Here is a 220404-nt window from a genome sequence, read left to right as displayed (position 1 = left end):
TCGCTCTCGTCGCTCCCGCCGCGGTCGTTCCCGTCCTCCACGTCGACGGACACGTCGGGCGCTGGCTCGACGCCCTCCATCGAGGGGTTTCGGTGACCCGCGTTCTCCAGGACGTTCTCGGCCGTCTTCCTGCGGTCTCGGAGCGCGGCCAGCACGACCGACTTCTCGGCGTCCCGGAGCGCCGCGCGGTCGTCGATGCCGGCCTCGAACAGCCGCCGGGCACGCTTGCGGCCGACGCCGCGGACGCCGGCGAGGTCGACCAGCTCCTCGCGGACGCCGTGTTCGACGCGGATGCGCGCCTCGCTGACGGCCCGCGCGGCGTCGAGGCCGACCTCGCTCGCCAGCGACTCCGCCGCCCCGAGCAGCCACTGGGCCGTCTCGACCTTCCCGCGGATGTCGCCGGGGCCGACGCCGTAGCGGTCCGTGATGGTCGACTCGTCGACCTCCGTCGCCCAGTCTTCGAGCAGCCGAGCGGTCTTCAGCGCCGAGAGCCAGTCCTCGAAGCGACCCTCCTCGTACTCTGAGGGCGTCGGCCCGAGCAGTTCCGCTTCGCGCTCGAACAGTTCCATCTCGTAGTCTTCGCGCTCGCCCGACCGGAGGTACAGCTGGTACATGTCCGGCGTGCGCGAGACGAGGTGATAGAGGCCGAGCGCCGAGATGTCGTCCGGGTCGGCGTCGGCCGCCGCCTGCGCTTCCTCGGCCAAATCGCTCGCCGTCGTGAAGCCGCTCTCGGCGGGCGTCGTCGGCTCGTCGCCGTCGGCCGCCTCTCCGTCCGTCGCCGCCCGTCCGCCGCGTCGCTCCCAGTCCCGGAGGCCGTCGACGATCTCGGCGGCGCTCATCGGGTCGAGGTACAGCCGCGAGACGGTGTGGCCCAGCGACGTGGCGTCGAGTTCGCCGGCCTCGATTTCGAGGAATCCGTTCCGCTGCAAGTACGTCAGCACGTCGTCGACGACGCGCTCCAGCCGCCCGCTCTCGTCGGTCTGGCTCGCGTACAGCGTCTGTTCGAGGAACTCCAGCAGCCCCGATCGCGAGCGGGCGAAGCCCGAGGCGACGGTCGCGAGGATGTGCGTCCGCAGCGCCGGTTCGGCGGCGAGCTTCGACCGAACCGGCTCGGGGTCGGCCCAGACGTAGCGCTCGAACAGTTCGTCGACCTCGTCGTGGCTGTTCGCGATGAGGACCGCCTCGCCGTAGGGGTCCATCCCCGGCCGGCCAGCCCGCCCCATCATCTGGTGGACCTCCAGCACCGACAGCGGGGCCATCCCGCCGGCCGAGCCGTCGTAGCGCCGCCAGTCGCGGACGACGACGCGCCGCGATGGGGTGTTGACGCCGGCGGCGAGCGTCGGCGTCGCGCAGACGACCTTCACCAGCCGGTCGCGGAAGGCGTCCTCGACCAGTTCGCGGTGGCCCCGCGAGAGCCCGGCGTGGTGGAACGCGGCCCCGTCGGCGACGGCGTCGGCGAGGTCGTCGCTGGTCTCCGTGTCGCTCACGTCGCGGATCTCCTCGGCGACCTCGGCCAGCCGCTCGCGCTCCGCGCCGGTGAGGTGCGGGCGGACGGTGCTCGCGAGCCGCCCGGCGGCCGCTTCGGCGTTGCGCCGGGAGTTGACGAACACGAGCGTCGACCCTCCCTCCTCGACGACGGTCCCGTCCTCGTCGACCTCGTCCGTGAGCGTGTCGCGGACGATGGCCGCGGTCGGCTTCTCGTTGTTGCGGACCGAGAGGCGCTGCTGGCTCCCGTCCTCCAGGTGGAGCGCCTGCCCGTAGTGGACTCCCTTCTGGAGCTCGATGGGGCGCCAGTCCGAGTCGACGAGTTCGGCGTCGAGCCAGGTCGCCAGCGCCTCGGCGTTGCCGATGGTCGCCGACAGCGCGACGGTCTGTAAGTCGGGGTTGAGCCGCCGGAGCTTCGCCAGCGTCACCTCCAGCGTCGGCCCGCGCTGGCCGTCGTCGACGAGGTGGACCTCGTCGGTGACGACGCAGGTGAGGTCCTCGATCCACGGCGCGTCGTTGCGCACGAGCGAGTCGACCTTCTCGCTGGTCGCGACGACGATGTCCTTGTCGGCGAGCCAGCCGCCCTCCGACTCGTAGTTGCCGGTCGAGACCCCCACGTCGAGGCCGTACTGTTCGAACTCCTCGAAGTCAGACTGCTTCTCGCTGGCCAGCGCCCGCAGCGGCACGATGTAGAGGGCTTTGCCGCCGCGAGCGACCGACGACAGCATCGCGAGCTCGGCGATCAACGTCTTCCCGCTGGCGGTCGGAATGGCGGCGACGAGGTTCTCGCCCTCGGTGACGCCCGCCTCGACGGCCTCGGCCTGCGGGGGGTACAGCGCTTCGATGCCGTCCGCACGCAGGTGGTCGGGCAGCCAGTCGGGCACGCCTGACAGGTCCGCGACGTCCATTACCCCTCCGTTCGGTCCTGGCCCGATTTAAACTGTCGCACTGAAACGGCCGCAACCGATATGGCGCTATACGTGGATGTTCGATCATGGGGATTGGGTCCGAACGGCGAGTGAAACTAACCGGCTCGGCCGACGGACGGAGCGAGCCGGTGCGGGTGTTACTGGTCGACGACCAGCCCGACGTGGCCGAGACGACGGCCCTGCACCTGGAGCGCCGTCACGACGCGTTCGAGGTAACGGTCGCGACTAGCGGACCGGCGGCGCTCGAACAGCTCGCCGCCTCGACCGTCGACTGCATCGTCAGCGACTACGAGATGCCGTCGATGGACGGACTGGCGCTGCTCCGTGAGGTATCGACCCACCACGGCGATCTCCCGTTCATCCTCTTCACCGGCAAGGGAAGCGAGGAGATCGCGAGCGAGGCGATCTCGACCGGGGTCACCGATTACCTCCAGAAGCAGACGACCGCGGACCAGTACGACGTGCTGGCGAACCGCATCGAGAACGCGGTCGCCCGGCGGCGCTCCGAGCGCGCCCACGCGGAGACGGAGCTCCGCTACCGAAACCTCGTCGATACGTCCCCCGACGCGATACTGGTCCACCGGAACGGGGAGGTCCTGTACGCAAACCGGACGCTCTGTGACTTCGCCGGCATCGACGACATCTCGGCCGTCTACGAGGTCGACCCGCTGTCGTACGTCCATCCCGACGACCGCGAGCGCGTCCGGGAGCGACTGCTGTCGCGTCCGAAGGCGGGCGACGAACTCGGCTGGATCGACTGGCGCCTCCGGCGGCCCGACGGCGAGAGCCGCTACGTGGAGAGCCGCGGCGCACCGATCGCGTTCGCCGGCCGGCCCGCCACGCAGGTCGTCATCCGCGACGTGACCGCCCACCGGGAACACGAGCGGCGACTGGAGGCGCTCAACGCGGCGACGCGGGACCTCTTTCTCGCGGAGTCCCGGGAAGCCGTCGCGTCGCGAGCGCTCGCCGTCGTCGAGGAGACCTTAGGCGAGTCCATCGCCAGCGTCTGGGCGTACGACCCGTCGACGGAGTCGCTGGTCACCATCGCCGCGACCGACGACGCGCTCGACTTGATCGCGGCCGATACGGGCATCGACATCGACCCCGACGCGGCGTTCGACACGATCCGGGAGATGGCGTTCCCGTCGGACTCCCTGGAGATGCGCGTGTTTCGAGAGGGCGAAGCGCGCGTCTTCGAGGACTACGGCGACCGCGACGACGCCGTCGTCGAGAGCATCCGGTCCGCCTTTCTCTTCCCGCTCGAATCCCACGGCATGCTCGGCGTCGCCTCGACCGAGGGGACGGCCTTCGACGGCTGGGATCGCGACCTTCTGGCCGTCCTGTGTCGGTCCGTCGTCGCCGCGCTCGACCGACTGTACGAGTGATCCGGGAGCCGTGCCCGTGTACCGCGACGACTGCCCGACTGCGGGCGCTCGGTGCGGGACCCACGGACGGTCGTCCGCATGCCAAGGCCTTTGGCCGCGACCGGCCAACGGCCGGTATGCGAGTCGAGTACGACTACGACACCTGCATCGGGATGTTCCAGTGTGTCGCCGAGTGGGACGCCTTCGAGCGCGACGAGGACGCCGGCAAGGCCGTCCTGGCCGACAGCGAAGAGCGTGAGGACGACGTGTTCGTCCGCGAGGTCCCCGACGGCGCGGAACTGGACGCGAAGTTCGCCGCCCGGGCCTGTCCGGTCGACGCCATCGCCGTCTACGACGACGACGGCGACCAGCTCATTCCCTGATAATTCCTTCGACGGTCGCTTCCAGGACGACCTCGGCGGCGGCTGAATCGTCGAAATCGGCCTCCGCGTTCGCGTCTCCGCTACCGTCTCCGACCGCTGACTCGGCGGGCTGACCGACCCGACGGATCGTCACGTCGCCGACGACGCTCGCTCCGCCGTCGTGTCGCGGTTCGGCCGCCGTGATCTCCATCTCGCAGACGACCGTCTCGCCGGTGTAGACGGGTCGGCGGAACCGGAACTCCATCTGCGAGGCCAGCACTTCGAGGTCGCCGCCGATGCTCGTCAGCAGTGACGCCGTGAGCAGCCCCTGGACCATCCGGCGGCCCCCCTCGTCCGGTTCGGTGTGGCGGGCCTGGTCGTCGCCGGTGACCGCGGCGAACCGGTCCACGTCCGCGGGGGTGAAGGTGCGCGTCTCGGTGAAGGTGTCGCCGGCCTCGACGGGAAGCATATGCGGCCTGTCACCGCACACCGAGAAAAGTCCACGGGACGACCCCGAAACCCACAGGGGGCTGGGACCCGGAGCGGCTACCGATGTCGGACAGTGGTCCGGTACGCCGCCTCCTGAACGCCGTCCCCGCCGCGCTCGCGAGCGTCGGCCTCGTCGACCGCGAGAAGGCGACCGCCGCGACCGACCTCGCCGCGCCGGTGATGGTCACTGGCGGCCTGCGCGTCCTCCTGCGCCTCGCCGACTTCCTGATGGTCGGCCTGGCGCTGGGCGACGCCGCCATCGCCGGCCTCGAACTGGGCTTTCAGTACTACTTCCTCGGATTCGGGCTCTCGCTCGCGGTCTCCTCGGGGACGATCAGCGTCGTCTCACGGCTCCAGGGGGCCGGCGAACCCGACCGCGCGGACCTCGCCGTCAAGCAGTCGCTGTGGCTCGCCCTCCTCGTCTCCGCGCCGCTGACGGCCGTCTCCTGGCAGTACCCCGAACTGCTGGTCGGCCTGCTCACCGACGACGCCGAGACGGTCCGCCTCGGCGGGACGTACCTCGCCATCGTCATGCTGTCGCTCGCGCCGCGGTTCTGGAGCATGGTCGCCTCGCGCGCGCTCGCCGGGAGCGCGGACACGAAGACGCCGATGTACGTCCGCCTGCTCACGCTCCCCACGAACGTCGCGCTCAACGCCGTCCTCATCTTCGGCCTCGGGCCGTTCCCGGAACTGGGAATCGCCGGCGCGGCGTGGGGCACCGCCGTCGCGAACACGCTCGCGGCCGCCATCTTCCTCGCCCTGCTCCTGTCCGGCCGGTACGTCGTCACGCTCTCTCTCGGCGGCCCGCAGTTCGACGCCGGCCTCGTCCGCGAGATCGTCCGCGTCACCCTGCCGCTGACCGGGATGCGCCTGCTCCAGACGTTCGCCCGCTTCCCGTTCCTGTTCGTCCTCGGCACGCTCGGGACGCCGACGGTCGCGGCCTACGCCATCGGCCGCCGGGTCATGCTGCTCGCGCTGATGCCGGCGTGGGGCTACGCCACGGCGGCGTCGACGCTGGTCGGCCAGTCGCTCGGGGCCGGCGACGACGGCGAGGCGACCGCCTACGGCTGGCAGACGCTCCGGGTGGCGCTGGCCGTCCAGCTCGTCGCGGCGGTGGTGCTCGTCGCCTTCGCCCGCCCCATCGTCTCTCTGTTCGGGACCGCCTACCCCGACCTGGCGGCGCAGTTCGTCCGCGTCTTCGGCCTGCTCGTCGCCGGCTTCTCGATCTCGCGGACGATGCGCGGGAGCCTGCGCGGAGCCGGCGACACGCGCTGGCCGCTCTACGGCACGTTCGTCGGCGGCTACTGCTACCGGCTCCCCGTGGCCGCGCTCGCCCTGCCCCCGACGGTCGTCGTGACAATTCCGCTGGTGGGACTCTCGTTCTCGCCCGGGCTCGGCCTCGGTCTCCCGGCCGTCTTCGCGGCGCTCGTCGGCGACTTCTACCTGAAGGCGGCGGTCAACACCGGCCGCTTCTGGTCCGGTCGCTGGCGAACCGTCGCGCGCCGGGGCGTGGGTGCGGCCGACGACTAGCCGGGGGCGGCGGTCCGCCGCCGCCCGCTCACTCGACCCGCGCGACCGCCTCGACTTCCACGACGGCCTCGGGCGCGGCCAGCCCGCTCACCTCGACCATCGTCGCGACGGGTCGCACGTCGGCGAAGAACTCGCTGTGGGCCTCTCCGACCCGGGCCTGCTCGTCGATGTCGGTGACGTACATGCGCGTCTGGACCACGTCCGCGATCGCCGCGTCGAGGTCGGCGAGCGCGTCGGCCACGATGCCGAAGGCGTGTTTGGTCTGCTCGTAGGCGTCGCCGGGTGCGACGACGGCCCCGTCGTCGTCCGTGGCGATGGTTCCGGCGACGCGGACGGTGTCGCCCGCCCGGATCGCGCGCGAGTAGCCGACGTGTTCCTCCCACTCGGTGCCGGTCGAGACGCGGGAACGGTCCATACGTCGACGCCTCGCGGCGAGCGCAAAGGCGTTTCTCAAGATTTAACACCTGCCCCGAGATACTCTCTCACATGAGCACGGCCACGAAAATCGTTCTCGGGACCATCGGCGCGTCTGCACTGCTCTCGATCGCTATCGTCCTCAACCTCGTCATGTTCTCGGCGTAGATGTTCTCCGAGCGCCGGCTGACCGACGAGTGCTCGGCGGTACGGGACGCCTACGCCCCCGACGCGCTCGTCCTGAACTGCGACCGCGACTTCGAGACGCTCGACCCGGCGGTCGCCGAGGAACTCCTGCTCGTGACCGACAGCGTCGATCCGATCTCCTACGACGGCGACTGGCTGCCGCCGTCGGCTCCCGAACTACTCGGGCGCTACGTCGGTGGCGACCTCACGATCGGGATGCCGGGCGACGGCGGCGTCGCGTGGACCCGCCAGACCTCGCCGCCCTGCGTGTTCGTCAAGCCGCGCCTGGAGACCTCGCCGGACCCGTTCGTCGCCTTCCTCGTCGCCGAGGCGCTCGTCGAGGTCAGCCTCGACGAACCGGAGCACTTCCTGGGCTTCTTCGGCGAGCGCTACCGCGACCTCGTCGGCGCCACCGACGCCCGTCTCGACCCGACCGACCAGTACCAGCTCGCGGCGGCGCTGTACGACGCCTACCTCGGCCTCCGGACCCGCCGCGAGTTCGCGGACTGGGCCGACGACTACCCCGACCTCCACGCGGCGTGGGCCGACACCGGCGAGCGGCTGACGCCCCGGCTCGACGACCTGCCGACCGAGATGGCACAGGGCCGGACGGCGTTCGCCGCGGCCGCAGAACTCGCCTGTAGCGGGGTCAAACACGGCCTCGACCTGCCCGCGCCGTTCGCCGCGCTCGACACCGACGCCTACCTGCAGTACGGGGCCGACTACGCCGTCCAGTGGGCCGAGACGACCTTCGAGAAGATGGAGTGACTCCGCGGATGCGTTTTGATACGCTGTATTACAGCCGCTCCAGCACCGCGTCGGCGTCGTAGTTGAGCGTCAGTTCGCGCGAGCGGCCCCGCCCCTCGACGTTGGTGTAGTCGGCGTCGATGATGTCCAGCTGGTCGAGCTTGTTGATTATCTCGGAGTAGCGCGTGTAGCCGAGGTCGGTCTGCTCGGTGAACGCCTCGTAGATGTCGCCGGCGCGCTGGCCGTCGTGGTCGGCGATGACCTCGACCAGCGACGCCTCGGACTCCGAGAGCTCCCGCAGCCGGCGCGAGAGGTGGACGTATTTCGACTTGTCGTAGGCCGCCTCCACGTCCTCCGGTTCGACCGAGCGGGAGGCGCGCATCTCGGCGTTCATGCCGGCCCGCCGCAGGAGGTCGATGCCGACGCGGAGGTCGCCGCCCTGCTCCGCGGTCAGTTCGGCCACGCGGTCCAGCACCGTCGGACCGACGACGCCCTCGTTGAAGCCCCGGTCGACCCGCTCGTCGAGGATGTCGACGATCTCGGCCTGCCCGTACTTGTTGAAGTACACCTCTTCGGGGCGAAACACCGACTGGACGCGCGTGTCGAGCGCCTCGATCACGTCGAGGTCGAGGTCCGAGGAGACGCAGATGACGCCGATCTTCGCACCCGAGTGGGCCTCGTGGGCGCGCAGCAGCGAGTACAGCGTGTCGCTGGCCTCGTTCTCGTAGAACAGGTAGTTCACGTCGTCCAGCGCGACGACCAGCACCTCGTCCTCCTCGACCAGCTTGTCCGTGATCTGGGAGAACAGCTTCTTGAAGGAGATGCCCGAGGCCGGCGGCTCGTACTCGAAGATCTCGGCGAACAGCCGCGAGAAGACGGCGTAGCGCGTCGAGTCCATCTGGCAGTTCACCCGCACGGCCTTGACCTCGGTCTGTGCGGTCAGCTCGTCGAACATGATCTGCGTGGCCGTCGTCTTGCCCGTCCCCGGCGGCCCGCGGGCGATGACGTTGAGCGGGCGCGAGCCGCGGACGGCCGGCCGCAGCGCGTACTTCAGCGTCTCCATCTGCGTGTCCCGGTGTTTGAACGTCTCCGGGAGCCAGTCGATCTCGAAGACGTGTTCGTCCCGAAAGACGGACTCGTCCCAGCCGAGCATCCGGTCCTCGGGATCGTCGCTCATCACTTTCACCGAGCTTCGCAGCGCACTTAACCATTTGCCACACGCTGTCGACATGAATTTCAGTGATCGACAACCACGCGCTCTTCGCTCGTCGAACTGAGGCGGGTAGTCGCGCGACGCTCGGAGCCACCCTCTCGCCCGAATCCGAAAATCAAAATTGATTACAATAGGAATAAAGTTCTTTATATGTTATAATTCAGTATCAATTTAGGCCTGTATTGACAAGTACTATATGAGATAAACAGTAGAACATGCATAACATGGGGCCTGTGTGTGAACAGGGGAAGCAAGAGGAACAATCCGAACGGTTTGATACTCACTCGTCTACCAACGAATTATTTTGGGTGATTTCCAAATCACTCACCTCCGCGTCGAATTCGTGTAACGATTCTGTAGCACAAGTAAATCTGATGCAGTACCGAAAGGGAAACGACGACGGCGACCTGTTCGGCGACGTCGACGAACACGACTTCGCTACCGTTCAGGCGTCGCTGGAGCGGTCGGTCGAAGACCTCGAATTGGCGCTTGCGGCGCTTGAGGAATTACAGCGTCGAAACACAGACCAGAACTGACGGCGTCATCCGGCGTTCCCGCGAGCGGACCGCGGTGGTTCTCCGAGCATGCCCGTCGGCGATTATTCGCCCGGGTGCTCCTCTCGCACCTTCGAGTCGAGGAACGCTTCGAAATCGGTCTCTTCGTCCGCGTATGTGGACTGGTTCTCGGCCGCGATCTTGCCTTTTGCCGTGATCTCGTAGAGGCCGCTGTTCGGTGCTGGGCCGACCGTCTCGACGAGTCCGTAGTCCTTGAGAACGGGCAGTCGCGTGTTGATGTACGCTCTGTCTCTGTCTAACTCGTGAGCGATGTTTACGGCGTTGTTCCGCTTCCCATCTGAAAGAGACGAAAGAATCTCGAAATCGGTTGGTGTGACCAGTTTCATTGGTTCCTCACTCTTAATCTTACAAATTAAACGTACCGGAACCATATATTTCGTTATGGGTTCTTTAAGTATATACTACCACTATATGATAGGGAGATTTTCGTTCAGCAGCCACTCCGTCGCTGGCAACGAGACAGCGACCGATGCGCGCATCGCGTAGTTTCGGAGGTATCGCTTTCGGCGGCGGTTTCCACGCACTCGCGGGTGGAAGGAGACGGTTCCGAGGGCCGCGGGAGTGGCACACCCGCCTTGTGACGTGCTACGACGTGACGCGTGCTCGGTGCACGACGACTGTCACGCTGTTTCGGCCCTGCCTTCGACCGGTCCGGTCTGACTGCTGCGAGGCGATACGGAACTAATTACCGCTGTTTACGCACGTTGGCCGTACTTTTCTCACTTCTTTCATAGAATTAAACCGCCCGACGGCGAGATCGCCCGGCGATTAGTGACCACAACTGTTAAGATAGTTGTGATATATGCCTCCACTATGTACCGTTAGTAGATACCTACCCTACTGGAATAGGGTGACTACCGGACCAATACGAGGGCGGGGAATCGCTCGCTAACCGATCTCGACCACGACAACACAGAGACACACGACACAATCTATGACAGGAACCGCAGAGAAGTTGCGCGCGCTCTTCCTCGCGGCGCTGATGGTCGTCTCCGTTTTCGGGGCGACTGTTGCGTTCACGGGAGCAGCCGCGGCTACAGCGGCTAACCTGACTGTCGATAAGAATCCGGCGCAGTCGTCGAATTCTGTCACAGTCACTGCTGACGCACAGACACCCGGTAACGACCTCACGTTCGCTATTGATAGCGACCAAAGCAACTCTATCGAATCCGGTGAACACATCGCGACCGTTACCACTGATGCCAACGGGGATGCCTCGACGACGTTCACGGTGAGCAACTACATCAGCAATGGTGAAGGTGACTACACGATTCACGTCATCGAGGAAGGTAACGGCGACGGAAACGACGACACGTCGTACGCTGTGTCCGATCCGTCCACATTCTACGATACGAGCGCAACGCTCACCGTGGACGACACAGCTCCGACGATTACCTCGTCCACGACAGCCGACAGCGACAACAACGGCAAGATTGACGCCATCGACCTGACGTTCTCTGAGGATGTCGAGAACGTCAACGCTGGCGACTACAGCGTCAACGGGTACACGATAGATAGCGTCGACGACGCTGGCGACCAGGACGCGAGTACGTACACGCTGAATCTGGTCGAATCCGGGAGTCTGGACACAGGCGTAACGCCGGAAGTGAGCTATACCCAGGGAACGACGGCCGACCTGGCTGGCAACCTCCTGGCTAACGGTGCGAAGAGTACGCCCGCTGACGGCGCGAACCCGGTCGTCAACACTGTGACGGTGACGCCGGACCCGGTCACCGACAGCGACACCGGAAGTTCCGTCTCCGTCGAGATCACGTTCAGTGAGTCGATGAGTTCGGTCGACACTGTCACGCTCAACAACCTACAGCAGGGTTCGGTCACCGTTTCCCAGGATTCGCTTGACAGCGATACGTGGACCGGGACCTCGGCGACGATCAACGACAACAACGAGGACGTGACCGGAACGGTCGATCTCGCGGGCGCGTCGGACGGTAGCAACGCCCTCTCCGGCGATACGTCCTTCGAGTTCACCGTCGACACCAAATCGCCGTCGGTGAGCACGAACTTCCCGAGTGACGGTGTCATCGGTGGCACCGTCGACGTGACGGGTCTGTTCTCCGACTCCGCTGCCGACGCCACGACGACCTACGAGTACAGCACTGACGGTGGCCAGAGCTACACGAAAATCTCCAGCCCCAAGCAGTGGGATTCGACTGCCGTCGCTGACGGCGACATCACGCTCAAGGCGACTGAAACCGACGACGTGGATAACTCCGACACCGCGTCGGGTACCATCACTGTCGACAATACGGCACCGGCCGACGTTTCCGTCGACAGCCCCACGAGCCTCGTCGTCACCAAGTCGACTGAGACTGTCGACGTGACCTACAGCTACACTGAGACGAACCCGTCCAGTGCGACGATCAAGCTCGTCAACAGTTCGACCGGCGACACGCTGACCTTCAACGTCGACGACAGCGGGTACGCGGGTGATAACTCTGACAACACCCGTACGCTCGACCTCGACACCGCCGACGGGACGACCGACGGCAACAACGCCGGTGGCGCGCTCGTCGACGGACAGAACTACACGGTCGAACTCTCTCTGACCGACGCTGGCGACAACGGCGGTTCGGCTTCGTCGCCGGCCAACATCGTCAGCGTTGACGACAGTTCGCCGTCCTCGGGCAGTGTCACGCCTGGTAGCGATGTCACTATCAGCGACCCGACTACCGAGACGCTGCAGGTCGGGTACGCTTACACGGAGAACTACCCGGACCTCGCTCAGATCAAACTCGTTGACACCGACGACGGCGGCACGTACACGTGGGACATTCAGGACAACGAGTACGTCGACGACGGCAGTACAAAGACCGTCACGCTCGATCTGACGGACTTCGACAGCAACAGTAAGGGTGCTGACGACACGCAGGTCGAAGACAGCACCTACCAGATCCAGGTGGTTGCAGAAGACCAGGCCGGCAACTCGGACACGTTCACCACGAGCAGTGACAACGTGCAGGTCGACTCGACCGCGCCGGCGTTCTCGGGCGACAGTCTCGACACGTCGAGCACGACACCGACCTTCACCATCGACATCAACGACGACCCGGCCGGCAGTGCGGTGGCCGGCGATACGACCGGTGTCGATTCGGCCTCGATCACGCTCACCGCGACGGTCGACGACGGTAAGGATACAGAAAAGGTTCTCCTCGACGGGGTCACCACCGACCACGCCGGCGTGTCCTGGGACGCGAACGCGAACACGCTCAGTGTCGACCCGGCTAGCGCTGGCATCTCTTACACCGAAGACAGCGACATCCGGTTCGACGTGAGCGCCGACGACACCGCCGGAAACTCCGGCTCCACCAACGTCGAGTACACGATCCGGTCGGCGACTCCGTCGATGACTACCGAGGCTGACGCCGGAGACGACACCGTGACGGTGACGTTCTCCGAGCCGGTCTCGGCGGCCGACGGCACGCTCAGCGCTGACGACTTCAGCTACCAGGATGTCAACAACGGTGGCGCGACCGCCATCGACGAGGTCGTCAGTACGACGCCCGCTCTCGACGAGGACGGCGACAACATCGCTAACGACGGCATCAAGAAGGCGACACTCCGTCTGGACGATGACATAGTCAGCAACGATCTCGACGCCGATCTCGTCGGTGCGCGGGAGAACGCTATCGAGGACTTCGACGACTCGGGAACGTACGTCGGTACTGCTGGCGTCGTGGTGCAGGACACCACCTCGCCGAGCACGCCGACTGTCTCCGACAACGTGATCAACAGCAACAACGCTGGCAGCTACACTGTCACCGTGAACCTCGGAGTTACCGAACCGGGTAGTGTCAAGGTTACACTGAACGACCCCGGTAGCTCTGACACGCGCACGAAGTCTGCGACCGTGGCTGCCGGTCAGTCCAGTGTCGATGTCGGTACCTTCGACACCAGTACGTTCGCTGACGGGCAGGTCACCGTCGACGTGACCCGAACTGACGCCGGCGGCAACACGGCGAGCAACTCGGTCACGGAGACCAAAGACACGGATGTCCCGTCGATCACCGCCGCCGAGGCCGATGCGGGAACGGACTTCGTGTACGTCAAGTTCGACGAAGACGTCACGAACACGCTCGGGAGCGACTTCGGCGTCACGGACGCTGACGGGAACACGATCACTGTTGACAATGTCTACGAAATCGACAACGGTGACACTGTCACGTATCGACTGACCGTTGGCAGCGACCTGACGGCCGCTGACATCGGTGACGCTACCGTGAGTGCCCCCGGCGTTACCGACAACGCCGGCAACAGCGTCGATAACACTGTAACCGTCGAAGACGACGACACCATCCAGTTCACCGGCGTCGAAGCGGAGGCGAACTCCACGACGGTCACCGTCGACTTCGACGAGGCGGCCTACGCGAACGCCGACGCGACTGGTGACCTGACCGCATCGAACTTCGCCTACACCGACGCGAACAGCGGTGGTGCGTCTGCCATCGTCAGTGTCGATCACACTGCCGGTGACACGACTGCCACCATCACGCTTGATGCCGATGTCGCCAGCGGCGACCTCGGTAGCGACGAAATCGGCGTCAGCGCTGACGCCGTCTACGACTCCGAAGGCAACGGCGTCGCTGAGACCTCCTACGTTCTCGGTGACAGCGTCGCCCCCTCGGTCACGATGACTGTCGAGCGTGGCGACTCCGACTCTGTGCTCGACATCACTGTCGACTCCAGCGAACAGCTTGACAGCCTGAGTGTCGACATCACGACGGATGAGACGACGGCACCGGCCGGCGTCTTCCCGTCGCTCACCGACGAGTCCGACACGACGCTCACGCTCGCGGAGAACTTCAGTGCGACCCAGAACGAGGACGGCTCGTTCACCTACACAGGGACGTACGATGCACCACGTGACGGTCAGTACGACCTCTTTGCGACCGGATCGGATGCCGCCGGTAACACCGGTTCCGACTTCGTGAACAACGAGGAGGTTGACGAATCGGCACCGCAGATCACCGACGCGTACATCACGGACGCGGACGGTGGTAGCACAACGATTGCTGTCGCGTTCGACGAGCCGGTCGACGCAACGGGCACGGTCGACTTCACTGTCGGCGGGTCCGACGCTACCATCGTGAGCGAGACCGACGGCGACAACGTCGTCGAAATCAGCGCTCCGGCGAACTTCCAGACTGGCGACAGTCCCGAAGTGAGCTACGATTCGGGAGTCCTCGTGGAGGCGGCCGGCAGTGACTCGTCCGAAGGCACTGCGGCCGTTCACACGCTCAAGCTCGACCTCAGCGCTGGCCAGAACTTCGTCTCTATCCCCGCCGCTTCCGGCACGCTCAGCGCGAGCACGCTGGTCGACGAGATCGGCGCGGACAAGGTGGACAACATCATGACGTACGACCAGGGCACCTGGAAGACCTACAACCCGGACAAGTCCGACAGCAAGCAGGACTTCTCCGAGATCGAGGGCGGCCAGGGCTACATCGTCACGCTCAATTCCGGCGCCGTTGCTGATGTCAACGTCAACAACGTCGCGACCGGCGGCTCCGCCGCAGAGGCGACGCCCGGCCAGCAGTCCCTCACCGAGGGATGGAATCTGGTCGGACACTGGCAGGAAGGCGCACAGCCCCACGGAACGGCGCTCGGCACGGTTAACTCCGTGAGCGGCGCCACCCCGATCTACGGTCAGCAGGGTACTGGCTTCCAGTACCAGACCGTGACTGGCGACTTCGAGCCGGGCAACGCGTACTGGGTCTTCGTGGAGAACGACGAAGTCTACACGGAAGCACAGTACGGTAGCTGAGCGGCGCGATCTCAACTTCCCAATTTTTAGGAGTGCAATACATGACACAGAATACACGGACTAGTCGTGGCTTGCGGTGTCTGGTCGTCGCGTTCGTCGTCCTGACGGCGCTCGCGCCAGCGACCGCTGCCGCGGTTCCGAGCCCGCCCCACGAAGTGTTCGGAACCGTGACTGACCAGAACGGGGATGTCGTCGAGGGTGAGACGGTCACCGTCGAAGACCCCGCTGGGAACAGCTACACGGCAACGACGGACAGCGACGGATACTACGAGATCGAGTTCCCCGCGTCAGAGGGAGACGACGGCGAGACGCTGACGATATCGGTACAGAGCAAGTCGTCGACGACGCCCTACGAGAGCGGGGCGTCACAGGAGTTCGACTTCACCATCACGGTGTCGTCTGGCGGTAACGACGGCGACGGTAGTGATGGCAGTGATGGCAGCGACGGTAGTGACGGCGGCGACGGTAGTGATAGCGGCGACGGCGGCGCTGGCGGTGCTGGCGGCGGTGGCGGCGGTGGCGGCGGTGGCAGCGACGAGGCCACCACCGAGACCACGACCGACGATGCCGACGCTGGCGATGGCGATGACGAAACCGAGACTGCGACTGAGACGGCCACGCCCGTCGATACCGACCAGACCGAAACGCAAACGGCAGTCGAAACGACCGCGGGTGACGACGGTGATGGTCCTGATAGCGGTGACGACGAGACCGAATCCGAAACCGGATCGCCAACCGAGCCCACGACGAGCGGTAGCGGCCCCGGGTTCACGGTCGTAGCCGGGCTGATCGCCGTTCTGTCCGCTGCAGTGTTCTCACGGCGACACGCCGCGTAATCGTAACACCACGATTTCCCCGTTTTTTTGTGACCTCGTCACTGTGAGTGGGAACGCCCGCTCGTGGTGACCTAGGGAACGAAGTCAGTGTGGGGTCCCCGAGACGGGTCATTGGCTCCCGCTACTCGAACTTCGAGAGCAGGTCGCCGTAGAAGCCGTCGTCTCCTCCGTCGTCGGCCAGCTTCTCGACGATGAGCTCCGGCGTGGAGCGGGCGAGCTTGCCCTTGACCGGCGAGCGGTTCACCCGCAGTTCGCCATCGACCAGTCCCTCCGCCTCGATGCCGTCGATAGCGAGGTCGGCGTCGGCCGCCTCGCGGATGTCCTCGGCGAGGTGGGAGACGAAGACGGCCGTCGCCTCGCGCTCGGTCAGCGATTCGAGGATGCCGGCGACGATGGTCGCCGCCGCGCCGGGCTCCGTGATGGACTCGAGTTCGTCGACGAGCACCAGCACCGGTCGCTCGGCGCTCACGTCGCTGCTCGCGGGTGCCCCGCTCGCTGCGTCCGAGGTCGATCGACGGTCGATCTCGCTCACCAGGTCCCCGAACTCCCGGAGCGTCGCCTCGAACGCGCCGGCGTCGAGCGTCCCCTGCGTCTTGGCGTGGTAGTGCAGCTCCGAGACGCGGCCGACCCGGGCGGCGTCCGCGGGAACGGGCAGGCCCATGTGCGCGAGCGTCGTCACCAGCGCGACGAGGTCGAGCGTGGAGGTCTTCCCGCCGCTGTTGACCCCCGAGAGGACCGTCACCCCGTCGACGGCGTAGTCGACCGGCTCGACGGCCTCGAAGGGCACGTCCAGCAGGGGCGAGCGCCCGCCCTCGATTTCGAACCCCCCGTCGTCGGTCAGCTCCGGCATCGTACACTCGAAGTCGGCGGCGAAGCGGGCCACAGCGAGCTCCACGTCGAGTTCGAGCGCCGCGTCCACGAGCGTCTCCGCGTCGGCGCGCATCTCGGCGAGGTCGTCCGCCAGGCCCCGCTTTCGCCGGGTCGCGCGCCGGTCGCGCGCCGCGGTCAGCTCCTCGCGGAGTCGTCCGACGACGCCCTCGTCGCGCTCGACCGGGTACGTGGGTTCGTCGGGGAACGCCCGCCGCGCCGTCGCCTCGGTGTCGCGCAGTTCGAGCGCGTCCACGAGGCGGTCGCGGGCCTTCTCGACGGCGGCGGCGTACTCGTCGGCGAGTTCGCGCTGCAAGAGCGAGTCGACGCCCGCCCCGCGCTCGACCAGCGACAGCAAGTCCGTCCCCTCGATGGTCACGTCCTGCTCTTCGATGGCCTCCCGGAGGTGGTCGTTGGCGGCGCTCTCGGCGGTCGAGACGGCGGCGTCGAGGTCGTCGACCGCGGTGGCGAGGCGGTCCAGTTCGTCGTCGCCGCGGACGCCCCCGTCGTCGTCGAGCTGGTCGAGCGCCGACAGCAGCGCGTCGAGGTCACAGGGCGCGTCGAGGCCGGCGACGCGGTGGACCTCGGCCGCGGCCCGGATCCGGTCGCGGTTGCGCGCGAAGAAGGTCAGCACGCGCTCGGGGACGACGGACGCCGGCTCCGACAGCGCGTCTGGCTCGACGCGCACGTCGCCGTCCACGTCGACGCCGGCGAAGGCCTCGTCCAGCGCGACGACGGTCGAGTACGAGCGGGCGAGTTCGGCCAGCTGACGGGCGTCGTCGACGACCTCGACGCTCACCTCGGGGACGGCCGCCTGCGCGTCGGCGTAGCGCTCTGCGTCCCGCGTCGCCAGACACCGGTCGCGGACGCGCACGTCGCCGGGTTCGGCGAGCGGCTCGACGGACTCCAGCGCCTCGGCGACGGCCGCGTCGGGCTCGCGCTCCATCGCCGCCTCGGCGAACGCCCGGACCTCCTCGATGCGGCTCCGGACGCCGCTCGGGTAGATCGTCTCCAGGCGCTTGGCGGCGTAGTCGGTGACCGTCCGTTCGGTGAGCAGGCCGAGCGCGGCCTCGTGAATCTCTCTCGCCCGGGTCGTCGCGGCGAACCCGCCCGGGTCGTCGTGCTCGGCGCGGATCGCGCCCCGGGCGATGCGGGCCGCCCGCCCCTCGCTGACCCCCGGTGCGCGAGCGAGCGAGGCCACGTCGCCGTCGCGCAGCGCCGCTTCCGGGTCGTCCAGTTCCCGGAGCGCCGCGGCCGTCTTCGCCCCGACGCCCGGGACCGATTCGAGCTCCATCTGCCCGCTCATTCGACGCCAGCGAGAAAAAACCCGTCGCCGCCGCAGCCGTCGCCGTGGAGCCGGAACGCGAAGGCGTTTTTGCCGTCCACCGAGAAGGAGAGTCCATGTCTGCTGTCGCGGAGAAGCTGGCGGCCGCTCGCGAGGACCTCGAATCGCGCGACGGCGTGCTCATCGCCTTCTCCGGCGGTGTGGACTCGAGCGTCGTCGCCGCGCTGGCCCAGGACGCCCTCGGCGACGACGCCGTCGCCTGCACCGCCAAGTCCGAGACGCTGCCCGCCGCCGAACTGGAGGACGCCACCCGGGTCGCCGAGGAGATCGGCATCCGCCACGAGATCGTGGAGTTCTCCGAGCTCAGTAGCGACGAGTTCATGCAGAACGACGACATGCGCTGTTATCACTGCCGGTCGATGCGCCTGGGTGCGATGTACGACCGCGCCCGAGAACTCGGCATCGACGTGGTCTGCGACGGCACGAACGCCTCCGACGTGGGCGAGGGCCACCGGCCCGGCCTGCGCGCCGTGGAGGAACTGGACGCCTACTCGCCGCTCTTGGAACACGACATCGACAAGGAGGAGGTCCGCGAGATCGCCCGCGAGTACGACCTCTCGGTCGCCGACAAGCCCTCGATGGCCTGCCTCTCCTCGCGCATCCCGACCGGCCTCGAAGTGACCGAGGAACGCCTCTCGCGGGTCGAGAAGGCCGAGCGCCTCCTGCGGACCTGGGGCTTCGAGCAGTTCCGGGTGCGCGACCACGACGGCCTCGCCCGAATCGAGGTCGGCGAGGCGGAACTCGAGACCGCGCTGGACCCCGACTTCGTCCGGGCCGCCCGCGACCACGTCGAGGACTGCGGCTTCGACCACGTGACGCTCGACCTCCACGGCTACCAGACCGGAAGCGTCAGCCCGGAAGAGGAGGGACAGGCCGAGGAGGACGTGGTCAGCGACGTGTTCGACGCCGAGTACCCCTCGGTCGACTGACGGCGCTCACTCCAGCAGGTCGCGCCAGCCGGTCAGTTCCTCGCCGACCAGTTCCGGGCCGCCGTCGAGGCGAATCTCGTTGACGGCGCAGTTATCCTGTGAGCCCTCGGCCAGCGCCGCGTCCGGGTCGCGGTCGGTGAGCTTCCCCAGCAGCACCTTGATGACGCCGCCGTGGGTCACGACCAGCGTCGTCTCGCCCCCGCCGGTGGTCGAAATCGACCGCTCCCACGCCCGCTCGATCCGCCCGCGGAACGCCCGGACGCTCTCGCCGTTCTCCGGGTCGGCGTCGAGCGAGATGACGCTCGCCTCGGGGTCGTGGTCGGGGAACTCGCCGAGCAACTCCTCGGCGAACAGGCCCTGAAGGGTCCCGAAGCCGCGCTCGCGCCAGTCGGCGTCGTAGCTCGGGTCGGGCAGCCCGTCGGCCGCACCGCGGGCCTCGGCGGCCGTGTCGCGGGTGCGGGCGAGGTCGGAGGCGAGGACGCGGTCCACGTCGTAGCGGTCGTCGAGCCACGCTCCGAGCGCCGCGGCCTGTCGGCGGCCGTCGTCCGTCAGCCGGCTGGGGGCCCAGCCCTGGACGCGCCCGTCGCGGTTCCACGTCGTCTCGCCGTGCCGGGCGACGAGCAGGGTCCCCACGTCACGCCTCCGCGGCCCGTCGCCGCATGGCGAAGATGCTGACCTCGTAGAGCGCGATGAGCGCGGCGGCGACGGCGACGGCGGCCGTCCGGCCGAGGCTGAACTGGTTCACCAGGCGGAACAGCGTCGGATCCGGGCTGCCGAGGTAGCCGACGACGATGGCGACGCCCCACACGGGCAGGCGGGCCCGGCGGAAGCCCCGCCAGAGCCGCACGGAGCCGTAGTAGTTCTTGTTGAGGTACGCCAGCGCCTCGAACAGGACGATCATGCCGCCGCCGACCAGCATCGGCGTGGCGTTCCCGAGGCCGACCGCCGCGAGCGTCTCGGTGACGGCGGCGGGGAGTTGCTCGTAGTAGCCCGTCGGGACCGGCGCGGGGCTGAGGACGTAGCCGGCGAGGGCGAACGCCAGCCACGCGATCGGGCGGCGGGCGGCGAGGTCGTCGGCGGTCGGCACGGGCGAACTGCTCCCGGTCCAGCGCAGGAGGAGGAGCGTCCCCTCGAACAGGCCGATCATCGTCACCGCGACCATGAGCGGGGCCATTCCGGTCGGGTCCGGGCTGAACAGGAACGCCACCGCGGCGAACCCGCCCCAGAAGTACAGCCGCCGCTGCTTGAGCCACTGACGGGTCGTCACGCCCATCATCACCGCGAGCATCACGAACAGCGGGATCTGGAAGATGAGCGCGAACAGGCCGAGCATCAGGATGATGAGGTTGAACGTCTCGCTCAGGCCGAAGGCGAGGTCCGCCGCGCGGTCGGAGTACGTGATGAAGTAGTCGAACATCGCCCGCAGGACGGCGAAGTACGCGAACCCGACGCCGACGGCCGCGAGCACGAGGCTGGTCGGGACGGCCGCGAGGTAGTAGCGCCGCTCGCGGGGGTACAGCCCCGGTCGCATGAACAGGTACGTCTGGTAGACGAACACGGGCAGAGCCGCGATGAAGCCCACCAGCGAGGCGACTTTCAGCCGCGCGAGGATGAGCGCGAGCGGGTTGTAGACGTGCGGACAGTCCGCTCCCGCGACGGTACTGCCCTCGACGTCCGTCACGACCTGCCCGCAGGCCTCCGCCGGGCCGTCGAGGAACGAGTACCACAGGAAGTTGATGAGTTCGTCGGAGTAGGGGAGCGCGATGACGGCGACGACGGCCATCACGCCGACGACGACGAACAGCCGCATCGCCATCTCCTCGACGTGGTCGGCCAGCGGCATCTCCTCGTCGTCCGGCGCGCCCTCGTGGACGGTCTCGTCGGAGCCGTAGCCCGACGACGCGCCAGTCGGCGCTCCCGACGCCGTGGCGGTGCTCGCTGAGGCGGCCGGCGTCGCGCCCCAGTCGCTCGGCACGTCGGCGGGCACCGCGGCCTCGATCTCCGCCGGGTCGCGGTCGAACAGGCCGGCCCGCGTCGACGGCGGGAGCGCGTGCGAACCGACAGTGCCCTCGTTCCCGCCGGCCGGGGTCGATCCCGGACCGGACGCATCGCTCTCACCGTCGCGTTCGGCGTCGGCGGCGGCGACGGGGTCCGTGACGGGGGCGTCGTCCTCGGTCGCGTCGGACCCCGCGTCGCCGTCGGCCGCCTCGCTCCAGTCCGGGCGGTCGGTCGCCCCGCCGCGTTCGTCGTCGGACGGTCGCACCGACTCTCCGGGGCCCCGACGCTCGCCGTCTGCGTCACCGTCCTCCATCTGGGCGCGATTTAGACGGTGGTAGTTGTAAACTTTCTTTTCGCGAGGTGGGTGTCGATTCGATGAATAAATTGATAACGCCCACTGGGCTAGGCACAGGAAAGATGGCGAGTGCTATCGACGAGGACACCGTCCAGACCGTTCAGAGCGGGCGCGCCACGCTCGGTGCGATGCTCCGCTCGGCCCAGGTCCACCTCCAGAAGGTGTTCATCGTCTTCGTCGTCGGCATGATGGGAACTATCCTGGCGCTGCAGTACGGCGTCTGGGACCGGCTCAAGGCCGACCTCCTGTACTCGCAGATGGACCTCACGACCCAGGAGGCCACGAGCGTCGTCGCGGTCACGCCCTTCGACGTAATTCTCTTGCAGGTGAAGATCGGTGCCGTCGTCGGCATCCTCATGGCCCTGCCGTTGCTGATCTACTTCGGCCGCGACGGCCTCCGACAGCGCGGCTGGTGGCCCGCCCAGCACGTCCCCGTCTGGAAGGGCGCGCTGTTCGTCACGATCAGTCTGAGCCTGTTCGTCGGCGGCGTCGCCTACGCCTACGAGCTGTTCTTCCCGCTGATGTTCAACTTCCTGGCCGGCGACGCCTACGCCGCCGGGTTCACGCCGCAGTACTCCATCGTCAAGTGGTTCCAGTTCGTCTTCCTGCTGGCCGTCTCCTTCGGGCTCGCCGCCCAGTTGCCGCTCGTGATGACGGTGCTCTCCTATACGGAGATCGTCCCCTACGAGACGTTCCGCGACAAGTGGCGCTACGCGGTGCTCGGAATCTTCGCCTTCGGCGCGCTGTTCTCGCCGCCGGACCCCTTCACCCAGATCATGTGGGCCGCGCCGCTGTGTGGGCTCTACGGCCTCAGCCTCGCGCTGTCGAAGCTCGCCGTCCTCATCAGGCGCTCCGGCGACCTGGTGAGCACGCCGGCGGTCGCCCGCCGGCACTGGAACACGATCCTCGGCGGAGCCGTCGTCAGCGGCGGCGCGGTGTACTACCTGCTCGCGACGCCGGCGTTCCAGTACGTCCGGGCCTTCGGCGCCTGGTTCCCGTCGGACCGACTCACCGGCGATATCCAACCGCCGGCGCTGTTCGGGCTTCCGGTCGAGACGACGGCGATCATCGTCGCCGCCGCGGTCGGCCTTCTGGGGGCCGTCGCGGTGCTGTACTACCACGTCCTGGGCGCGCTGGCCGAGCACAGCCCGGGCAGCGCCGTCGGCGACCCGTCGGCCATCGACGTCGGCGAACTCGACGCCGCGGCCGTCGAGGTCGCCCCGCCCGAGGTGTTCGAGGAGATGGCCGAACACGAGGCGCTGGCCCACGCCGACACCGCCCTCGCGAACGACGACCGCGAGAAGGCAAAGGCCGTCCTCGACCGCTGGGACATGGTCCACGAGGACGACGTGGACGCCGACGAGGTGCCGGCCGACGACGGCGCGGCCGACGGCGAGGGCGCGGCGGCGGACGACGAGGACGAGGGCGGACTGTTCACCTCCACTGCCGCCGGCATGGCCGACGCCTTCACCGAGGACGAGACCACCGAGGACGACATCGGCGGCTACTACTACGACATCCAGTTCATCCTCAGCGCGCTGGCCTCGCGGGCGTTCGTCATCCTCGGCATCTTCGGCTTCGTCCTCGCCGCCGGCTTCATCTTCCTCTACCAGGGCGGCATCGGCCGCATCCAGCGGACGTTCGTCAGCCGGCTGCCGCCGGAGATGGCCGCCGACGTGAGCATCGTCACGCTCCACCCCGTCGAGCACCTGGTGTTCATCGTCAAGTTCTCGACCATCCTCGGCGCGGTGTCGGTCATCCCGGTCGTGCTGTACTTCGCCTGGCCGGCCCTGCGCGAGCGCGGCTTCGTCGTCGGGAACCGGAACATCCTCGGAGTCTGGGGCGGCACGCTGTTCCTCGCGCTCATCGGCGGGAGCCTGCTCGGCTTCCTCTACGTCGCGCCGATGACCATCTCGGCCATCGCCTACGACCAGCTGAACTCCAACATGGTCATCGCCTACCGGGTGAGCAAGTTCGGCTGGCTCGTGTTCTTCCTCACCATCGGCATCGGCCTGCTGGCCGAGATTCCGGTGACGATGTTCCTGTTCCACCGCGCCGGCATCATCCCCTTCCGCCTGATGTACGAGCGCTGGCGCGAGGTCGTCATCGCCATCGTCGCGCTCTCGGCCATCCTCTCGCCGAGCGGCATCTTCACCATGTTCATCGTCGGCATCCCGACGGCGCTTTCGTACCTGCTCGGCCTGGGCATCCTCTGGGTGTACACGCTCGGCGGTCGACGCACGTCGGATCGCCGGAGCGAACCGGCCGACTGAGCGGTCCGCGCGCCGCTCGGAGCGACGCTACTGCCGCCCGCCGACGAATCCCGACGTATATTACCCGAGTATTCGTAGGCGCATACATGCCCAAGATCAGCGTCGAAGTGCCCGAAGAACTCCTCACTGACCTCGACGCGCACGTCGGCGAGGACGGGAAGTTCGTCAACCGCAGCGAAGCGATCCGCGCCTCCATCAGGAAGACCCTCGACCTGTTGGACGAGATCGACGAACGCCAGGGCCGCCTCGACGATGAGCAGTGACCGCTCGGAGGCCGTGCGCGTCGGCCTCGTCGCCCTGTTCGTGACGGCGCTGGTCACCTCGCAGCTGACGGCTTCGAAGCTGCTCGCGTTCTCGCTGCCCGTTTCGCTGCCCCTCGCCGGCGATATGCTCGTTCTGCCGGGGGCGGCGCTGGCGTACGCGCTGACGTTCTTCGCGTCGGACTGCTACGCCGAACTGTACGGCCGCCGGGCCGCCACCGTCGTGGTCAACGTCGGCTTCGCGATGAACTTCGTCCTGCTGGCGCTCGTCTGGAGCACCATCCTCGCGCCCGGCCTGCCGGGCCAGCCGGTCGACCCCGCCGCGTTCCGGAACGTCCTCGGGGCCAGCACGGCCATCGTCGTCGGGAGCCTCTCGGCCTACGTCGTCAGCCAGAACTGGGACGTGTTCGTGTTCCACTGGCTCCGCGAGCGGACCGACGGCGAGATGCTGTGGCTCCGCAACGTCGGCTCGACGGCCACCAGCCAGCTCGTCGACACCGTCATCTTCGTCGGCGTCGGCTTCGTCCTCCTTCAGGGACTCCCTCTCGGCGAGGCGCTGGCGCTGATCGTCGGTCAGTACGTCCTGAAGCTCGCCATCGCCCTGCTCGATACGCCGTTCGTCTACGCGGTCGTCGGCTTCGCCCGCCGGAACGGCCACGCGCCGGCCGCGCCCAGCGCCGAGTGACTCACTCGACCGGCTCGGCGAACGCGTAGCGCGGCTTCACGTCGTCGACCCGCACGTCGACCGTCTCGCCCGCCTCGACGCCGCTGACGAACACGGTGAAGTTCTCCACCTTGGCGATGCCGTCGCCTTCCTCGCCGATGTCTTCGATGGTGACCTCGACGACGTCGCCCTCGCGGACCGGCGCGGTCAGGCGGTGTTTCGCGACGAGATACAGCTCCGAGGAGGAGTCCCGCGAGGCGTCGGGGCGGACCTCGCGGACGTACTCGAACTCCGGTTCGATGTCGGCGATGAGGTCGTCCAGGTCCTGCCCGTCGAACACCTTCGCACAGAAGTCCCCGCCGGCGTCGAGCAGGTCCGTCGCCACCTCGAAGGCCTGCCGGACGAGGTGGACCGAGCGGGCGTGGTCCAGGTCGTACTGGCCCGTCATGTTCGGGGCCATGTCCGAGAGGACCACGTCGACCGGGCCGCCCTCGCCCTCGCCCTCGCTCTCGCCGACGACCTCGCGGACCTCGGCCTTCGTGCTGTCGTCGGTCATGTCGCCGCGGACGTACTCGACGGTCGGTTCCGGGTCGGACAGATCGTCGATGCGCTGGCGGTCGACGCCGACGACGGTGCCCCGCTCGCCGACGCGCTCGGCAGCGACCTGCAGCCAGCCGCCGGGCGCGGCCCCGAGGTCGACGACCGTTCGCCCCTCGCCGAGCAGGCCCGCGGTCTCGTCCAGTTGCTTGAGCTTGTACGCGGAGCGGGCGCGGTACCCCTCCTGTTTGGCCCGGTTGTAGTAGTCGTCTTTGCCGGCCATCGCTACGGTGTCACTCCTCGGTCGGTCGGCCGTCCGTCCCTCGTGGGATGCGCGCTCGATTCGGTCATACGTCACTGCACGCCGCGAGCGGCAAAATGGCTGACGCACTGCCGCGGCGTCTGTGAGGGCGCGACACTCGGTGGCCACGGCACCGCGCGCCACCGGTCGGTGGCCGACACGGCGTGCCTCCGCGGCGGTGTCGAACCGATCCGGTTCGCCCCAGCGACGCTGGCGAGCGTTCGTTTATACTGTCGGCCCGAACACGTTCACCGCGGTTCCTGTGGAACGAGAACGGCTACCACGGCCTGAGAACCCCCGTCGCAGTATATTGCCGTCTGATTCCGACTTGGACCTGTAGGGAGTCACACCAATGTCAACCATTCCGACGGCGACCCGGCGACGGGTGCTAGAGGCCCTGGGTGTCGGCACGGCCGCGCTCGCGGGCTGTGCCGGCGCACCGGGTGCGCAAGAGGAGCCGACCGATGCCAGAACGACCCCACAGGAGCCAGCCATGAACGCCGCCCAACAGACCGACGTGGACCGCATCGCCGCCGACCCGACCGCCATCCCGGACCCCATTGCCCGCTCGCAGCCCAAGACGGTGTCCGTCGAGATGACGACCAAAGAGCAGGTCGCCGAGATCGAGCCCGGCGTCACGTACACGTACATGACCTTCGACGACCAGATTCCCGGGCCGATGATCCGGGTCCGCCGGGGCGACACCGTCGAACTCACCATCACCAACCAGGAGGGCAACTCGATGCCCCACAACATCGACCTTCACGCCGTCCGCGGCCCCGGCGGCGGGGCGGAGGCGTCGATGGTCACGCCCGGCCAGACCAAGACCTTCCGGTTCAAGGCGACCTACCCCGGCGCGTTCATCTACCACTGCGCGGTCCCGAACCTCGACATGCACATCTCCTCGGGGATGTTCGGGATGATCCTCGTCGAGCCGAAGGAGGGGCTGCCCGAGGTGGACCACGAGTTCTACTTCGGCCAGCACGAGCTGTACACCACCGGCGCCGCCGGCGAGAAGGGCCACCACGACTTCGACATGGAGGCGATGGCGGCCGAAGACCCCACGTACGTCCTGATGAACGGCGAGAAGTACGCTATCACGCCGAGCGTCCACGGCGCGCCGACCATGCAGATCGGCGAGAACGCGCGGGTGTACTTCGTCGTCGGCGGGCCGAACCTCGATTCGAGCTTCCACCCCATCGGTTCCGTCTGGGACGAGGTGTGGCAGCAGGGCTCCATCGCCGGCCCGCCGAACAAGTACGTCCAGACCACCCCGGTCAAGCCCGGCTCCTGTGCCATCGCGACGATGCACGCCGAGGTCCCCGGTCCCGTCAAACTGGTCGACCACGCGCTCTCCCGGGTCGCTCGCAAGGGCATGATGGCCGTCATCAACCGCGAGGGCGCGGCGAACCCCGACGTGTTCCAGCCCGAGGCCTGAGCGCCGTCGAGACGCCGCCAGTCGCCCTTCCCGACCGCTATCACGCCGCTCCGTGTCGGGTTTCAGCGCCGATCTCTGAGCGCGCCCCAGCCGACGAGCGCGGCGAGCGCTCCGACGACGCCGAATCCCGGCCCGCTCGCCGAGCTCCCGTCGGCCGCCGCGGTGTCGATGTCACCGCTGAGGGCGGCCTCGAGCCGGTCGGAGCCGAGTCGTTCCAGCCGGACGCCGACGTACCCGTCGGTACACCGCTCCTGGGAGTTGATGACGAAGAGACTCCCAGGCGGAATCTCCGTCGTGTCCGGGGCGTATATCGTCCGCTCGTACTCGGCGTACTCTGGGTCCGCCCGATCGACGAGCGTCACGTCGTACGCGACCGTGTCGGCGTCCCAGTCGGCGAACGAACAGTCGGTCGCGACCTGCGCCTCTGTCGGGCTGGTCGAGTCGCCGACGTGGACGAAGAAGCCGGTCATGTCGTTCTCCGTCTCGTCGCCGTCGGTGATGACCGCCCTAGTAGTCGTTCGTGCGCGGACGTCTCGCGATCCCAGCACGGCACAGCCGAGCGCCGCGCCGGCCCCGCTGAGGACCGCCCGCCGCGAGTGCGAGTCTGCCACCACGCCGGGCAGTATCACTTCTCTCAGCGTGTCACTTCTCCCTGCGCCTGCAAGCACGCCGGGCGGTGAGTCGCCGGGCCGTCGGTCGCGCGTCGTCGCCGCCGGGAGCCCCCGCAGACCGCCCGCGCGCACGCGGATTCAATGAGGGACTTTTTAATGGATGGGGGCGTAGCCCGGTTCAAGATGTTCAACGCCATCGTGAGCGCAGACACGCTCAAGGCGGCTCTCGACTCCGTGAGCGTGCTGGTGGACGAGTGCAAGATCCACCTCGAAGAAGACGGGCTGGAAATCCGAGCGGTCGATCCGGCGAACGTCGGCATGGTCGATCTGCGGCTCGACGCGGCGGCGTTCGAGTCCTACGAGACCGACGGCGGCCTCATCGGCGTCAATCTCTCTCGCCTCGAAGACATCGCCGGCATGGCCGACGCCGGCCAGCTCGTCCACCTCGACCTGGACGAGAAGACGCGCAAACTCCACATCTCTATCGACGGTCTCGAATACACGCTCGCCCTCATCGACCCCGACTCTATCCGCCAGGAGCCCGACCTCCCGGACCTGGACCTCTCCGCGAACATCGTCATCGAGGGCCGCGACATCGACCGCGCCGTCACCGCGGCGGACATGGTCAGCGACCACATCGCGCTGGGCGTCGACGCCACCGAGGAACTGTTCTACGTCGACGCCGAGGGCGACACCGACGACGTGCACCTCGAACTCACCCGCGACGACCTCATCGACCTCACGCCCGGCGACGCCCACTCGCTGTTCTCGCTCGACTACCTGAAGAACATGAACAAGGCCATCCCGAAGGACGCCGAGGTCGAGATGGAACTGGGCGAGGAGTTCCCCGTCAAGATGCACTTCAACTTCGCCGAGGGCCAGGGCCGCGTCACCTACATGCTCGCGCCCCGCATCCAGAGCGAGTAGCCACCCATGCGGTCCCCGCCGCAGGTCCCGGCCGTCGACTGGCGGCCGACTGACGCCGACACCGCCGCGCTCTCGCTCCCCGACGACCGCCGACTGGCATACGCCACCTACGGCGACCCCGACGGCGACCCGGTGCTGTTCTGCCACGGGACGCCCGGCTCTCACGTCGTCGCGCGTCTCCTCGACACGCCGGCCCGCGAGCGCGGCGTCCGGCTCATCGCCCCCGACAGACCGGGCATCGGCGGTTCGACGGACGCCCCCGTCGGACTGGACGACTGGCCCGCCGACGCCGCGGCACTCCTGTCCCACCTCGGCGTCGAGTCAGCGGCCGCGGTCGGCTTCTCCGGCGGCGGGCCGTTCGCGCTCGCCTGTCACCGTCTGCCGGAGATCGAGCGCATCGCCCTCGTCGGCTCCAGCGGCCCGCCCGAGATCGGTTCGACGGGCCGCGTCCAGCAGTTCGTCGGGACGCTGTCCCGGCACGCACCGTGGGCGCTCGGGCGGCTCTTTCGCCTCCAGCGGTGGGTCGCCCTCCGCCGGGGCCCGTCCTACGCCGTCGACTTCGTCGCCGACGAGACGCCCGAGACGGACGCGCTGAGCGCCGACGAGGTGGCCCGAATCGTCCGGGCGGACATGCTGACCGCGATGGCGCGCGGGCCGAGCGCCGTCGTCCGCGAGCAGCGCCTCCTCTCGGAGCCGTGGCCGTTCGACCTCGCGGACGTGTCGGTCCCCGTCGCGGTGTATCAGGGCCGCGACGACGCCAACGTCTCGCCGTCGACCGGCCGGGCGCTCGCCGACCGCCTCCCGCGGGCCTCGCTCGAACTGGTCGACGCCGACCACCTCGGGACGTTGACGGCCGCCGGCGACGACGCGCTCGCGGCCGTCCGTCGTCGCACGCGCGTCTGACGTATCGTTTTGTGCGTCGCCGCCTAACGGGCCGGTATGGAGAACCTGGGGGACGCGTACACGAGCCGGCGCTGGGAGGGCCGCGACCCGCGCCGCGTCGTCGCCGGCGCGACCCTGGGCGTTCTCGGCGCGCTGGCCGTCGTCGCCGCGATCTTGCTCGTCACGACGCCGCTGTCGGCGTTCCTCGGCGCGACCGCCCCCCACGCCGCGGAGAAACTCGGCGGCACGCTCGGCGGCCTCGGCATCCCCGCGATGCTCCTGAGCGTCGTCGCCGTCCTCCCGTCGAGCCGGCGCGAGCAGGTCGGCGTCGGCGCCGGGGCCGCGCTCTGTCTCGTCGGCATCGTCCTGTTTCAGGTCGCCTACCCCTACAACTGGACGGTCGGCGGACAGACGTTCGCGTTCGAGACGACGATGGCGTACTTCCTCGGATCCTGCGTCGCGTTCTGGTTCGTGTTCACCGCGATGGCGAGCTTCCGCCGTCGGAACGACCCGCACGGGACCGTCAAGCTCGAAATCGCACACAAGGGCGAGACGAAGACGGTGCAGGTCTCGCCCGAGGAGTACCGGCGCTACACGCGCGCGGTCCGGGGCGACGGCGGGACCACCGATCAGGTCGTCCGAGAACTCGAGTCCCGACTGGAAGACTGAGCGGGCGGCTACTGGCCGTTCTGGCCGCCGTTCCCGGTGGCCGTCCGGGTACCGCTCTGGCCCGTACCGCTCTCCGCCGCCGATTCGCTCTCCGATTCCTGTTCCGTCGCGTCTTCTTCCGCTGTTTCGGCCGTTGCGGTCTCCGACGCTGCCGCGCCGGACTCGCCGTCGCCGACTTCCTCGACGGTCACGTCCTCGCCGGCCACGCCGCTCTCGGAGATGACCGGGAGGAGGTTGTAGCCGCCGTTGCCCTTCTTCACGACGTTGATGTCGAAGACGAACGAGACGGACTCGTCGGCGACGACCTCGAACGGCTTGGTGAGCTGGAGCTTCCCGCTCGGAAGCTTCACGTCGACAGCCTCGCCGTCGACGATGCCCTCGACGGACGCGGCGTACAGTTCGATCTTGCTGTAGCGACCCGCGGATAGCTCGCCGTCGAGGACGCCGATAGCCTTCTCTCCGACGACCTCGGTGAGGTCGACGGTCGCGCCGCCGAGGTCGCGCACGACGAAGCCGCCGTCGTCGCCATCTTCGGATTCCGGCGTCTCGGTCGGTTCGGGTGTTTCGGACGGTTCGGGCGTCTCTGTGGCCGCCGCGTCGGTCGACTCGTGAGTCCCGGTTTCGGTCGCTGTCTCCGTCTCACTCGTCGCGTCGGCGGTTCCGGCCTGCGTTTCCGTCTCCGTCGCGTCGGCTTCGTCGGTCGCCGTCGCCCCGTCGCCGGCCCGGAAGATCCGCGTCTTCGAGAAGGAGACGTTCAGCGAGTCGAAGTCGCCGATGGCGGCCGGGCGGTCGCTGATGAGCAGGCGGAACGAGCCGACGGCGTCGCTGGACGTGGTTTCGGCCTCGTCCGTCGCGGTCCCGTCGCCGCTCGTGCCGTCGCCGCCGGCCTCGCCGGCCCCGTCGGTGTTCGACCCGCTACAGCCCGCGAGCAGGCCGACCCCGACGCCGACGCTCGACGCGAGGAACCGTCGCCGTCTCATCGGTCCCGCTCCTCCGCGGTGATACTCGCCGTCCGATACTGTCCGGTCGTGTCAGCTGTGCTGTCGACTGCCGTCGGGCGCTCACTGCGGCCCGACGAGACTGCGTTGACCCAATCCATGCCGTTGGTCGGGAGGGTATCGAGGGGGATATGCTCCGCGATAGGTCAAACGGCGTTCGTCCTCTCTGAACGGTTTGAACGGTCCTGTCGTATCTGAACGGTTTTACCGCCGACGGTCCACGTGCTGATAATGGCAAACTCGAACGCGAAGGGCGACCGCCGCGAGCGCGAACTGGTCAACGCCCTCGACGAGGCGGGGTTCGCGGTGATGCGCGCGCCCGCCAGCGGCAGCGCCACCGAGCGCGAACTGCCGGACGTGCTGACCGGCGACGGCGAGACGTTCTACGCCATCGAGGCGAAGTCCAGCGCCGGCGACCCCATCTATCTCACCGGCGAGGAGGTCGAGGCGCTGCTGTTCTTCGCGCGGAACTTCGGGGCGAAACCGCGTATCGCCGTCCGCTTCGACCGCGAGGACTGGTACTTCTTCCACCCCGGCGACCTCCACACGACCGACGGCGGGAACTACCGCGTCAAGAAGGAGACGGCCATCGCCGACGGGACGGACTTCGAGGAGTTCGTCGGCCACTCGCAGAAGGTCACGCTGGACGAGGTGGCCGACGACGGTCCCGACCAGGGCGTGCTGGACGTGCTGTCGGCGTTCGAGCGCGGCGACCTCTCGAAGGAGGAGGCCGCCGCCATGCTGGACTAGCGGGCCTCAGCCGTCGACGGTATCGACCAGGCGCTCGTCGGTCCGCTCCAGCCGCGAGCGCGGGAAGGCGTACCGGCGCGGGTCGTCAGCGCGAACGGCGTCCGAGAGGTACGCCGCCTCCACGACGAAGTCGTCCGCGGGATAGCCGTCGTTGGTATCGTAGGCAGCGACCGTCTCGCCGGTGGCCTCGACGACGCGCTCGCTGGCGCGCTCGTCGGTCACGCGAACGACGACGAGCCTGTCGCCCGTCTCGCGGTCCCGAGCGACGTCGCCCGGCGTCAGTCGGCACCGCTCGCAGAGATGGGGCGTGGGGGCGTCCTCAGCGACGAACGTGACCGTCCCGCAGGCGTCGCAGGTCGCCCGCTGCTTGCCCGGCGGCGCGACCCGCCGGGCGGTGATCTCGATGGCCACGCGCCGCAGGTGCTTGCAGCGCTCGCCGCGGATGCGGTTGTCGGGGCAGGAACAGGACCGCCGTTTCACGTCGACGAGGTACGTGTGGCCGCTCTCGGTGGTGACGGCGTACGTGCTCCCCTCGCGCGGACTGACGGCCATGCGCTCGGTCCAGGCGCGCGCGGCGCGGTCGGGGAGGGCGTGGAGGTCCGGTGCGAGTGCAGTGCGATCTCTGTCCGCTGTTGGTTCGATGAGCGTCATAGGCGCGGACACGGCTGTGTTTCGGTGTGTGTCCAGTCGAAACGTAGGTGCTCCACGGAAGTAAATCGCTCGGCGAGCCGCCTTCGCCCGCGCGCTTCGATACCCTTTTTGCCGGCCCTGCGGAAGCGCGCCACATGGATATCGAGCGGGAGACGGTCCTGCAAATCGTGATCTCGGCGATCGCCGTGGTGATCTTCGTCGCCGCGGCCGCGTTCGTCTCGCAGACCTACATGGTCGACACCAGCATCGGTCCCACCGGCGGCGTCGCGCTCGTGGGCGTCATCGGGCTGTTCATCGTCGTGATGACCGTCGCCGGCCTCTGGCTGGAGCGCCAGCAGTTCTAGGCGTCGGCCTCGTCTTCGCTCTCCCCGTCCTCGCGCCAGTCGACCAGTTCGTCTTCTTCGGCGTCGTCTAGCTTCTGTTCGTAGTAGCCCATCGGGTGGGAAATCGTCTCGCAGAGGTCGTCCTTGTTGACGCAGTCGCCGTACGACTGCATCGTCGAACACGCCGGCGTCGAGTACTCCGTCGGGCTCGTCTCCCCGCGGATGTGGTCGACCTGGTAGCGGGTCGCCTCCTCGCCGAAGCCGGGGTTGACCTGGAACAGGTCGACGATTTCGTCGGTCGTCATGCCGATGCCGGTGAGGAACGCGGCGATGGCGAACCGGGAGTGGTGTTCGAGGTGTTCGCCCTTCTGGACTTGGTCGAGGAGCGCCTTCATGCAGGGCGGGAACAGGTCCGGGACGACGGTGTCGATCTCCCGCGTCAGGTCGAGGTCGGAGAGGATTTCCTGAAGATACTCGACTTCTTCCTCCAGTTCCGCGGCGATGGCGTCGGGCACGTCGAAGGGCAGTCCCTCGGTCACGCGGTGGCGGATGGCCTGCTTCAGCAGGACGTTCAGTTCCTCGGCTGTGACCCGGACCCACCCGTCTGCGAGCGCCCGGTTGACCAGCCGCCAGGCGTCGCCGCGCTGGTCGGCCGCCAGGTCGAGGTACGCCCCCACTTCGACGCGGAAGCCGTCGCCAGCCTCCCGGACCGCGCTCGCGAGGTCGAACTCCGCGAGCAGTTCGTCGCGGTCCAGTCGGGCGCTCTGGGTCGATTTCAGCTCCGTCGTCGTCGCGAACTCCTCGGTGAAGCGCTCGTAGGCCGTCGCGGCCTCCGCCTGCGCGTATCGGCGGGTGCAGATGTGCACGTCGACGAGCGACACCAGGACGCGCGCGACGGGGTAGGACAGCAGTTCCACGCGGGTCCGGCGGTGGGGCTCGCCGATGGTCCCGTCGGTGATGGCCGACTCGACGCGCTCCAGCGCCCGCGTCGTGACCGCCTCGTTCGTCGCGACCACCTCACCGAGGTCCACCGCTGCCGCCTCGACGGCCGCCCGAGACTGCTCTAAAAACGGATAGCGCGCGTGCAGCGGTTCCATTGCCAGCACCTTTCGGACGGGGGCGAATAAAATTGCCGTCACCGAACGACCCGTCGCGAGCGGCGGTCGCGCCCCGCCGGAGCCGGCCGCGACGCCAGCGACTGTCCCGGACCTCTCAGGCAGGGCTATACACGTAGCGTCGTCGGGCGCCCGACCCAATACAGCTAGCGGACAAGCGGATACCCGTCACCCCTCTCTATCGACGTGTGGTAAGGACGAGAGGGGTGGTGGTTGGGACGCCGCCCCTCGACGGGTAACTGCCCCACACAGGCACACATGACGCACCAACACGACACCGATTCACGGTCTGGCATCCGAGCGACCTTCGAAGAGTACGACGTTGGCGAGAGCACGGTCGCCCACATCGGCGACCCCGAGAACCGGTCGGCCTGGATCCAGTCGACTGTCTCCGTCGACGTGCGGCGATAACGGCCGTCCGCTCACCGACACTACGGAGCCCTCACACCGCTTCGGCCCTTCTCGCTTCGCTCTCTGCGGTCTGCGGTCCTTTTCTCGCTCTCTCACGCGCTTGGCTCGCGGCTCCGCCGCTCGACGTTTCAGTGATTCTCGCTCCGCTCGAACCACTCTACGCCTCGCGGGTCGTTCCTCCCCGCTCGGGCATTCGAGGCCTCCCTCTGGTCGGCCTCGCTATTGCTCGCGGTTCCCTTCGGTCACCGCTCGACTGAGAAGTGGTCTTCGCTGCACTCAGACCACTCTACGTCCTCAACGGCTCACTCCACTCGCCGTTTCGGTCGGAGGTTCTTCGCTACGCTCAGAACCTCCCTACGTCTCACGGCTTCGCCGCTCGACTATACGGCGGTCCTCGCTACGCTCGGACCGCCCTACGTCCCGTGCTGCCAGGAATCCATATACTCGGCCTGGGTGTCGGTCAGGGCGTCGAACGCGACTCCCTCGGCGTCCAGTTTGATCTCGGCGACCTCCTTGTCCAGTTCGTCCGGGACGGCGTGGACGCCGGCGTCGTAGTCGTCGCCGTTCTCGACCAGTTCCCGGACGCAGACGGCTTGCACGCCGAAGCTCTGGTCCATGACCTCGACCGGGTGGCCCAGCGCGATGGGGGTCGCGAGGTTGACGAGTCGGCCCTCGGCGAGGACGTTCAGCCGGCGGCCGTCGGCCATCTCGTAGGTCTGGACGCCGTCGCGGCCCTCGTAGGTGTCGCTGGCGAGGTCCGACAGCGCGTCGAGATCGATCTCCACGTCGAAGTGCCCGGCGTTGGCGAGCAGGACGCCGTCCTGCATGGCCTCGAAGTGCTCCTCGACGATCACGTCGCGGTTGCCCGTCGTCGTGATGAACACGTCGCCCTCGGCGGCGGCCTCGGCCATCGGCATGACGTCGTAGCCCTCCATGTGGGCTTCGAGCGCGCGGCGGGGCTCGACTTCCGTGACGACCACGTCTGCGTTCTGGCCGGCGGCCTTCTTCGCGACGCCCTTGCCGCAGTAACCGTAGCCCGCGACGACGACGGTCTTGCCGGCCCACGAGAGGTTCGTCGTCATGGCGATCGAGGCCAGCGAGGACTCGCCGGTGCCGTGGACGTTGTCGAACAGGCGCTTCATCGGCGTGTCGTTGACGGCGAACACCGGGTACTTCAGTTCGCCGTCCTCGTCCATGGCGCGCAGGCGGTGGACGCCGGTGGTGGTCTCCTCGGCCCCGCCGACGATGGTGTCGATGAGTTCGGGGTAGTCCTCGTGGATGGCCGCGACGAGGTCCATGCCGTCGTCGACGGTGATTGTCGGCTCGTGGTCGATCACGGCCTCGATGGCGTCGTAGTACGCCTCGTCGTCGACGCCGCGCTCGGCGTAGGAGGTGACGCCGTCGACGGCGTCGAGCGCGGCGCTCACGTCGTCGTGCGTCGAGAGGGGGTTACAGCCGGTGATGGCGACCTCCGCGCCGCCGACGGCGAGAATCTCGGCCAGCACGGCGGTCTTCGCTTCGACGTGCATCGCCATCCCGATGCGCTCGTCGGCGAACGGCTGGTCCGCTTCGAAGCGCTCGCGGAGCGCACCGCAGATCGGCATGTGCTGGATTGCCCAGTCCATCTTCTTGCGGCCCGACTCGCGGGCCGCGTCGGCGTCGTCGAGACGCTCAGAGATAGGGGACGTCATGCCCGAACAGTAGCATAGATGTCGTAAAGTCCTACCGAAGCCGCTCAGTTGCCGCGGTCGCTCGGCGGGCCGTTGCCGCCACCGTTTCCACCGGCGTTGCCGCTGCCGCCACCGTTCCCGCCGCCGTTGCCGTTCTCACTGCTGGACCCGTCGTTCCCGCGCTCGTCCGACGCGTCGTCATCGTCCGCTTCAGCTTCGGTCTCTTCCTCGGTCTCCGTCTCCTCGTCCGTCTCGCCGTCCGGGCCGCGGTCCTCGGGCGGGCCGCGCCGGTCGCGCTCCTCGGTCTCGTTGTCGCCTTCGGTGTCGTCGTCAGCCGCGTTCGGGCCGCGGTCTTCCGGCGGGCCGCGGCGCGTGTCGTCGGTCTCGTTGTCGCCGTCGTCACCGAAGATGTCGGCCGGCGGGCCGCGGCGTTCGCTTGGATTGGTCGCGTTCTCGCTCTCGTCCGTCGCGTGCGCCGGCGGGCCGGCGTGGTCCGGCGCGTTGCCGGGGTTGTTCGCGGTGACGAAGCCGGCGACGGCCGGCCCGATGCCGCCCGTTCGGTTCTCGTCGCCGAGCAGGTTTGAGACGAACGCCGACACTTCGAGTCCGAAGGTCGCGAACTCCGTCTCGTTCGTCGCGTTCGCGGGTGCGACCGTCAGGTCGGCCGTCGTCGCGGTGGTCCGGTTGTCGGCGGTCGCGGTCACCTCGACGGTGACGTTCCGCTCGGGCGCGGGCAGCCCGACCGTGCCGTTCTCGCCGGTCGTGTAGTCGCCCGTTCCGGCGTAGGACGCGTTGTCGACCGCCTCGACGGCGACCGAGGCGTTCGCGACGCCCGTCTCGTTCGCCGTGACCGATACCGTCGCGCTCCCGTCGTCGGCCTGGGTGACGCCGACCGCGAGCGCGTTCCCCGCGGTGTTTCCGGCCGTGTCGGCACCGGCGACGAGTCCCGGGCCGGCGGCCAGTGCGACCAGTCCGACGGCGGCGTACAGGGCAAACAGTTTCGTGCGCATCGTACCCTGTACGTTCCCCGAGACGGCGATAAACACCCCCTCTCGTTCAACTCGTTCACCCCGTTCGAGGCGACGCTGAGACCGTCCGAGAACGGCCCATACCGTTTATGCGCTGTTCTCGTAGTTTAGTTACCACTTCGCTTCGATTGGCTAGTCCTCCGCGCGTTCGACCAGCGCCGCGGCGCGCTCGGCGGCCCGCTCGCGCACCGCCGCCTCGTCGAACACCTCGACGGTGCGGTCGCGCATGAGCACCTCGCCGTCGCAGACCGTGTGGCGCACGTCGCTCCCGCGGACGGCGTAGGCGAGGTGCGAGACGAGGTCGTGGGCCGGCGTCAGGTGCGGCGCGTCGAGGTCGATGACGGCGAGGTCGGCGTTCGCGCCGGCCTCGATGCGCCCGCTGTCGAAGCCGAGCAGGTCCGCGCCGTTCGCCGTCGCCATCTCCACGACCGTGCCGGCGTCGACGGCGCTCGCGTCGTCGGCCGCCAGTTTCCCGAGCATGGCCGCGTCGCGCATCTCGTCGAACATGTCGAGGTCGTTGTTCGAGGCCGCGCCGTCGGTCCCGATGCCGACGGTGACGCCCGCGTCGAGCAGGTCCTGGACGGGGGCCATCCCGCTGGCGAGTTTCATGTTCGAGGCCGGGCAGTGGGCGACGCCGGTGTCCGTCTCGGCCAGCAGGTCGATCTCGCTCTCGTCGACGTGGACGCCGTGGGCGACGTACGCGTCGCCGTCCAGCAGGCCGACCTCTTCGGCGTAGGCGAGCGGGCGCACGCCGCGCTCGTCGAGGATGGGCGTCACCTCGTCGCGCGTCTCGTTGGCGTGGAAGTGCATCGAGAGGCCCGCGTCGAACGCCTCGGGGACGAACTCCCGGAGGTACCCCTCGCCCACCGTCGTCAGCGAGTGGGGCTGGAACGTCGTCTTGATCCGGCCGTCGGCCGCGCCGTCGAGACGCTTCGCCACGTCGAGGCTCTCCTGTAGGTCCGCTCGCGCGCCCTCCTCGTCCTTGCCGACCGTGACCGCGGTGAACCCGAGCACGGCCCGCATCCCGGCCTGATCGACGGCCTCGGCGATCTCCTCGACCTCGAAGTACATGTCAGACAGTGCGGTCGTCCCGGACCGAATCATCTCGACCAGCCCGAGTTCCGCGCCGGCGCGGATGTCCTCGGGCGTCAGTTCCGCCTCCACCGGCCAGACGTCCTCGCGGAGCCACGCGTCGAGGGGCTTGTCGTCCGCCAGACCGCGAAGCATCGTCATCGCGACGTGGGTGTGGGCGTTGACCAGTCCCGGGATGACGAGGCCGCTCTCGGCGTCAAGTTCGTCGTCGCCGTCGAGCGCCCCGGGTTCGTCGACCGCGACGATCTCGCCGCTGTCCTGAGAGACCAGTACGTCCGCTCGCTCGACGGTCAGGTCCGGCCGGAGGACCCGTCCGCCGGTGAGGAGGAGTTCGGTCATGGCCGGGGCTTCGCCGTCGCCGGTCTTAGTTCGACGGGTCCGCGCCGCTTCCCGCTGTCGGGTGTCGGACCGCCGCCACACCCGCTGTCGCCTGCCGGACCGCCGCCGCTTCCGTAGCGGTCTTTCGCCTCCGTCCCGTTCGGTCGGTACAGATGGCCATCGCCGACCGCATCCACCGGCGCGTCCGCGGCTTCCGCCGCGAGAGCCCGGGTCGACTGCTGGGGGTCGTCGCCGCCGGGTGGTTCCTCGTCCTCGGGATGCGCTTCGTCGTCCCGGCCGTCCTGCCGACGATTCGCGAGGAGTTCGCCGTCTCGAACGCCCAGGCGGGGCTGGCGGTGACGGTCCTCTGGCTCACCTACGCCGCGATGCAGTTCCCCGCGGGCGTCCTCATCGACCGGATCGGCGAGCGGACGCTGCTGGTGGCCGCGGCGCTCCTGTCGGCCGCCGGCCTGCTCGGCTACTTCTTCGCGCCGGTGTTCTCGCTGTTCCTCCTCGCGACGGCCGCGTTCGGGTTCGGCAGCGGCCTGTACGGGCCGACGCGCGGGACCGTCCTCGCCCGCACGTTCGACGCCCGCGAGGGGACGGCCTTCGGCGTCGTCATGGCCGCCGGGTCCGTCGGCGCGGCCGCCCTGCCTGCGGTCGTCGCGCTGGTCACGACCCGCTACGGCTGGCGGCTGGCCTTCGCCGCCACCGCGCCGCTGTTCGCCCTCGTCGCCGTCGCCCTCTGGCTGACCGTCTCCGACCGCCCCGCCAGCGAGGCGACGCGCAGCCTCCGAGCGGACCTGCGGGCCGCCGTCGCCGGCTTCCGCCACCGGCCGCTCCTGCTCGCCGTCACCGGCGAGACGCTCATGCTGTTCGCCTTCCAGGCCGTGACCGCGTTTCTGACGACCTACCTCGTCACGGTCAGGGAGTTCCCGCAGGGGACCGCCGGCGCGCTCCTGTCGGTCCTGTTCGTCGGCGGCGCGCTCTCACAGACCGTCACCGGCCGCTTCGCCGACCGCTACGGGACGCCGACCGTCCTGACCGCCGTCGCGATCGTCAGCGTCGTCCCGCTCGCGCTCGTTCCGTCCGTCGAGGGCTTGCTCCCGCTCGCGGCCGTCGCCGCGGCCATCGGCGTCCGGATGAGCGCCGGCCCGCTGTCGAACGCGTACATGGTCGACTCGCTCCCGGACGCCGTCCAGGGGACCGGCTGGGGCCTGCTCCGGACGGCCTTCTTCGCGGTCAGCTCGCTCGGCTCGACCGCCGTGGGCCTGCTCGCCGACCGCGGCCTGTTCGACACCGCCTTCTATCTGCTGGCCGGCCTGACGCTGCTGGCGGCGGGCGCGTTCGCCGTCCTGCCGCGCCGCGAATCGTAGCGAGGGGAAAGACAGTTGCCCCGCGGGGTGCCAGTGTGGGTATGCGAATCGCCGTCCCCAACAAGGGCCGCCTGCACGAGCCGAGCGAGGAACTGCTGGAACGGGCCGGCCTCCACCTGGTCAACGGCGCGGACCGCCAGCTGCACGCAGAGACCGTCGATCCCGACGTGACCGTGCTGTACGCCCGCGCCGCCGACATCCCGGAGTACGTCGCCGACGGCGCGGCCGACGTGGGCATCACCGGCCTCGACCAGGTCCGCGAGTCCGTCCCCGACGAACTCGTCGAACTGCGCGACCTGGAGTTCGGCTCCTGTCGGCTCGTCCTCGCGGCGCCGGAGGACAGCCGCATCGAGACGGTCTACGACTTCGAGGGCGGCCGCATCGCCACCGAGTTCCCGACCATCACCCGCCGGTACTTCGACCGCGTCGACGTGGACGTGGACGTGACCGAGGTCTCCGGCGCGACGGAACTCACGCCGCACGTCGACATCGCCGACGGCATCGTCGACATCACCTCGACCGGGACGACGCTCCGGATGAACCGCCTCGAAGTCGTCTCCGAGGTGCTCGAGAGCTCCGTGCGACTGTTCGCCCGACCCGAGACGGCCGACGACGAGAAGGTGCAGCAGGTCGACACCGCGCTCGGCTCCGTCCTCGCCGCCGAGGACAAGCGCTACCTCATGATGAACGCCCCCGAGGACGCCCTCGACGACGTCGAGGAGGTCCTGCCGGGCATGGGCGGGCCGACCGTGATGGACATCGCCGGCTCCGACCAGGTCGCCGTCCACGCCGTCGTCGAGGAGCGCGCCGTCTTCGAGACCATCAGCGCGCTCAAGGACGTGGGCGCGAGCGACGTGCTCGTGACCGAGATCGAGCGGCTGGTCGAATAGTACCTTTTTACGGTGGGGGTGTCCTCGGCCGCGAAGCGGCCTGCGGGCACCCCCGTCGCAAAAATCTACGCTAAAAAGGCTCCGAGCCGCGGCCTGCGGCCGCGGCTCGGAGTGAAACCGCGCCGGAGGCGCGGTACGTTATCCGCGCTCTGCCCCGCAGCCGCCGTGAATCACAGCTTGAATCGGGATGTGCGGCTACTCACTGGTCGAGGAGACCGGAGTCTGCGGATCGAACTGGCCGTCCCTGGTGGATTGAAAGGGCGAGGTCGGTTCCGGGAACCCCGGCGAAGAAAGGACTGCAGGCCGCAACGCGGCCGAAGCGCGCAGCGAGCCGCGGGACCGGAACCGGCCGAGGGCTTTCGTCGCCTACCCCTCTCAGTTCATTCCGGGCTCTGGGGCTCAGAAGAAGCGGAAGATGTTGTTCAGCGCGAACCCGAGTACCGCGGCGAACGCCAGGTGCAACGCGACGAGCGGGGCCGTCGACCGGGTCGAGAGCCGGTACGAGAGGCTGATGGCGATGCCGTCGGCGACGAGGGTGAGCAACAGGACGACCGCCACGCCGAGGTCGGCCGAGACGAGGCCGGACTCGACGCCCCAGCGCTGGAGGATCAGCGAGACGAGCGCCGGCGCGACGGCCGCCTTCGCGGCCAGTTGGCTCGGCACGTCGCCGATGAAGAACGTCGCGGCGAGATGGAGCGTGACGCCGTAGAACAGCCAGGTGACGAGGACGGTCACGAGGACGGCGACGACGCCGCCGCCGGTCAGGCTCGGGGACCCGGACTGGAGCATACCCGGGGTACGGCGGGGCGGCGTTTGTGCGTTGTGTTCGCGCCGCCCGGCGGCGGACCGGCACGCTCATGCCCGCTCGCCCACACCGCTCGGGCGTGTACGTCCTCGAACTCGGCGGGCAGGACGACGCCTTCGCGGCGCGGGAGGCGGCGAGCGCCGCCACCGCGGTCGACCTGCTCGCGCCCGGCCTCGCGACGGCGCGAGGCGTCAGCGATCGCGTCCGCCACCTCGCGTTCACCCACCGTGCCTGCGACCTGGTCGGGACCACAGCGCCAGACCTCGAGAGCGCCGAGGCGCTGCTCGACGCGGCCACGATAGATCGCGCTGGGAGCGTCGCGGTCCGCGCAGTCGACGTGCGAGCGAGCACCGGGACCGACACCCAGCGCGCCGAGCGGACGCTGGGCGGCGTCCTGACCGACCGCGGCTTCGACGTGGACCTCGAAACCCCGGACCACGTTCTCTACGCCTACTTCTCGGACCCCGACGGCGACGAGGAGGGCGGAACCGGCGAGGCCTGCTGCGCCCTCGGCTGGCTCGACGCAGAGAGCGTCCGTGACTTCGGCGAGCGCCAGCCCACTGACCGCCCCTTCTTCCAGCCCGGGAGCATGGACCCGCTCGAAGCCCGCGCGCTGGTCAACGTCGCCGGCGCTCGGCCGGGCGCGACGGTGCTCGACCCGATGTGTGGCACCGGCGGCCTCCTGCTCGAAGCGGGGTTGGTCGGCGCTCGCGCCGTCGGCGGCGACGCACAGGAAAAGATGGTCCGCGGGACGCGCGAGAACCTCCGCTACGCCCTCGACGGCGACGGGCACCCCGACCGGGCCGCCTACCCCGAACCGGGCGCTTGGGACGTGTTCCGGGCCGACGCGGCCTCGCTGCCGGTCGGCGAGGACGGCGTCGACGCCGTCGTCTTCGACGCCCCCTACGGCCGTCAGTCACGCATCGAGGGCGATCTCGACCCCCTCGTTTCCGGTGCGCTCGGCGACGCGAACCGGGTGGCGTCGCGCTGCGTGCTCGTCGCCGACCGCGACTGGCGCGACGCCGCGACCGACGCCGGGTGGACCGTCGACGGCTACTTCCGCCGGCGCGTCCACCGCTCGCTCGTCAGGCATATCCACGTCCTGGAGTGAACGCTCGTCCACTTTCCGTGGACGTACGGTCGCAAAAACCGCACTGTGAGCAAGGTTTATACGATAACGAGTGCCACATGCGTATAAGTATGCCTACCTGGTCAGATCCGGCACCCTGTGACGACGACGAACGGCTCTTCGAGTGCCCGGACTGCGGGAAGCGCCTCTGTAGCGACCTTTCGGCAGTGTCGTGCGACCGTTGCGAGACGGAGATGCAGAACCTCAGCGTCCCGCGGCCGGAGTAACAATCGGCCGGTGGCGGCTATTCGCCGAGTAGCTCGAACGCGCGTTCCGTGTCGCCGTCCATTCGCTCCAGCAGCGACCGCGCCCGCTCCTTGGCCGCCTCGTCGCACGTGGTCAGCACCATCCCCTCGTCCGGCTGGCCGTAGACGACGCTGGCCCCGGCGGGCGCGACGACCACGGCCGGGAGCGCGGCGAGGTCTTCCTCCCCGTCCACGTCGAGCAGCGTCGTCTCGTCGCTCTCGACGCCGTCCCGGATCGCCGAAAGCAGCGCCGCGGTCAGCGTCGCCGCCGGGTTCTCGACGGTCCGCTCGTCGTCGAAGCCGCCGATGGCGGCCGTCACCTCGCCGTCGACGGCCGAGCGCTTGGTCTGCTCGTCGACGAGCGCCAGATCGGGAATACGGCCGCCCTCGATCAGGTGGTAGGTGACCATGTCGCCGACGGCGATCAGCGGCTCGCCGGCGTCTGCGAGCAGCGCCGCCGTATCGGTGTAAATCGGGCCGAGCGGCTCCTTCAGTTCGTCTCGCAGGCCGCGCGGGAGTTCGAGAACGGTGTCGGACACGTCAGCGGACTTTCAGCGCGTACTTGCCCGGCTTGGTGACTTCCATCTCTTTGGCGATGTCCGAGCGCTCGGGATGAGCGATGACGACGTAGCCGGCCCAGTCCTCGGTCAGCGACGTGCCGCCGCAGGCCTCGCACTGGCTCTCGATCTCCGCGCCCTGGACGCGGTGACAGTCGCGACAGACGAGTCGGTCAGCCATCAGCTATCACCGGCCTCGGCCGTCCCCTCGCGGCGCTCGCGCTCCTCCTGGAGCCAGCCGTGCTTGCCCAGCCCGACCTGCTTGGCCGTGAGGCCGATCTTGGAGTCGCGCGGGTTTCGCTCGTCGATGCTCTTCGTGACGATCCGCGCCCGGACGGCGTCGCCGACGGTGAGCGTCCGGTTGGACTCCCGAGAGGCGAGCTGCTGGTTCTCCTCGTCGTAGGCGAGGTATTCGTCGGAGATCTGCGAGACGTGCAGCAGGCCGTCGACCGGCCCGATGCCGATGAACGCCCCGAAGTTGACGACCTCGACGACCTCCCCGTCGACCACTTCCTGCATCTGCGGGTCGAAGGTCAGCGCGTCGAACTCGGCCTCGTAGTAGACGCCGGGCTCGTTCGGCAGGACGGCCCCGTCGCCGATGTCGTGGACCTCGATGACGGAGACGACGCTACCAACGTCCTCGTCCATTCGACCTTCGAGTTTCTCCTGCAGGAGCTTCTTGACCAGCCCCGGACTGACATCCGCCAGAAACCGCGGCGGGACTTCGACCGTATCGCGTAGGCGTACCCGTTTATACATGTGTTATGGTTGAGTGATACCCAGTTTGTTCCGGCCCCTTAAACTAATTACTGGAACGCCCGCGTCGAGCAGGCGGCGTTTGAGGGGCTTGTCGTTCGTGACCGCGTGCGTCGCGTCGTCGCGCCGCGCGAGTTCGAGGACCGCGTCGTCCGCGTAGTCGGCCGTCGTCTCGCGGACCGTACAGCGGTCGAGCAGGTCCCGACCGACGGCGGCCGCGGTGGCCTCCTCGCCCGCGCCGTCGGCCAGTTTCTCCAGTTCGTCGCGGACGGCCGCCGGCACGACGTACTCCGCCGCGTCGACGACCCGTTCGAGTTCCTCGAACAGGCGGACGTTACATTCGACCGGCATCATCAGCGCGTTCGTGTCCAGCACGAGCATCACCGCAGCGTGCCGACGCCGATGAGCCGCCACCGCGCGCCGACACGGCGGTTGATGGCGATCTTCGCGCCCGACTCCGCACAGACGGGGCGCTTGAGTGCGACTTCACACTCGTCGTCCCGGGCGCTCGTGACCGAGCCGACGGTGGTCGCGGTCCCGATGGTCAACATCAGCGGCTCGCCGGTCGAGATCTCGTCGACCTCGCCGCCGTCGTCGCCGACGATGCGTTCGAGCAGGTCCACGTCCATCGTGAACGTCTCGCGGGTCGGCGGGAGGCTGCCGGGCGGGCCGGCGACCTGGCCGGCCAGCGCGTCGCCCTTCGTGATCGAGGGGTCGAGCCCGGTGCCGACGCCGAGCAGGCCGCCCGGCGTCACCGTGTCGACGAAGTCGCCGCCCGACTGGAGCGAGCGGACCGTCGTCGTCACGGGCTGCCACTCCGTCTTGCCGCCCTCTTCGACCTCGCGGCCGGGACGGAGTTCGATCTCGTCGTCGACCTCCAGTTCCCCGCTGACGAGCGAACCGCCCAGCACGCCGCCCATCAGGTCCTCCCAGGTCGTGCCCGGGCGGTTGATGTCGAACGAGCGCGCGACCATCATGCGGGCGTCCGCGTCGGGGTCGCGCTCGGGGGTGGGGATCTCCTCCTCGATGGCCTCGATGAGCAGGTCGATGTTGGCCTCCTGGCCGGCGCTGATGGGGACGACCGGCGCGCCCTCGGCGACGGTCCCCTCCACGAACTCCTGGATCTGCTCGTAGTTCTGTTTCGCCCGCTCCTCGTCGACGAGGTCGACCTTGTTCTGGGCGATGACGATGTTGTCGATGCCGATGATGTCGAGCGCGCTCAGGTGCTCCTCGGTCTGGGCCTGCGGGACGGGCTCGGTCGCCGAGATGACCAGCACCGCGCCGTCCATGATGGCCGCGCCGGACAGCATCGTCGCCATGAGCGTCTCGTGGCCGGGGGCGTCCACGAACGACACCGTCCGGAGGTGCTCGGTGTCGACGTCGTGGTCCTCGCAGTGCTCGGAGACGGTGAACGCCTCTGGCTCCTCGGCCTCCGGGCAGCGACGGAACGTCGCGTCGGCGTAGCCGAGTCGGATAGAGATACCGCGCTTCATCTCCTCGGAGTGCTGGTCGGTCCATTCGCCGGACAGCGCCTGTACGAGCGTGGTCTTGCCGTGGTCGACGTGCCCGACGAGTCCGATGTTCACCTCCGGTTGTTTGTTCGATGTCATTTCGAGAGTAATCTTGGTTGAGTTTCGCCACGTGCAACTGATAAACCTACTGTTTGCGCCCGGAGACCGCCCGTCGAGACAGGGCCGCGGCCGCCGAGACGCTCGCTCGTCGGACGACGGGACGCCCGGACGGCGCGGTTCCGGCGACTGTCCGTCCGGCGTGGAAACTCAAAACTTAAACGCGCGGACCGGAAAGGGTCGCGCATGGCTAGCTTCGAGAAAGCGTCCGACCGAATCCTGAGCAAGCAGATTTGCATGCGCTGTAACGCCCGCAACCCCCAGCGCGCACGCCAGTGCCGCAAGTGCGGCTACGGCAATCTCCGCCCGAAGGCCAAGGAACCGCGCAGCGCATAACGCCGCCGTCTTTCTCTCGTCGACACTGCGACGCGCCGAGCCGCGCCGCCCGCCGCCGGGGCCCCACCGCCCGAGCCGCTACCCCACCCGTCGCTCGTCGGCCGCGCCCGCGCCGAGGGTCCCGATGCGGACCGACGCGTGCGAGACGATGAGCTCCAGCAGCTTGCGGTCCTCCTCGGCGACGGCGGCGTCGCCGGTCGTCAGCGAGACCACCACGATGGCCGTCGCTCCGTCGTCGTGGACGACCGCGGACACGCCGCCAGCCACGTCCTCGGGGAGGTCGACCGGGAAGCCGTCGGCGTGGACGACCACGTCCCCCTGCTGCTGTGACCGGAGCGCGCCGGCCAGTCGCCCGACCGCGTCGCGTTCGACGGTCCGAACCGTGTTCGCGAGCGGGACCGCGCCGCCGTCGCCGACCCGGACGACCGCGGTCTCCTCCATCCCCGTCATCGTCCCGAGCGCCTCGACGACGAAGGCGGCCACGCCGTCGACGCTCTGGGCGCTGGCGATCGCCCGGCCGTAGTTGTTCACGTCCGCGGCTTTCCCGGCGAACGCCTCGATTCGGTCGCGCTCGCGTTCGAGTTCGCGGAGCCGGGCCCGGCTCTGGGCGTCGTAGAGGCCGACCAGCACGCCCGCGAGCGCGCCGACCGTGGCGAGATCGACGGTGAGCACCGACGCCCGGGCGAGCGAGCCGGTGGCGACGCGCTGGCCGAACAGCACCAGCGCCGCGACCGCCGCGAGCGCGACCGTGCCGCCGACCGCCCACGCCGCGACCCGCGTCGCCGCCCCCTCGAACGTCGAGTCCCGGGCCAGCCAGACGCCGGCGTAGGCGACGGCGAGCCCCATCGCGGCGAACGGCAGCGCGTCGAGGGCGATCGCCACCGGGATGTCGGTCTGCTGAAGCGCGTGCAGGACCTGGATGGCGGCCAGCGCGACGCCGGCGACGGCGAGCGCCGCTCCCGTCCCCCGTCGCTGATTCATGCCCGTACCTGACGCCCGAGCGAGGAGAGCGTTACGCCGCGCTCGGACGGCCGCCGGCCCCCCTCACTCGTCGGGATACTTCGGCTCCCGGCGCTCGGCGCGCTCCAGCGCCCGCTCGACCACCGCGCGGACGTCGCCGTGGAAGACGCCGCCGTGGCCCGAGTACATGTGCTCGACGCTGTCGGGCATCCGTGCGAGCAGGGCCTCGACGCTCTGGATGAGCCGTTCGCGGGACTGGCCCGGCCGGTCCGTCCGGCCGAACGAGCCGTCGTCGAACGCGCCGTCGTCGTGGACGACCACGTCGCCCGAGAACAGCGACGCGTCCGAGACCAGCGAGACGTGGTCGTCGGCGTGGCCCGGCGTGTACACGACCTCGCACTCCTCGTCGCCGACCAGCAGGGTGTCGCCGTCGTCGAGCGCGCGGTCCCGCCGCGGGTGGGCGGCGTAGGCGTACAGCGGCGCGTCGAAGGCGTCGAGCACGGCGTCGAGTTGCTGGACGTGGTCGCCGTGCTGGTGCGTCAGCACGACGGCGTCGAGCGAGTCGGCGCGCTCGCGGATCGCGTCGACGACGCCGTCCATCGCGCCCGCGTCGACCAGCGTCGTCCGCTCGCCGACCGCGAGGTAGGCGTTGCAGGTGAACGTATCCGCGTCGGCCGTGACGTTGTGAACGTCCATGTCCGAGACCAGTGGCGCGGCCCGCTTGAGTGTACTGTCCGCGCCCGTTCCCGGCGACGGCCATCGCCACTCGCCATCCCCGCGACGTCTCGCGGTTATTCGGGTTCTGACCTCGCTCAGCGGACCGGAACGGCCCGCAGGGGCCGCGATACGGACGAACCGGCGAGTGATTTTTCACTGTGAACGTCATAGTCCCACACGTACCATGGGGTTCGGGAGCTACGATGAGTCGGAACAAGACAACCAGGAGTACGACACAGACTTCGAGGACGAGGACGGCCTCGATGCTGAAGAAAACGCCCACGAGGGAGACGTGGAGTTCGAGTTCACGGCCTCGAACGACGAGCTCCTCGACAGGCTGAAAGACATCAAGAACGACCAGAACACGTGACGCGGACCGCCGTGCGTCGTCCCGGCCGCGACCGCGCGCAGTCTCGCGGTCGTCCCGGGAAGCGGCCGCGACGGGCCGGATGAAAGCGGGGGTTCGCGCCCTCGGCATCGCCGAGTCGTACAGCGACGAGACCAGCCGCCTCGCCGGCGCGGTCGTCCGCGCCAGTCGGGTGGTCGACGGCTTCGTTTTCGGAAGGTGTGCGGTCGGCGGGAGCGACGCGACCGACGCCGTCTGCGGAATGGTCGACCGCCTCGGCCGCGAGGACGTCCGCTACCTGCTGGCGGCCGGCATCGCGCCGGCGTGGTTCAACGTCCTCGACCTCCCGGAAATCGCCGACCGCACCGACCTGCCGGTCGTCTCGGTCACCTTCGAGTCCTCGCCCGGGCTGGAGGGGGCCATCCGCGAGGCGTTCGACGACCCCGAGACCGTCCGGGACAGACTGTCGACCTACCGCGCCCAGCCCGACCGGCGGGCGGTGTCGGTGAACGACGAGACCGTGTACGTCCGGGCGGTCGGTCTCGGCGACGCCGAGGCGGCCGACGTGGTCCGCGCGTTCACGCCAGAGGGCGGCCGGCCGGAACCGTTGCGGGTCGCCAGGCTCGCCGCCCGGGCGCGCGACGCCGAGTGAGATCGACCGCAGTCACTGTGCGCCTCGATCGAGCCCCGGACCGCCGCGTTTGATAGGCCCCGGCACGAACGGCGGGCATGGAGCAGATGGACGGCCTCGACGTGGTCGACTGCGAGCGCTGTGACGACCTCTGTGCGTCGCGCTCGCGCATCGTCAACGGCGTCGGGCCCGCGGACGCGGACCTGCTGTTCGTCGGCGAGGCCCCCGGCGCGAACGAGGACGAGCGGGGCGAGCCCTTCGTCGGCCGGAGCGGCGACGTGCTGGACGAGACGCTGCGCGAGGTCGGACTGGACCGCGGCGACGTGCGCATCACCAACTGCGTGCGCTGTCGCCCGCCGGACAACCGCGACCCTCGGACGGGCGAGCTCGCGAACTGCCGCGAGTACCTGGAGACCGAGATCGACCGCGTCGACCCCGAAGTCGTGGTCACGCTCGGGAAGGTCCCGGCCGAGCACCTGCTCGAGCGCGACGTGGCCGTCACCGGCGAGGCGGGCGAGGTGTTCGACGTGGCCGTCGCCGGCCAGCCCCGCCGCGTCCTCGTCTCCGTCCACCCGGCGGCGACGCTGTACGACCCGAGCCAGTCGGAGACGTTCGAGGCGGCCCTCGAAACCGCGGCGGAGTTCACCGACGCCCGGAGCGGGCAGTCGCGGCTCGGCGAGTTCTAGGCGGCTGCTAGCGTGCTGTCCCGCGACGGACTTGCGCGAACAGGAAGTCACTTATCCGCCGTCGGCGAACGAACCGGTATGAGTGTCAGACAGACGACCGCGGACGTGGTCGTCGTCGATTACGGGCTGGGGAACCTGAGGAGCGTCACGCGCGGCCTCGAACGCGCCGGCGCGGACGTGACCCTCTCCGAGGACCCGGCCGAGTTCGACGCGGCCGACGGCGTCGTCCTCCCCGGCGTCGGCGCGTTCTCCGAGGGGATGGACAACGCCGGGCCGTTCCGCGACGCGCTGGTCGAACAGGCCGAGGCGGGCACGCCCCTGTTCGGCATCTGCCTCGGGATGCAGATGCTCCTGACGACGAGCGAGGAGGCCGACCACGCGGGCCAGGGCGACGCCGAGGGGCTGGACCTCGTCCCCGGGAAGAACGTCCGGTTCAGCCGCGACCAGACCGTCCCGCACATGGGCTGGAACGAACTCGACGTGGTGCGCGACCACCCGCTCGTCGAGGGCGTCGACGGCGAGTACGCCTACTTCGTCCACTCCTACTACGCCGTCCCCGACGACGAGGGCGCGACGGTGGCGACGACTGACTACGGCGTCGACTTCGCCTCCGTCGTCGCCAACGAGGCCGGCAACGTCTTCGGCACGCAGTTCCACCCGGAGAAGTCCGGCGAGACGGGGCTCCGAATTCTCCGGAACTTCGTCGATTACTGCATCGACCGCTGACCGCGCTACCATCCGCTGCCATGACAGACGACGACGCCGTCGCGCTGATCACGGGGGCCGCCTCGGGCATCGGCGCGGCCACGGCGCTGGCGTTCGCCGACGCGGGCTGGACCGTCTACGCGACCGACGTACGGCCCGAGTTCCCCGACGACGTGTCCGAGCGCTGTCGATGTCTCGAACTCGACGTGACCGACGCGGAGCGGTGCGCCGCGGTCGTGGACCGGATTTTCGACGAGGCCGGACGGCTCGACTGCCTGGTGAACAACGCCGGCTACGCGGTCGCCGGGCCCGTCGAGGACGTGTCGACCGACGCCGCCCGCGAGCAGTTCGACGTGCTCGTCCACGGCCCGCACCGCCTCGCTCGCGCCGTGCTCCCCCTGATGCGAGAGCGGGGCGGGCGAATCGTCACCGTCTCCAGCGTCCTCGGTCAGGCCGCCTCGCCCGGCCTCGGAACGTACGCCGCCGGGAAGGCAGCCGTCGAGTCGATGACCGACGCGCTCCGGATCGAACTCGCCGACGAGCCGGTCCACGTCGCGCTCGTGGAACCGGCGTGGGTCGACACCGGCTTCGCCGACGGCGCGCTCGACGGCCTCGACGCGGCCGACCGGACGCCCGCCTACGACCGGACCTACGACGCCCTGGAGGACGGCTGGGTCGTCGACGGCGGGCCGCTGGCGGCGTCGCCCGAGACCGTCGCGGCGTCGGTGCTCGCCGCGGCGACCGACGACCCGCCGCGGGCCCGCTACCCCGTCGGCCCGTTCGCCGCGTTCGTTCGGTGGACCCACTGGCTCCCGGCGCGAGTACAGGACCCGATTCACCGGGCGTTCGGCCGCGCGAGCGCGGCCCTGGGGCGGTGGCTGTGACGCGCCGCCCCGCCGACGGCGACCGCGTCCGCCTCTCGACCGGCCACGAGGTGACGCTCCCGCTGGTGACCGAGGCGACGATGGCCGGCGCGGTCCTGCCGGCGGACGACGACGCCGTCGCGTCCCTGCTCCCGGACGGGCTTCACCCGGTCAGCGTCACCCCGCGTCGGGCTGGGGTCGTCGTCCTCTGCGTCGAGTACCGCCGCATCGGCGACGACGCGATGGCCCCCTACGACGAGTTCGCTGTCGCGTTCCCGGCGACGACAGATGGTCGACGAGCGCCGTTGCTCCCCCTGCTCACCCGCGCGGCCGGCGGCTACGTCTGGTCGCTCCCGGTCACCTCGGAGCCGGCCCGCGCCCTCGGCGACGAGGTCTGGGGCTTCCCGAAGACGGTGGCCGACATCACCCACCGCGACGACGCGACCCGCCGCGAGACGACGGTCGTCGAGGACGGCGACCGCGTGGCGACGGTCGCCATCGACTGGCCGCAGTCCCTGCCCCGCGAGGAGCGGAGCCACGCCTACGCTGTTCGAGCCGACCGCCTCCTGCAAATCCCGATCTCGTTCCGGGGGCAGTTCGGCGTCGCGCCGCTGAGCGCCCGCGTCGCGATCGATTTGGGCGAGCACGACCGCGCGGACACGCTCCGCTCGCTCGACATCGGTTCGCGGTCGTTCCTCGGTTTTTCCCTCGACGGCGAGATAGCGTACGGGGCGGGTCGGCCGGTCGAGTGAGAGCGATGTGCGTCGGGTTCGAGTGGAGAACGAAGCGGAACGTGGCGGTAGCGGTGCGGTGGCGGGTACAACCACGAACAGACGGCGGCCGCAGGCCGCGACTCGGAGCCTTTTTGGCGTAGATTTTTGCGAACCCGCTCCCCACAGCGCGCTCACAGAGCGCGCGAGGAGAGGGGGTGAAGTAAGAAGGTACTACAGGAAGTCCCGCACGTCCGAGTACCACATGTCGTGTTCGTCGACGGCGTCGATGGCCTCGGCGACGCGGACGGCGATGGCGTGCCAGCACAGTTGGTCGGGGTCCTCGGGGTCGAGGTTGTACTCGCTGTCGGCGCAGGTGCAGCCGTCGTCCTCGACGATGTACTCGTCGTCGTGGCCGACGACGACGGTGAAGTCGCGGTACTGCTTGACCCGGCTCTCGCCGACGGCCTCGATGGCCTGGCTGCCCCGGTCGCCGTGGGCGTCGACGATAGCCGCGACTGCGTCGGGGGTCAGCTCCCCCGCATCGCGCAGGTCGGCCACCCACTCCTCGACGGCGGTCACACTCGTGATAGGCAAAGGGGTGACAAAACGGCGTCGGCTCTCGAAGGGGCCGCCGCTCGCTTCGCGACCGCGAGCGAGTCCGCCTCACACGCGCTGGGTCGGCACACGTGACAGCCGGCTATCCACTTTCCCGAAGGGTAAACAGGGTGTAGGCCATTCCACGGCTATGGTATTCGGGGTCCCGTGGCTCGCGCTCGGGTCGCTCGCCTCGGGGCTCGCCTCGCTGTATCTGCTCGCCCAGTTGCGCGGGCACAGACGGAAGCCGGGCGCGACGTGGTTCGTCGCGACGGTCGCCACGCAGACCGTCTGGTGTCTCGCTTACGGCGCGGCGCTGCTGACGTTCGATCCGACCGCGCGCCTCGCCCTGGAGATGCTCACGTGGCTCTGCGTCCTCTGGATCGGGTTCTTCTTCCTCTCGTTCGCGCTGGGCTACACCGGCCGAACGGCTATCGTCGAGAGCAGGTGGTACCTCGCGGCGGCCGCGCTGCCGCTCGCGGGGTCGCTCCTGGTCGTGACGAACCCCGTTCACGGCGCGATGTGGCGCGACTTCGCGGTCGTTCCGACGCTCGGAGCCGCCGGTGCCGCGTACGCCGTCCTCCCGCTGGGGCTGCTCGCGATCGTCGTCGCCATGCTGTTCGTCAGCTTCGGGACGCTGCTGGTGCTCGACACTGTCGTCAGCTACGGGCCGCTGTACCGACGCGAGGCGCTCGCCGTCGGCCTGAGTCCGATTCCGCCGGGGGCCGCGGTGCTGCTGTGGGCCGGCGGTGTCGGCCCGCTCTCGGCGGTCAATCTCACGCCGCTCCTGTTCCTGCCCCACGTCGCGCTGGACCTGTACGCGTTCGTCCGCAGCGACATGTTCGAGTTCCACCCGGCGACCCGGCGGGCCGGCGAGCGGGCCGCCATCGACGACATCGCCACGCCGGTGGCCATCGTCGACGAGCGAGGCCGCGTCGTGAATCTCAACCCCGCCGCCGAGCGGATGCTCGCCGTGGACAAGCGCGACGTGCTCACCGACCCACTGAACGACCTGCTGGGCGGCGACGGCGTCCCGACCGACGGCGGGGACGGGCGACTCGGTATCGAGAACGGCGGTCGCCGCCGCGAGTTCAAGGTCAGGCAGACGCCGCTGCGCGACGGCTCGGGGACGCGGCTCGGACACACCGTCGTGTTCCAGGACGTCACCGACGAGCTCCGGCGCGAGCGCCGCCTCGAAGTGCTCAATCGCTTCCTGCGTCACAACGTCCGCAACGAGGGCGTCGTCATCCGGGGCCGCGCGGAACTGCTCGCGTCGCGACTGGACGGCGAGCACGCCGACTACGCGGCGACCATCGAGGACTCGATCGACCGCCTCGTCGCCTCCGGCGAGAAGGCCCGCACGCTCTCGGACGCGGCGGCCGACGACACCGGTGTCGAGTCGGTCGCGCTCGATTCCCTCGTGGGCGACGTGGTCGATTCGTTGGCCGCGGCAGACGGAGCCGTGACGGTGGACGTTCCCGCGGACCTCCATCTGGTCACCCGGCCCGCGCTGCTCTCCGTCCTGCTCTCGAACCTCGTCGAGAACGCGCTCCAGCACGTGCCGGACCCGACGGTCACCGTCGCGGCGGCCGTCGAGGGCGAGGACGTGGTGCTGTCGGTCAGCGACGACGGGCCCGGCGTCCCCGACCACGAGCTCGGCGTCATCGAGCGCGGCCGCGAGACGGATCTGCGCCACGGCAGCGGCATCGGCCTCTGGCTCGTCCGCTGGACGGCGACGACGCTCGGGGCCGACCTCCAGTTCGACACGAGCGACGGGACCACCGCGACCGTTCGCCTGCCGCGTGAGCGGGCCGCGAGCGGCGAGGTCGCGGAGGGGGGCGACGCGCGGGCGACCGACGCCTGAGGCGACTGGGCGTCGCCAGGCGCGGTCGCGCCGGAGGTCGAACGACTTAACGGCGCTCGCGCGGACCGAGCAGTATGCGCGTCAGCGAGGGCCGGGTGTCGGTCACGGTGCCGGAACAGCCCGACGCGGGGAAGGGCGCGGACGTGTTCTTCAACCCCGTTCAGGAACTGAACCGAGACCTCACCGTGGCGGCGCTGCGGGCCTACCGCGAGCGGACGCCGGACGCGTCGACGTACCTCGACGCCACCGCGGCCAGCGGCATCCGCGGCGTCCGCGCCGCGGCGAACGACTGGGAGACGACGCTGTGTGACATCGACGACGACGCGACGGCGCTGTGCGAGGCGAACCTCGCGCGCAACGACCTCGCCGCCGAGGTCCGCCGGGCCGACGCGAACGTCCTCATGCATTCGGAGGCGTTCGACGTGGTCGACGTGGACCCGTTCGGGACGCCGATTCCCTTCGCCGACGCGGCCGTCCAGGGCACGAAACGCCTCCTCTGCGTGACGGCCACCGACACGGCCCCGCTGTGCGGGGCGCACTTCGAGAGCGGCGTCCGCTCGTACGGCGCGGTCCCGCGCAACACGGAGTTCCACGCCGAGATGGGGATGCGCGTCCTCCTCTCGGCGATGGTCCGCACCGCCGCCCGCTACGACATCGCCGCCCGCCCGGTGCTGAGCCACGCCACGAAGCACTACGCCCGCACCTACCTCGACTTCGAGCACGGCGCGCGCGTCGCCAACGACTGTATCGACGACCTCGGCTACGTCCACCACTGCCAGCACTGCCTCTGGCGCGACCACGAGCGGGGCCTCATCGCCGACGCGCCCGACGCCTGCCCGGTCTGTGACGAACACCTCCAGTCGGCCGGTCCCATCTGGCTCGGTCGGACCTGCGACCCCGACTTCACCGACGCCGTCGCCGAGCACGTGACCGACGACATGGGGACCGCCGAGAACGCCCGCGACCTCCTGTCGACGCTGTCGGCCGAACTCGACACGCCGACGCACTACGACCAGCACCGCCTCTGCAAGCGCTGGGGCCGCGGGGCCGAGGCGATGGATACCTTCGTCGAGAAACTTCGCGAGGCCGGCTTCGACGCCTCGCGGACGCACTACGGCGGGACGACGTTCAAGACGGACGCGGACGTGGTCGAGATCCGCGACGCGACGGCGGAGTAGCCCCGCTCAGTTCCCGAGCCCGAGCAGGAACGCCGTGATGACGATCGAGATGATCGCCGTGACGACGATGAGCAGCAGTATCACTAGCACCGGCGAGAGCGCGCGGTCGTCGGCGCGAAGGGTATCTGGAGTCATGTGTCGGGACGCCGCAGTTCCGGTCTGTTCGATGGCGCGGCGCGTGGTTCGCCTAGACGCGTCAACGGACTAAAACGTTCTCGTCGGGGCCGCCCGCGTCACCGACCGTTCGCGCGTCCCGCCCCACCGCTGACCGCCGAGACGAGGTCGTACCCCAGCAGGTACACCGGGCGCAGGAAGTAGTTCGCCATCCCGGCCAGGCCGAGCAGGCCGCCAATGGCCTGCACCTCACCGGGAGTGGCCGACAGGCGGACGACGAGGACGGCCGCCACGAGCAGCGGCGCGAGCCACAGCGAGTGCAGGATGTCGCCGACGTGGATACCGGCGACGGGACCGAATCGGTCAGGGTCGGGGCGAAGCGCGTACAGCCCACCGGAGAGCGCGAGGAAGCCGGCGACGACCGGGAGCGACGCGCCGACGCCGCCGACGCCCAGCCCGATGGCCAGTGCGGCGGCGACGAGCAACAGCGCCGTCACCCGCATCGTCCCGTGTCTGATGGCCGCTTCCGTGTCCATGTCCGGTGGTTGGCGGGACCGTGCATAAACCCTGTGAGCGGCGACCGGCGCCCCTTTCTTAACACCTATCGGCGTCGACCGCAAAGCGACGCCGAAGACGTGCGTCCCACACTCAACCCAGTGCGTGGTGTCCTGCTGTTCGTCGGCGCGCTGCTGGCGCGGGCCGGGCTCGTCGAGCGCGAGCGGATCCGCCGGGCCACGGACCTGTCCTGGCCCCGCATCGTCACGGGGCTGGCGCGGATGTCGAAGTCGACCGTCGACGTGGCGATGGTCGGCCTCGCGCTCGGTCCGACGGCCATCGCCGGCGTCGGGTTCGCCGCCCCGTTCTGGGAACTGGTGTTCGCGCTGGGCGGCGGCGTCGCCGGCGGGACCATCGGGATGGTGTCACAGCGTTACGGGGCCGACGCCGACGAGGAACTGGCGCTGACGGTGACGACCAGCGCCGCCGTCGTGCTCGCGCTGACCGTCCCGCTGGCCGCCGCGTACTGGCTCCTGCCCGGCCCCCTCGTCGACCTCGTCGGGACGGGCGCCGGCGCGGTCGACTACGGCACGCGGTACCTGCGCGTCGTCGCGCTGGGCGCGCCGTTCGCCGGACTGAATCTCATCGCGAGCCGGACGCTCGTGGGGGCCGACGACGCCTGGTCGCCCATGGTGCTGCGGGCCGGCGGCGCGGTCGTCAACATCGCGCTGAACGCGGTGTTCATCTTCGTCCTCGGCATGGGCGTCGTCGGCGCGGCGCTGGGGACGGTCGTCGCGAACGTGCTGGTCTCGACCGGATTCGCCGTCGGCCTGGCCCGCGGCGGGCTCCCCGGCATCGGCCGGTTCCCGGTTCGGATTCCGATCTCACGGCCCTTCTTCGACGGGGAGCTGGTCCGGGACCTCGCGACCACGGGCTCGCCGCTCGTCGGCGCGAACCTCGCGCGGACCGGGGCGCAGTTCCCGCGGCTGTTCATCGTCGGCCTGTTCGGCCCGGCCGTCGTCTCCGCCTACGTCGTCGCGCTCCGCGTGCGTGCGCTGCTCGACACGCCGAACTGGGGGCTGAGCCTCGCCTCGAGCAGCCTCGTCGGGCAGGCCCTCGGCGAGGACGACGAGGGCGAAGCGACGGTGTGGGCGCAGACGGTCCTCCGGCTGAGCGTCGGCGTCTACCTGGTCGTCGCGGCGGCGCTGCTCCCGTTCTCGCGGCTCGTCGCTCGCCTGTTCGTCTCCGACCCCGCGGTGCTCCCGCTCGTGACGGTGTTCGTCGCCGTCGCCTGCGCGAGCGTCGTCTTCCGCGGCGTCGACGGCGGGTCCACCGGTCCGCTCCGGGCCAGCGGCGACACGCGCTGGCCGCTGTACTCGCAACTGGCCGGGATGTACCTGTTCGCGCTTCCGGTGGCGTACCTCGGCGTCGTCACGCCGCTCGGCGAACTCGCGCTGTACGCCTCGCTCGTCGTCGAGACGGCCGTGCCGGCGGCGGTGACGTACTACCGCTTTCGCTCGGGGACGTGGCGGATCGTCAGCCGCTCGTACCGGCCCGACGCGGCGCTCGACGACTGACGACGACGCTGACCGGCGTCTCGCGACGCCCCGACACGCCCGTGCAATCAATCAGTCGACAGTATATTTGTGTCGCCGCCCGCAGTGACGCTCGTGGACCGCACACGCGCCGTCTCGGTCGCCCGAAGCGTCGTCCGCACCGTCCGCGAGGAGGAGATCTCCTTCCTCGCCGCCGGTATCGCCTACTACATGTTCGTCTCGCTGCTGCCCCTGCTGTTGCTGGGGCTGGTCGTCGGGACGCTGGTGGGCGGCGCGGCGTTCGCCGCCCGCATCGTCAGCGCCGCCGGAGCGGTACTCACGCCCGCGGCGTCGACACTGCTCGAAGACGCGCTGACGAGCGGCGCGGGCCGCGGTGGCGCGACGGTCCTCGGGCTGGCCGTCACGACCTGGAGCGCGCTCAAGGTGTTCCGCGGCCTCGACTCGGCGTTCTCTCGCGTCTACGGCACCCACGAGCAGCGTTCCCTCGTCGGCGAACTCGCCGACGGCCTGTCGGCGCTCGCCGGCATCGGCGTCGCGCTGGCGGGACTCGCGGCCGTCAGCGCGCTCGGAGCCGTCCTCGGCGTCCGGGTCGCCCTCGGCGGGTTCGCGCTCATGCCCGTGCTCACGGTGGCGTTTCTGCCGCTGTACTACCTGTTCCCCGACGAGGGAATGTCGCTCGGGAGCGCGCTGCCCGGGGCGATGTTCGCCGGCGTCGGCTGGACGCTCCTCGGGACGGGGTTCAGCGTCTACGCGGCCCAGGCGGACTCGTATCAGGTGTACGGCGTCATCGGCGGCGTCCTGTTGCTGGTGACGTGGTTCTACTTCGCCGGCCAGGTCCTGCTCGTCGGGGCGGCGCTCAACGCGGCGCTCGCGTCGGACCGGCAACTACAACAGGAACCGCGCCGACGGTCCGGCAAAGCGATGAGCGAGGACGCTGACGAGCCAGATTCGCCCCCGCCGGACGGGGGGGCCGACGATTCCGAACCGGGTGCCGACGACCTGACGGAGGCGGAACTGCGCGAACTGCGCGAGGAGTTCGAGTCGTTCCGCGACGACGTCGAGGACCGCACCCTCCACCGCGACGAGGTGAGAGCCGACCTCAAGCAGTACGTCCGCCGACGGATGCGCCGCGGCCACGCCCGCCAGTGGGGCCCCTACGTCGTGTTGCTGTACGGGACTCTGATGACGCTGGGCGCGTTCTACTACCTGCAGGGCCTGTGGGCCGTCCTGGCGATGCTCGTCGTCTGGCTCTCGACGCTCGGGCTGTACGTGGTGATGATCGCGGTCGGCGTCACCGTCACCGCGACCGGCCTCCCGGGTCGCCTGCTCGACCGCGTCCGCGACTGGCGACAGTGACGCGGACCGCCGGCGTCACCGAGCTGCTGTCGGCGCTGCCCGGCGCGGTGGTCGTTCTGTTCGCGCTCGTCACGCAGCTCGGAGACTTCTGGTTCACGTTCCTCTCGTGTAGCCTGCTGTACTGGGTCGGGTCGCGGACGCCCGGAATCGGCCGCGGACTCACCCGCGAACGGGCGGCGATGCTCGTCGCGCTGCTGGCCGGCGCGGTCGCGCTGGCCGTCTCGCTGAAGGCGGTGTTCGCGCTCCCGCGTCCGCCGGGGGCGGGCACGGCGGCTCACGCGGACCTCCTGCCGGTCGCGGTCCGCGGCGTCTACGAGTCGATGGCGACCGGCGAGGGCTACGGCTTCCCCAGCGGGCACGCGACCGTCTCGCTGCTCGTCTGGGGCGGCTTCGCGTGGGCGCTCCGGGTCGGCACGCGCCGGACCCGCGCCGCCGTGGCCGGGACCGTCGTCGCGCTCGTCGGCCTCTCGCGACTGGTGCTCGGCGTCCACTACCTCGCCGACGTGCTCGCGGGGTTCGCCATCGCAGGCACGTTCCTCTGGCTCGCCGTCGGCGTGCTCAGAACGCCCGAGCGGGTGTTCGGGCTGGCTGCCGTCATCGCGGCCCTCGCCGTGTTCGCGTCGGGATTCACCACCGACACCGCGGCGGCGCTCGGGCTGACCGTCGCCGGCGCTGTCGTCTGGCCGCTGGTGTCCGACGGCGTCCCCGAACCGACGACCCGCGGTGCGGCCGCCACGACGGCCCTCGGGTTCGGAACGGTCGTGGTCATCCTCGGCGCGACTCTCGGGCTCGATCCGACGCCGGGCGTCACGGCGCTGGCCGCTGGGCTGGGCACCGGGCTACTGCTGGCGCTGCCGCTGGCCGGTGAGCGCCTCGCGAAAAAATACTGAGTCGGGTCCGCTTAGAACGTCTCGAGGTACTGGTCGAGTTCCCACTCGGAGACCTCGACGATGTACTCCTGGAACTCCTGGCGCTTGGCCTCGACGAAGTTCTCGTAGACGTGCTCGCCGAGGGCGTCCTGGACGACTTCGTCCTCTTCGAGGGCGTCGACGGCCTCGCCGAGGTTCGACGGCAGCGTGGTGATGCCGTACTCCTCGCGCTTCTCCTCGTCGAACTCGTAGATGTTCTCGCGGACGGGGTCGTCGCAGTCGAGGTCCTTCTCGATGCCGTCAAGCCCGGCGTGGATGAGCGCCGCGAAGGCGAGATAGGGGTTACACGACGGATCGGGGAAGCGGGCCTCGATGCGGCTGGCGGCCGGCGTGCGAGCGGCCGGCTTGCGGATGAGCGCCGAGCGGTTGCGGTCCGACCAGGCGACGTAGACGGGGGCCTCGTAGCCCGGGACGAGTCGCTTGTAGGAGTTCACGGTCGGGTTCGTCACCGCGGCGAGGGCCTCGGCGTGCTCGAGGACGCCGGCGGTGAAGCTCTTCGCCGTGTCGCTGAGGTTGAACTCGTCGTCGTCGTCGTGGAACGCGTTCTCGCCGTCCTCGGTGAACAGCGAGATGTGGGTGTGCATGCCGGAGCCGTTGATGCGGGCGATGGGCTTAGGCATGAACGTCGCGTGCAGGTCGTGCTGGGCCGCGATGGCGCGGACGACGGCGCGGAAGGTGCCGACGTTGTCGGCCGTCGAGAGCGCGTCGTCGTAGGTGAAGTTGATCTCGTGTTGACCCTGGGCGACCTCGTGGTGGGAGGCCTCGATGTTGAAGCCCATGTCCTCGAGACCGTAGATGATGTCTCGGCGCACGTCGCTGGCGAGGTCCTTCGGCGCGAGGTCGAAGTAGCCGCCGGCGTCGTTGGTCTTGGTCGTCGCGCGGCCGTCTTCGTCCTCCTCGAACAGGAAGAACTCCGGCTCGGGCGCGGCGTTGACCGTATAGCCCATCTCCTCGGCGCGGTCGATGGCGCGCTTCAGGACGCCTCGCGGGTCGCCGGAGAACGGCTTGCCGGTCGAGGTGTCCATGACGTCACAGATGAGTCGAGCGCTGGAACCGCCCTCGACGTTCTCGCGCCACGGGAGGATAGCGAACGTCGACGGGTCCGGGTCCAGACGCATGTCGGACTCCTGGATGCGGACGAAGCCGTCGATGGAGGAGCCGTCGAAGTAGATGCCCTCTGTGAACGCCTTCTCCGCCTGGTCCGCCGTGATGGACACGTTCTTGACTGTGCCGAGGATGTCTGTGAACTGGAGTCGCAGGAAGTCGACGTTCTTCTCTTCGATCTCGTCGAGTACCTCCTGTGCCTCCTCTGAGAGTTCGCTTGTCATCTTTGGACAGTCGATAGGAACATTGCTACTACTAAAACCCTGCTGATTTGCGCAAAGGTTTCGGACCTTTCGCTTACATTTGGACATTCGTAAAATTCTAAACCCTGGGGGACGTTCTCGGATGTAATGACGTACGAAAATCTCGACCGTGAGCTAGTGAATGCCCTTCTGGGGGACGGCCGCGCGAGCCTCCGAAGCCTGGGCGAAGACCTCGACGTCTCGGTGACGACCGTCTCGAATCACCTCTCCGACCTCGAGGACGAGGGAATCATCAACGGCTACACGCCGAAGGTCGACTACGACAAGCTCGGCTACGACGTGACCGCCATCATCCAACTCAAGGTGGAGGGGTCCTCGCTCCCCGAGGTCACCGAGAGCCTCAGAGAGCACAAGCAGATGATCTCCGTCTACGAGGTCACCGGCGACTACGACATCATCGCCGTCGGGAAGTTCACCGACACGGACGGCATGAACGCCCAGATCAAGGAACTGCTCACCGACCCGGAGATCAAGGAGTCGAACACGTCCGTCGTGCTCAACGCCGCGAGCGAACACGAGCAGTTCGAACTCGACCTCAGAGAGTAGTCCGAACCGCTTCTCGCCGTCGCGCTCGACGCTGACCGGCGGGACTCTCCCGCTCTCGGCTCGCGCTCGACCCCCTCCGAGCACCGCAGTGGTGTTCGATACCCCGTCGCAATCGTGTCACGAAATCGAACGGAGACCGGGAACCGACGACTACTTGACTGACCGGTCAGTTAGCTAGCCGTAATGAGCGACAGCGGCACGGCCGACGACATCATGGGGGCGACCTACCGTGCGCTGTGTTCCCACGGCTACGCCGACCTGACGATGCAGGACATCGCCGACGAGTCGGACAAGAGCAAGGCCTCCCTCCACTACCACTACGACAGCAAGCACGACCTCCTCTGTGCGTTCCTCGAGTACCTCTACGACGGCTTCGTCGACCGCGTCGGCGACCCCGAGGGCGAGGACCCTCGGGCGCGCCTGCTCGCGCTCGTGGACGCGGTGCTCGACAAGCCCGAGGACGACAGCGAGGCGTTCGGGACCGCGATCCTCGAAATCCGCGCGCAGGCACCCTACGAACCGGGCTTTCGGGAGCGATTGACGCGATTCGACGAGTTCCTCGTGGACGAACTCGAAGCGATCCTCGAAGACGGGGTCGCCGACGGGACGTTCGACGAGGGCGTCGACCCCGAGGAGACCGCGCGGTTCGTCGTCACCGTCCTGACCGGGGCCGCGACCGAGCGCGTCACGGCCGGCCGACCGACCGAGTGCACCCGACGCATGCTCGCGGAGTACGTCCAGACGCACCTGCTGGCTGAGTCCCCGGAGGTCGAAGCATGAGCGACGGCCGCGGCCTCGGCGACCGGATCGGGGACCTGTTCAAGGGACAGGAGGACCTCGACCTGACCAGCGGCGACATCGGCAAGCCGCTCCTGTTCCTCTCGCTGCCAATCGTCATCACGAACCTGCTCCAGGTGGCGTACAACCTCGCGGACACGTTCTGGCTCGGCCAGTACTCGACGACGGCGCTGGCGGCCATCTCCTTCGCGTTCCCGATGATCTTCCTGCTCATCTCGCTGGGGATGGGGCTGTCGGTCGCCGGGAGCGTGCTGGTCGCCCAGCACACCGGGGCCGAGGAGCACCGCGAAGCCGAGTACGCCGCCTCCCAGACGGTGACGTTCGCCCTGCTCGTCTCGGTGGTGCTCGGCGTGACCGGCTACTTCTTCGTCGAGGACTTCCTCAGCCTGCTCGGCGCGTCCGAGCAGGTCCTGCCCGGCGCGACCGGCTACCTGCAGGTAGTCTCGCTCGGTCTGACGGCGATGTTCGGCTTCTTCGTGTTCATCTCGCTGATGCGCGGGGCCGGCGACACGATCACGCCGATGCTCGTCATGTTCGGGACGGTCGTGCTCAACATCGTGCTCGATCCGTTCCTCATCTTCGGCTGGTGGGTGTTCCCCGAGATGGGCGTCGTCGGCGCGGCCATCGCGACCATCTTCTCCCGCGCGGTGGCGCTGGTGGTCGGCCTCGGCATCCTGCTCTCGGGCACGCGCGGCGTGCGCATCCGCGCGGGAGACATGGCCCCCGACCTGTCGTATCTCACGAAGCTCCTGCGCCTCGGTATCCCGGCGTCCGTCGAGGGCACCGGCCGGGCGCTGTCGGTCAACGCCATGCTGTTCGTCGTCGGCACGTTCTCGGTCACGGTCGTCGCGGCCTTCGGCGTCGGCATCCGCGTGTTCTCGCTGGTGTTCATGCCCGCTATCGCGATGGACCGCGGCGTCGAGACCATGACCGGACAGAACCTCGGGGCGGACCGTCCCGACCGGGCGGCGACGGCCACCCACTTCGCGGCGCGCGTGTCGTTCGTCTTACTGACGGTGCTGGGCGCGGTCACGCTCTTCGCCGCGCCGGCCGTCGTCGGCGTCTTCAGCGACGACCCCGAAGTGGTCCGCATCGGGGCCGAGTTCCTCCAGTGGGTCGCGCCCACGTTCGGCTTCATCGGCATCGTCAGGGCCTACTCCGGCAGCTTTCGGGGAGCCGGCAAGACGCTCACCGCGGCCGCGCTGGCCGTGCTGATGCTCGGCGTCATCCGCCTGCCGATCGCCTGGATCGCTTCCCGCCCGGTGGCCGTCCCGGCGTGGTTCGGCCCGCAGATCGTCGACATCTTCGCCTACTCGATGGCCGAACAGGGCATCTGGCTGGCGTTCGGCGTCTCGAACGTCCTCGCCGCCGGCATCGCGGCCGCGTGGTTCTTCCGGGGGACGTGGCGCGACGCCGACCCGCGCTCGGCCGGGGAACCGACCGTTGCCGACGACTGATCCTTTCCGCTCGTCCCTCTAACGGCCGTATATCGCGGATAACTCCACGGGACGGCCGTCACGGACTGTCGTGGTTCGCTCGCGTTTTCTTATCAATTGAACAACTGTTGCCACACCACCGTTACATTGATAGGTACTAACTGCCAAACTCGAGTGTGGTAACCTATGTCGATGGGCGCGTATGACGACGACGAACACGAACGCCGTGAGCGCAAGAACAGCGAGGTCGACCTCTCGGAGGACGACGACCGGACAGCGTATCACGGGACCGTCGACTACGACGGAGGCGAATCCACCGAGGAACTGCTGGATCAGTTCAAGCAGATCAACTCGGACTAGCGGCCGTTCTCGACCGGACTCGTAACAGCGTCACAGAGACGGCCGTCACGACTGTCACGGCCACGACGTGACCGACCAGCGCCGCGAGCAGGACCGGCTGGTCCAGTACGAACGGGAGGAGAACGAGCTGGAGGACGCCGAAGCCCCAGGTCTCGAGGTCGGCGCGGACGAACACGCGCGCCGTCTCGGGATCGAACCGGTAGCGCGCCGACCGCCACAGGCCCGTGACGCTGGCCCACCAGCCCGTGCCGATGCGGTAGCTCACGTCCCAGAGGATGAGCAGCGTCAGGTACACCACCAGCACCGGCGGCTCGGGACCGAACAGGCGCTCGAACAGCGGTGTGGTGCTCACCCGGGGGTCGAAGACGAACAGGTGCGTCAACAGCGCGATGTACGCGAGGACGGACAGGACGACCTCGACGTTCGAGGAGAACAGCAGCGCCCGGTAGGTCTCTGGCACGTCGATGCGGCGGACGAGCGTGCTGATGCGAAGCATCTCCGCGCTCCCGATGGTCGCGACGAGCACGACGGCCGTCCCGGCGACGGCGGCGCTCCAGACGCCGTAGTACCACGACAGGCCGACGATGGCCACCTCGAAGACGAGGAGCTGTATCGCCATCGCCGCCCACGTGGGTACCTGGATGCCGGGGAGCGCGCCGACGATGCTCTCGTACACCCACGTCTCGCCGTATTCGGGATGCGGGCCGTCGTCGCTCATCCGCTCGCACCACCCGCGACCGCGGCCGCCCGGGCCGCTTCCAGACACCGCCGCTCGTCGAGCGCCAGTTCCACCGCCTCGTCGAAGGGCGTCAGGTCGACCCCGAACTCCTCGCGGACTGGCCCCGCGTCGGCCACGACCGGCGTCTTCAGGCCCTGAATCAGCGGCCGGGCTACCGTCGAGGGCACGTCCGTCATGAGTCCGACCCAGTACGCCGACAGCCGCGGCGTCAGCACCGGGACCGGAACGATGACCGGCTCCCCGGCCCCGACGAGTCGCCCCGTCCGCTTCAGGATCTCCGCGTAGCTCATCACGTCCGGTCCGCCGATCTCGTACGTCTCGTCGCCGGCCGCCGGTGCACGGAGTGCCCGCGTGAGATAGGCGATCACGTCGTCGATGGCGATGGGGTGGCAGTCGGTCCGGACCCACCGCGGCGTCAGCATCACCGGTAGCCGCGCGGTCAGTTCGCGGATCATCCGGAAGCTCGCCGACCCCGCGCCGATGACGATCGCCGCCCGGAACGTCGTCAGATCGTAGGTCCCCTCACCGAGGACGAACTCGACCTCGCGCCGGGACCGGAGATGCTCCGAGAGCGCGGCGTCGTCCTCGCCGAGGCCGCCGAGATAGATCACGCGGTCGACCCCCGAGTCGTCGGCCGCCTGCCGGAAGTTCCGCGCGGCCCGCCGGTCGCGCTCGGCGTAGTCGTCGCCGGCGTGCATCGAGTGGACGAGGTAGTACGCGGCGTCGACGCCGTCCAGGGCGGCCTCGAAGCTCCCGGCGTCGAGCAGATCGCCCGTGACGACGTCGACGGCCTCGGGCCCGTCGTATCGCTCGGGGTCGCGGACGAGCGCCCGAACCTCGTGGTCCGCCGCGCGGAGCGCGGGAACGAGGTGGCTCCCGACGAACCCCGTCGCGCCCGTCACCAGGACGTGCATACCCACTCTGCAGGTCGGGACGCGGTTAAAGCCGCCGTCTGACTGGCGTCTCAGTGTCAGGACCGCCGCCTCTCCGAACCGCCGCCTCAGGACTGTCGCACGAGCGGCTCGTACCAGTCGCGGTTCTCGCGGTACCAGTCGATGAACCTCGCGACGCCCTCCCGGATGGTGTGGTCCGGGTCGTAGCCCAGCAGTTCCTCGGCCCGGTCGGTCGCGGCGTGGGTGTGTTCGGCATCGGCGTCGTGGCGCTCCTCGTACACGAGGTCGAGATCGGGATCGATCTGGTCGCGGATCTCGGTGGCGAGCGTCTTGATCTCGATGTTGTCCGTCGAGCCGATATTCAGGGCCATGCCGTCGGCGGCGTCCTCGTCAAGCAGCGTCATGTTGGCCTCGATGACGTCCTCGATGTAGGTGAAGTCGCGCGTCTGCGTGCCGTCGCCGTAGATGACCGGCGGCTCGCCGTTGTGACACCGCGAGACGAAGTTCGAGATGGCCATGTTCGGGCGCATTCGCGGCCCGTAGACGGTGAAGTAGCGCAGCGCGACGGCCGGGAGGTCGTACACCTCGCTGTAGGCGCAGGCGTAGCGCTCGGCCGCGAGCTTCGACGCGCCGTAGGGCGAGACGGGCGTCGTCGGGTGCTCCTCGTCGTACGGAAGGTACTGGGGCTTGCCGTACACGGACGACGAGGAGGCCATCACGAACCGCTCGATGCCCTCGTCGCGGCAGGCGTCGAGGAGGTTCAGCGTCCCGTCGACGTTCACCTCGTCGTACTTGCGCGGGTCCTTGACGCTCGGGCGGACGCCGGCCTGGGCCGCCTGGTGGTAGACGTAGTCGGCGTCGGCGACGAGGTCGGTCACCAACTCCGCGTCGCGAACGTCGCCCGCGATGAACTCGTAGCTCCCGTCGCCGTCCGCGGCGGCTGTCTGTCCGGCTTCGATGTTGTGTCGCTTGATATCGAGATCGTAGAAGGGATCGCGGTTGTCCAGTACGACAACGTCGTGACCGTCTGCCGCGAACCGCTGTGCCAGGTGTCCGCCGATGAAGCCGGCACCCCCTGTAACGAGAATGTGCATTACGTGCAAGCAACCCAGCGGACGACAAAAGTATGTCGAGAGTTCACCGTTTTGAACGGTTCGAAGGACCCGTCTACCTTGAAGTGTACACGGTCCATAACTATACCCAGATGGCGTCTCGCCCATGCGACGGATGCGGACGGAAGGTGTCGATAGCCGGCGGCATCGCCGACATCTGGTCGCTGACGAACGATCCCACCGAGGGAATCGTGCTGGAACTGGGCGACGACACCGAACACTTCCTCTGTTACGACTGCATCGACCGCCTCCCCGACGACCGCGAGGTGACGGCGGCGGACGTAGCCGACCTCTAACGACGGCGCGTCTCGCGTTCGGATCGTGGCGTCCACCGCGTCACGCGCTCGTCGATACCGAGACGGCCGTCGCGCCAGCGAACGAACGCCAGTAACAGGAGGCCACCGAGGGCCACGAAGAGCATGTAGACGATCCCTTCTTCCCCGACCCAGCGCGCTGGCCCGACGATCTCGACGGCGAGCAGTTCGGGCGTCCGCTGTGAGTGGCCGAGACCGAACACCGCGCTCTGGGTGAAGTTGTACCAGACGTGAAAGCCGATCGGGAGCGCGAGGTCGCCGGTGAGCACGTACGCGCCGCTCAGGAGCAGTCCGGCGAGCAGGTAGTAGCCGTACTGGCTCGGGTGGTCGACCTTGCCCCCGTGCAGGAGGGCGAAGACGAGCGAACTCGCGAGCACTGCCATTCCGACCGCGGCCCACTGCGGGACGGGTCCGTCCGCGCCTTCGGCGAGGTTCTTTAGCATCGCGCCGCGGAAGACGACCTCCTCCCACGCCGACGCGAGGGCGACGTAACTGAAGACGACGACCATCGCCGCCGGAAACGAAAGGTCGCCCGCCCCCTCCGCGATGCCGACGACCGTGGCCCAGCCCGCGCCGACCGCGACGGCCAGCGCTCCGGCGTTGACGACGGTCGCTATCGCGCCGCCGACGGCGAACGACCGCCACCAGCGGCGGTCGAGCGACAGGCCGTACTCGCCGATCGGTCGACGGTCGATGACCCACGCACCGCCGAGGATCGTCGCGACGAGGATCGCCCCGATTCCGGCCGCTTCGATCGGTTCTCGGATCGGGTGCGCGAGCCGCGCTCGAACGACGGACTGCAGGGCCGCGAGGGCGAGAAACGACAGCACCATCGGCAACACCGCGCGAAGCGGCGCTCTGAGCCTGCCGTCCGCGCTGTTCCAGATCGGCCAGACGACGCGAGAGACGACCCGATCGACGACACTCTGGGTCTCTCGGCCGTCTCGCTGTTCCAGTGATTCCGGTGACATATCCGGACAGCCGGCCGGTAGCCACGTATCACCGCGGGCACCGCTTCCGCTTCGGAAGCCGGTGGGACGTTTTTATTGCGTCTCGCTCGCTCGAAGCGACCATGGACGCGGTCGGCGACGACGAACTGCTCGCCCTGCTCGAAGACGAGTACGCGCGGGCCATCATCGCCGAACTCACCACCGGACCGATGTCCGTCTCCGAACTCTGTGCGGCCTGCGAGATGTCCGACCCGACGGCGTATCGCCGCCTCGACCGACTCGAAGCGGCCGATCTCGTCGCCGAACGGCAGGCCGTCGACCCCGACGGCCACCACTACAAGCGCTACGTGGCGACCGTCGAGGACGTGACCGTCACGTTCGCCGACGGGACGTGCGACGTGGCGGTCACGCGGTCCTCGAAGGACCCGGCGGACCGATTCACTGACCTGTTCGAGGGGCTGTCCTGAGATGTTCGCGACACTACTGCAGATACGTACGGGCGGAACCGATCCGGGAATCGCGCTGGCCGTCGTCGCGCTCTCGGTTCTCTCGGTCGGGCTCTCGGCCGCCATCGCCGTCGTCCTCGTCCGCGGCTACCGTCGCGGGCCGGGACGGACGGGAATGCTGACGCTCGCCGTTGGCCTCCTCTTGCTCACGACCGTCCCGGAACTGCTCCGCATCGCGCTCCCCACGGCCACCGGTGTCGGCCTCGTCGGGCGCTCGCTCCTCGTGAGCGCCTGCGAACTGCTGGGGCTCGGAACGATCCTGTGGACCGTCTACGGGGGTGAGTCGTCGTGATGGCTCCCCTCGACCTGCTCGCACCGGACGCCGTCGCGGAACTCTCGCGGGCGTTGACGGCCGTCGTCGGACTGTTCGTCGCCTCGCTTGCCTACCGCGGCTACCGGCGCAACGACGCGCCGGGGATGCGGTGGCTCGCCGTCGGTATCGCGTCGCTGACCGCCGGCGTCTACGCCGCCGTCACGCTCGCCGACTGGACGGGTGCCGGGGCTGGAATCGTGTTACTCGTCAGAGGACTCGTGACCGTCGCGGGGCTCTGTGCCGTGCTGTACGCACTGCTCGTCGAGTGATTTCGGATAAGAACAAGTATCAGATGTGGTCGCTGAGACGACCGGAAATCTGCTTAGTTGCGGACGACGTTCGTCGCGCGGGGGCCCTTGTCGGCCTGTTCGATGTCGAATTCGATCTCCTCGCCTTCTTCGAGGTCCGGACCGCCGACGTCTTCCATGTGGAAGAACACGTCATCGTCCGCGTCGTCAGTCGAGATGAAACCGTAACCGCCTGTGTCGTTGAAGAAATCAACCTTACCGTTTGCCATTGCATATATTCGTACAGGGGGTATATGTATAAGGCTTCCGAGAGTTGCAGTACCACGACCGTGTGGGTGTGAACACGACCCACGAGCGAACGGGGCTCGTTGGGCGACAAGAAAGGTTTAGGCCGCCTCGCCCGTTGCCTTCTCGCGTGTACCCCGCGCGGATTCACGACGAGTTCCCCGCCCCCTCTTACCGGGGCAACCAGAAGCAGGCCCTGGCCGACATCCGCGCGGCCTTCGAACGCGGCAACGACGTGGTCCTAGTCCGCGCGCCGACCGGGAGCGGGAAGTCCCTGCTCGCGCGGGCCATCGCCGGCTGCGCCCGGACCGCGGGCGAGGCGGCTCCGGAGCAGGTCGTGGACGCCTACTACACGACGCCGCAGGTGTCCCAGCTGGACGACGTGGCCGAGGACGCCCTGCTCGAAGACCTCTGTGTCATCCGCGGGAAGAACAACTACGACTGCATCCTCCCCGGCGAGACGGACACGCCGGTGAACCAGGCCCCGTGCGTGCGCGAGCGACAGTTCGACTGCCAGGTCAAGCACCGCTGTCCGTACTTCTCCGACCGCGCCATCGCCTCGAACCGCCGCATCGCCGCGATGACGCTGGCGTACTTCATGCAGACCGCCGGCAGCGACGTGTTCGGTAAGCGCGACGTGGTGGTCATCGACGAGGCCCACGGCCTGGGCGAGTGGGCCGAGATGTACGCCACCATCGACCTCTCGCCAGAGACCATTCCGATGTGGCGCGACCTCGACGTGCCCGCCATCGACGGGCTGGACGAGGCCGTCTCGTTCACCGAGCGCGTCGAACACCTCGCCGAGCGCCGCGTGAAGGAACTACGCCGGAAGGAGGAACTGACTGGCGACGAAGTCGCCGAGCGCGACTCGCTGAACACGCTCCGCCAGGACCTCGGGTGGTTCCGCGAGGACTACACCGACACCGAGAGCGCGACGACGTGGGTCGTCGACCAGGCCGACCGCGAGGGCGCGCCGGTCACGATCAAGCCGATGAACCCCGAGCGCTACCTCAATCACACCGTCTGGGAGCGGGGCAACCGCTTCGCCCTGCTGTCGGCGACCATCCTCAACAAGGAGGCGTTCTGCGCGAACGTCGGTCTCGACCCGGACAACGTCGCGCTCGTGGAGGTCGGCCACACCTTCCCCGTCGAGAACCGGCCGCTGTACGACGTGGCCCAGGGGAAGATGACCTACGAGCACCGCGACGACACGCTCCCGAAGATCGCCCGCTCCATCGTCCGCATCATGGCCCGCCACCCCGACGAGAAGGGGCTGATCCACTGTCACTCCTACGCGATTCAGGAGCAGTTGAACGACCTCCTCGACGACCTCGGCGTCGGGGTCCGGGTCCGCACGCACGACAAGGACGGCCGCGACGGCGCGCTCTCGGCGTGGAAGCGCAGCGACAACCCCGACGTGTTCCTCTCGGTGAAGATGGAGGAGGCGCTGGACCTGGAGGGCGACCTCTGTCGCTGGCAGGTGCTGTGTAAGGCCCCGTACCCGAACACGCGAGACTCCCGCGTCGCCCAGCGCCTCGAAGACGGTCAGTGGGGCTGGTACTATCGGACGGCGCTGCGGACGGTCATCCAGGCCTGCGGCCGCGTCGTGCGCGCGCCCGACGACCACGGCGCGACGTACCTCGCGGACTCGTCGCTGCTGGACCTCTTCGAGCGCGCCGACCACGACATGCCCGACTGGTTCCGCGAGCAGGTCGACCGCCTCTCGGAGCCGGACCTCCCGGGATTCGCACCGGACCGGGCGCTCGCGGCCGTCAGTTCGGGCGCGAAGCGCCGGCACGACCGCTCGCGGTCGCGCTCGGGCGACGGGAGCCATCCCCTCTCGGACGTGTGGGACTAGAAGAAGAAGGTGAGCCCGTAGGCCATAGACGACCCGAGCATCAGCACGACGAGCGCGATGGCGATGACCTGCTGTCTATCCATACCCCCCCTTTGACCGCTGGCGTAATTAGGCGTTACGCCCGACTCAGTCGAGGGTGACCCACGTCAGGAAGGCCAGCGCGGCGGTCTCCAGAACGTGGAACGCGACCATCGCCTGCCACGCCGGGTCGGGGACCTTCGTGCTGAACCACACCGACAGGAGCGGATCGAGGAAGTAGACGTACAGCGCGAACACGTTCTCGACGCAGAGCAGCGCCGCGAACACCAGCATCCCGAGCGTGTGTTTCGAGCGCAGTCGCAGATAGCTCCGCGCCCACACCGCGCCGAGCGCGAGGAGCAACAGGACGTTCAGGGCGCTCGCGATGCGGGCCAGGTCGAGCCAGAGACTCATCGGCGCGCCTCCCTCGGCGGGTCGCCGGTCGTCTCGGGGCTGTGAGTGTTCTCAGTCATTGTCGAGTGTCTCGAGGATGTCTTCGACGACGGCCCAGTGGTTCCTGGCCGTCTCGGTCGGTAGGTACACCGCGCCGTAGTCGTCGCCGCTGGCGGTCACGACGTCGTTGTCGGCCAGCACGTCGAGGTGGTGGCGGACGGTGTCGTAGTTGAGGTCCAGGTCCTCGGCGAGCTGATTGGGGTTCCGGGGCCGCTCGTCGATGCGGCGCAGGATCCGGGCGCGGTTGTACCCGCCGCGCGTCCCCGCGAGCACGTACCAGAGGACCGCCTCCATTGCCCAGAAACACTCGAGCGCCCTACCTAAGACCGTCGACTCGGCCGGCCGCGCTCGATCAGTTCTCGACGATGAACTGGCCGGCGACTTCGGTGACCTCGGCCATCGTCTGTGGCTCGTCGACCGCCGCGGGGAAGGGAGATTCGGCGTTGAGTTCGTTGAGCATGGCGGCGTGGCGGGCCTCGACGCTGTGGATGCCGATGGCGGCCGAGAACACCTGGTCGTTCGACACCGTCGGCGCGGCTCCCTTGTAGGCGGCGACGCCGGTGTTCTCCAGCGCCCGCGCGACTCCGAGGAACTCGCTGGGGGTCTCGTAGCCGAAGTCGTACTCGGCCTCCTCGACCGGCGTCCCGCCGAGTTCGGTCACGGTGTCGCTGATGGCGCTGACGTGGGCGGCCTCGTGGTCGCCCACCGTCCGGAGGTGGTCGGGTACCATCGCGCGGACCTCGTCGCCGAAGGCCGAGAGCGCGTCGGCGCTCATCAGTTCGTCGTCGCTGAACGTCTCCAGGCCCTCGCGGTAGAAGGCGTTCTCCAGGTGTTCGAGCGTCAGCGCGTAGTTCAGGACGTTCACGTCCGAGGTGTCGTCGTCGGCCTTGCGGTCGGGGGTCGCGCGGTCGTCGCCGAGTTCGTAGGCGCTCGCGTCGACCTCGTTCGTGACGAACTGGCCGGCGACCTCCAGCACCTCGCTCATCGAACTGGCCTCGTCGACGGCCGCCGGGAACGGCGACGAACCGTTGACGAGGTTCAGGAAGGCGGCGTGGCGGGCCTCGACGCTGTGGATGCCCGCGGCCGCGGCCAGCACGTCGTTGTTCACGACCATCGGTGCGGCCCCGGCGTAGGCGGCGACGCCGGTGTTCTCCAGGGCTTCCGCGACGGCGAGGAACTCGCTGGGGGTCTCGTAGCCGAAGTCGTACTCGGCCTCCGCGACCGGCGTGCCGTTCAGTTGCTCGACGGTGTCGCTGATGGCGCTGACGTGGGCGGCCTCGTGGTCGCCCACCGTCCGCAGGTAGTCGGGCACCTCCATGCGCACGCGCTCGCCGAAGTCGGCGAGCACGTCGGCGTTCATCAGTTCGTCGTCGCTGAACGTCTCCAGGCCCTCGCGGTAAAAGGCGTTCTCTAAGTGTTCGAGCGTCAGCGCGTAGTTCAGGACGGGCACGTCGTCGGCCGGCGGCGTCGGCGTCTCGGTCTCGGTCGCCATCGCCTCCGTCTCGGTGTCCATCGTCTCCGTCTCCATCGCGTCGGTTTCGGTGGCCGAGCCGCCGTCGCCGCTCCCCGCGCAGCCGGCCAGCGCGGCCAGACTCAGCGAGGCGGTCGTGCCGAGGAATGCGCGTCGCGTCCGGTCTGCCGTGTCGTCGGATGGGTTCATGGCTACACCACGACCGAGGCAGGCCGGCCCTAAACCAATTTTCCGAATTCTGACATGATTGTCTCCGAACTGCGCCGAGACTCCGTCCGGACTCTCCCCCAATTTCGTCGGGAGTCGGGGCCGGTCGAATCGAACGTACTCGGGTACGTCTCGCGAAGGAAGCCTGAGACAGACGGTTCCGAAAACGAGCACATGTCAATTCGTTCTAGGCCCGGACGCGAAGTGACCGTCCGTGGCGTTATCCGGATTCCTATCAGATGCGATACTTCTCGGTCCCGAACTGACTTCGCGTCGCTCGTGGTGCCACGCCCCAGTCGGGAGTCACTCGATTCTGGCGTCGACGACGACGTGGGCGACGCCCTCGCTGTACGCCTTGACGCGACGGGTGTCGAGGATCTCGACTGACCGGCCGGCGTCGGCCGCCGCCGCTTCGAGTCTGTCGAGCGGGCGGTCGAACACCAGCGCGTCCGGCGTCGCCTCGTGCATGTGGAGGACGCCGCCGGGCGCGAGCGCAGCCAGTGCGCTGTCGAGGTACTCGTGTGCTTCGTAGTAGCCCATCACCACGCGGTCGGCGCGCGCCTCCGCCGCGAAGCCCTGACTCACGGGCCGCTCCGCGTCCCGTTCGTCCCCCTCGCGGCCCTTCTCGTCGGTCAGGCCCGCGCGCACGACCTCCCGGCAGTCTGCGCGGTAGGCGTGGACCCGCTCGTCGACGCGGTTGAGCCTGACGTTCTCGACGAGGTAGCGAAATGCCGTCGGGTTGCGCTCGACGGCCGTGACAGTGGCCCCGGCGCGGGCCATCGGGAGCGTGAAGTAGCCGATGCCGGCGAACATGTCGAGCACGCGCTCGCCGTCGCTCGCGGCTTCACCGCTCGCTCGTCCCGAGGGCCGGGTCCCCCGCCCCTCGCGCACCACGTCCCCCATCCGCGCCCGCTCGGCCTTGTTCCCCGGCGAGAACATGACTTCGGCGAGGTCCATCGCGTACCGGGTCCCGTGCTCGGTGTGGACCGTTTCCGTGTCCCCGACGCCGGCGACGACCTCGACGCTCGGCTCTCGGTGAGCGCCGGAGATGCCGTGCCGGGCCAGCACCGTGTCGGCCTCCCCGTGGAGCGCGAGCAGCGCCTCGCCCACCTCCCGGGGCCGCGGGCTGTCGCCCATGTCGACGAGCACGACCGAGCCGAGCACCGCCCACGACCCCGGCGCGGCGTCGATCTCGGCGTCGGTCCAGCCCCGCTCGCGAAGGTGGTCGTCGAGCGTGCGCAGGCGCGGTTCGCCGACCTGTCGGACGACCTCGCGGACCGGCGTCTCCCGCGGCGGGGCCGTCACCGGGGCGGCGACGGTCTCGTCGGTCCACTCGACGACGCTCCGGCCGTCGTCGTAGACGCCCTCGTCACGGAGCGACTCGATGGCGATCTGCGAGCGGGGCTTGGCGACGACCGCGGCCAGGCGTTGGTCGTCGCCGCCGTCGGCGTCCGGTCCAGAATCGGCGGCGTCCTCAGGCATCGTCGCCCGCGTCGCCCCCGTCGTCGGGCAGGACGTGCAGTCCGGCCTGGCTCTTCAGTACCGGGACCTCGTCGGCGTCGGTGTCGAGGTAGTCCGGACGCGGGACGGTCACGCTCTCGAACGTCTCGGGGTCGAGCACCTGCACCGCGTTCTCGTCCTCGACGGCGACGAGGGTCGTCGGCACGGCGTCCTCGCGGAACCCGAGGCGCTCGGCGTCGGGCGCGTCGCCCGCCTCGAAGCTGGCCTCGTAGTCCGCGCCCGTCGCCAGCCGCACGCCCTTGAGGTTCCCCTGGACCGAGCGCACGAGTACGGGGCCGTCGCCGTCATCCGGGTCGATGACCTCGCCCCGTCGGTACCGGGGCAGGCGGACGGCGTAGGTCATCCGATACAGCTCCTGGCCGTCCTCGTCCTCCGTGATGAGGCGGCGCGAGTCCGAGTACGAGCCGCCCAGCTGGGCGGTGATGCGCTTGGCGATGCCCAGCCCCATCTGGTTCGTCGAGATCTTCATGTTCAGGCCGTCGTCGACCTCCTTGACCTCCGTGACGAACGCGTTGCGGTCGCCGGTCTCCTCGCGGGCGGCGACGTACTCGCGGGCGATCTCCTCGGCTCGCTCGCGCTCCTCGTCCGTGGGGTCGCGCTCGTCGGCCCGGACCTGGACGATGCTGGCGAAGGAGCCGCCGGCGATCTTCCCGCAGCGCTTGCAGGTCTGCCGCGAGATGCGGACGGGGACGACCACCTGTTCGGTGACGGGCGTCCCGCGGATGACGCCGGAGAACTCGGCGTGCATCCGGATGTTGTTCTGGTCGACCTGTTCGGGCGCGACCTGCCAGGCGACCGACTGGGCGTCGACGTGGACGCCCAGCGCCTCGCTGACCTGCTCGACGGCGATGTCGGTGTAGTCCTCGGCCCCGATGTCGACCCAGCGGTTGCCCTTGTGGACCGCGCCACAGCGCGAGCAGACGCGGACCTGCACGACGTCGGGGGCGTCCACGAGGTCGAACTCCTCGAAGTAACAGGCGTCACAGAGGACGCGCTCGGTGTTGCGGCCGCCGCCGGCCCCGCCGAGGTCGGGGCGCTCGTCGGCCTCCTCCGGTATCTCGTCGCCACAGCGCGGACAGAACTCTCCCGACCGGCTCATTACCCGCCCTACTGTACTGAGCCGTTTAAGCCGTGCGTTCCGGCGCAAGCGAGCCGTTCCGGCGACCCTAATCGTCACACGGCGGCGTCGCGGTCGGCGTCTCGCGCGTCCGCTCGCGGAAGCGCCGCACCTCCGCGGCGAGCGTCTGGCGCTCGATCAGCGCGAAGCCGGCGACGACGACGAGGAAGCCGACCACCGTCCACGGCGACACCGCCGCGCCGAGGACCAGCCAGCCCGTGAGCGCCGCGAAGACGGGCGCGACGTACGCGACGAGGTTCGCGCGGACCGGGCCGACGCGGTCGATGAGGCCGAAGTAGATGGCGTAGGCCACCGCGGTCGACGGGATGGCGAGGGCGGCGACGCTCGCGACCGTCGCGGGGCCGACCCCCAGTGCGCTCGCCGGCGACTCGCCGGCCGCGAGGCTGACGACGTGGAGCAACACCGCGCCGACGGCCATCGCCCACGCCGTGAGGGCGACGCTCTCCATGCGGGGGCCGACGCGCCGGAGCAGGACGCTCCCGACGGCGACCGCCGCGGCCGCGCCGAGGACGAGCACCTGTCCGACCGCGCTCGCGTCGGCGAGCGACGACGGCGACGGCCGGACGATGAGGACGACGCCGGCCAGCGCGATTCCGATGCCGAGCGCGCCGACCCGCGAGAGCCGGTCGCCCAGCAGCCACCACGCGAAGACGGGAGCCAGGATGGGGTTCAGGCCGTACATGACCGACGCCACCGCCGGCGTGGTCGTCTCCTGTCCCAGGAACAGGAAGCCGTTGTTGAGTGCGATGAGGAACGCCGCCGCGGACGCGATGCCGAGCAGGTCCCCGCGAGTGCGCGGGAGCCACGCCGACCGCGGCCGGCTGACGGCGACGTAGGCGAGCAGCGCGACCGCCGCGACGTCGAACCGGAGGCCGGCGAACAGCACCGGCGGCAGTTCGCGCAGCCCGGTCTTGATGGAGACGAACGACGCGCCGAACAGCGCCGCGAGCAGGACGAACAGCGCGGCGTCGCGGTAGCGGGCGTCGACCGAGAGGCGGTTCGCGAGCGCGGCGCGAGTGGCGGGCCAGTTCAGCGGAACCACCCGCTGGAGCGATTGGTAGTCATTGCAGATTGTACGCCGTGGACCGTGAAGAGGGCTGTGCGAGACGTGCTGTCACGCGCCCAGTCGCCGCCGTCTGTCGACTTCCGCCCGTCCAGATCAGAACCGACCGACGCGCCGAGACGGCGGCCGGAACGCGGCCGTGGACCGGCGCCGCCGGCGATCGTGGGCCTCGTTCCCACGATGGCGAGGTTTTAGAGTGCCGCCCGCCTAGCCCCGAGTATGGAGTGGCAAACGGACTGGGGGCTCCGCGGCCGGATGGCCCTGACGATGTTCCTGCTGTTCGCGCTGTACATCGTCTTCGTCGGAGCGCTCACGCTGTACTTCACTAACCTCGCGGCTATCGTCGTCGTCATGGGACTGTTCCTCGGGGCGCAGTTCTTCTTCAGCGACAAGCTCGCCCTGTACTCGATGGGCGCCAGAGAGGTCGACCCGGAGGAGTACCCCGAGCTCCACCGGACCATCGACCGGCTCTCCCAGCAGGCCGACCTCCCGAAACCGAAGGTCGCCGTGGCCGACAGCCGCGTCCCCAACGCCTTCGCGACCGGCCGGTCGAAGAAGAGTTCGGCGGTCTGCGTGACGACGGGCATCATGAACACCCTCGACCAGGAGGAACTGGAGGGCGTGCTGGCCCACGAACTGGCCCACATCAAGAACCGCGACGTGATGGTGATGACCATCGCGTCGTTCCTCTCGACCATCGCCTTCCTCATCGTCCGCTGGGGCTGGCTGTTCAGCGGCGGCCGCGAACGCGGCGGCCAGCAGGTCCCGGTCATCGTCGCCATCCTCGTCTCGCTGGTCGTCTGGATCGTCTCGTTCCTGCTCATCCGGGCGCTCAGCCGCTACCGCGAGTACGCCGCCGACCGCGGCGGCGCGATGATCACCGGCAAGCCCTCGGCGCTCGCGAACGCGCTGATGAAGATCGACGGCCGGATGGACAAGGTCCCGAAAGAGGACATGCGCGACCAGGCGGAGATGAACGCCTTCTTCATCATTCCCATCAAGGTCGGCTGGATCGGCCGCCTGTTCAGCACGCACCCCTCGACGGAGAAGCGCATCGACCGACTGCAGGACCTCGAACGCGAACTCGAAGGTCGCTGAGCGCGCAATTTTTTCGGACCGCGCCGTTCCGAGACGCAAACCACCTTGGTCTCGCGCCCCTACCGTTCTGACATGGGACTGCTCGACGGACTCAAGAGCGTCCTCGGGGTGAAAGCCGAGGCCGACGCGACGCGGGACGCGGACCCCGACGACCTGTTCGGGATGAGCACCGCCTACGTCACGATGGAGGCCGACCTGGGGTACGAACCGACCGGCGAGGCGGCGCTGTGTTTCGCCGACGTGGACAGCACGGACTTCCAGGACGCGATGGACGAGGTGGAGTCGATCCTCGACGCCGGCCGCGTCGAGACGGGCACGCGGGCCACCTTCGAGACCGACGACCACGGCTACCAGTGGGTCGTCCTCCACGACGACGACTTCGAGGACCTCCTCACGTCGATCCACTTCGCCGCCGACACGCTCGTCGAGCGCCGCTACGGGTCGCGCCTGCTCGCGGCGCTGTTCGCCTTCGAGGACTCGCGCTCGGACCAGGTCGTCTACTGGGTCTACTCCTTCCGGCGCGGCGCGTACTACCCGTTCGCGCCCGATCCCCACGACGGCCACGAGCGAAACACCTCGGCGGAGTTCAAGCTCGACAGCAACCTCGGCGACGAACTCACCGTCGAGTCGGACAAGGAGTACTGGTACCCGCTGTGGCCCGACCGCCCCGGCTACCACCCCTGGGAGTGAGGTGACCGACGGCGGCGTCGACGCCTTCGATCACCTCCGGCCCGCCGATGACGACGACCGCACCGGCGGTGGCGTCAGCGACGGCATTTACCGTGTCGTCGGCACCGGCGCGGAGCGCGTGACGCTGCTTCGCGTCGCGGACGCCGACGGCCGCCGGGGGCACACCGGCGAGGTCGTGACGGTCTCCCGCGACGCCCTCGCCGCCTTCGCGCCCACCGAGAACCCGGACGCTGACCCGTCTGTCGTTGAACGGGCCGCTACGCGGCTCGACGGCGTCCGCTGGTCGCTGCGACTGTTGTGGCGGGCCGTCGCCGCTCGGCCCCTCGCAGGCGGGACCGCCGTTGCGCTCGTTCTCGTGGGAGCGTTCGGAGCGGGGCGAGTCCCGCTCCCCGATGCGGCGATGAGCGCACTCGTCGTCGCGGGTGGGCTCGCGCTCGCGTATCTCGCTCACCGCGGCCCATCCTGAATCTCACCTCGCCCCATCCTGCATCTCCCCTCGTTGCGGAGCCAGTCGGCCGCGCCTTCCCACCTAAAGCTCCCGATTCCCCTTCGACCGACACCGTTCACGTCCGGCAGTTTCACTTTCACTCTACTGTTAACGAGGCTTTATACCCCCGGACGCACAAGCCACGTCCATGTCCGCAAGCGAGGACCTCGAAGAGCTGCCGGGCGTCGGTCCGGCCACAGCAGAGAAACTCAAAGAGAACGGGTTCGACTCCTACCAGGGCATCGCCGTCGCCTCCCCCGGCGAGCTGTCCAACACGGCCGACATCGGCGAGTCGTCGGCCGCCGACATCATCAACGCCGCCCGCGAGGCCGCCGACATCGGCGGTTTCGAGACCGGGTCGGCGGTGCTGGAGCGCCGCGAGCAGATCGGCAAGCTCACCTGGGGCGTCGACGAGATCGACGACCTGCTCGGCGGCGGCGTCGAGACCCAGTCCATCACCGAGGTGTACGGCGAGTTCGGGGCCGGCAAGTCCCAGGTAACGCACCAGCTCGCCGTCAACGTCCAGCTCCCGGCCGAGCACGGCGGACTGGAGGGCAGCGCCATCTTCGTCGACTCCGAGGACACGTTCCGCCCCGAGCGGATCGAGCAGATGGTAAAGGGGCTCGAAGACGAGGTCATCGCCGACACGATGGCCCTCCACGGAATCGTCGAGGAGGACGAAGACGCCGACCCGACCGACGAGACCCTGCTCGACGACCTCGTCGCCTCCGTGCTGGAGAAGATCCACGTCGCGAAGGCGTTCAACTCCAACCACCAGATCCTGCTGGCCGAGAAGGCCCAGGAGATCGCCAGCGAGAGCCAGGACGAGGAGTTCCCCGTCCGCCTGCTCGCCGTCGACTCGCTCACCGCGCACTTCCGCGCCGAGTACGTCGGCCGCGGCGAACTGGCCGACCGCCAGCAGAAGCTCAACAAGCACCTCCACGACCTGATGCGCGTCGGCGACCTCAACAACACCGCCGTCGTCGTCACGAACCAGGTCGCCTCCAACCCCGACTCGTTCTTCGGTGACCCGACCCAGCCCATCGGCGGGAACATCCTCGGCCACACCTCGACGTTCCGCATCTACCTCCGCAAGTCGAAGGGCAACAAGCGCATCGTCAAACTGGTCGACGCGCCGAACCTCCCTGACGGCGAGGGCGTCATGCGCGTCGAAGGTGAAGGCCTGAAAGACGAGTAGCCGCTGTCACCGTCGGATCTACCGGACGCTTTTAGCGGTCTCGGACCCTAGGATCCCCCGTGACTGACGATCTCCCGGATCGAACGCGCCTCGCCGAGGCGGTTTTCGACGAACACCCCGACCAGATCGCAGTCATCGACACCGACGGCGTCATCCAGGCGACGAACCGCGCGTGGGAGACGTTCGGCATCGAGAACGGCGCACAGATCGGCTCCGACATGGTCGGCGAGAACTATCTCACGGTCTGTCGGACCGGCGACGACGAACTCGGGACCCGGGCCGCCGACGGGATCGAGGCCGTGATCGAGGGCGAGCAGTCGACGTTCTCCCTCGAGTACCCCTGTCACGCTCCCGAGGAAGAGCGCTGGTTCACGATGCGGGTCAGGGAGTTCGAGTTCGACGGCGACCCGCTGGTGCTCGTCGTCCACGCCGACATCACCGACCGGTTCCTGGCCGAACAGGCGGTCTCGGAGCGCAACGACCTGCTGGAACTGGTCACCGGTATCCTCAGCCACGATCTGCGCAACCCGCTGTCGGTGGCGCTGGCGCGCAACGAGATGCTCGCGAGCGACGACGACGGACACGTCGGCGCGGTCGAACGGTCGCTCGAACGCATGAACGACATCATCGACGACGCGTTGCTCATCGCTCGCGAGACCGACGTAGTGGCGGTCGAACGGCTCGATCTGGGCGACGCCGCTCGGGAGGCCTGGTCGCACGTGCGGACCGACGGCGGCGAACTCCACGCGCCGACGGACGCGTCGATCGCGGCGGACAGGACGCTCCTGTTGCAGCTCTTCGAGAACCTCTTTCGCAACAGCATCGAGCACGGCACGCCCGACGGCGCGGACGGCGATACCGAGACGGCCGTCACGCTGACCGTCGAGGTGGGCGACGACGGGTTCAGCGTCGCCGACGACGGGCCCGGAATCCCGGCGGACCAGCGCGAGCAGGTCTTCGAAGCCGGCTTCACGACCGACAGCGGCGGCTCCGGACTGGGGCTGCTCATCGTTCGCGAGATCGCCACCGCCCACGGATGGGAGATCGACGTGACCGACGGCCCCGACGGCGGCGCGATGTTCGTCGTCTCCGGCGTGACCGTCTACGACTGACGCCACGGCGGCGCGGACGCGTCCGGGTCGGCCGGTCGACGCCGGTGTGTCCGTGCTCCGCGGCCAGGTCATGCGAACTGCTCCCGAGACCCGAACCCCTTCGTTTCACCTCGAACCCGCCGCCGTCTGGCGTCTTGCGAGTGTCTGACGGGGCGGAGTGAAAGTGAACTGTCGTACGACGAATCGCCCGACAGCGGTCGATCTCCTGTCGAAAGGGAGGGGTGGCGGTGAACAATCGAGGGATCGGAGTTCGATAGGCCGCGTCGTCGAGGGCTATAGTAACAATTGAAACGATTTACACACCGATCGCACTGCCGTCGTGCGATCGGGTGTGCATTGACTTTCAATGGCCACTATAGCGTGTCAACTGGAACGGTGGGGTGAGTGTCACGACGGCGTCGAGAATACGCTGGCGACGTGAGCGGTCGCCGCTGAGGGCCGTTCAGTCGCCGGCGGACTTCATGCCGGTGTCTTCGAGGTCCGCGCCGCCGACCGACGAGCGAAGGGCGTCCATCCCGTCGTCGCGGTCGACGCCGAAGTTGTCGGCGTACAGGTCCTGCACGCGCTCGTACTCCTCGTCGCTGAGCGGCGGGGTGTCGGGCGCGCCGGCCCACTCGTCGATGTCGGCGGTCGTCCGGAACGTCGGCGTGACCGACGCGACTTCGTCGTGGGCGAGGAGCCACTGAATGGCGGCCTGGCCCATCGTCCGCGCGCCGTCTCGTTCTAAGAATCGAATCGACTCCACCTTCTCCCAGCCCGTCTCGTACCACTCGGTCGGCCGGTGGGCGCGGTGGTCGCCCTCGCCGAGTTCGGTGTCCGGGGTGACCTGCTCGTTCAGCAGGCCCGAGGAGTGGGGGACGCGGGCGATGACCGACGTGTCGGCGCTCCGATCGCGGATGGTGTCGACGAAGTGCTGGCCGGGGGTCTGCTCGAAGAGATTGAACACGGTCTGGAGCGCGTCGAACTCCTCGGCGACCGCGGCGTCGCCCTCGGCGAGCCAGCCGATGGAGGGGCCCAGCGCCCAGCCGATGGCCTCGACCTTGCCCTCCTCGCGGAGTTCGTCGAGGGCCTCCAGCACGTCCTCGTCGACCTCGTCGACGTTCGCGTTGTGGAGCATCAGCAGCTCGACGTGGTCCATGCCGAGGCGGTCGAGCGAGCGGTCGAGCGCGGTGTGGATCCACTCGGGCGTGATCTTCTTCGGGAGTTCGCCGTGGCCGGCCTGGGGGTTGTTGTAGAAGTCGTAGCCGATCTTCGTCGAGACCGTCACCTCGTCGCGGTGCTCGGCGAGCGCCTCGCCGATGATCTCCTCGCTGTCGCCGTGGCCGTACACGTCCCCGGTGTCGAAGAAGGTCACGTCCTCGTCGAGGGCGTGCTGGACCATCTCGACCGCGTCCTCGCGGGTGCGGTCGCCCCACCAGTCGGTGCCGACGACCCACGCGCCGAAGCCGACTTCCGAGACCTCGACGCCGGAGTTCCCGAGCGTATCGTACTTCATACATCGCCGTTGTGGCCACGGAAACTTATCCGTCGCGGTTCCCGGGGCGCTCGCGGCGCACCCGGAGATTCGGCACCGCCACCGACTCCAGCAGGTCGACGCGGCCGTACTCTCGGCGGACCCACCAGTACAGCGCGGCCCCGCCGACGACCAGCAGCGGGAGCGCGACGAGGCCCCCCTCCGGACCGAAGTTCCCGCCGGTCAGCAGCGCCGGTCCGGTCTGTTCGGTCGAGAAGAGCCTGACGCCCATGCGGATGCCGCTGACCGGGAGGCCAAGCAGGGCGAGCGTGTAGTTCCAGGCGACGTGGAAGCCGCTGGCGACGCCGAGCCGTCCGGTCAGGACGTAACACGCCCCGAGCAGGAGGCCGTACAGCGTGATGTTGGTCACGCTGAGCAGCGACGCGCTCGGGTTCGTCCAGTGGAGCACGCCGAACAGCGCCCCGGTCAGCCCCACTGCGGCGAGGACGGCGCGTTGCCGCCCGACCCAGCCGGCGAGCCCCTCGGCGGCGTTCGTCAGGAGGTAGCCGCGGACGATGACCTCCTCCGCGGTCGCCTGCACCAGGAAGAACGCGCCGAGGACAAACAGGGCCGCGACCGGGCCGAACGCCGTCAGCGGGAGCGGACCGCCGGCGACGGTGGCGAGGCCGACGCTGACCCGGGCGGCGCCGGCGGCCACCTCGATCAGCAGGACTGCCGTCGGTAGGCCGGCACCCAGCGCCAGGCCGAAGGCGGCGTCGCGCCACCACTGGCGGTCGAATTCCAGCCCGTAGTCCGCGAGCGTCCGGCGATCGAGCAGGTAGCCGACGCCGACCGCCAGCGCGGTCGCCCCGGCGAGGAGCCCGATCTGTCGGCCCACCACGGCGACCGCCGCGTCGCTCCCGAGGGGCGGCCAGACGGCGGCGAGCGCCCAGACGAACCCGGAGAGGAGGACGACCCCGAACCCGGCGACGGCCGTCCAGACGGTGACGCGCCACGGCGCTCGCAGTCGGTGCTCGTCGGGGTTGACCATGTAGCGCCGCACCTCGATGAGGAAGTCCGACCTGCCCATGTCGTGGCCTGGGACGGCGGCGGCTTATACTGTTGGCTCTCAGAGGATGTGACAAGATGTGTCGTACCGTCGGCGTTACCGGGTTTCGAACGCGTAACGGAAACCCCTATCTGCCCGCGAGGCCACGTACCGGACATGACGAAGCGCCACGTGTCGCTGCCACCGCTCGCCGAAGAGGGGCTCCGGGCGTTCATCGACGAGGTCGACGAGCGCCTCTCCGGTGACGAGGACACCTGCGACGTGGTCACCGACGTGCTCATCGACCTACACGGTGATCGGGAGGCCTACGAGCGCTGGCAGGACGGCGCGGACATCTCGCCGGCCGAGCGGGTCCGACTCCAGGGGTACGACCCCTGTAACACCACGCTCGAGAGCGAGTACTACGCCGAGAAAGACGAGGAACGGTTCAAGCGCTCGAAGCACCTCCAGTGGCTCTGGCGGCAGTTCGACGCGACGCCGATGGCCGACAACGTGGAGTTCGCGCTTCGGTTCCGGCGGATGCTCGCCGACCACCTCTTCGACTCCTGTGGCGAGGGCTGTCGCTTCTTCAAGGGCATCTCGTTCACCTACGGGCACAACATCGAGGTCGGCGACAACGTCGTCGTCCACGACGACGTGCACCTAGACGACCGCGGGAAGCTCACCATCGGCGACCGCGTCTCCATCTCCGACGACACACACATCTACAGCCACGACCACGACGCCGTCGACCAGACCCACGTCGACAACTACCACACCATCGTCGAGGACGACGTGCGCCTGACCTACGACTCGATGGTCCGGGCCGGCGTGAAGGTCGGCGAGAACGCCATCCTCGCGGCGAAATCCATCGCCGGCAAGGACGTTCCCGCCCACCACATCGCCGCCGGCACGCCGGCGAAGTCCCTCGCGGTCAAAGAGGGCTGGGAGTCCGTCGCCGACCCGCTCGACGGTGCGAACGCCGATCGCCGCGCCGAGCGCAAACTGGAATACGACCTCCCCGACGACCTCGAACCGTTCGACGAGTTCCAGCGCGACCGCTCCCCGCCGGAGCGGTAACGTCGAGTATCAGTCCTGATTCTCCGCCCAGTACAGCGAAGTACCTGCTTTCGAAAGCGGGAGGCATGAACGTGTGGATCTGGCTCGCCGTCTACCTCGTCGTCCTCGCCGCGCTCCAGGTCGGGCTGTATCGGTACTTCAGGGGTCGGTCCCCCGCGCCGGAGCCGACGCCACAGCGCACGTCGAACGCTCGGCCGGGTTTCGAGGGGCCGTCGTCGCGCTCCGGGGTTCCCTGCGGGGAGTGCGGGACCGTCAACGACGCGCACTCGACGGTCCGGTACTGCCGGGCCTGTGTCGCCGAACTTCGATAGCCGGCGTCGGACGTCGTCAGCCATTTCTCCGCCGCGACCGAACGCCAGGCATGCGCGGCGTCGCCATCAACGTCGGAGCCAACACCAACGAACCGGGCTTTCGCGGCCCGGTGTACCCCGACGGCACGTTCGAGTACATCCCGATTCCCGAGTCGAAACCAACGAACGACCCCGTCCCGACGTACGGCGACCTCGACCTGACGACTGACGTGTCGGCGGTGGCCGACCGGCCGGTCCACTTCGACCCGGAGTTCCCGGAGGCCGGGGGCGAGCGCTACACGTACGGCGACGACCACGGCGTGAAGGCCGGCCCGCTCTCGGAGCTCTCGGCCGGTGACTCCCTCTTCTTCTACGCGACGCTTTCGACCGCCGGCGACGCGCCGGCCTGGGCCTCGCCGGAGTGGGGCGCGTACGTCATCGGCCACTTCCGCCTCGCCCGCGACGCGGTGACCGGCGAGGAGTACCGGTCGCTTCCCGACGCCGAGCGGGCGGCGTTCGCGTCGAACGCCCACGTCAAGCGCGACCCGTTCGACGCCCGCGTTCTCATCAGCGGGAGCGAGGACGGCTCGCGGCTGTACGAGACGGTCGTCCCGCTGTCGGAGCCGAGCGGGGGAACGGACGCCAACGCGCTGGTCACCGACCTGTCCTCGGACTCGGGGAAGGGACCGTGGTGGCGGCGGCCGATGCGGTTCGACGAGGCCGGAACGGAGCGACTGCTCGCACTCGCCGACGCCGGGCCGGACGCTGTCGACCTGTGAGCGGGCCGAATGAGTTATCACGGCTGAAAACAGAAGGTGAAAGCATATGTCCAGACGGACACAGGTGGCTGATATGCGTCTCTCTAGCGGGGTTCCCGGCTTCGACGATCTCATTGAGGGGGGGCTTCTCCCGAACCGACTCTACGTCATCAGCGGGCCGCCGGGTAGCGGCAAGACGACGTTCTGCTCGCAGTTCATCACGCAGGGCGTCAAGGAGGGCGAAACCTGCCTCTACGTGACGATGCACGAGACGAAATCGGAACTCATGCAGGACATGGCCGGCTACGACTTCGGCTTCGACCGGGCGATGCAGTCCGACGCCATCCAGTTTCTGAACCTCGTCACCGAGAGCGGCAAACGAACCATCACGCAGTTCGGCAGCGAGGGCGGGCTGACCAACCGACTCGTGGCGTACATCCGCCAGAACGACATCCAGCGGGTGGTCATCGACTCGACGATGCTCCTCCAGCACTTCATGAACAACGTCGACGACGAGATCACCGGCTTTCTCTCCGCGCTGAAACAGACCGACGCGACGACCCTGCTCATCTCAGAGATGACCGACCCGTCGTCGTACAGCGACGAGCACTACCTGGCCCACGGCGTCGTCTTCTTCCACAACTTCCTGGAGGGCGGGAGCATGACCCGCGGCGTCCAGGTCATCAAGATGCGGGGCACCGCCATCGACTGCGACATCCGCGAGATCTCCTTCTCCGACAGCGGACTGCAGGTCCACGCCGACCGCAAAGTGGAGACATGAGCCTCTACGAGCGCGAGTTCGACACCGGATGGGACGCCCTCGACAAGGACGAGGCCACCGATCGGGCCTACGCCATCGGCGTCGCCGAGCGCCTCGGCGAGTTCAACCGCGAGGAGCTGGAGGCCATCTACGCCGAGATGAACTCCGCGTACCACAAGAGCATGGTCGAACTCGCGTACGACGAGGGGCGAAACGAGGCCAAGCGGGCGGCGGAGACGACCAGCGCCGACCGCGAGGCCCTCTGGAACGACCTGGTCACCGGCGAGACGGTCTACGTCGACGAGGACGACGTGCCGACGGGCGGCCGCGACGGCCTGCCGTCGGCCCTCGAGAAGTCGGAACTGCTCGACCGGCAGTCCGTCGACAGCACCGAGACCGTCGACCGCCCGGACTTTTTGGAGCGGTAGCCGCGCCGGACGCCGAGGCGCGAACCCGCGTGCTGGACGGCGGGACGACACGGCGCGCCGGTCGCGTCGCTCGGAGGCGTGGAAAAACGAGTGAAGACGGTGTGATCCGTCCAGAGCTGGGACCGCGCGAAGGCGCGGTCGAGGATGACTGCACGGCGCGAGGCCGGCAGTCGAACCGCCGTTGGAACCCACGGAGGTCGCCGAGAGCGCGTGGCAGGGCACGCCCCCGGTCGCGGTCAGGGACTCAGAACGAGACCTGCTCGGGCCCGTCCTCGCCCATGCAGATGGGGTCGCGGTCGGAGTAGCCCTTGCGGCCGATGGCCTTGCTCGAAACGCCCGAGAACGCCGCGAACTCGGCGTCTTCGGCGCTCTCGAAGGTCTCTGGGGCCGAGCGGCTGAGCGCCTCGCCCAGGCTCTCGGTGCCGTTCGGGAGCTCCAGTTCGATGTCGCCGTCCTTGTCGATGATCTCCTCGGCGGCGACCGGGTAGTCGTACGATTGGAACGCGTCGGTTGCGTCAGTCAGCATTCGCATATCAGTGGAAATGTAATGGTCGATAATAAACTCTAACTATTTATGATTATAATGAATCCTAGTGCGTATAAGGGACGAGGGGTGCGTGTGGACACGCGACGTGATCGCGGCCGAAACGCCTTCCGTCTGGGCGGTCAGGTGACGGTATGGTCGTCGCTGATCTCCACGTACACACCACGCGGTCGGACGGGACGCTGACGCTCGACGCCTTGCCTCGGGCCGCGAAACGGGCGGGCGTCGAAGCCGTCGCCGTCACCGACCACGACCGCCTCCAGCCAGGGCTGGACGGCCCGGTCAGTCGGCGGGACGGCGTGACCGTCGTCCACGGCGTCGAGCTTCGCGTGGACGCAGGCGACCAGCGTCTGGACCTGCTCGGCTACGGCGTCGACCCGACGGACGATCTCCGGGCGGTCTGTGCGCGCATCCAGCGGAACCGCCGCGAGCGCGGCGCGCGTATCATCGACAACGTCGAGGACCGCCTCGGCGTGTCGCTGCCGGTCGAGCCGCGGGACGGCCTCGGCCGCCCCCATATCGCCCGCGCCATCGCCGAGGCGACCGAGTACGGCTATCAGGAGGCCTTCGACGACCTCATCGGCGCGGACTGCCCCTGCTACGTGCCTCGGGAGGTCCCCGATTTCGAACGCGGGGCGAGCGTCCTCGCCGACGCCTGCGGGCTCGTCGGGCTCGCGCACCCGTTTCGCTACCCCGACACCGAGGCCGCCCTCGCCCGCTGTGACGCCCTCGACGCCGTCGAGCGATGGTACCCCTACGGCCGCGCGGTCGACACCTCGCTGCTCGACGACGCGATCGACCGGTACGACCTCGTCCCGACGGGCGGGAGCGACGCCCACGGCGAGACCGTCGGCGACACCGGCCTCGACGCGAGCGCCTGGGCGCGGGTCGAACGGACCCTCGGCGTCTGACGACCGGCAGACGGAACCCGAGGGTTCAATGTGACGTGGCCCCTCAGTTCAGGTATGCAGTGTCACTACTGCGACCGTGAGGCCGACGTCGCCGTCGAGAGCGACGGCGTCAAAGTCGGAGTGTGCAAGACCCACTTCCGCGAGCAGATGGCGGAACTCGAAGACGCCGACTGGCTCGACGACCTCGAAGAGGAACTCGACATCGACCGGCGAGAGTGACCGCCCCTTTTCGGACGCGCCTGGATTGATTCCGACCAACGATTAACAACGCCGGCGCCGTACGTGTCTGCTATGGAGAGAGTTACCATCGACGCCGTCGAGTCGCGCATGGGGCCCGCGTCGGTCAAGCGCGCGCTGACCGACCCGCTCGAGGCCGACGGGGTCGCGCTGAACTACTACGAACTCGACCCCGGCGAGCGCTTCGGCTTCGGCTATCACCGCCATCCGAACCAGGAGGAGGTGTTCGTCGTCCGGGCCGGCGCGGCGACCTTCGAGACGGAGGACGGCGACGTGCGCGTCGAGGCCGGCGAGGCGATCCGCTTCGCCCCCGGCGAGTGGCAACTCGGACGCAACGACGGGGACGAGCGCGTCGTCGCGCTCGCCATCGGCTCGCCGAAAGAGATGGGCGACACCGAGATGCTCCGCCGCTGTGACGCCTGCGGCGGGCGCACGCACAACCGCGTCGAGATGGCGGACGACCGCGAGGCGCTGCTGACGCGCTGTACCGAATGCGACGCGGAGACGGGACGGTTCACCTGAAAACGGCGAGGCGGCCGGACGGTTCGGAGCGGGTCGGCGACGCGACTCGTCTCAGTCGTCGGCTGCGGCCGAGGCGGTCCCGCTGTCCTCGGCCCGCTGGCGGACGAACTCGGTGAAGTTGTCGAACAGCTGCTTGGCCTCGCAGGCGGCGCGGTAGTTCTCCTCGGTGATGCCGTCGAGCACCGACTCGATGCGCTCGTCGGAGAGCTGGTCGTCTTTCCCCTTCGTCACCATCTCCGCCGTCTCGGGGTCGTACTCGGGGTGGAACTGCACCGAGAAGACGTTCTCCTTGCGGAAGCCGTGGACGCCGTAGTCGTTCGCGGCGAACTGGGTCGCGCCCGGCGGCAGTTCGGCGACGCGGTCCGAGTGGGTCGTGAAGACGGTGAACGACTCGCTGACGCCCATCAGCAGTTCGCTCTCGCCGTCGTGTTCGACGGTCCGGTAGCCGATCTCGTACTCGTCCATCGGCTCGACGGTCCCGCCCAGCGCGTGGGCCAGCAACTGGTGGCCGAAACAGACGCCCAGGAACGGCAGCCCGCGGTCGACGGCGTCGCCGACCCACGATTCGAGGTCGCGAATCCACGGCTCGTCCCAGTAGACCGAGGCCCGCGACCCCGTGACCAGACAGCCGTCGAACGCGACGGTCTCGGGTAGTTCGCGCTCGGTCACGTCGTACTCCACGAGGTCGGCGTCGAGTTCCCGCCGGAAGTTCCGGCGGTTGTCCTCGCCGTCGTGGGCCGCGTTCAACAGGGCGATTCGCGGGCTCATTACCTGTAGCCAAACACTCGATACCTAAAAACGTGCGTCTCGGCGGCAGTACCTGCCGCCCGCTGTGACGCCGCGTGTCGGTCGCGAACACCGATCAGTCCCGACGGCACTCGGAGCGTTCCGGGCCCCACGCGTCGCTCTCGGCTCCTGTCTCGTCGACGGACCGACAGCTGTCTCCTACGAATCAGCAGAACACCATCTCACGCCGCTCGTCGATACGGGGCTATCGTCGGTCCGATTCGGGGTTGTTGGTGCGGCGGTAGGAGCCGACCATCTTCCACAGCGTGTCGTTGATCTCGCCGTCGGCGGTCTCGCTCTCGATCTGCCGGTACAGGTTTTCCGAGACTTCGATACGGGGCATCGAGTGTGTATACCGGCCGGTGGTAAATAAATCTCTGCTGACACGGAATCGAGTAAAACCTTCGAGGCGGCCGTTAGGGGCCGTATAACCATCGTGCACCGTACGAGACGAACCACGCCATCCAGATGCAAAAGACCACGAGCCACGTCCCGTACTGGACCGTCGGGTCGGGAACGATGACGTACGCGACTGCAAGCAGGGCGACGACGGACGCCGCGGCCGCGGCGTCCCGGCGGTCCAGCGCGGGCGGAGAAACCATCTCGACCTACTGCGAGATGCCGTAGGTGTCCTGCGTCCAGTCGTAGACGCCGGTGTCGTAGACCGCTTTCTCGCGGTCGATGGCGTCGATGCGCTCGCGGTCGGCGTCGTCCATGTCCCAGTCGAACAGGTCGAGGTTCTGGCGGACGTGCTCAGGCGAGGAGGACTTCGGCAGGACGACCACGCCGTTCTCGACGGCCCACTTGAGGACGACCTGGGCCGGCGACCGGTCGTATTTCTCGGCGACGTCCTGGACCGTCTCGTCGGCGAACACCTCGGTCCGCGCGAGCGGCGCGGCGGCCTCGACGACGGTGTCGGTGTCGCGGCAGAACTCGACCACCTGGTCCTGGGTGTTCCAGGGGTGGTACTCGATCTGATTGACCGCGATGGGCACGTCGGCGACGTGCTGAGCGGCCCCGAGCTGTGAGGCGCTGAAGTTCGAGACGCCGACGTTGCGGACTTTGCCCTGGTCCTGGAGCGTGGCCATCGCGTCCATCGTCTCCCGGATGGAGACCGCGGGGTTGGGCCAGTGGACGAGATAGAGATCGAGGTAGTCGGTCCCGAGGCGCGACAGCGAGGCCTCGCAGGACTCGACGACGGACTCGTAGTCGAGGTGCTTCGGCAGTACCTTGGAGGTGAGGAACACGTCCTCGCGGTCGTAGTCGGCGAGCGCCTCGCCGATCTCGGCTTCGTTCTTGTAGCCTTCGGCCGTGTCGACGTGCCCGTAGCCGGCGTCGAGGCCGGCTCGGACGGACGATTTGACGGTGTCGCCCGCGATGTCCCACGTCCCGACGCCGGCCATCGGCAGTTCGTCACCGCTCGGCAGTGTCACTGTTGGGGGTGTCACAGTACGTGCCTCACTCGCCGCCGCAAAAACCGTTTCGCGCCGCGTTCGTCCGGACGGCCGGACTCGTCCCCCGTCGTCTGCGCTCGGTTACTCCGAGCCGGCCACGGCGACTGGTTCGCCGCGCTCGGCGCTCTGAGCCAGCGCGTCGATGGCGCGCATGTTCCCGAGCGTCTCCTCGGGGCCGAGCGGCGGGCTCGCCCCGCTCTCGACGGCGTCGGCGAACGCCTGCACCTGGAGCTGGTAGTGGTCGACGGGGTCGAACGTCTCGGTGACCTCGCGGCCGTCCACGCTGTAGGTCAGCGACACGGACTGGTCGTGCTCCGGCCCGAAGCAGTTCGGCGCTTCGAGCCAGCCGTCGTCGGTCTCGACGCGGTAGTAGTCGCGGTCCGGGCCGTCGAAGCCGCTTGAGACCGACGCGACGCTCCCGTCGTCGTAGGACAGCACGCCCGCGAGATTCGTGTCGACGCCCGAATCCCAGGAGTCTCGCGTGTGCGCGAACGCGCGGTCCGGCTCTCCGAGGAAGCCCCGCGCCGCGCTGACGGCGTAACAGCCCACGTCCATCAGGCTCCCCCCGGCGAGGCCCGGGTCCAGCCGGATGTTGTTCGGATTGTCGAGCGGGAACTTGAACGACGCGTCGACGGTGTGTATCTCGCCCAGTTCCTCGTTGACGATCTCTCGCGCGCGCTCCGTGCGCGGATGGAACTGGTACATGAATGCCTCCATCAGTTCGACGCCCTGCTCGGCGCAGTAGTCGAAAACGTCCGCTGCTTCGGCGGCGTCGACCGCTAGCGGCTTCTCACAGAGCACGTGGAGGCCGTGGTCGGCCGCTTCCATGCTCCACTCGGCGTGGAGGCCGTTGGGAAGCGGGTTGTAGACGGCGTCGATGTCCGCCTCGGCGAACATCGTCTCGTAGTCGCCGTAGGCGGACTCGATGCCGAGGTCGTCTGCGACCTGTCTCGCGCGGTCGGCGTCGCGGGAACTGATCGCCGCCACCGTGTGGTCAGACTTCTGGATGCCGGGGATCACGTCTTCGCGTCCGATCTTGGCCGTCGAGATGACTCCGAAGCGCATACGCCCTAACCGCACGCTCCCTGGATAAAACCGTGTCGTCGAGAACGGTCGAATACCTGACGAGAACGTCGGTCGCCGCGGTCGCGGTCCGCGTCTTCGGTGGTCAGTACGGCTGGCTCCGGTCGGTCGGCCGGTTCTGCGGGGACCCACTGGTCAGGTCGGCGACGCACTGCCGGCAGAACTGATAGTCGAGCTCGTTCGACGCGCCGCAGTGGGGGCAACTGATGGCTTCGGTGTCGTCGTCGGTGGCCGTTCCCCGGCGCGCCTCGCCGTCGCTGCTGGCGCTGGTCCCGGCCGGATCGCCGCGGTGGCGGTAGGCGTACAGCATGGTCAGGACGTGGAGCCCGACGAGGAGCGCGATCGCGCCGTAGAGCCACTCGCTCACCATCATATGTGTACGTACGGTGACGTGCTACTTGAGGGTTGTGCCGAGTTACCACGGGACACTAATCTCGGGTCGCACGGACGCGCTCCCCCGGAATCGGTGCGGAGGGTGCGACTTCGAACCGACCGAGCCCAGCGTTGAAATACGGGGCCGCGACCAGACCCTGCCATGTCCGCGAACGCGCTTGGAGGGCCCTGATGGGCCGCCGCACGCTCGTCGCCGTCGCCCGGGCTGACGGCCGCTACGACTGCCGGTACGCCCACTGGGGGGTCGACGCCGACCCGGTCGCGCAGTCCCGCCCGCTCGGAGGCGACTGGACCGGCGCGGCGGTCCTCGACGCGCTCGACGCGACCTACGAGCGACTGGTCGTCCGCGACGAGGCGGTCCGAACCTACGCGGTCTGCTGGCTCGACCCCGGGCTCTCGGACTTCGACGACGTCGCGCTCGCACGCAGCGACGACCTCGAAGCGCTTCGGGACTGGTGGGTCGACCGCAGAGAGGCGGCCGTCCGCGCCGTCGACGCGGGACGGCCTCCCGAACGGGTCCGGACAGACCTGCTCGCGGCGCTCCGGAAGCGGGCGGCGGCCGTCAACCTGCCGGACGACGCGTCCTTTTTACGCGGGGGTCGCTAACCGCCACACGTGACCGCCGTCGAGACGCTGACGTACCCCGACCCCGCCGCCGCCTGCGACCTCGCGTCGCGCAACGCCGAGCGGGGCGCGCTGGTGACGCTCTTTGGCACCTGTACGGTCGAGTACGAGGGGCGGGCGGCCAGTTCGCTGGGTCCGGGGGACCGCCACGTGATGCTCAAGCCCGACGGGGCCGCGCTGGTCCACACCGACGAGGGCCAGCAGCCGGTGAACTGGCAGCCGCCGGGCTGTGACCACAGCGTCACCGTCGACGACGGCACGCTCGTCGTCCGCTCCACGCGGTCGACGCCCGACGAGTCGCTCGAAGTCGCCTTCGAGACGGTCGCCCACGCCGCGGCCTTCGACGTGAGCGACTCCGCGGACCTCGCGCTCACCGGGACCGAGGCCGACCTGAAGGAACGTATCCTCGAAACCCCGGCACTCGTCGAGGAGGGGTTCACGCCGCTGGCGACCGAGCGCGAGACGGCCGCGGGAGCGGTCGACGTCTACGGCGAGGACAGCGAGGGGCGGACGGTCGTCGTCGAACTCAAGCGCCGCCGGGTCGGACCGGACGCCGTCGGCCAACTGGGCCGCTACGTCGAGGCGCTCGAACGCGACTTACACGCCGACAGCGAGGTCCGCGGCGTCCTCGTCGCTCCCTCGGTGACCGACCGGGCGCGCCAATTGCTCGCCCGGAAGGGCCTGGAGTTCGTCGCGGTCGAACCGCCCTGATCCACCGCCGCGTGACTGCCGTTCGTCGACGTCACCACCGTCAGTCCACCGTGACGGTCCTGTCGGTGTGAACGACCACGCGGTGGTCGCAGTAGTCGAAGGCGACGTGCCCGTCGGTGTTCGAATCGACGATACACGCCGTCAGCGCGTCCGGGTTGATGCTGTGCGCCAGCGGCGGGAGTGACCTGATGGGCCGTCCCTCCGCGGCCGCTACCGCCTCGACGATCGCACTGACGACGGACTGGTCGGCCACGCGCGTCGCCGTGACGGATCGAGTGGAGTTGGACACTATTTGTGGCCCCTCGTGTTCCCTTCTCGAACGATTCTAATGGTCCCTGTGGCTAGTATGTTTAATTAATTTTCATGATTCATGCTAGACTATTTTCTGGTATCACTACCTATCGTGTGGTATGACTTCACAGGCCGGTGGCGAGCGGACGGTGGCCCGCGTCGAGTTCGATCTCTCGGGCGGTGAGTTCCCCTTCGTGACGGTCTCCGAGCGGGAGTCGTGTTCCGTGCTGCTGGAGAAGTGCCTCCCGCAGACCGACGGCACGTACGCCGAGTTCTTCTCCATCGACGGCGCTCGGCCCGACCGGCTCACGGCGCGGATCGAAGACGAGGGCCACGGAGCGGCGCGAGTGCTGGGACGGACCGACGACGGTGGCCTGGTCGAGATCGACGTGCGGGACAACTGTCCGATCGTCTCGCTGGCCGACGCCGGCGCTGTGCCACAGGCCGCCCGGAGTGTCGACGGCCGGGGAACCGTCGTGGCGGACGTGCCGCGACAGACGGAGGTCGCGGCGGTCATCGAGTCCTTTCTCGACGACCACCCCGACGCCGACCTCGCGTCGAAACGGCAGTGTGACTCGATCGTCCCGCTGTTCGGCTTCCAGAACTACGCCGCTCTCACCGAGTCGCTGACCGACCGACAGCAGGAGGTGCTCGACGCGGCCCACGAGGCGGGCTACTACCACTGGCCGCGCGAGGCGACGGCCGGAGACCTGGCGACGGTCCTCGACATCTCCGAGCCGACGCTCCACAAGCACCTGCGGGCGGCCGAGCGGAAACTCGTCGCGGCCCTGTTCACCTGCCCGCACGAGGCGTCGCTGGGCGACGACCGCTGACCGGCTACTCGTCGACCCGCTCTTGCAGGGCCGCGAGCGCGTTCATCGCCTCGATCGGCGTCATCGTCGCCACGTCCAGGTCGGCGAGGCGCTCGCGAATCGACTCGCCGTCGCCGCCGGCCCCGTTCGCCCGGACCGTCTCGCCGGTCCGTCCGTTCGTCGCCGCGACCGCCTCCGTCGTTTCGCTCGCGGACTCGGCGTCTCGGTCCGCGTCGTCGGTCTCGTCGCCCACATCTGTCGCGTCCGTCTCTCGCTCGCGGTCGTCCTCCTCAACGGCTGCCACATCGGCCTCGGCGTCGGTCAGGAGCGCCCGCGATCGCTCGACGACGGGATCGGGTACGCCCGCCATGTCGGCGACCTCGACGCCGTATGAGGCCGCCGCCGGGCCGGGGACGAGTTCGTGGTCGAACGCCACGTCGCCGTCCTCGCGGCTGGTCTCGAAGTGGCGGTTCGTCGCGCCGGGCAGGTCGGCCGCGACGGCGGTCAGGTCGTGGTGGTGGGTCGCGAACAGCGTGTACGCGCCCACCTCGTCGTGGAGGTGCTCCGTCACGGCGCGGGCAATCGCAAGTCCGTCGGCAGTCGACGTGCCGCGGCCAACCTCGTCGAGCAGGACCAGCGAGTCGGCCGTCGCTTCGTCGAGGATCGTCGCCAGTTCGGTCATCTCGATCATGAACGTCGAGCGGCCGCCGGCGATGTCGTCGCTGGCCCCGACGCGGGTGAACACGCGGTCGAGGATCGGGAGGTCGGCCGCCGCGGCCGGGACGAAGCTCCCGGCCTGCGCGAGCAGACAGAGCAGGGCGACCTGCCGCATGTACGTCGACTTCCCGCTCATGTTCGGGCCGGTCACGACGGCGAAGAAGGGCTCGAACTCGCCGTCGTCGCCGCTGTCGGCCGTCTGGCCCTCGGCCCCGTCAGCGACCGGCCCGCTCCCGAGGTGCGTGTCGTTGGGAACGAAGGCGTCCTGGGTCCGCTCGACGACCGGGTGGCGGCCGGCGGTGACGTCGATGCCGTCGCTCCCGACGGTCGGCCGGCAGTAGTCGTACTGCGCCGCGACCGCGGCGAACGAGACCAGCACGTCGAGGCGGGCGAGGCGGTCCGCGAGCGCCTGCACCCGCTCGGCCTCCCCGGCCACCTCGTCGCGGACCGCACAGAACAGGTCGTACTCCAGGTCGTCGGCCTCGCTCTCGGCGCGCAGGATCTCCTCCTCGCGTTCCTTGAGTTCCGGCGTGTAGTAGCGCTCGCTGTTCTTCAGCGTCTGGCGGCGCTGGTAGTCCTCGGGCACGGCGTCGAGGTTGGCGTTGGTCACCTCGATGTAGTAGCCGTGGACGGACGTGTGGCCGACCTTCAGCGAGTCGATACCGGTCCGCTCGCGCTCGCTCGCCTCCAGGTCGTCGATCCAGGCCTTGCCCGACCGCTCCGTCGACCGGAGGTCGTCGAGTTCCTCGTCGTAGCCCTCGCGAATGACGCCGCCCTCGGTCACCTCCTGTGGCGGGTCCGGCCGGATCGCCGCCTCGATCTCCTCGCGGACTTCGGTGAGCGGGTCGAGCGTCGCGTGCAGGTCCGCGAGCAGGCGCGCGTCGGCGTCGGAAAGCGCGTCCCGGACCTCGGGCACGACGGCGAGCGTCGACGCCAGCGACCGGAGGTCCCGCGCGTTCGCCCGGCCCCGCGAGACGCGCGAGACGAGCCGTTCGAGGTCGTACACCTCAGACAGCAGGGCCGACAGCTCCTCCCGGCGCGCGGGGTCGCGCTGGAGTTCTGCGACCGCGCCGTGGCGCGCCTCGATGCGGTCGGCGTCGAGCAGCGGGCGACGGAGCCAGTCGGTCAGCTTCCGCCGACCCAGCGCGCAGGCCGTCTCGTCGACGGTGTCGACGAGCGTGCGGTTCTCGTGGCCGCGCACCGACCGGCGCTCGAACAGTTCGAGGCTCTCGACGGCCACCGCGTCGAGCAGCATGTACTCCCGCGGGTCGTAGCGCGTGAGGTGATTGAGGTAGTCGAGCGTCCCCGCCGGGTCCACGTCGGGGTCGACCGGTTCGCCGTCGGGACCGACCGCGCCCGCGCTGCCGCGCGTGTACTCGGCGTAGGCCAGTAGCGCGCCGCAGGCCCGGACCTCGGCGTCGCCGGCGAGCAGGCGCTCGGGCGGCCCGAAGTACTGCTCGACGCGCTCGTCCGCCCGCTCGCGGTCGAAAGCCGAGTCCTCGTAGCGCGTCACGAGACACGCCGGCCCGAAGACGGCGTCGCGGTCCACGTCCACGTCGGGCCCGACGATGGCCTCCGCCGGCCCGAACCGACTGAGTTCGTCCGCGACGGCGGTCTCCGAGGCGACGCTCGTGGCGTAGCAGTCGCCGGTCGACACGTCGAGCAGCGCCAGGCCGTAGCGCTCGCCGGCGGTGAGCGCCGCGACGTAGTTGTTGTCCGCGCCGCCGAGCAGTTCGCTCTCGGTGAGCGTCCCCGGCGTGACGATGCGGGTCACCGCCCGCTCGACGACGCCGCTGACCTCGTCGGGGTCCTCGACCTGGTCGGCGATGGCGACCCGGTAGCCCGCGTCCAGCAGCGTCTCGACGTAGGACTCGGCGTTGTCGATGGGGATGCCCGCCATCGGGTACTCGCCGGTCGAGTCCTCCCGTTTGGTCAGCGTGATCTCACACAGTCGGGCGACCCGCTCGGCGGCCCCGCAGAACGCCTCGTAGAAGTCCCCGACCTGAAAGAGGACCAGCGCCTCGTCGTAGCGCCGACACAGCTCGTAGTACTGCGCCATCATCGGCGTCAGTTCACCCTCCAGCTCGGCCATCTTCGCTGGCGGGCCAAGCGCAGCGTCCATAGCCGTGGCCAGCACCTCGGCCCTCATAGGCGCTCCGCTCCCTCTCGTTGGCGGTGTTCACCGTGTCAACTGCTGGCTAATGACACGATGAAAAAAACAATCATATGTCTGTTCTGTCGGTATACCAATGAGTGTCTGTGTGTGCTGCAGTCGGTGTATCCTGACCTCAGTCGTCTTCAGCGGACAGGCGGGAAGGAGACGTGCTGATCTGTCCAGTCGTGGCACCACTCCAGTCGAACTTACGCTGGAAGTACAGGGCCACGTTGACCAACGCCAACAGGACAGGAACCTCGATGAGTGGGCCGACAACCGTGGTGAACGCGATGCCGGAGCCGACACCGAACACGGCGACTGCCACGGCGATCGCGAGCTCGAAGTTGTTCGAGGCGGCAGTGAAGCCGATGGCGGTCGTCGTCGAGTAGTCCGCGCCGATACCTTTGCCCATCCCGAAGCTGACGAGGAACATCACGACGAAGTATATCGTCAGCGGGACGGCGATCAGAAGCACGTCACCGGGCGCGGCGACGATGTTCTCACCCTGAGTGGCGAACATCACGATGACGGTAAACAAAAGCGCGACGAGCGTGATGGGGTCGATCTTCGGAACCAGCTCCTCGTCGTACCACTCCTCGCCCCTGGTTCGCGTGCCGACGTATCGCGTAAGGAATCCACCGGCGAAGGGAATGCCGAGGAAAATGACGATTGCCTCGAACACCTGCATCGGTGTCACATTGAAGCTCTGAATCCCAGCGACGAGCGTCTCCATGCCGAGTAGTGGCGGGAGAAACAGCCCGAAGAACCAGATATAGACACCGTATGTGATGATCTGGAAGAGGCTGTTGAACGCGACGAGGCCGGTGACGTACTCGGTCGAGCCCTCTGCGAGTTCATTCCAGACGAGCACCATCGCGATACAGCGGGCCATTCCGATGAAGACGAGCCCCAGGAAGAACTCGGAACGGGCAGGGAAGCCCGGAACGAGCCCGCTGAAGAAGATCACGGCGAGCCCGAACATGAGCGTCGGGCCGATCAGCCAGTTCTGGACGAGACTCAATCCGAGGATGCGCCAGTTGCTGAACACCGCCCGAAGCTGTGAGTAATCGGCCTTCGCCAGCGGCGGGTACATCATCGCGATGAGCCCGATTTCGACGAGGTGGAACGCCTGAATCGGTTGGGTTACCGACGGAGCGACGAACCCGAGGCCCACGCCGACAGCCATCGCACCGAGGATCCAGACGGTGAGGTACTTATCCAGGAAGTCCATCGACCGCGGGTCGCCACAGCTCTCACAGTCGCAGTTCGGGCCGTGGTCGTGGCCGTCGCCGTCACTCATCGGCGACCACTGGTTTTCGAGCGGTGATGGCCGCGGAGACGAGGAACTCGCTCACGTCGTAGTCGTCATCCCAATCGCGGATGAACTCGTCACTGTCGTCTTTCGGCGAGATGTTCACAGATTCGAAGCCAGCGTCGGTGAGTATCGTCTCGAGTCGATCGATAGTCGAAGCACCGGCGACACAGGATGCCACGGAGTCCGGATCGGCGCGGACTCCGGATGGCACCTCGGCAGTCAGCACGACATCCGAAATCGCGAGGCGTCCAGCCGGTCGAAGCACGCGAAACGCCTCGTCGAATACTTGGGGCTTGTCGGGCGAGAGGTTCACCACACAGTTCGAGATAATCACGTCGATACTGTCGTCCGAAACGGGAAGGTGTTCGATCTCACCGAGGCGGAACTCGACAGTGTCGGCTTCGTTTCGACCGGCGTTCGCCCGTGCTTTCTCGACCATCTCCGGGGTCATGTCGACGCCGACTACACTGCCCGTTTCGCCGACTTCCTGAGCCGCGAGGAAGCAGTCGAAGCCTGCACCCGATCCGAGATCGAGCACTCTTTCACCAGCATTCAGCGACGCAATCGCTTGGGGATTGCCACACCCCAACCCCAAGTTCGCGTCCCCTTCGACACTCTCTAACTCGGTATCCGAGTACCCGAGCTGGCGTGCCGTCTCGTCGGTGGGCAACGTCGTTTCCGCGGGACTGCAACGGGACCTTTCGCGCGAACAGCAGCGATCGTCCTCTTCGCCGTCCTCCGTCGCGATGGTCGCGTACCGCTCTCTGACGACCTTGCGCTGCGTCTGTGCATCGAGACCGGATTCTGCCGATGAATCCTCCATCTCAGACATTCGTCGTCACCTCCCGTTCGATCTCGTCGAAAAGGGCGCTCACACGGTCGCGGATCTCATCACGGATTTCTCGGACTCGGTCAAGATCTTGCTCATCGGGATCGTCCAGTGCCCAGTCACGGATGTCGACATCAGCGTCGTGAGCATCGAGTTCGAGCGTCGAACAGCCCATCGTTGCTACATAGTCACACGACTCGAGTTCACCTGTCGAGATCTCCCGCGGCGTGCGATTCGAGAGATCGAAGCCCTCCTCGCGCATCACCTCTACGACCACGTCGTGAACGTGATCGGCGGGATGGGTTCCGCCAGTGAGAATTTCGACGACGTCGTCGAGATGTCGACGCTCCCGCTCGTGTTCGGCAAATGCAGTCGACATCTGTGACCGACCGGCGTTCTGGACGCACATGAACGCTACACGAACTGGTGTGTCGCTCATCGATCGCCCTCACGCGTCTCGTCGAGGACTTTCAGAAGCGCCTCGGCCCGATTGGTCGTCTCGTAGTACCGCCACGTTCCGTCTTTACGCCGGGTGACGAGCCCAGCGTCGTAGAGATCGGAGAGAGCGTGACTAACTGCACTGCCACTAACCTCGACAATCGGGTTGATCTCACAGACACACAGCTCGCGATTCGCGGCCTCCAGCAACCGAACGATATCGTACCGCGTCTCGCTTCCCAACGTCTTGAGTGCGGTTAGATCCGCGTCAGAATCGGCAGGCACCTCGGAGTGATGCGAGCGCAGCGAACCGAGCCGCTCCTCAATATCGGAGTCACAGCACCCGCCGTTTTTCTCAGTGATGAGGCGTTCGAGTCGTTTCGTTTGCGAGCTCATAGATGATTAGTTGAACAACCACTCATATATTTGTGTCGAGGCGGAGTACTGGTTCGTTGTACGGAATTCAAACACTGGATTTTGAAAGCCCACCTGTTCCGTGCGGCATACGCGCTGTGTATTCAGCACTGTCCCAACAAACTATCAGCGGATGATGGTTCAACACAACCGATCCATCTTCCTTCTGGCCCTCGCCACCGAGTATTTTGGCGTGCGGCGCGTAGCTATCGCATGACCGAAACGACAGACGCTCGCCCCCGAACCGTCGAGACGCGGGCCGCCCTCGACGACGTGCTCGCGGCCGAGGATCGCGTGCTGGTGATGATCCGGACCGCGGGCTGTGCCATCTGCCAGTCGATGGAGCCGATTCTGGACGGCGTGGCGCGCGCGACCGACGCCGCCGTCGTCGTGTTCAATCCGAAGGCCGACCTCGACGCCGTCGCCGACTTCGAGGTCCGGAGCGTCCCCACCTTCCTGCTGTTCGAGGACGGGGACCTGATCGACCGCCGCGCGGACGGCTTCGTCCCGGCCGAGGAACTGGTCGCGTTCACCGAGAACTGATCGTAAGCCGGCCGCTCGGGCTCGTCCTCCCGTCGTGGCACGACCTGTCAGCCCGAGACAACGCTTTTGACGCCGGTCGGTGAACACCCGGTGATGGCCCTCCAGATCGGCTCCGCCCTCAGCGAGGCGGGGCACAGACTCGTCAGTCGTACCGGCGCGATACTGCTCGGGGCGTTTTTCGCCCTGATGCTCGGCTTCCAGTCGATGCTCAATACCATGGTCGCCGTGGTCCTCACGGACATGGGCTTCGGGGAGGTCCGCGCGGCGCTCCCGCTCGTCCTCGACCTCCCGCTCTCGGTCGCCGGCGCAGGGGTCGCGCTCGGGACCATCCTCTCGGCGTACCTCTCGATCGTCGCGTTCCGGACGTTCATCGCCGGCGCGCGCGACAGTTTCCCCGACGACGCGTTCACCCGGAACATCCCGCTGGCGATGGTGAACCTCGCCGTCGGCGGCTTCGTCTACAGCCTGCTCGTGTTCGTCGGGTCGCTGCTGTTGCTCGTCCCCGGTATCTTCGCGTACGTCGTGTTCATTTTCATGGCACCGTACATCATCGACGAGGACCGGAACTTCGTCAGCGCGCTCAAGGCGAGCTACCGGCTCACCGAGGGCGAGCGCCTGCCGCTGTTCGGCCTGCTGGTCATCGTGGTCGCCGCCGCGGGACTGGTGGGCGGCGTCGTCGGCTTCGTCGGCGGGTTCGCGCTCTCAGCGGCGTCCTCCCAGTTGCTAAACGTCGTCATCCAGGTCCCGGTGTCGCTGTACGTGACCGCGGTCATGGCGGTCGCGTTCCAGCAGCTCCGTGACGCCGACGGATCGTCGCCGTCGTCGCCGAGCGGCGTCGAGACGCCCTCGACGACGGTCTGAGAACGCGGTTCCGGCGAGGCCCGACCCCGCTCTCCGGACCGTGACCGTCTTGTCCCTCCAGTCGCCTACCGTGAGCCAATGCGACGACACGAGGTCGGGACGAGCCTCTACGCGGGCGTGCTGTTCGTCGTCCTCGGCGGGCTCGCGTGGGCGAGCGGTCAGCCGTTCGTCTTCCCCAGCCTCGGCCCCTCGGCGTTTATCCTCGCTTTCGAGCGCGACGGCGACTGGAATCGCTCGACCCGGGCCGTCGCGAGCCACCTCATCGGCGGCGTCGCCGGACTGGCCGCGTACACGCTTCTCGCCAGCGGCGTCTCGCTGACGGCCGACCCCGCGGCGTTCTCCTCGGGCGGCCTCCACCTCGTCGCGAGCGCGACGCTCTCGCTCGTCGCCACGAGCTGGGGGATGATCGCCACCGACACGATCCACGCGCCGGCGTGTGCGACGACGCTCATCGTCTCGCTCGGCCTGCTGTCGACGCCGTCGGAGGTCGCCGTCATCGTCGCCAGCGTCGTCGTGCTCGTCGCGTTCCACCAGGCGGTGCTGGCGACGGTTCACAGAATCGTCGGCACGCCGCCGGCCGCGTGGGCCGACGGCTGAAAACGAGCGGGCTGCCGACCGAGTCCTACGTCTCGGACAACCGAACGGTCAGCACCGGGACCGGCGACTCGCGGACGACCGTCTCGGCGACGCTGCCGATGAGGTAGTGGTCCAGGCCGGTCCGGCCGTGGGTCCCCATCACGACGAAGTCGACGCCCTCGTCCTCGGCGAAGCCGACGATCTCCGTCGTCGGGACGCCTTCTCGCGTCGCCGTCTCGACCGTCACGTCGTCGGGTAACTGCGCGACGGTGTCGTCGATGGCCTCGGCGGCCCGCTCGCGCTCGGCGTCGAGCCACGCGTCGGCGGAGAGGCCGCTCGACGGGCTCTCGAATCGGTTGCGCGTGTCGACCACTGAGAGGACGTGGACGGTCGCGCCGAACTGGGCGGCGAGCTCGCCGGCGTGGGTCGCCGCGGCGTCCATCCCGTGGCTGCCGTCGGTGGGCAGGAGGATGTCGTCGTACACTGTCAGGCCACCCCCGCGGCCATCAGGAAGAGCGCGACGGCGATGACCGCGAACAGGCCGCCGACGAACTTCTTGATCGTGCCCGTGTCGAGCGCCGTCGAGACGTACGGGGCGATCTGGCCGCCGGTCACCGTCGCCGGGACCGTCCAGACGACCATGTTCCACGGCGTCGAGGCGAGGTCCATCGAGTGCCCGCCGGGGACCAGTCCCCCGCCGAAGACGTGGACCAGCGACGCCAGGACGGCCGTCATCGCGACGACGATGTGGTTCGTCCCGATGGCGACCCGGACGGGGACGTTGGTCCGCAGCATCGAGATGATGCCGAGTTCGCCGACGCCGAAGCCGGCGAGCCCCTGGAAGACGCCGCCGACGCTGTAGTTGGCGAAGCGTTCGAGGTAGCCCCCGCGCGTGTAGCCGTAGTCGTTGCCATCGCGGTCAACGCGCGTGACCGTGCCGTCGTCGGCCGTCTCGACGCCGGCCGGCCCGAGCTTGTCGGCGTCGTCGGGCATCTCGGCCTCGGGGCCGCCGTCGGCCGTCACTTCCGGCTCGCCCTCGCTCGCTTCCCCGGGCTCCTCGTGGCTGAGGTCGGCCTTGAACAGCAGGATCGAGGCCGCGATGAGCGCGATGCCGAGCAGCGCGTGAAACAGCGGCTCCGGGATGACAAAGGACAGCAGCGCCCCGGCGACGACGAACGGGACGGCCCCGAGCACGAGGCTCAGCGCCAGTCGGCGGTCGACGAGGCCGTACTGGATGAACGCGAGCGCCGAGCTCGACAGACCGAAGGACTCGCTGATGAGTCCGATCTTCACGAGCGTCTCCGGCGTGAGCGACTCCCCGGCGATGATCGGGAAGACGAAGATGAGGAACGGGACGAACAGCGCCGACCCGCTGATTCCGACCGTGTTGACGATGGTCGCACCGACGACGAACGCCAGGCACAACCACCAGTACTCGGTCCAGTATCCCGGCCCCGTGTCGGCCGGCGTCGGCGCGGCGACGTACACGCCGACGACGAACAGGAGCGGTGCCAGGAACACGAAGATGTGTTGGTACTTGAGAAACGCCTTCTGGAGGCGGCTGGACGATGACGGCGTGGTCATTGAGTCGTGAGCCCAGTTTTCGAAATTGGGGTATAAATCCTTTGTCGTCTGGAACGACTCAGGCGAACGTTCGTGACCGTTTCGGGGGCTGTCGCGGCGCTCTGCACCTAGAGGATGCCGGTGTTGGCTGGAACCCCTAATATATCGGCTACTGACTGGAATCCTTAATATCGCTGGCGTGGAGTTGAATCCCTAATATTTATTTTATCCCCTGTGCTAACAACTATCGTAATGAGTTTTCCAGAAGGGCCTCTCGAGACGGACGCGCAGTCTTCCTACGACGACAGCGACGCGGTCGACCCAGCCCCGACGGACGGACTCATCGCCACCGTAACACGACGACTGCAGGCGTTCTCCGAACGCTGGTCGCGACGGTACGTCGAGATGCGCGTCGACGCGCACACCGGCCGACGGGACTGAGCGCCGACCGCGCGGTTTTCTGACGCCAGTGTCTCCGAACGTGGCGACGCTGCCCCGCCGGTGGCGGGCAACGCGTCGCTCCGGGAAAACACTATCCGCTCGACGCGCACAGCAGTGCGTATGGACATCGCCCGAATCGCCGTTCACGACTCGGTCGCGGCGGCCTGCCCGCCAGCGGGCGTGGCCGAATCGCTCCGCGGCCTCGACCGCTCGGTCGAGGTCGTCGGCGACGACGCGTCGTTCGACGCCGGCGACTGCGTCGTCACGTTCTCACCGCGAGAGGCGTTCCTCGACGCCGCCTGGGTCCACGGCGTGCGCGCCGGCTATGACGCGTTCGACGTGTCGGCCTACGAGGCCGCCGGGACCGCCCTCACGAACAGCACCGGCATCCACGGCGACACGGTCCCGGAGACCGTCGTCGGATATCTGACGGCGGTCGCCCGCCGACTCCACGTCTACCGCGACCGTCAGCGGCAGCGCGAGTGGCGACAGGAGCCCTACGACGCGGCCTTCACGCTCTCCGGCGAGCGGGTCTGCGTCGTCGGCCTCGGGACCATCGGTCGGGGGGTCGCCGAGCGCGCCGACGCGCTGGGGATGGAGGTCGTCGGCGTCCGCCGCTCCGGCGACCCCGTCGACGGCGTCGAGCGGGTGTACGCGCCCGACGACCTGCGCGCCGCCGCCGCGGACGCCCGCTTCGTCGTGCTCTGCTGTCCGCTCACCGAGGAGACCGAGGGGCTGGTCGACGCGGCGCTGCTGGACGCGATGCGCGCGGACGCCTATCTCGTCAACGTCGCCCGCGGACCGGTGGTCGGCGAGGACGCGCTGCTGGCCGCGCTCGACGACGGGGAGATCGCGGGCGCGGCGCTCGACGCACACTGGGAGGAGCCGCTCCCGCCGGACCACCCGCTGTGGGACCGCGAGTCCGTTCTCATCACGCCACACGTCGCTGCGGCGACGAACCGCTACCACGAGGACGTGGCGGCCCTCGTCCGCGAGAACGTCGAGCGGATATCCCGCGGCGACCCGCTGCAGAACCGGGTCGCCTGACGCCGGCGCGTCCGGACCGGCGACCGCTCGAATCGGGACCGACCAGTTCGCGTTCGTGCGACGGGGCCGCTCAGGCTCCGTCGACCAGCCGCTCCAGTTGCTCCGGCGGGACCGCGCCGCGGGCGGCGTGCCCGTCGTAGGCGAAGGTCGGGACGCCGGTCACGCCCTGGCGGCGGGCCTGTGCGAAGCGGTCGTGGACCTCGGCGCGCAGGGCGTCGTCGTCGAGCGCGGCCCGGACCTCGTCGCCGTCGACCCCCGCGTCCTCGGCCAGTTCGACCAGCAGGTCTTCGTCGCCGATGTCCCTGCCGTCCTGCCACAGCGCCTCGAAGACCGCCTCGTCGAAGGCCAGCCACGTCTCGTAGTCGGCGTGGCCCTTCACGTAGTACGAGACGATCTGGGCCGACAGCGAGTCGATCTCTCGCGACAGATCGAGCTCCATCTCGACCCCGTATCGCTCCTGTAACCGCCGGACGCCCTGCTTGGCCTGCTCGTAGTACTCCTCGTCTTTCCCGTCGTCGACGGAGTGGTCGATCTCCCCGTCGGCGTCGCGCTGCTGGCTGCGCAGGTCGAAGGGCTGCCAGTCGATCTCGAGCGCCTCCTCGCGCGTGGCCTGGTACTGGCGCAGCGACTCGCGGCCGAGGTAACAGAACGGGCAGACGTAGTCGGAATACACTGTGATCTGCTCGCTCGTCTGTGTCTCGCTCATGCGAACGGATTGGCGCTACGCGCGGTTAAGCGCGGTCCCTGCTCGCGCGGGTCGCGATTTCTATATAGCTCTCATAGCAACGCATTACGCGGTGGGCTGTCGCAACCGAGTGAAGCCGTGGCCGCCCCGAATTGTCCGAGATACCGTCCGCGCCGCGCCGCTCCCCGTCGCGTTCCGCCCGCGTCGACGGTTCGGGAGGGTCGTCGATGACGGGCGCGTGGCGGCTGACGCGCAACCGCTACGGACGCGCCGTCTACGACGCGCTGGCGCGGGCCGGCGTCACGGCGACCTGGATGCACGAGTACACCCGGCCACTCGACAGCCCGGTGGAACGGACCGCGCCGACCGGGTTCACCGTCGTGGTCTGCGCGCCGGACCGCGTCGCGTCGCTCGACCCGCCCGTCGGCGACCTGCGCGACGGCGAAGTCGTCGTCGGCGCGTTCGACGGCGACGCGACGCTTGGTTACCTGTTTTGCTCCGTCGGCGCGTCTCACGACATCGCGCCGCTGGACCGGACGCTGTCGTTCGACGGGGCCTATCTCCGGCGCGTGTTCGTCGACCCCGCGCACCGAAATCGCGGCGTCGCGACGGCCCTGGTCGCCCATGCCTGCCGACACGCGGCCGACAGCGGTGCGGCGGACGCGTCGGCCCTGGTCGCGCTCGACAACCGCCCGTCGCGGGCGCTGTTCGAGGGACTCGGGTTCACGGCTCGCCGGGCCAGACGCTACGCGGCCGTCGGTCCGCTCTCTTGGCGGTCGGTGCGGTCGCTGTGAGCGGTCGCCTACCGAGCACGGTATAGCCGCACGTAGATATATAGATAAGAACTAAGTAAATATTTCTCAGGCAAGATTTATACTCTGCTGGCCGCACGCTCCACGTGGGCCGATGACCGAGCCACTGCGGGAAGCGATACGGGGCGTCCGCGACCGCGTCGACCTCGACGACCGCCGGGTCAGCGACACGACAGAGCGGTCGGACGTCGTGGGGCGACTGACCGGGGCCGACTACATCAGTCTGGCAGCGCTGTTCGTCGGCTGGGGGAGCGCGCTGCTGTTTCTCCGCGGCGAACCGAACTGGGGGATTCTGGTCATGTTCTGCGCGTTCTTCCTGGACAAAGTCGACGGCTGGTACGCCCGCCGAACGGGCACGTCGTCGCCGTTCGGTCGCCAGGTCGACTCGTTCATCGACATCTTCGCGTATCTGCTCCCCGCGGCGCTCCTGTTTCACGTCTCGCTCGCGCCCTCGCTCGCGGCGAGTCTCGTCGTCGGATTCCTCGTTCTCGCGTTCGGCGGGCTCCGACTGATCCGCCACAACGACGAGGGGTTCGGCTCCGACGGGGGCAGCAGCTACTACCACGGGACGACCGTCGTCCACACGAACCTCCTCGTCGTCCTGAACTACGTTCTCCTGACGTTCGTCGGCGCGTGGAACGGCTGGATCGCCGGGCTGCTCGTCGGGGTCGCCTGTCCCCTGATGGTCTCCGACTACAAGGCGTACAAGACCGACGTCAGCCACGTCCTGGCCGCGCTCTCGGCCGCCGTGGCGGGTGGGCTGGTACTGGCACTCGAACTCGGATACCTATGACGCGGCGACCGGCGACGGGAGACACGTCCGGTCGGACGGTCCACGTCGACACGCACCTCCACACGGCCGCCTCCTACGACGGGTACACGACGCCGGAGGCGCTCGTCTCCCGCGCCGGGGCGGTGGGGCTCGACGCCGTCGTCGTCACCGATCACGACACGGTCGAGGGCGCGCGCGTCGCGGCGTCTCTCGCCGAGGACCTGCTGGTCGTCGTCGGCTGCGAGGTGTCGACCGCCGACGGCCATCTCCTCGCCATCGGCGTCGACGCCGCCCCGGAACCGGGCCGGCCGCTCGCCGAGACCGCGCGGACGGTCCGGGAGCGCGGCGGCGTCGCGGTCGTTCCGCACCCGTTCCAGCGCTCGCGACACGGTGCCGGCCGCGCGGCCATCGAGAACGTCGACGGTATCGAGGTGTACAACGCGCACACGCTGACGAACATCCGGAACAGACAGGCGGCCCGATTCGCGGAGGCGGCGTCCTACCCCGCCTTCGGCGGGAGCGACGCGCACCGGGCCGGCGGCATCGGGCGCGCCGCGACGGCGGTCGACCTCCCGGCCGACACCCCGCTGACGAGGGAATCGCTGCTCGCGGCGATGCGGGCCGGTCGGACGGCCGCCGTCCACCGCCGGCCGTCGCGCTCGCGCTACCTCACGAAAGTCGTCGAGAACGCCACGCGGAAGACGCTGGCACTGCTCTGACCGTGTCTCCCGCCGAGTCCTCTGACGGCGAGCCGACGCGGTTTTTCAGGTCCACGGCGGCGCGCCGGGACGCCGTCGTCAGGGCGACGGGCGCGCTCGCCCTGTTCGTCGCGCTCGGGGTCGGCCTGCACGCCGCCGTCCCGCGCCTCTTCGACCCGACCTGGCTGCGCCGGCAGGTCGCCGCGTTCGGCGCGTTCGCCCCGCTCGCGTTCGTGGCGCTGCAGGTCGCCCAGGTGCTTCTGGCCCCGATTCCCGGCCAGGTCCTCGGCGGCGTCGGCGGCTACCTCTTCGGCGTCGTCGACGGGACGCTGTACAGCCTGCTCGGCGTCACTCTCGGGAGCACGGCGGCGTTCTCGCTGGCCCGCCGCTTCGGCCGGCCCTACGTCGAGCGAGTGATGCGGCCCGAGGCCCTCGCGCGCTGGGACCGGTTCCTCGAACGGAACGGCCTCGTCGGCCTGTTCGTCCTCTTTCTCCTCCCGACGTTCCCGGACGACCTGCTGTGTTTCGTCGCCGGGCTCTCGGACCTGCGCCTCCGGACGTTCCTCGCGCTCGTCGTTGTCGGCCGAACGCCGTCGTTTTTCGCGGCGGCGTACGCGGGCCAGTCGCTGGCCGGCGGGCGGGTCGCCTCGTTCGCCCTCGTCGTCGCGGCGCTCGCGGCGCTGTCGGTCGTCGTGTACCTCCTGCGGGACCGCCTCGTCTCGCTGCTCGCCGACCCCGAGCCCGGCGAGTGACCGCTGCGCGCAGTATTTATCCCTCCCGAGCCGAATGTAGCGGTCAGTAGACGATGATGGCGACGACGCACGCGTTCACCACGGTCGCCCTCGCGGCGCTCGCCGCCCCCGCGCTCTCGGAGTACGCCGCCCCGCCGCTGGTGCTCGCCGCGGCGTTCGTCGGCGGCCTCGCGCCCGACGCCGACCTGCTCGCCACCCACCGGAAGACGCTTCACTTCCCGGCGTGCTTCACCGTCCTCGCCGCCGTTCTGGGTGCCGTTGCACTCGCGGCGGGCACCGCGGCGCTCGTCCTGTGTACCGTCACCGTCGCCGCCGCGGCCGTCCACTCGCTGTCGGACGTGTTCGCCGGCAGTCCGGAGGCCGAACCCTGGAACCCGACGACGGATATCGCGGTGTACAATCACCTCCTCGGCCGGTGGCACCGCCCGCGCCGGTACGTCCGCTACTCGGGCGCGCCGGAGGACTTCCTGCTCGCCGCGGTCGGTGCCGGCGTCGCCGTCGCCTCGCCCGCGACGGTCGGCTGGATGGACGGCGCGCTCCTCGCCCTGCTGGCAGCGACCGGGCTGTACTCGCTGTCGCGCAAGCACCTCGCCGCCGTCACCGCGGCGGTCGGCTCGCTCGTCCCCGGTGCGCTCCCGTCCGTCGCCGTCGAAGAAGCCGACGACGGCGGCTCGCGGCTGGCCGTCCGGTTCCGGTAGCCCTACTCCACGACCGTCACGCCGCTGACCTCGAAGCGCGCGCCGCCGTCGGCGGACTCGGTGACGCGGATGTCCCAGCCGTGGTCCTCGACGATCTGCTTGCCGATAGCGAGGCCGAGTCCGGTCCCGTCCTCGACCGACGACCGGCCGAGGTCGAACGCCTCGCCGCGGATGTCGTCTGCGACCCCCGGCCCGTCGTCGGCGACGAAGAACCCGGAGCCGTCGTCCAGCGCCCCGACGGTCACCGTCACCGCGCCGTCGCCGTTCGACGCGGTCCTTCCGTGGTCAAGGGCGTTCTGCAGGAGGTTCTCGAGCAACTGCCTGAACCGGACGTAGTTGGCCTCGACGGTCAGGTCGGTGTCGGCGACGAGCGTCGCCCCGGCCGTATCGAGCGTCTGCCAGCAGTTGCGCGTGCAGTCGGCCAGCGAGACCGCCGCGACCGACATGTCCGCCTCCTCGCCGTCCGTGGCCATCGCCAGCAGCCCGTCGATCAGCTGTTCCATCCGCTCGACGGCGCTCTGACAGCGGTCGAAGTGCTGTGGCTCTCCGGTCTCCTCGGCGAGGTACAGTGCCCCCTGGAGGACGCTCAGGGGGTTCCGGAGGTCGTGGCTGACGAACCGGGCGAACGTCTCCAGGCGCTCGTTCTGCCGTCGAAGGCGCTCCTCGCGCTCCTTTCGATCGGTGATGTTCTGCGCGACGGCCATCCCTGAGACGATGTCGCCGTCGCTGTCGCGGATCGGGAACGTCTGGACGTGGTAGTACCGGCCGATAAAGCTGTCCTCGAAGGACCGACGCTCGCCGTCGAGGGCCGCTTCGTAGGCCGATTCGAGCAGCGCGGCGTTCTCCGGCGGGAACACCTCCGACGGCCGGCGGCCGAGCAGGTGCTCCTCCGAGAGCCCGACCCTCGTCAGGTCGACGCCGCCCGCGGCGGTGAATCGGCAGTCCTCGTCGAACAGGAAGACGCCGCCGTTGGGGAACGCCTCCACGAGCCCCTCGTAGCGCTCTCTGGTCGCTTCGAGCTCCCGCTCGCGGCGCTTTCGCTCGGTCGTGTCTCGGAGGAACACGGAGAGCCCGTCCGCGTCCGGGTAGGCGGTGACGGTGTACCAGCCGTCGAGCGGGCCGCAGTCCGTCTCGACCGTCGTCGGGTCCACCGAAGTCGCCGCCGACCGAAGCGCGTCCTCGACGGGGGTTCCGCGCAGTTCCGGGACCGCGTCCCAGAGGCGCTGGCCGACGACCGCGTCCCGCGCCACGCCCAACTGCGCCGCGCCGGCCCCGTTGACGAACTGGACCGCCCACGACCGGTTCAGGACGAGGAAGCCGTCAGTGACGCGCTCGCAGCCCCGTCGGAGCCAGCGCTCCGTCGCCGCCGCGGCCTGCTCCGTCCGGTATCGCTCGACGGCGTCCCGGACGCGCTCGGCCAGGACGGCGTACCGGTCGTCGGCTCCGTCCCTCGGGAGGTAGTCGGTGACGCCGGCGGCGATGGCCTCGCTCGCGACCGCCTCGCTCCCGTTTCCCGCGAACAGCACGAACGGCAGTTCCGGGTAGTCCTCGCGGACCCGCCGGAGGAACTCGACGCCGCTCTCGCCCGGTAACCGGTCGTCGCTGACGACGCAGTCGACGTCCCGCTCGGCGAGTCGCGTCCGGGCTTCGCTCGAATCGGTAGCGGTACTGACCTCGAAGCGGCCGTCCGCTCCTTCGAGGTACGACTCGACGCGGTCCCCGTGTTCGGGCTCGTCGACGTAGAGGACGCGGATCCGGTCGGCCGAGGACTCGACCGACGGCCGCTCCGCGGGACCCGTTTCAGGGGGCGACATTGCCATCCAATGTCATGCACTCCGTATAACGCTTACTCAGATTTCAACGATCTGAAATACCGCTCCGAGAACACGGTGCGGTCGTGGCTACACACGTGCGATATCAGCCGTTTCACGGCTCCTCGACTACCGACTGCACCGTTCTCACGCGTGAGACGAGCGCGTCGGCGTCGGCCGCGAGCACCATCGCGCTCGCCTCGACGCCCACGTCGCCGCGGTCGATGACCGCCACGGGCGTCTCCTCGCTGGCCTCGAACGCGCGACCCACGCCCCATTGCGTCGTCTCGGCCGCGGGCGTGTCGGTCGACCGCTCGGCGGGGTCGTAGGACGGCACGGCTCCGCCCAGTTCGCCGAGCGCGTCCTCGACGGCGTCGGTCAGCCGGCAGTTGACCGCGAAGCGGACGGCGGGGTCGTGTTCGCGGACCGCGAGCAGGAAGCGCGCGACCGTCGTCGACGCGCCGAAGCGGACGCCGCGGTTCGGGCGCACGCCGTCCATCGTCCGCGCGATGCGGCCCTCGACGGCGGCGACCTCGTCCGGCGTCTCCGCGTACGGGGTCGCCCCCGCGACGGTCATGCCCACCTCGGGGACCAGCGGAGACACGTCCGCCTCGACGAGCGCCGAGACGGCGCGCTCGACCGCTTCGCTCGTCCGGTGGCGCGCGGCCTCGTTGCGCGTCTGGACGAGGTGGTGGACCGCGCCGGGCCCCTCGCCCACGTCGAGGTTGTAGCGGACCGCGCTCGAGAGCAGGTCGATGCCGCTCCCGACCGCTTCCGTCCGGTCGTCGCCGTGGGCCAGTCGAGTGGCGACGGCCGACGAGAGCGTACAGCCCGAACCGTGGGTCGCCTCGGTGTCGATTCGGTCGTGGCGGAACGTCGTCACCTCGTCGCCGGTCACGAGCGTGTCGACCACGGCGTCGCCGGGGACGTGCCCGCCCTTCACGAGGGCGCTGTCGGCCCCCGTCGCCACGAGGTCGCGGCCGGCCGCCTCGGCGGCGTCGGGGTCGTCGACCTCGCGGTCGGTCAGCACGGCGGCCTCGTCGGCGTTGGGCGTGACCACCGACGCCGCGGCGATCAGGTCCTCGTAGGCGTCCTCGGCCTCGGGTTCGAGCAGTCGGTCCCCCGAGGCCGCCACCATCACCGGGTCCACGACGAGGTTCGGCAGGTCGTCGGCGTACTCGACGACCAGGTCGACGACCTCGCTCGTCGCGAGCATCCCCGTCTTGACCGCGGCCACGTCGAAGTCCTCGAGCACCGCGGTCAGCTGGGCCTCGATGTCCGCCAGCGGCAGCAGGTGCTGTCCCTGCACCCCCGTCGTGTTCTGTGCCGTGACGCTGGTGATGGCGCTGGTCCCGAAGCCGCCGCCGGCCTCGATGGTCTTGAGGTCGGCCTGAATGCCCGCGCCGCCGCCGGAGTCGCTCCCGGCGATGGTCAGGACGACCGGCGGCGCGACCGGTGCGTCGGCTCGTGTCATACGCGATGGCTGTGCCGGCGAGCCCAAAGCGGTGCTGGTCTGGACCGCGGTGCGGGGCTACTGCCTTCGAAGTCGCTATATTCGACCCCTCGATCCTAGTATGCTAATAATACTCCATATCACATTTGAGAAACGCTTATGTTCACATGTCGCAGAACACCGAGCGTACGACAATGGAACCGGCATCGAGCGATACCAACGATTCCGACGAGCAGTACGGCAGCTTCACCACCGGCGGCGGCGACGTCGTCGTCTACGACACCGACAACCCCACGGCATGGCTCCAGTCCAGCTATGCGGTACAGATCGGACCCTCGTCGGAACCGAAATCGGCCTGACTTTTCCGCCACTCGTTTCCGGCAACCACTGTAGCCCTGGGGACGCCCCGATCATGCGACGACGGACGAGCCTCGCCTGTCGTCTCACTCTGCAGATCGCTTGCCCATGTACTCCTCGAACGTCCCCCAGAAGGGGTCCACGCCGGGATGGTCCGTGGGTTCCCCGTCGACTACCAGTCCGCTGCCGGCGGTGACCTCGCCGACCGCGGCGGCCGGGATCCCCTCGTCGTCGAGCGCCGCGAGCACGTCGTCGACGCCAGCCGGATCGACCGACGCCAGCAGCGTCCCCTCGCTGATGGAAATCCACGGGTCGATGTCGAAGAACGCGCAGGCCGCCTCGACGCCCGGCTGGATCGGGACGCGGTCGGTCTCCAGTTCGATGCCCACGCCGGCCGCGCGCGCCATCTCGTAGAGGCCGCCGTAGATGCCACACTCGGTGGCGTCGTGCATCGCCGTCACCGGTCCGGCCGCGGCGGCCGTCAGCGCGTCCCGGACGGGGCTCATGTCGTAGAAGCGGTCGGTCGCGTCGTCGACCACGTCCCCGTCCAGTTCCTCGCGCATCAGCGACTCGAACTGGATCGACAGCAGCCCCGTCGCCTCGATGGCCGGGCCCTTCGTGACGACGATCTCGTCGCCGACCGACGCCCCGTCCGGCCGAACGAGGTCCGCGAAGTCGCCGACGGACACGGCCGTCCCGCCGCCGACCATCGGGTAGTTACAGCCCGCGTAGCGGCCGGTGTGGCCGGTGACGACCGACACGCCCAGGTCGCGGGCCTCCGCGTCGAAGGTCTCCCACACCGTGCGGAACTGCTCGTCGGTGATCTCCGGCGGGAGGTTGAAGTCGACCGAGAGGTGCGTCGGCGACAGCCCGGAGACGGCCACGTCGCTCACGAGGATGTGGAACGCGAACCACGCGGCCCGTTCGAACCCGAGCGACGGCAACACGAAGACGGGGTCGGTGGCCATCGCGGCCGCCGTCCCGTCGACGTCGATGACACCGAAGTCGACGCCGTGTCGCGGGCCGAGCGTCACGTCGTCGCGGTCGGCCCCGAGGTTCGGGTAGATGTACTCGTCGAAGAACGCGCGGTCGGCCTTGCCGAGGTCTGTCATGACGCGGCCTATTCGCCGGTGGTACTAAGCGGTGGCCATCCGGTCAGCCGACCGAGATCATCGCGATGCCGAGGATGGCCAGCCCCGCGGCAGCCAGGCGAGCGCGGAAGTGCGCCTCGTCGAGGATGATAGCCCCCAGGATCACGGCGACGATGGCCTGCCCGTTGACGATGGGCGAGACGATGCTGGCCGGCAGTTGCTGGAAGGCCAGCAGGACGACGTGGTTCGAGTAGGCGACGAACACCGCCGCGACGGCGAACTTCGGCAGGTCCGCGCGCCACGTCGACGGGACGCCGTACCGAGGCGCGAACGGGGCCATCAGCGCGGCGATGCCGAGGCCCATCACCGGGATGTACGTCGTCGGTTCGATGGCCAGTTCCTGCATCAACACCCGCTTGCCCACGTCGACGAACGCGAACGTGGCGGCCGACAGCAGCGCCAGCTGTGCCGGCCGGGACCGCCACGCCCGCCTGAGCGGGGCCAGAAGCGCCGTCCCCTGCCAGTTGGCGACGTAGACGGCGACCGTGGCGACGAGCACGCCGGCGACCTGGAGCGTCGACAGGTGCTGTCCCAGGAGGCCGACTTCGAGCGGGAGCACGAACACGGGGACGATCTTGCTGATCGGCGAGACGTACGACACTTCACCGATGCGGATCGCCCGGAACAGGGTAAGTAGGCCGATGGCCGTGATCCCGGTCACGGCGAGGATCGACGTGAGGACGCTGACGCGGTTTCCCGCCGGGAGGAACGGCGCGTCGGCGACCGCGACGACCGGGATGTAGACGACGGGGACCAGGAGGTACGTGATGAGCAGGAACACCGGCGAGGGGTAGCCGGTGAACCACCGCTTCATCACGAACAGGTACACGCCGAACAGCAGCGCGGAGAGGGCGGCGTAGGCGATTCCGACGTTCACACTCGAACGCCGCGCGCCGGACGCAAGAGCCGTTCGTTTCGCGTCCGTCACCGATGCCGGCGCGCGAGCAACGCGGCCGCCGCCACCGCCAACAGCGCGAGCGCCGCGGTGAATCCGTCGCCGCGCTCGCTCGTCGTCCGCTCGACGGTCGCGGTGGGCGTGGCGGTCCGCGTCGGCTCGGCCGTCGCCGCGGTCACGGTCACGTCGACGCTCGGGCCGGCTTCCTGGCCGTTTCCGGCGGACAGCGAGACGGTTCCGGGCCGCGACAGCGTCACTGGCTGCGTCACGCGCGTCGTCGTCCGCGGCGCGAGCGACACCTGATGCTGGGCGATGGCCGTCTCGTTCCGGGTGAACACGACGGTCGCCGCCGCCGGCACGTCGTCCTCGTTCGCGACGGTCGCGGTCACCGTCACGGACTCGCCCTGCCTGACCGTCAGCGAACTGACCGCCACCTCGGTCACGGTGGCCCGTCCCGGCTCCGTCACGACGACCGTCACGCGCTCGCCGTCGACGCTGATCTCGTACCGACCGGGGTCGGTGAACGTGTGCGACAGCGGGACGACGACGCGCTCGTCCGGTGCGAGCTGGCCCTGTTCTGTTGCCACTGCCGTCCCGTTGACCGCGAGCGTAGCATTGTACGCGCCCGCCGCGCCGCCGGCGTTCTCGACGACCGCGTCGACGACGAGCGTCTCGCCGGTCACCAGCCCGATCGGCTCGCTCCCGCCGACCGGCGCACCGGGCCGATACGGGCCGCCCGCACGGTAGGCGTCGCGCTGGTCGATCGGCGGGAGGCCGTACCCGATGCGGGCGGGGATTTCACCGAACAGCCGCTGGTGGGTGGTCTGGTTCCACACCGTCGTCGACGCGGTCGTCTCGGTGTAGCGCACCGTGTCGTTCCGGGCGGGCGCGCCGCCGGCGGCCTCGACCTCGGCGAGGAACTGCGCTTGCGTGACGGCCTCCTGTCTGCCGTTGAGTCCCCGCGCCACGTCCTGGAACGTCCGGTTTCGGTCGGTTTCGGCCCGGATTCGCCTGTCGATCTGTCCGGCGACCAGCCCGCCCTTGTTGTAGTTCGCGTTCGCGGTCCAGCTGTCGGGGTCCGCGAGCGCGACGTCGTCGTAGACGGACCGCGTCCCGAGCGAGAGCCGCGAGCGAAACGACGCGAAGTCGATTCGGTCCTGTTCCAGCGTCAGCGCGGCGGCGTAGTACGTCGCCATTCCCTCCGTGAGCCAGCGGGTCTCTCGCGTCGGCGCGAACGACTGTCTGGTGTGGACGTACTCGTGGAGCCAGACGTTGTTCGCCGAACTGAGGCGGCGATCCGACTGGATCCACATGTCCGAATCGCCGAGCTGGAACCCCGCGACGCCCCACGGGACCGCCGTCGAGGGGGCGGCGACGACGAACACGCGCTCGTCGCGGTCGCCGATGCGCAACGCGTTCGACGCGTTCGTCAGCGAGTCGAGGACGGCGATCGGCGAGGAGACCATCGTCGTGCGCTCCGGGACGACGAGCTCGACGGTCTGGTTGTGCGCGGTCCGCTCGAAGGTCGCGACCTCCCCGAGGTAGACGAGCTCAGCGCCCGCCGCGCCCGGCCCGGCCGTCTCGACGGTCCGGTTGAATTGGACGGGCTCCCGACCGACGTAGCGCCACCGCGTCGGCGTCCGCGACCGGGTCAGCAGTGCCCACTCGCCGGCGTCGACGCTGACGTATCTCCCTTCCGCGCCCTCCGGGCCGCTCTTGCTGACCGTCCGATTGGGATTGATGCGGTAGCGGATCACCGCCCGGGACGTCTCCTCGTCCCACTCGTAGGCGGTCTCGTTGACGCGACCGAAGCCGTCGGTGTCGGTCACCGTCGCGCCCTCGGGGAGTCGCGTGTCGAGCCCCACGACCCGGTCGGGGATCTCGTAGGTCAGCCGAACCGCCACCTGCCCCGGCTCCTCGGTGATGCGCGCGTAAGTCTGCGTCTGGCGGATCTCGTCCCCGTCGGTCTGTGCGATCGCCGTGTCGCTCCCGGCCGCGCCCCGACTGGCGGGCGTCGCGGCGACCGACCGCGCGACCGCCGTGTCGCCGTGCCGCCGCGTCGTGACCGGCGCGGAGTCCGCGCTCCCCGCCCGCACCTCGGCCGCGGCGGTTCGATTCGCGGTCGGCCGGTCAGTCGTCGCCGGTTCGCCAGCGACCGAGCCCGTCGCGGGACCCTCGTCCGCCACCGGTTCCGTGGCCGACAGCGCCGTCGCTCCCGGCGGGACGAGGCCGCCAACGAGGAGGATCACCACGAGCCCGACGGTCAGCGACCGCCGGGTGAGGGCGTGCATTGAGAACAGTTATCGCCTCGTGGGTAAAATAGCTGACCGCCGTCTGTGTGGTTTGGTAACACGGTTCTATGGCGACTCTCCCCGTCTCCGCCGATATTTCTCACGACGGCATTCGAGCGCCGTGGCAGCCGCTCGACGCGGAGCTATCGCGAGAACCGCTACGGTCTGGAGTTCAGGCGACGTTGAAGCCCTTGTCGCGGAGGAAATCCTCGACGCGGCCGGTGTGGTTGCCCTGGAGCTCTATCTGCCCGTCCTCGACGGTGCCGCCGCAGGCGAACTTCGACTTGAGGTCCGAGGACAGCGAGTCCATGTCGACGTCTTTCGGGTCGAATCCCTCGATGATCGTTACCTCCTTTCCGTAACGGCGCTCGTCGATGCGGATGTTGATCTCCTGGGACTCTTTGGCGACGTCCTCGCAGACGCAGAGCTCCTCAGGCAGCCCGCACGTCGAGCAGACTTCCGACATTACAATCGCGCCTACGAACACGACCTATTAAACACTGTCGGGGACAGGCTCGGCTTACCGATCCGAGACGACGCTATCGGCGATCTCGACGGCTTCGTCGGCCATCTCCTCGCTCACGTCGCCGCCGTAGCGGACCCGCTCCCGGAGCGACGCGAGCCGGCGAACGCGCTCGTCCGCGTCCACCGCGTCGAGGTACGCCCGCACCGTCTCGCCGCTGTGTCGGCTCCGGTGGCGCTTCGAGAGGACGGACATGACCCGCTGGAACGCCCGCTCCACGTCGGTCTCGGGGTCCTCTCGGCGCTGGTAGCGCAGCCACACCGCGCGGTAGGCGCGCTCGCTCAGGCCCGCGCGGCGCGCGCCGGCCGCGACGCCCAGCAGCGCGACCACGCCCAGCGCGGCCTCCTCGCGCGAGGGGAGGTCCGGCAGGCCGAGGCCCGTCCCGTCGTCCTCCGTCCCGGTTGAATCTCCCGTGCCGGCCGTCGCGGCCTCGGTGGGCGTGGGGGTCGGCGTCGGCGTGGTACCCTCGTTGCGCTCGGTCAGCGGCACCGGTGTGGGGGTCGGCGTCGGCGTGAACTCCGACACCGGCGTCCCGTCGGCGACCGGCGCTCCGTCCGCGTTCGCCTCCTCGATGCGCTGTTGTCTGACCTCCTCCCGCGGGCCCGAGGGCGTCGGGTCGAACTCGACCCAGCCGTGGTCGGGGAAGTACGCCTCCACCCAGGCGTGGGAATTGAGCCCCCGGATCACCCACTCGTTCTGATCGGTCCGCTGGCCGGTGGTGTAGCCGACGGTGAACCGCGCCGGGATGCCCTGCGTCCGGAGCATCGCCACCATCGTCGTCGCGAAGTAGACGCAGTACCCCTCCTCCATCTCGAAGAGGAAGCTGTCGGCGACGCTGTAGTCCGGGCGGTCGACCTCCAGCGAGTACCCCTTCTCCTCCTGGAGCCAGCGCTCGACGACCAGCGCCGTCTCGTAGGGGTTCTCGGCGTTGGCGGTGAGGATCGACGTGCGCTCTGCCACGCGGTCGGGCGTGCTGTCCGGGAGCTGGGTGTACAGCTCCGAGACCGCGTCGCCGTAGTCCGTGCCGGCCTCGCGAAGCTCCGACGGGGTCGAGACGAGCACCTCGCTCTGGACCTCGTAGCTGTCGCCGCTCGCCAGGTCGCCGTCCGGCTGGAAGCCGCCCTCGTTCGTCACCGAGATCGAGGGGTCGCCCGTGTAGCGGACGGGCTTCCAGGCGGCCGGGACCGTCCCGATGGCCGACTCGGCCCGGAACTCCTGTCTGAGCGTCCGCGTCTCGCCCGGGGGCCCGTCGAGACGCCGGTCGTCGTAGGGTCGCGGGTTCCCCGTGCGGACCCACCCGTCGCCGGTGTACCGGTCGTAGGACGCGACCCGCCAGAACCGGGGCTCCTCGGCCTCGACGGTGAACCGAACCGCCGCCGTCAGCGAGATGTCCCCGAGTATCGTGATCGACTCGCCGGCGTCGAAGAGGCTCCCCTCGACGGTCCGCCCGCCCGAGCCGTCGTCGTAGGAGAAGGAGCTGTCGCGGGCCAGCGGGAGCCGCGAGAGCGCGGCCGGCACGACGATGATCGCCGCCAGCTGTTCGAGGACGGCCCGCCGGCCGCTGTCGACCCCCTCGTCGTCCGCGGGTTGGTCCCCTCGCGAGTCGGGGTCGGCGACCGACCCCGGCCGGCGGCTCGGGTCGACCGACGCTTCGGTCGAGAGCGTGTCCAGCGTCCCGAAGCCGATCGTCGCGGCGACGCCGACGACGCCGAGCAGCGTCGTCACCACGCCGGCGTCGGTCGTCAGGGCGAAGAACGCGAGCGCCGTCCCGGCGGCCAGCGTGGACGTGACGTACCAGCGCCGGAGCGCGAAGTACCAGGTCAGGAACACCGGGGCGGGCGCGAACGACAGCACCCACAGCCTGACCTTCGCGATCTGGAGCAGCGACCGCCCGGTCAGCAGCGACACCGTGTCCGCGAGCAGCGCCGTCACAGCGGGGTTCGTCGAGAGGCTCAGCAGGTACGCCGCGAGCCCGCCGGCGAACAGCACCGTCCCGACGGCGATGGCCAGCGTGGGCCGCAGGACCCGCGCCATCGCGGTCGCGGCGACGAACGACAGCGCGGCGACGACCAGGAACAGCGCCGGCGACCCGACCACGTCGCTGAGGTAGTACATCGTCCGCAGCGGCGCGCCGATGGCCAGCGCGACCGCCAGCAGCGCAAGCAGCCGCGACGCGCTCCAGGGCAGGCGCTCGCGGAGGCGGCCGACCGCGGTCATCCGCTCACCTCGCTGGCGATCGGGTTGTCGCGGCTCGCGGTCACGTCCGCGAAGGACCGCTCGCGGCCGCCGACCGAGACCGTGACGCCGTCGCCGTCGGCGCGGACCGCCACGTCGGCGTCGGCCGCTCGCTCAGACCGACCCGCCCCGGCCCGGGCGAGCGTTTCGAGCAGGCGCGTCCGGTGCGTGTCGCCGTAGCCCTTGCTCACGGCCGCGTTCGGGACGACCAGTTCGACCGCGAGACCGTGTTCGAGGGCGGCCATCGCGACCGTGGCCGCGGCGGCCGCCATCTCGTCGCCGTGCCCCTCGCTCGCCTCAGCGACGACGAGCAGGCCGCGGTCGCTGCGGGCGTCGGCGAACTCCTTGACCAGCAGGTCCTCGCGCTTGGCGCTCGACTTCCAGTGGACGTCGCGCAGCGAGTCGCCGTGGACGTATTCGCGCAGGCGGTCGAACGACTGGCGGTCCTCGCTCTCCGGGGTGAACGTCCGGGCGAACGCCCCCGGCCCGCCCAGCCGGTAGACCGGCGGGTACACCAGCACCTCGCTCGTCTCGTCCACCGTGTATTCCCGACGCACCAGTCCCAGCGCGTCCGTCACGGTCACGTCTACGGGACCGACGCGGTGCTCGCCGCGGGCGGCGTAGGTCACGTCGTAGCGCACCGCCGCCGGCAGGGAACGCGTGGCCGTGGCCTCGCCGTCGAGGCCCTCGGGGAGCGCGTCACTGACCGTCGCGATGCCGCTGCCGTCGACGCTGAGGGCGACGCGCTTCGTCTCGCCGGGGAAGCCCCGCCGGAGATGGGTACGCTCGACGGTCGGCTCACCGGCCCACAGTACCTGGACGGCGGCGGCGAAGACGCCGACGAGCAGCGGGCCGGCGACGGCGCTGAGCCCCGGCTGGCCGAACTGCGCGCTGACCAGCAGGGCGGCGACGGCCACGGCGGTGACGGCGACGCCGCGTCGTGTCGGTCTCATTCCACGTCGACGGTGTCGAGTGCTTCCGCGACCAGCGCGCTGGCGTCCTGTTCGCTGCTCTCGGTCCGGATTCGGTGGGGTAAGACGACCGGCGCTTCCGTCTGGAGGTCGTCCGGGATGACGTAGCCCCGTCCGTCGAGGACCGCGCGGGCCTGGGCCGCCCGCAGCAGCGAGATGCTGCCGCGGGGGCTGACGCCCAGTTGCGCGTTCTCGCGGGTGTACCGCGCGATCCTCGTCGCGTACGCGCGAATAGGCTCCTCGACGGTCACCTCCGCCACCGTGTCGCGGGCCGCCGACAGCGCGTCGAGGGTCGCGACGGAGGTGAGTTCCTCGATGGGGTGGTGGCCGACCACGTCGCCGAGCATCGCCGTCTCCTCGGCCTCGTCGGGGTAGCCGAGGTGGAGCTTCGTCATGAAGCGGTCGAGTTCGGCCATCGGGAGGTCGTAGGCCCGGTTCTGCTCGACCGTGTTCTGCGTGGCGATGACGGTGAACGGCTGGGGGACGGGGTGAGTCGTCCCGTCGACTGACACCTGCTGTTCCTCCATCGCCTCCAGCAGGGCCGACTGGGTCTTCGGCGGCGCGCGGTTGATCTCGTCGCCGAGGACGACGTTCGCGAAGATCGGTCCGGGCCGAAATTCGAACTCCTGTGTCTTCTGGTCGAAGACGTTAACGCCGGTCACGTCGGTCGGGAGGAGGTCCGGCGTGAACTGGACGCGTTTGAACTCGCCGTCGAAGGAGGCCGCGACGGAGCGCGCGAGCATCGTCTTGCCGACGCCGGGAACGTCTTCCAGCAGGACGTGCCCGCGCCCCAGCAGCGCGATGACGATGTGCTCGATGGCGTCGTGCTGGCCGACGATGACGCGCTCGACGTTCTCGATCACCTGGTTCGCGACCCGCGTCGCGTCACGGAGAGAACTGTCCGACTGCCGGCTTCCTGTGGTGTCCGTGTCTGTCATTGTCGTGGTCTCGTGGGACGACGCCGCGGAACGGGGATAGCGTATCTGCCCGGGGCGACCAGTAAGTGTCTTGTGTGGCCGCTACGCGCCCGTTCGATCGTGCCGTTCGTTAGGGATGTAAGTATGTAACTCTGTGGATGCCTGGAGTGCAGACGCGGCCGCTACCCGCCGTCGCGGCGCTTACCAGGCCTTGCAGGCCCCGCAGACGAGCTGGCCGTCCTGCTCCCAGCGCCGTTCCACGACCTCGCCGCAGTCCGCACAGGCCGCCCCGCCGGGCGACCACGCGTAGGTCGTCACCGCCGGTTCGACCGTCTCCCGCTCGGGCGACGCTGCGGCCGTCGCGTCTCCTGCTTCGCTGCGCTCGTCGTCGTCCGTCTCGGGTTCGCTCACGGTGTCTTCGGCCGCCTCTCCACCGTCGCTCTCGCGCTCCTCGCGCTCCTCGCCTCCGTCGAGAAAGTCGTCCAGCGAGGCGTCTTCACCCATACGACGTGATTCTGTCCGCCCCGCAAATACACTGTCGGTCGAACGGCCCACAGCGCCGGGAGCGGGCCCCTACGCCGTGGCGACGCCGACGGTCAGCAGAGTGCCCAGTTCCCGGTAGCGCTCGACCATCGCCTCGCGCGTCTCGAAGTCCTCGGTCGGGAACGCGGACGCCGGCGGGATCTCGATGTCGCGGTCCGGGATCATGTCCTGTGACGCCACGGCCAGGTCGGCCTCGCGGAACGCCGCGCGGTACTCCGCGGCGCTCCAGCGGGTCATCTCGATGTCGATGAAGTCCTGCCAGCCGTGGGAGTGGACGTTCTTCTCGTAGTAGTTCACCGCGATGTGGGCGGTGCCCCCGGGCCGGAGCACGCGGGCGATCTCTTCGAGGGTGTGGGGCGGGTCGCTCGCGTAGTAGAACGCCTCCATCGAGAACACGTGGTCGACGCTGTCGGCGGCGAACGGCAGGGCGTCGAAGTCGCCGCGCAGGAACCCGATCTCGGCGTCGTCGGTGTACCCGCGGGCGTTGCGGAGCATCTCCGGCGACCCGTCCAGGCCGTAGCACGGGCCGGCCTCCTTGGTGTCCCGCAGGGCGCGGAGCGCGTAGCCCGACCCCGTGCCCAGGTCGAGGACCGTCTCGCCCGGTTCGACCGGCATCCGTGCGAGGACGTGCTTTGCGGTGTGCCAGTGGCGCTCCTCCATGCCCCGGTCTTTTCCCTCGGCGGCCCAGTCGTCGAACTCCTCGCGGACGCTCATGTTCGACCCAGCGGGGCGAGGACCAAAACCCCGCTGTTCGAGGTCGCCGGCGGAGCGCAAACGCAAAGTGGGGGCGCGCTAACGTTCGACCAATGCAATCGCTCCTGTCGGAACTGCTCCAGAGCATCGTCGCCATGCCGTCGCGGTTCGTCGACGTGGCGCTGAACGATCCGCTGGCGGCGCTCATGCTCGTCGTCGGCGCGGTCATCACGACCGCCTCCGTCGCCGTCTTCGGCTACCTCTCGCTGGGGGCCGTCCTCTCGCTGTTCACCGGCTCCGGCGGTCGATCGCCGCCCCAAGCAGGTCAATAGCCGTCTCGATATCCGGGCCGAGCGGCGAGGCGAACACCACGCTGTCGGCGTGTTCTTCCAGGGCAGCCGTCCGCTCGGCAACCGTCTCCGGCGTGCCCGCGATACAGAACGCGTCCAGCATCGGCCCCGTCACCCGCTCGAACGCGTCGGAGAACTCGCCGGCCGAGATCGCCTCGCCGATGTCGCTCGCCGCGTCGCGATCGATGCCGTGGCGGTCGAGCACCGGCGGCGGTGACCCGGCGGCGACGAACGCCACCGGCGGCCGCGCGGCCTCCCGCGCCGCCCCCTCGTCTTCCGCGACCGAGACGCTGGCGTAGGCCGCGAGGTCGAACGCGCCGTACTCGTCGGGGCGCTCGTCGGCCATCTCCTCGACCTGCTCTCGCGCCCACGCGAGGTCTTTCGGATGCGCCCCGTTGTACAGCGCGCCGTCGGCGTGCTTGGCCGCCATCTTCGTCATGTGGGGCCCCTGCGCGCCGACGTACACCGGCACCTCGCCGACCTCGTAGTTCAGGCCCGCGTCGACCGCCTCGAACGTGCCGTCGTGGTCGACGCGCTCGCCGTCCCAGAGCCTCCGTGCGGTCGCGAACGCCTCCAGCACGCGCCGGAGGGCGTCGTCGTGGTCGAAGCCGAGGTTCGTCAGCGTCGACTTGTCGCCCGGCCCGATGCCGAAGACGGCGCGCCCGCCGCTCATCTCGTCGAGCGTCGCCACTCGCGAGGCCAGCGTCACCGGGTGGGTCTCGTAGGGGTTGGCGATACCTGGCCCGAGCGACACGTCGTCCGTCCGCTCGGCCATCGCCGACAGCGCCATGAACTGGTCGCGGTTGTTGTAGTGGTGGCTGGCGAAGACGGCGTCGAGACCGTTCGTTTCGGCTCGTTCCGCGAACGAGGCGAGCGTTGCGACCGGGTGTTCAGGGGTGAGTTCAATCGCGTGCATGAGACCACTCTCTGAGCGCCTGCCTGACGATGTCTTTCTCGGGGTCGCGAAACAGCTGTTCGCTGGCCGCGTGGTCGCCGAACTCGAAGTCGCGGACGACGGCGACCGGCGTGCCGCCGTCGCCCTCGCCGGTGACGAGGTTCGCCGCCGCCGCGAGCTCGTCGACGACCGCCTGCACGGTGGCCTCGAGTTCGCGGCCCTCGCGGTCGCGCTCGCCGCGCCAGTCCCGCGACGCCGGGAGGCCGGCCCACCCCAGCGCGACGCCGCGCTGGCCGAGCCGGAACGGCCGACCGGAGGTGTCGGTGACGATGACGGCCGGCGCGACGCCCGTCCGCTCGCGGATGCCCGCCCGGATCGCCTCGGCATCGGCCGCGGGATCCTCGGGCAACAGGAGCAGGTCCGCGTCCGGGACGTTCGACCGGTCGATGCCCGCGTTGACCGTGATGTGGCCGAATTGCGTCACGCCGAGGACGAACGGCGCTTCGACCAGCACCTCCTCGCACTCCTCGATGATCGCCTGGGCCAGCCGCGGGTCCTTCTCCTCGCCGGCGACCGCCTCGATGGACTCGGCGATGCGGACGGCCTGCTCGCTCGGTTCGTACGACGACAGCGACGCCTGCCGGCCGTTCGCCTTCGACACGATGGTGCTCGCGACGCAGATCACGTCGCCGTCGCGGAGGGCCGTCCGCTCGACGACGAGTTCGGCCACGTCGTCGCCGGGCCGGACCTCCGGCAGCCCCTCGACCGCGAAGACTTCCATACCGTCTCTGTGACCCCTGCGGGAAAAAGGCCCGCGTTCGCTGCAAGGCCGGCCAACGGCGGCAACTGCTGCCGGTAGGAGCCGGCGATCCGCTCCGCTGTCGCCGCTCGTGGCTACAGTTCGTGGAGCGTCACGTCGAGCGCCCCGTCCGCCACCGTCGCGGTCATCATCGTCGCGCGCTCGGCCGGCGCGGCCCCGGTCACGCTCCCGGGGTTCAGCAGCCTGACGCCCTCGTGGACCGTGTCGAGGACCTCGTGGGTGTGGCCGGCGACGCCGACCGCGTCGGCGTCCGCTTCCGCGAGCACCGCCGCCGCGACGCGGTCCTCGTACCCCCGCGGCGAGCCGGTCCCGTGGGTCACGACGAACGTGACGCCGCCCAGTTCGGCCGTCGCGCGCTCGGGCAGGCCGACCTGCGGGTCCATATTGCCCGCGACGGCGGTCAGGTCAGACGCCATGTGCCGGAAATCCGACAGCGCGCTCTTGCTGTCGAAGTCACCGGCGTGGACGACCCGGTCCGCGACTTCGATCCGTTCGCGGAACGACGGCGGCACCTCGTGAGCGCGCGACGGGACGTGCGAATCGCTGACGAGCGCGACTTCCATAGCACCGAGTAGCGCTCCCACGGAGAAATGCGTGCCGGCCCCCGGGCCGACGTGAGCAACCCCCCTCGACGGTCAGTTCTCGACGGAGCCGACGACGCCCTTGAGTTCGTTCAGTCGGCCGACGAGGTGATCGATGCCCTCGTTGATCTGCGCGACGTGCTCGTCGATATCGTCCGCCGGGATCGCGCCCTGTGGCGTCGGTTCGACGAGTTCGTCGTCCTCCAGCATCCGCAGCGAGTACCGCACCTTGTGTTTCGGAATCCCCGTTTCCTCCGCGAGCCGGACGATGCCGATCGGTCCGTTCTCGATGACGGCCTCGAGAATCGCCAGGTCCCGGCTCTCTTTCTCGACCTGATTGCCCAGTCTGTCAATGCCCATTGAGAATCGTACCTGTGCGTATTGCTCCCCGGCATATAAACGCCCCAGTTGTGGAATCGACGCGTCGACGTCGGACGGCGCGCTCGGGGCCGCGACGGACCGTCTCCGCCCGGACGCTACTCGTCGGAGACCGGCGTGCGCCGGAGCTCGTCGAGCTGGTCGCGGAGCCGACTCAGTTCCGTCTCCAGCTCCTCGCGCCGGTCGATCAGCTCGCTCAGTTCCTCGGTGTTGACCGAGTAGTCGCTGTCCATCGCCACGTCCAGCGCGTCGGTGGTCGCCGCGGTCAGGTCCGACGCGACCTGCAGCACCTCGCTCGGCGTCCCGCGGGACTCGAACAGTTCCTGCTCGCCCGACAGCGGCCGGTAGGTCACCATCGGCGATTCGACGCCGCGGTGATAGCTCACCGTGTAGCTCGTGTCGGTCACCGGATTCAGCCGGTCTTCCGCCCGCTCGGTTCGGACGATGTTGAACGCCTCGGCGAGCGCCGGATAGGTCTCGGCGAGGTCGCGCAGTCGGTCCGCCGCGCCGACGCCGAGTTGCGCCTCCACGTCGCCGAAGAACTGCCGCGAGTTGGTGAGCGTGAAGGCCACGGTGTAGAACACCGACTCGTCGCTGTCCGCCAGGTTTCGTACGCGCTCGCGGACCGTCTCGTGGCGACCCTCGATCGTGAGCTTCTCCAGTTCCTCCAGTAACGCCCGTACTCCCTCCTCGCGTTCGAGGAACGCCTCGACGATCGCGCCGGGCATCTCCTCGCCATCCACGTCCTCCATGCCACTCCTTTCGCGGGGGCTCGTAAACAGTTTGTCGCCGTGGACGGCGGATTCGCCCGAATCGTGGCCGTGCGTGCGCCGCGATCCGCTGCTCGCGAGACACTGACACAAGACCTATGCCGTCACGCGTGAACAAACAGCACGTCCGCACCTCGTGGTGGGCGGACACTATGACAGGTCGGGGGCGCTCGCCCCCACTCGAATACTGCTCGTGAGCGTGTCGGATTGGTATTCGGTGTATAACGGCCCGTAGGAGCTCTTTACGCCCGGACAGGTAATCGCTCACAGTGGTGAGCACACGCTACGCGGTGCTCGCCGAAATTGTTCGCGGTAGAAGACGCCCGGAGCGGGATTTGAACCCGCGTCACGACCGTGACAGGGTCGTATGATGGGCCACTACACCATCCGGGCCTTCGCTGCACTTCTTCGTATCCCGGTGTTGGTATTAAGGCTTTCCAAAGGAAGGCGCCCTGTGATGAGTGCACGTGACGGGACCCAAAGTAATATGTCGCCACTGGTTCAATCGACTGCTACGCGAGTCGCTCCCACGGTCCATGTTTGGTCTGGGTGGGGGCCCGATAGCTACGGCAGGCCAAGTTGGTAAGCGTTATATGCCGGCCGACAATATGGGCCTGTAGTATCTCGTGACAGCCACTTTCTCCAGCAGCAGGCCCAACGCACACACATGGTAGATGTAAGTCAACACGACCTCGTTCCCGACCACAGCGTCGTCGACGAGGCAGATCTCGAAGCAGTGCTCGAGGAGTACGACATCAAAAAGACGGACCTTCCGAAGATCAAGCGCACCGACAAGGCGTTGCCCGACGACGCCGAGGTCGGTGACGTGATTCGGATCGAACGCGACTCCCGGACGACCGACACCGCAGTTGTCTATCGACTGGTGGTAGAATAATGGACACACAGGACCGCCGCGCGATCTCGCGCGAGTACTTCGCGAAGGAACGGCTCGCAGAACACCACTTCCGCTCGTTCAACGCGTTCCTCGACAGAGGGATGCAGCAGGTCGTCGACGAGAAGGAGACTATCGACACCGACATCGGTGACAAAGAGGGACAGGAACCGGTGTGGGTCGAACTGGGCGACGTGCGCGTCGTCACCCCGCGGGTCCGCGAGGCCGACGGCAGCGAGGAGCTGCTGTACCCCCAGGAGGCCCGCCTCCGCAACATCACCTACTCCGCGCCGGTGTTCATGGAGATGGCCATCGTCCGCGGTGGCGAGGAGGAACCCGAGGAGGTCGTCGACCGCACCGAGACCAAGATCGGGCGCATGCCGATCATGGTCGGCTCGAACAAGTGCAACATCGCTGGCTTCAGCGAGGAGGAGCTCATCGACATCGGCGAGGACCCCGCCGACCCCGGCGGCTACTTCTGCGTCAACGGCTCCGAGCGGGTGCTGATGACCAGCGAGGACCTCGCGCCGAACAAGATTCTCGCCGAGTACGACACGAAGTACGGCGACGAGGTCCAGGTGGCGAAGACGTTCTCCCAGCGCCGGGGCTACCGCGCGCTGGTGCTGTGTGAGCGGACCCGCGACGGCCTGCTGGAGGTCTCGTTCCCGTCCGTCTCGGGGAGTATCGACTTCGTGACGCTCGTGCGCGCTCTGGGGCTCGAATCCGACGAGGAGATCGTCCACCGCGTCAGCGAGGACCCGGAGATCGTCAAGTTCATGCTGGAGAACTTGGAGGAGGCCGAGGTTCAGACGACCGAAGAGGCCATCGAGACGCTGGGCAAGCGCGTCGCCTCCGGGCAGGGCAAGAACTACCAGCTCAAGCGGGCCAACTACGTCATCGACCGCTACCTCCTGCCGCACCTCCACGAGGAGGGCGTCGACGAGGAGGAAGTCCGCATCAACAAGGCGTTCTACCTCTGCCGGATGGCCGAGGCGTGCTTCGAGCTGGCGCTGGACCGCCGCGAATCCGACGACAAGGACCACTACGCGAACAAGCGTCTGAAGGTCAGCGGCGACCTGATGACCGACCTGTTCCGGACGGCGCTGAACAAGCTGGCACGCGACGTGAAGTACCAGCTCGAACGGGCCAACATGCGGAACCGCCAGCTCTCCGTCTCGACCGTCGTGCGGTCGGACGTGCTGACCGAACGACTCGAACACCCCATCGCGACGGGGAACTGGGTCGGCGGCCGCTCCGGTGTCTCGCAACTGGTCGACCGAACCGACTTCATGGGGGTGCTCTCGCACCTTCGTCGCCTGCGCTCGCCGCTGTCGCGCTCGCAGCCTCACTTCGAGGCGCGCGACCTGCACGCGACCCAGTGGGGTCGCATCTGTCCCTCCGAGACGCCGGAGGGACCGAACTGCGGTCTGGTGAAGAACTTCGCACAGGCCATGGAGCTGTCACAGGACGTCGAGGACGCACAGCGACTGAAACAGGAACTCGCAGAGATGGGGGTCCAGGGCATCCCCGGCATCGAGTCGATCGAACAGCAGCCCGCGGACGATTAACATGAGTCAGGGACGCGAAGCCAAAGTATACGTAAACGGTAGCCTGGTCGGGACACACCCCGACCCCGAACAGCTCGCAGAACAGGTCCGACAGGCCCGACGCCGCGGAGACGTCTCCCAGATGGTGAACGTCTCCGTCAAGGACCGGACCGAGGAGGTCATCATCAACGCCGACGCCGGCCGGGCCCGCCGCCCGCTGCTCGTCGTCGAGGACGGCGACCCGCTCATCACCGACGAGGAGATCGAACAGGTCAAAGCCGGCGAACTGGAGTTCGAGGAACTCGTCGAGCGCGGTCTCGTCGAGTTCATCGACGCCGAGGAAGAGGAGGACATCCTCGTCGGCGTCAGCGAAGACGAACTCACCGACAACCACACCCACCTCGAAGTCGACCCGCAGCTGATGTTCGGTATCGGCGCGGGGATGATTCCCTACCCCGAGCACAACGCCTCGCCGCGGATTACGATGGGATCGGGGATGATCAAGCAGTCGCTGGGCCTGCCGAGCGCGAACTACCGAATCCGCCCGGACACGCGCCAGCACCTGCTGCACTACCCCCAGCTCTCGATGGTCAAGACCCAGACCACCGAGCAGATCGGCTACGACGACCGCCCCGCGGCACAGAACTTCGTCGTCGCCGTCATGAGCTACGAGGGGTTCAACATCGAGGACGCACTCGTCATGAACCAGGGGTCGGTCGACCGCGCGCTCGCCCGCTCGCACTTCTTCCGCACCTACGAGGGCGAGGAGCGCCGCTACCCCGGCGGACAGGAAGACCGCTTCGAGATGCCCGACGACGAGGTCCGCGGCGCGCGCGGCGAGGAGGCCTACACCCACCTCGACGACGACGGCCTGGTCAACCCCGAGACGAAGGTCGGAGAGAACGCCGTCCTGCTCGGGAAGACCAGCCCGCCGCGGTTCCTCGAAGAGCCCGACGACATGGGCGGGCTCTCCCCACAGAAGCGCCGCGAGACGAGCGTCACGATGCGCTCGGGCGAATCCGGCGTCGTCGACACGGTGACGCTGATGGAGGGCGAGGACGGCTCGAAGCTCTCGAAGGTCTCGGTGCGCGACGAGCGAATCCCCGAACTCGGGGACAAGTTCGCCAGCCGCCACGGCCAGAAAGGGGTCGTCGGCCACATCGCGCCCCAGGAGGACATGCCCTTCACCGAGGAGGGCGTCGTCCCGGACCTCGTCATCAACCCCCACGCGCTCCCCTCGCGCATGACCGTCGGCCACATCCTCGAGATGATCGGCGGGAAGGTCGGCGCGCTCGAGGGCCGCCGCGTCGACGGCACCGCCTTCACCGGCGAGGACGAGGACGAACTCCGGAACTCGCTGGAGGAACACGGCTTCGACTCCAGCGGCAAGGAGACGATGTACTCCGGCGTCACCGGCGAGAAGATCGAGGCGGACATCTTCGTCGGCGACATCTTCTACCAGAAGCTGTACCACATGGTCTCGAACAAGCTGCACGCCCGCTCGCGCGGGCCGGTGCAGGTCCTCACCCGCCAGCCCACCGAGGGTCGCGCCCGCGAGGGCGGCCTGCGCGTCGGTGAGATGGAACGCGACGTGCTCATCGGGCACGGCGCGGCGATGGCGCTCAAAGAGCGCCTGCTCGACGAGTCCGACCGCGAGTGGATCAATGTCTGCGGGAAGTGCGGCATGACCGCCGTCGAGAACGTCGAGCAACGGCGCGTCTACTGTCCGAACTGCGAGGAGGAGACCGACATCCACGAGGTCGAGATGTCCTACGCGTTCAAGCTCCTGCTCGACGAGATGAAGGCGCTCGGAATCGCCCCGCGGATCGAACTGGAGGACGCCGTATGAGCTCACAACAGACACCACAGGAGATCGGCCAGCTCAGCTTCGGGCTGATGGACCCCGAGGAGTACCGCGAGATGTCGGCGACGAAGGTCATCACGGCCGATACGTACGACGACGACGGCTTCCCCATCGACATGGGGCTGATGGACCCGCGACTGGGCGTCATCGACCCCGGACTGGAGTGCAAGACCTGCGGCAAGCACAGCGGGTCCTGTAACGGCCACTTCGGCCACATCGAACTGGCCGCGCCGGTCATCCACGTCGGCTTCGCGAAGCTCATCCGCCGACTCCTGCGCGGCACCTGCCGGGAGTGCTCCCGGCTCTGTCTCGACGAGCACGAGCGCGAGGAGTTCGCGGACCGCCTCCAGCGGACGCGCGACCTCGGCCGCGACTTGAACGACGTGACGAAGGCCGCCATCCGGCAGGCCCGAAAGAAGGACCGCTGTCCGTTCTGCGGCGAGAAGCAGTACGACATCAAACACGAGAAGCCGACCACGTACTACGAGGTCCAGGACGTGCTGGCCTCGGACTACCCCGAGCGGATCGCGGAGGCGATGGAGGAGGCCGAAGACCCGATCTCGCCGATCGACCTCTCCGACGAGACCGGCATCGACAGCGGTCGCGTCCAGGAGATCCTGAGCGGCGAGTTCCGCCCGCGACAGGAGGACCGCCGGGCCCTGGAGAAGGCCCTGTCCGTCGACCTCACCGAGGAGGACATGAACAAGCTGATGCCGAGCGACATCCGGGACTGGTTCGAGGACATCCCGGACGAGGACATCGAGGTGCTCGGCATGAACCCCGCCCGATCCCGGCCGGAGTGGATGATCCTGACGGTCCTGCCGGTGCCGCCGGTCACCGCACGCCCCTCGATCACGCTCGACAACGGCCAGCGCTCCGAGGACGACCTGACCCACAAGCTCGTGGACATCATCCGCATCAATCAGCGGTTCATGGAGAACCGCGAGGCCGGTGCGCCACAGCTGATTATCGAGGACCTCTGGGAGCTGCTCCAGTACCACGTCACCACCTTCATGGACAACGAGATCTCGGGCACGCCGCCGGCGCGCCACCGCTCCGGCCGGCCGCTCAAGACCCTCTCCCAGCGCCTGAAGGGCAAGGAGGGGCGCTTCCGCGGGTCGCTGTCCGGGAAGCGCGTGAACTTCTCCGCCCGGACCGTCATCTCGCCGGACCCGACGCTCTCGCTCAACGAGGTCGGCGTCCCCGACCGGGTCGCAAAGGAGATGACGCAGACGATGAACGTCACCGAGCGCAACCTCGAAGAGGCGCGACGGTACGTCTCCAACGGACCCGAGGCACACCCCGGCGCGAACTACGTCAAGCGCCCTGACGGCCGCCGCCTGAAGGTCACCGAGAAGAACTGCGAGGAACTGGCCGAGAAGGTCGAGCCGACCTGGGAGGTCTCCCGGCACCTCGTGGACGGCGACATCATCATCTTCAACCGACAGCCGTCGCTGCACCGGATGTCCATCATGGCCCACGAGGTCGTCGTGATGCCGTACAAGACGTTCCGGCTGAACACGACGGTCTGCCCGCCGTACAACGCCGACTTCGACGGCGACGAGATGAACATGCACGCCCTGCAGAACGAGGAGGCACGCGCGGAGGCGCGCGTCCTCATGCGCGTGCAGGAACAGATGCTCTCGCCGCGCTTCGGTGAGAACATCATCGGCGCGATTCAGGACCACATCAGCGGGACGTACCTGCTGACCCACACGAATCCGAAATTCAACGAGACGCAGGCGCTCGACCTGCTGCGGGCGACCCGAATCGACGAACTCCCCGAGCCCGACGGCGTCGACGACGCCGACCAGGAGTACTGGACCGGGCGCTCGCTGTTCTCCGAGCTGCTGCCCGACGACCTGAACCTCGAGTTCACGTCTTCGGCCGGCGACACCGTCGTCGTCGAGGACGGCCAGATGACCGAGGGGACCATCGACGAGGACGCCGTCGGCGCGTTCGGCGGCGAGATCGTCGACACCATCGCCAAGGACTACTCGCGGACCCGCGCCCGCATCCTCGTCAACGAGGTCTCTGCGCTGGCGATGCGTTCGATCATGCACTTCGGGTTCTCCATCGGGATCGACGACGAGTCCATCCCGGACGAGGCCGAAGAGCAGATCAACGACGCTATCGACAGCGCCTACGACCGCGTCGAGGAACTCATCGAGACCTACGAGCGCGGCGACCTCGAATCCCTGCCGGGTCGGACCGTCGACGAGACGCTGGAGATGAAGATCATGCAGACGCTCGGCAAGGCCCGCGACTCCGCCGGTGACATCGCCGAGGACCACTTCGGCAGCGACAATCCGGCCGTCATCATGGCCGAGTCCGGCGCGCGTGGGTCGATGCTGAACCTGACCCAGATGGCCGGCTGCGTCGGCCAGCAGGCGGTCCGCGGCGAGCGCATCAACCGCGGCTACGAGAACCGCACCCTCTCGCACTTCGAGGAGGGCGACCTCTCGGCGGACGCCCACGGCTTCGTGGAGGCCTCCTACCGCTCCGGGCTCTCGCCCAAGGAGTTCTTCTTCCACGCGATGGGTGGCCGCGAGGGGCTGGTCGACACGGCCGTCCGGACCTCCAAGTCCGGGTACCTCCAGCGCCGCCTCATCAACGCGCTCTCCGAACTGGAGACGCAGTACGACGGCACCGTCCGGGACACCTCGGACACCATCGTCCAGTTCGAGTTCGGCGAGGACGGCACCTCGCCGGTCGACGTGTCCTCGAACCAGGACGAGCCGGCCGTCGACGTCGAACAGATCGCCGACAGCGTCCTCAACGAGGAGTTCGAGAGCGAGAAACAGAAAGAGAGCTTCCTCGGGACGCGAACCGAGCGGACCAACCTCTCGGAACACGCCGACGACTGGTGGATGGCGGAGGGTGACGACTAACCATGACAGCACGAGACGTTTCAGCAGACATCGAGGCCGTCGTCGAGGACACCGATCTCCCGCGACGGCTGAAAGACGAGGTGTACAGCACCGTCGAAGCGCGCGGCGTCGGCGTCGAGGACGCCGACCGCATCGCGAAGGCCGTCGAGTCCCGATACATGGACACTCGCGTCGACCCGCTCGACCCCGTCGGGACGGTGTCGGCCCAGTCCATCGGCGAACCGGGAACGCAGATGACGATGAACACGTTCCACTACGCGGGGGTCGCCGAGATCGACGTGACCCAGGGACTGCCCCGGCTCATCGAGCTGGTGGACGCCCGGAAGACGCCCGACACGCCGATGATGACGGTCCACCTGGACGAGGAGTACGCCGAGGACCGCGAGCGCGCCCACGAGGTCGTCTGGAAGATCGAGGCGACGCGCATCCTCGCGCTCGGCGACATCTCGACGAACGTCGCGGACATGCTCGTCGAGATCGACCTCAACGAGGACACCCTGCTCGAACGGTGGCCAACCGTCGACGACACCGACGCCATCGCCGAGGAAATCGCCGAGACCATCGAGTCGAACCTCGGCGTCTCCGCCCGACAGGTCGGAACGGTCATCGAGTTCGGCCCGGAAGAGCCCAGCTACCGCGACCTGCTGCAGCTGGTCGAGGAGCTGCGCGAGATCGTGTTCAAGGGCATCGAGGAGATCACTCGCGTCGTCATCCGCAAGGAAGAGACCGACAACGGCGAGGAGTTCGTCCTCTACACCGAGGGCTCGGACTTCGGCGAGGTCCTCGACATCGAGGGCGTCGACGCCTCCCGGACCACGTGTAACAACATCCACGAGATCTACCGGAGCCTCGGCGTCGAGGCGGCCCGCGAGACGCTCATCAACGAGACGATGAACACGCTCGAGGAGCAGGGTCTCGACGACGTGAACGTCCGGCACCTGATGCTGGTCGCCGACATCATGACCAACGAGGGGACCATCGAGTCCATCGGCCGCCACGGGATCAGCGGGTCGAAAGACTCCGTGCTCGCCCGCGCGGCGTTCGAGGTCACAGTGAACCACCTGCTCGACGCCGCCATCCACGGCGAGGTCGACGAACTGGACGGCGTCACCGAGAACGTCATCGTCGGCAAGCCGATCAAGCTCGGCACCGGCGACGTGGACCTCCGCATGGGGACGACGCAGGACTGATGCGGGTCGAACTCTCGGACGAAGCGCGCCGACTGGTCGCCCTCTTCGAGGACGAGGCAGGCGTCACCGTCCGGGACTGCGTCGTCGACGAGGACCACGAGCAGGTGGTGTACATGGTCAAGCGCGGTCAGATGGCCGACGCCATCGGCCCGGGCGGCCAGACCGTCGAGCGTGTCGAGGAGGCCATCGGTCGCGACGTGAAGCTCGTCGAGGCCGCCGAGACGGCCGCGGACTTCGTGGCCAACGCGCTCGCGCCGGCCGCGGTGTACAACGTCACCGTCTCGGAGAACGGCGACACCGTCGCCTACGTCGAGGTGGCACAGGCCGACCGCGGCGCGGCCATCGGGAGCGACGGGCGCAACATCGACGCCGCGCGGACCCTCGCGAAGCGTCACTTCGGCATCGACGACATCGAACTGACCTGAACGGGGTCGTCTCTTTTCAGTCGTCCGTGTGCGAGCGCTCGGCGTCGTAGACGTCGGTGTCCCCGTGGACCCCGTCCGACTGCACGTCGAACGTCTGCAGGAGCTCGGTGAGGTCGCCGGCCTGTTCTGAGAGGGCGTCGATGCTGCCCGTCACCTCGTTGATGGTGGCGGTCTGTTCCTCGGCCGCGGCCGCGACGCCTTCCGCCTGGCTGGCCGACTCCTCGCTGATTGTGCCGACCTCGTCCATCATCGCGACCGTCTCCTCGGTCGAGGCGGCCTGTTCGTCGGTGGCGTCGCTGATGGACTGGATGCCGTCGTTGACGTCCTCGACGCGGGTGACGATGGCTTCGAGGGACTCGATGGCGTCGTCGACGGTGTCGATGCCCTCGGTGACCGAGTCGCCCATCTCCTGGATGTCGTCGACGGCCTCGCCGGTGGTGTCCTGCACGTCCTCGATGACCGTCGAGATCTCCTCGGTGGCCTCGGTGGTCTCCTGTGCGAGGGTCTTGATCTCGTCGGCGACGACGCCGAAGCCCTCGCCGGCCTCGCCAGCGCGCGCGGCCTCGATGGAGGCGTTCAGTGCGAGCATGTTGGTCTGCTCGGCGATGTCGTCGATGAGGTCGACGATCTCGCCGATTTCGGTCATCTCCTCGTCGAGGGACTCGACGCGGTCGATGGTCGCGTCGGCGCGCTCCTCGATGTCGCCCATCACCTCGGCGGCCTCCGACGCCCGTTCACTACCCGTCTCGCCGATGTCGGCGGCCTCGTCTGAGGTGGACGCGACCTCGTCGGCCTGCGCGGCGACCTCCTCGATGGTCGCCGAGAGGTCGGACATCTCCTCGGCCGTCTCCTGGATGTTCTCGTACTGGGTCTCGGCGCCGTCGGCGATCTCCTGGACTGACTGGCTGACCTCTTCGCTGGCGTCGCGGACCTCGGCGGCACTCGCCGTGATCTGGTCGGCGGAGCCGTCGACGTCGTCGGCGAACTCGCGGATGTGGACGACGGTCTGGCCGAGCTGGGCGAGCATGTCGTTGAAGGCGGCGGCGATCGAGGCCATCGCGTCGTTGTCGGCGTCGGCGTCGAGGCGCTGGGTGAGGTCGCCGTCGGCGGCCTGTTGCATCACGGCCGAGAACTCCTCGGCCTGCCGCTCGAGCGATTCGGCCAGTTGCTCGGCTTCCCGCTGGGCCGTCTCGGCGTCCGTCTTCGCCGTCTCGATCTCGTCGATGAACTGCTGGAGGTCCGCCCGCATCTCTTCGAGGGACTCGCCGAGTCGGCCGGGCACGTCCTCGTCGAGCACGGGGTCGTCGAAGGACTGCGCCGCGAGCGCGTCGGCCTGCGCGGCGACGGTCCCGAGGTAGGACTGGATGTCGACGAAGGCGTCCTGCACCTGGCCGATCTCGTCGATCCGCTCGCTGTTCTCTCCGCGGTCGTCCAGTTCGCCCCGGGCGAGGGCCTCGGCGCTCGATGCGACAGACGTGAGCGAATTGCGGATGTCACGGCCCACGAAGGCGCCGAACGCCAGGAAGCTGAGCAGCGCCAGACCGATGAGCGCGAAGATGTCAGTCTGGACCGTATCGCGGAGCGCGTACGCGCTCTCGACAGGGGCGCGCTTGACGACGACCCAGTTCATCCCCTGGATCTTCGCGTAGCCCCACACTTCGCCGTTGGCCTGTAGCGTGCCGGTCATCCTGTCGGCCCCCCGGTCCGTCACCTGCTGTTCGATCGCGCTGTCGTAGCGGTCGAAGATTCGCGAGGTGTTGTCGGCGAAGATCACTTCGTTGCCGTCGTTATCGTACTCGATGACGTGGGTCTCGCCTCCGTCGATCGAGTTCTCGAAGGTCTGGGACCGCTTGCTCACGTCGTAGAGGAGCAGCGCCCGGGAACTCGTCCGGGGGACGTTGCTGATGAACGCGATGTAGTGCGTCCCGTTCTCCTCGAACACGCGCGACTGCGAGACCGCGTCCTCTCCGCTCAACAACAGCGTCCCGCTGCTGGTTCGCCACTCGATGCCCATGTCTTCGAGCGTCCGTCCCTGATAGGTCTCGTTCGTCGACACCTCGATGGTCCCCGTCGAACTGTCCACGAACGCGATCATGTGGAGCGCACCGCCGATGCGACGCTCGGAGGCTTGGAACGCGCGCATGGCCTGTGTCGACGACGCGCTACTCACTTGATAGTGGTTCGACAGAAGACGGGTCGTCCGTCGAGACTGTTCGATCCACCCCTCCATCGTGTTCGCCTCCTGCTGGGTCGTCGTTTCCAGCTCGTTCAGTCGCTGTTCAGTCAGGTCGTTCCCAATGGCGTCCCCTGCCACCAACCCCGCGCTACTGACGACGAGCGCGATGACGACGACGGCGAGACCGAACTTCCGGAGGTAACTTTTCCGTACCGCCGCGGGGAGAATTCTTGTAGCTTTCATATCTTCTAGGGAAATAGCTATCGGTCCATCTCTCTACCGCGCTCATAAACCTCCCTCCCTCATTATCAAAACTAATCATGTACGGATCTCCGGTCCGAACCCGTCCTGCTATGGCATAGAACGCCACACACGCCGGCTGTCGCGCCCGGATACAAAAGAGGAGTCTTAAGTATCTCGGCGGGATACGGAAGCGTACTATGGCAAACGGCAAATACGCCGCGCGCAAACTCAAGAAGGACCGCCAGCAACACCGGTGGTCCGACTCTGATTACGCGCGCCGCGAGCGCGGGCTGGGCAAGAAGTCCGACCCGCTCGAAGGGGCGCCCCAGGGTCGAGGCATCGTACTGGAGAAGGTCGGCATCGAGGCCAAGCAGCCCAACTCCGCCATCCGGAAATGCGTCCGCGTCCAGCTCATCAAGAACGGCAAGCAGGTCACCGCGTTCTGTCCCGGTGACGGCGCGATTTCGTTCATCGACGAGCACGACGAGGTCACCATCGCCGGGATCGGCGGCGCGAAGGGTCGCGCGATGGGCGACCTCTCCGGCGTCAACTACAAGGTCGAGAAGGTCAACGGCGTCTCCATGATCGAACTCGTCCGCGGGAACGCGGAGAAGCCCGTCCGATAACCATGAGTGCCGAAGACACATCCGAGGCCGAGCAGGCCGACGAAGGCGAGTCCGAGACGGCCCGCGCCAAGCTGTTCGGCGAGTGGGAGATCACGGACATCGAGTACCGCGACCCCTCCACGGAGCGCTACATCACCGTGACGCCCATCGCGCACACGATGGGCCGCCACGCCGACAAGCAGTTCCAGAAGAGCGAGATCAGCATCGTCGAGCGGCTCATCAACCGCCTGATGCAGACCGACGAGAACACGGGCAAGAAGCAGCTCGCGACCTCGATCGTCACCGAGGCGTTCGAGATCGTCCACGAGCGCACCGAGGAGAACCCGATTCAGGTGCTCGTCAGCGCCGTCGAGAACAGCGCTCCCCGAGAGGAGACCGTCCGCCTGAAGTACGGTGGCATCTCCGTCCCGAAGGCCGTCGACGTCGCGCCCCAGCGCCGCGTCGACCAGGCCCTGAAGTTCCTCGCCGAGGGCGTCTACGGTGGCTCGTTCAAGACCACCACGAGCGCCGCCGAGGCGCTCGCCCAGCAGCTCGTCGGCGCCGCGAACGACGACGTCCAGACCTACGCCGTCAACCAGAAAGAAGAGAAAGAGCGCGTCGCGGCCGCCGCTCGCTAATCTACGCGACTGTCTGTCTCGGTCTTTTTCTCCGACGCCCTGCACCCGCAGGACTCGCCTTTTTCAGCGAGCCGCGTTTCCTCTCGGCATGGCCTCCGATCGAACCACCTGGGAGTACGAGACGCTCCGACCGCACCGCGGGTCGACGAAGAAGGAAGCCGTCGACCCGAAAGACGAACTGAACGAACTCGGTGCCGAGGGGTGGGAGCTCGTCGACACCGTCGAGTACGTCGGCGGGGGGACGAAGTACCTCCTGTTCAAGCGACCGGCGGCGGACGGTGACGGATGAGCGACGCGGACGACGTCGACGCCGACCCAGAGTCCGACACCGAGATCGAGACGGGCGGCGACATGGACATCAGCACGGCCAACACGATGCGAGAGCGGGCCGACGAGAGCCGGTTCAAGCTCTGGGTGATGCTCAGCGCGAACCGCCTGTTCATCACCGCTGCCCTCGCTCTCGGCGTCTTCGCCGCGTTCGTCTCGCTCGGGACGTTCGTCGTCCCGGAGTTCGTCTCGACGCTCCAGTCGGGAGACACGAAGTCGACGCTGTTCTCGACGATGCTCGGTGCGATCCTCACCGGGACGACGCTCATCGTCACCATCAGCCAGCTCGTCATCTCACAGGAGAACGGCCCGCTCGGCGACCAACACGAGCGGATGAGCAACACGATGGACTTTCGCGACTACGTCAGCGAGCTGTTCGACGGTCCGACTCCCGCCGACCCGTCGGCGTTCATGCTGAAGCTCGTCGACGAGACGCGCCGGCGTGCGAAGGCGTTGCGAGATTCGGTCTCCGGGCACGACGACGACGACCTCCGGGAGGAAGTCGACGAGTTCACCGACAGCGTCACGGGGAACGCGGACGAGGTGGGCGACCAGCTCGACGGGACGAGCTTCGGCTCCTTCGGGGTGCTGTTCGCCGCGCTCAACTTCAACTACGGCTGGAAGATCTTCCAGGTCGAGCGCCTCAGACACGACCACGCCGACAGCCTCGACGACGAGACCGACCTGCTGCTGTCGGAGCTGCGGACGACGCTCTCGATGTTCGGACCCGCCCGGGAACACATCAAGACGCTGTACTTCCAGTGGGCGCTCATCGACCTCTCGCAGCTCATCCTCTACGTGGCCGTGCCGGCGCTCGTCGTCACCGCCGGGATGCTCTCGTTCTTCGGGAGCGGCCCGATACTCGGCGTCACGTTCGGCGTGCAGAACGTCCTCTGGCTCGTCGGCGGAGCGTTCACCGTCTCCCTGCTCCCGTTCCTCCTGCTGGTGTCGTACATCGCCCGTATCGCGACGATCGCCAAGCGGACCCTCGCGATCGGTCCGTTCATCCTCCGCGACTCTCAGCGGTGAGAAGGGCGGTGAACCAGTGGCTATATCTCGGTTGACGAGAGAGGGTAGCGCATGTCACAGCAACACGAGTCCGTCGATCTGGTGGGCGACGAGACGGTCAAGTACTTCACGACGGCGGTGCTGCTCGCGGCGCTGACGGCGGCGCTCTCGCAGATCTCGATACCGATTCCGGGACCGCTCCCGCCGTTCTCGCTGCAGCCGTTCGGGATGTTCTTCGCCGGGCTCCTGCTCGGGCCGCTGTGGGGCGGCGTCGCGCTGTTGCTGTACCTGCTCGTCGGCATCGCGGGCGTCCCGGTGTTCTCGAACGGCAACGCCGGCCTGGGCTACGTCGTCGCCGGGCAGGGGACCGGCGGTTTCCTCGTCGGCTTCCTCGTGGGCGCGGTCGTCGCGGGCGCGATCGCCCACCGGAGTACCGAGCCGCGTGACCTCGGCGATATCTCCGTCCCGGTGCAGGTCGGCGCGCTCGTCGCGGCCGTCGCCGTCGTCTACGCCATCGGCGTGCCGTGGCTGTCGATGGTGACCGGCCTGCCGCTCGTCCGCGCGGCGACCGTGATGGCTCCCTACGTGCCCCTCGACCTCGTGAAGCTCGCAGTCGCCGTCGTCATCGTCGAGGGCGGCTACCTCGCCAGTCGATGATCGAGGTCCGCGACCTGGTGTACCGGTACGGCGACGCCACTGCGCTCGACGGGCTCTCGCTGTCGATCCCCGACGGGCAGTACTGCCTGCTCGTCGGGCCGAACGGCGGGGGCAAGACGACGCTCGTCCGGCAGTTCAACGCCCTGCTGACGCCGGACTCGGGGTCGGTCCGCGTCGACGGGACAGACGTGACTGCGGACCCGGTCACCGCCCGCACCCGAATCGGGATGGTGTTCCAGCACCCCCGCGACCAGTTCGTCGCCGCGACCGTCGGCGCCGACGTGGCCTTCGGCCCGGAGAACCTCGGGCTCGACCGCGGCGAGATCGACCGGCGCGTCGCCTCGGCGCTCGCCGCAGTCGACCTCGACGGGCGGGCCGACGCCCGCATCGACGCCCTCTCCGGGGGCGAGCAGGCCCGCGTCGCCATCGCCGGTGCGCTGGCGATGGAGCCGGACTACCTCGTGCTCGACGAACCGCTGGTGGGACTGGACTGGCCGGCTCGGCAGTCGGTCCTCGCCCAGTTGGACGCGCTCGCGGCCGACGACACGGGCATCGTCGTCGTCACGCACGACCTGCGGGACCTCCACGAGCGGGCCGACCGCGTCGTCGGCCTGTCCGACGGCCGGGTCGTCCTCGACGAGTCGCCGGCGGCCGCGCTGGACGCCCTGTCGGACCTCGGCGTCCGCGATCCGCGATGCTGAGCTACCGCCCCGGCTCGTCGCTCGCCCACCGCCTCGACCCGCGGTCGAAGCTCCTCGTGCAGTTCGGCCTCGCCGTGGCGGCCGTCGCGTACCCGACGCTTCCGGGCGTCGTCGCCGCGACCGCGGTCGGGCTGACCGCGCTCGCCGCCGCGCGCCTCTCGCCGCTCGCGGTGCTCCGCTCCTATCGAGTCGTCGTGGCCGTGCTGGCGCTCGCGCCCCTCGTCGCCGGCGTCGCGCTCGGCCCCCCATGGTTTCGGGTCGAGCCGGCGCTCCGCTCGGCGCTCTACGTCGGGCGCGTCCTCCCGATACTGTTCGTCAGCGCCGCCTACCTCGTATCCACGCCGGTCCGGGAGACGCGTGCGGCCGTCCAGCGACTCGTTCCGGGGAAGCCGGGCCAACTCCTCGGCGTCGGCATGGCGCTGGTCGTCAGGCTGTTCCCGCTCGTGCTCGCGGACGTGCGCGAGGTACGGGACGCCATCCGGGCCCGCGGCGGCGAGCGACGGCCGGTATGGGTGCGAGCGCGGTTGCTCGCGGTCCGGTCGCTCTCGCGGACGCTCGACCGCTCGGACCGGCTCTCGCTCGCGCTGCGCGCCCGCTGTTTCGCCTGGAACCCGACGCTCCCGGCGCTCGCCTTCGCGCGCCGCGACTACCCGGTGGCGCTCCTCGGCGTCGCGCTGGCGCTGTCGCCGCTCGCCCGCGCGTTCCCGCTCTAGTCCGCCGCTCGCGCTTCGGCCGTCTCCGTTCGGCTCCGCCGGTCGAACGCCCTCTCGACCCAGGCCGGTCGCTCGACCGACCGGGGACCGACGTCGTAGCGGATCGTCGTGTTGACGGCGGCGCGGGTCCCGTCCAGCGGCCCGGTGTAGCGGACCGTCGCCCGCTGTACGAGCCCTTCCCCGGTGACGACGACGCGGAGGCTGCTCGTTTCGGTTCGGTCGAGCGCCGCGGTCCTGGCCCGGTAGCCGCTCAGGTTCCGCGCCAGCAGCGTGTACGTCGCCGGGTCGGTGTCGGTGTCGACGAGCGACGCGTCCTCGGCGACGAGCGACTCCGAGACGGCGAGGCCGGTCCCGCGGTACGGGTACTGCTGATCGGCCGTGATGACCGTGTACCGGCTTGTCCCGTTCGCGTACCGGAACCGAACCACCTGGACCGAGGCGTTCGCCCACGTCTCCTGCCCCACGAACCCGGTCGCACTGTGCTGGGCGCTGCCGGTGGCTCGCTCCCAGGTCCGGCTCGCGCCGTCGTCCCCGACGATTCGGCCCCCGACCAACCGCCGGACCGTCGTCCCGTTCGCCAGCCGGACGGTCCGCGAGAACTCGACCGTGTAGCTCTCGCGTTCGAGGATCTCTCGGTGGGCCGCGGCGAGGCGCTCGTAGTCGTCGACCCCGCTGGTCGTCACGCCCGGCGGGAGCGACGGTTCCGACGTGGGGACCGGCGCGGGCGTCACAGTTCGGACGGGCTCCGACTCGACCGCACTGAACGCGCTGCAGCCGGCCAGTACGAGACAGAGCGTCACCGCGACGGTGAGCGAGCGATGTGACACGTGCGCGTGTAGGGGCGCGGAGGTCAAACCGCTATTGCCGGTCTCGGCGACGTGGCGAGTCGCGCGTCAGTCGGCGGCCCGTCCGCTCTCGCTGACCGCGTAGGCCCGCGTCACGTCCACCAGGGCCTTGCGGAACTCGGACTCGTCGGGGTCCGGCGAGAGCGACGCGAAGTGGTGTTTGAACTCGGTGAGCCGAATCTCCGTCGCGTCCTGTGCGGCCGCGTGTGCGAGGTCGTAGAGCCTGTCGCCCTCGTCGACGAGGTCGTGGCGCTCACACAGCGCCAGCGCGAACGCCGCGTTGACGGCAGTGATTTCGGGGTCCGCGGCCGGCGTGAGTCGCGCCGCCGGCTCCGACGGTCGCCGCGTCCGCGTCGGCGAGCCGGCTCGGTCCCACGACGGCGGCTCGCCCGGACGGTCCGCGACGGCGGCCGCGAGGCTGGCTTCGAGGAACGGGACCAGCTTGTCGCCGGGAACGACCGGCATCCAGACGTCGTCGGCGTACACGTCCTTCATGTGGTTGGCGATCTGGTAGCAGTGGGTGAGCTTCCGGCGCTCGACCGAGCGGCCGGCCAGCGCGAGGTAGATGGCCTCCCGCGTCGACTGGGTGTGCGAGGGATGCTCGCGCTCGTGGTGGTGCATGTGCGCGTACTCGTGGAGCGCTAGCTCGCGAGCCATCGCGCTCGTCGCGGCCTGTCGCGAGATGGTCAGCCGGTGGCCCGACTCGCCGTGGCTGACCCGCGTCCGCTCGTCGGGGTCCTCGCGGATGCGGACCGTGACGGGTCGGTCGAGGTCGTGCTCGGTCGAGAAGAGATCCCGTGCCCCCAGAAACGGTTCGGCGGGGCCGCCCCGAACGTGAACGTCCATGTGTGATGTTTGCACGGGCCGAACAGCTATTAATCCACGGATGGGGGCGACGTTCGCGGTCACCGTGCGAGACGAGAGGGGCCACTGGTCGGACGGTGTCCTCCCCCTGAACTGTCAGAGGACAGACTGAAACCGTCGGAATCGAGGTGGTAGCGGCCGCCGCTCAGGAGGGCGGTATTGCGAGAGGGTCCCACGCGAACGGGCGGATTTCGCACGGACGAGGCCGTGACGAAACACTATCCTTTTGACCCTGCTGTTGATAGGCAACTGTATAATGGGCCGACGCAAGAAGATCGTCCAAGAATGTGAGACACTGATGGACGACCCGGAGCACATCCGGAACATCGCCATCGCTGCTCACGTCGACCACGGAAAGACGACACTGACGGACAACCTGCTGGCCGGTGCCGGCATGATCTCCGACGACACCGCGGGCCAACAGCTCGCGATGGACACGGAGGAAGACGAACAGGAGCGTGGGATCACCATCGACGCCGCGAACGTCTCGATGACCCACGAGTACGAGGACCAGAACCACCTCATCAACCTCATCGACACGCCGGGCCACGTCGACTTCGGCGGCGACGTGACCCGCGCGATGCGGGCCGTCGACGGCGCGCTCGTCGTCGTGGACGCCGTCGAGGGCGCGATGCCCCAGACGGAGACGGTGCTCCGGCAGGCGCTCCGCGAGGGCGTCAAGCCGACGCTGTTCATCAACAAGGTCGACCGCCTCATCTCCGAACTGCAGGAGGGGCCCGAGGAGATGCAAAAGCGCCTCCTCAACGTCATCGACGACGTCAACGACCTCATCCGCGGCATGACCGAGGAGATGGACGACATCGACGACTGGACCGTCTCCGTCGAGGAGGGGACCGTCGGCTTCGGCTCCGCGCTGTACAAGTGGGGCGTCTCGATGCCGTCGATGCAGCGCACCGGGATGGACTTCGGCGACATCATGGAGCTCGAACGCGCCGACAAGCGCCAGGAACTCCACGACCGGACGCCGCTGTCGAACGTCGTCCTCGACATGGTCTGTGAGCACTTCCCGAACCCCGTCGACGCCCAGCCCCGGCGTATCCCGCGCATCTGGCGCGGCGACGCCGAGTCCGAACTCGCCGAAGGCATGCGCCTGGTCGACGAGGACGGCGAAGTCGTCCTGATGGTCACCGACATCGGCGTCGACCCCCACGCCGGTGAGATCGCCGCCGGCCGCGTCTTCTCCGGCACGCTGGAGAAGGGCCAGGAACTGTACGTCTCCGGGACCGCCGGCAAGAACCGCATCCAGAGCGTCGGCATCTACATGGGCGGCGAGCGCGAGGAGGTCGAGCACGTCCCCGCCGGGAACATCGCCGCCGTCACCGGCCTCAAGGACGCCATCGCCGGCTCAACCGTCTCCTCGGTCGAGATGACGCCCTTCGAGTCCATCGAGCACATCTCGGAGCCGGTCATCACGAAGTCCGTCGAGGCACAGAACATGGACGACCTGCCCAAGCTCATCGAGACGCTCCAGCAGGTCGCGAAAGAGGACCCCACCATCCAGATCGAGATCAACGAGGACACCGGCGAGCACCTCATCTCCGGCCAGGGCGAACTCCACCTCGAAGTCATCGGCCAGCGCATCGAGCGCAACCAGGGCATCCCGATCAACACCGGTGAGCCCATCGTCGTCTACCGCGAGGCTCCCCAGCAGGAGTCCCGCGAGGTCGAGGGCATCTCGCCGAACCGCCACAACCGCTTCTACATCTCTATCGAGCCGCTCAGCGAGGACATCGTCGAGACGATCAAGATGGGCGAGGCCTCGATGGACATGCCCGAACTGGAGCGCCGCGAAGCGCTGCAGGAGGCCGGCATGGACAAGGATGACTCCCAGAACATCGAGCACATCCACGGGACCAACATCCTGCTCGACGAGACGAAGGGGATCCAGCACCTCAACGAGACGATGGAGCTCGTCATCGAGGGCCTCGAAGAAGCCCTCGACGAGGGCCCGCTCGCCGCCGAGCCGGTCCAGGGCTCGCTGCTGCGCCTCCACGACGCCCGTCTCCACGAGGACGCCATCCACCGCGGTCCGGCCCAGGTCATCCCGGCCGTCCGCGAGGCCGTCCACAACGCCCTCGTCGACGCTAGCATCAAGCTGCTCGAACCGATCCAGCAGGTCCGCATCGACGTGCCCAACGACCACATGGGCGCCGCGAGCGGCGAGATTCAGGGCCGCCGTGGCCGCGTCGACGACATGTACCAGGAAGGCGACCTGATGGTCGTCGAGGGCGTCGCGCCCGTCGACGAGATGATCGGCTTCTCCTCGGACATCCGCTCCGCGACCGAGGGCCGCGCCTCCTGGAACACCGAGAACGCCGGCTTCCAGGTCATGGCCGACAACCTCCAGCCGGAGAAGATCACCGAGATCCGCGAGCGCAAGGGCATGAAGACGGAACTGCCCGAGGCCATCAACTACTTCTAAGTACCGTTTTACGTCACCCCCTCTCCTCGCACGCTCTGTGAGCGCGCTGCGGAGAGCGGGTTCGTAAAAATCTACGCTAAAAACGCCCTTCTCGCTCCCGCTGGTCGCGAGAAGTGAAACCGCGCGCCGACGGCGCGCGGTATGCGTTCCGCGCCGCGCGCTATCTGCGTTCGGGCTCAATCGCTGCTACTCCGCTGTTGCCTGCGCCCGCAACCGATCGATCCGGTCGCCGAGCGCCGGCGTCCGCGACAGCGGGTTCGGGACCCGGCGGCGGCTCGGCTCCATCCCGTGGACGGCGGCGTACCGTTCGAGGGCGGCGGCGACGGCGTCGGGACCGATCCGCTCGGCGGCGACGTCGTCGGCCGCCTGGACGCCGCGGCGGGTGAGCAAGAGGCCGCCGAGGACCGCCGCGACGCTCGCACCGAGCAGGGGGAGCGCCGGCCCGGCGTCCTCGAAGAGAACGAACAGCGGGACGGCCGCGGCGAGTACCGTCGCCATCGTTCGCGCGAGGACGCGAGCGCGGAGCCGACCGGCCTGAATCGCGAGCAGCGCCGCGGCGGTCTCGTCGTCGAGCGCGTCGAGGAACGTGCTCGTGACGAACAGCCGGCGGTAGCCGGGCGGGCCGCGGACGGTCGCGCTCGCGGTCTCCTCGCTGTCGGTTTCGAGGACGCGAGCGTCTCGAACGGTGAGGGCAGCGCGTTCCCGGAGCGCGTCGAGGCGCTCGGCCGCCGCGTCGGTCGGCCGCCGCGTCGAGCGCAGGAGCGGGATCACCCACGGCGCGGCCACCTGGACGACGACGACGAAGGCCGCGAGCAGCGCCATCGTCGCGAGCGTGGACGACCCGCCTTCGAGCGGAACCAGGACGAGCGTGGCGAGGACGCTGACGCCGAGCACCCAGCGCGCCATCCGGGCCAGCGCCCGCGGGGTCGAGAGGTCGATGTCGCGGGCCTCGCGCACGCCCCGAACGGTGGGCGCGTAGGCCGCGAGTCCGACGAATCCCGCGGCGAGGAGTTCGAGGAAATCCGCGACGAGACCGCCGACGAGCGACGCGTCGGTCGCGAGCGCACTGCCGAGCAGCGCCGGACCGAATCCCATGGAGCGAAAGACGACGTACGCGACCAGCGCGAACGGGAGGAGGACGCCGCCGTACAGCAGGCGGTACTTCGAGACGGGGTTCGAGAGCCGGCGCGCGACCGCGTTTCCGACGAGCCCGATGACGAACGCGACGAGCAGTAACGCGCCCGCTGTCGTCACTGCAACCGCTATCGACGGTGGATCGGCCTGGAGGGCGTACACGAACGAGTGGCCTCGCCGCCGCGACAAAAATGTAGCGCCAACTGCGCGGGCGACACGGTCGCCGTCTCCGACCAAACGGACGGTTTCTTATACGTGCCCCTGCTGAGTCACCCACAATGAACCGAGATCCCCAGGAGGTGAGCGGGCGATGAGCGACTCGACCGACGAGGTGCAGTCCTACACAGTTCGGCTGGAACTGGTCGACGAGCCGGGCGAACTGCTGCGAGCGCTCGAACCCATCGCCGACAACGGCGGGAACCTCCTCTCGATCTTCCACGAGCGGGGGAACGTGACCCCGCGGGGGCACATCCCCGTGGAGGTCGACCTCGAGGCGACCCCCGAGCGGTTCGGCGGGATCGTCGACGCGCTGCGCGACGCGGGCATCAACGTCATCCAGGCGGGGGCCGAGCAGTACAGCGAGGCGCTCACGGTCGTCCTCACCGGCCACCTCGTCAACACCGACCTCTCCGATACGCTCTCGCGGATCCACGAGTCGTCGGACGCGACGGTGACCGACCTCTCGCTGTCGGCGCCGGCGGGGACGACCGACGAGTCGAGCGCCCGGATTCGACTGGCCACCGAGGAGGGGGCCGTCGACCGGACGATGTCGGCGGTTCGGACCGTCGCCGACGAGAAAGACCTGCGGGTCATCGAGCCGCTCGCCGCGGGAGGCGACCGATGAGGCTCGCCGTGATCGGCGCCGGCGCAGTCGGCTCGTCGGTCGTCGAACTGGCCGCCGACTACGGCCACTCGGTCACCGCCTTCGCCGACTCCGGTAGCGCCGTCGTCGACGCAGCGGGGATCGACACCGACGCCGCTCTGGAACGGAAACGGACTGACGGTGCCGTCGGCTCCGTGGACCCGAGCGAGGCGCTGTCGGCCGACTACGACGCGCTCGTCGAGGCGACGCCGACGACGCTCGGTGACGCACAGCCCGGGTTCGGCCACGTCGAGGCCGCGCTCGAACGGGACCGCCACGTCGTACTGGCGAACAAGGGACCGGTCGCGGAGCGCTACGCCGACATCCGCGAACTCGAACGCGAGAGCGCGGGACGCGTGCTGTTCGAGGCGACCGTCGGCGGCGCGATGCCGGTCCTCTCGACCATCGCGGACTTCGACCCACGACACATCTCCGCCGTCCGGGGCGTCCTGAACGGGACGGCGAACTTCATCCTCTCGCGGATGGCCACCGAGGGACTCGACTACGAGCACGTGCTGGCGGAGGCCCAGGACCTCGGCGTCGCCGAAGCCGACCCGACCTTCGACGTGGACGGGACCGACGCGGCGCTGAAGGGCGTCATCGTCGCCAACGTCCTCGCCGACGACGGCACGGAGTACACGCTCACCGACGCCGACGTCGAGGGGATACAGGAGATCACCGGCAGCGCGCTCGAACTCGCCCGCGAGGACGGCCGGACGGTCCGACTCGTCGCCGAAGTCGTCGAGGGCTCCGTCCGCGTCGGCCCCCGACTCGTCCCGGAGAACGCGCCCCTGGCCGTCTCCGGCACGCGCAACATCGCCCAGCTAGAGACTGAACATGCCGGCCAGCTCAACATCTCCGGACGGGGGGCCGGCGGCCCGGAGACGGCGAGCGCCGTCCTCGCCGACGTCGGCCGACTGGAGTAGCGAGCGCGACGACTCTTTCCGCCGTTTCCTCGTCTTTCTCGAACGCGTTTCGCGTCCAGTGTCCCGTTACGGGCCGCGTGCCGCGAGACGACAGCTCGTCGATCGGCCGGCATGGCCTCTCCGGGTGCGCGTCCGACCCATGTCATTGCGTGCCGAATCGCAGGAAAGCGACCGCCTGACGCTTACACGCTTTCGAAATCGTTTTATGAACCACCAGCCAACAAACCCGATACAGCGCCCCTGCGCGTGAGAGATAACAATGAGCGACGAACAACACCAGAACCTGGCCATCATCGGCCACGTCGACCACGGGAAGAGCACGCTCGTCGGCCGACTCCTGTACGAGACAGGATCGGTACCTGAGCACGTCATCGAACAGCACAAGGAAGAGGCCGAGGAGAAAGGCAAGGGCGGCTTCGAGTTCGCCTACGTCATGGACAACCTCGCCGAAGAGCGCGAGCGCGGTGTCACCATCGACATCGCCCACCAGGAGTTCACCACGGACGCCTACGATTTCACCATCGTCGACTGTCCTGGCCACCGCGACTTCGTGAAGAACATGATCACCGGCGCGAGCCAGGCCGACAACGCCGTGCTCGTCGTCGCCGCCGACGACGGCGTCCAGCCGCAGACCCAGGAGCACGTCTTCCTGGCCCGCACGCTGGGCATCGGCGAACTCATCGTCGCCGTCAACAAGATGGACCTCGTCGACTACGGCGAGGCCGAGTACAAGAGCGTCGTCGAGGAGGTCAAGGACCTCCTGAACCAGGTCCGCTTCGACACGGAGAACGCGAAGTTCATCCCTGTCTCTGCCTTCGAGGGCGACAACATCGCCGAAGAGTCCGAGCACACGGGCTGGTACGACGGCGAGATCCTGCTGGAAGCGCTCAACGACCTGCCGGCCCCGGAGCCGCCGACGGACGCGCCGCTCCGCCTGCCGATCCAGGACGTCTACACTATCTCCGGCATCGGGACGGTCCCGGTGGGCCGCGTCGAGACCGGCATCCTGAACACGGGCGACAACGTGAGCTTCCAGCCCTCGGACGTCTCCGGTGAGGTCAAGACGGTCGAGATGCACCACGAGGAAGTCCCGAAGGCCGAGCCCGGTGACAACGTCGGGTTCAACGTCCGTGGCGTCGGCAAGGACGACATCCGCCGCGGCGACGTCTGTGGCCCCGCCGACGACCCGCCGTCGGTCGCCGAGACGTTCCAGGCCCAGATCGTCGTGATGCAGCACCCGAGCGTCATCACCGAGGGGTACACCCCGGTCTTCCACGCCCACACGGCACAGGTCGCCTGTACCGTCGAGTCCATCGACAAGAAGATCGACCCGTCGTCCGGCGAGGTCGCCGAGGAGAACCCCGACTTCATCCAGAACGGGGACGCCGCCGTCGTCACGGTCCGACCCCAGAAGCCGCTCAGCATCGAGCCGTCCTCCGAGATCCCGGAGCTCGGTTCGTTCGCCATCCGCGACATGGGTCAGACCATCGCCGCCGGCAAAGTCCTCAGCGTCAACGAGCGATAACGCATGTCCCAGCAGGCACGCGTTCGGCTCGCGGGCACGAGCCCCGAGGACCTCGACGACATCTGCGCCGACGTGCGGGAGATCGCGAACAAGACCGGCGTCGAACTCTCCGGTCCGGTTCCGCTCCCCACGAAGACGCTGGAAGTCCCGACCCGCAAGTCCCCCGACGGTGAGGGGACCGCGACGTGGGAACACTGGGAGATGCGCGTCCACAAGCGGCTCATCGACATCGACGCCGACGAACGGGCACTGCGCCAGCTGATGCGCATCCAGGTTCCCAACGACGTCTCCATCGAGATCGTCCTCGAGGACTGAGCGGACTCTCGGCGCGTCGCAAGCGCGACGCCCCAGCCGTGTCCGCCCGAACCGCTGGCCGGGACACGCCCCGACACAGTGTGAATCGCTATCGAAGGCCGCTCTCACACGCAGGGTTTTTACAACTCCGCGTTCGAGTGGCAGACTGCGCGGGCTCGTAGATCAGTGGCAGATCGCTTCCTTCGCAAGGAAGAGGCCCCGGGTTCAAATCCCGGCGAGTCCATTCCATTCCGTCGTTCTCCCGCGTCGTGGGTCACCCTCATCGCTCGTGAAGCTTTTTGACGGTCATTCTCTGGAGCGTCGGCTCACTGTCGGAGTGTTGGCGTCCAGCTCTGCGTGTACGTCGCGGAGCGAACGCGAAAGCGGACTGCCGGGTTAGTTCGGCGGCTCCCGAATGGCGAGCCAGCCGAGCAGTATCGACAGCGTCAGCGCGACGGTAGCCGCTCCGAAGCCGGCGCCGGTGCCGCCGGTCGTTCCGGTCGGACTGGCGGCCGCATCGGTCGTGGCGGGGACCTGGGTGACCGTCCCGTCGTCGGTCGGTGAGGTAGTCGTCGCCGCCACTGTCGTCGATCCTGCTGTCGCAGCGTCTGTCTCTGTCTGGGGTGGCGTCGTCGTGACGGCCGGCGTCACGGTCGCGTTCGTTGCGTTTGTCGCGTTCGTCCCGTTCGTCGTGGGCGACGCGTGGACGGTCACGTTGCCGGCGGCCGTCGTGTTGAACGCGAGCGCGCGCGTTCCGGTCGTGTTGAACAGGACCGAGAGGTTGATCGCTCTCTCCGCTCCGGCGTCGATGTCGACCGACTCGTTCACACCGACCGCGCTGCCGTTGACGGCCACGTACGCGTCGAAGGTCCCGTCGTCGTCGCCGGTGTTCTCGACGGTCGCCGACACCGTCACTGGGGTTCCGACGGTGGTCGACGAGGTGTTGAGCGACGCATTCGTCACGTTGAACGCCGGTTCATCGGGGGGTCCGGCCCCACCGCCGCCACCGCCGCCACCACCGCCACCGTTGTCGTCGTCATCGTCACTGTCGTCGTTGTCGCCGCCCCCACCACCGCCGCTGTTGCTGTCGTCCGACGGGGTTTCGGTCGGCGTCGGTGTCTCGGTCGGCGTCGGGGTAGGCGTCGGTGTCTCGGTCGGCGTCGGGGTAGGCGTCTGTGTCTCGGTAGGTGTCTGCGTCGGCGTCGGAGTAGGCGTCTGCGTCGGCGTTGGTGTCGTCTCGGACTCGACGGTCACCGTCACGTCGTGGAGGGTCTCCGGGGCGACGGTCTCGCCGTCGGCGTCCGTGAACTTGGTGTCGGCGTCGACGAACGAGAGATCGGTGCTCGACCCCGCTTCGCCGGTGCCCGTCAGCGTGACCGTCGCGAGGACGGGGTTCTCGGTCTCGGAACCGCGGAGCTGATTGAACGCGGCCCAGCCTGCCTCGTTGTTCACGTTGCTGATCGGGTCGCCGAAGTCGTCGCTGCCGGACACCGATTCGACCGTCACGTCCTCGGGGTCGAAGGTGAGGTTCGTCTGGTAGCCGCTCACCGCGGTCGCGTTGGCCCACACCGTCAGCGTGGTCGTCTCGCCGGGCGAGACGGTGACGGTGTCACCGGGTGCGGCAGTTGGGTTCTCGGCGACGCCGATCGCCGGGGCCGGCAGCGCACCGACCGTCGCGACGGCGAGCGGGAGGGCCGCGAGCACTGCGACGAGGGCACCGACGGCGAGAAGCCGCGTGGTGTCGCTCACGAGTCGCCCCCGCTCATGTTCCGGACGCGGGCGGCGTCGCCGATATCGACGTCTCCGTCGTCGTCGACGTCCGCGGCTTCCCGGTCGATCTCGACGTCCTCGCCGGCCACGGACTGCTGGATCCGCGTCACGTCGTCGCTATCGACGTCTCCGTCGCCGTCAGCGTCGCCCGCGACGGGACCGCTACTCTCGTCGGGGGGCGTATAGCGGACCTGCAACGTCGGCGGCGCGTCGCTCTCGGCCGTCCGGATGTCCCAGCCGTCGCCGCCGCTGGGGAGGAACACCCAGCCGTGATTCGGGGCCCCGTCGGCCCACGCCTGGACGCTGGCCGCGAGGTCGATGCGCGTCGTCCCGGTGGCGACGGTTCCGGTCTGTGCGTCGGCGCTGTCGACCGCTTCGGTGTCGTCGGCCTGGACGCCGTCGTCCAGTGACGCCCACGTGTCGTCCTGGCCCCAGTCGGTCAGCATGCGGTGGACGGACGCGCCGGAGCCGTCGTCGGCAGTTTCGAGGGTCAGCGTCGCGCTCTCGACGGTCGCTCCCCGCGGGACCTGCGCGTCGCCGTCGCCGACGACGCCGTCGAACCGCAGGAGGACTTGACTGCCATTGGCGCTTCCCTGCGGGTCGCTCTGGTCGATGGACAGCGTGGTCGCCGTTCCGAAGCCCGTCTCGGGGTCGGCCTCGCGGAGCATGGTGTCGACCGTGCCGTCGTAGCCCTCGGCTCCCTGCTCGAACGCGACCTGCTCGCCGGTCGACGACTCGGCGCCGAAGCGGGCGTCGAAGTCCAGATCGAAGTGGAACTGGCTGTCTCCGTCCGTCTGTTCCTCGTCCGTGCTCGGCGAGAACGTCCGGACGGCGATCCGGTCGGCACCGTCACTGCCGCCGCCCGGTTCGAACTTGATGCGGCGCATCAGCCCGTGGCCGCCGTTCGGCCGGAACTGGTAGTTCGCCAGCATCTCGTAGACGGCCTGTCCCGCGTCGTTCGTCGCGACCTGGTGGACCTCCCCGTCTTCCTCGTGCCAGTGGCCACACAGCACCATGAACACCTGCTCGTTCGGCGCGACGAGTTCCTCCCAGACGGCCTGGCCGGTGTTCCCGATGTCGTTGGGCTCCTGGAGCTCCGTCGCTCGGCGATCTGGATTGTCACGGAGGTACGAGTGGGTGGTGAGAATCGTCGCCCGGTCGGGGTGCTCGTCGAGTATCTGTTGGCCCCAGCCCAGCGGCGTCGAGGGATCGTCGGTCGACCCCGCGGGCTCCCACTCCAGCGCGAGGTGGAGGAAGTCGTAGCCGCCGGCGGAGAACAGCTGGTAGCTGTTGAGATTCGCTCGGTTCTCGTCGACGCCCGTCGGCCCCGAACCGCCGTACCAGTCGCGCCCGTCGTACCGGGAGGGCCCGAAGTACTGCTTGTACTTGTCGATCGAGGACTCTTTGTCCCACAGCGTCGCCCAGTCGTGATTGCCGGGGACGGTCGAGTACGGAACGACGCCGTCGAGTTTCGACATGGCCGCGTCCATGTACTGCCACTCCGCGTCGTCGTCGCCGTGGTCGACCACGTCGCCCTCGTGGCTGACGAAGGCGATGTTCTCGCTGTCGCGGTTGTCGACGATCCACTGGGTCTGATCGTTCGCATACGGCGTGTCGTCTTTGGCGTATACCTGCGTGTCGGGCAGCGCGACGACGGTCCAGTACGACGACTGCTGGCTCGCTCCCGGTGTGGCTCCGAGCGTCGCGACGCCGACCCCCGCGCCCACCGCCCTGAGGAGGTCGCGTCGCGTCGCGGTGCGTCCCGTCGTTCGGTCGGCACTACTGTCCATCGCTCAGTTCCCTCCAGGGGCCACGTAACAGCCCGAATCGTGTCGAGACGGCCGGCGCGAAGCGCCCGCCGCTCCGTCGGTTGCGTTGCCCCGTGTCCGCTCTCCCCACCTGGTCTCTGGGTGCCGTCTTGATAAGTAAACTGACATGTCTGCCAATGCGGTGTTCTCCATGTACGGTGTGTTGCTCTGGTTCGATTTCGCGATCCGTTTCGATGTAGACGGCCGGTACCGCCGGCGACCGGACACTGCACGGGAACGGTTCCGAGACAGTGACCGACCCCGGTATCAGCTCATCGCCTCGATCACGCGCGGCGAGTCGAGCGATGCGACCGCTTCGGAGACGGCGGTATCGAGGCTGGACTCGCTCCAGTCGCGCTCTCGCGGGATGTATGCGCGGTAGGTCGCGACGTCCTCGAAGAGCGAGCGGAACACGTCCCGCTCGCGTCTGGTGACCTCCTCCAGCGACTCGACCATGGTCCCGTCGTCGACGAGCGAGTCGTAGGCGTGGAAGTACTCCCGCAGCCGCCCGTCCCACTCGAAGTTGCTGATGGCGGTCGCCGCCGACATCGCCGTCTCCGTCGAGACCTGTTCGACGGTGACCGTGTCGGTGTCGGGCGCGGCCTGGAGGAACACGACGTTGTCGACGCTCGCCTGCTCGACGTGGTCGGCGTCGGGGTACAGGTCGGAGATGTCGGTGAAGTCGCGGCTGTCGTCGGCGAGATACGTGTCGTTGAGGTAGGCGACGGCCGTCTCCGGGAGGCCACCGGTCCGGTCGACGCGCGCGTCGATGTACTCGTGGACCGACGAGCGGAGCCGTTCTTTCGGATCGTCGTACTGGATCTCGATCTCCGGGAACGACTCGACGTTGAACGGCTGGAGATTGACGCCCAGCGGATAGCCGACCGCCGTCCCGTCGGCACCCACCCAGAGGCGGTCGTCGGACAGGAAGTCCGCGCCCTCGCGCAGCAGCGACAGGAGCGTGTTCGTCTTCCCGGCCCCGCGCCAGGCCGGAAACAGGGTGGTCTGTCCGTCGAGGCTGACGCCGGACGCGTGGATCAGGGCCTGATCGCGAGTGAGCCGCCGCTTGCGGATCTCGAACTCCATCGGATAGATGGCGTAGAACGGCTCGAACCCCCGCGTCACCCTGACGTGCGACCAGCCCGGTTCGACGGCCATGAAGTCCGACCCGTTGCGAACGACGAACTCCTCGCCGGTCCAGCCGTAGTAGTCGTCGGGGTCCCCGAGGACGTCCGTCGGTTCGACGTCGTCGGTCGTCTCCTCGATGACGATGTCCGGGTCCCTGTCCGGCGAACTCGTTTTGAACTGGTCGTACATCCGTCGATACTGCCTGTCGAGGCGACCGCTGTCGCCTTCGACCCGCACCAGAAGCTCCCCGAAAAAGTCGAAATGTGCCGGGCTCATGGTTTCACCGGTCGCTCCCATCCCCATCTACGATCGATTCGCGTGGTCGTACAACTCATCGTCACTGACCGTATGCGAGATTCACATATTCTTATATATGTCAAAATATAGCACGGTGGGGTTCCCGTGTGCCGCCGCTCGCTCTAGAACGCCGAGTACTCTCGGATTACCCGAACAACCACGCCCGAAACCGAACAAATCGCTCGATATGTGCCAGCGGTAAGCGAGTCTTGTCCTCAGAAGAACTGGTATAAGTCGTCGCGTCCGGCCTCGTGGAGGTGGTGACGGACCGCCTCGTTCAGCGGGCCGAGCGATCCGCGCTTGGCGCTGATCGGAGCGATCGTCTCCTGCCACTGCTGCCACGGTGGATAGAGGCCGAGCCTGTCACAGAGTTCGTTCAGGCGCTCGTCGCGGTCGTCGACCTTGTCCATCTTGTTGACGGCGACGACCGGTTCGACGCCGACCTCCCGGAGGAAGTGAAACAGCTCCACGTCGTGGGGGATCTCGTCCGGTCCGGAGTGGCGGTCGATGATGTCGATGACGGACTTCCCGTCGACGACGAGGATCCCGACGAGGATCTTCTCGGCGTTGGCCTCGACGTACTGGACCACGTCCGCCTTGATCTGCTCGCGGACGTCGTCGGGAACGCCGTCCATGAATCCGAACCCGGGGAGGTCCGTGATGACGAAGTCCGAACTGGCCCAGTCGTAGTGGTTCGGCGAGCGGGTGACGCCGGGGCGCTGGCCGGTGTCGAACGTGTGGCCGGTCACCTCCCGCATCAGCGTCGACTTGCCGACGTTGGACCGGCCGACGAGCACAACCTCGGCGTCCCGGTCCGGTCGCGTCTCGAACATAGCCGTCGTAGGCCGCCGGCGGGGAAAAGCGCGTCCGTTCGCACCGGGCCGGGGCGGTCGCTGTCCGGCACCGGGCAGCCGTACCGTGACCAGCCGGCTTTTTGTCGCCGGGGGCCTCACCGAGAGCCGTGCGGCTGGTACAGATAACGATCCCGGCGGGCAAGCGCGAGGCGGTGCTGGGGGCGTTAGACGACGAGGGCATCGACTACGTGGTCTCCGACGAGACCAGCGGCCGGGAGTACACGGCCGTCGTCTCGTTCCCGCTGCCGACCAACGCGCTCGAACCCGTTCTCGACGAGCTGCGGGACGTCGGTATCGACGACGACGCCTACACGGTCGTCGTCGACGCGAACACCGTCATCTCCCGGCGGTTCGAACAGCTCCAGGAGAAGTACGCCGAGGAGGAAGACGAGGACCGAATCGCGCGCGAGGAGCTGACGACGAAGGCCCGCGACCTCGCGCCGTCGCTCCCGATCTACGCGCTGATGACGATCATCAGCGCCGTCATCGCCACCGCCGGCCTGCTACTCGACTCGCCGGCCGTCGTCGTCGGGTCGATGGTCATCGCGCCGCTCATCGGCCCGGCGATGACCGCCAACGTCGGGACCGTCGTCGACGACCACGACCTGTTCGTCCGGGGCGTCAAGCTCCAGGTGTTCGGGCTGGGCCTCGCCATCGCCAGCGCCACCGTGTTCGCGCTGTTCGTCCGCTACGCCAACGTCATCCCGCCGCTCGCCGACGTGACGACCGTCGGGCAGGTCCGCGAGCGCGTCGCGCCCGACTTCCTCTCGCTGGTCGTCGCGCTCGGGGCCGGCGCGGCCGGCGTCCTGAGCCTCACTAGCGGCGTCTCGACGGCGCTCGTCGGCGTCATGATCGCCGTGGCGCTCATCCCGCCGGCGGCGACGGTCGGCATCGGCATCGCGTGGGGCCAGCCGCTCGTGAGCCTCGGCTCGACCGTCCTCGTGCTGGTGAACGTCCTCTCGATCAACCTCGCCGTCCTCGTCGGGCTCTGGTATCAGGGCTACCGCCCCGAACACTGGTTCCGCGAGGGCAACGCCCGGTCGGCGACGGTGACGCGCATCGGCGTTCTCGTCCTGTCGATCCTCGTCCTCTCGGCGTTCCTCGGCGGCGTCACGCTCGACTCCTTCCAGCGGGCGACGACGGAGTCCGACATCCGCGAGGGCGTCGAGGGGGCCGTCGAGTCGCCGCTGCGCGTCCTCTCGGTCGAGGTCGAGTACACCAACACCGCCATCTTTCAGGAGCCCCGCCGCGTCGTCGTCACCGTCGGCTTACCGCCCGACACGCCACAGCCAACGCTGGCTGATCGGCTCGACGCCGTCGCCGACGCCGCCGCCGGCCGCGACGTCGTCACGGAGATCCACTACGTCACCGTCGAGCGGGCCGCCTGACGCTCAAACCCGGCTTTGACCGTCCGATGACGTAAATACCGTTGGGGGTGTCCATACTCCCATGCAGTCACGATCACTCGCACTGGTTGGGATACTGGCACTCGCCGTCGCCGGCGGGGTCGGGTTCGCGATCGCGGACACCGGCGCACAGGCGACGGCGACGAACTCCACCGTCAGCGTCAGCGCCGACGCCACCGTCGAGCGCGCGCCGGACCGCGCGACCGTCACCGTGGCCGCCGTCGGCCGCGGCGAGACGGCCGAGGCGGCCCGGAACAATCTCACCGGCGACGCCGACGCCATCACGACCGCGCTCGACGACGCGGGCGCGAACGTCACGTCCTCGCGCTTCCAGATCCGCCCCGAGTACGAGCGGACCGAGACGGGGAGCGAACAGGTCGGCTACGTCGCCATTCACACCGTCGAGGCCGAGACCGGTAACGTCTCCTCGGTCGGGACGCTCGTCGACACGGCCGTCGACGCCGGCGCGGATCGCGTGGACGGCATCCGCTACTCGCTGAGCGAGGAGACGCGACAGAGCGCCCGCGAGGAGGCGCTGACGACCGCGATGGACCGCGCCCGGAGCGACGCCGAAGTCGTCGCCGGCGCGGAGGGGCGGACCGTCGGGAGCGCCGTCTCGATCCAGACCAGCGACAGCGGGCGCTACGTCGTCTACGCCGAGACTGCCGCCGCCGGTGACGCCGGCGGGCGGACGAGCATCGAGCCCGGGACCGTCACCGTCGACGCGGCGGTCAGCGTGACCTACGAACTGAACTGAGGAGGCGGAGAACTGAGACCGTAGCGGAACCGCGCCGAGACCGCGCCGCAACTGAACTGCGACCGCGCGCGTTCGGCCTACTCGTCGTCGAACGGCAGTTCGATCTCGTAGCCGACGGCGTCGACGGCCGCCTCCAGCACGCCGTCCACGTTGTCGTCTTCCGTGACGCTCATGTAGTGATCCGCCTCGACGTCCGTCGAGAGGTCGCTCTTGTTCGCGATCGTCAGGACGGGCACGTCGAAGCGGGCGGCGATGGCGTCTCGCAGCTCCAGCTGGTCCGCCAGCGGGTAGCCGCATTCGCCGCTCGGGTCGACGAACACGAGCACCGCGTCGGCGAGGTGTTCGAGCGCGCTGACGGCCTGGGACTCGATCTCGTTTCTGTCCTCCGGCGGCCGGTCCAGCAGGCCGGGCGTGTCGACGAGCTGGTAGCGGATCCGCTGGTCCTCGAAGTGGCCGACCCGGAGCTGCGTCGTCGTGAAGGGATACGAGGCGATCTCGTTGTCGGCGCGGGTGACGCGGTTGACGAACGAGGACTTGCCGACGTTCGGGTAGCCGGCGACGACGATGGCCGGCTCGTCCGGCCGGATGTCGGGGATGTCTTTCAGCGCGTCGCGGGCTGTCGAGACGGCCGCGAGGTCGTCTTCGACCTCCTCGACCACGTCGGCGATGCGGGCGAACGCCTGCTTTCGGAGCTTGCGAGCGGTGTCGATGTCGCCCCGCGCCACGCGGCTCTCGTACTCCTGGCGGATCTCCTTGGTCTTCTGGGACGCCCAGGAGATCTCCGCGAGGCGTTGCTTCAGCGCGTCGATACCGGGATCGTCGTCCGCCGGATAGGCCTCGCCGATGACCGCGTCGGCGAGTTCAACGTAGAACGGGTCCAGGTCGTCGATCGTCGGCCACGCGGTCACCACGTTCGCGAGATTGTCCGAGACGATGTTCGAGGCAGTCATCAGCATCGACTGCTGGGCCTCGTTCCCGTCCTTGGCTCCGCCGGCGCGCGACGCCCGCGAGAACGCCTTGTCCAAGAGTTCCTCGGACGTCGGCGTCGTCGGCAGACCCTCGAAGGGATGGCTCATAGACGCCGTTGACGGCCAGCGCGTAAAAACGCGTTCACTCGCACCGGCGACACCGAAACCGTTGCGAGCCACGCTTTTGGGCGTCGCGCCCGCAGTGCCCGTATGGCTCAGATCGACGCCGGCGAGATCCTGCCCAACGACCGCGTCCAGCAGATGGCCGTCGACGGACGGGTCACGCAGTTGCACCGCGGTCACCAGTACGCCGAGGAGGGCGACACCTTCGAGATCGACGGGACGACCTTCGAGGTCACCGACGTGACCCACCGGACGCTCGGGGATCTGACCGACGAGGACGCACAGCGCGAGGGGTCCGAGGACCTCGACGCCTACAGGGAGCGGATGACGCGCGTCCACGGGAGCTTCGAGTGGGACGACGACAGCGAGGTCGTCCGCCACCGGTTTGCCTCGGTCGAGGAGTAGCGGGCCGAGCCAGTCTGTGGCCCGCTCCGCTCGACCCGCTACCGCGGGCTGTCGGCGCGGCGCAGACAACCCTTATCCCCTTCGGTAACTGAACGTAACCTCAATGACCGAGACGATCACGACGCCGAAAGCCGACGACCCCGACCGCGAGCACCTGGCCGCCGTCGAGGACGGCTGTGGCTGCGCCGAAATCTGGGAGCACCTGAGCGAGACGCGAGACGGGGACGACTGACCCCGTCGCGGTCGGGCCGCCTATTCGGTCGCCGCCTCGCTATCGCCGCTCTGCCAGCTCGGCCCGCAGGTCGTCGACGTCCATGTCTTTCATCGCGAGCAGGACGAGGAGGTGATAGACGATGTCGGCGGACTCGTGGGCCAGTTCCTCGCGGTCGTCGTCTTTGGCCGCCAGAATCAGCTCCGTCGTCTCCTCGCCGAGCTTCTCCAGGACGGCGTTCTCGCCTTTCTCGTGGGTGAACAGCGATGTCGTGTAGGAGTCCGTCGGAAGGTTCGCCTTGCGGTCCTCGATGACGGCGAACAGGTCGTCGATCACGTCGCCGGTGTCGTCGCTCATGGCCGGAGTTCGGCGAGCGGGGCCTTCAGGCCGTCGCTACGACTCGACCGAGTCGAAGAACGCGAGGTCGTGGATGCGGGGGTCGTCGGTCAGTTCCGGGTGGAAGGACGTGCCCACGACCGGCCCGTCGCGGATCGCCACGGGGCGGTCCTCCCACGCCGCGAGTACGTCGACGCCCTCGCCGACGTAGTCGATGACGGGCGCGCGGATGAACACCGCGGGGAACGGCTCGTCGAGGCCGCTCACGTCGAGCGGGGCCTCGAAGCTGTCCTTCTGCCGGCCGAAGGCGTTGCGCTCGATGGTCGCGTCGACGATGTTCAGCGTGTCGACGCGGTCGTCCTGGGCGTCCGTCGCACTGACGATGAGGCCGGCGCACGTGGCCAGCACCGGCTTGCCGGCGTCGACGTGGGCCACGATCTCCTCGTCGATGCCCTCGCGGTGGACGAGTCGCGAGATGGTCGTCGACTCCCCGCCGGGGAGCAACAGCGCGTCGCAGTCGGGGACCAGCCCCGACTCTCGGATCTCGACGACTTCGGCCGTCTCGTCGTGGGCGGCCGCGGCCCGCTGGATGGCGCTCGCGTGCTCGGACACGTCGCCCTGGACCGCGAGAACACCCGCGCGTAGCGTCATAGCTAGCTCTTGGCGGGCCTGCGCGAAAAGTCTCTCGTCTCTGGCAAGTGTGCGGGCCGGCGCGCGCTCGATGCGGCGGTGACCGCTTCGTCGCGCCGCCGCGAGCCAAACGGTTAGGTGTGGCCGGGACTTCACCAGGAGTATGGGACAGCGACGGCGTGACCCGGTCGAGGCCAACGCAGATGGGTCGGCGGACCTCTACGAAATCGCGAACTGGGAGCCGCGATCGACGCTCGACCGGTTCGTCCACTGGCTCTATCACGTCGGGCTCTGGGCGCTCCGGTGGCTCGTCATCATCGCCGCTCTCGCCATCCTGCTCTTGCAACTCCTGTTCGGCAGTCTGGGTGCGCTCGGGAACCAGCCGCTGTTCGCCGGTATGGCGCTCCTCTCGGCGGTCCCGGCGCTCGGGCTCGCCGCGTACATCTGGTACGCCGACGTGACCACGTCGGAACCGCTGACGCTGCTCGTCGGCACCTTCCTGCTCGGCGTTCTGTTCGCAGGCTTCGCGGGCCTGCTCAACGCCTTTCTCGGGTATCCGGTCCAGGCGATCGGCTCCGGGTTCGGTCTCGTCCCGTTCCTCGGGCAGGTGTTCTTCTTCTTCCTCATCGTCGGTCCCGTCGAGGAGAGCGTGAAACTGCTCGCGGTCCGACTGTACGCCTTCCGGGACGACCGCTTCGACGCCGTGGTCGACGGAGCGGTCTACGGGGCCGCCGCGGGGCTCGGCTTCGCGACCATCGAGAACGCGCTGTACATCACGCAGAACACCGAGATGGTCACCGGGACGCTCAACGTGCTGGCAGAGGGCGGCGACATCACCGCGGTACGGGCTTTGGCCGGCCCGGGCCACGTCATCTACTCGGCCTTCGCGGGCTACTACCTCGGGCTGGCGAAGTTCAATCCGGACGACGCCGGCCCCATCGTCCTGAAGGGACTGCTCATCGCCGCGCTCATCCACGCGGTGTACAACACGCTGGCCGGGCCGGTGACGACGGTGCTCGCGACGCTGTACGACGTGAACTTCCTCGTGGCCTTCTTCGGCTTCGTCATCGTCTACGACTCCATCTTCGGGCTCCTCCTGTTGCGCAAACTCGACGCCTACCGGAAGGCGTACAAGCGCGCACACGCCCCGTCGGAGTCGAGCGGCCAGCGGCCCGAACGGACCGAGTTCGACCCCTGACGGCCCGGAACGCCGGGCTCGGATCGCCCGCTCAGCAGAGCTGTTCGACGTACTTCGCGATCACGTCGACTTCCAGGTGGACCGGGTCGCCGACCGACTTCTCCGAGAGCGTCGTCTCCGCGTACGTGGTCGGGATGATCGCCACGTCGAAGGCGTCCTCGCGGCGGTCGGCGACGGTCAGGCTGATGCCGTCGACGGTGATCGACCCCTTCTCGACGAGGTAGTCCCGGTGGGCCTCGGGCAGTGAGAACGTGAACGTCCAGTCGTCGCCCTCGCGCTCGACGGCGACGACCGCTGCCGTGGTGTCGACGTGGCCCTGGACGACGTGGCCGTCGAAGCGACCGTCGGCGGGCATCGCCCGCTCCAGATTGACGCTGTCTCCCCCCGAGAGGTCGTCGAAGAACGTCCGGTCGAGCGTCTCGCGGGCGAGGAACACCTCGAACCACTCGCCGTCGGACGCCTTCTCGACGGTGAGACAGACGCCGCTGACGCTGACGGACTGGCCGTGGTCGAGCCCCTCGAACGGCGCGCCGATGCGGACGCGCCGGCCGCCGTCGTCGTCTACGACTGCCTGGACCTCGCCGGTCGCCTCGACGATGCCGGTGAACATACCCCGGATTCGACGCGGCGGGCGGAAAGCGCTTCGCTTCGGGCGGCCCCAAGTAGTACTCGGAGCCGAGTATATTTTTTACGACAACTGTCGAAAGGAATTTATCGGCCGCGCGGGTACCAGCGGGTATGCCCGAGACGGATCCCAAAGCGGAGGACGACGGCCGGGAGTGGACTGCCCGACACGCGCGAACGAAACCGAGCGAGACGCGGCCGGTCGTGCGCGTTCCCGACGACGTGGTCGAGGTCTGGGACGACCGACACGCCGAGACGAAACGCCGCTTCTAACGACTGAGGACTTCGACGCCGATCAGTTCCGCGCCGGTCAGCGCCCGGATGTACGCGCCGCCGGCGATGGAGACGTGCCCGAACTCCTCCTCTTCCATGCCGTACATCTCGATGGCCCGCGAGGTGTCGCCGCCGCCGACGACGGAGAAGCAGTCGGTCTCGGCGATGGCCTCGAGGACGCCAGCGGTCCCGACCGAGAAGCGCTCGTCCTCGAACATCCCGAGCGCGCCCTTGACGAAGACGGCCTCCGAGTCCCGGATGATCGGTGAGTACTCCATGACCGTCTCGCTGCCCACGTCGAGGTAAGAGACGGTCTTCTCTTCGATGTCGTCGACGGCCTGCTCGGCGCGGCTCCCGTCGTCCTCGTAGGCGAGGTCGACCGCGAGCGAGATCTGGTCGCGGTGGTCCTCGAGCATAGACTCGATCTTCTCGCTGTTTTTCTCCCACTGCTCGTCGTAGAGGTTCGCGTCGTCGATGTCGTAGCCGACGGGGTGGCCGGCCGCGCGCAGGAACAACTCTCCCGCGATCCCGCCCAGCAGGAAATCGTCGACCTTCTCGTCGAGGTGGGTCATCACGTCGATGACGTCGGTCGCCTTCGTTCCGCCGACGACCATCGTCACCTGCCCGTCGAACTCCTTCTCGGCGATGGCGGTGTTGGCCTCGTACTCGGTCTCCATCACGCGGCCGGCGTAGGCGTCCATCACCAGCGGGAACCCGACGAGCGAGGCGTGCGAGCGGTGGGCCGCCGAGTACGCGTCGTTGACGTACGCGTCGAACTCGTCTTTGAGCGTCTGGACGAACTCCGTCTGGGACTTCACTTCCGGGTCTTCCTCGGGGAGCTCGTCGTCACACATCCGCGTGTTTTCGAGCACGAGCACGTCGCCCGACTCCAGGCCGGCGATGTCGTGGATGGCCTGCGGGCCGTAGGTCTCGTCGACGAACGCGACCGGGTGGTCGATGTGCTCGGCGAGGATGTCCGCGTGCTGGGAGAGCGAGACGAAGTCGTCGCGGCCCGGTCGGCCCTGGTGAGCCATGACCGCGACCTCGAACCCGCGGTCGACGAGTTCGCTGATCGTCTCGGCGTGTCGTTCGAACCGCCGGTTGTCCTGTACTTCCCCGTCCTCGACCGGGGAGTTGAGGTCGAGGCGAACGAGGACGCGCTGGCCGTCGTCGAGGTCGTCGAGCGTCTGGAAAGTCATCACTCGGGAGGATACCTGCCGGCCGCTTAACGGTTTCCGAGTCGGGTTCCGCGCGCCCCGTTCGCGGCGGTAGCGGGGCTGTCCTGGCGCCGAATCAGTCGGGAAAGTGGGGGGAAATGGGTGGGAGTCTGTCGACCGCCTCACTGGGTCGCCACCGGGTCACGAGTGGCGTCGCCAGGTCGACAGCACAGGTACACAGAGCCGATGCATCCGTGCGAGACTCCGTGTGTTACCATCGTTCGATAAGAATTGCTATAAACGTTTTCACGACTGTCTGACGGTGAGCCGCGGAAGTCGCCGCACCGAGACCCGGTCTCGGGCTACTCGGTGATGTACTCGGCCACGTCGAGCATGCGGTTCGAGAAGCCGTACTCGTTGTCGTACCAGGTGAGGATCTTCGTCATCCCGCCGACGACGTTCGTCGACTGCAGGTCGACCTGCGAGGAGTACGGGTCGCCCGTGATGTCCGAGGAGACCACGTCGTCGTCCGTGACGCCGAGGACGCCTTCGAGTTCGCCGGCGGCAGCCTCCTCGAAGGCGGCGTTCACGTCGCCCTCGGTCACGTCCTCGGAGAGGTCGACGACGAACTCCGTGATGGAGCCGTTCGGCACCGGAACGCGGATGGCCATCCCGTCGAGTTTGCCCTCGAGCTGGGGCAGGACCTCGGTGGTCGCCTGCGCGGCCCCGGTCGAGGTCGGGATGATGTTCTCGGCGGCGGCGCGGCGGCGACGGGGCTTGCCGTTCGGGCCGTCCATCAGGTTCTGGGAGCCGGTGTAGGCGTGGACCGTGGTCAGCTGGCCGGCCTCGATGCCGAACTCCTCGTCGAGGATCTTCGCGACCGGCGTGATGGAGTTGGTCGTACACGAGGCGTTCGAGACGACGTCCTCGCCGTCGTACTCGTCGTGGTTGACGCCGTAGACGAGCTGCTTGACCGGCTCCTCGCCCTTCGGCGGCGCGGAGATGACGACCTTGTCAGCGCCGGCGTCGAGGTGCTGGCTCGCGTCTTCCTTCGTGCGGAAGATGCCCGTCGCCTCGAACGCCACGTCGACGTCGAGGTCGTCCCAGGGCAGCGCCGTCGGGTCCGTCTCGTGGAAGACGCCCGCCTCGAAGTCCGTCCCCTCGACCGTGAGAACGCCGTCCTCGACGCCGGCACCGGGGAGTTCGCCCATCACGGTGTCGTACTGGGCGAAGTAGTCGATCTCGTCGTCGTCCATCACGTCGTTGATGCCGACGATGTCGACGGCGTCGTTCTCCAGCGATGCGCGGAATACGTTGCGGCCGATACGGCCGAAGCCGTTCAGGCCGACGCGGACTGGCTCACTCATTGCTGTCTAGACAGGCTATCGGTCAGTGTAAAATGTTTTCGGATCTGTTGTAAATCGTTTTTGTTTATGACCGTTCGGGCAGGAAATGTTTGTATGGGTGCGTTTAGGGCGTCGCAGGCTCTCGGTTCGGCGCTGATCGGTGCAGGTGTTGAGCGCGTCAGAAGGCTTTTGAAACGGACGAACCTATACCGATCAAGGATGAGACGCGATGACCGCGACGACCCGTTCGACGAGTTCTTCCGGGAGATAGAACGGATGATGGACGAGATGATGGGGTCGGAAGGCGACGTACACATCGACCGGGACACCGGTGGGAGCGAGGTCGACCTGCACGTCGACGTCCACGAGACCGACGAGGAGATCCGGGTCGTGGCCGACGTGCCGGGCGTCGACAAGGACGCCATCGACCTCAAGTGCGACGGAACCGTACTGACGATCAACGCCGAGAGCGGCCAGCGCGAGTATCACGAGCGCCTCACGCTCCCGTCCCGCGTGGACGAGCACTCCGCCGCCGCGACCTACAACAACGGCATCCTCGAGGTCACGTTCGACCGCGAGGAGGACTCCGCCGATATCGAACTGTAACGGTCGCTTGCGACCCGGTCGTCCGTTTCACTTTCCGCGATCTCACGCCGGCTAGCGACCGCCACGTCCGGGGCGTCGCCTGCTGGGCCACCGGCGGTCTGGCGGCGTCTCAGTGCACCGCGTCTGGAACGTCGTGGTAACCGACGGTTCAGTCCTCACTCTCGTCGGTTTTGCGCTGGGCGAGCGCATACGCGAGCATCGTTCCGAGCGGCACGGCGACCGTGGCCCAGCCGGGTAGCAGCGGTCCGAAACCGCCCACGAGACCGCTGTCTCGCACGTCGACGGTCGTGGTGTTAGTCGCCATCTCACCGACGTCGTCGACGGCACGGAGCGTGACGTTGTGGGGGCCGGTCTCGTTGTAGGTCGCCGTCACCTGCGCCCCTTCGGCCTCGTACTCGCCGTCCCCGTCGAGGTCCCACTCGTAGGTCGCGACGTCTCCGTCGGGGTCGACCGTCTGGTTGCCGGCGTAGAAGGTGAGGGGAGTACCCGCGGTCGCCGTTCGGTTCATCCCGAACGCCGGGCGTGGGGGTTCGTTGTCGACGGTGAGGGTCACCGACTTCGTCGCGGTCGTCCCCCGGTCGTCAGTCACTCGTAGCGACACCCGCCTGTCGCCTTCGTCTGTGAACTCGTGAGTCACCGTCTGACCGGTCGATTCGAAGGTCCCGTCGCCGTCGATGTCCCACTCGTAGGACTCGATGGTCCCGTCGCCGTCGGTCGACTTCGCGGCGTCGAAGGAGACGCTCTCCAGTCCGGGACTCGACGGCGAAAATTCGAACTCCGGAACCGGGACCTCGTTCTCGACGACGCGGAGATCGGAGACGTACCCGGAGGCGTTCTCCACGTAGCCGCCGGCGACAACGTACCCGTTCTCGCCGGTCGAGACGACGCTCAGCGGCCGCGAATTCCTGTTCGCGTCGTGGATCCGTTGCCACCGATGGTCGCCCGACGCAGAGAAGCTCCGGAGGACGCCCCCGAGGTACGTGTAACTCGACGACAGGAAGCGCTGTTCGACCTTCATGAACTCGCCGGCCGTGATGAATCCGCCGTCCGGCGTGCCCGTGATCGCCCGAGCCGTCTCACCGTTGGCCGACTCGTACTCCCCGGAAAACGTCTTACTCGTGATCGCCTCGCCGGACTCCGTCGCGAGGACGAGCCAGCCGTTCCGACCGTCGTCGTAACTGTCGGTGTATCCGGCGATACCGAGGACGTCGTCGTTGAGAGCGATGTCGTGGAACTCGTCGTACTCGCTTCCGCCGAACGTCTGCTGCCACTCGACGACGCCGTCGGACGAGATCTTCGTCAGTAGTCCGTCGGTGCCCGCTCGACCGATGGCGAAGACGCTTCCATCGGTGCCGGAGACGGCGCCCGTAAGCGACAGATAGCCCGAGCGCTGGACTGTCTGCTCCCACTGTTCCTGTCCGTCGCCGTCGACGCGGACCATCCAGCCGTTGGTCGTGTCGGTGTCGACATCGTACCACGACACCTCCGCGTCCTCGCCGACCACGAGGAACTCCCCGTCTTCGAGCGCCACGACGGCGTGTGCAGCCGTCGAATCGCGGTGCTGAAACGTGTTCTTCGCCTGCACCTCGCCCATCTCGTCGACGCGAACGAAGACCGCGGTCGTGCTGCTGTCATCCTCGTCCGGCGTCGAGTGGCCACACAGGACCGCACCGCCGTCTGCCGTCGGTGCGACGCCGTCGAAGCGGTCGTAGAGGGACTCGCTGATGAACTCCTGCCACTGGAGGCCGCCGTCACTCCCGATCCGGGCGTACCACCCGTCGGTTCCATCGGTGGAGAACGCGTCCAGTTCGCCCGCGAGCAGCACCGATCCGTCCCCGAGCGAGGCCGCGTCGTGGAAGACCGCTTTCGACGTGTTCCCCGAGACCGACACAGACTCGGACCAGTCGCTGGTGGGAACGGTGACGTTGTCGGGCCCCTGCTCGTTCCCGGTCGCCGTCGCCGTCTGTCCCGCGACAGCCGTCGTTCCGCTGGCCGCCGTCAATCCGGCCACTCCGACCGTCGCTCGCCGCATGAACGCTCGCCTATCGATTCCGTCGAGAGTATCTTCTCTCATCAGGCTGAATACACTCTAAATCTATCTTAAATATTACTACTCGAGATATAACATTACATTGAAATATATATGATTTATTTCACATTACATCAACGCCCCGGACCGATCGCCGTTCAGCCTGAGGGGCTAATCGGTCTCCGTCGCTCGAATCAGTGCCGCCAGGTCGTCCCAGAAGCCGTCCTCGTACTTCGTCGCCGCGTCGATGGTCGGCCGGGCGTTCGTCTCGTTGACCACGGCGCGCTCGTCGGTCACCAGCAGATCGACGCCGAGATAGGGGATGTCGAGCACCGCTGCCGCGCGCTCGGCGAGGGCTCGCAGGTCTGCCGGCAAGTCGAGGCCGTCCGCGTCGGCACCGCGGTGGACGTTGTGCTTCCACCGACCGCGCTCGCGGGCGTCGTCCGGCAGGCTCCGGCGGACCGCGCCGACGTACTCGCCGTCGACGACCATCACGCGGTAGTCCGCGGCGTCGGGGAGGTACTCCTGGACGAGGAAGGAGCGGTCCCCGACCGCGCGGTAGTCGTGGACCAGGTCGAGGTAGTCGACGACGCCGAGAAATGAGTCCAGGTCGTGGGCCGTCGTCACGCCCACCCCGCGGGTCGTCGAGTTCGGTTTCACGACGACGGGCGGGTCGAACCGCTCGAAGGCCGCCGTCAGGTCCGCGTCGCTCGCCGGGTTCGAGACGGCGACGGTCTCGGGGACGGGAACGCCCGCCCGGCCGAGTCGCGCCAGCACGTCGGCCTTGTTGCGCGACCGCAGGATCGCCTCCCGGTCGTTGACCCACGGTACGTCGAGCATCGCGTCGGCGACGCCGCCCTCCATGATCCGCGACGGGTAGACGAACCCCACGTCGTAGTCGGCGAACGGCGACGCGTCGAGGGGAATCGTCCGCTCCTCCGTCTCGACGTGCCCGACCTCGATGTCTCTGGCCGCGAGCGGTTCCCGCATCCGCTCGAACGTCTCGGCCGCTGTCGCGACGGCGAGTCTGAGCATTACCGGCCGTACGGGCGGTCGTTACTAAGGTCGTCCGCTCGACGGAGCGGTCGTCACTCGCCGCCGCGGCCCCGCCGGAGCGCCCACAGCACGAGGAGCGCGCCCTCGACGCGGGCGGCGCTGTACACCCACGGCCGCAGGTCGACATCGTCGCCGTTCGTCGCCGCCATTCCCATCCAGAAGTCGACGACCTTCCGCGGGCGGAGCAGTTCGAGGACGCCGAGGACCAGGAGTACGAGTCGAAGTGCCATACCTCTCGGTACGCGCGATGGGGGCAAGAATATTGTGGGGAACGATAGCATGTGTCGAGAGTCGGTTCGGATCCGATCGGTCCGGACGCGACTCATCGTCGCTCGGACCGACGCGGAAAACGAGGTCAGCGGACGCTAGCCGTTCCGCTCTCTCACTCGACGAACGGCGAAAAAACGTCGCTGCTCGACTTACGCGATCAGCAGCTCTTCTCCCCGTTCGACCTTGATCCGACACGAGGGAGTGATCTTGTTGTAGGCGCGGCGGAACGCCTCCTTGACGTGTTCGGCGTCCTCGACGTTGCAGTACGCCGTGAAGAGCTGTTCGCCGGCCTGGATGCGGGCGGCGGTGCCGACGATCTTCCCGAAGGCCTGGCGCATCCCGTCGGAGACACGGTCGGCCCCGGCACCGGTCGCCTGCTTGTTCTCGCGCAGGACCTGGTGGGGGAACTTCCGCAGCATCATCTTGTAGTCGCCTTCCTCGCCGAGTTCCTTGATCAGGTGGCGGTTGGCCGACAGGCGGGAGGCCTCCAGCGAGCCGTGACGCAGCTGGACGGACTCCTCGACGATGAGGCTGATCTGGACGGGGTAGTCCTCGGCGTCCTTCTGCTTCCGACCCATCTTGTGCTGTGCGATCTTCGAGCCGGGGATGCCCGTGATGTACTCGCGCCGGGTGTACGAGGGCTTGTCGATGTCCCGGTACATCGAGGCAGGTTTGTCCGACATAGGTACTCTTGGCGAATACGTCGCCGAGCGGCCCAATAAGGCCTTCGAACCGGGCCGGCGGCGTGTCGGAGTGTCGCACGCGGTCCCGACACGCCGCGAGAGCGGGCGCAGGGCGGCCGCGTCGGGTCCGCGCCGCGGCGTGCTCCCGACGCCGCGGCCGTCTCGGACCCGCGGCCGGTGACATCGCCGTTACCTCGCTCGGGTGTTTATCTCCGTCGAGCGCCAACCGACCGGCACGATGAATATGCTCGTCGACGGCGAGTGGCGGACCGACGCGTACGAGAGCACGGACGACGACGGGGCGTTCGACCGGCAAGACACCACCTTTCGTGACTGGGTCCGCGACGACCCCGACGCGCGCTTCCAGCCCGAGGCCGGTCGCTACCACCTCTACGTCTCGCTGGCCTGCCCGTGGGCCCACCGGACGCTCCTGGCACGGGCGCTGAAAGGGCTCGAAGACGCCATCAGCGTCGACGTGGTCGACCCCTACCGCGAGGACGGCGGCTGGCAGTTCACGCCGGAGAAGGCGGGCTGTACGCCCGACACCGAAAACGGCGCGGACTACCTCCGCGAGATCTACGTCGAGGCCGACCCGGACGCCACCTGTCGCGTGACCGTCCCCGTGCTGTGGGACACGCAGGAGGAGACCATCGTCAACAACGAGTCCGAAGAGATCCTCCGGATGCTCGACGTGGCGTTCGACGACGTGGCCGAGAACGACGTGGACCTCTACCCCGGCGGGTATCAGGACGAGGTCGACCGGATCATCGACGACATCTACGAGCCGATCAACAACGGCGTCTACCGCTGTGGCTTCGCCGAGAGCCAGTCGGCCTACGACGAGGCCGTCGAGGAACTGTTCGACGCGCTCGACCACTGGGATTCGGTCCTCGAAGACCAGCGCTTCCTCGCGGGCGACCGCCTGACCGAAGCGGACCTCTGCATGTTCACGACGCTGGTTCGCTTCGACGAGGTGTATCACACCCACTTCATGTGCAACCACCGGCTCGTCCGCGAGTACGACAACCTCTGGCCGTACCTGCGCGAGCTCTACCAGCTCCCCGGCGTCGCCGAGACGGTGAACATGGCCCACATCAAAGAGCACTACTACACGACCCACCCCGACGTGAGCCCGAAGCGCATCGTCCCGAAGGGGCCCGACCCGGACTTCGAGGCGGCCCACGACCGGGATGCGCTCGACGGCGACCTACCCACCGACCTCCTGGTGACGGCCTGAATCGGCTGTCATCGCGCCGAATATCGAACGCCGAGCCGAGAGCGACGTTTATCAGTGGGTAGTCCTCAGGTACCCCAATGAGTCGGGGATCATCGAGAACCCGGGCCGCGAGCCCGGTCGTCGGCGTCGTCATGCTCGTCGGTATCGCGGTGGTTCTCGCCGCCGTCGCCGGGGCGTTCGCTCTGGACTTCACCGACCGGCAGCCGACCGCCGCCCCGCAGGTCGCCGTCGTCGCCGACTACAGCGAGCGGACCACCGGCAACGGCGAGTACCTGAACCTCTCGTTCGAGAGCGGCGACGTGCTCGACCGCGAGCGGCTGTCGGTCGTCGTCACGGACGCGGCGAGTTCGAGCGGCGGCGACGCGACGCTGACGGGCGACCCCATCCAGTCACAAGCGCCGGCCTCCGTCTCCGCGGGCACGGAGATTTCCATCCACGCCGGGCAGTTCTCGGGCGTCGCTTCCGGCGAGCACCTGGACCTGAGCGACGCGACGCTGCGACTGGTGTGGACGCCCGAGAACGACCCCGACGCGGAGACCTACGTCGTCTACCGCTGGCCGGAGCCGAGCCGGCGGACCTGACCGCGCGCGGAAACTCCCGTTCGTCTCACGATTCGAGCGACAGCGTCACCGCGTCGGTCTCGTAGTCTTCGAGGAAGGACCCGGAGCCGCCCAGCGTGACGGTCCGGTCCCCCACGTCGACGACGAGCGAGTGTTCGATCGGGTAGGCGTTGGTGTGGGGCTCGACGAGGCCCTGTCGCGTCTCGACGACGGCCCCCTCGACGCGCCCGGGGTCGTCGTCCGCCTGGACCGGGCTGACCTGCGCGGCGGCCTGGACCGTCTCGCCAGCGCGCCGGCGGAGCGTCGCCTGTAGGACGGCGTGGCGGAAGTCGCGGTACGTCGCCGGCAGCGGGGCGGGGTCGGCGACGAACACCTCCTCGGCCATCGGCCAGTAGTTCCCGAGGAACGAGCCCGACAGCACCGGGACGAGCTGTCGCTGGACGAAGGCGATGGCGCGCTGGTCGGAGTTCGTCCGGGTCACCATCTCCGCGGGCGACACCAGCCCGAACTGGGCGTCGACGGTGAGCATGATCGGCATCTCGTGGTCCCAGGCCCGGACGACCGTTCCCCGGCCGGCCGCGTCCTCGGCCCGGAAGTCGTCCGCGCTGCTGACGACCAGCATCACCAGCACGCCGCGGTCGAGGGCCGCCGCCAGCTCCTCGCCGACCTCCGGCAGGTACTGCTGGGGGACCGACAGCATGATCTCGTGGTCGGCGTCGGCGATGTACTCGGTGAGCCGCTTGACGACCGTCGTTCGGGACTTGATCACGTCGAACTGCTGGGGCTCCTTGACGCTCTCCGAGTAGCGCTCGTCCAGCGCGCCGCCCATCTCTTCGAGGCGGTCGGTCAGCGAGTCGACGACCTCCTCGGGCGGGCGGGCGCGAATCGTCGTCGGGACGACGTGGTCGTTGACCGCGACGAACCCGCGGTCTTCCAGCGAATTGCTGATGCTGTAGACGTATCGCTTGGAGACGCCGGTGTCGTCGGCGATCTCGCTCGCCGTGGCCTCCCCGCTCTGGAGGATCGACAGGTACGTGTCGACCTCCTTGTCCGACAGGCCCAGTTGCGAGAGTCTGTCGCTGAGAGTCGAATCGTCCATTCCTTGTGTTCCTGTTATGGGTGTCGGATAACTGTGTTTCGGTGCTGTGTGGGGTCGAGGCCGCCGATCCGAACCGTACGCTGGGGCCGCCCCCTCCAGAATCTACAACTATGAAAAACTATTACACCATATTTTATAGCCCCCGGCGTGGTTCGTTCTCCTAATGACGCTTCGGACGGCGCTCAACGATTTCAAGCGGACGCGGGACCGCGGTCGGCAGTTCCCGGGTGAACGACGCTCGACGACCGGACGGTTCAGCGGCCTCGACGACAGGCTCGTCCACGTCGACGGCGACGGATCGCTGTGCGACTACTCCTATCCGCTCTGCGGGCTCACGGGGATCGACCGCTCGCGGTTCGGCGTCGAGACTGACGCGACGACGTGGTTCGACGCCGACGGCGACCAGCGGTATCGACGCGATTCGGGGGCCGTCGAGACCGTCCACGACCGCGGTGACTGGGCCGTCGTCCAGACCGACTGCACCATCGAACGCGGTCACGTCACCCGGTTCGAACTCCGTGGCGACGCGCCCGACGACGTCTCGCTCCGGGCGTTCGTCGGCTTCGCCCCCGACGGCCGCGAGGGCCAGCAGAGCCTGCTGGTCCACGACGGGGCCGTCGAGGCCTACCACCGCACGGAACACGACTTCGTCGCCGTCTCGACCGACCTCGCCGCCGTCGAGGGCCAGATCCCCGAACGGCTCCCGGAACTGCTCGACGACGACCCCGTCCCGTTCCCGCGCGCGACCGGCGAGCGCCGGTACGAGGACACGACGCTGACGGGCGGCGTCTCGCTGACCGCGCCGTTCCGCGACGGCGGCGTCACGCTCGCGACGCTGCTGACGGACGCGACGCGGACCGACCGCGACGCGGCGCTTTCGACCGTCGACCGACTGGCCGGCGACCACTACACGCCGGACACGCTGGCCGAGGCGGGCCGGACGCAGCGCCGCTGGCGGGTCCCCCACGACACGCCAGCACGAGACTGCGTCGTCGCCGACCTCCGGGTGCTGTCGCTGCTGTCCGCGGCCAACGGCGCGCGCATCGCCGCGGCCGACTTCGACCCGTTCTACGTCACCTCGGGCGGCTACGGCTACACCTGGTTCCGCGACGACGCCGAGATCTCCGGGTTCCTGCTCGACGCCAGCGAGACCGTCGACCTCGGTCTGTGTCGCTGGCTCCAGCGGTCCGCCGACTTCTACTGCCGGACCCAGCGCGCCGACGGGAGCTGGCCCCACCGCGTCTGGCCGGGCGACGAGACGCTCGCGCCGGGATGGGCGAACGCCCGCCTCGAGAGCGGATCGAACGCCGACTACCAGGCCGACCAGACCGCGAGCGTCGCGGCCTTCCTCGCCGAGTTCCGCCGCTCCGGCGACCCAATCGACCCGGACCGAATCGAGACCACACTGGGATGCGCCGTCGAGAGCATCGACGACACGCTGGCCGAGGACGGCCTCCCCCTGGAGTGCCAGAACGCCTGGGAGAACATGCAAGGCCGGTTCGCACACACCGCGGCCACCTTCCTGTCCGCCTACGCGGCCGTCGCTCGCGCGCCGGTCTGCACCGCGCTCCGGGACCACGCCCGCGTCCAGGCGGAGTCGGTGCTCTCGGGCCTCGACGCGCTCTGGACCGGCGACCGCTACGCTCTCCGCGAACACGAGGGGCGGGTCGACGACCGGCTCGACTCCGCCACGCTCGCGCTGGTCGACGCCTTCCGAGTCGCCGACGAAGCCGTCGGGCTCTCCCCGGACGCGCTCGACCGGCTCGTCACCCACGTCGAGACGACCCTCGACGGGCTCGAACGGGACACCGGCGCGGTTCGGGGCCTGATCCGCTTCGAGGGCGACGACTGGCGACGCGGGACACAGGACGCGGCGAAGGTCTGGACGGTGTCGACGGCGTGGGGCGCGAACGCGGCCGCCCAGCTCGGCGCGCTCCTGCGCGACCGCGACGACGCCCGCGCGGCCCCGGCCTACGCCCGGTCCCGGGACCTGCTCGCCGAGATTCTGCCCGGCGGCTCGCTCGTCCAGGCGACCGGCTACCTCCCGGAACAGCTGTTCGACGACGGCACGCCGGACTGCGGGACGCCGCTGGGCTGGCCCCACGCCCTCCGGCTGGCGACGGTCGCTGAGCTCTCGGCGGCCGACGAGTACCGGGCCGAGCCGGTGCGCGCGGCCGAGTGAGCGGCCGCTCCCGAGACTGGTTTTGTGAACTAACTCGATACGGCGAGTAGAAGCGCGCTCTCCGGCTACTTCGGCGTGGCGGCCGCCGGCTCCTCGGCCGCGGTGACCGCGTTGCCGTCCCGCGGGTCGAACAGGTGGACGGCGGACTCGTCGAAGACCACTCGAACGCGCTCGCCGACGGCCGGCTCCACGTCGGCGCTGACCCGCGCGACGAACGCGGGCGAGTCCTCGCCGTCGAAACCGTCCGATCCGTCGCCCAGATTCAGATAGAGGTAGTTGTCGCTCCCGACCGGCTCCAGCACGTCGACCGTCGCCGGCACGGCGGCCTGCCCGTCGCCCTCGGCCACCGAGACGTCTTCCGGGCGGACGCCGAGGACGTACGAGCCGCCCTCGATGTCGCCGAACGCCCGGACGCGACCGCCGGTGAGGTCGTAGGCGAACCCGCCGTCCTCGTCGGACAGGCGGATCCCGTCCCCCGTCGGCTCGGCGGTCACGTCGAGGAAGTTCATCGAGGGCGAGCCCACGAAGCCCCCGACGAAGCGGTTCGCGGGGTTCTCGTACACCTCCTTCGGTCGCCCGGTCTGCTGGAGGTTCCCGTCGTTGAGGATGACGATGCGGTCGCCCATCGTCATCGCCTCCTCCTGGTCGTGGGTGACGTAGACCGCCGTGATGCCCAGCTCTTCTTGCAGGCGCTGGATCTCCGTCCGCATCGTCGTCCGGAGCTTCGCGTCGAGGTTGCTGAGCGGCTCGTCGAAGAGGAACACGTCGGGCTCGCGGACGATGGCCCGGCCGAGCGCGACGCGCTGTTTCTGCCCGCCGGAGAGCTGGTCAGGGGTGTCGGAGAGCAGGTCCCCGATGCCCATCATCTCGGCCGTCTCGGTGACGCGCTGTTCGCGCTCGGCGGCCGAGAGGTCGGTGCTCATCCGCAGACCGAACGCCATGTTCTGCTCGATGGTCTTGTGCGGGTACAGCGCGTAGTTCTGGAACACCATCGCCACGTCGCGGTGGCGCGCGTGCACGTCGGTCACGTCCTCGTCGCCGATGCGGATGCGCCCGCTCGTCGGCCGTTCCAGCCCCGCTATCATCCGCAGCGTCGTCGACTTGCCACAGCCCGACGGCCCGACCACCGTGACGAACTCCCCGTCGTCGATGGACAGGTCGATGTCGTCCACCGCGACGATGGACCCGCCGTCGAACTCCTTTCGAAGCGCTTCTAGTTCGAGACTCGCCATTACAGGAGGTGTCACGCCCTCGGCTAATAAGTTTGATGGGATTTTTCATAGAAGTTTTTGCAGTGGGTCAGCGAGGCGCTCGGCGTCCGCGCCCGTCAGTCGCCGTCGCGGATCGGAACGACGACGACGTCCTCGACCCGGAGGCCGTCCTCGCTGGCGACCCGCTCGCCGCTGAGGAGGTCGGTCTCGCCGACGGGCCACTCGACGGCTACCGCGGCCGGCTCCGCGCCGAAGTTCAGGACGACGACCAGCCTCTCGGCCCCGTCGGCGCGCTCGTAGGCGACGACCCTGTCGGCCTCGCCCGTCTCGACGGCGTACGAAACCGGCTCGACCTCGGGCGCGCGCAGTGCCGGGCGGTCCCCGCGCAGCGCCACCAGCCGCCGGTGGAAGTCGGTGAGGGCGTCGTCGCCGTCGTGCCAGCGCATCGTCCCGCGCTGGGCCGCGACGCCGCGCTCCTGGCCGGCGTAGACCATCGGCACGCCCGGGAGCGTGAACACGGCCCCGACGGCCGCCCGGAGCGCCGCGGCCCCGCACGCCTCGACGTAGCGGTCCTCGTCGTGGTTGTCGACGTAGCGCATGTGGCCGGTGCGGTCCGGGTAGCCCCGCTCGACCGATGCCGCGAGCGCGTCGAGGACGGCGCTGGCCGGGTCGTCGCCGCGGCCCACGTCGCGGAGCGCGTCGAACAGGTCCGTGTCGTAGTGGACGCCGAACTCGTTCTCGGCGAAGGCGGCGTCGCGCGGGACGGTCTCGTCGAGGAGGAGGAAGTCGGGGTCGTCGGCCTTGACCCGCTCGCGGACCTCCTTCCAGAAGCCGTGGGAGACGCCCCAGGCCACGTCGCAGCGGAAGCCGTCGACCACGTCGCGCCACTCGTCGACCACGTCGAGCATCCAGCGCCGGACGGCCAGCGAGTCGTAGTTCAGGTTCGGAATGCGCGTCCAGTTGAAGTAGTATCCCGGCGCGTCTTCGCCCGCCCAGTCCACGTCCGAGATATCGCGCTCGGCCGGGACGCGCTCGTAGTAGTCGGCGTACTCGGGGACGCCGGCCCGGTGCGACTGGAAGGCCGGATGGTCCCGCGACGTGTGGTTGATGACGAGGTCGAAGACGACGCGGATGCCGGCGTCGTGGAGGCGCTCGACGAGCGACGCGAACGCCTCGCGCGACCCGAGGTCGTCGGCGGTGTCGAAGAAGTCCGTGACGTGGTAGCCGTGACGGGTCGGACTCGACAGCACCGGCGTGAGCCACACCACGTCGACGCCCAGCGACTCGATGTAGGGGACCCGCCGCTCGATGGCCTCGAAGGTGGTGTCGACGGTCTCGCCGGCGAACGAGCGGACGAATATCTCGTAGATCGTCGCGTCCGCGACCCACGCCGGCGGGTCGGCGGGTCGCGAGATCGAGATGTCGTCGCCGTCTGCCACGGACGATCGCTCCACCGCGAGCGTGTCGGCGACGCCGTGGCGCTCGGCGACGGGGACCGCGTGTATTCGGGCCGATTCGGGAAGGGCGTCGACCGGGACCCGGAGTTCGTCGCCGTCGACGGTCACCGCCGCCTCGTCCAGCGCGTCGCGGTCGTCGAGGTGGAACTCCACGGCGGGGTCGCCGCCCGACGGGGCCGCGCGGGCGTCCGCGGTCACGACGAGGTCGTCGTCGACCGCCTCGCCGGCGAGTTCGACGCGCGGCCGACCCGGCCCGTCGACGGTGATCTCGTCGGTCGCCGTGTCCGCGAACGACCCGTCGAACGAGAAGGTGGCCCGGTGGATTCCCGGCGGGAGATCGGTCTCGATCGCCCACTCGTCACCGTCGCGCTCGGCCCAGTGGGTCCCCGCGGTGAAGTCGTTGAACTGCCCGATGACGACGGCCCGGTCCGCGTCGTCCGTGGGCTCACTCTCGAAGTCCGTCGCGTCGACGCTGAAGCGGGCGGACGCTCTGACGGCCGGGAACGCCCGGACCGTCTGGACGTGCGTCGCGTCCTCCGTGTGTAGTTCGACCCGGTAGGTCCCGGGTGCGTCGGGTTCGAGGTGACAGACCGGCCCGTCGCCGACCGTCGCAGCGCTCTCGGCCGGCCGGTCGCGCAGCGTCCACTCGGCGGCCGCGTCGGGGTCCGGTCGGCGCGGAGCCAGTTCGACCGCGTCGCCGACGGCGCAGAACCGCGGCGGTCCTGGGTGGTGCATACGCCAACGGTGCACAGTGGGTCACCTGAGTGTTACGCTTCGCCGCGAACTACGAATGAATATCTCATCAGTAATTGGAGGCGGGCGGCCTGCGCCCCACCTGTCCGATCTCCGAGGTCGGGATTTCCGATGAAATCTATCATCATTGTATTTGTCTAATCCGAATGATTTAAGTTATGAAGCACTATTTCATCCAATATCTATCCATGACGATGGAACGACGGACGGTACTCGAACGGATCGGTGGCGTCGCCGCGGCTGCGGCCCTCGCGGGCTGTAGCGTGCAGGAACAGGGGAGCACGGGCGGAACGGCCTCGGGCGGTGGGTCCGGCGACGGCTCCAGCCAGGGCGCGGACGGCACGGCGAGCGGGTCGTCCGGCGGGACCGCGACGGCGTGGTACCAGCTTCAGGACTCCGAGCTCCCGGCCCGAAAGGACGCCATCGCGTCGTTCGGAGAGCAGACCGAGTACACCATCGAGGGGTCCGACATCTCGAAGATGGAGAACAAGACGACCAGCGCCATCCCGGCCGGCCAGGGCCCGGAGATCTTCGAGTGGGCCCACGACTGGGTCGGGGACTACTCCCAGCGCGAGTTCGTCGTCGACCAGTCCGACCAGCTCTCGGTGAGCCTGGACCAGTTCTCGGACGCCGCCGCGAGCGCCGTCCAGTACGACGGGGCCGTCGTCGGCCTGCCCCACTCCGCGGAGACGGTGACGCTCATCTACAACGCGGACATCGTCGACGAGGCCCCCGAGACGATGGACGACATGGTCGCGGCGATGGAGGACTACCACGACCCCGACAAGAGTCAGTACGGGCTGGCCGCGCCGTTCGACCCCTACTTCACCAGCGGGTGGATCCAGGCCTTCGGCGGCTACTACTTCGACCCCGAGAAGGACCCCGCGCTCGGCATCGACTCCGACGCCTCGGTCGAGGGCCTGCAGTTCGCGCTCGACACCCTCCGGCCGTACATGCCCAACGATCCGACCTACGAGCCCCAGGCCGCGGCGTTCTCGGAGGGCAACGCCGCCTTCGCCGTCAACGGGCCGTGGTACCTCGCGACGCTCAATCAGAACGACATCGACTACGAGGTGGCGACGTTCCCCGAGATCGACGGCGGGCAGGTCCGCCCGTACACCGGCATCTCGATGTGGTACTTCGCGTCCGCGATGAGCGACGGCGGCAGCTCCGCCGAGGCCGCCCGGTCGTTCGTCGAGTGGTTCGCCACCAGCGAGGACCACCAGCTCCGCCTCGCCGAGGAGCAGGGCTCGATTCCCGTCCTCGACAGCCTCGTCGGGAGCGACGAACTCCCGAGCACCGTCCAGACCTACTCGCAGACGGTCAGCCAGGGCGTCCCGATGCCGACCGACCCCCGGATGAACAAGGTCTGGGCCCCGGTCAAGACCGCCCTCACCAAGGCCTTCAACGGCGACGCCGAGCCGGAGCAGGCCCTCTCGACCGCCGCCGAGGAGATCCGCAGCAAGTGGGAGTGAGGGGACCATGAGCACGGTCACACGCGCCGCCGACCGGATCGAGTCCGTCCCGTTTCTGGACCGGGGAGACGCCTCGCTGTTGCTGGTGTTGCCCGGATTGTTCGTCTTCTCCGCGTTCATGCTGTTTCCCGTCCTCTATCTGGTCGGCATCTCCGTCACCAACGCCGACCCGGCGAACCTCTTCGCCGGCGAGGGCGTCGTCGGCGTCCTGACGTTCGGCGACGCGGCGTTCGTCGGCTTGCGAAACTACGCCGACGTGCTGACCGACCCGCAGTTCTGGAACTCCTTCGGCGTGACGTGGCTGTTCGTGGCCACGAGCGTCACGCTCAAGATCGGCGCGAGTCTCGCCATCGCGCTCGTCGTCACCAGCGACCTGGTCCGGGGCAAGCGCCTCCTGCGCGCGCTCATCATCTTCCCGATGGGCCTGCCCCCGATCTTCACCATCACGGTCTGGCGCGGCATCTTCAGCTCCGCGAAGTTCGGGCTGATGAACCAACTGCTCTCGGCCGTCGGGTTCGGATCGGTGGCGTGGCTGTCCGGCCGCTGGACCGCCTTCGTCGCGTACAACGTCACGGAGGCGTGGCTGGCGTACCCGTTCATGGTCATCATCACCGTCAGCGCGCTCCAGGACGTCCCCGAGGAGCTTCACGAGGCCGCGGTCGTCGACGGCGCGGGCTTCCTCGCGCGCTTCGCCCACGTCACGCTGCCGTCGATCAAGCGGCCCGTGCTGTTCGCGTCGATACTCACCTCCGCGGCGTCGTTCCAGCAGTTCCTCATCCCCTACGTGTTCAATCAGGGCGGTCCCGCGCGGGCCAACGAGCTCATCGTCGTCTACGGCTACCGCGAGGCGCTCGCCTTTCAGGAGTACGGTCGCGGCGCGGCCATCAGCATCGTCGCACTGGCCTTCATCGGCGCGTTCATGTGGCTGAACGTGAAGAAGGGTCGCCTCGCCGACGGGGTGAGCGACTGATGCTGTTCGACGCCATCGCGCGGAAACTCGCCGGCGACGCGAAGGCCATCGCCGCGACGCCGGCCCGGACGCTCCGCAACTGGTCCTACACCGTCCGCGCGGTCCGACGCGGCGAACTGCCCGCCTCCGCGGTCCTCAAGGTCGTCCTCTCGACCATCGGGGCGACGCTGGTGGTGCTGGCACTGCTCTTTCCCATCTACTGGATCCTGACCGCCGCGCTCTCGGGCTCCGGCAGCTCGCTATACACCTCCGAGAGCTTCACGCTGTTCCCCGCCGAGCCGACGCTGAAGCCCTTCGTCTGGGTAGTCGGCGACCTCATCCTCCCGGCCTACACGGTCTCCGCCGGGGTTCCGTTCACCGACCTCGCCGTCGTGTTCCAGACGCCGGGCATCGAGCTGCTCGACGCGTCGGAGTTCGGCGTCGACCGGCCCTCGGAGTTCAAGCGGTTCCTCTGGAACAGCCTCACCGTCGCCGTCCCGACGGTCCTCATCGCGATGTCGCTCATCGTCCCGGCGGCGTACGCGCTGTCGCGCCGGGAGTTCCTCTTCCGCCGGAAGATCCTGTTCGTCTACGTGCTGATGACGCAGGTCGGCGGCGGCCTCGGCGTGGCGCTGCTCATCGGGATGTACGCGCTGTACGTCCAGTTCGGCATCAACGACAACAAGCTGGCGCTCGCGGTGTACTACGCGGCGACCGCCGTGCCGTTCAACACGTGGCTGCTGAAGACGTACATGGACGGCATCCCGGTCTCCTACGAGGAGGCGGCCGTCGTCGACGGCGCGCCGCCGTGGCGCGTGGTGACGGAGGTCATCATCCCGATGTCGACCGCCGGGCTGGCGACGGTGTTCATCTTCGTCTTCCTCACCGGGTGGACCGAGTTCGTCGTCGCCCAGACCCTGCTCGGCACGGAGAACTACACGCTCCCGGTCGGCCTGTACGCGCTGGTCGACGAGTACTCCATCCCGTGGGCGCGCTTCTCGGCGTTCGCGCTCACGTTCGCCTCGCCGATCATGCTGGCGTACCTGTTCGCCCAGCGCTACATCGAGGGCGGGCTCTCTTTCAGCGGGATGGAGGGGTAGCGGACACCCCGGTCGTCATCCAGCAGCCATCGTATCGCGCCCCGTCCTGGCGTTCGAGATACCACGTGTAGGCCGTCGCCGTCCCGTTCGCGTCGTAGACGGTGACGGGCTGCGTGGCCGTGTCCCCGTCCCGGTCGAGCGGCCCGTACCGGACCGCCGTCGCGTTCAGAAGCGGCCGAAAGCCCCGTCTGATCGTCCCGACGAAGTTGTCGTACGAGCCCGCGACCGCCCGGTTCGACGGCGCGGCGAAGCGCCAGGTCGTATTGATGCCCTCGTTCGTCGCCGGGTCGTTGTTCCGCAGCGCGAGCACCTGCACGTGGACGACCAGCCCCGGCGGCCGCCGGCAGGTCGGACGCAGGTCGAGCACCCGCGGCTGTGTCACGGCCGACGCGTTCGCTGCCGTGACGTTGCCCCAGTACTCCCGCTCGGCACCCTGCAGGCCCGCCGCTTCCCCGGCCCCGTCGGGCGTCTCGTCGGTCGGCACGGCCGCGGGCGTCACAGTGGTTTCGGCCGCTGTCTGTCCCCCGCCGAACAGCGCCCCGCACCCCGCGAGGAGCGCGACGGCGCAGACGACTCCCAGTCGGACGACCCAGTCCCGTGCCATACGTGACCATGTATCTGTACGGCCTTCGCTGTTCGGCTGTCTCGCCCCGCTCGGTGGACCGCACTGTCCGCGCGGGTCAACGCTTTTGAGCCGCGGCACTGTCACTCGAATCACATGGTGGCCCTCGACGCCGCGGGGTTTCTGGCCGGACTGGCGCTCCTCCTCCTCGGCGCCGACAGGACGGTGCGGTCGGCGGCCGAACTCGCCCTCTACTACGGCGTCTCCACCTTCTTCGTCGGCGTCACCGTCGTCTCCATCGGCACGTCGATCCCGGAGATGACCACCTCGGTCTACGCCGCGACCTACGGCGCCGGCGACCTGCTCGTGGGGAACATCGTCGGCTCCGAGACGGCGCAGATCACGCTGGCCATCGGTATCGTGGCGCTAATCTCGCCGATCGCCGCCGAGCGACGGAACGTCCTGGTCTACGGCGGTGCGATGGTGCTCGCCATGATCATCATGATCCTCACGCTGGAGGACGGCGTCACCCGCTCCGAGGGATTGTTGATGATGCTCGCCTACCTCATGTTCATCCACGACCTCTACTCCAACGAGGGCGGCGAGGAGATCACCGAGGAGGTCATCGAAGACGAGGAACCCCCGGCGCGGGCGCTGCCCCAGATCGCGGTCGGGATCGGACTCGTAATCGTCGGCGGTCACCTGCTGGTGACCAACGGCGTCGCCATCGCGACGGTCGCGGGCATCCCCGAGTACCTCGTCGGGGTCCTGACGGGCCTGGGAACGACGGCCCCGGAGATCGCCGTGGCCGGCATCGCCGCCCACGAGGGCCGCGAGGGCATCTCCGTCGGGTCGCTGCTCGGGAGCAACATCACCGACCCGGTGTTCTCGCTCGGCGTCGGCGCGCTCGTCGCGGACGTCACGCTGGCCGACCCGGCGGCCGTCGCCGCGTCCGTGACCTACATGCTGGTCGTCTCGCTCGGCGTCCTCGGACTGCTGTACTGGCGGCGGGGCATCGGTCGCCGGGAGGCCGTCGTCTGCGTGCTCCTGTATCTCCCGTCGCTCGCGCTGTTCTGACCGCCTCAGCCCAGTCGCTCCTCGACGGCGGTCACGTCGCCTGGCTCGTTGACGTTGTGACACCAGCCGTCCAGTTCGACGGCTTCGACGCGGTGGCCCGCCGTCAGGAGCAGGTCGATGGCCGCCGGGAGCTCGTACTCGCCGCGCTCGGACGGCCGTGTCAGCGCACAGGCGTGGTCGATGGCCGGGTCGAACGCGAAGAAGCCCCGCGAGACCAGCGTCGACGGCGGGTCGTCGGGCTTCTCGACCAGCCCCGTCACGCGGCCCTCGCCGTCGGTCGTCACCACGCCGGTCTGTCCGGCCTCCTCGCGGCCGACTTCCTCGACTAGGAGCGTCGCGCTCGCGTCGGTCTCGCGGTGACGCGCGACGACTTCACGGAGGTTCGCCCGACAGACGTTGTCGCCGTTCATCGCGACGAACGTCCCGTCGACGGCGGGGGCGGCCCGTTCGAGCGCGTGTGCCAGCCCCAGTCGTTCCTCCTGGCGGACGTACTCGATCGGCACGTCCCGGTAGCGCTCGCCGTAGCGGGCGACGATGTCGTCGCCGCGGTAGCCGACGACGGGGATCAGTCGGTCGACGCCGACGGACAGCAGCGCTTCGAAGCAGTGCGTCAGCAGCGGTTCGCCGGCGACCTCGACCAGCCCCTTCGGCTCGTCGTCGGTGAGCGGGCGCATCCGCGTTCCCTCGCCGGCCGCGAGTACGACGCCGTCCATGTGCGTCGGGACGGCCGGCCCGCGGAAATGCCTGTGGGCGTTCGAGTTTTGGGCGCGGCGGACGAATGCGTGTACATGCCCGAGCAGTTCGACTGTGACACTTGCGGGCGGTCGGTGACGGCAGACGACGCGATTCGCCGGGAGACGATGGGGGACCTCGACCGAACCCAGTGGCAGACGCTGTGCTGTCCCGACTGCGGGGACCGCCTCCGGACGGTGTTCGTCGGCCCGGACGGGTGACGGGGAAAGAGCCAGGAGGCCGTAGAATGTGACTTACTGGCATGGAAGACGAGGCCTGGCAGTCGGTCGACATCATCCGCAACAACGACGGCGTCCCGCACGTCCTCCAGCAGAAGGTGCTCGTGTACACGAGCGGCGTCTCCGAGGAGTCGGCCGGCTACACGAAACCGACCATCGAGCACCGCCTCGTGGCGCTGCAGGAACTCACGAAGTTCGGCGACACGTAGGTCGTCGGACGAGTAGGCGGTCGCTGAGGGGTTCGTAGGAACCGTCTACGCACGCTTTCCGTGGCGGTCCTCGGCCGCTCCGAGCGCGGCGGAAGGGCGCGGTGGCGCCCCGATCGGCGAGACCGTTCGGGCGAGAGACACCTCGGGGTACACTTTTGCGTCCCTCGCGCCCAGTGTCGATAATGGTCGAACCGCTGTACGTGGGCGTCGTCTGGCGCGGGGACGTCTGGCTCGCCGTCGCCTTTACCGGCGACGGCTTCGACCACGCCGAGACGTTCGACGGTGTCGGGGCGTGCTGGTCGCGCTACGAGGACCGCGCGCGGCGAATCCTCGTCGACGTGCCGATCGGGCTGGTGGAGTCGGGCGACCCGACGCGGCGCTGTGACGCCCTCGCGCGCTCGGTGCTTGGCGACCGGGCCGAGACGGTGGTCTCGCCCCCGGTCAGGGAGGCGACCCGGAAGCGGCGCTACTCGACGGCCGACCGCGTCCACCGGCGCAAGAGCGGGCGGGACCTCACCGAACGGGCCTTCGACCGCAGCGAGGGGATCGCGCGTCTCGACGAACTCCTCCAGGAGCTGCCCGAGGCCGCCGCGGTCGTCCGCGAGTCCCACCCGGAAGTCTGTTTCCGGGCCGTCGCCGGCGACCCCCTCGAGTTCTCGCGGGAGACCGCGGCGGGCTACGCCGAGCGGATGCGGACCCTGGCGCGCTACGACCGCGACGCCGCGCCGACGGTCCAGAAGGCCGCCGAGGCGACCGGCGGCGCGGACGTGACCGTCGCCGACGTGCTCGACGCCGTCGCGCTCGCGTACACTGCTCGTCCGGGCGACGGCGACCTGCGGACGCTCCCGGCCGACCCGCCGACCGACGCCGTGGGGCTGCCGATGGAGATCGCTTATCGGGCGGCATCGCCGCTCTCCGGTGCGTAACGTCGGCGACCGCCGGCACAGCCGCCGCTCGCCGGTGATACTGATGTTCGGACTGTAGACAGAAGGCCGTCTTACAGCCGCGTGAGGTTGGTCGCGCGCGGACCCTTGTCCGCCTGCTCGATGTCGAACTCGACTTCCTGCCCCTCTTCGAGGTCAGGGCCGCCGACGTCTTCCATGTGGAAGAAGACGTCCTCGTCCGCATCGTCGGTCTCGATGAAGCCGTACCCGCCCGTGTCGTTGAAGAAGTCGACAGTGCCTGTCGCCATTGTTAGAGCCGTGTGACGTTGTTCGCGCGCGGACCCTTGTCCGCCTGCTCGATGTCGAATTCGAGCTCCTGTCCTTCCTCGAGGTCCGGGCCGCCGATGTCTTCCATGTGGAAGAAGACGTCCTCGTCCGCGTCCTCAGTGTCGATGAAACCGTAACCGCCAGTGTCGTTGAAGAAATCAACCGTTCCTTTCGCCATTGCAACCGAACAGAGGCCAGCACCACGGATAACAGTGTCGGTACGCGTACCGCACCGTTCGACGGCCTCGTTCGGCGGACAGACGCCGTCTTTTACTCCGACAGTATCGCAGGTGGGACTCACTTCGGTCTCTCCGGGCCGTCCGCCAGCCGACGCATTAGCGACTCACTAACGAAATCCACGTCCCGAGTTATCGACGACGATCATCTCATGGACGCGAACGCGCGGGCCCGGCTCGCCCCCTGGCTGCTGATCGGCTACGGGTTCGCGCTCGCCGTCGTCGCCGTCGGCTGGCACCTCGGCGTCGAGGCACGACAGCTGGGCCGGCTCGGCGGACCGATGCTCGCGCTCGCCCTGGACGGCGTCCTCCCGCTGGCGCTGGTCTACGGCGGCTACCGGCTCGTCAGGACCGCGACGCCGGGAGAACAGATCTGGACGGTGTTCGTCTGGAGCGTCGTCGGCAGCGCGTCGATCGGCGGTCTCATCGGTCTGAGCGTACTCGTCCGTCAGTTCGAGGGCGGGACGGTCGCCGAACCGGTGTTCGTCACGCTGCTCTCGGTGGAGGCGGGCGCGGTCGCCGGCCTCGTCGCCGGCTACTTCGCGATACGGGCCCGACAGGACGCCGACCGCGCGGCCCGAACCGCGAGCACGCTGACGTTCGTCAACGACTTGCTCCGCCATGACCTGGCGAACGGGCTGCTCGTCATCGACGGCCGGGCGTCACTCCTCCACCGACAGCTCGAGTCTGTGGACGCCAGAAACGCCGTCGAGGCGATCCGCGAGCAGGTGACGGAACTCGACAGGGTCATCGACAACGCCGGGGCCGTCGCCGAGACGCTCGCCGGCGACGCGACGTTCGAGCCGGTCGACGTGGTCGCCGTTACCCGAGACGTGGTCGACCGCCTCCAGCGAACGCGCGACGTGCCCATCGACGTCCGGGGACCGGACGAGGCGGTCGCGCGCGCCAACGACGCCGTTCGCCCGGTCCTCTGGAACCTCGTCGAGAACGCGGTCGAGCACGGTGCCGTGGCGGCCGATCGAACCGACCGGGAGGCCGACCGGGGACGGACCGAGGTGTCGACCGACAGATCGCGGGCACCGGGGGCCGACGCCGCGCTCGCCGAACGCGGCGACCGGCCGGCGGTAGTCGTCGGGATCGACGTGACCGACGACGCCGTCGAGATTCACGTCTGCGACGATGGCCCGGGCGTTCCGGCCGACAGGCGCGACCGGATATTCGACCCCCGGGCGGGCGAGACCCACGGCGGCGGCCTCCACCTCGTCGAGACGCTGGTCGACAGCTTCGACGGCGGGGTCCGTCTGGCCGAGGACGCGGCCGGGTCGCCGTGCCCCACTGACATGCGCGGCGCGCATTTCGTGGTGACGCTCCCGAGGGCGTGAGTCACGTTCACACGACCGATGCTTCTTGACGCTGGAGCGAGCAGTCGGTGGTATGCTCCGTCGCTTGCAGACCCAGGGCCCGGCCGTTCTCGTGCCGTTCGCCTGGGCGCTCGTGGCCCTCGCACACCTCGATATGGTTCCCGGGCGGGGTGTCCTCGTCTTCCACCTCGTCGTCGCGCTCGTCGTCGCGGGCTTCACCGCCCGCTCCTGGGACGAGATGGCGTCCGGCGTCCTTCGGATCTGGCGCGACATCCTGCTGGTGGGGCTCGTGCTGACGGTCGGCGGCGTCGTCGGCCTGCTCGTCATCCAGGTGCGCGAACCGTTCCTGACCGTCGCGATACTGGGCTGGATGGCCGTCCCCGCCGTCGGCCTCTTTTACACCGGAAAACGCGTCCCCGAGGCCGAGCGGGTGTATCTGGCCGCCGCGGGACTGAGTGCCCTCGGCGCGGCGGTCTACGCGGCCGCGCTGTTCCCGGCCGAGACGCCCCTCCTGCTCGGCGGGATCGCACTGGCGCTCGTCGGGCAGACCGCCGGTATCGTGACCGCGGCGTCTCGGTAGTCAGTCGAGCGAGCCCCGGAGGACCTTCGCCGCGACCAGCACCGGGTCCCACACCGGGCTGAACGGCGGCGCGTACGCCAGGTCGAGGCGTTCGAGTTCCGCGCCGGTCAGGTCGCTTTCGAGCGCCGTCGCCAGCGTGTCGATGCGGATGGCCGCCCGGTCGCGCCCGGCGATGGCTCCGCCGAGGAGCCGTCCGGTCTCCCGGTCGGCGGTCAGCGTCACGGTCGTCTCGTCGCCGCCGGGGTAGTAGCCCGAGCGCGACCCGGCGGTGATCGTCTCCGAGACCGGGTCGAAGCCGGCCGCGCGCGCCTCGTCGTGGTCGAGAATACCGGTCCGACCGCACTCCAGTTCGAACGCCTTGACGACCGCCGTCCCGGCGATGTCGCCGACCGGCTCCCGGTCGCCGGCGACCGTCTGGCCGATGGCCCGGCCGGCGCGGTTGGCCGTCAGCCCGAGCGGGACCCACGCCGGTTCGCCCGTGACGGCGTGGCGCATCTCCGCGCAGTCGCCGGCGGCGTAGATGTCCTCGACGGTCGTGCGACCGTAGTCGTCGGTCGCGACCGCACCGGAGCCGCCGAGCTCGACCCCAGTCTCCGAGAGCAGGTCGGTGTTCGGGCGGATGCCGATGCCCACGAGCGCCGCGTCGACGCCCGTCGTGCCGCCCTCGTGGGCGACGGCGGTGACGTGGTCGTCGCCGACCAGTCGCTCGACGCTCGTGTCCAGGTGGAGGTGGACCCCCCGGTCGCGGAGGTGGTCGGCCGCCCGCTCGCCGACCGCCTCGCCGAACGGCGGGAGGACCTGCTCGGGTCGCTGGAACAGGTGCGTTTCGAGTCCGCGAGACCGGAAGGCCTCCGCCATCTCGACGCCGACGTAGCCGCCGCCGACGATGGCGACGCGCTCGGGCGGCGTCCGGTCGGCGTAACGCTCGACCAGCGCCCGGTCGACCTGCTCAACGGCCGCGATATCGTCGTCGTCCGGGTCCGAGAGGTACGCGCGGATGGCCGCCGCCGAGTCGAGTCCGTGCAGGGTGAACACGCCGTCGAGGTCGGCTCCGGGAATCGGATCCGTCACGGCGTGCGCGCCGGTCGCCACGAGCAGGGCCTCGTAGGACTGCCGGGTCGTCTCGCCGTCGTGTTCGACCGTCACCGCCTTCGCGTCGGCGTCGACGGCCGTGACCTCGTGGTGCCGTCGGAGGTCGATGCCCCGCTCGGCGGCGTCCTCGGGCGACAGCGAGAGCAGGTCCGTCAGGCGCTCGACCTCGCCTTTCACGTAGTAGGGCGTCCCGCAGTGGGCGTAGGAGATCCACGCGCCCTTCTCGAAGACGAGCACGTCGCGTTCCGGTCGCTCGCGGGCGAACTTGCTGGCGGCGCTCAGTCCGGCGGCGTCGCCGCCGACCACGACGAATGGATCTGACATGTGGTACCGTCCGACTGCCCGGTACCTAACTGTTGAGTTACCTGGGGGTGATCCCCAGCGCCGTGTGCCGTCAGGCCAGCGCCGCCGCCAGCTTCTCGACCGGGTGGGGCGGCTCGCCGTCGCGCTCGTCCCAGTCCTCTAGCTGGGTCCGACAGGACGCACCGGGCGCGACGACCGTCTCGCCGCGGCTGTCGCCGATCTGGTCGAACAGGATCTCGCCGATGGCTCTGCTCATCGAGAAGTGCTCGCGCTCGTAGCCGAAGGAGCCGGCCATGCCGCAACAGCCGGAGTCGAGCGGGTCGACCTCGTAGCCGGCCCGCCGGAGGACGCCGACGGCGTGGTGGTCCTTCTTCGTCGCCTTCTGGTGGCAGTGGCCGTGGTAGGTCAGCGTCTCGCGCCCGGCGTTCCAGTCGACGTCCTCGTCCAGCCGGAAGGCGTCGAGGTACTCGCAGACGCCGTAGGCGTTCGCCGCCAGCGCCTCCGCGTCCGGCCCCGAGAGCAGGTCGAGATAGTCCGACTGGACCATCACGGCATCGCTCGGCTCGACGAGGACCACGTCCCAGCCGTCCTCGACCGCGGGGGCGAGCGCGTCGACGTTCGCCGCGGCCGTCTCCTGGGACTGGTCGAGGAAGCCCTTCGAGTGGGCCGGTCGGCCGCTGTCGGTCCGGTCGGCCAGCGCGACGTGGACGCCGGCGGCTTCGAGCACTCGGACGGCCGCCTTGCCGACCTCGGGGTGGCTGTAGTTCGTGTAGGTGTCGGGAAACAGCAGGGCCCTGCGCTCGGCCTCGCTCTCGGGGATCTGCGGGCCCCGCTCGTCGAACCAGTCCTGCAGGGTCTCGCGCTCGAAGCTCGGGAGCGTCCGGTCGGGCGCGATGCCGACCGTCTTCGCCAGCACCGTCCGCGCGCCGGGGACCTTCGTCGCGAGGTTCGACAGCGGCGCGAACGAACTCCCGAGGCTCGCCAGCAGGTCGACGTTCGCGAACAGCCGGTCCCGGAGGCTGGAGCCGTGTTCCTGGTGGTGGGCGTGGGTAACTTCGGCTTTGAGTTTGGCCATGTCGACCTCGCTCGGGCAGTCCTTCGCACAGCCCTTGCAGCCGATACAGAGGTCCAGCACCTCGCGCATGAACTCCTCGTCGGTGGGGTCCTCGGGCAGGTCGCCGCTCATCGCCTGCCGGAGCATGTTCGCCCGGCCCCGCGTCGCCGTGATCTCCTCGTCGGCCGCGCGGTAGGTCGGACACATCACGCCGCCGGTGGTCTCCTGCGGGCCGCGACAGCCGCCACAGCCGTGACAGAGTTCGACCATCCCCTGCATCCCGTTCTCGGTGTCCCACTCCAGCGCGGGGTCGAAGCCCGCGTCGAAGTCGTAGTCGGGATCGAACCGGAGGTGCTCGGTCATGTCCACGTCGCCACAGACCTGGCCGGGGTTGAGTATCCAGTCCGGGTCGAACGCCGACTTCAGGCCGCGGAAGGTCTCCCAGAGGTCCTCGCCGTACAGCTTCTTGTTCCACTGCGTGCGGGCGCGGCCGTCGCCGTGCTCGCCCGAGACGCTCCCGCCGTACGTGACGACGAGGTCGGTCACCGCGTCGGCGATAGACTCCATTTGCTCGACCCCGTCGACGGTCTTCGTGTCGACGAGCGGGCGGATGTGCAGCACGCCGGGCCCGGCGTGCGCGTAGAACGAGGCGAAGGTGTCGTGGTCGTCGAGAATCTCCTGGAAGTCCGCGACGTACTCCGGGAGGTTCTCCGGCGGGACGGCGGTGTCCTCGACGAACGCGGCGTGTTTCGCGTCCGTCGTCCGCGAGAGCAGGATGGGGAGCCCCGACTTGCGGAGCTTCCAGAACTTCGTCCGCGTCTCTTCGTCGTGGGCCTCCATCGCGTCGAAGGCCCGAACCGGGGCTGCTGCGACCGGGCCGCCGTCGGTCGGGTCGGCGACGGGATCGACGCCGGCCGTCCGGTCGGCCAGCAGGTCGGCGACCTTCTCCTTGCCCGCGGCGTCGTCGTCGGCGTAGAACTCAACGATGAGGACCGCCCGCGTCCCCTCGGGGAGCATCCCGACCACGTCCTCGAACTCCGCGGTGTCCCGCGCGAGGTCGATGAGCACGTCGTCGAGCACCTCGACGGCCGCCGGGTCGTGTTCGAGGATGTCCGAGACGTCTTCCATCGCCTCGATGAGGTCCCCGTAGGCCAGCAGCGCCATCGACTTCGTCTCGGGGAGCGGTTCGAGAGACACCTCGGCCTCGGTGACGACGGCCAGCGTCCCCTCGCTGCCGGCCAGCAGCGAGGCGACGTTGAGCGTGCCGTCTTCCGCGTCCTCGAGGACCCAGTCGAGGTTGTAGCCCGAGACGTTCCGCTTGAGGTCCGGGTACCGGGCCTCGATCTCGTCGCCCTCCTCGTCGAGAATCCGCTCGATTTCGGCGTAGATGCGGGCTTCGAGGTCGCCGTCCGGGTCCGCCCGCTCGCGCAGTTCCCCGCGGGTCACCTCGCCGAAGGTGGTGACGGTGCCGTCGGCGAGGACCACCTCGCACTCCTCGACGTAGGCGTCGGTCTTGCCGTACTGCAGGGAGTGCGCGCCGGTGGAGTTGTTGCCGATGGCCCCGCCCAGCGCGCTCTTGTCGCCCCACGCCGGGTCGGGAGCGAACTTCAGGTCCTCGGCTTCGAGCTCGGCGTTCAGGTCGCCCAGCTTGACCCCCGGCTGGGCGCGCGCCCGCCGCTCGTCCGGACGAAACGACACGAGGTCGGTCATGTGCCGCGAGAAGTCGAGGACGACGGCCTCGTTGACGGTCTGGCCGGCGAGGCTCGTCCCGCCGCCGCGTGGCAGGACCGGGATCTCGCGGTCGGCGCAGTAGGAGACGACCGCCGACACGTCCGCCGTCGAGCGCGGGAAGACGACGCCGATGGGCAGCGCCTCGTAGATGCTCGCGTCCGTGGCGTACAGCTGTCTGGAGTACTCGTCGAAGCGGACCTCACCCTCGATCCGGGAGTCCAGGTCGTCGACGAGGCCGGACCGGGTGACGCTGTCGTTCCGGTAGTCGTAGTTCGATGCCTCGTCCGCCGCTGGGTCGGCCCGGATGCCGGAGTCGGTTGCCATGGTGTGTCTCGAACCTCGCTGTCTCCGCCCGGCCGCGCCGCCGGGCACTCGTCGGGTCTCTGTCCCGGCTAGTTCCACGGCCGACAAAATAGTTCCGTTACGGGGTATCACTTCACACTGTCCGGACCAGCGGGACGCGCTGTCCTGCGCTCACCGGGACCGTAGCGCCCTCCGAATTGGGCTCCCCGCGGCCGCACCAGTCGTTCCGAGACCAGGCCGCCGTCTCATCGAGCGTTGACCGAATACCCCACCAAAGCTATTTTCAGGCCGTGATAGCACTGTTCTCGCAACGGTTAATATCGATACTAGCCTATATTAGGGCGTTATGACGACCCGACACGACCCCTTCGAGAACATGTACCGATTCTTCGAACAGGCGCGACGCTCCATGTGGGACGACGCCCGAACGGGTGGCGACGCCGGGTCGGCCCTGCCGGCCCGACGCTCCGCCGGCGGGTGGAACGGCGACCACGGCTGGCCCACCGTCGACACGAACGTCGACGTCGAGGAGACCGACGAGGGCTTCGTCGTGATGGCCGACCTCCCGGGCTTCGAGAAGGACGACCTCTCGATCCGCTTCGACGACGACGTCCTCGCCATCCACGGCGAGAGCGAGGTCAGCGAGGAGCGAGACACCGTCGCCTCCCGCCGCAGTCGGCGCGTCGACGAACGGCTGGCGTTCCCCGCCTCCGTCCTCGAAGACGAGATCTCGGCGTCGTACCACAACGGCGTCCTCGAAATCACGCTCCCCGTCGCGGCCGACGACGCCGACGACAGCCACCGGATCGACATCGAGTGACTGCGCCGTCGTTTCAGCCCATTCGGCAGCATCCTCGCTTGCTTATCGCACCGTTAATCGTCACGTCGAGAGCGTGAATCGCTCGTTAAGTCGGCGGAATCCTCATTTTACAGCCTATATAAGAATGTCGACAGATGCCGTCGGAACCGACGAGACTGACAGCGTATGTCCGAAGCCACGTGGGACGTTCAGGACGGCGCGATCGTGGAGCGGCCACGCAACGTACGGGAGCACCCGCTCCTGGAGCGGATCTACCAGCGTCACGACCGGCTGATCGCCGCGCGGTTGCCCGCCGGCCGCACGCTCGAACTCGCGTTCGGCCAGCACATGCACCCGCGAGCGGACATCGGGCTCGAAGGGTGGCCGTCGAACGCGACGGCCGTTCGGAAACCGGCACTGGCCGGCGACGCCCGCTCGCTGCCGTTCGCCGACGACAGCTTCGACGCGGTCATCGGCCGTCGCTTCCTCCACCACGTTCCGCCTGAAGACCGCGAGCGAATCATCCGCGAGGCCGCTCGCGTCCTGCGTCCCGGCGGCCGGCTCGCCCTCCTCGAAGGAACGCCGGGGCTGTACCGCCGGCTCACCAAAGGCGCGGCGTTCCGCCTCGGCGCCCTCGAGGAGGACACCGACATCTACGGCCACCTCTCGGAGACCGCCGTCACCGACCTCGTCGAAGCGGAGTTCGACCTCGTCCAGTCGCGGACGCTCGGCTCGCCGCTCATGCTCGCGAGTATCTCGGAGTCAGACCTCTCGGCCCGGCTCCTCGACCTCTACGAGCGGACGCAGTTCGTCAAGTGGTGGACGTTCGCCGTCGGCGAACTCCCCGTGGAGGGCTGACTTCGGCTCGGTAGCTCTTGCGTCGCGGTCTCCTGGTGGTCCGGGCGCGCTACAGGTCGACGGCCACGCGCAGTTCCGTGTCCGTGATCGTCTCGATGGCGTCGCCGGACACCTCGATGTCGTCCTCGTCGGCGTCACCGAAACCGAGCCCCTGGATCCAGGCCTCGGTGAGGTCCGGCTCCGGCTCGACGTACGCGACCTGGGCCTCCGGATCGACCTCAGTGACGATCCCGATCTGCTCGCCCTGCGCGTCCATGAGGAACTTCCCTTCGTCTTCCGTCGACAAGACTGACATAGTGGTTGTCACGACCGCTCGAATTTTCAAATAGCTGTCGGTTATTCGCGCCGCCGAATCTGCCACCGTCGGTGCTCCCTCGGTGGCCGATACCACAGGGATGAGCCCCGCTGTCGGCACCGACGGCGACGCTCACATTGGCATCGGGCCGCCCGAAAGCGATTTACCCGGCCACCCTAACGAACGGGTCGTGCGACGTAGACACTATCTCTCCGCACTCGGGACGGGCGTGCTCGGGAGCGCCGCCGGCTGTAGCAGGGCGCAGACAGCGGTCCAGAACCGCAGCGCAGCGTCCGGATTCGATTTTCCGCCCGGCATCTCCGTCGACGGGGTCGAGAATCCGACGCGGCTGATCGCCGGCCACCACGAGCAACTGCAGTCGATGACGTTCACGGCGGAGTTCGTCGACCGGTCGGATAACTACTTCATCGACGGAAAGGAGGGACGCATCCGTTCGGCCGGGACGCCCGACTACACCCGATGGGAGGTCGCTCACCGCGTGTCGCCACACACCACCCTCTACATCGACCCGAACGTCCGCTACATCGAGCGAAGCGCAGAGCGGAAGGCCGAGCTGTACGTCGGGGACGCCGCCGGGAGTAGCCGCCCGTTCTCACAGGCGGTCGCCGACAGCGTCGCACCGCGGTTCCGAGAGGCGCTCGAGGCCCCCTTCGGCAGTGGAGACCTCGAAATCCGGAGCGAGGGCGGGACGGACGTCGCCGCCTTCACCGTCACCTCGGCCACCACTCGGACGGTCGAGTCGGTAGACCACATCGAACTCGCCGTCGACGAGAACGGACTCATCCGGCGACTCGAGGCCCGATACACGGGAATCAGACAGAACCCCGCCCAATCGACGTACGAGCGGGAGTACCGCTACCAGATCGACATCGGTGCCGAGCCACCGGCGGCGCTTTCGGGTCTCCCCGACCGAGCTCGTGCGTTCCCGGCCTTCGGCGTCGAGTGGCGCGACGAAGGGCGCGTGATGGAGCTGACGAACACCGGGGGCGGGGACGTTCTCGGGAACAGCTCGACCGGCTTTTTGGTGGGCCGCCTGACCGTCAACGAAATGGTAGGGGGAGCCGACATCTCGTTCGAACCGCCGTTTTCCCCCGGCGAGACGCGGTATCTCTTCGACCGCGACGGCCTCGTACTCGCCGACGCACCGCCGGACGACGCGTCCACGGTCCTCCGTACCGACCGGCCTCCGCTCTTCCATTACTACAACAGATGGGACGACGGGAACGGTCCCGCTCGGCTCAAATACTCGGCCGAGTGCGACGACCTCGACTGCTCGTGAGGGGTTGACTCGGGGACGCTCCCGCCGCCAGTGCGGGGTCTGGACGACCGCCGCTCGACGGTCTTCACACGCAAGCCCGCGACGTATGCGTCCGCGCCACGTTCTCGTTCCCATGCCCGATCTCGGTAGCCCTGTCGGCTTCGATCTCGCGACCGTCCTCACTGGCTCGGGGCTCACGCTGTTACTCTCCGCCGCCATCGCCGCCTATGGCAACCGGCTATCCTTCGATCCGGCAGAGCTGTACGCGCTGTCTGGTGCCGGACTCATCGTCGCTGGCGTCGGGTTCGGCGCCCTGCTCGTTGCGACGGGACGGCGATAGTCACCGAATTGCCTCACACGCTTGATTCATTTCCCGTCGCCGCTGCTCGTCGAGCGAACTCACAGACGTGCCCTCGGAGCGTGCCCGAACAGAGGTCGTTCACCTCGTTTCCGCTCGGCGCTACGCCTTCCAGGGGTCGAATCCGCTCGGGCACATTCGTCACTGCTCACCGACACGGTCGCATTGCTCTCCCACTGATTCGAAAGAAAATGCCGCCTCCCGGATTTGAACCGGGGACAGCTCGATCTTCAGTCGAGTGCTCTCCCAGTCTGAGCTAAGGCGGCGCGCACTCCAAGCGACGACGAGGGTAGAAAAAAGGATTTCGAAAGCCGGCGGGCGTTCGACTGCGTCGTACGAGCCCCCCTCACGCCGCGCTACGGGAGAAACAGGTCGGCGCTGTCGAACGTCTCCCCGCAGTCGTCGCACTCGTACTCCGTTCCGTTAGCCGTCGAGACGTGCCCGCTGCACTGCGGACACGTCGACCCGTCTATCATGATCTGCGGTAACGCAACACTCGGTATATGCCTTTCGGGAGCTATTGCCACAGAGACAGTTCCAGCGGTCGAGGATTCGCGTCGCGCTGACTGGCGTCCGTTGGTAGAACTGGGTCGGGGTGTCCTCGTAAGCGACACGAACGAGGTCTCGGTAGAGCAGCGCTCTCCCTGCGGATTCGAACCGGGAGATGGTTGGCTTCGCTCGTCTTCCAGGGTTCGGACCGCCCGGTAGACAGATTCATCGCTCACGGAATGTTCGCGATAGAATCGATGGGTCCGGGCGGATTCGAACCACCGGCCTCGGCCTTGTAAAGGCCACGTCATAACCAACTAGACCACGGACCCGCATTTCACCGTTCCCCATCGGCAGGAATAACGCTTTCTCTCTCGGCCGGCAGTGGGCACCGACAGTATTACCCACGCGCTCGCCGACACTGGTGATATGCAGCGCCGTCTCGCGGTTGGGATCGCCGTCGCCGCCGTGGCCGTCGTGGTCCTCGTCGGTGCCGCGACGGTCCTGCCGGGGCTCTGGGTCGACGTCGTCGGCGTCGGCGAGTACGAAGAGGGGACGGTGACGGTTCGCGAGGGGACGGCGACGGCCGCCGACCCGACCGCGACCGAGGGGGCGACCGACGCTGGAACGGCGGGCGACAGCGCGACGCCGGCGACGACCGTCGCCGTGCGCGAGCGCGGGGCCGGCGAGGCGCTCGGGACGGTCGAGGTGCGGATCGCCGAGACGGGTACGCAGCGTTTCGTCGGACTGAGCGAGACCGAGTCGCTTGGGCCCGACGAGGGGATGCTGTTCGTTCACGAGTCCGAGGAGACACACACCTACGTCATGCGGAACATGTCGTTCCCGCTCGACATCATCTTCGTCGCGGAGAACGGCACGATCACGACGATTCACCACGCGCCGACGCCGCCCGAGGGCGAGCAGTACAGCGAGCGCTACTCGGGTTACGGAAAGTACGTCCTCGAAGTGAATCGCGGGTGGACGAACCGGACCGGTGTGACCGTGGGCGACCACGTGGAACTGCCGGCCGAGGCCGCGTAGCCCGACGCCCTTTTGCGGGTTCGACCCCTCCGATTCGACAATGGATATCGACGCGGGCGCGGACGACGACGCGTTCGAAGACGCACGGGAGCGCGTCGACCGGCCGATGCTGCGACTGTTCACCGAGTACGGCCGCGGCCAGCGCGGCGCGTTCGCGGTCGGCCTCGTCAGCTCGATCGCCGCCCGGATGCTCGACCTGCTCCCGCCGCTGTTGCTCGCGCTCGCCATCGACGCCGTCATCCGTCAGGAGGCGGCCTACAGCCTCTTTCTGGTGCCCGACGCCTGGATTCCGCCGGGACAGAGCGCCCGCCTGTGGCTCACGGCCGGCGTCGTCGCCGCCTCGTTCGGACTCGGCGCGGTGTTTCACTGGAGCCGTAACTGGGGGTGGAACAAGTTCGCCCAGCACGTCCAGCACGCCGTCCGAACGGACACCTACGAGACGATGCAGCGGTTGAACATGGACTTCTTCGCCGACAAGCAGACCGGCGAGATGATGTCGGTGCTGTCCAACGACGTGAACCGGCTGGAGAAGTTCCTCAACGACGGCCTGAACTCCGCTTCGCGGATGGTCATCATGGTCGTCGGCATCGCCACGTACCTGTTCGTGATGAACTGGCAGCTGGCGCTCGTCGCGCTCCTTCCGGTCCCGATCATCGCCGTGTTCACGAGGCGGTTCATCGAGACCATCCAGCCCAAGTACGCCGAGGTCCGGTCGACCGTCGGGAAACTCAACTCCCGGCTGGAGAACAACCTCAGCGGCATCCAGATCATCAAGACCGCGAACACCGAACCGTACGAGGCCGACCGGGTCGAGGACTCCTCGCAGGACTACCTCGACGCGAACTGGGACGCCATCGAGACGCGCATCACCTTCTTCCCCGGCCTCCGACTGGTCTCCGGGATCGGCTTCGTCGTCACCTTCGTCGTCGGCGGCCTGATGGTCATCGGGCGGCCGCCGGGGCCGCTCACGGCGAGCCTGACGCCCGGCCAGTTCGTCGCCTTCATCATCTACACCCAGCGGTTCGTCTGGCCGATGGCCCAGTTCGGGCAGGTCATCAACATGTACCAGCGGGCCTACGCCTCCGCCGAGCGCGTGTTCGGCCTGATGGACACGCCGGGCCGCCTCGCCGAGGTCGAGGACGCCCCGCCGCTCGAGGTGACCGAGGGGGCCGTCGAGTACGACGACGTGTCCTTCGGCTACGACGACGAGGCGGTGCTCTCGGACGTGTCCTTCGACGCGGACGGCGGCGAGACGGTCGCGCTCGTCGGGCCGACCGGAGCGGGCAAGTCGACGGTGCTGAAGCTCCTGCTCCGGATGTACGACGTGAACGAGGGCGCGGTCCGAATCGACGGCCAGGACGTGCGCGACGTGCAGATCCAGAGCATCCGGCGGGCCGTCGGCTACGTCAGCCAGGAGACGTTCCTCTTCTACGGCACGGTCCGGGAGAACATCGCTTACGGCTCGTTCGACGCCACCGACGAGGAGATCGTCGCCGCGGCGGAGGCCGCCGAGGCCGACGGGTTCGTCCGGAACCTCCCCGACGGGTACGACACGATGGTCGGCGAGCGCGGCGTCAAGCTCTCCGGCGGCCAGCGCCAGCGCATCGCCATCGCCCGGGCGATCCTGAAAGACCCCGAGATCCTGATCCTCGACGAGGCGACCAGCGACGTGGACACGGAGACGGAACTGCTCATTCAGCGCTCGCTCGACGACCTGACCGCCGACCGGACCACCTTCGCCATCGCCCACCGCCTCTCGACGGTGAAGGACGCCGACCGCATCCTGGTGCTCGAAGACGGGCGCATCGTCGAGCGCGGGACCCACGACGACCTGCTCGCGGCCGACGGCCTGTACGCGAACCTCTGGGCCGTCCAGGCCGGCGAGATCGACGAACTGCCCGAGGAGTTCGTCCGGCGTGCGGTCGAGCGGCGGGCGCGGACCGACGCGGACGACTGAGGCCTCGCCGGACTGGACGCGGCCGCCCGGAAACCGGGGACGACAGCCCGTGTGACACACAACGTTATCAGGGTGTGCCCCATGCGTAGGCCCATGGGTAGCGAGGTGGGGGACCCCGTTTCGGTGCGGTACGTCGGCGGGGGTTGGAACGACGACCGAACTCGGCGGGCGGTCGAGGTGCTCGAATCTGAATCGGCGATTCGCTCCGTCCAGCGCTCTCCGACCACGGCCGACGCCATCGAGCGGTGCGCGTCGGTGCCCGTCGACTGCGTGGTCTGTGAGTTCGACGCGCCCGCCGTCGACGGTCCGTCCGTGCTGGACGCCGTCACCGATGGGATCCCGTTCGTCGCGGTGTTCGACACCGGCGACGGGTCCCGAGCAACCACTGCCCTCGAACGCGGAGCGACCCGGACGCTTCGCCGGCCGGCCGACGCGACGAGATGGCCGGCGGTACTGGTCTCGACGGTCCGAGACGCCGTCGAACAGCGTCGCCTCGTCGAGCACTCCGGCGACGCCGAGAAGCGCTACCGCTCGCTGTTCGAGAACAATCCGCACATCATCTGGGAGGAGGACTACTCGGCGAGCAAGCGCCGACTGGACGAGATCACGGCGCGCGTCGACGACCTCGAAGCCCACCTCGAGACCAGCCCCGAGGTCGTCCGCGAACTGATGGCCGACATCGACATCATCGACGTCAACGAGAACGCGCTGGCGTACTACGACGCCCCGTCGAAGGAGGCGCTCTTGACGAACCTCGATCGGGTGTTCACCGACGCGGCCTACGAGTCGGCCGCGGGGATGTGGCTCGCGCTCGCCGACGGCGAGAGGACCTACCGCTGGGAGACCGTGGGGCGGACGCTGTCGGGCGAGCGCAAACACGAGATCATCGAACTGAACGTCCCGGCGGAGTACGCCGACACCCTCGAACGGGTGTATCTGACGGCGATGGACATCACCGACCGGAAGCGCCAGGAGCGCGAACTCCAGCGACAGCGCGACCGCCTCGACGAGTTCGCGAGCGTCGTCAGCCACGACCTCCGGAACCCGCTGACCGTCGCCGAGGGCCACCTCGACCTGGCGATGGAGGACTGTGACAGCCAGCGCCTGGCCGACGTGGCGCGCGCCCACGATCGGATGCGGTCGCTCGTCGACGACCTGCTGGCACTGGCCCGCGACGGCCGCCTCGTCGACGACCCGGACCCAGTTCCGCTGTCCGTGGTCGTCGACGCGTGCTGGGACAGCGTCGAGACCGGTGCCGCGGCGCTCGTCGTCGACACCGACCGGACCGTCCGCGCCGACGAGGTGCGCCTCAAGCAGTTGTTCGAGAACCTCATCAGGAACGCGGTAGAGCACGCAGGGGATGACGTGACCGTGACCGTGGGCGACGTCGACGAACCGGACCGATGGGGCTTCTACGTCGAGGACGACGGCCCCGGAATCCCGGCCGAGGACCGCGAGGCGGTCGTCGACGCCGGGTACACGACCGTCGAATCCGGGACGGGGTTCGGGCTGGCCATCGTCAAACAGGTCGCCGACGCCCACGGCTGGGCGCTGACGATCACCGAGTGCGAGGAGGGCGGTGCTCGCTTCGAGGTCACCGGCGTCGACGTCGTCTCGCTCGGCTGACGACCGGGGTCGTGGGAGGTAAACGATTATTGCCTAGCATCATGTATGTCACCACATGTCAACCGCGTACCTCGCGAGCACGGCCCTGATGGGCGTACTCGCGGTAGCGGTGGTGGTATGGATGATCCGCGGCCGCGGCTGGTATCAGTACCGCCCGACGGACTCGACAGGCGACTGGTCGCCGGCGCTAAATCGCACGGGCCGCCTCGAAGCGATGGCCGGCCGCCCGATGACCTGGGTGGTCGCCTTCGCTGTGCTCGTCGTCGGCTTCGTCCTCGGCGTCGTCGCAGCCATCTCGGGCCCCGTCGAGAGCCAGGCCACCGCCGGGCTGGCGGTGGCAGTCGCCGGCGGCCTCGTCCTCGGCGGCTACCTGCTGTTTGGCGTCTATCTCTCGGCCACACGCCGGGGCCACCCGCGCTCGCTGGCCGTCGCAGAGTCGGCGACCGTCGCCGGCGCGCTCTTTCTCGTCGCGGTCAGCCTCCAGTTGCTGGCCTGACCGCTCTCACAGTATCGAGTACGCCGCCGCACCAGTGAGGGCGAGGGCGGCGACGGTGCCGCCGACCACGAGGTACGTGACGGCTCGCGGTTCCCAGCGCAGGTGCTGGTAGTAGGCGGCGACGCCGACGGCTTTGATCACCGACAGCACCATGATGACGGCGAAGGCGATCCAGTACGCGCTCTCGACGAGGCCGGCGAACTCGACGACGGCCTGCGCGGTCGCGAACGCGAACAGTACGACGTATATGACGGTGTATCCTTTCCAGTCCATTGTTCTAGAGGATGTAAAACAGCGGGAACAGGAACAGCCAGACGATGTCGACGAAGTGCCAGTACAGGCCGAAGTACTCGATTGCCCTGTCGTCGCCCTGGTAGGCCCCGTTCCAGGCCCGGACGGCCATGTACGCACAGATGATGAGCCCGATGGTGACGTGGGCCCCGTGCAGTCCCGTCGTCAGGTAGAACGTCGACGACGCGATGTTCGTCGAGAGGTTCCACCCGTTCGGGAACGCCTCGCTGTGGATGTGGAACAGGTGCTGCCACTCCAGTCCCTTGTTGATGAGGAAGCCGACGCCCAGCGCGAACGTCCCGACGAGCGCGGCGACAGTGCCGCGCTTGCTCTCCCGTTCGGCGGCGACCATCGCCAGCACGACGAGGAAGCTCGATGTGAGCAACAGGTACGTGTTGATGAGGCCGGGCATCGTCACGTGCTCGGCGGGGATGAGGTCGTGGTGCCAGGCCGTCCAGCCGTAGGCGACCCGGACGAAGGCGTACGAGCCGATGAACGCCCCGAAGAGGACGATGTCGCTCGCGAGGAACGTCCACATCCCGAGCTTCATCTTCTCGACCGACGAGAAGGGCCAGCGTTCCGCGATGGCCATCTCCGGCGCGTGGAACGGCTCGCGGGTCATCCCGAACAGCGACCCGAACGTCACGAGGCCGCCGATGGCCGCCATCGACAGGTACACGACGCTCCCCGTCCGCACGCCCGAGAGGCCGAGGAACGTGACGAAGCCCCCGAGGCTGACGAGGAACGGCCAGAAGCTCGCGTGGCTGGCGTGTTCTTCGCCGGCGGTCTCGTGGGCCGGCTCCATCGCGGTGGCCGTCGCCGCGGCCCTGGTCGTCACGGCACCGCCGTCGGCCGCGGTCCCGCCGTCAGTCGCGGCGTGGCCGTGACCGGCCCCGCTCGCGCGCTCCGTCCGCTCCGCCACCGTCTCGTCGTCGAGGAACTCCAGCTTGCCGGTGGCGTAACTGGGGACCCCGGGGAAGTTCTCCAGCGGCGGCGGCGAGGATACCGCCCACTCCGCGGAGGTGGCGTACGCCCAGGGGTTGTCGCCGGCGTCCTCGCCGCGCCAGAGGCTGACGAAGAGGTTGTAGAACATGAGGAGGAAGCTCGCACCGAGGATGAATCCGCCGACGGTCGCCATCGAGTGCCAGATCTGGAGGCTCTCGGGGTAGACGAACACCCGCCGCGGGGTCTCCCAGGCGATGAACATCGGGAAGTACAGCAGATTGAAGCCGAGGAAGTAGACGCCGAACTGGATCTGACCCAACCGCTCGTTGTACATCTTCCCCGTTATCTTGGGATACCAGTAGTACAGTCCGCCGAAGAGGGCGGTCGCGCCCGCGACCATCACGTAGTGGAAGTGCGCGACGACCCAGTAGGTCCCGCGGAACTGGTAGTCGAGCACGATGGCTCCGAGGAAGACGCCGGTGATGCCGCCGATGATGAACAGGATGAGCGCGCCCAGCGAGAACAGGAACGGCGTGGTAAAGCGGACCCGCCCCTTGGCCATCGTGTAGATGAGCGAGAACACCATCAGGTCGAAGGGCAGGGAGATGCCGATGGTGGTCGCCATGAAGATGGTCTTGATGGGGAGGTTGATCCCGGTCAGGAACATGTGGTGCATCCAGACGACGAAGCTCTGGATCGCCACCAGCACCATCGAGATGATGAACCACTTCCGGCCGACGAGCCGGCGGCCCGTGAAGGTCTGGAAGCACTCGGCCATCACGCCGAGCGCGGGGAAGAAGACGATGTACACCTCCGGGTGGCCGAAGAACCAGAACAGGTGCGCCCACAGCAGCGACGCCCCCGGGTTGTCGGCGTCGGTCGCCATCGTCGTCCCGTCGATGGAGTACTGGAAGTAGGTCGTCCCGAGGATGTGATCCGAGGCGAGAATCATCAGCGCGGCCAGCAGCGCCGCGAACGCGAACAGCATCATCCAGACGGTGAGGTTGATCGACAGCGAGAAGATCGGGATGTCTCGCATCCGCAGGCCCTCGGCGCGCATGCGGTACATCGTCGTCAGGAAGTTCACCGATCCGAGCGTCACGGCGGCGGTGAACATGATGAGCGCGAGCACGACCGAGGTCGCGCCCAGCCCTTCGCCGGGGATGTAGGCCGGCGTGTTCAGCGGGGCGTACATCGTCCAGCCCCCGGCGAACGTCGTGCCCTGGAAGAATGAGACGCCCATCAGGAGCCCCGAGAACAGGTACAGCCAGTACGACAGCGCGTTCAGGCGCGGGAAGGCGAGGTCGTCGGCCCCGATCTGGAGCGGGACGAGGTAGTTCGCGAACCCGAAGGCAAAGGGCGAGATGAACCAGAACACCATCAGCAGACCGTGTGTCGAGACGGCCTGATTGTACCCCATCTGTCCCAGCAGGTCAGCGCCGGGCGTGATGAGTTCGAGGCGGAACAGCAGGGCCAGCACGCCGCCGAAGACGAGGAAGAACAGCGCGGTGATGAGATACAGGACGCCGATGTCCTTGTGGTTCGTCGTGAGGAACCACCGGCTCACCGACGACTTCGGCGGGAGCCCGTGGTCGTGGCTCACGCGCCGACACCTCCCGCGGTCGCGGCGGGCGCGGCGCTCGCGGTCGGTGCCGCGAGGTCAGCCGACTCGGTGGCGGTCTCGGTCCCGTTCGCCGCCGTCTGGTTGCCGCTCCCGGTCGAGCCCTCGGTCCCGTTGTACCACGATTCGTACTCGTCCTGGGGCAGCACGCGGACCTCGGCGATCATCAGCGAGTGGCCGCTACCGCACAGCTCGTAGCACTTGGCCTCGTAGGTGCCCGTCTCGTTCGCCGTGAACCACGCCGAGGTGTACTGGCCGGGGATGGCGTCGGTCTTGACGCGCAACTCCGGAATGCCGAAGTTGTGGAACACGTCCCGCGAGGTCACCTGTAATCTGACCACCCGGTCCTGTGGCACGTACAGCGTGTTCGTCGTGTGGTTGTTCGGGTAGGCGAACTCCCATCCGAAGCGAAAGCCCTCCACGTCGATTTCGAGCGCGTCCGTCTGAGCCGGATCCGGTCCCTGCTCGATGTAGAGCAACTGCGAGTACGTCCAGGCGATCAGCGACACGACGATGATGGCGCTGATGCTGAAGGAGTAGAACACTTTCCGGCCGCCCGAGCCGCCCGTGGGCATCTCGCCCATCTGGGGGCGTTCGACCTTGTCAGCGTACGGGTCCGCGCCCCCGTCGTCGCGGTACTTGAGCGCGTGGTACATCGTGTACGCCACGACGACGACGCCGACTGCCGTCCCCAGCAGGAGGAACACCTCGAAAATTTGGGCGAATACCTCACTGGGGGCCCTGACACCGCCACCGTGCAAGGGGAACACTGCCGCGGTGTGTGATAACACGAAACTCGGCATTTCCTACATGATTATTTCCAACAGGTATTAGGTATTGTGGACCACTCGGTGTCCCCTATAACTCTCGACCCCGACATCTGCGGGAACTTTTTTATCTACTGGTATGTTACGACACACCATGGAAGATACGTCCACCGGCGTCGACGACCCCGTGTCCGACGATTCGCTCACCGACGCCGAGGAGTTCGACAGCCTCGCGGGTATCCTGGCCGACGGCGTCGTCGGTGCGGCCGGCGGCCTGGTCGGGACGGCGATGATGACGGTCGTCTTCCTCATCGCGCAGTCCGTCGGTGCGTTCAGCCTGTCCGACTTCGCCGTCCTCACCGAACTCGTCGGCCTGACCGGCTACGTCCCCGAAGTCCTGTTCGGCTTCTTCATCTTCCTCGGCGGCGGGATGTTCCCCTGGCCGCTGCTGTTCGCCTCGCTGAAGGCCTATCTCCCGGGCGAGTCCGACGCCGTCAGCGGCGCGTTCTTCGGCGCGGCCATGTGGACCGGGTTCGTTCTGGCCTTCTACACCGACCAGTCCGGCCTCGCGCTGGCACTGTACGCCGTCCTGACGCTCGTCGCCCACGTCGTCTACGGCGTCGGCCTCGGGATGGTGTTCACCTACTTCTCGACCCGGCCGGACTCCATCGTCTGAGGCCCGCCGCGGTTCACTTGCCACTGCGCTCGCCAGCGGCGAGCGTCGGCCGCGCGTGACCGCTACGCTTGTGTCCCCGGCGGCCACACCGACGGGTATGCACTTACGAGCGGCCACGTGGACGGACGCCGACGCCGTCGAGACGGACCTCGCGGTGCTGCCGGTCGGGAGCACCGAGCAACACGGGCCCCACGCGCCGCTGGGGACGGACGTGCTGACCGCCGAGGCAGTCGCCGACGCGGGCGTCGAGCGCTACGACGGCGAGGTCGTCGTCGCGCCGGCGGTCCCGGTCGGCATCGCCGAGGAGCATCGCCACTTCACCGGGACGCTCTGGGTCGGCGAGGACACCTTCCGCGACTACGTCCGCGAGACGGTCGCGAGCCTCGCCCATCACGGCTGGGACCGCGTCGTCGTCGTCAACGGCCACGGCGGCAACGTCGCGGCGCTCCGGGAGGTCTGCGCCCGCATCACGCGCCACGACGACGCCTACGCCGTCCCCTTCACCTGGTTCGACGCCGCCGACGCCCCGGACATGGGCCACGGCGGACCGGTCGAGACGAGCCTGCTCCAGTGTGTCTATCCCGACTTCGTCCGCGAGGACCGACTGGACGAGGCCGCGGCGGGCGGAGCCGACGGCTGGGGCGAGTGGGTCAGCGGCGTCAATCTGGCCTACGACTCGGCGGAGTTCAGCGAGAACGGGACGGTCGGCGACCCGCGCCAGGGCGGGGCCGAGCGGGGAGAACAGCTACTGGACGACGCGAGCGAGGCGCTTTCGGCGCTGCTCGCGCGCGTGGCTGACCGGGACCTGAACGACCGGGACTGACTCAGGCTTCCGCCTCGGCCTCGCCGTCGCCGTCGGCCTCGGCGTCCGCGCCCTCCTCGTCTTCGAACTCCTCCAGCGTGCTGCGGAGCTGCGGGATCGTCGCGGTCAGGTCGCCGACCTGCTCGCGGGCGTCGTCCACGTCGTCGACGAGGTCGGCGATGGTCTCGATCTCCTCGGCGAGGTCGTCGGCGTCCTCGAAGGCGTCGGCGCGCTCGCCCATCGTGTACCACTTCTTGGCGTCCCGCAGGTGGTCCTCGGCGTCGCCCACGTCGAGGGCGGTCTTGAGCGCGTTGAGGACGCCGAGCGTGTTGTCGGCCTCCACGTCCCAGACCGCGTCGGCCTCGGGGAGCGCCTCGCGGGCCTTCGCGAGCGACTCCTCGACGTCCGTCCGCATCTCGTTCGCCGCCTCGCCGAACAGTTCGTCGTCGTCCAGACTCGTTTGACTCATGCCAACCGGTTCGATCGGTACGGGGTTAAAAGCCCGCCTGAAAGTGAAAGTGAAACCGCAAGACGTGGGCGGATGGTCGATCGCGAAACCGAAAACCCAGTCAGGCGGTCAGGCCGAGCGAATGTCCGCGCGCACCTCGGGGATGGGGTCGAGGTCCGTGTCGATGTCGCCCAGCACGAGCATCGCGTAGTACCGCAGGAACGTCGTCAGCGGTACCTGGATCAGCGCGCCGACGACGACCAACGCGAGGAAGCCGAGCGTGCCGACGATGCCGACTGCCGCCCACGCCAGCATCCCGCCGCCGCCGAGCGCGAGGAACAGCACCAGCCCGAGCAGGCCGAACGGGATCAACAGGACGATGAGTGCGATGACTCCGAGGATCGCCTGGAGGATGCCGACGCCGATCTGGAGGACGATGGACAGCCCGAAGTACGCCAGGTACTGCTTGGGCTCGGCTTTCATCGAGCCCCAGAGCCGGCTCCACCCCGAGAGGACGCCGTCGTCGCTCGCCGTCATCATGGGGACGACGAACACCGTTGTGAAGCCGAAGACGACGCCGTAGCTGACGGCGAGCACCGCGAACACGACGATGAACAGTCCCGACAGCGCGAGGATGCTCGACGCCCCGACGTTCGCCATCTCGCCGCCGAGCGCGAGGAAGAACACGGCCGCGCCGATGGCGAGGGCGACCCCGAGCCAGACGACGCCGAGCGCGAGTCGGAACAGGAACAACTGCACGCCGTTCCCGACGTGGTCGCTGAAGTACCGCCGGACGTGTATCTCGCGGTCGATGAGCGCCTGCGTCAGCACGAACTCCATGAAGTTGCTCAGGATGCCGTAGACGAGCGCGAGGAGGACGATCAGCCCCAGCAGCGCGAAGACGACGAACCCGAGGCCGGCAAGGGCCTCCGTGGGCACGTCCGAGGGGACGCCCGGCTCGGAGACCTGCAAGAGGGCGTCGCCGGGCAGTCCCGCGACCGATTCGAGCGGCGCCGACAGCGAGAACTCTCCGCTCGCCGAACCGCCCCCGCTCCCGCTCCCCGGGCCGCCGTTACCGAAGTCGCCGACGTTGCCGAACGACTGGACGTTGTTCAGACCGCCGCCGCCACCGCCGATGAAGAACACGACGAACGCCAGTTTGAGCCACGTCCACTTCTCGAACGGGAAGAGGAACGCCTTCGTGGCGTCGATAGCGTCGTCGATGTCGTCTACTGCGTGGAGGGCCATGCAAACAGAGACTCACCTGCCTGTCGCGTAAAATTTTCGGAGGGATGACAGTGATTCAGCCGCTCGCGACCCACTCTCTCCGCTTGGCCCCTGCCGTCACTCTCGCACGGCGTCGACCTGCATCAGCGGGTAGCCGTCCGCCATCGCCATGCTCGTCTCGACGGTGACGCCCTCGTAGTCGATTTCCATCGCGACGTCGAGCAATCGGCCCGTAAGTTCGGTGTAGTCCGCGCCGGCGTCGTCGATGGCCGCCGCGAGCGCCTCCTCTTTCACCGAGACCGTGACCGACTCGCAGTACGGCTGGTTCTCGATGGCCTCCTCCATCGCCGTCGCCAGCGAGTCGGCGCTGTCGGGGCTGATCGGCGTCCCGGCGAACTGGTGATACAGCGAGCCGAACTTGATGCCCGCCTCGAAACAGGCGGTCTGTGGCGTCGTCGGGTCCATAGCGTCGGATCGCCGGCACGACACAAAAGCGAACCGCAAGCTACCTATTGGGGGCGGCGTATCTTACACTCGAATGGACGACCCGGTTCTGCTCACCGGCGCTGGCGGCGCTGTGGGGGCGGCCATCCTCGAAGGCATCGGGGACGCCTACGAGTGGAAGCTCATGTTCCACAGCCCGCCCGCCGAGGAGCCCGACCACGACTACCTCGTCGGCGACGTCAGTAGCGAAGACGACGTGGGAGCGGCGATGGACGGCGTCGGCGCCGTCGTCCACCTCGCCGGTGACCCCCGCCCGGAGGCCCCCTGGGACTCCGTCCTCTCGAACAACATCGACGGGACCCAGAAGATGTACGAGGCCGCCGTCGCGGAGGGCGTCGAGAAGTTCGTCTTCGCCTCCTCGAACCACGCCGTGGGGGCGTTCGAGACCGACGAGCGCACGCCGGAGATGTATCGCACCGCCGACGACTACCGCCTCGACGGCACGGAACTGCCCCGCCCCGGCAACCTCTACGGCGTCTCGAAGGCCACCGGAGAGGTCCTCGGGCGCTACTACCACGACGAACACGACATCTCCGTCTGCAACATCCGCATCGGCAACCTCACCCGCGGCCACCCGCCGATCGACTACGAGCGCGGACAGGCGATGTGGCTCTCCTACCGCGACTGCGCCCACATCCACGAGTGCGCGCTGGAGGCCGACTACGGCTTCGAGATCGTCTACGGCATCTCCGACAACGACCGCAAGTACTACTCCATCGAGCGGGCGAAGGACGTGCTCGGCTACGATCCGCAGGACAACTCCGCGCACTTCGACGGCGACGAGCGCGTCGCCGAACCGGACGCCTGAGTATCACTCTGAGCACAGAGTAGACGATGGTTGATTTGTTGTATACCGGTACAAAAGCAGGGGAGACAGTAATCGCTGGAATGGCCGGTGGATTAGTTTACAGTATAATCTCCGAAGAAGTGGTGGGTTTTGGCGATCTCATCGGAATAGTTGGTGCCTTTCTCATTCTGACTTTCTTCTTCTATTTATTACACTGGTGGTACGAACGACAGCGTGGTGAGCCGTTCCGCTAACGCCGGTATCAGAATTATTCAGTCGAACAGCCCGCGCACGTCGTCGTCTTTCTGCCGCTCCCGCTGGACGTGGTCACGCAGTCGCTGATAGACCACTGGTCGCTGGTCGCGCTCGCGGACGAACGAGAACAGCATCCCCACGAACCGCTCGCCGCCCTCCCCACCGAGTTCGTCCCGCGCATAGTCGACCGCCGTGTCGACGACATTCTCGTCGTAGCCGTCGGCTTCGGCCAGGACACCGGCGGCGACGGCCGTCGCCTCGAAGTCGAGCGCGTCGTAGTCCAGCGCCTCGCCCTCGTGTGTCAGCACCGGCGGTTCGACTCGCCCCGCAAAGCGCGGGTCGGCCGCCGTCTCGGCGAGGAGGGCCCGCACGTCCGCCAGCGCGACGCCGCGGTAGGGGTCCGGGAGATCGGCGAGGTACTCGCCCGCGCTCTCGGCCAGGCCCTCCGCGCCGGACCAGTTCTCCCGCGTGGCGTGGTGGACGACCGCCGTGAACTGGATGAGGCCGTGGAGAAAGCGCTCGTCGTCACCAGAACCGAGGACCAGCCAGTAGTCCTCCCACGCGTCGTGTGCGGCGTGGTAGCGGCCCTCGTTGTAGACGGCGATGCCCGCCCGGAGATGGTCGCGCATACTCGGAGATTGACCGCACAGTCGGAAAACCACACCGACCCACCGAGCGCGGCCGGTCGTGAATGCAGTGACCGTCCGGACGGAGATTTGAACACGTCGAGAAATGCTCGCTTCGCTGCGCGTTCCTCGTCTGCTCACATCTCCGCGTGGCGTTTCACCGACGCAGTTGCCTCGCTGTCGCTCGGCGAATTGCGTCGGCAGGAAACGTCCGGACGGAGATTTGAACTCCGGTCCCTGGCTCCGCAAGCCAAGAGGATAGTCCACTACCCTATCCGGACTCATATCGAGAGAGGGTGGTCCCTCTAAAAAGGGTGACGGTTCGGCCACCGCCACGCGACGGGTGGACACACCTCGCTGAAAGGCGCGTTTGAGCCACCGACAGGACCTTTCACGTACCCGCACACCATCGAGTATGAGACGGCGACAGTTCGTACGGTCTGTCGGAGCGGCCGGAACAGCGGTGGTCGCCGGCTGTCTCGACGGCGGGCCGGGGTCCGGCGAAACGCCCACGGGGAGTCCGGCCGAAGGGCCGAGTGTGACCGACACCCAGTTCACTGTCACCGGACGCGCCTCGGGCACGCAGGCGAGCGACGCGACCGTCACGTTCGGGGACGGAACGGTCGTCGCCGAGGGGACCATCTGGGGCGCCAACGGCTGCAAGACGGCGGAACTGGCCGGCGTGTCGTACGACGGCGACGCCGACGAACTGACGATTGCAGTGGCGACCACCGACCGCGAGGGAGCGGGCGACGGCTGTACCCAGGCGATCGTCGAGATCGACTACCGCGCGGTCGTGACGGTCGACGGTGGGCTCCCGGGCTCGGTCACGGTCACGCACGACCACGGCGACGGGCCGACGACGGCGGCGACGGCGACGCGCTGAGTGTCGGCCCTCCCTTCGCGTGACCCCGGCCGCGGCCGAGCGTTTATATCCCATCCCGCGGGCAGACGGAGGTGATGGACCACCGGACCGCGAAACCGACGGACAGCGGCCGTACGACCGCCCAACGACAACGCTTAAGCGCGCCCCAACCTTGCGTCCCATAGATAGATGGGTGCGATAGAGGATATCTACGCGGATCTCGAGACGGACGTCTCCGAGGAGGAGTTCCGCGAGGCCGTCGAGGAGAAGGTCGAGCAGATGGGTGGGCTCGCGGACGAGGAGACGGCCGCGATGTTGCTCGCCCACGAACTCAACGAGAACGAGGTCAACGCCATCGCCGACGTCGAACCGGGGATGAACGAGGTGAAGTTCCTGGCGAAGGTGCTGTCGGTCGGCGACCTGCGCACGTTCGAGCGCGACGGCGAGGACGAGGACGGCCGCGTCATCAACATCGAGGCCGCCGACGAGACCGGGAGCGTCCGGCTGGCGTTCTGGGACGGCCAGGCCGTCGACATCGACGACGGGGGACTGGAGGTCGGCGACGTGCTGCGCGTCAAGGGCCGGCCGAAGGACGGCTACAACGGGCTGGAAGTGTCCGTCGACAAGGCCGAACCCGACGAGGACGCCGAGATCGACGTGGAGCCGGGCGGCGGCTCGTCCATCGACTCGCTGACGATGGGCCAGTCGGACGTGACGCTTCGGGGGCTCGTCCTCGACACCGACTCGATCCGGACGTTCGACCGGGACGACGGCAGCGAGGGACGGGTCGCGAACCTCACGCTCGGCGACGAGACGGGCCGCATCCGGGTCACGCTGTGGGACGACCGGGCCGACCGCGCCGAGGAACTCGACGCTGGGGCGGCCGTCGAAGTCGTGGACGGCTACGTTCGCGAGCGCGACGGCGCGCTGGAACTGCACGTCGGCGACCAGGGCGCGGTCGACGAGGTCGACGAGGACGTGGCCTTCGAACCGGAGGCGGACGCGATCGAGCGCGTCGAGATCGGCGACACGGTCGACATCGCCGGCGTCGTCCGCTCGGCCGACCCAAAGCGGACGTTCGACCGGGACGACGGCAGCGAGGGCCAGGTTCGCAACGTCCGCATCCAGGACGCCACCGGCGACATCCGCGTGGCGCTGTGGGGCGACAAGGCCGACGCCGAGATCGCGCCGGGCGACGAGGTGCTGGCGGCCGACGTGGAGATCCAGGACGGCTGGCAGGACGACAAGGAGGCCTCCGCCGGCTGGCAGTCGACGGTCGTCGTCCTCGACGACGGCGCGAACCTGAACACCGGCGGTGCAGCGCCCGGCGCGGACGCCGACGACTCGGCGAACGCCGGCCTCTCGTCGTTCGCGGACGGCGACGGCGGGGCCGCTGACGAGGCGTCCCAGAGTGCGGATGCACCCGACGCGGGCACCACGGGCGACGCCGCCCAGAGCGCGGGCCAGCAGGTCGAGTTCACCGGCACCGTCGTCCAGACCGGCGACCCCGTCGTTCTCGACGACGGCGAGCAGACGATGAGCGTCGAGACCGGCGAGCGCGTCCAGCTCGGTCAGGAGGTGACGGTCCGCGGCGAGCTCCGCGACGACCGCCTCGACGCCGAGGACGTGTTCTGAGTCGCCGAGCGGCGCTACGGAAACTCTTAAGACCGCAACACTCCCGGGTTTGCGTATGAGTGTCGAGCTACCGTTCGCCCCGGTGGATGCAGTCATTCGACGGAACGCGGACGGACTCCGGGTGAGTGCCGATGCTGCGGAGGAACTGGCTCGCCGGATACAGGACCACGGGGCCGCGCTGGCCGTCTCGGCGGCCGAGGAGGCCACGGCCGACGGCCGGAAGACGCTGATGCCTGCCGACTTCGGTGTCGAGGGGGTCCCGGAGAAAGACGGACTCGAACTCCCCGTCGCCCCGGTCGACCGCATCGCCAGGCTCGACATCGACGACGACTACCGCGTCGCCATGGACGCCCGCGTCGCGCTGGCGTCGATCCTCGAAACGTACGCCGACGACACGGCCGCGGCGGCCGCGGCGTTGGCCCGTCACGCTGACCGCCGAACCATCAAGGCAGCGGACGTGGAAACCTACTTCGAACTCGCCACGTACTACTGAATGAACTTCGGCTACCGCGAAGTCTGTCTGGACCACGACACCGGCCCGCGACACCCCGAGAGCCCTGACAGACTTCGAGCGATACGGCGCGCGCTCAAGGAACACCACGGCGTCGAGTACGTCGCCGCGAGCGACGTCGACGTCGACCTCGTCACCGAGGTCCACGGGGCGGACTACATCGACGAGTTCCGGACGTTCTGCGAGGAGGGCGGCGGGAACTGGGATGCCGACACCGTCGCCGTCGAGGCAACCTGGGACGCCGCGCTCGCCGCCGCCGGACTCGCCGTCTGGGCCGCTGAGTCCGCGCTCGCCGGCGACGACGGCCGCGACACGCCCTTCGCGCTCGGCCGACCGCCGGGCCACCACGCCGTCGGCGACGACGCCATGGGCTTTTGCTTCATCAACAACGTCGCAGTCGCCGCGCAGGCGGCCCTCGAAGCCGACGCGGAGCGCGTCGCCGTCTTCGACTGGGACGTCCACCACGGCAACGGCACGCAGGACATCTTCTACGACCGCCCGGACGTGTTCTACGCCTCGATCCACGAGGACGGACTGTACCCCGGCACCGGCGACGTCGACGAGACCGGCACGGGCGACGCCGACGGCACGAACCTCAACGTGAAGTACAAGCCGGGGGCCGACACCGCCGACTACCTCGCCGCCATCGACGAGTGCCTCGCCCCGGCGATCCGCGACTACGACCCCGACCTGCTGCTCATCAGCGCCGGCTTCGACGCCCACGAACACGACCCCATCTCCAGAATGCGCGTCTCGACCGAGGGCTACGGCGCGATGACCGACCGCGTGCGCACGCTCGCCGACGCCTGCGGGGCCGACCTGGGCTTCGTTCTCGAAGGCGGCTACGGGCTGGACACGCTCGCCGACTCGCTGACCACCGTCCACGAGGTGTTCGACGGCTACCAGCCGATGGAGCCCGACGACGAGGTCAGCGACGACGCCCGCGACGTGCTCGACGCGCTCGCCGATCAGGGCTTCGGGTCGAAGTAACGGGCCAGTTCGACGCCGAAGTCGTCAGCCAGCGCTACGACCTCGGTCCCGACCAGCAGGTCGTAGCCGTCGGCTAACGCCGATTCGACGTGCGGCCCGAGCCCCACGTCGAAGACACGGTCACTCGACAGGAACTCGGACGCGCTGGTGAACTCCCGCGGTCGCTCGACGACGTACCGGTCGCCGTCGATGAAGGGACCGGCCACGTCCGGGTCACTGTCGTACTTCTCGTAGAAGCCGCCGGCGTGCTCGCGGACGTGGACCGGCGGCCCCTCGTGGCGCTCGACGGCCGGGCGTTCGGAGACCGTGAGTTCGATGAACAGGACGGCGTCGCCCGTTGCGGTCCCGGATCCGGCGGAATTTCTGGCCCCGTCCGTGGCGAACGCCGCCGCCCGGAACACGTCGAATCCGCGGCGGTCGAGTTCGCCCCGCAAACCGTCGAGCGACTTGCGCAACTGGGGCCAGAGCTGATCCTCCACCACGTCCGGGGCCGCAAACCGGAGCGCGACCGGCGTCGTCGCCCGTCGGTCGACGGCCGCCTCGACTGCGCTCGCGTCCAGCGGCTCGGGCTCGCGAGCCGTGAACAGGGCGGTGTGCGGGTCGTCGAGCAGGTCGCGGGCGTAGTGCTGGAGCCGGGCGACGTTGTCGGTCGAACAGACAGCCGCGACGTTTCGCTCCGGGTCCGTCGGGTCGATAACCACCAGCGGGTCGTCGAAGGTCGCCGCCCCGTGGTCCGCCGGGTCCAGCCGGACCGGCGGGTGCCAGTCCGCCGCCGCCTCGATCAGCCCGCGAAAGCCGCCGTACTCCAGTACCAGCAGCTCGGTCAGGTAACCCGAGAACCCCCGAGTCCGCAGATCGCTCCCGTACGCGCCGATGCCCTTCAGGAACTGCTTGGCCACGCGCACGTCGCCGGCGCTGTCTTCACCCAGTCGCGCCGCCAGATATCGCGTGTGAAATGGCGTGCGGTCCACCGCCGACTGGATCTCCGTGGCCGATTCGACCGCGTAGCACGGGACCAGATCGACGGCGTAGCCGTCGCGCTCGCCGACGACGTAGGGGTGCTCGGCGTACTCCTCGCGCCCCTCCGGCAACACCGCGTGGCCGACGGTCAGCCCGTACTCCTCCAGGGTCTCCCGGTCCAGCGACGGCGGGAAGCAGACGAACACGTCCACGTCCCGGTCGCCGGCGGTCCACGTCCCGCGGGCCGTCGATCCGACCTGGACGACCTCGGCGTCGACCGGCAGCTCGGCGATCGCCGACTCGGCGTCGGCCATCACGGCGTCGGCGACCCGCTGTAACCGCGCTCGCTCGTCGCCGGTGGGCGAGATCCGCTCTCGAACCGCCTCGACGACGGCGTCGAACTCGTCGCTCATACCGCCGGCTACTCGCAGAGTGCGTGAAAGCGTGTCGATGCCGGCCCGAAGCGAAAGCCCTAATTACCAACTGTGGCAAGCACAGTATGCGTACGAGCCGCCGTAGCTCAGTTGGTAGAGCACCTGGTTGTTACCCAGGTTGTCCCAGGTTCGAGCCCTGGCGGTGGCGTCGTTCTCTCTCTCTCTCTCGCATTCATCACGGTTCCGTTTCGCGAAGTGCTTCTGTCGACGGCGGCTTCGCAGTCGAAACCCCCTGACTCGGACCCGACAGGCTAAAGACGAACACTCCTGAAGCACCGATGAGGGCCCTTAGCTTAGTCTGGTTAAAGCGATCGGCTCATAACCGATTGAGCGCTGGTTCAAATCCGGCAGGGCCCATCCCGCTTCTGCCCGTTTCATGACCGAAACAGTTCGGCAGCATCAGGTACACGAGCG

At 68.5% G+C, this 220404-nt stretch carries 233 protein-coding genes, 7 tRNA genes and 1 pseudogene (1 of these 241 only partly in view); 128 read left to right on the top strand and 113 right to left on the bottom strand.

Features of this window, described 5'->3' with window-relative positions:
- Positions 1–2393, bottom strand: partial view of an ATP-dependent DNA helicase gene (locus tag GM656_RS09535; protein ID WP_162413437.1) — the 5' portion only. Its footprint begins 37 nt before the window's first position; 2393 of the gene's 2430 nt are visible here — the first part of the coding sequence; the start codon lies at positions 2391–2393; its stop codon lies beyond the left edge, outside the window.
- 86 nt (positions 2394–2479) lie between these two features.
- Between GM656_RS09535 and GM656_RS09530 the strand changes: the two genes are divergently transcribed.
- Positions 2480–3799, top strand: coding sequence for a response regulator (locus GM656_RS09530; RefSeq protein ID WP_162413436.1), 1320 nt, complete (start codon positions 2480–2482; stop codon positions 3797–3799).
- Between the two features lie 116 nt (positions 3800–3915).
- Positions 3916–4161, top strand: a complete 246-nt coding sequence (locus tag GM656_RS09525; RefSeq protein ID WP_162413435.1) for a ferredoxin — start codon at positions 3916–3918, stop codon at positions 4159–4161.
- On the opposite strand, the gene GM656_RS09520 is transcribed toward GM656_RS09525, so the two are convergent.
- Positions 4151–4609: a MaoC/PaaZ C-terminal domain-containing protein gene (locus tag GM656_RS09520; protein ID WP_162413434.1), complete on the bottom strand. Its 459-nt coding sequence runs from the start codon at positions 4607–4609 to the stop codon at positions 4151–4153. The genes GM656_RS09525 and GM656_RS09520 overlap by 11 nt on opposite strands.
- A gap of 83 nt (positions 4610–4692) precedes the next feature.
- Here GM656_RS09520 and GM656_RS09515 point away from each other — a divergent pair, with 83 nt between their 5' ends.
- Positions 4693–6159: an MATE family efflux transporter gene (locus GM656_RS09515; RefSeq protein WP_162413433.1), complete on the top strand. Its 1467-nt coding sequence runs from the start codon at positions 4693–4695 to the stop codon at positions 6157–6159.
- Between the two features lie 28 nt (positions 6160–6187).
- Here GM656_RS09515 and GM656_RS09510 read toward each other — a convergent pair whose 3' ends face one another.
- The gene (locus GM656_RS09510; protein ID WP_162413432.1) at positions 6188–6574 is read right to left on the bottom strand and encodes a Rid family hydrolase; all 387 of its coding nucleotides are present in this window, start codon (positions 6572–6574) and stop codon (positions 6188–6190) included.
- 71 nt (positions 6575–6645) lie between these two features.
- Here GM656_RS09510 and GM656_RS19660 point away from each other — a divergent pair, with 71 nt between their 5' ends.
- Positions 6646–6741 carry a hypothetical protein gene (locus GM656_RS19660; protein ID WP_424001508.1) on the top strand — a complete coding sequence of 32 codons (96 nt, stop codon included), beginning with the start codon at positions 6646–6648 and terminating at the stop codon, positions 6739–6741.
- Positions 6742–7527: a DUF7089 family protein gene (locus tag GM656_RS09505; RefSeq protein ID WP_162413431.1), complete on the top strand. Its 786-nt coding sequence runs from the start codon at positions 6742–6744 to the stop codon at positions 7525–7527. It abuts the gene before it with no gap.
- Between the two features lie 28 nt (positions 7528–7555).
- On the opposite strand, the gene GM656_RS09500 is transcribed toward GM656_RS09505, so the two are convergent.
- Positions 7556–8683: an ORC1-type DNA replication protein gene (locus GM656_RS09500; RefSeq protein ID WP_162413430.1), complete on the bottom strand. Its 1128-nt coding sequence runs from the start codon at positions 8681–8683 to the stop codon at positions 7556–7558.
- Between the two features lie 410 nt (positions 8684–9093).
- On the opposite strand from GM656_RS09500, the gene GM656_RS09495 reads away from it, so the two are divergent.
- Complete coding sequence (locus tag GM656_RS09495) at positions 9094–9255, top strand: hypothetical protein (RefSeq protein WP_162413429.1); 162 nt, start codon at positions 9094–9096, stop codon at positions 9253–9255.
- A 62-nt stretch (positions 9256–9317) separates the two neighbouring features.
- Here the strand turns inward: GM656_RS09495 and GM656_RS09490 are convergent, their stop codons facing one another.
- Positions 9318–9620: a winged helix-turn-helix domain-containing protein gene (locus GM656_RS09490; protein ID WP_162413428.1), complete on the bottom strand. Its 303-nt coding sequence runs from the start codon at positions 9618–9620 to the stop codon at positions 9318–9320.
- A gap of 608 nt (positions 9621–10228) precedes the next feature.
- Here GM656_RS09490 and GM656_RS19605 point away from each other — a divergent pair.
- The 3 genes and pseudogenes from GM656_RS19605 to GM656_RS09480 form a co-directional block, all read left to right on the top strand.
- Positions 10229–10321, top strand: a pseudogene (locus GM656_RS19605) (surface glycoprotein); the annotation flags it as partial.
- Between the two features lie 204 nt (positions 10322–10525).
- Complete coding sequence (locus GM656_RS09485) at positions 10526–15076, top strand: beta strand repeat-containing protein (RefSeq protein ID WP_241692739.1); 4551 nt, start codon at positions 10526–10528, stop codon at positions 15074–15076.
- Between the two features lie 41 nt (positions 15077–15117).
- Positions 15118–15912 (top strand): carboxypeptidase regulatory-like domain-containing protein, encoded by a 795-nt coding sequence (locus GM656_RS09480; RefSeq protein ID WP_162413426.1) that lies wholly within the window; start codon positions 15118–15120, stop codon positions 15910–15912.
- A 121-nt stretch (positions 15913–16033) separates the two neighbouring features.
- On the opposite strand, the gene GM656_RS09475 is transcribed toward GM656_RS09480, so the two are convergent.
- On the bottom strand, positions 16034–18073 hold the full coding sequence (locus GM656_RS09475) for a helix-hairpin-helix domain-containing protein (protein WP_162413425.1): 2040 nt from the start codon (positions 18071–18073) through the stop codon (positions 16034–16036).
- A 107-nt stretch (positions 18074–18180) separates the two neighbouring features.
- Here GM656_RS09475 and larE point away from each other — a divergent pair, with 107 nt between their 5' ends.
- The gene (gene larE, locus GM656_RS09470) at positions 18181–19053 is read left to right on the top strand and encodes an ATP-dependent sacrificial sulfur transferase LarE (RefSeq protein ID WP_162413424.1); all 873 of its coding nucleotides are present in this window, start codon (positions 18181–18183) and stop codon (positions 19051–19053) included.
- Between the two features lie 6 nt (positions 19054–19059).
- Here larE and GM656_RS09465 read toward each other — a convergent pair whose 3' ends face one another.
- Complete coding sequence (locus GM656_RS09465; protein ID WP_162413423.1) at positions 19060–19686, bottom strand: histidine phosphatase family protein; 627 nt, start codon at positions 19684–19686, stop codon at positions 19060–19062.
- 1 nt (position 19687) lies between these two features.
- Positions 19688–21364 (bottom strand): twin-arginine translocase subunit TatC, encoded by a 1677-nt coding sequence (locus tag GM656_RS09460; protein ID WP_162413422.1) that lies wholly within the window; start codon positions 21362–21364, stop codon positions 19688–19690.
- 104 nt (positions 21365–21468) lie between these two features.
- Here GM656_RS09460 and GM656_RS09455 point away from each other — a divergent pair, with 104 nt between their 5' ends.
- The 3 genes from GM656_RS09455 (at position 21469) to GM656_RS09445 (ending at position 24624) form a co-directional block, all read left to right on the top strand.
- A complete protein-coding gene (locus GM656_RS09455) occupies positions 21469–23679 on the top strand; it encodes a twin-arginine translocase subunit TatC (RefSeq protein WP_162413421.1) in 2211 nt (736 codons plus the stop codon).
- Between the two features lie 86 nt (positions 23680–23765).
- Positions 23766–23942 (top strand): ribbon-helix-helix domain-containing protein, encoded by a 177-nt coding sequence (locus tag GM656_RS09450; protein WP_162413420.1) that lies wholly within the window; start codon positions 23766–23768, stop codon positions 23940–23942.
- The gene (locus tag GM656_RS09445; protein WP_162413419.1) at positions 23932–24624 is read left to right on the top strand and encodes a queuosine precursor transporter; all 693 of its coding nucleotides are present in this window, start codon (positions 23932–23934) and stop codon (positions 24622–24624) included. Before GM656_RS09450 ends, GM656_RS09445 begins: the two co-directional genes overlap by 11 nt.
- A gap of 1 nt (position 24625) precedes the next feature.
- Here GM656_RS09445 and GM656_RS09440 read toward each other — a convergent pair whose 3' ends face one another.
- Complete coding sequence (locus GM656_RS09440) at positions 24626–25423, bottom strand: 23S rRNA (uridine(2552)-2'-O)-methyltransferase (RefSeq protein ID WP_162413418.1); 798 nt, start codon at positions 25421–25423, stop codon at positions 24626–24628.
- A 370-nt stretch (positions 25424–25793) separates the two neighbouring features.
- On the opposite strand from GM656_RS09440, the gene nirK reads away from it, so the two are divergent.
- Positions 25794–26879 carry a copper-containing nitrite reductase gene (nirK, locus tag GM656_RS09435; protein WP_162413417.1) on the top strand — a complete coding sequence of 362 codons (1086 nt, stop codon included), beginning with the start codon at positions 25794–25796 and terminating at the stop codon, positions 26877–26879.
- A 62-nt stretch (positions 26880–26941) separates the two neighbouring features.
- On the opposite strand, the gene GM656_RS09430 is transcribed toward nirK, so the two are convergent.
- Positions 26942–27490 carry a PGF-CTERM sorting domain-containing protein gene (locus GM656_RS09430; RefSeq protein WP_162413416.1) on the bottom strand — a complete coding sequence of 183 codons (549 nt, stop codon included), beginning with the start codon at positions 27488–27490 and terminating at the stop codon, positions 26942–26944.
- Positions 27491–27673: 183 nt separating this feature from the next.
- Between GM656_RS09430 and GM656_RS09425 the strand changes: the two genes are divergently transcribed.
- Genes GM656_RS09425 through GM656_RS09415 form a run of 3 tightly spaced genes read left to right on the top strand, consistent with a single transcriptional unit; the run spans position 27674 to position 29968 of the window.
- On the top strand, positions 27674–28417 hold the full coding sequence (locus GM656_RS09425; RefSeq protein ID WP_162413790.1) for a DNA polymerase sliding clamp: 744 nt from the start codon (positions 27674–27676) through the stop codon (positions 28415–28417).
- A 6-nt stretch (positions 28418–28423) separates the two neighbouring features.
- Positions 28424–29320 carry an alpha/beta fold hydrolase gene (locus tag GM656_RS09420; protein ID WP_162413415.1) on the top strand — a complete coding sequence of 299 codons (897 nt, stop codon included), beginning with the start codon at positions 28424–28426 and terminating at the stop codon, positions 29318–29320.
- A gap of 36 nt (positions 29321–29356) precedes the next feature.
- Positions 29357–29968, top strand: a complete 612-nt coding sequence (locus GM656_RS09415) for a DUF7139 domain-containing protein (RefSeq protein ID WP_162413414.1) — start codon at positions 29357–29359, stop codon at positions 29966–29968.
- An 8-nt stretch (positions 29969–29976) separates the two neighbouring features.
- Here the strand turns inward: GM656_RS09415 and GM656_RS09410 are convergent, their stop codons facing one another.
- A complete protein-coding gene (locus GM656_RS09410) occupies positions 29977–30948 on the bottom strand; it encodes a DUF4382 domain-containing protein (RefSeq protein WP_162413413.1) in 972 nt (323 codons plus the stop codon).
- 249 nt (positions 30949–31197) lie between these two features.
- Between GM656_RS09410 and hjc the strand changes: the two genes are divergently transcribed.
- Positions 31198–31716 (top strand): Holliday junction resolvase Hjc, encoded by a 519-nt coding sequence (gene hjc / locus GM656_RS09405; protein WP_162413412.1) that lies wholly within the window; start codon positions 31198–31200, stop codon positions 31714–31716.
- Between the two features lie 6 nt (positions 31717–31722).
- Here hjc and GM656_RS09400 read toward each other — a convergent pair whose 3' ends face one another.
- Positions 31723–32367: an SWIM zinc finger family protein gene (locus GM656_RS09400; RefSeq protein WP_162413411.1), complete on the bottom strand. Its 645-nt coding sequence runs from the start codon at positions 32365–32367 to the stop codon at positions 31723–31725.
- A gap of 134 nt (positions 32368–32501) precedes the next feature.
- On the opposite strand from GM656_RS09400, the gene GM656_RS09395 reads away from it, so the two are divergent.
- Entirely contained in the window at positions 32502–32711 is a 210-nt protein-coding gene (locus tag GM656_RS09395; RefSeq protein ID WP_162413410.1) for a DUF7472 family protein, read from the top strand.
- On the opposite strand, the gene priL is transcribed toward GM656_RS09395, so the two are convergent.
- Positions 32708–33787, bottom strand: coding sequence for a DNA primase regulatory subunit PriL (gene priL / locus GM656_RS09390; RefSeq protein ID WP_162413409.1), 1080 nt, complete (start codon positions 33785–33787; stop codon positions 32708–32710). The genes GM656_RS09395 and priL overlap by 4 nt on opposite strands.
- Before the next feature lie 276 nt (positions 33788–34063).
- On the opposite strand from priL, the gene GM656_RS19085 reads away from it, so the two are divergent.
- A complete protein-coding gene (locus GM656_RS19085; protein ID WP_174242961.1) occupies positions 34064–34216 on the top strand; it encodes a hypothetical protein in 153 nt (50 codons plus the stop codon).
- A 413-nt stretch (positions 34217–34629) separates the two neighbouring features.
- Here GM656_RS19085 and GM656_RS09385 read toward each other — a convergent pair whose 3' ends face one another.
- From GM656_RS09385 to GM656_RS09375, 3 genes are all read right to left on the bottom strand, one after another.
- Positions 34630–35907, bottom strand: a complete 1278-nt coding sequence (locus tag GM656_RS09385; protein ID WP_162413408.1) for an adenosylhomocysteinase — start codon at positions 35905–35907, stop codon at positions 34630–34632.
- A gap of 44 nt (positions 35908–35951) precedes the next feature.
- Entirely contained in the window at positions 35952–36896 is a 945-nt protein-coding gene (locus tag GM656_RS09380; RefSeq protein WP_241692738.1) for a hypothetical protein, read from the bottom strand.
- A 150-nt stretch (positions 36897–37046) separates the two neighbouring features.
- Positions 37047–38345 (bottom strand): amidohydrolase, encoded by a 1299-nt coding sequence (locus GM656_RS09375; RefSeq protein WP_162413407.1) that lies wholly within the window; start codon positions 38343–38345, stop codon positions 37047–37049.
- A 152-nt stretch (positions 38346–38497) separates the two neighbouring features.
- Between GM656_RS09375 and GM656_RS09370 the strand changes: the two genes are divergently transcribed.
- Both GM656_RS09370 and hisG read left to right on the top strand, forming a co-directional pair.
- Positions 38498–39700 carry an MFS transporter gene (locus GM656_RS09370; protein ID WP_241692737.1) on the top strand — a complete coding sequence of 401 codons (1203 nt, stop codon included), beginning with the start codon at positions 38498–38500 and terminating at the stop codon, positions 39698–39700.
- A 41-nt stretch (positions 39701–39741) separates the two neighbouring features.
- A complete protein-coding gene (hisG, locus tag GM656_RS09365) occupies positions 39742–40590 on the top strand; it encodes an ATP phosphoribosyltransferase (protein ID WP_162413406.1) in 849 nt (282 codons plus the stop codon).
- Positions 40591–40989: 399 nt separating this feature from the next.
- On the opposite strand, the gene GM656_RS09360 is transcribed toward hisG, so the two are convergent.
- The gene (locus tag GM656_RS09360) at positions 40990–41379 is read right to left on the bottom strand and encodes a DUF7473 family protein (protein WP_162413405.1); all 390 of its coding nucleotides are present in this window, start codon (positions 41377–41379) and stop codon (positions 40990–40992) included.
- A 95-nt stretch (positions 41380–41474) separates the two neighbouring features.
- On the opposite strand from GM656_RS09360, the gene GM656_RS09355 reads away from it, so the two are divergent.
- Both GM656_RS09355 and GM656_RS09350 read left to right on the top strand, forming a co-directional pair.
- On the top strand, positions 41475–42506 hold the full coding sequence (locus GM656_RS09355) for a TIGR01177 family methyltransferase (protein WP_162413788.1): 1032 nt from the start codon (positions 41475–41477) through the stop codon (positions 42504–42506).
- An 89-nt stretch (positions 42507–42595) separates the two neighbouring features.
- On the top strand, positions 42596–42751 hold the full coding sequence (locus GM656_RS09350) for a rubrerythrin-like domain-containing protein (RefSeq protein WP_162413404.1): 156 nt from the start codon (positions 42596–42598) through the stop codon (positions 42749–42751).
- 17 nt (positions 42752–42768) lie between these two features.
- Here GM656_RS09350 and GM656_RS09345 read toward each other — a convergent pair whose 3' ends face one another.
- Genes GM656_RS09345 through GM656_RS09325 form a run of 5 tightly spaced genes read right to left on the bottom strand, consistent with a single transcriptional unit; the run spans position 42769 to position 45692 of the window.
- A complete protein-coding gene (locus tag GM656_RS09345) occupies positions 42769–43308 on the bottom strand; it encodes a GTP-dependent dephospho-CoA kinase family protein (RefSeq protein ID WP_162413403.1) in 540 nt (179 codons plus the stop codon).
- A 1-nt stretch (position 43309) separates the two neighbouring features.
- Positions 43310–43507 (bottom strand): transcription elongation factor subunit Spt4, encoded by a 198-nt coding sequence (gene spt4, locus GM656_RS09340; protein WP_162413402.1) that lies wholly within the window; start codon positions 43505–43507, stop codon positions 43310–43312.
- Positions 43507–44085, bottom strand: coding sequence for a DNA-directed RNA polymerase (locus GM656_RS09335; protein WP_162413401.1), 579 nt, complete (start codon positions 44083–44085; stop codon positions 43507–43509). Before GM656_RS09335 ends, spt4 begins: the two co-directional genes overlap by 1 nt.
- A gap of 3 nt (positions 44086–44088) precedes the next feature.
- A complete protein-coding gene (locus tag GM656_RS09330) occupies positions 44089–44463 on the bottom strand; it encodes a twitching motility protein PilT (RefSeq protein ID WP_162413400.1) in 375 nt (124 codons plus the stop codon).
- Positions 44463–45692: a translation initiation factor IF-2 subunit gamma gene (locus GM656_RS09325; protein ID WP_162413399.1), complete on the bottom strand. Its 1230-nt coding sequence runs from the start codon at positions 45690–45692 to the stop codon at positions 44463–44465. The genes GM656_RS09330 and GM656_RS09325 overlap by 1 nt, the downstream gene beginning before the upstream one ends.
- A gap of 204 nt (positions 45693–45896) precedes the next feature.
- Here GM656_RS09325 and GM656_RS09320 point away from each other — a divergent pair, with 204 nt between their 5' ends.
- The gene (locus GM656_RS09320) at positions 45897–46046 is read left to right on the top strand and encodes a 50S ribosomal protein L40e (RefSeq protein WP_162413398.1); all 150 of its coding nucleotides are present in this window, start codon (positions 45897–45899) and stop codon (positions 46044–46046) included.
- 78 nt (positions 46047–46124) lie between these two features.
- Here GM656_RS09320 and GM656_RS09315 read toward each other — a convergent pair whose 3' ends face one another.
- Both GM656_RS09315 and GM656_RS09310 read right to left on the bottom strand, forming a co-directional pair.
- Entirely contained in the window at positions 46125–47027 is a 903-nt protein-coding gene (locus GM656_RS09315; protein ID WP_162413397.1) for a hypothetical protein, read from the bottom strand.
- 63 nt (positions 47028–47090) lie between these two features.
- Positions 47091–47702 (bottom strand): MBL fold metallo-hydrolase, encoded by a 612-nt coding sequence (locus GM656_RS09310; RefSeq protein ID WP_162413396.1) that lies wholly within the window; start codon positions 47700–47702, stop codon positions 47091–47093.
- Between the two features lie 205 nt (positions 47703–47907).
- Between GM656_RS09310 and GM656_RS09305 the strand changes: the two genes are divergently transcribed.
- From GM656_RS09305 to GM656_RS09280, 6 genes are all read left to right on the top strand, one after another.
- On the top strand, positions 47908–48093 hold the full coding sequence (locus GM656_RS09305; RefSeq protein ID WP_162413395.1) for a DUF5786 family protein: 186 nt from the start codon (positions 47908–47910) through the stop codon (positions 48091–48093).
- 79 nt (positions 48094–48172) lie between these two features.
- Positions 48173–48721, top strand: a complete 549-nt coding sequence (locus GM656_RS09300; protein WP_162413394.1) for an endonuclease dU — start codon at positions 48173–48175, stop codon at positions 48719–48721.
- 77 nt (positions 48722–48798) lie between these two features.
- The gene (locus GM656_RS09295) at positions 48799–49386 is read left to right on the top strand and encodes a uracil-DNA glycosylase (RefSeq protein WP_162413393.1); all 588 of its coding nucleotides are present in this window, start codon (positions 48799–48801) and stop codon (positions 49384–49386) included.
- A 78-nt stretch (positions 49387–49464) separates the two neighbouring features.
- Positions 49465–50112: an imidazole glycerol phosphate synthase subunit HisH gene (hisH, locus tag GM656_RS09290; RefSeq protein ID WP_162413392.1), complete on the top strand. Its 648-nt coding sequence runs from the start codon at positions 49465–49467 to the stop codon at positions 50110–50112.
- Positions 50113–50132: 20 nt separating this feature from the next.
- A complete protein-coding gene (locus GM656_RS09285) occupies positions 50133–50975 on the top strand; it encodes an SDR family oxidoreductase (RefSeq protein ID WP_162413391.1) in 843 nt (280 codons plus the stop codon).
- On the top strand, positions 50972–51706 hold the full coding sequence (locus GM656_RS09280) for an acetoacetate decarboxylase family protein (protein ID WP_241692736.1): 735 nt from the start codon (positions 50972–50974) through the stop codon (positions 51704–51706). The genes GM656_RS09285 and GM656_RS09280 overlap by 4 nt, the downstream gene beginning before the upstream one ends.
- 192 nt (positions 51707–51898) lie before the next feature.
- Here GM656_RS09280 and GM656_RS09275 read toward each other — a convergent pair whose 3' ends face one another.
- Positions 51899–52246: a hypothetical protein gene (locus tag GM656_RS09275; RefSeq protein WP_162413390.1), complete on the bottom strand. Its 348-nt coding sequence runs from the start codon at positions 52244–52246 to the stop codon at positions 51899–51901.
- Positions 52247–52412: 166 nt separating this feature from the next.
- Here GM656_RS09275 and GM656_RS09270 point away from each other — a divergent pair, with 166 nt between their 5' ends.
- Both GM656_RS09270 and GM656_RS09265 read left to right on the top strand, forming a co-directional pair.
- Positions 52413–54125 (top strand): histidine kinase N-terminal 7TM domain-containing protein, encoded by a 1713-nt coding sequence (locus GM656_RS09270; RefSeq protein ID WP_162413389.1) that lies wholly within the window; start codon positions 52413–52415, stop codon positions 54123–54125.
- A gap of 74 nt (positions 54126–54199) precedes the next feature.
- Positions 54200–55303 (top strand): tRNA (guanine(26)-N(2))-dimethyltransferase, encoded by a 1104-nt coding sequence (locus tag GM656_RS09265; RefSeq protein ID WP_162413388.1) that lies wholly within the window; start codon positions 54200–54202, stop codon positions 55301–55303.
- A 6-nt stretch (positions 55304–55309) separates the two neighbouring features.
- Here GM656_RS09265 and GM656_RS19490 read toward each other — a convergent pair whose 3' ends face one another.
- On the bottom strand, positions 55310–55438 hold the full coding sequence (locus GM656_RS19490) for a hypothetical protein (protein ID WP_277815047.1): 129 nt from the start codon (positions 55436–55438) through the stop codon (positions 55310–55312).
- 98 nt (positions 55439–55536) lie between these two features.
- On the bottom strand, positions 55537–55953 hold the full coding sequence (locus GM656_RS09260) for a hypothetical protein (protein ID WP_162413387.1): 417 nt from the start codon (positions 55951–55953) through the stop codon (positions 55537–55539).
- A gap of 99 nt (positions 55954–56052) precedes the next feature.
- On the opposite strand from GM656_RS09260, the gene GM656_RS09255 reads away from it, so the two are divergent.
- From GM656_RS09255 to GM656_RS09245, 3 genes are all read left to right on the top strand, one after another.
- Positions 56053–57489, top strand: a complete 1437-nt coding sequence (locus GM656_RS09255; RefSeq protein ID WP_162413386.1) for an MATE family efflux transporter — start codon at positions 56053–56055, stop codon at positions 57487–57489.
- 93 nt (positions 57490–57582) lie between these two features.
- Positions 57583–58824, top strand: coding sequence for a YihY/virulence factor BrkB family protein (locus GM656_RS09250; protein WP_162413385.1), 1242 nt, complete (start codon positions 57583–57585; stop codon positions 58822–58824).
- Positions 58821–59714 (top strand): phosphatase PAP2 family protein, encoded by an 894-nt coding sequence (locus GM656_RS09245; protein ID WP_162413384.1) that lies wholly within the window; start codon positions 58821–58823, stop codon positions 59712–59714. Before GM656_RS09250 ends, GM656_RS09245 begins: the two co-directional genes overlap by 4 nt.
- An 11-nt stretch (positions 59715–59725) precedes the next feature.
- Here GM656_RS09245 and glnA read toward each other — a convergent pair whose 3' ends face one another.
- A complete protein-coding gene (gene glnA / locus GM656_RS09240) occupies positions 59726–61081 on the bottom strand; it encodes a type I glutamate--ammonia ligase (protein WP_162413383.1) in 1356 nt (451 codons plus the stop codon).
- Positions 61082–61207: 126 nt separating this feature from the next.
- Here glnA and lrp point away from each other — a divergent pair, with 126 nt between their 5' ends.
- The 4 genes from lrp to GM656_RS09220 all read left to right on the top strand — a co-directional run bounded on the left by lrp (position 61208) and on the right by GM656_RS09220 (position 64260).
- Positions 61208–61666, top strand: coding sequence for an HTH-type transcriptional regulator Lrp (lrp, locus tag GM656_RS09235; protein ID WP_162413382.1), 459 nt, complete (start codon positions 61208–61210; stop codon positions 61664–61666).
- A 183-nt stretch (positions 61667–61849) separates the two neighbouring features.
- Positions 61850–62446, top strand: a complete 597-nt coding sequence (locus tag GM656_RS09230; RefSeq protein WP_162413381.1) for a TetR/AcrR family transcriptional regulator — start codon at positions 61850–61852, stop codon at positions 62444–62446.
- Positions 62443–63921 (top strand): MATE family efflux transporter, encoded by a 1479-nt coding sequence (locus GM656_RS09225; protein WP_162413380.1) that lies wholly within the window; start codon positions 62443–62445, stop codon positions 63919–63921. The genes GM656_RS09230 and GM656_RS09225 overlap by 4 nt, the downstream gene beginning before the upstream one ends.
- Before the next feature lie 165 nt (positions 63922–64086).
- A complete protein-coding gene (locus GM656_RS09220) occupies positions 64087–64260 on the top strand; it encodes a DUF5786 family protein (RefSeq protein WP_241692735.1) in 174 nt (57 codons plus the stop codon).
- On the opposite strand, the gene GM656_RS09215 is transcribed toward GM656_RS09220, so the two are convergent.
- From GM656_RS09215 to GM656_RS09205, 3 genes are all read right to left on the bottom strand, one after another.
- Complete coding sequence (locus GM656_RS09215) at positions 64247–64978, bottom strand: DUF7530 family protein (protein ID WP_162413379.1); 732 nt, start codon at positions 64976–64978, stop codon at positions 64247–64249. The genes GM656_RS09220 and GM656_RS09215 overlap by 14 nt on opposite strands.
- A complete protein-coding gene (locus GM656_RS09210; protein WP_162413378.1) occupies positions 64975–65913 on the bottom strand; it encodes an NAD(P)H-binding protein in 939 nt (312 codons plus the stop codon). The genes GM656_RS09215 and GM656_RS09210 overlap by 4 nt, the downstream gene beginning before the upstream one ends.
- An 86-nt stretch (positions 65914–65999) precedes the next feature.
- Entirely contained in the window at positions 66000–66986 is a 987-nt protein-coding gene (locus tag GM656_RS09205; RefSeq protein WP_162413377.1) for an SDR family oxidoreductase, read from the bottom strand.
- Positions 66987–67096: 110 nt separating this feature from the next.
- On the opposite strand from GM656_RS09205, the gene GM656_RS09200 reads away from it, so the two are divergent.
- Entirely contained in the window at positions 67097–67300 is a 204-nt protein-coding gene (locus GM656_RS09200) for a DUF7561 family protein (RefSeq protein WP_162413376.1), read from the top strand.
- Here GM656_RS09200 and GM656_RS09195 read toward each other — a convergent pair.
- The gene (locus GM656_RS09195) at positions 67297–68289 is read right to left on the bottom strand and encodes a CPBP family intramembrane glutamic endopeptidase (protein ID WP_162413375.1); all 993 of its coding nucleotides are present in this window, start codon (positions 68287–68289) and stop codon (positions 67297–67299) included. The genes GM656_RS09200 and GM656_RS09195 overlap by 4 nt on opposite strands.
- A gap of 101 nt (positions 68290–68390) precedes the next feature.
- Here GM656_RS09195 and GM656_RS09190 point away from each other — a divergent pair, with 101 nt between their 5' ends.
- The 3 genes from GM656_RS09190 to GM656_RS09180 are packed head-to-tail and all read left to right on the top strand — an operon-like array spanning position 68391 to position 69356.
- Positions 68391–68735: an ArsR/SmtB family transcription factor gene (locus GM656_RS09190; protein WP_162413374.1), complete on the top strand. Its 345-nt coding sequence runs from the start codon at positions 68391–68393 to the stop codon at positions 68733–68735.
- A gap of 1 nt (position 68736) precedes the next feature.
- Complete coding sequence (locus tag GM656_RS09185) at positions 68737–69066, top strand: hypothetical protein (protein WP_162413373.1); 330 nt, start codon at positions 68737–68739, stop codon at positions 69064–69066.
- The gene (locus GM656_RS09180) at positions 69063–69356 is read left to right on the top strand and encodes a DUF7521 family protein (protein ID WP_162413372.1); all 294 of its coding nucleotides are present in this window, start codon (positions 69063–69065) and stop codon (positions 69354–69356) included. Before GM656_RS09185 ends, GM656_RS09180 begins: the two co-directional genes overlap by 4 nt.
- Before the next feature lie 53 nt (positions 69357–69409).
- On the opposite strand, the gene GM656_RS09175 is transcribed toward GM656_RS09180, so the two are convergent.
- A complete protein-coding gene (locus GM656_RS09175) occupies positions 69410–69604 on the bottom strand; it encodes a cold-shock protein (protein ID WP_162413371.1) in 195 nt (64 codons plus the stop codon).
- Positions 69605–69750: 146 nt separating this feature from the next.
- Here GM656_RS09175 and GM656_RS09170 point away from each other — a divergent pair, with 146 nt between their 5' ends.
- Positions 69751–71478 carry an ATP-dependent DNA helicase gene (locus tag GM656_RS09170; protein ID WP_162413370.1) on the top strand — a complete coding sequence of 576 codons (1728 nt, stop codon included), beginning with the start codon at positions 69751–69753 and terminating at the stop codon, positions 71476–71478.
- Positions 71479–71604: 126 nt separating this feature from the next.
- Here the strand turns inward: GM656_RS09170 and GM656_RS09165 are convergent, their stop codons facing one another.
- The 6 genes from GM656_RS09165 to GM656_RS09140 all read right to left on the bottom strand — a co-directional run bounded on the left by GM656_RS09165 (position 71605) and on the right by GM656_RS09140 (position 77328).
- Positions 71605–71910: a hypothetical protein gene (locus tag GM656_RS09165; RefSeq protein ID WP_162413369.1), complete on the bottom strand. Its 306-nt coding sequence runs from the start codon at positions 71908–71910 to the stop codon at positions 71605–71607.
- A gap of 51 nt (positions 71911–71961) precedes the next feature.
- Positions 71962–72243 (bottom strand): ArsR/SmtB family transcription factor, encoded by a 282-nt coding sequence (locus GM656_RS09160; RefSeq protein WP_162413368.1) that lies wholly within the window; start codon positions 72241–72243, stop codon positions 71962–71964.
- 58 nt (positions 72244–72301) lie between these two features.
- Entirely contained in the window at positions 72302–73609 is a 1308-nt protein-coding gene (locus GM656_RS09155; protein ID WP_162413367.1) for a ferritin-like domain-containing protein, read from the bottom strand.
- A gap of 321 nt (positions 73610–73930) precedes the next feature.
- A complete protein-coding gene (locus tag GM656_RS09150) occupies positions 73931–75109 on the bottom strand; it encodes a class I SAM-dependent methyltransferase (protein WP_162413366.1) in 1179 nt (392 codons plus the stop codon).
- On the bottom strand, positions 75102–76247 hold the full coding sequence (locus GM656_RS09145; RefSeq protein ID WP_162413365.1) for a 60S ribosomal export protein NMD3: 1146 nt from the start codon (positions 76245–76247) through the stop codon (positions 75102–75104). Before GM656_RS09145 ends, GM656_RS09150 begins: the two co-directional genes overlap by 8 nt.
- A gap of 67 nt (positions 76248–76314) precedes the next feature.
- Positions 76315–77328 (bottom strand): DMT family transporter, encoded by a 1014-nt coding sequence (locus tag GM656_RS09140; RefSeq protein ID WP_241692733.1) that lies wholly within the window; start codon positions 77326–77328, stop codon positions 76315–76317.
- 240 nt (positions 77329–77568) lie between these two features.
- Here GM656_RS09140 and htpX point away from each other — a divergent pair, with 240 nt between their 5' ends.
- The 5 genes from htpX (at position 77569) to GM656_RS09115 (ending at position 81934) form a co-directional block, all read left to right on the top strand.
- Positions 77569–78447, top strand: coding sequence for a zinc metalloprotease HtpX (htpX, locus tag GM656_RS09135; protein WP_162413364.1), 879 nt, complete (start codon positions 77569–77571; stop codon positions 78445–78447).
- A 72-nt stretch (positions 78448–78519) separates the two neighbouring features.
- Positions 78520–79137, top strand: a complete 618-nt coding sequence (gene pspAB / locus GM656_RS09130; protein ID WP_162413363.1) for a PspA-associated protein PspAB — start codon at positions 78520–78522, stop codon at positions 79135–79137.
- A gap of 1 nt (position 79138) precedes the next feature.
- Positions 79139–79603: a hypothetical protein gene (locus GM656_RS09125; RefSeq protein ID WP_174242960.1), complete on the top strand. Its 465-nt coding sequence runs from the start codon at positions 79139–79141 to the stop codon at positions 79601–79603.
- 169 nt (positions 79604–79772) lie between these two features.
- Complete coding sequence (gene radA / locus GM656_RS09120; RefSeq protein ID WP_162413362.1) at positions 79773–80822, top strand: DNA repair and recombination protein RadA; 1050 nt, start codon at positions 79773–79775, stop codon at positions 80820–80822.
- A 59-nt stretch (positions 80823–80881) separates the two neighbouring features.
- The gene (locus GM656_RS09115) at positions 80882–81934 is read left to right on the top strand and encodes a PAS domain-containing sensor histidine kinase (protein WP_162413361.1); all 1053 of its coding nucleotides are present in this window, start codon (positions 80882–80884) and stop codon (positions 81932–81934) included.
- A gap of 442 nt (positions 81935–82376) precedes the next feature.
- On the opposite strand, the gene GM656_RS09110 is transcribed toward GM656_RS09115, so the two are convergent.
- The gene (locus tag GM656_RS09110) at positions 82377–83429 is read right to left on the bottom strand and encodes an aldo/keto reductase (protein WP_162413360.1); all 1053 of its coding nucleotides are present in this window, start codon (positions 83427–83429) and stop codon (positions 82377–82379) included.
- Positions 83430–83454: 25 nt separating this feature from the next.
- Positions 83455–84477 carry a CPBP family intramembrane glutamic endopeptidase gene (locus GM656_RS09105; RefSeq protein ID WP_162413359.1) on the bottom strand — a complete coding sequence of 341 codons (1023 nt, stop codon included), beginning with the start codon at positions 84475–84477 and terminating at the stop codon, positions 83455–83457.
- Positions 84478–84612: 135 nt separating this feature from the next.
- Between GM656_RS09105 and GM656_RS09100 the strand changes: the two genes are divergently transcribed.
- From GM656_RS09100 to GM656_RS09080, 5 genes are all read left to right on the top strand, one after another.
- Positions 84613–85515 (top strand): acyltransferase, encoded by a 903-nt coding sequence (locus GM656_RS09100; RefSeq protein WP_162413358.1) that lies wholly within the window; start codon positions 84613–84615, stop codon positions 85513–85515.
- A gap of 65 nt (positions 85516–85580) precedes the next feature.
- Positions 85581–85826, top strand: coding sequence for a DUF7577 domain-containing protein (locus GM656_RS09095; protein WP_162413357.1), 246 nt, complete (start codon positions 85581–85583; stop codon positions 85824–85826).
- A gap of 50 nt (positions 85827–85876) precedes the next feature.
- Complete coding sequence (locus tag GM656_RS09090) at positions 85877–86584, top strand: Nmad3 family putative nucleotide modification protein (RefSeq protein WP_162413356.1); 708 nt, start codon at positions 85877–85879, stop codon at positions 86582–86584.
- Between the two features lie 73 nt (positions 86585–86657).
- The gene (locus tag GM656_RS09085) at positions 86658–87344 is read left to right on the top strand and encodes an RAD55 family ATPase (protein ID WP_162413355.1); all 687 of its coding nucleotides are present in this window, start codon (positions 86658–86660) and stop codon (positions 87342–87344) included.
- A complete protein-coding gene (locus GM656_RS09080) occupies positions 87341–87751 on the top strand; it encodes a hypothetical protein (RefSeq protein ID WP_162413354.1) in 411 nt (136 codons plus the stop codon). The genes GM656_RS09085 and GM656_RS09080 overlap by 4 nt, the downstream gene beginning before the upstream one ends.
- 244 nt (positions 87752–87995) lie before the next feature.
- Here GM656_RS09080 and GM656_RS09075 read toward each other — a convergent pair whose 3' ends face one another.
- On the bottom strand, positions 87996–88283 hold the full coding sequence (locus tag GM656_RS09075; protein ID WP_162413353.1) for a DUF5789 family protein: 288 nt from the start codon (positions 88281–88283) through the stop codon (positions 87996–87998).
- 146 nt (positions 88284–88429) lie between these two features.
- Between GM656_RS09075 and GM656_RS09070 the strand changes: the two genes are divergently transcribed.
- The 3 genes from GM656_RS09070 to GM656_RS09065 all read left to right on the top strand — a co-directional run bounded on the left by GM656_RS09070 (position 88430) and on the right by GM656_RS09065 (position 89965).
- Complete coding sequence (locus tag GM656_RS09070; protein WP_162413352.1) at positions 88430–89206, top strand: PHP domain-containing protein; 777 nt, start codon at positions 88430–88432, stop codon at positions 89204–89206.
- Positions 89207–89260: 54 nt separating this feature from the next.
- Complete coding sequence (locus GM656_RS19080) at positions 89261–89425, top strand: DUF6757 family protein (RefSeq protein ID WP_174242959.1); 165 nt, start codon at positions 89261–89263, stop codon at positions 89423–89425.
- Positions 89426–89497: 72 nt separating this feature from the next.
- Positions 89498–89965, top strand: coding sequence for a cupin domain-containing protein (locus GM656_RS09065; RefSeq protein ID WP_162413351.1), 468 nt, complete (start codon positions 89498–89500; stop codon positions 89963–89965).
- 51 nt (positions 89966–90016) lie between these two features.
- Here the strand turns inward: GM656_RS09065 and GM656_RS09060 are convergent, their stop codons facing one another.
- The 6 genes from GM656_RS09060 to GM656_RS09040 form a co-directional block, all read right to left on the bottom strand.
- A complete protein-coding gene (locus GM656_RS09060) occupies positions 90017–90733 on the bottom strand; it encodes a type 1 glutamine amidotransferase (protein WP_162413350.1) in 717 nt (238 codons plus the stop codon).
- Positions 90734–90956: 223 nt separating this feature from the next.
- Positions 90957–91094 (bottom strand): hypothetical protein, encoded by a 138-nt coding sequence (locus GM656_RS19075; RefSeq protein ID WP_174242958.1) that lies wholly within the window; start codon positions 91092–91094, stop codon positions 90957–90959.
- Between the two features lie 73 nt (positions 91095–91167).
- Entirely contained in the window at positions 91168–91353 is a 186-nt protein-coding gene (locus GM656_RS09055; RefSeq protein WP_162413349.1) for a hypothetical protein, read from the bottom strand.
- Between the two features lie 6 nt (positions 91354–91359).
- Positions 91360–92154, bottom strand: a complete 795-nt coding sequence (locus GM656_RS09050) for an aldo/keto reductase (RefSeq protein ID WP_162413784.1) — start codon at positions 92152–92154, stop codon at positions 91360–91362.
- A 132-nt stretch (positions 92155–92286) separates the two neighbouring features.
- Positions 92287–93270, bottom strand: coding sequence for a Gfo/Idh/MocA family protein (locus GM656_RS09045; RefSeq protein ID WP_162413348.1), 984 nt, complete (start codon positions 93268–93270; stop codon positions 92287–92289).
- Between the two features lie 103 nt (positions 93271–93373).
- Complete coding sequence (locus GM656_RS09040; protein ID WP_162413347.1) at positions 93374–93661, bottom strand: DUF7577 domain-containing protein; 288 nt, start codon at positions 93659–93661, stop codon at positions 93374–93376.
- A gap of 191 nt (positions 93662–93852) precedes the next feature.
- Between GM656_RS09040 and GM656_RS09035 the strand changes: the two genes are divergently transcribed.
- Together GM656_RS09035 and nucS are read left to right on the top strand one after the other, a co-directional pair.
- Complete coding sequence (locus tag GM656_RS09035; protein WP_162413346.1) at positions 93853–94287, top strand: DUF6735 family protein; 435 nt, start codon at positions 93853–93855, stop codon at positions 94285–94287.
- 9 nt (positions 94288–94296) lie between these two features.
- On the top strand, positions 94297–95016 hold the full coding sequence (gene nucS, locus GM656_RS09030; protein WP_162413345.1) for an endonuclease NucS: 720 nt from the start codon (positions 94297–94299) through the stop codon (positions 95014–95016).
- 40 nt (positions 95017–95056) lie between these two features.
- Here nucS and GM656_RS09025 read toward each other — a convergent pair whose 3' ends face one another.
- Positions 95057–95305, bottom strand: coding sequence for a HalOD1 output domain-containing protein (locus GM656_RS09025; protein ID WP_162413344.1), 249 nt, complete (start codon positions 95303–95305; stop codon positions 95057–95059).
- A 121-nt stretch (positions 95306–95426) separates the two neighbouring features.
- Between GM656_RS09025 and GM656_RS09020 the strand changes: the two genes are divergently transcribed.
- Positions 95427–96140 (top strand): helix-turn-helix domain-containing protein, encoded by a 714-nt coding sequence (locus GM656_RS09020; RefSeq protein WP_162413343.1) that lies wholly within the window; start codon positions 95427–95429, stop codon positions 96138–96140.
- A 4-nt stretch (positions 96141–96144) separates the two neighbouring features.
- Here GM656_RS09020 and mutS read toward each other — a convergent pair whose 3' ends face one another.
- From mutS to GM656_RS08995, 5 genes are all read right to left on the bottom strand, one after another.
- A complete protein-coding gene (mutS, locus tag GM656_RS09015; protein ID WP_162413342.1) occupies positions 96145–98958 on the bottom strand; it encodes a DNA mismatch repair protein MutS in 2814 nt (937 codons plus the stop codon).
- A 166-nt stretch (positions 98959–99124) separates the two neighbouring features.
- Positions 99125–100291, bottom strand: coding sequence for an ACR3 family arsenite efflux transporter (gene arsB / locus GM656_RS09010; RefSeq protein WP_162413341.1), 1167 nt, complete (start codon positions 100289–100291; stop codon positions 99125–99127).
- Positions 100284–101138: an arsenite methyltransferase gene (gene arsM, locus GM656_RS09005; RefSeq protein ID WP_162413340.1), complete on the bottom strand. Its 855-nt coding sequence runs from the start codon at positions 101136–101138 to the stop codon at positions 100284–100286. The genes arsB and arsM overlap by 8 nt, the downstream gene beginning before the upstream one ends.
- A complete protein-coding gene (locus tag GM656_RS09000) occupies positions 101131–101574 on the bottom strand; it encodes a low molecular weight phosphatase family protein (protein ID WP_162413339.1) in 444 nt (147 codons plus the stop codon). The genes arsM and GM656_RS09000 overlap by 8 nt, the downstream gene beginning before the upstream one ends.
- On the bottom strand, positions 101571–101969 hold the full coding sequence (locus tag GM656_RS08995; protein WP_162413338.1) for an ArsR/SmtB family transcription factor: 399 nt from the start codon (positions 101967–101969) through the stop codon (positions 101571–101573). The genes GM656_RS09000 and GM656_RS08995 overlap by 4 nt, the downstream gene beginning before the upstream one ends.
- A gap of 231 nt (positions 101970–102200) precedes the next feature.
- On the opposite strand from GM656_RS08995, the gene GM656_RS08990 reads away from it, so the two are divergent.
- From GM656_RS08990 to GM656_RS08980, 3 genes are all read left to right on the top strand, one after another.
- A complete protein-coding gene (locus GM656_RS08990; RefSeq protein ID WP_162413337.1) occupies positions 102201–102530 on the top strand; it encodes a thioredoxin family protein in 330 nt (109 codons plus the stop codon).
- Positions 102531–102623: 93 nt separating this feature from the next.
- Positions 102624–103391, top strand: a complete 768-nt coding sequence (locus tag GM656_RS08985) for a hypothetical protein (RefSeq protein WP_162413336.1) — start codon at positions 102624–102626, stop codon at positions 103389–103391.
- A gap of 78 nt (positions 103392–103469) precedes the next feature.
- The gene (locus tag GM656_RS08980) at positions 103470–103988 is read left to right on the top strand and encodes an HPP family protein (RefSeq protein WP_162413335.1); all 519 of its coding nucleotides are present in this window, start codon (positions 103470–103472) and stop codon (positions 103986–103988) included.
- Between the two features lie 25 nt (positions 103989–104013).
- Here the strand turns inward: GM656_RS08980 and GM656_RS08975 are convergent, their stop codons facing one another.
- Both GM656_RS08975 and GM656_RS08970 read right to left on the bottom strand, forming a co-directional pair.
- The gene (locus GM656_RS08975; RefSeq protein ID WP_162413334.1) at positions 104014–104451 is read right to left on the bottom strand and encodes a universal stress protein; all 438 of its coding nucleotides are present in this window, start codon (positions 104449–104451) and stop codon (positions 104014–104016) included.
- Positions 104452–104453: 2 nt separating this feature from the next.
- A complete protein-coding gene (locus GM656_RS08970; RefSeq protein WP_162413333.1) occupies positions 104454–105551 on the bottom strand; it encodes a sulfite exporter TauE/SafE family protein in 1098 nt (365 codons plus the stop codon).
- Positions 105552–105782: 231 nt separating this feature from the next.
- On the opposite strand from GM656_RS08970, the gene GM656_RS08965 reads away from it, so the two are divergent.
- Together GM656_RS08965 and ddh are read left to right on the top strand one after the other, a co-directional pair.
- Positions 105783–105971, top strand: a complete 189-nt coding sequence (locus tag GM656_RS08965) for a hypothetical protein (protein ID WP_162413332.1) — start codon at positions 105783–105785, stop codon at positions 105969–105971.
- Between the two features lie 120 nt (positions 105972–106091).
- Positions 106092–107018 carry a D-2-hydroxyacid dehydrogenase gene (gene ddh, locus GM656_RS08960; protein ID WP_162413331.1) on the top strand — a complete coding sequence of 309 codons (927 nt, stop codon included), beginning with the start codon at positions 106092–106094 and terminating at the stop codon, positions 107016–107018.
- A gap of 70 nt (positions 107019–107088) precedes the next feature.
- On the opposite strand, the gene GM656_RS08955 is transcribed toward ddh, so the two are convergent.
- Complete coding sequence (locus tag GM656_RS08955; RefSeq protein WP_162413330.1) at positions 107089–107724, bottom strand: DsbA family oxidoreductase; 636 nt, start codon at positions 107722–107724, stop codon at positions 107089–107091.
- Positions 107725–107930: 206 nt separating this feature from the next.
- On the opposite strand from GM656_RS08955, the gene GM656_RS08950 reads away from it, so the two are divergent.
- From GM656_RS08950 to GM656_RS08930, 5 genes are all read left to right on the top strand, one after another.
- Entirely contained in the window at positions 107931–108497 is a 567-nt protein-coding gene (locus GM656_RS08950; RefSeq protein WP_162413329.1) for a GNAT family N-acetyltransferase, read from the top strand.
- A gap of 112 nt (positions 108498–108609) precedes the next feature.
- Entirely contained in the window at positions 108610–109308 is a 699-nt protein-coding gene (locus GM656_RS08945) for a CDP-alcohol phosphatidyltransferase family protein (RefSeq protein ID WP_162413328.1), read from the top strand.
- The gene (locus tag GM656_RS08940; RefSeq protein WP_162413327.1) at positions 109305–110006 is read left to right on the top strand and encodes a CehA/McbA family metallohydrolase; all 702 of its coding nucleotides are present in this window, start codon (positions 109305–109307) and stop codon (positions 110004–110006) included. Before GM656_RS08945 ends, GM656_RS08940 begins: the two co-directional genes overlap by 4 nt.
- Positions 110007–110008: 2 nt before the next feature.
- Entirely contained in the window at positions 110009–110737 is a 729-nt protein-coding gene (locus GM656_RS08935) for a TVP38/TMEM64 family protein (protein ID WP_162413326.1), read from the top strand.
- Between the two features lie 56 nt (positions 110738–110793).
- Complete coding sequence (locus GM656_RS08930) at positions 110794–111435, top strand: metal-dependent hydrolase (protein WP_241692732.1); 642 nt, start codon at positions 110794–110796, stop codon at positions 111433–111435.
- A gap of 2 nt (positions 111436–111437) precedes the next feature.
- Here GM656_RS08930 and GM656_RS08925 read toward each other — a convergent pair whose 3' ends face one another.
- Together GM656_RS08925 and thiD are read right to left on the bottom strand one after the other, a co-directional pair.
- Positions 111438–113249, bottom strand: coding sequence for a hybrid sensor histidine kinase/response regulator (locus tag GM656_RS08925; protein ID WP_162413324.1), 1812 nt, complete (start codon positions 113247–113249; stop codon positions 111438–111440).
- A gap of 112 nt (positions 113250–113361) precedes the next feature.
- Positions 113362–114720 carry a bifunctional hydroxymethylpyrimidine kinase/phosphomethylpyrimidine kinase gene (gene thiD / locus GM656_RS08920; protein WP_162413323.1) on the bottom strand — a complete coding sequence of 453 codons (1359 nt, stop codon included), beginning with the start codon at positions 114718–114720 and terminating at the stop codon, positions 113362–113364.
- A 146-nt stretch (positions 114721–114866) separates the two neighbouring features.
- Between thiD and GM656_RS08915 the strand changes: the two genes are divergently transcribed.
- Complete coding sequence (locus GM656_RS08915) at positions 114867–115058, top strand: DUF7331 family protein (RefSeq protein WP_162413226.1); 192 nt, start codon at positions 114867–114869, stop codon at positions 115056–115058.
- An 84-nt stretch (positions 115059–115142) separates the two neighbouring features.
- Here GM656_RS08915 and GM656_RS08910 read toward each other — a convergent pair whose 3' ends face one another.
- From GM656_RS08910 to GM656_RS08870, 9 genes are all read right to left on the bottom strand, one after another.
- Positions 115143–116168 carry an AIR synthase family protein gene (locus GM656_RS08910; protein WP_162413322.1) on the bottom strand — a complete coding sequence of 342 codons (1026 nt, stop codon included), beginning with the start codon at positions 116166–116168 and terminating at the stop codon, positions 115143–115145.
- A 43-nt stretch (positions 116169–116211) separates the two neighbouring features.
- Positions 116212–117084, bottom strand: coding sequence for an EamA family transporter (locus GM656_RS08905; protein WP_162413321.1), 873 nt, complete (start codon positions 117082–117084; stop codon positions 116212–116214).
- A gap of 47 nt (positions 117085–117131) precedes the next feature.
- Positions 117132–119393 (bottom strand): prolipoprotein diacylglyceryl transferase, encoded by a 2262-nt coding sequence (locus tag GM656_RS08900; RefSeq protein ID WP_162413320.1) that lies wholly within the window; start codon positions 119391–119393, stop codon positions 117132–117134.
- Between the two features lie 172 nt (positions 119394–119565).
- Positions 119566–119859 (bottom strand): stress response translation initiation inhibitor YciH, encoded by a 294-nt coding sequence (yciH, locus tag GM656_RS08895; RefSeq protein ID WP_004516073.1) that lies wholly within the window; start codon positions 119857–119859, stop codon positions 119566–119568.
- Positions 119860–119913: 54 nt separating this feature from the next.
- The gene (locus GM656_RS08890) at positions 119914–122133 is read right to left on the bottom strand and encodes a transglutaminase TgpA family protein (protein ID WP_162413319.1); all 2220 of its coding nucleotides are present in this window, start codon (positions 122131–122133) and stop codon (positions 119914–119916) included.
- Positions 122130–123104 carry a DUF58 domain-containing protein gene (locus tag GM656_RS08885; RefSeq protein ID WP_162413318.1) on the bottom strand — a complete coding sequence of 325 codons (975 nt, stop codon included), beginning with the start codon at positions 123102–123104 and terminating at the stop codon, positions 122130–122132. Before GM656_RS08885 ends, GM656_RS08890 begins: the two co-directional genes overlap by 4 nt.
- A complete protein-coding gene (locus GM656_RS08880) occupies positions 123101–124060 on the bottom strand; it encodes an AAA family ATPase (protein ID WP_162413317.1) in 960 nt (319 codons plus the stop codon). The genes GM656_RS08885 and GM656_RS08880 overlap by 4 nt, the downstream gene beginning before the upstream one ends.
- A 180-nt stretch (positions 124061–124240) precedes the next feature.
- The gene (locus GM656_RS08875; protein WP_162413316.1) at positions 124241–124543 is read right to left on the bottom strand and encodes a DUF7573 domain-containing protein; all 303 of its coding nucleotides are present in this window, start codon (positions 124541–124543) and stop codon (positions 124241–124243) included.
- Positions 124544–124612: 69 nt separating this feature from the next.
- Positions 124613–125296 (bottom strand): class I SAM-dependent methyltransferase, encoded by a 684-nt coding sequence (locus tag GM656_RS08870; protein ID WP_162413315.1) that lies wholly within the window; start codon positions 125294–125296, stop codon positions 124613–124615.
- Positions 125297–125388: 92 nt separating this feature from the next.
- Between GM656_RS08870 and GM656_RS08865 the strand changes: the two genes are divergently transcribed.
- The gene (locus GM656_RS08865) at positions 125389–125607 is read left to right on the top strand and encodes a hypothetical protein (protein WP_162413314.1); all 219 of its coding nucleotides are present in this window, start codon (positions 125389–125391) and stop codon (positions 125605–125607) included.
- On the opposite strand, the gene GM656_RS08860 is transcribed toward GM656_RS08865, so the two are convergent.
- The 6 genes from GM656_RS08860 to GM656_RS08835 all read right to left on the bottom strand — a co-directional run bounded on the left by GM656_RS08860 (position 125564) and on the right by GM656_RS08835 (position 129462).
- Positions 125564–126541 (bottom strand): 5,10-methylenetetrahydromethanopterin reductase, encoded by a 978-nt coding sequence (locus tag GM656_RS08860; RefSeq protein ID WP_162413313.1) that lies wholly within the window; start codon positions 126539–126541, stop codon positions 125564–125566. The genes GM656_RS08865 and GM656_RS08860 overlap by 44 nt on opposite strands.
- Positions 126528–127301, bottom strand: a complete 774-nt coding sequence (locus GM656_RS08855) for a coenzyme F420-0:L-glutamate ligase (RefSeq protein ID WP_162413312.1) — start codon at positions 127299–127301, stop codon at positions 126528–126530. Before GM656_RS08855 ends, GM656_RS08860 begins: the two co-directional genes overlap by 14 nt.
- A gap of 113 nt (positions 127302–127414) precedes the next feature.
- Positions 127415–127903, bottom strand: coding sequence for a metallophosphoesterase family protein (locus GM656_RS08850; RefSeq protein WP_162413311.1), 489 nt, complete (start codon positions 127901–127903; stop codon positions 127415–127417).
- A 72-nt stretch (positions 127904–127975) separates the two neighbouring features.
- On the bottom strand, positions 127976–128281 hold the full coding sequence (locus GM656_RS08845) for a winged helix-turn-helix transcriptional regulator (protein WP_162413310.1): 306 nt from the start codon (positions 128279–128281) through the stop codon (positions 127976–127978).
- A 116-nt stretch (positions 128282–128397) separates the two neighbouring features.
- On the bottom strand, positions 128398–129051 hold the full coding sequence (locus GM656_RS08840; RefSeq protein WP_162413309.1) for a hypothetical protein: 654 nt from the start codon (positions 129049–129051) through the stop codon (positions 128398–128400).
- A gap of 338 nt (positions 129052–129389) precedes the next feature.
- Positions 129390–129462, bottom strand: a tRNA-Asp gene (locus tag GM656_RS08835).
- Between the two features lie 274 nt (positions 129463–129736).
- Between GM656_RS08835 and GM656_RS08830 the strand changes: the two genes are divergently transcribed.
- From GM656_RS08830 to GM656_RS08805, 6 genes are read left to right on the top strand one after another with little or no spacing between them, the layout of a single operon-like run.
- Positions 129737–129964, top strand: a complete 228-nt coding sequence (locus GM656_RS08830; RefSeq protein ID WP_162413308.1) for a DNA-directed RNA polymerase subunit H — start codon at positions 129737–129739, stop codon at positions 129962–129964.
- A complete protein-coding gene (locus GM656_RS08825) occupies positions 129964–131529 on the top strand; it encodes a DNA-directed RNA polymerase subunit B'' (protein ID WP_162413307.1) in 1566 nt (521 codons plus the stop codon). The genes GM656_RS08830 and GM656_RS08825 overlap by 1 nt, the downstream gene beginning before the upstream one ends.
- Position 131530: 1 nt before the next feature.
- The gene (gene rpoB, locus GM656_RS08820) at positions 131531–133357 is read left to right on the top strand and encodes a DNA-directed RNA polymerase subunit B (protein ID WP_162413306.1); all 1827 of its coding nucleotides are present in this window, start codon (positions 131531–131533) and stop codon (positions 133355–133357) included.
- The gene (locus tag GM656_RS08815) at positions 133354–136263 is read left to right on the top strand and encodes a DNA-directed RNA polymerase subunit A' (RefSeq protein WP_162413305.1); all 2910 of its coding nucleotides are present in this window, start codon (positions 133354–133356) and stop codon (positions 136261–136263) included. Before rpoB ends, GM656_RS08815 begins: the two co-directional genes overlap by 4 nt.
- A gap of 2 nt (positions 136264–136265) precedes the next feature.
- The gene (gene rpoA2, locus GM656_RS08810; RefSeq protein WP_162413304.1) at positions 136266–137453 is read left to right on the top strand and encodes a DNA-directed RNA polymerase subunit A''; all 1188 of its coding nucleotides are present in this window, start codon (positions 136266–136268) and stop codon (positions 137451–137453) included.
- Positions 137453–137878 carry a NusA-like transcription termination signal-binding factor gene (locus GM656_RS08805; protein WP_162413303.1) on the top strand — a complete coding sequence of 142 codons (426 nt, stop codon included), beginning with the start codon at positions 137453–137455 and terminating at the stop codon, positions 137876–137878. Before rpoA2 ends, GM656_RS08805 begins: the two co-directional genes overlap by 1 nt.
- Positions 137879–137894: 16 nt before the next feature.
- On the opposite strand, the gene GM656_RS08800 is transcribed toward GM656_RS08805, so the two are convergent.
- Positions 137895–140297 carry a methyl-accepting chemotaxis protein gene (locus GM656_RS08800; protein ID WP_162413302.1) on the bottom strand — a complete coding sequence of 801 codons (2403 nt, stop codon included), beginning with the start codon at positions 140295–140297 and terminating at the stop codon, positions 137895–137897.
- A 197-nt stretch (positions 140298–140494) separates the two neighbouring features.
- Between GM656_RS08800 and GM656_RS08795 the strand changes: the two genes are divergently transcribed.
- From GM656_RS08795 to GM656_RS08765, 7 genes are all read left to right on the top strand, one after another.
- Complete coding sequence (locus tag GM656_RS08795; protein WP_162317252.1) at positions 140495–140923, top strand: 30S ribosomal protein S12; 429 nt, start codon at positions 140495–140497, stop codon at positions 140921–140923.
- Positions 140924–140925: 2 nt separating this feature from the next.
- Complete coding sequence (locus tag GM656_RS08790) at positions 140926–141540, top strand: 30S ribosomal protein S7 (protein WP_162413301.1); 615 nt, start codon at positions 140926–140928, stop codon at positions 141538–141540.
- A gap of 88 nt (positions 141541–141628) precedes the next feature.
- Positions 141629–141829 (top strand): DUF4177 domain-containing protein, encoded by a 201-nt coding sequence (locus tag GM656_RS08785; protein WP_162413300.1) that lies wholly within the window; start codon positions 141629–141631, stop codon positions 141827–141829.
- On the top strand, positions 141826–142896 hold the full coding sequence (locus GM656_RS08780; protein ID WP_162413299.1) for a hypothetical protein: 1071 nt from the start codon (positions 141826–141828) through the stop codon (positions 142894–142896). Before GM656_RS08785 ends, GM656_RS08780 begins: the two co-directional genes overlap by 4 nt.
- Positions 142897–142947: 51 nt before the next feature.
- Positions 142948–143532, top strand: coding sequence for a biotin transporter BioY (locus GM656_RS08775; protein WP_162413298.1), 585 nt, complete (start codon positions 142948–142950; stop codon positions 143530–143532).
- On the top strand, positions 143529–144233 hold the full coding sequence (locus tag GM656_RS08770) for an energy-coupling factor ABC transporter ATP-binding protein (RefSeq protein ID WP_162413297.1): 705 nt from the start codon (positions 143529–143531) through the stop codon (positions 144231–144233). The genes GM656_RS08775 and GM656_RS08770 overlap by 4 nt, the downstream gene beginning before the upstream one ends.
- On the top strand, positions 144227–144946 hold the full coding sequence (locus GM656_RS08765) for an energy-coupling factor transporter transmembrane component T family protein (protein ID WP_162413296.1): 720 nt from the start codon (positions 144227–144229) through the stop codon (positions 144944–144946). The genes GM656_RS08770 and GM656_RS08765 overlap by 7 nt, the downstream gene beginning before the upstream one ends.
- On the opposite strand, the gene GM656_RS08760 is transcribed toward GM656_RS08765, so the two are convergent.
- Positions 144943–145773, bottom strand: coding sequence for a hypothetical protein (locus tag GM656_RS08760; RefSeq protein ID WP_162413295.1), 831 nt, complete (start codon positions 145771–145773; stop codon positions 144943–144945). The genes GM656_RS08765 and GM656_RS08760 overlap by 4 nt on opposite strands.
- A 66-nt stretch (positions 145774–145839) precedes the next feature.
- Complete coding sequence (locus GM656_RS08755) at positions 145840–146637, bottom strand: DUF5781 family protein (RefSeq protein ID WP_162413294.1); 798 nt, start codon at positions 146635–146637, stop codon at positions 145840–145842.
- Between the two features lie 274 nt (positions 146638–146911).
- Here GM656_RS08755 and GM656_RS08750 point away from each other — a divergent pair, with 274 nt between their 5' ends.
- Positions 146912–149098: an elongation factor EF-2 gene (locus GM656_RS08750; RefSeq protein ID WP_162413293.1), complete on the top strand. Its 2187-nt coding sequence runs from the start codon at positions 146912–146914 to the stop codon at positions 149096–149098.
- 186 nt (positions 149099–149284) lie between these two features.
- Here the strand turns inward: GM656_RS08750 and GM656_RS08745 are convergent, their stop codons facing one another.
- Positions 149285–150394 carry a M48 family metalloprotease gene (locus tag GM656_RS08745; protein WP_241692731.1) on the bottom strand — a complete coding sequence of 370 codons (1110 nt, stop codon included), beginning with the start codon at positions 150392–150394 and terminating at the stop codon, positions 149285–149287.
- A gap of 148 nt (positions 150395–150542) precedes the next feature.
- On the opposite strand from GM656_RS08745, the gene GM656_RS08740 reads away from it, so the two are divergent.
- The 5 genes from GM656_RS08740 (at position 150543) to GM656_RS08720 (ending at position 154083) form a co-directional block, all read left to right on the top strand.
- A complete protein-coding gene (locus GM656_RS08740) occupies positions 150543–151076 on the top strand; it encodes an amino acid-binding protein (protein ID WP_162413292.1) in 534 nt (177 codons plus the stop codon).
- A complete protein-coding gene (locus GM656_RS08735) occupies positions 151073–152020 on the top strand; it encodes a homoserine dehydrogenase (RefSeq protein ID WP_162413291.1) in 948 nt (315 codons plus the stop codon). Before GM656_RS08740 ends, GM656_RS08735 begins: the two co-directional genes overlap by 4 nt.
- A gap of 259 nt (positions 152021–152279) precedes the next feature.
- Positions 152280–153545: a translation elongation factor EF-1 subunit alpha gene (tuf, locus tag GM656_RS08730; protein WP_162413290.1), complete on the top strand. Its 1266-nt coding sequence runs from the start codon at positions 152280–152282 to the stop codon at positions 153543–153545.
- 3 nt (positions 153546–153548) lie between these two features.
- Positions 153549–153860, top strand: a complete 312-nt coding sequence (gene rpsJ / locus GM656_RS08725) for a 30S ribosomal protein S10 (protein WP_004515425.1) — start codon at positions 153549–153551, stop codon at positions 153858–153860.
- A 151-nt stretch (positions 153861–154011) separates the two neighbouring features.
- Positions 154012–154083 (top strand) — tRNA-Ala (locus tag GM656_RS08720).
- Positions 154084–154235: 152 nt separating this feature from the next.
- On the opposite strand, the gene GM656_RS08715 is transcribed toward GM656_RS08720, so the two are convergent.
- From GM656_RS08715 to engB, 4 genes are all read right to left on the bottom strand, one after another.
- Positions 154236–155588 (bottom strand): cohesin domain-containing protein, encoded by a 1353-nt coding sequence (locus GM656_RS08715; RefSeq protein ID WP_162413289.1) that lies wholly within the window; start codon positions 155586–155588, stop codon positions 154236–154238.
- Complete coding sequence (locus GM656_RS08710; protein ID WP_162413288.1) at positions 155585–157399, bottom strand: DNRLRE domain-containing protein; 1815 nt, start codon at positions 157397–157399, stop codon at positions 155585–155587. The genes GM656_RS08715 and GM656_RS08710 overlap by 4 nt, the downstream gene beginning before the upstream one ends.
- Before the next feature lie 285 nt (positions 157400–157684).
- On the bottom strand, positions 157685–158821 hold the full coding sequence (locus GM656_RS08705; RefSeq protein WP_162413287.1) for a hypothetical protein: 1137 nt from the start codon (positions 158819–158821) through the stop codon (positions 157685–157687).
- Between the two features lie 236 nt (positions 158822–159057).
- Positions 159058–159675, bottom strand: a complete 618-nt coding sequence (gene engB / locus GM656_RS08700; RefSeq protein ID WP_162413286.1) for a GTP-binding protein EngB — start codon at positions 159673–159675, stop codon at positions 159058–159060.
- 128 nt (positions 159676–159803) lie between these two features.
- Between engB and GM656_RS08695 the strand changes: the two genes are divergently transcribed.
- Both GM656_RS08695 and GM656_RS08690 read left to right on the top strand, forming a co-directional pair.
- On the top strand, positions 159804–161084 hold the full coding sequence (locus GM656_RS08695; RefSeq protein ID WP_162413285.1) for a TIGR00341 family protein: 1281 nt from the start codon (positions 159804–159806) through the stop codon (positions 161082–161084).
- A gap of 61 nt (positions 161085–161145) precedes the next feature.
- The gene (locus GM656_RS08690; RefSeq protein ID WP_162413284.1) at positions 161146–161859 is read left to right on the top strand and encodes an SIMPL domain-containing protein; all 714 of its coding nucleotides are present in this window, start codon (positions 161146–161148) and stop codon (positions 161857–161859) included.
- Between the two features lie 77 nt (positions 161860–161936).
- Here GM656_RS08690 and GM656_RS08685 read toward each other — a convergent pair whose 3' ends face one another.
- Positions 161937–162935, bottom strand: a complete 999-nt coding sequence (locus GM656_RS08685; protein ID WP_162413283.1) for an NOG1 family protein — start codon at positions 162933–162935, stop codon at positions 161937–161939.
- Positions 162936–163037: 102 nt separating this feature from the next.
- Between GM656_RS08685 and GM656_RS08680 the strand changes: the two genes are divergently transcribed.
- Positions 163038–163355: an ASCH domain-containing protein gene (locus tag GM656_RS08680; RefSeq protein WP_162413282.1), complete on the top strand. Its 318-nt coding sequence runs from the start codon at positions 163038–163040 to the stop codon at positions 163353–163355.
- A 103-nt stretch (positions 163356–163458) separates the two neighbouring features.
- Positions 163459–163587: a hypothetical protein gene (locus GM656_RS19485; protein WP_277815046.1), complete on the top strand. Its 129-nt coding sequence runs from the start codon at positions 163459–163461 to the stop codon at positions 163585–163587.
- Positions 163588–163626: 39 nt separating this feature from the next.
- Here the strand turns inward: GM656_RS19485 and hisE are convergent, their stop codons facing one another.
- Both hisE and pdxT read right to left on the bottom strand, forming a co-directional pair.
- Positions 163627–163923 carry a phosphoribosyl-ATP diphosphatase gene (gene hisE, locus GM656_RS08675; RefSeq protein WP_162413281.1) on the bottom strand — a complete coding sequence of 99 codons (297 nt, stop codon included), beginning with the start codon at positions 163921–163923 and terminating at the stop codon, positions 163627–163629.
- Between the two features lie 36 nt (positions 163924–163959).
- Positions 163960–164553, bottom strand: a complete 594-nt coding sequence (pdxT, locus tag GM656_RS08670; protein WP_162413280.1) for a pyridoxal 5'-phosphate synthase glutaminase subunit PdxT — start codon at positions 164551–164553, stop codon at positions 163960–163962.
- A 142-nt stretch (positions 164554–164695) separates the two neighbouring features.
- Here pdxT and GM656_RS08665 point away from each other — a divergent pair, with 142 nt between their 5' ends.
- Complete coding sequence (locus GM656_RS08665; RefSeq protein WP_162413279.1) at positions 164696–165730, top strand: PrsW family intramembrane metalloprotease; 1035 nt, start codon at positions 164696–164698, stop codon at positions 165728–165730.
- Between the two features lie 31 nt (positions 165731–165761).
- On the opposite strand, the gene GM656_RS08660 is transcribed toward GM656_RS08665, so the two are convergent.
- Complete coding sequence (locus tag GM656_RS08660) at positions 165762–166340, bottom strand: riboflavin synthase (RefSeq protein ID WP_162413278.1); 579 nt, start codon at positions 166338–166340, stop codon at positions 165762–165764.
- 128 nt (positions 166341–166468) lie between these two features.
- Between GM656_RS08660 and GM656_RS19070 the strand changes: the two genes are divergently transcribed.
- The gene (locus GM656_RS19070) at positions 166469–166627 is read left to right on the top strand and encodes a hypothetical protein (protein WP_174242957.1); all 159 of its coding nucleotides are present in this window, start codon (positions 166469–166471) and stop codon (positions 166625–166627) included.
- On the opposite strand, the gene GM656_RS08655 is transcribed toward GM656_RS19070, so the two are convergent.
- The gene (locus GM656_RS08655) at positions 166624–167826 is read right to left on the bottom strand and encodes a phosphoglycerate kinase (RefSeq protein ID WP_162413277.1); all 1203 of its coding nucleotides are present in this window, start codon (positions 167824–167826) and stop codon (positions 166624–166626) included. The two genes, GM656_RS19070 and GM656_RS08655, sit on opposite strands and share 4 nt — an antisense overlap.
- Before the next feature lie 320 nt (positions 167827–168146).
- Positions 168147–169151, bottom strand: coding sequence for a type I glyceraldehyde-3-phosphate dehydrogenase (gap, locus tag GM656_RS08650; protein ID WP_162413276.1), 1005 nt, complete (start codon positions 169149–169151; stop codon positions 168147–168149).
- Positions 169152–169349: 198 nt separating this feature from the next.
- Between gap and GM656_RS08645 the strand changes: the two genes are divergently transcribed.
- Positions 169350–169736 (top strand): Hsp20/alpha crystallin family protein, encoded by a 387-nt coding sequence (locus GM656_RS08645; RefSeq protein WP_162413275.1) that lies wholly within the window; start codon positions 169350–169352, stop codon positions 169734–169736.
- A 148-nt stretch (positions 169737–169884) separates the two neighbouring features.
- Here the strand turns inward: GM656_RS08645 and GM656_RS08640 are convergent, their stop codons facing one another.
- The 4 genes from GM656_RS08640 to GM656_RS08625 form a co-directional block, all read right to left on the bottom strand.
- The gene (locus GM656_RS08640; RefSeq protein ID WP_162413274.1) at positions 169885–171810 is read right to left on the bottom strand and encodes a PKD domain-containing protein; all 1926 of its coding nucleotides are present in this window, start codon (positions 171808–171810) and stop codon (positions 169885–169887) included.
- Positions 171811–171936: 126 nt separating this feature from the next.
- On the bottom strand, positions 171937–172800 hold the full coding sequence (locus GM656_RS08635; protein ID WP_162413273.1) for an ATP-grasp domain-containing protein: 864 nt from the start codon (positions 172798–172800) through the stop codon (positions 171937–171939).
- 53 nt (positions 172801–172853) lie between these two features.
- Positions 172854–173051, bottom strand: coding sequence for a hypothetical protein (locus tag GM656_RS08630; RefSeq protein WP_162413272.1), 198 nt, complete (start codon positions 173049–173051; stop codon positions 172854–172856).
- 189 nt (positions 173052–173240) lie between these two features.
- On the bottom strand, positions 173241–173774 hold the full coding sequence (locus GM656_RS08625; RefSeq protein WP_162413271.1) for a 50S ribosomal protein L16: 534 nt from the start codon (positions 173772–173774) through the stop codon (positions 173241–173243).
- 238 nt (positions 173775–174012) lie between these two features.
- Between GM656_RS08625 and GM656_RS08620 the strand changes: the two genes are divergently transcribed.
- Both GM656_RS08620 and GM656_RS08615 read left to right on the top strand, forming a co-directional pair.
- Positions 174013–175011, top strand: a complete 999-nt coding sequence (locus tag GM656_RS08620) for a glutathione S-transferase family protein (protein WP_162413270.1) — start codon at positions 174013–174015, stop codon at positions 175009–175011.
- Positions 175012–175088: 77 nt separating this feature from the next.
- Positions 175089–175592: a type IV pilin gene (locus GM656_RS08615; protein ID WP_162413269.1), complete on the top strand. Its 504-nt coding sequence runs from the start codon at positions 175089–175091 to the stop codon at positions 175590–175592.
- A 25-nt stretch (positions 175593–175617) separates the two neighbouring features.
- Here GM656_RS08615 and GM656_RS08610 read toward each other — a convergent pair whose 3' ends face one another.
- Complete coding sequence (locus GM656_RS08610; RefSeq protein WP_162413268.1) at positions 175618–176670, bottom strand: TrmB family transcriptional regulator; 1053 nt, start codon at positions 176668–176670, stop codon at positions 175618–175620.
- A 163-nt stretch (positions 176671–176833) separates the two neighbouring features.
- Here GM656_RS08610 and GM656_RS08605 point away from each other — a divergent pair, with 163 nt between their 5' ends.
- Positions 176834–178852 (top strand): glycoside hydrolase family 15 protein, encoded by a 2019-nt coding sequence (locus GM656_RS08605; RefSeq protein ID WP_162413267.1) that lies wholly within the window; start codon positions 176834–176836, stop codon positions 178850–178852.
- Between the two features lie 65 nt (positions 178853–178917).
- Here GM656_RS08605 and GM656_RS08600 read toward each other — a convergent pair whose 3' ends face one another.
- Together GM656_RS08600 and GM656_RS08595 are read right to left on the bottom strand one after the other, a co-directional pair.
- Positions 178918–180084, bottom strand: a complete 1167-nt coding sequence (locus tag GM656_RS08600; protein WP_162413266.1) for an ABC transporter ATP-binding protein — start codon at positions 180082–180084, stop codon at positions 178918–178920.
- A gap of 95 nt (positions 180085–180179) precedes the next feature.
- Positions 180180–182255, bottom strand: coding sequence for an alpha-amylase family glycosyl hydrolase (locus GM656_RS08595; protein WP_162413265.1), 2076 nt, complete (start codon positions 182253–182255; stop codon positions 180180–180182).
- A 206-nt stretch (positions 182256–182461) separates the two neighbouring features.
- Between GM656_RS08595 and GM656_RS08590 the strand changes: the two genes are divergently transcribed.
- Genes GM656_RS08590 through GM656_RS08580 form a run of 3 tightly spaced genes read left to right on the top strand, consistent with a single transcriptional unit; the run spans position 182462 to position 185797 of the window.
- Complete coding sequence (locus GM656_RS08590) at positions 182462–183748, top strand: extracellular solute-binding protein (protein ID WP_174242956.1); 1287 nt, start codon at positions 182462–182464, stop codon at positions 183746–183748.
- Positions 183749–183755: 7 nt separating this feature from the next.
- Positions 183756–184718, top strand: a complete 963-nt coding sequence (locus GM656_RS08585; RefSeq protein WP_162413263.1) for a carbohydrate ABC transporter permease — start codon at positions 183756–183758, stop codon at positions 184716–184718.
- Complete coding sequence (locus tag GM656_RS08580) at positions 184718–185797, top strand: sugar ABC transporter permease (RefSeq protein WP_162413262.1); 1080 nt, start codon at positions 184718–184720, stop codon at positions 185795–185797. Before GM656_RS08585 ends, GM656_RS08580 begins: the two co-directional genes overlap by 1 nt.
- Here GM656_RS08580 and GM656_RS08575 read toward each other — a convergent pair.
- Entirely contained in the window at positions 185778–186401 is a 624-nt protein-coding gene (locus GM656_RS08575; RefSeq protein WP_162413261.1) for a DUF4864 domain-containing protein, read from the bottom strand. The genes GM656_RS08580 and GM656_RS08575 overlap by 20 nt on opposite strands.
- Positions 186402–186515: 114 nt before the next feature.
- Here GM656_RS08575 and GM656_RS08570 point away from each other — a divergent pair, with 114 nt between their 5' ends.
- Positions 186516–187436: a sodium:calcium antiporter gene (locus tag GM656_RS08570; protein ID WP_174242955.1), complete on the top strand. Its 921-nt coding sequence runs from the start codon at positions 186516–186518 to the stop codon at positions 187434–187436.
- Between the two features lie 5 nt (positions 187437–187441).
- On the opposite strand, the gene GM656_RS08565 is transcribed toward GM656_RS08570, so the two are convergent.
- Positions 187442–188149 (bottom strand): nucleotidyltransferase family protein, encoded by a 708-nt coding sequence (locus tag GM656_RS08565; protein WP_162413260.1) that lies wholly within the window; start codon positions 188147–188149, stop codon positions 187442–187444.
- Positions 188150–188224: 75 nt separating this feature from the next.
- Between GM656_RS08565 and GM656_RS19065 the strand changes: the two genes are divergently transcribed.
- The 3 genes from GM656_RS19065 to GM656_RS08555 all read left to right on the top strand — a co-directional run bounded on the left by GM656_RS19065 (position 188225) and on the right by GM656_RS08555 (position 189542).
- Complete coding sequence (locus GM656_RS19065) at positions 188225–188389, top strand: hypothetical protein (protein WP_174242954.1); 165 nt, start codon at positions 188225–188227, stop codon at positions 188387–188389.
- 41 nt (positions 188390–188430) lie between these two features.
- Positions 188431–188616 carry a hypothetical protein gene (locus GM656_RS08560; protein WP_162413259.1) on the top strand — a complete coding sequence of 62 codons (186 nt, stop codon included), beginning with the start codon at positions 188431–188433 and terminating at the stop codon, positions 188614–188616.
- Between the two features lie 182 nt (positions 188617–188798).
- Positions 188799–189542 carry a DUF429 domain-containing protein gene (locus tag GM656_RS08555; protein ID WP_162413258.1) on the top strand — a complete coding sequence of 248 codons (744 nt, stop codon included), beginning with the start codon at positions 188799–188801 and terminating at the stop codon, positions 189540–189542.
- A gap of 71 nt (positions 189543–189613) precedes the next feature.
- Here the strand turns inward: GM656_RS08555 and GM656_RS08550 are convergent, their stop codons facing one another.
- Together GM656_RS08550 and GM656_RS08545 are read right to left on the bottom strand one after the other, a co-directional pair.
- A complete protein-coding gene (locus GM656_RS08550) occupies positions 189614–189808 on the bottom strand; it encodes a cold-shock protein (protein WP_053967073.1) in 195 nt (64 codons plus the stop codon).
- 2 nt (positions 189809–189810) lie between these two features.
- Entirely contained in the window at positions 189811–190005 is a 195-nt protein-coding gene (locus GM656_RS08545; RefSeq protein ID WP_004515390.1) for a cold-shock protein, read from the bottom strand.
- Between the two features lie 210 nt (positions 190006–190215).
- Between GM656_RS08545 and GM656_RS08540 the strand changes: the two genes are divergently transcribed.
- Both GM656_RS08540 and GM656_RS08535 read left to right on the top strand, forming a co-directional pair.
- On the top strand, positions 190216–191406 hold the full coding sequence (locus GM656_RS08540; protein ID WP_162413257.1) for an ATP-binding protein: 1191 nt from the start codon (positions 190216–190218) through the stop codon (positions 191404–191406).
- Positions 191407–191458: 52 nt separating this feature from the next.
- Positions 191459–191965, top strand: coding sequence for a hypothetical protein (locus GM656_RS08535; protein ID WP_162413256.1), 507 nt, complete (start codon positions 191459–191461; stop codon positions 191963–191965).
- On the opposite strand, the gene GM656_RS08530 is transcribed toward GM656_RS08535, so the two are convergent.
- Both GM656_RS08530 and GM656_RS08525 read right to left on the bottom strand, forming a co-directional pair.
- The gene (locus GM656_RS08530; RefSeq protein WP_162413255.1) at positions 191966–193381 is read right to left on the bottom strand and encodes an FAD-dependent oxidoreductase; all 1416 of its coding nucleotides are present in this window, start codon (positions 193379–193381) and stop codon (positions 191966–191968) included.
- 70 nt (positions 193382–193451) lie between these two features.
- Positions 193452–196469 (bottom strand): FAD-binding and (Fe-S)-binding domain-containing protein, encoded by a 3018-nt coding sequence (locus GM656_RS08525; RefSeq protein WP_162413254.1) that lies wholly within the window; start codon positions 196467–196469, stop codon positions 193452–193454.
- Positions 196470–196794: 325 nt separating this feature from the next.
- On the opposite strand from GM656_RS08525, the gene GM656_RS08520 reads away from it, so the two are divergent.
- Together GM656_RS08520 and GM656_RS08515 are read left to right on the top strand one after the other, a co-directional pair.
- Positions 196795–197268 carry an Hsp20/alpha crystallin family protein gene (locus tag GM656_RS08520; RefSeq protein ID WP_162413253.1) on the top strand — a complete coding sequence of 158 codons (474 nt, stop codon included), beginning with the start codon at positions 196795–196797 and terminating at the stop codon, positions 197266–197268.
- Positions 197269–197433: 165 nt separating this feature from the next.
- Positions 197434–198105, top strand: a complete 672-nt coding sequence (locus GM656_RS08515; protein ID WP_162413252.1) for a class I SAM-dependent methyltransferase — start codon at positions 197434–197436, stop codon at positions 198103–198105.
- A 49-nt stretch (positions 198106–198154) separates the two neighbouring features.
- Here the strand turns inward: GM656_RS08515 and GM656_RS08510 are convergent, their stop codons facing one another.
- On the bottom strand, positions 198155–198400 hold the full coding sequence (locus GM656_RS08510; protein WP_162413251.1) for a hypothetical protein: 246 nt from the start codon (positions 198398–198400) through the stop codon (positions 198155–198157).
- A 190-nt stretch (positions 198401–198590) separates the two neighbouring features.
- Between GM656_RS08510 and GM656_RS08505 the strand changes: the two genes are divergently transcribed.
- Together GM656_RS08505 and GM656_RS08500 are read left to right on the top strand one after the other, a co-directional pair.
- On the top strand, positions 198591–199700 hold the full coding sequence (locus tag GM656_RS08505; RefSeq protein WP_162413250.1) for a hypothetical protein: 1110 nt from the start codon (positions 198591–198593) through the stop codon (positions 199698–199700).
- 112 nt (positions 199701–199812) lie between these two features.
- Complete coding sequence (locus GM656_RS08500) at positions 199813–200019, top strand: hypothetical protein (protein ID WP_162413249.1); 207 nt, start codon at positions 199813–199815, stop codon at positions 200017–200019.
- Positions 200020–200229: 210 nt separating this feature from the next.
- Here GM656_RS08500 and GM656_RS08495 read toward each other — a convergent pair.
- Both GM656_RS08495 and GM656_RS08490 read right to left on the bottom strand, forming a co-directional pair.
- Positions 200230–200303, bottom strand: a tRNA-Phe gene (locus GM656_RS08495).
- A gap of 481 nt (positions 200304–200784) precedes the next feature.
- A tRNA-Val gene (locus GM656_RS08490) sits at positions 200785–200858 on the bottom strand.
- Between the two features lie 97 nt (positions 200859–200955).
- On the opposite strand from GM656_RS08490, the gene GM656_RS08485 reads away from it, so the two are divergent.
- From GM656_RS08485 to GM656_RS08470, 4 genes are all read left to right on the top strand, one after another.
- Complete coding sequence (locus GM656_RS08485) at positions 200956–201567, top strand: DUF192 domain-containing protein (RefSeq protein WP_162413248.1); 612 nt, start codon at positions 200956–200958, stop codon at positions 201565–201567.
- Between the two features lie 40 nt (positions 201568–201607).
- Positions 201608–203524, top strand: coding sequence for an ABC transporter ATP-binding protein (locus tag GM656_RS08480; protein WP_162413247.1), 1917 nt, complete (start codon positions 201608–201610; stop codon positions 203522–203524).
- Positions 203525–203617: 93 nt separating this feature from the next.
- Positions 203618–205150 (top strand): ATP-binding response regulator, encoded by a 1533-nt coding sequence (locus tag GM656_RS08475; protein ID WP_241692730.1) that lies wholly within the window; start codon positions 203618–203620, stop codon positions 205148–205150.
- A 55-nt stretch (positions 205151–205205) separates the two neighbouring features.
- Positions 205206–205646 (top strand): hypothetical protein, encoded by a 441-nt coding sequence (locus tag GM656_RS08470; RefSeq protein WP_162413245.1) that lies wholly within the window; start codon positions 205206–205208, stop codon positions 205644–205646.
- Between the two features lie 6 nt (positions 205647–205652).
- Here GM656_RS08470 and GM656_RS08465 read toward each other — a convergent pair whose 3' ends face one another.
- From GM656_RS08465 to coxB, 3 genes are read right to left on the bottom strand one after another with little or no spacing between them, the layout of a single operon-like run.
- Positions 205653–205919 (bottom strand): cytochrome C oxidase subunit IV family protein, encoded by a 267-nt coding sequence (locus GM656_RS08465; RefSeq protein ID WP_162413244.1) that lies wholly within the window; start codon positions 205917–205919, stop codon positions 205653–205655.
- A 4-nt stretch (positions 205920–205923) separates the two neighbouring features.
- Complete coding sequence (locus GM656_RS08460) at positions 205924–208485, bottom strand: cbb3-type cytochrome c oxidase subunit I (protein WP_162413243.1); 2562 nt, start codon at positions 208483–208485, stop codon at positions 205924–205926.
- Positions 208482–209306, bottom strand: a complete 825-nt coding sequence (coxB, locus tag GM656_RS08455) for a cytochrome c oxidase subunit II (RefSeq protein WP_162413242.1) — start codon at positions 209304–209306, stop codon at positions 208482–208484. The genes GM656_RS08460 and coxB overlap by 4 nt, the downstream gene beginning before the upstream one ends.
- A gap of 118 nt (positions 209307–209424) precedes the next feature.
- Between coxB and GM656_RS08450 the strand changes: the two genes are divergently transcribed.
- Positions 209425–209946 carry a DUF6789 family protein gene (locus tag GM656_RS08450; protein WP_162413241.1) on the top strand — a complete coding sequence of 174 codons (522 nt, stop codon included), beginning with the start codon at positions 209425–209427 and terminating at the stop codon, positions 209944–209946.
- A 97-nt stretch (positions 209947–210043) separates the two neighbouring features.
- Positions 210044–210769 carry a creatininase family protein gene (locus GM656_RS08445; RefSeq protein WP_162413240.1) on the top strand — a complete coding sequence of 242 codons (726 nt, stop codon included), beginning with the start codon at positions 210044–210046 and terminating at the stop codon, positions 210767–210769.
- Position 210770: 1 nt separating this feature from the next.
- Here the strand turns inward: GM656_RS08445 and GM656_RS08440 are convergent, their stop codons facing one another.
- From GM656_RS08440 to GM656_RS08430, 3 genes are all read right to left on the bottom strand, one after another.
- Complete coding sequence (locus tag GM656_RS08440) at positions 210771–211217, bottom strand: DUF5790 family protein (RefSeq protein ID WP_162413239.1); 447 nt, start codon at positions 211215–211217, stop codon at positions 210771–210773.
- Between the two features lie 108 nt (positions 211218–211325).
- Entirely contained in the window at positions 211326–212444 is a 1119-nt protein-coding gene (locus tag GM656_RS08435; protein ID WP_162413238.1) for a DUF7544 domain-containing protein, read from the bottom strand.
- Between the two features lie 96 nt (positions 212445–212540).
- The gene (locus tag GM656_RS08430) at positions 212541–212888 is read right to left on the bottom strand and encodes a dihydroneopterin aldolase family protein (protein WP_162413237.1); all 348 of its coding nucleotides are present in this window, start codon (positions 212886–212888) and stop codon (positions 212541–212543) included.
- A gap of 73 nt (positions 212889–212961) precedes the next feature.
- Here GM656_RS08430 and azf point away from each other — a divergent pair, with 73 nt between their 5' ends.
- Positions 212962–213735, top strand: a complete 774-nt coding sequence (gene azf / locus GM656_RS08425) for an NAD-dependent glucose-6-phosphate dehydrogenase Azf (protein ID WP_162413236.1) — start codon at positions 212962–212964, stop codon at positions 213733–213735.
- A 251-nt stretch (positions 213736–213986) separates the two neighbouring features.
- Here azf and GM656_RS08420 read toward each other — a convergent pair whose 3' ends face one another.
- Together GM656_RS08420 and GM656_RS08415 are read right to left on the bottom strand one after the other, a co-directional pair.
- A complete protein-coding gene (locus GM656_RS08420; RefSeq protein ID WP_162413235.1) occupies positions 213987–214598 on the bottom strand; it encodes a DUF309 domain-containing protein in 612 nt (203 codons plus the stop codon).
- 205 nt (positions 214599–214803) lie between these two features.
- Positions 214804–214876: transfer RNA gene (locus GM656_RS08415), tRNA-Arg, on the bottom strand.
- A gap of 257 nt (positions 214877–215133) precedes the next feature.
- Between GM656_RS08415 and GM656_RS08410 the strand changes: the two genes are divergently transcribed.
- From GM656_RS08410 to GM656_RS08395, 4 genes are all read left to right on the top strand, one after another.
- Positions 215134–215481, top strand: coding sequence for a hypothetical protein (locus GM656_RS08410; protein ID WP_162413234.1), 348 nt, complete (start codon positions 215134–215136; stop codon positions 215479–215481).
- Between the two features lie 168 nt (positions 215482–215649).
- Positions 215650–217095, top strand: coding sequence for a single-stranded DNA binding protein (locus tag GM656_RS08405; RefSeq protein ID WP_162413233.1), 1446 nt, complete (start codon positions 215650–215652; stop codon positions 217093–217095).
- A 55-nt stretch (positions 217096–217150) separates the two neighbouring features.
- Positions 217151–217588 carry a histone gene (locus GM656_RS08400; protein ID WP_162413232.1) on the top strand — a complete coding sequence of 146 codons (438 nt, stop codon included), beginning with the start codon at positions 217151–217153 and terminating at the stop codon, positions 217586–217588.
- Positions 217589–218596 (top strand): histone deacetylase family protein, encoded by a 1008-nt coding sequence (locus GM656_RS08395; RefSeq protein ID WP_162413231.1) that lies wholly within the window; start codon positions 217589–217591, stop codon positions 218594–218596. It abuts the gene before it with no gap.
- Here GM656_RS08395 and cca read toward each other — a convergent pair.
- The gene (gene cca / locus GM656_RS08390; protein WP_162413230.1) at positions 218575–219969 is read right to left on the bottom strand and encodes a CCA tRNA nucleotidyltransferase; all 1395 of its coding nucleotides are present in this window, start codon (positions 219967–219969) and stop codon (positions 218575–218577) included. The two genes, GM656_RS08395 and cca, sit on opposite strands and share 22 nt — an antisense overlap.
- A 96-nt stretch (positions 219970–220065) precedes the next feature.
- Here cca and GM656_RS08385 point away from each other — a divergent pair.
- Together GM656_RS08385 and GM656_RS08380 are read left to right on the top strand one after the other, a co-directional pair.
- Positions 220066–220138 (top strand) — tRNA-Asn (locus tag GM656_RS08385).
- Positions 220139–220272: 134 nt separating this feature from the next.
- Positions 220273–220347, top strand: a tRNA-Ile gene (locus GM656_RS08380).
- Positions 220348–220404 lie beyond the last annotated feature (57 nt).

Source organism: Haloarcula salina, assembly GCF_010119195.1.
Classification (GTDB): Archaea; Halobacteriota; Halobacteria; order Halobacteriales; family Haloarculaceae; genus Haloarcula; species Haloarcula salina.
This window is presented reverse-complemented; position numbering and strand designations above follow the sequence as displayed.

Bases quoted from the DNA above. Each gene is read 5' to 3' on its own strand.
- GM656_RS09530 (WP_162413436.1), top strand. From the start codon at position 2,480: ATGGGGATTGGGTCCGAACGGCGAGTGAAACTAACCGGCTCGGCCGAC.
- GM656_RS09525 (WP_162413435.1), top strand. From the start codon at position 3,916: ATGCGAGTCGAGTACGACTACGACACCTGCATCGGGATGTTCCAGTGT.
- GM656_RS09520 (WP_162413434.1), bottom strand. From the start codon at position 4,609: ATGCTTCCCGTCGAGGCCGGCGACACCTTCACCGAGACGCGCACCTTC.
- GM656_RS09515 (WP_162413433.1), top strand. From the start codon at position 4,693: ATGTCGGACAGTGGTCCGGTACGCCGCCTCCTGAACGCCGTCCCCGCC.
- GM656_RS09510 (WP_162413432.1), bottom strand. From the start codon at position 6,574: ATGGACCGTTCCCGCGTCTCGACCGGCACCGAGTGGGAGGAACACGTC.
- GM656_RS19660 (WP_424001508.1), top strand. From the start codon at position 6,646: ATGAGCACGGCCACGAAAATCGTTCTCGGGACCATCGGCGCGTCTGCA.
- GM656_RS09505 (WP_162413431.1), top strand. From the start codon at position 6,742: ATGTTCTCCGAGCGCCGGCTGACCGACGAGTGCTCGGCGGTACGGGAC.
- GM656_RS09500 (WP_162413430.1), bottom strand. From the start codon at position 8,683: ATGAGCGACGATCCCGAGGACCGGATGCTCGGCTGGGACGAGTCCGTC.
- GM656_RS09495 (WP_162413429.1), top strand. From the start codon at position 9,094: ATGCAGTACCGAAAGGGAAACGACGACGGCGACCTGTTCGGCGACGTC.
- GM656_RS09490 (WP_162413428.1), bottom strand. From the start codon at position 9,620: ATGAAACTGGTCACACCAACCGATTTCGAGATTCTTTCGTCTCTTTCA.
- GM656_RS09480 (WP_162413426.1), top strand. From the start codon at position 15,118: ATGACACAGAATACACGGACTAGTCGTGGCTTGCGGTGTCTGGTCGTC.
- GM656_RS09475 (WP_162413425.1), bottom strand. From the start codon at position 18,073: ATGGAGCTCGAATCGGTCCCGGGCGTCGGGGCGAAGACGGCCGCGGCG.
- larE (WP_162413424.1), top strand. From the start codon at position 18,181: ATGTCTGCTGTCGCGGAGAAGCTGGCGGCCGCTCGCGAGGACCTCGAA.
- GM656_RS09460 (WP_162413422.1), bottom strand. From the start codon at position 21,364: ATGGAGGACGGTGACGCAGACGGCGAGCGTCGGGGCCCCGGAGAGTCG.
- GM656_RS09455 (WP_162413421.1), top strand. From the start codon at position 21,469: ATGGCGAGTGCTATCGACGAGGACACCGTCCAGACCGTTCAGAGCGGG.
- GM656_RS09450 (WP_162413420.1), top strand. From the start codon at position 23,766: ATGCCCAAGATCAGCGTCGAAGTGCCCGAAGAACTCCTCACTGACCTC.
- GM656_RS09445 (WP_162413419.1), top strand. From the start codon at position 23,932: ATGAGCAGTGACCGCTCGGAGGCCGTGCGCGTCGGCCTCGTCGCCCTG.
- GM656_RS09440 (WP_162413418.1), bottom strand. From the start codon at position 25,423: ATGGCCGGCAAAGACGACTACTACAACCGGGCCAAACAGGAGGGGTAC.
- nirK (WP_162413417.1), top strand. From the start codon at position 25,794: ATGTCAACCATTCCGACGGCGACCCGGCGACGGGTGCTAGAGGCCCTG.
- GM656_RS09425 (WP_162413790.1), top strand. From the start codon at position 27,674: ATGTTCAACGCCATCGTGAGCGCAGACACGCTCAAGGCGGCTCTCGAC.
- GM656_RS09420 (WP_162413415.1), top strand. From the start codon at position 28,424: ATGCGGTCCCCGCCGCAGGTCCCGGCCGTCGACTGGCGGCCGACTGAC.
- GM656_RS09415 (WP_162413414.1), top strand. From the start codon at position 29,357: ATGGAGAACCTGGGGGACGCGTACACGAGCCGGCGCTGGGAGGGCCGC.
- GM656_RS09410 (WP_162413413.1), bottom strand. From the start codon at position 30,948: ATGAGACGGCGACGGTTCCTCGCGTCGAGCGTCGGCGTCGGGGTCGGC.
- hjc (WP_162413412.1), top strand. From the start codon at position 31,198: ATGGCAAACTCGAACGCGAAGGGCGACCGCCGCGAGCGCGAACTGGTC.
- GM656_RS09400 (WP_162413411.1), bottom strand. From the start codon at position 32,367: ATGACGCTCATCGAACCAACAGCGGACAGAGATCGCACTGCACTCGCA.
- GM656_RS09395 (WP_162413410.1), top strand. From the start codon at position 32,502: ATGGATATCGAGCGGGAGACGGTCCTGCAAATCGTGATCTCGGCGATC.
- priL (WP_162413409.1), bottom strand. From the start codon at position 33,787: ATGGAACCGCTGCACGCGCGCTATCCGTTTTTAGAGCAGTCTCGGGCG.
- GM656_RS19085 (WP_174242961.1), top strand. From the start codon at position 34,064: ATGACGCACCAACACGACACCGATTCACGGTCTGGCATCCGAGCGACC.
- GM656_RS09385 (WP_162413408.1), bottom strand. From the start codon at position 35,907: ATGACGTCCCCTATCTCTGAGCGTCTCGACGACGCCGACGCGGCCCGC.
- GM656_RS09380 (WP_241692738.1), bottom strand. From the start codon at position 36,896: ATGCGCACGAAACTGTTTGCCCTGTACGCCGCCGTCGGACTGGTCGCA.
- GM656_RS09375 (WP_162413407.1), bottom strand. From the start codon at position 38,345: ATGACCGAACTCCTCCTCACCGGCGGACGGGTCCTCCGGCCGGACCTG.
- GM656_RS09370 (WP_241692737.1), top strand. From the start codon at position 38,498: ATGGCCATCGCCGACCGCATCCACCGGCGCGTCCGCGGCTTCCGCCGC.
- hisG (WP_162413406.1), top strand. From the start codon at position 39,742: ATGCGAATCGCCGTCCCCAACAAGGGCCGCCTGCACGAGCCGAGCGAG.
- GM656_RS09360 (WP_162413405.1), bottom strand. From the start codon at position 41,379: ATGCTCCAGTCCGGGTCCCCGAGCCTGACCGGCGGCGGCGTCGTCGCC.
- GM656_RS09350 (WP_162413404.1), top strand. From the start codon at position 42,596: ATGCCTACCTGGTCAGATCCGGCACCCTGTGACGACGACGAACGGCTC.
- spt4 (WP_162413402.1), bottom strand. From the start codon at position 43,507: ATGGCTGACCGACTCGTCTGTCGCGACTGTCACCGCGTCCAGGGCGCG.
- GM656_RS09335 (WP_162413401.1), bottom strand. From the start codon at position 44,085: ATGTATAAACGGGTACGCCTACGCGATACGGTCGAAGTCCCGCCGCGG.
- GM656_RS09330 (WP_162413400.1), bottom strand. From the start codon at position 44,463: ATGCTCGTGCTGGACACGAACGCGCTGATGATGCCGGTCGAATGTAAC.
- GM656_RS09325 (WP_162413399.1), bottom strand. From the start codon at position 45,692: ATGACATCGAACAAACAACCGGAGGTGAACATCGGACTCGTCGGGCAC.
- GM656_RS09320 (WP_162413398.1), top strand. From the start codon at position 45,897: ATGGCTAGCTTCGAGAAAGCGTCCGACCGAATCCTGAGCAAGCAGATT.
- GM656_RS09315 (WP_162413397.1), bottom strand. From the start codon at position 47,027: ATGAATCAGCGACGGGGGACGGGAGCGGCGCTCGCCGTCGCCGGCGTC.
- GM656_RS09310 (WP_162413396.1), bottom strand. From the start codon at position 47,702: ATGGACGTTCACAACGTCACGGCCGACGCGGATACGTTCACCTGCAAC.
- GM656_RS09305 (WP_162413395.1), top strand. From the start codon at position 47,908: ATGGGGTTCGGGAGCTACGATGAGTCGGAACAAGACAACCAGGAGTAC.
- GM656_RS09300 (WP_162413394.1), top strand. From the start codon at position 48,173: ATGAAAGCGGGGGTTCGCGCCCTCGGCATCGCCGAGTCGTACAGCGAC.
- GM656_RS09295 (WP_162413393.1), top strand. From the start codon at position 48,799: ATGGAGCAGATGGACGGCCTCGACGTGGTCGACTGCGAGCGCTGTGAC.
- hisH (WP_162413392.1), top strand. From the start codon at position 49,465: ATGAGTGTCAGACAGACGACCGCGGACGTGGTCGTCGTCGATTACGGG.
- GM656_RS09285 (WP_162413391.1), top strand. From the start codon at position 50,133: ATGACAGACGACGACGCCGTCGCGCTGATCACGGGGGCCGCCTCGGGC.
- GM656_RS09270 (WP_162413389.1), top strand. From the start codon at position 52,413: ATGGTATTCGGGGTCCCGTGGCTCGCGCTCGGGTCGCTCGCCTCGGGG.
- GM656_RS09265 (WP_162413388.1), top strand. From the start codon at position 54,200: ATGCGCGTCAGCGAGGGCCGGGTGTCGGTCACGGTGCCGGAACAGCCC.
- GM656_RS19490 (WP_277815047.1), bottom strand. From the start codon at position 55,438: ATGACTCCAGATACCCTTCGCGCCGACGACCGCGCGCTCTCGCCGGTG.
- GM656_RS09260 (WP_162413387.1), bottom strand. From the start codon at position 55,953: ATGGACACGGAAGCGGCCATCAGACACGGGACGATGCGGGTGACGGCG.
- glnA (WP_162413383.1), bottom strand. From the start codon at position 61,081: ATGACAAGCGAACTCTCAGAGGAGGCACAGGAGGTACTCGACGAGATC.
- lrp (WP_162413382.1), top strand. From the start codon at position 61,208: ATGACGTACGAAAATCTCGACCGTGAGCTAGTGAATGCCCTTCTGGGG.
- GM656_RS09230 (WP_162413381.1), top strand. From the start codon at position 61,850: ATGAGCGACAGCGGCACGGCCGACGACATCATGGGGGCGACCTACCGT.
- GM656_RS09225 (WP_162413380.1), top strand. From the start codon at position 62,443: ATGAGCGACGGCCGCGGCCTCGGCGACCGGATCGGGGACCTGTTCAAG.
- GM656_RS09220 (WP_241692735.1), top strand. From the start codon at position 64,087: ATGTCGATGGGCGCGTATGACGACGACGAACACGAACGCCGTGAGCGC.
- GM656_RS09215 (WP_162413379.1), bottom strand. From the start codon at position 64,978: ATGAGCGACGACGGCCCGCATCCCGAATACGGCGAGACGTGGGTGTAC.
- GM656_RS09210 (WP_162413378.1), bottom strand. From the start codon at position 65,913: ATGCACGTCCTGGTGACGGGCGCGACGGGGTTCGTCGGGAGCCACCTC.
- GM656_RS09205 (WP_162413377.1), bottom strand. From the start codon at position 66,986: ATGCACATTCTCGTTACAGGGGGTGCCGGCTTCATCGGCGGACACCTG.
- GM656_RS09200 (WP_162413376.1), top strand. From the start codon at position 67,097: ATGGCGTCTCGCCCATGCGACGGATGCGGACGGAAGGTGTCGATAGCC.
- GM656_RS09195 (WP_162413375.1), bottom strand. From the start codon at position 68,289: ATGTCACCGGAATCACTGGAACAGCGAGACGGCCGAGAGACCCAGAGT.
- GM656_RS09190 (WP_162413374.1), top strand. From the start codon at position 68,391: ATGGACGCGGTCGGCGACGACGAACTGCTCGCCCTGCTCGAAGACGAG.
- GM656_RS09185 (WP_162413373.1), top strand. From the start codon at position 68,737: ATGTTCGCGACACTACTGCAGATACGTACGGGCGGAACCGATCCGGGA.
- GM656_RS09175 (WP_162413371.1), bottom strand. From the start codon at position 69,604: ATGGCAAACGGTAAGGTTGATTTCTTCAACGACACAGGCGGTTACGGT.
- GM656_RS09165 (WP_162413369.1), bottom strand. From the start codon at position 71,910: ATGAGTCTCTGGCTCGACCTGGCCCGCATCGCGAGCGCCCTGAACGTC.
- GM656_RS09160 (WP_162413368.1), bottom strand. From the start codon at position 72,243: ATGGAGGCGGTCCTCTGGTACGTGCTCGCGGGGACGCGCGGCGGGTAC.
- GM656_RS09155 (WP_162413367.1), bottom strand. From the start codon at position 73,609: ATGAACCCATCCGACGACACGGCAGACCGGACGCGACGCGCATTCCTC.
- GM656_RS09150 (WP_162413366.1), bottom strand. From the start codon at position 75,109: ATGCCTGAGGACGCCGCCGATTCTGGACCGGACGCCGACGGCGGCGAC.
- GM656_RS09145 (WP_162413365.1), bottom strand. From the start codon at position 76,247: ATGAGCCGGTCGGGAGAGTTCTGTCCGCGCTGTGGCGACGAGATACCG.
- htpX (WP_162413364.1), top strand. From the start codon at position 77,569: ATGGAGTGGCAAACGGACTGGGGGCTCCGCGGCCGGATGGCCCTGACG.
- pspAB (WP_162413363.1), top strand. From the start codon at position 78,520: ATGGGACTGCTCGACGGACTCAAGAGCGTCCTCGGGGTGAAAGCCGAG.
- radA (WP_162413362.1), top strand. From the start codon at position 79,773: ATGTCCGCAAGCGAGGACCTCGAAGAGCTGCCGGGCGTCGGTCCGGCC.
- GM656_RS09110 (WP_162413360.1), bottom strand. From the start codon at position 83,429: ATGAAGTACGATACGCTCGGGAACTCCGGCGTCGAGGTCTCGGAAGTC.
- GM656_RS09105 (WP_162413359.1), bottom strand. From the start codon at position 84,477: ATGGGCAGGTCGGACTTCCTCATCGAGGTGCGGCGCTACATGGTCAAC.
- GM656_RS09100 (WP_162413358.1), top strand. From the start codon at position 84,613: ATGACGAAGCGCCACGTGTCGCTGCCACCGCTCGCCGAAGAGGGGCTC.
- GM656_RS09095 (WP_162413357.1), top strand. From the start codon at position 85,581: ATGAACGTGTGGATCTGGCTCGCCGTCTACCTCGTCGTCCTCGCCGCG.
- GM656_RS09090 (WP_162413356.1), top strand. From the start codon at position 85,877: ATGCGCGGCGTCGCCATCAACGTCGGAGCCAACACCAACGAACCGGGC.
- GM656_RS09085 (WP_162413355.1), top strand. From the start codon at position 86,658: ATGCGTCTCTCTAGCGGGGTTCCCGGCTTCGACGATCTCATTGAGGGG.
- GM656_RS09080 (WP_162413354.1), top strand. From the start codon at position 87,341: ATGAGCCTCTACGAGCGCGAGTTCGACACCGGATGGGACGCCCTCGAC.
- GM656_RS09075 (WP_162413353.1), bottom strand. From the start codon at position 88,283: ATGCGAATGCTGACTGACGCAACCGACGCGTTCCAATCGTACGACTAC.
- GM656_RS09070 (WP_162413352.1), top strand. From the start codon at position 88,430: ATGGTCGTCGCTGATCTCCACGTACACACCACGCGGTCGGACGGGACG.
- GM656_RS19080 (WP_174242959.1), top strand. From the start codon at position 89,261: ATGCAGTGTCACTACTGCGACCGTGAGGCCGACGTCGCCGTCGAGAGC.
- GM656_RS09065 (WP_162413351.1), top strand. From the start codon at position 89,498: ATGGAGAGAGTTACCATCGACGCCGTCGAGTCGCGCATGGGGCCCGCG.
- GM656_RS09060 (WP_162413350.1), bottom strand. From the start codon at position 90,733: ATGAGCCCGCGAATCGCCCTGTTGAACGCGGCCCACGACGGCGAGGAC.
- GM656_RS19075 (WP_174242958.1), bottom strand. From the start codon at position 91,094: ATGCCCCGTATCGAAGTCTCGGAAAACCTGTACCGGCAGATCGAGAGC.
- GM656_RS09055 (WP_162413349.1), bottom strand. From the start codon at position 91,353: ATGGTTTCTCCGCCCGCGCTGGACCGCCGGGACGCCGCGGCCGCGGCG.
- GM656_RS09050 (WP_162413784.1), bottom strand. From the start codon at position 92,154: ATGGCCGGCGTCGGGACGTGGGACATCGCGGGCGACACCGTCAAATCG.
- GM656_RS09045 (WP_162413348.1), bottom strand. From the start codon at position 93,270: ATGCGCTTCGGAGTCATCTCGACGGCCAAGATCGGACGCGAAGACGTG.
- GM656_RS09040 (WP_162413347.1), bottom strand. From the start codon at position 93,661: ATGATGGTGAGCGAGTGGCTCTACGGCGCGATCGCGCTCCTCGTCGGG.
- GM656_RS09035 (WP_162413346.1), top strand. From the start codon at position 93,853: ATGGGCCGCCGCACGCTCGTCGCCGTCGCCCGGGCTGACGGCCGCTAC.
- GM656_RS09020 (WP_162413343.1), top strand. From the start codon at position 95,427: ATGACTTCACAGGCCGGTGGCGAGCGGACGGTGGCCCGCGTCGAGTTC.
- mutS (WP_162413342.1), bottom strand. From the start codon at position 98,958: ATGGACGCTGCGCTTGGCCCGCCAGCGAAGATGGCCGAGCTGGAGGGT.
- arsB (WP_162413341.1), bottom strand. From the start codon at position 100,291: ATGAGTGACGGCGACGGCCACGACCACGGCCCGAACTGCGACTGTGAG.
- arsM (WP_162413340.1), bottom strand. From the start codon at position 101,138: ATGTCTGAGATGGAGGATTCATCGGCAGAATCCGGTCTCGATGCACAG.
- GM656_RS09000 (WP_162413339.1), bottom strand. From the start codon at position 101,574: ATGAGCGACACACCAGTTCGTGTAGCGTTCATGTGCGTCCAGAACGCC.
- GM656_RS08995 (WP_162413338.1), bottom strand. From the start codon at position 101,969: ATGAGCTCGCAAACGAAACGACTCGAACGCCTCATCACTGAGAAAAAC.
- GM656_RS08990 (WP_162413337.1), top strand. From the start codon at position 102,201: ATGACCGAAACGACAGACGCTCGCCCCCGAACCGTCGAGACGCGGGCC.
- GM656_RS08985 (WP_162413336.1), top strand. From the start codon at position 102,624: ATGGCCCTCCAGATCGGCTCCGCCCTCAGCGAGGCGGGGCACAGACTC.
- GM656_RS08980 (WP_162413335.1), top strand. From the start codon at position 103,470: ATGCGACGACACGAGGTCGGGACGAGCCTCTACGCGGGCGTGCTGTTC.
- GM656_RS08970 (WP_162413333.1), bottom strand. From the start codon at position 105,551: ATGACCACGCCGTCATCGTCCAGCCGCCTCCAGAAGGCGTTTCTCAAG.
- GM656_RS08965 (WP_162413332.1), top strand. From the start codon at position 105,783: ATGAGTTTTCCAGAAGGGCCTCTCGAGACGGACGCGCAGTCTTCCTAC.
- ddh (WP_162413331.1), top strand. From the start codon at position 106,092: ATGGACATCGCCCGAATCGCCGTTCACGACTCGGTCGCGGCGGCCTGC.
- GM656_RS08955 (WP_162413330.1), bottom strand. From the start codon at position 107,724: ATGAGCGAGACACAGACGAGCGAGCAGATCACAGTGTATTCCGACTAC.
- GM656_RS08950 (WP_162413329.1), top strand. From the start codon at position 107,931: ATGACGGGCGCGTGGCGGCTGACGCGCAACCGCTACGGACGCGCCGTC.
- GM656_RS08945 (WP_162413328.1), top strand. From the start codon at position 108,610: ATGACCGAGCCACTGCGGGAAGCGATACGGGGCGTCCGCGACCGCGTC.
- GM656_RS08940 (WP_162413327.1), top strand. From the start codon at position 109,305: ATGACGCGGCGACCGGCGACGGGAGACACGTCCGGTCGGACGGTCCAC.
- GM656_RS08930 (WP_241692732.1), top strand. From the start codon at position 110,794: ATGGCGACGACGCACGCGTTCACCACGGTCGCCCTCGCGGCGCTCGCC.
- GM656_RS08925 (WP_162413324.1), bottom strand. From the start codon at position 113,249: ATGTCGCCCCCTGAAACGGGTCCCGCGGAGCGGCCGTCGGTCGAGTCC.
- thiD (WP_162413323.1), bottom strand. From the start codon at position 114,720: ATGACACGAGCCGACGCACCGGTCGCGCCGCCGGTCGTCCTGACCATC.
- GM656_RS08915 (WP_162413226.1), top strand. From the start codon at position 114,867: ATGTCGCAGAACACCGAGCGTACGACAATGGAACCGGCATCGAGCGAT.
- GM656_RS08910 (WP_162413322.1), bottom strand. From the start codon at position 116,168: ATGACAGACCTCGGCAAGGCCGACCGCGCGTTCTTCGACGAGTACATC.
- GM656_RS08900 (WP_162413320.1), bottom strand. From the start codon at position 119,393: ATGCACGCCCTCACCCGGCGGTCGCTGACCGTCGGGCTCGTGGTGATC.
- yciH (WP_004516073.1), bottom strand. From the start codon at position 119,859: ATGTCGGAAGTCTGCTCGACGTGCGGGCTGCCTGAGGAGCTCTGCGTC.
- GM656_RS08890 (WP_162413319.1), bottom strand. From the start codon at position 122,133: ATGACCGCGGTCGGCCGCCTCCGCGAGCGCCTGCCCTGGAGCGCGTCG.
- GM656_RS08885 (WP_162413318.1), bottom strand. From the start codon at position 123,104: ATGAGACCGACACGACGCGGCGTCGCCGTCACCGCCGTGGCCGTCGCC.
- GM656_RS08880 (WP_162413317.1), bottom strand. From the start codon at position 124,060: ATGACAGACACGGACACCACAGGAAGCCGGCAGTCGGACAGTTCTCTC.
- GM656_RS08875 (WP_162413316.1), bottom strand. From the start codon at position 124,543: ATGGGTGAAGACGCCTCGCTGGACGACTTTCTCGACGGAGGCGAGGAG.
- GM656_RS08870 (WP_162413315.1), bottom strand. From the start codon at position 125,296: ATGAGCGTCCGCGAGGAGTTCGACGACTGGGCCGCCGAGGGAAAAGAC.
- GM656_RS08865 (WP_162413314.1), top strand. From the start codon at position 125,389: ATGCAATCGCTCCTGTCGGAACTGCTCCAGAGCATCGTCGCCATGCCG.
- GM656_RS08860 (WP_162413313.1), bottom strand. From the start codon at position 126,541: ATGCACGCGATTGAACTCACCCCTGAACACCCGGTCGCAACGCTCGCC.
- GM656_RS08855 (WP_162413312.1), bottom strand. From the start codon at position 127,301: ATGGAAGTCTTCGCGGTCGAGGGGCTGCCGGAGGTCCGGCCCGGCGAC.
- GM656_RS08850 (WP_162413311.1), bottom strand. From the start codon at position 127,903: ATGGAAGTCGCGCTCGTCAGCGATTCGCACGTCCCGTCGCGCGCTCAC.
- GM656_RS08845 (WP_162413310.1), bottom strand. From the start codon at position 128,281: ATGGGCATTGACAGACTGGGCAATCAGGTCGAGAAAGAGAGCCGGGAC.
- GM656_RS08840 (WP_162413309.1), bottom strand. From the start codon at position 129,051: ATGGAGGACGTGGATGGCGAGGAGATGCCCGGCGCGATCGTCGAGGCG.
- GM656_RS08830 (WP_162413308.1), top strand. From the start codon at position 129,737: ATGGTAGATGTAAGTCAACACGACCTCGTTCCCGACCACAGCGTCGTC.
- GM656_RS08825 (WP_162413307.1), top strand. From the start codon at position 129,964: ATGGACACACAGGACCGCCGCGCGATCTCGCGCGAGTACTTCGCGAAG.
- rpoB (WP_162413306.1), top strand. From the start codon at position 131,531: ATGAGTCAGGGACGCGAAGCCAAAGTATACGTAAACGGTAGCCTGGTC.
- GM656_RS08815 (WP_162413305.1), top strand. From the start codon at position 133,354: ATGAGCTCACAACAGACACCACAGGAGATCGGCCAGCTCAGCTTCGGG.
- rpoA2 (WP_162413304.1), top strand. From the start codon at position 136,266: ATGACAGCACGAGACGTTTCAGCAGACATCGAGGCCGTCGTCGAGGAC.
- GM656_RS08805 (WP_162413303.1), top strand. From the start codon at position 137,453: ATGCGGGTCGAACTCTCGGACGAAGCGCGCCGACTGGTCGCCCTCTTC.
- GM656_RS08800 (WP_162413302.1), bottom strand. From the start codon at position 140,297: ATGAAAGCTACAAGAATTCTCCCCGCGGCGGTACGGAAAAGTTACCTC.
- GM656_RS08795 (WP_162317252.1), top strand. From the start codon at position 140,495: ATGGCAAACGGCAAATACGCCGCGCGCAAACTCAAGAAGGACCGCCAG.
- GM656_RS08790 (WP_162413301.1), top strand. From the start codon at position 140,926: ATGAGTGCCGAAGACACATCCGAGGCCGAGCAGGCCGACGAAGGCGAG.
- GM656_RS08785 (WP_162413300.1), top strand. From the start codon at position 141,629: ATGGCCTCCGATCGAACCACCTGGGAGTACGAGACGCTCCGACCGCAC.
- GM656_RS08780 (WP_162413299.1), top strand. From the start codon at position 141,826: ATGAGCGACGCGGACGACGTCGACGCCGACCCAGAGTCCGACACCGAG.
- GM656_RS08775 (WP_162413298.1), top strand. From the start codon at position 142,948: ATGTCACAGCAACACGAGTCCGTCGATCTGGTGGGCGACGAGACGGTC.
- GM656_RS08770 (WP_162413297.1), top strand. From the start codon at position 143,529: ATGATCGAGGTCCGCGACCTGGTGTACCGGTACGGCGACGCCACTGCG.
- GM656_RS08765 (WP_162413296.1), top strand. From the start codon at position 144,227: ATGCTGAGCTACCGCCCCGGCTCGTCGCTCGCCCACCGCCTCGACCCG.
- GM656_RS08755 (WP_162413294.1), bottom strand. From the start codon at position 146,637: ATGGACGTTCACGTTCGGGGCGGCCCCGCCGAACCGTTTCTGGGGGCA.
- GM656_RS08750 (WP_162413293.1), top strand. From the start codon at position 146,912: ATGGGCCGACGCAAGAAGATCGTCCAAGAATGTGAGACACTGATGGAC.
- GM656_RS08740 (WP_162413292.1), top strand. From the start codon at position 150,543: ATGAGCGACTCGACCGACGAGGTGCAGTCCTACACAGTTCGGCTGGAA.
- GM656_RS08735 (WP_162413291.1), top strand. From the start codon at position 151,073: ATGAGGCTCGCCGTGATCGGCGCCGGCGCAGTCGGCTCGTCGGTCGTC.
- tuf (WP_162413290.1), top strand. From the start codon at position 152,280: ATGAGCGACGAACAACACCAGAACCTGGCCATCATCGGCCACGTCGAC.
- rpsJ (WP_004515425.1), top strand. From the start codon at position 153,549: ATGTCCCAGCAGGCACGCGTTCGGCTCGCGGGCACGAGCCCCGAGGAC.
- GM656_RS08710 (WP_162413288.1), bottom strand. From the start codon at position 157,399: ATGGACAGTAGTGCCGACCGAACGACGGGACGCACCGCGACGCGACGC.
- GM656_RS08705 (WP_162413287.1), bottom strand. From the start codon at position 158,821: ATGAGCCCGGCACATTTCGACTTTTTCGGGGAGCTTCTGGTGCGGGTC.
- engB (WP_162413286.1), bottom strand. From the start codon at position 159,675: ATGTTCGAGACGCGACCGGACCGGGACGCCGAGGTTGTGCTCGTCGGC.
- GM656_RS08690 (WP_162413284.1), top strand. From the start codon at position 161,146: ATGCAGTCACGATCACTCGCACTGGTTGGGATACTGGCACTCGCCGTC.
- GM656_RS08685 (WP_162413283.1), bottom strand. From the start codon at position 162,935: ATGAGCCATCCCTTCGAGGGTCTGCCGACGACGCCGACGTCCGAGGAA.
- GM656_RS08680 (WP_162413282.1), top strand. From the start codon at position 163,038: ATGGCTCAGATCGACGCCGGCGAGATCCTGCCCAACGACCGCGTCCAG.
- GM656_RS19485 (WP_277815046.1), top strand. From the start codon at position 163,459: ATGACCGAGACGATCACGACGCCGAAAGCCGACGACCCCGACCGCGAG.
- hisE (WP_162413281.1), bottom strand. From the start codon at position 163,923: ATGAGCGACGACACCGGCGACGTGATCGACGACCTGTTCGCCGTCATC.
- pdxT (WP_162413280.1), bottom strand. From the start codon at position 164,553: ATGACGCTACGCGCGGGTGTTCTCGCGGTCCAGGGCGACGTGTCCGAG.
- GM656_RS08665 (WP_162413279.1), top strand. From the start codon at position 164,696: ATGGGACAGCGACGGCGTGACCCGGTCGAGGCCAACGCAGATGGGTCG.
- GM656_RS08660 (WP_162413278.1), bottom strand. From the start codon at position 166,340: ATGTTCACCGGCATCGTCGAGGCGACCGGCGAGGTCCAGGCAGTCGTA.
- GM656_RS19070 (WP_174242957.1), top strand. From the start codon at position 166,469: ATGCCCGAGACGGATCCCAAAGCGGAGGACGACGGCCGGGAGTGGACT.
- GM656_RS08655 (WP_162413277.1), bottom strand. From the start codon at position 167,826: ATGACTTTCCAGACGCTCGACGACCTCGACGACGGCCAGCGCGTCCTC.
- gap (WP_162413276.1), bottom strand. From the start codon at position 169,151: ATGAGTGAGCCAGTCCGCGTCGGCCTGAACGGCTTCGGCCGTATCGGC.
- GM656_RS08645 (WP_162413275.1), top strand. From the start codon at position 169,350: ATGAGACGCGATGACCGCGACGACCCGTTCGACGAGTTCTTCCGGGAG.
- GM656_RS08640 (WP_162413274.1), bottom strand. From the start codon at position 171,810: ATGAGAGAAGATACTCTCGACGGAATCGATAGGCGAGCGTTCATGCGG.
- GM656_RS08635 (WP_162413273.1), bottom strand. From the start codon at position 172,800: ATGCTCAGACTCGCCGTCGCGACAGCGGCCGAGACGTTCGAGCGGATG.
- GM656_RS08630 (WP_162413272.1), bottom strand. From the start codon at position 173,051: ATGGCACTTCGACTCGTACTCCTGGTCCTCGGCGTCCTCGAACTGCTC.
- GM656_RS08625 (WP_162413271.1), bottom strand. From the start codon at position 173,774: ATGTCGGACAAACCTGCCTCGATGTACCGGGACATCGACAAGCCCTCG.
- GM656_RS08620 (WP_162413270.1), top strand. From the start codon at position 174,013: ATGAATATGCTCGTCGACGGCGAGTGGCGGACCGACGCGTACGAGAGC.
- GM656_RS08615 (WP_162413269.1), top strand. From the start codon at position 175,089: ATGAGTCGGGGATCATCGAGAACCCGGGCCGCGAGCCCGGTCGTCGGC.
- GM656_RS08610 (WP_162413268.1), bottom strand. From the start codon at position 176,670: ATGGACGATTCGACTCTCAGCGACAGACTCTCGCAACTGGGCCTGTCG.
- GM656_RS08605 (WP_162413267.1), top strand. From the start codon at position 176,834: ATGACGCTTCGGACGGCGCTCAACGATTTCAAGCGGACGCGGGACCGC.
- GM656_RS08600 (WP_162413266.1), bottom strand. From the start codon at position 180,084: ATGGCGAGTCTCGAACTAGAAGCGCTTCGAAAGGAGTTCGACGGCGGG.
- GM656_RS08595 (WP_162413265.1), bottom strand. From the start codon at position 182,255: ATGCACCACCCAGGACCGCCGCGGTTCTGCGCCGTCGGCGACGCGGTC.
- GM656_RS08590 (WP_174242956.1), top strand. From the start codon at position 182,462: ATGACGATGGAACGACGGACGGTACTCGAACGGATCGGTGGCGTCGCC.
- GM656_RS08585 (WP_162413263.1), top strand. From the start codon at position 183,756: ATGAGCACGGTCACACGCGCCGCCGACCGGATCGAGTCCGTCCCGTTT.
- GM656_RS08580 (WP_162413262.1), top strand. From the start codon at position 184,718: ATGCTGTTCGACGCCATCGCGCGGAAACTCGCCGGCGACGCGAAGGCC.
- GM656_RS08575 (WP_162413261.1), bottom strand. From the start codon at position 186,401: ATGGCACGGGACTGGGTCGTCCGACTGGGAGTCGTCTGCGCCGTCGCG.
- GM656_RS08570 (WP_174242955.1), top strand. From the start codon at position 186,516: ATGGTGGCCCTCGACGCCGCGGGGTTTCTGGCCGGACTGGCGCTCCTC.
- GM656_RS08565 (WP_162413260.1), bottom strand. From the start codon at position 188,149: ATGGACGGCGTCGTACTCGCGGCCGGCGAGGGAACGCGGATGCGCCCG.
- GM656_RS19065 (WP_174242954.1), top strand. From the start codon at position 188,225: ATGCCCGAGCAGTTCGACTGTGACACTTGCGGGCGGTCGGTGACGGCA.
- GM656_RS08560 (WP_162413259.1), top strand. From the start codon at position 188,431: ATGGAAGACGAGGCCTGGCAGTCGGTCGACATCATCCGCAACAACGAC.
- GM656_RS08555 (WP_162413258.1), top strand. From the start codon at position 188,799: ATGGTCGAACCGCTGTACGTGGGCGTCGTCTGGCGCGGGGACGTCTGG.
- GM656_RS08550 (WP_053967073.1), bottom strand. From the start codon at position 189,808: ATGGCGACAGGCACTGTCGACTTCTTCAACGACACGGGCGGGTACGGC.
- GM656_RS08545 (WP_004515390.1), bottom strand. From the start codon at position 190,005: ATGGCGAAAGGAACGGTTGATTTCTTCAACGACACTGGCGGTTACGGT.
- GM656_RS08540 (WP_162413257.1), top strand. From the start codon at position 190,216: ATGGACGCGAACGCGCGGGCCCGGCTCGCCCCCTGGCTGCTGATCGGC.
- GM656_RS08535 (WP_162413256.1), top strand. From the start codon at position 191,459: ATGCTCCGTCGCTTGCAGACCCAGGGCCCGGCCGTTCTCGTGCCGTTC.
- GM656_RS08530 (WP_162413255.1), bottom strand. From the start codon at position 193,381: ATGTCAGATCCATTCGTCGTGGTCGGCGGCGACGCCGCCGGACTGAGC.
- GM656_RS08525 (WP_162413254.1), bottom strand. From the start codon at position 196,469: ATGGCAACCGACTCCGGCATCCGGGCCGACCCAGCGGCGGACGAGGCA.
- GM656_RS08520 (WP_162413253.1), top strand. From the start codon at position 196,795: ATGACGACCCGACACGACCCCTTCGAGAACATGTACCGATTCTTCGAA.
- GM656_RS08515 (WP_162413252.1), top strand. From the start codon at position 197,434: ATGTCCGAAGCCACGTGGGACGTTCAGGACGGCGCGATCGTGGAGCGG.
- GM656_RS08510 (WP_162413251.1), bottom strand. From the start codon at position 198,400: ATGTCAGTCTTGTCGACGGAAGACGAAGGGAAGTTCCTCATGGACGCG.
- GM656_RS08500 (WP_162413249.1), top strand. From the start codon at position 199,813: ATGCCCGATCTCGGTAGCCCTGTCGGCTTCGATCTCGCGACCGTCCTC.
- GM656_RS08485 (WP_162413248.1), top strand. From the start codon at position 200,956: ATGCAGCGCCGTCTCGCGGTTGGGATCGCCGTCGCCGCCGTGGCCGTC.
- GM656_RS08480 (WP_162413247.1), top strand. From the start codon at position 201,608: ATGGATATCGACGCGGGCGCGGACGACGACGCGTTCGAAGACGCACGG.
- GM656_RS08475 (WP_241692730.1), top strand. From the start codon at position 203,618: ATGGGTAGCGAGGTGGGGGACCCCGTTTCGGTGCGGTACGTCGGCGGG.
- GM656_RS08470 (WP_162413245.1), top strand. From the start codon at position 205,206: ATGTCAACCGCGTACCTCGCGAGCACGGCCCTGATGGGCGTACTCGCG.
- GM656_RS08465 (WP_162413244.1), bottom strand. From the start codon at position 205,919: ATGGACTGGAAAGGATACACCGTCATATACGTCGTACTGTTCGCGTTC.
- coxB (WP_162413242.1), bottom strand. From the start codon at position 209,306: ATGCCGAGTTTCGTGTTATCACACACCGCGGCAGTGTTCCCCTTGCAC.
- GM656_RS08450 (WP_162413241.1), top strand. From the start codon at position 209,425: ATGGAAGATACGTCCACCGGCGTCGACGACCCCGTGTCCGACGATTCG.
- GM656_RS08445 (WP_162413240.1), top strand. From the start codon at position 210,044: ATGCACTTACGAGCGGCCACGTGGACGGACGCCGACGCCGTCGAGACG.
- GM656_RS08440 (WP_162413239.1), bottom strand. From the start codon at position 211,217: ATGAGTCAAACGAGTCTGGACGACGACGAACTGTTCGGCGAGGCGGCG.
- GM656_RS08435 (WP_162413238.1), bottom strand. From the start codon at position 212,444: ATGGCCCTCCACGCAGTAGACGACATCGACGACGCTATCGACGCCACG.
- GM656_RS08430 (WP_162413237.1), bottom strand. From the start codon at position 212,888: ATGGACCCGACGACGCCACAGACCGCCTGTTTCGAGGCGGGCATCAAG.
- azf (WP_162413236.1), top strand. From the start codon at position 212,962: ATGGACGACCCGGTTCTGCTCACCGGCGCTGGCGGCGCTGTGGGGGCG.
- GM656_RS08420 (WP_162413235.1), bottom strand. From the start codon at position 214,598: ATGCGCGACCATCTCCGGGCGGGCATCGCCGTCTACAACGAGGGCCGC.
- GM656_RS08405 (WP_162413233.1), top strand. From the start codon at position 215,650: ATGGGTGCGATAGAGGATATCTACGCGGATCTCGAGACGGACGTCTCC.
- GM656_RS08400 (WP_162413232.1), top strand. From the start codon at position 217,151: ATGAGTGTCGAGCTACCGTTCGCCCCGGTGGATGCAGTCATTCGACGG.
- GM656_RS08395 (WP_162413231.1), top strand. From the start codon at position 217,589: ATGAACTTCGGCTACCGCGAAGTCTGTCTGGACCACGACACCGGCCCG.
- cca (WP_162413230.1), bottom strand. From the start codon at position 219,969: ATGAGCGACGAGTTCGACGCCGTCGTCGAGGCGGTTCGAGAGCGGATC.